Source organism: Anaerobacillus alkalidiazotrophicus (assembly GCF_001866055.1).
Window position 1 is genome coordinate 692057 of record NZ_MLQS01000001.1, and the last position, 227944, is coordinate 920000.

Consider the following 227944-nt stretch of genomic DNA (forward strand, 5'->3'; position numbering starts at 1 on the left):
GCTGTAACGATATGGGCAAATGGATTAATGGTTATAATAAGTTGAACCCACCAATGAGCATCTGCGGCTCCCGATAAACGGCCACCTTCCCAGATAACAGGGGAAGAGTAAAACCAAATCCGTGTCAGATGCGTAAGGAGATTATCTATGTCTCTAATAAATACACATATATAAGCTAAAAATAAACTAATTGACAATAAGAATAATAATTGTACTAGGATAATAAATGGTAAATAAACGACTTGCCAACCAGGAGCGACCCCAAAGAATAGTAAAAATATTGCTACGACAACAAGCCCAAACGTAAAATTAATGAATTGGGTAAATGAGATCGTCAGCGGAAAAATCGCTTTTGGCATATACACCTGATTAATGATCGATGAGTATTTCAAAATTGCTTTTGCACCGGTACTTACAGTCGTACTTGTCCATCGCCAAGCAACTAACCCGATGACAAGAAATACTGCAAAGTTCTCGCCACCACGCCCTAAAATAACGCCTACTAAAAAATAGTAAACTAAAACACCTAGTAGAGGATCTAACAACCACCAAAAATAGCCTAAATAACTATTACGATGCTCTGCTTTTAATCCTGATTTTACTAAATAAATTAAAAGGTCTTTCCTTTTTAGCATTTCTTCTATATATTTACGCATAAAACTTCGTTACACCGCCATTCGACTTCATCACTAACATGTTGTTAGTAAAAGTATATTTCCTATATTTAATTTTTTTCATCATTCTTTATTCTCACAACGAAGATACAATATCTAGTTATAGATTTATGCATCTCGGTTTTGGAAATTATGAAGCTCATTAATTCCAACATCATTATTATCACACTTTGCTCCCATAAGTCTATAACAAAATTTGCTGATCAAGCGACCCGGGTTACTGAACTTGTTTGTGGGAACGCAAGACTTTTGATTTTTTAGATTTAAGAGAAGCTTTATTCATATTGTCTGCGCTGTTTTTCACTATATTTGTTACTTGGTCTACCTACTTTTTGAGATACGTATTTTTTTAACTTAAAGTACACATAATGGACAAAATACCATAGACTTTTTACTAAGCTAATGTTTTCAATTTGCCTGTAGACTTTCCAATTTTGCTTCGCCATTTTTAATTTGTTATTTGAGACCGAGTTGCCTACATTTCTGTAATTCGCTAATACTTCTTGAAGCCCATAGGCAGTGAAGCCTTGCTTGCAAATTGTTAACCATAATACATAGTCTTGACGAGTGCGAATGTTGATCATTTTTACTTTACCAGTCTTTTCGGTATCTAACATAACCGTTAAACAACCAATTGTATTATGTTTTAAAAGTTGATGGTAATTTGCTTCTTTCGGAGCGTGTGTGACTACCCCTGTTTCTGTACCATCCTCATTCATATTCATATAATCGGTAAAAGAAAACGCGATCTCGTGCTCTTGCATAAATTGTAGTTGTCTCTCTAACTTATGAGGTAGCCACTGATCGTCGCTATCCAAAAATGCTAAATAGCGTCCACAAGCATGTTCGATTGCCGTATTACGGGCAATCGCAGGGCCACTATTCTCTTTTAGTTGGATGAGCTTAATTCTATTATCACCTGCCACATATTCTTTTACGATACGAACAGTTTCATCGGAAGAGCAATCGTCTACAATCACCATTTCCCAGTTTGTATACGTTTGGGCAAGGACCGATTCAATCGTTTCACCAATAAACTTTGCAGAGTTATAAGTAGGAGTGATAACTGAAACAAGTCGATTACCGCTTTCATTTTGATTAGACATCATTTACACCACCGTGAAAAACTTCTTCATTTTATTCTCGCCTCGAAAAGGTACGATACGTTGAACCATCGTAACCAGATATCAGTTTATGCAGCTCTTTTTGGCCTTTATGAAATTGACTCGTTTTTCTAATGTTTTTATTTGCAAGAATACTAACAATCGAGCTACTTAGCATCCATCCGGTTGAAAAACTTATGAGAGTCCGATCTCATTTGCCCAAATTTCACGATACCACTCAACTAATTTCTTCCCTTCTATTTCCCAATTTAGTGCGTCACTAACAGCCTTTCTACCATTGTTACCCATTTCTATAGCATCATTCGGGTTCCGACGTAAAAATTCAAGTGCACTCTTAATTTCGTTGTCATCATTTGGATTAACCGCTATGCCGCACGAGTGTTTTTCAACAAACTCCTTCCAAGCTGGAAAGTCAGAGCATACAATCGGAATGCCAGCACTCATATACTCAAAAAACTTCGTCAGTTCTTTTTTCTTGTAATGATCGGTTAGCGGAAATAACGCAATCCCTGCTAACCAACGACGACTTGTATAACTTTCATCAATGATCTGTTTTGGAACATATTGATCGACACCCTCAATTTTAAGTTGATTTTTTCGATCACCAGCGATTTCATTCATTTGATCTGCTAAATTTTTCGAGCATTTCCCGTAAAAATGCACCGATATTTTTTCATCAATTAAAGGGAGCCGCGCATGAATTTGGGCTCCTCTTTCTAACGAAATATTACCGGTATAAATCAACTTATCCTCAAGGGGCTTGTCCCCTAGTTTATGATTAATTAATTTACTGTTTAGAAGCGGATAATTTAAAATACATTTTCCAGTTGGGTATTTCTCCTGATAATACTTTTCTGCTAAGCATAATTGTAACTTTCTAGATAGCGCTTTTTCAACTAGCTTATACGTCTTTGCCATAAATTTTCTTAACGGCCGTGGGATATACTCTTTTTGCATCATGCTTGTTTCGTAGTCTTCATGAATATCATAAATAACAACATTGCCTTTTTTCTTTAGAAGCCACGCAACGAATAAGAGCTCTGGGTCATGAATATGGTAATAATCTGCCTTTTGTTTACGAGCTGCCTGATACGCTTCAAATGTCGAAAACAACATTCGCTTAAATTTGTTATGATATTTTTTTATCGGAATAATCGTAACAGCACTTTTGTCGCTCATTTCATACTCTAAAGGCACGATTAACGATACATCATATCCTACTTTTTGTAATGTTTGGCATTCCTTATAGTATATCCTTGGATCTAATGGGTGGTGTACAGTGGTGATATGAACAACTTTTTTGGTGTTAGTCACGGGTCGATAACACCTCCTTATATTTTTACATGAGTATTCTTCAGTATTACTCTCGAAGCTATCGATAGCACGCTTCACCGGTACTGCAAGAGTAAATAACAGCAATGCGCAGTACCTTATTTGGTAAGCGTGTTAAGAAAAACCTCTTCATATTGTTGGACGATTTTTTTTGCATCGAAGTGATGCGCTCGTTCATATCCTTTTTGAATGATTTCAATCGTTTGTTGATCATTTAAACTTAAGACATGTAACATGTTTTCAGCTAGATCATCTACGTTGCCAACTTTGCTAAGAAAGCCGTATTCGCCTTTATTCAATACTTCCGCTGGACCTGATTTACAATCGGTTGAAACTACAGGTGTTCCTGTAGCTAGTGCTTCAGCAATCACATGGCTGAAACCTTCATGTTTCGATGAAAGCACGAATAAATCAGCCTTTTCAAAATAAATGTACGGATTACTTTGAAAGCCAATGAAATGAACACGATCAGTAATGTTTAATTCTGCAGCTTGTCGCTCTAACTCTTCTTTTAACGGCCCTTCCCCAAGAATGACTAGCCTGCTACTAATTTGTGGATTAACTTTGGCGAAAGCACTTACTAATGTTCGTTGATCTTTTTGATCGACTAACCTACCAGCTGTAACAACAATTTTGTCAGATGAGTCAAAAATTGATTGATGTTCAGCAGGTATTTGACCTCTTTCCACTTTATTTCGAATACTTTTAAGATCAACTGGATTGTAGATCACTTTTATATCCGTCGCTTTTACCTTATATTTATTAATTAAGTTTTCTTTTACACCTTCAGAAAGTGAAATCACTTGATTTGAAAGTTTATACATCATACCAAAACCTAATAGTTGTAGATTTGTCTTGAAATCTCCACCTAAATTATCCGCTTCTCTCACAACACTTTTTGCCTTTGAAAATGAGAGCATTGTTGCAAGGATAGCGATCGTATTTACGCGTGGGATCGTACTAAAAACGAGATCAACTTGTTCTTCTTTAATGATTTTTGCTAATTGAAAAATTGACTTACTAAGTCTTCGCGTTGGTAATTTTAGAAATTTAACATCTTCTTTTATCTCACTTTCATAAGACCCGTCGAAGTTTAACGTTACTAGCATAGGTGAGAATTTATCACGGTCTAAGTTATTGATAATATTTAATAGTGTACGTGCAGCGCCACCGCCACCCATTTGATAAATAAAAAATAGTACTTTTGCTTTTTTCATTTATAGACAGCCTTTCTTTGAAATTTTGTAAAAAGGCAAACCTGACTCCAATGTGCCATTTCTACAACTAGCCCCTTACCATATATTACTATATAGTGTGTCGTAATGTCGTCTATCTAAACAAACTTAATTTTAATCAGAATTGATTTTCCTTCATTCTCTGTTAAAAGAAAGTATCACCTACTGCAATATAATGAAGACAGATGATCACATACAGTAATTTTTAGATGTACCACTTACAAGCTGCATTCTATTTTTTAGCAGAAAACAAAGAAAAAAGCTGGAATTACCAGCTTTCTACGTTTTCTTCTTCTTGATTGATTATCGGATCATCTTCAATAATATTTAAATGCCTCTGGAACGTTTCAGAAATTTCGATCACTGACTGTGGATTTAACTGGTAATAATAAATTCGATTGATCATTGCATTTTCACCTTGAAGTTGAAGTGATTCAACTTCATTAAGTTTGCTTGCGTAAGAATGCATTGACATTAAATTGTTAAAACTTAAGTTCGTTTTTAAGTTCTTACCTACAGCATCCATGACAGGGCCAAAGCGAGTTATTGAACTAAAGCTAGCAGCTTCACGAATAATCGATTCGATCACTTCTTTTTGACGTTCACCTCGTCCAAGATCACCACGCGGATCACTCTTACGCATTCTTACGTACGCTAACGCTTCTTGTCCATTTAAACGCTGCTCACCCTCTTGAATCGTAATCGTTCCATAGGTTCCGTTATCTTTTTCAGTAAATGTCATCGGTGAATCAACGGTTACTCCACCTAATTCGTCAATGATGTCCATAAATGCATCAAAGTTTAAAGAAACAAAATAATCTACAGGGATATCAAATAAATTTTCGACTGTTGCGATTGTCATATCAAGCCCACCAAATGCGTGAGCATGATTAATTTTATCCATTGTACCTCGACCAGCAAGTTCAACTCTTGAATCCCTAGGTATATTTAGCATTTTAATAGTGTTTTCATCTGGGTTAAATGTCGCCAAAACCATCGCATCTGTTCGTCCACTTAAGTCACCGTCACGGCTATCTAGTCCAAGGAACAAGACAGAAACTGGATCCTTAATCGGATTTACTACGTTATCTCTTAGTTCAGATCGGTCTCCTCTTCCTAACTCTTGTTGCGCTCCTGAAGCAATATTAGAAACTTTATACATAACATATGCGAATGCTCCACCAGTAACTACAAATAATGCTAGAAAAGTTAGAAGTGTTATTTTAGCAAAACGATTCATCGGTTTTTTCTTGTGAGCTTTCCTTTTCGCCACTCGTGATTGTGCCACTATAAGCACTCCTTTGTATATATAAAATTAGTATTTTAAGATCTACGAGAATATTTACTACGTTTTTCACAATAAAAAATTCCTACCATTGCAAGGAATCACATTACCTTTTCTTGTGGAAGTTCAAAGTAAGTTTTTTAAATTTACTATACTAGTATAAAAATCTACCATTATACTATACACTAAGATATTTTACCTTAAAATTGTCCCCTCGTAAATAAATATATTTTCCAATTGAGTATTCTCGCGACTAAGATACTCTCTCTATTTCCCTTGTAACCTGCGAAACGATAGCTTATCGAGCAGGACTCACGCTAAATAGCGCATAAATTTAATTTATCGTTCACAACGGTGCGGATCGTGCATATTAGACACCTTTTCGTGCAGAACTCATACGGAATCGTGCACAAACTAGCTTCCCCACAGATTTATGTCGCTCGTTTTTGTTATTTATGCATTTCACTCTATTAAGTGGTATCCATGTTAAAAATTCCCGGCTCCACAGTTATGAGTTGGGGTATGTAGTAAAACAATTCAGGGAAGGATTTAGTCAATAGCTTGATTAGATTGGGATTGCACATTGGCTTGACGGTGGATCACTTTCTAATTTTAAAAAAGCTCGCCACTTATAAGTTAAGTAGCGAGCTTTCCTTTTATTTACCAATAGAAGCATTGGGATTTCCGCTTACAGACACAGTCTGTAGCTGTAACTCGACTGTTGTTTCCTAAAATAACAGTTCTACTTCACCTGTTTTCCGATCTACTGAATACCAACCTCTCGTTTCAGTACGACCAACGCCATTTTCACCTGGAACGACCTCAAATACTTGTACTACATATTTTCCGTCTTCCTCACGGTCTACAACAACACTAACTTCATCATCCAAGATTAGATTTAGATGTTCTACAACCTTAATAACTGCTTCATCCTCAGTAAGCAAACGGTCGTTGTCTTCTATATTTGACTCGTTTTTACTTGAATCAGAACCTTTTTCTCCGTTAACCTCATCGTCTTTTTCATTATCGTTAGGATCGCCGTTTTCTGAAGGGTCATTCGCATCAGCGTTATCGTCTTCACCATTGTCTTGTTCATCGATAATTTCAGTATCATTCGTTGTGTCTTCTTCATTATTCGTAGGCTCATTTGACGTACAACCTGCAACGATCATTGTGAGCATGAATAATAGAACGATTAAATATTTCATAGTTATTACCTCCATTGTTATGGATTAAATTGCTTGTCTTTATTTTAACACATATTGGTTAAAGATGACAGGGAAGCGAGCGAAGGTTAGGCGCGATTTAGAAGAGGTGGTGAACCTCTTCTTGTTTGGTATAAGGCGTGCAAACACTATGGCTCTAGAAATCGTAAGTTCTTCAAATTTGACTTACGTAGACGGTGCGTTGACAGCTTTCTAAAACTAGACACTTTTATCCTGATAGATTATCAGCCGCCTTGCAGCCACACTACTTCCTAACTGCATCGATAATGTATCGCTCAGGGGCGTCACCAACGTATCGGAACGGGTAGCAAGTCGTGAGGGTTAATACTTCCTCATCTATCGTAGGATCGATCACGGTCAAATCATCGGCATCAACGATATACGTCCTTTGCAGATAATAGGTATACGTACCGTACTCCATTTTTAAAATAATTTCGTCACCTTCGATTAAATCACCAAGTCCAGTGAATACGGTATCGCGGTGCCCTGATAAGACAATTTGCCCATCTTGCCCAGGAAATTTTGACCCAATAAAGTGGCCGACACCTCTTTTAAGTTGTTCATCATCTGTCCCTGCAATGATCGGCAACTCTTTATTCAGTCTTGGAATAGAAATAATTCCAATCACATCACTTGGATAAGGGTTGAAGACGATTTCTTCTTGTGTTTCAATTTCATCTTGGTTTTTAGATTGCGGGACAATGGTTTCCGCCTCTTTCATCGCAACCGAAACATCTTTTTTCCCTTCGAAAATTTCGTATAGACTAATCGAAATGAGAATAACTCCAGCTGAAATTAGGATAATCATTAACCATCTTGCCAATTAAAACTCCCCTTTCTATATGTCTTGTCCAATCTATTAGGTAGTGAGAACCTTTCGTGATATCAGTAAGCTTCGTGATCGCTGCATAATCGCTTGATAGGTGCAGCCGTTTAAGTGTCGATAGGTTTATGTGCTTTTTTTAAGCGATAATATTTTTATTATACGAGACCGCGGGAAAATTGGGAATAGTTGTATTGGTGGGCGTGCAGAATTTTTTGGGTGGTACGGGGGGTGGGTAGAAATTCTGGTAAACGCGCACAATCATGGGGGATGCGCGCACATTCGACAGGAACTCGCGCATATTTTTGAATTTTCGCGCACAAACTGCTCTCGAGGGTGCAGAAATTCTTATAGTTGGGACTTCATTCATAATTTACTTTCTTCAATTTTAAACATCGGTCTTGAAGTGTTCTTTATAAATTTAGGTATCGCTTAAGATCTTCATAGAAGTTCTCACGTGGCCCTATCATAATAATTAAAACCACGTTGCCGCTCTCATCCACTTCCAATGTATAACACAACTCGTAATTAGTCCTTAAGTGATTAATATCAAGTGAGCTATAACCCTTTAAGTCCCCTTTTTTAGGTTCGCCAACACGTGGGTCAAGACGAATACTTGTGATAGCTGCTTCTATTTTTTTAAATAATACTCGATCAGTTTTTCTGATTTTTTTCAATTGTTTCGCTGCTCTCTCCCCTATCTTATACGGTAATAACTTACTCATCTCCTTCTTCGTCCTCCACCGTATCTAAGTAATCCTCTAAACTTCCTGTAACAACCGGGTTAGCCATTGCTTCTTTTTTCATTCGTTCTAGAGCACTTGGTATTTCTACTTTAATCCGTGTAAATTGTTGTATTAATTCGTTCCCACTGTAACCTTGGCGAACAAGGTCTTTTAAAATGTCTGCGGAAAAATCAACTGTTTCATACTCTGCAGGTCGAATGATGATTTCCTTCCCTGTGAATTCAATAATTGCTTCATCAGTAATATTTAGTGCATCATAAAAATCTTTTGGAATGTTAATTTGCCTTTGTTTGGATACTTTCACACGTCTAATTGGTTTACGGTTTATCTGCCCCATGGTACCACTCCCCTTTTTTAAAGTTGCTGTTACCATAATTTATTCCCCCTTTTATAGAAAAAACACAATTATTTTAAAAATTTGTATCTTTATTTCTTTATTATAAAGTCGTGTATAGATATTATCAATGTATACTGCGTAAGCACCTATATTAGGTTTGTTTAGAATTTTTTTCGAGCATAAACCATCGGGGCGAGCAGTAATTCTGAGAAACGCGCACATTTTTGTATTTTCGCGCACAAACTACTCGCGTTCGTGCACAAACCAGCGGGACGCGCACAAATTCTGAGAAGCGCGCACATTCGACAGGCAATCGCGCATAAATTTATTTTTTCGCACACAACTGAGCGGAAAAAGTTACAGAAAAAAAGTGCCCGCGGTTTGCGGACACTTTTTTTTGTATTCTTATCCAAAACTTAGGAAATATTTCCAAATTGTATCGAGTAGTAATGATAGACCGATCAGGAATACTCCGATACAAGCTAAGCTAAGCGGTGAGCCCCACTTAATTTCTTTTAATTCTTTCATTTTATGCACCTCTTTTTAGTTACCTTTATTTATAGAAATCTAGTAATCCCTCAAGTACTGCTTGAGCTGCTTGCTCCTGAAATTGCGAGCTTGCTAGTTTCTGTGCCTCGGCTTTGTTCGTTAAAAATCCAAGTTCAATTAATACACTCGGCATTTGTGTGTATTTAATGACTTCAAATCCTGCTTCTTTTACACCACGATCTCTCAGTCCTAAGTTTTGAACTAACTTAGATTGTAGGCTCGAGGCTAACTTTTCACTGTTGTGTCGTTCGTAATTACGATTCCAAAACGTTTCCGTACCGTGAGCCGATTCAAACGTTGAGGAGTTCGTATGAATACTTAAAAAGATATCTGCATTCGCATTCTTTGCTACTGCCGTTCTATTACTAAGTGAGACAAATACATCGCTAGAACGTGTCATCACGACTTTTGCCCCTGCTTGTTCTAACTTTTGCTTTAAGTGTAATGACATGTTTAATACGATATCTTTTTCCCTATACCCATGAGCAACTGCCCCTGGGTCATTTCCACCATGACCAGGATCAATGACGATGACTTTATTTCTCAACTTAGATGTATCAAGTTGCGAAGCGTTTCCAATACTTACAAAATTACGATGAACATAGCCCCATTGGTTTCCTAGTTTAATTTTTAACCAATCGTTATTTACACCAATCTCATAAATATCGATTTGAGTTCCCGAAGTCAGTGTACCAATTCGAGTAGAATTTGTCGTTGGTTCACTTCTTACATTTAGTGTTGCCGTTGTCACTTGACCTGTTTCAATCACTTGGCTAGGTGTTGGACTGTTGCCTTGAAGCATGGAGACAAAATCACTATGTACATAACCCCAATTGTTACTAACTTTAATTTTTAGCCAATCTCTGTTCACACCTATTTCATAAACATCTATTTGTGTGCCTTGAGATAAAGTTGTCATTCTTGTTGCACTTGAATTCGGCTGACTTCTTACGTTTAGGTTCGTTGCCGTTACTTGGCCTTTAGCCATAACTTGGTCACTTACTGGTGCTTGGCTATTATTACCTTGAGTAATTGTAACGAAATCACTATGAACGTAACCCCATTGGTTATTTACTCGAATTTTGAGCCAATTTTTGTTAACCCCTGTTTCATAGATGTCAATTTGCGTTCCTTGAGGTAAAGTCGTCAACCTTGTTGCACTTGCGCTTGCCTGGCTTCTTACGTTTAGGTTCGTTGCCGTTACTCTTCCTTTACTCACAACTTGGTTCGAGGATTGGTTCGTATTGCTTTGGGTAATTCTCACAAAATCACTATGTATATAACCCCACTGATTATTTATTCGAATTTTTAACCAATCTTTGTTCACGCCTGTTTCAAAAATTTCCACTTTCGTTCCATTTGCAAGTACGCCGATTCTTTGAGAAGATGCACTTGCTTGGCTTCTTACATTTAAATTAGAAGCGGTCACTTGACCATCAGCGACTTTTACTTGATTGCTTTGAGTAAAAGTTTCGGTGATCGTTACGAAATCTTTATGAACAAACCCCCATTGGTTGTTTACATTAATTTTTAACCAATCTCTGTTCACGTTTATTTCAAAAATTGATACCTTTGTTCCTCTTGGAAGTTGAGCAATCCTTCTCGCATTCGCGTTTGCCTCACTTCTGACGTTTAATAAAGAAGCGGTCACTTCCCCAACTGCAACTCTACTATTGTCACCGTAAACTTTAGCCGGTTGACTATTAAACTGAATACTACTAAACATTGCAATTAAAATCACAGAAAAAATAAGTACAAACTTTCTCAAACTACCACCTCTCTAATTTCACATATATACTAAATAAACTACATTTTTCCACTAAAGTCTAGTAGATTAGACAAAAATATTTCTAAATTTCTTCATTCCTTGACTAATAAGGATAGCGCCAGATGAAACATAGTATAAATTCCCATAAGATTAGAAAAGATAAAGATAATAGTTTTAAGGACATGTTCGTTTGTAAAACCTTATGGTAAAGGGGTTTAAAATGAGTTTATATATAGTAGGTTTTTTAATTTCTTTAGTAGCATCTTTATGTTCGGTACCATTCGTGAAAGAAATTGCGGTGAAATTTGGAATAGTCGATCAGCCAAGTAATAGAAAAATACATATGAAACAAATGCCGAGGTTAGGTGGTTTAGCAATTATACTTGGCTTTTTTGCAGGCTTTCTTTATATAAGCCCTACAAATCCTTATTTAATGCCAATTATTCTGGGTGCTTGTATCATCATCGTTATCGGGATACTTGATGACAAGTTTACCTTATCTTACAAAATAAAGTTAGCAGGGCAAGTTGCTGCCGCCGCAATTGTAGTCTTTTCGGGATTGACTGTCGAGTTTATTTATTTACCGATGCTACATCGAGTTGAACTTGGAATGTTGGAATATATTTTTACAATGCTTTGGATCATCGGGATTACAAATGCGGTAAATTTAATTGATGGGTTAGATGGGTTGGCAAGTGGTGTTTCCACAATCGCTCTAGCAGCGATTTTGTTTATGGCGATCATTAATGGACAAATGTTTGTCGCGACGGTTACCTTATTATTAATGGCAAGTACGCTAGGATTTTTAGTTTTTAACTTTTATCCAGCAAAAATCTTTATGGGCGATACCGGTTCATTATTTTTAGGTTATTTCATTTCAATCATCTCTATTCTCGGTTTTTTCAAAAGTTTTACGTTGGTGAGTTTTATCATTCCGATATTAATATTATCGATCCCGATTTTCGATACATATTTTGCTATCATACGAAGGCTCTTAAACAAGCAAAAAATTACGGCCCCTGACCGGTCACATCTTCATCATTGCCTTTTACAATTAGGATTTAGTCATCGGACTACCGTATTAATCATTTATGGTATGGGAGCATTCTTTGGAATAAGTGCGATCATTTTTTCAAACACGACATTATGGGTTTCGTTTTTAATTATTGGCTTGATACTTTTGTTGGTTCATATTACCGCAGAGTTTATCGGATTAATCGGGCAGAAAAGACCTTTGATAACCATGATAAAAAGATTAACGTCTCGTAGTTAGACGTTAATCTTTTTAGGTTTAGACCTTACATAAGAGCAGTTGTTCAACAGCTTCAGCTGGCACTGGTTTTGAGAAGAGATAGCCTTGAGCATGGTTACAGCCTTCTTCTCTAATCACAGCTAACTGTGCTTCTGTCTCAATTCCTTCGCACGTAACAGTAAGATTGAGAGTTTTGCCCATAGCAATGATAAGTTTCACGATCACAGCATCTTCATCGTGGCCATTGCTATTTTTTACAAAAGACTGATCAATTTTCAACGTATCTATTGGAAAATTTTTCAACTGGCTTAACGATGAATAACCTGTACCAAAGTCGTCTAGTGCAAATTGTACCCCTAGTTGTTTAAGTGCTTGAAGTTTTTTCACAGCGGCAGCAATGTTGATAATCGCTATATTTTCAGTGATTTCTAATTTCAAGTGTTCTGGTTTAATTGCGGTATCGCGGATCACTTGCTTGACGATGTCTACAAATTCTTTTCGCTCGAATTGCTTTCTTGAAATGTTTACGGAAACTTGTAGGGCATTCCCAGCATCGTTCCATTTTTTTATTTGCTCACAAGCGGTTCTTAACACCCAATCATCGATATCGACAATTAATCCCATTTCCTCGGCAATAGGTAAAAATTCGTTAGGTGGAACTAATCCACGCTCAGGATGCTGCCAACGAACTAACGCCTCAACGCCAGATGGAATACGTGTATCGACATCGACTTGGAGCTGATAAAAAACTTTAAATTCTTGGTTTTCCATCGCATTTCGCAAGTCCGTTTCTATAACTAACTGTTGATACGTTCCTTGACTCATGGTATCGTCATAAATCTGATAATTATTTCTTCCCTCTTCTTTTGAGCAATACATAGCAATATCTGCATTTCTAATTAACGTCCCTGCATCAATTCCGTGATCTGGATATATGCTCACGCCTATACTTGCCGTTATGAAAAGTTCCCTTTCAACGCGCATAATTGGTAATTCAGAGAAGTTTTTAAAAATTTCACTAATAAAACTCGCAACCTCATTTTTAGATTCAATGTTTGGTATAAACATCGTAAATTCGTCCCCACCAAAACGACCGACCGTACCTCTTTTTTCAAAAATTGATTTTAAACGGTTAGCAACACCCTTTAGCATCTCATCTCCAAATTGATGTCCAAACGTATCATTAATCATTTTGAATCGATCTAAGTCAAAAAACATAACTGCTAATTTTTTTCCGTTCGTTTTATGTTCGTTAATTTGCTCCATTAGAAGTTGGTTGAAATGAATCCTGTTTGGTAAATCTGTTAAATTATCATGGAAAGCATGGTATGAAATGCTTTGCTCTGCTAACTTTCTAGAAGTAATATCACGGATGACCCCTATATAATAGGTATCTTCTAAATTTTCTTTTTTGATTTGGGTGATTGTGATATACGACCAATAATGATCACCATTTTTCTTTTTATTTACAAGCTCACCAGTCCATGTCCCATTTTCCATAATTTCTTCCCACATCTCGTCAAAGACAGATTGTGGCGTTTGACCGGATTGGAAAATACGAGGGTTTTGCATAAAAAGCTCTTCATAAGTATAGCCTGTAATTTTTTGAAAAGTGGGATTGGCAGCTAAAATTTGTTGGTTAGAATTTGTAATAATCAAACCGTCGTTCATGTGACAAAAAAGTTTCCAGACATTATTGTCATCTACCGCAAATTTTTTCACATATTCTCTCATCTTACTTAGGCTAGCGAGAAGCGCTGCCTTTCACCTCCTTTTTGACGCACACGAGGGAAGTTTTTTCCTTTAGAGATAATTTCTCTTTCAGATGTTAAAACAACCCTTTTATTTTAGTATATCAGCATACGAAAGGAGCGACTATATATTGTGAATAAATTTCACCCGATAATTTTGAACTTTTGTTGTCGATTATATAGAGGAATTATGTGTGCGGCACACCGGTTCTGCTCGATCCTTCCTTCGTTGTGCGCGATTTCTTGTCGATTATGCACGGGTTCCGGTTTTTGTGCGCGCACCCCCGATTGTGCGCGGTTCTTCCTTCGTTATGCGCGGTTCAACCTCGGTTATGCGCGATTCCTTGTCGAATATGCGCGGTCTCCGGTTTTTGTGCGCGCACCCCCGATTGTGCGCGGTTCTACCTTCGTTATGCACGGTTTCCCCTCAGTTATGCGCGCTTCCTTGTCGATTGTGCGCGGGCTCGGATTTTTGTGTGCGGCACCCCCGGTTGTGCGCGGTTCCCACTTCGTTATGCGCGTTTCTACCTCAGTTGTGCTCGTTTCCCACTTCGTTATGCGCGATTTCTTGTCAATTATGCGCGGTTTACCATTTTTGTGCGCGCCACCCCGGTTTTATGCACGATTCCCCCTCAGTTGTGCGCGGTTCCTTGTCGATTATGTGCGGTTTACCATTTTTGTGTGCGATTCCCCCTCAGTTATGCGCGCACCCCTAAAGTAAAAAGGCTGCCAAGCGGCAGCCTTTTTACTTTATTTATTTTCACCTAGTGCAAACATTAATTCTGCTTCGGCAACTAATTTGCCGTCTACGTATGCTGTTCCTTTTCCTTTGCCGATCGAACCTCTTAGGCGAGTGATTTCTACTTCAAGACGAAGTTGGTCTCCTGGTTTCACTTGTCCTTTGAAGCGGCAGCCATCAATTCCTGCAAAGAATGCTAGACGTCCACGGTTTTCTTCTTTAATTAACATAGCTACTGCACCAACTTGTGCAAGTGCTTCGATGATGAGTACTCCTGGCATAACAGGATAATCCGGGAAGTGTCCGTTGAAAAATTCTTCGTTAGCCGTTACATTTTTAATTCCAACTGCACGTGTCCCTTCTTCTAGTTCTACAATGCGATCTACTAGTAAAAATGGATAGCGGTGCGGGATAATTTCTTTAATTTGTTGAACATCTAGCATAGTCATGAATTAGTACCTCCTAATAGTAACTGATATTATTATAATTGTACCACAAATGTAAGTTTACTACACTCCCCTCTCAAAATACAAAAAGCCCATGACAGGTGTTAAAAACACCCATCATGGACTACTCGATATCTTTATAGATGATGTCGTGAATTTGCAGCCATGGTCCTTTTCCTAATACGTCTATAGGGTTACCATCTCCGACAATTCCATAGCCAAACATCGCTCCACCAACAAGGCTAGCTGCAAAGATTAATGTTACTAGTAATACACGAACCCATATAGGAATAAGACGAATGGGCTTGCGGCGATTACGCTTATTTTTCTCTTCTTTTTCTTTACGTATAGCTTGTCTATTTTTATTTTCTTTTTCATTAGTTGTCATAGCATACACCTTCTTCATTTAGAACGTATTATTAGTTGTTGATAGGTTCCGCTCTAAATATCAAACTTTACTAGCCTCTAATGTTATTTACTAATCCCATCATTTGATCAGCCATTGAAATGGAGCGTGTGTTGAATTGGTACGCTCTTTGGGCAAGGATAAGTTCGCTTAGTTCTTTACCTAAGTCAACGTTCGACCCTTCCAATGCTCCTTGAATTAGTTTCCCCTCGTTTTCAGGAACTAATTCTAAAACGTCATCGAAGCCTAGACCAAGCTGATCGAGATTCGGAAAGGAAAAATAATTATCACCGATACTTTCTAGTAATTGAGGTTTTGTCACACGAAATAGTTGCAACTGACCTAAATTTATCTCAGTATCTAGATCCCCTTTTAACGTAACAAGTATGGTACCTGTCTCAGTCACATTAATTGAGTCATAATTAGCTGGTATTGCAATAGCATTACCAGTTGCTGACATAACGTAGTCACCATCACCTGTCACTAAAAACAACTCATCTGCATTATCTGGATTCGGCGTGAGATAAAAAGCTCCGTCCCTCGTAAAGCGTCGAGATTCATTTTCATCAGTTGGTAAAACTTCAAAAAAGATTCCTTTTTCACCAATTGCTATGTCAAGCGGGCGCTCTGTTTGAATAATGGCGCCTTGTTCCATACGTAGAATCGTTTGAGAAACTCGGGCACCTGAACCAATACGAAGCCCGTTCGATGTGTTTCGTCCGGTTTCTTGCTGATGTACGGTTTGGTTATTCAACTGTTGAAATAGCAAATCTTGAAACTGAACATCGCGACGTTTATAGCCATTTGTGTTCACGTTAGCTACATTATGTGAAATTGTATCTAACTTTTTTTGCAATTGGCCCATTGTCACAGATGCCGTGATCATCGATTGATTCATTTTGCACCTCGTTTTTTCAAATAAAGTTCATTATCCGATTCTTCCAATCTCATTAGCTGCTTTTTCCATGCTACGATCGTACGCTTGAAGTACTCGTTGGTTTGCTTCAAAGGCGCGGAAAGCCGTCATCATATCGGTCATCGTTTGCGTAGCATCAACATTCGACCGCTCAATAAAACCTTGTTGAAGTTGATACGTAATCGCACCATTTCCGATTGCTGTACCAACAGGCTCTTCACCTTCATAACGGAGTAACCCATTCCCTTCTTTTACAAGTAGATTTGGGTTTCCCACAAACGCAACGTTTAATTGCGTGATTTCGCCAACATCATTAAAGATGATACCTTCTCGTGAAACACGAAAATCTTCATTTGCAACCTGAATTCGATCTCCGTTGTTATCAAGGACATAAAATCCTTCACCAGTCGTTAAGAAGCCTTGTCCATCGACTGTAAAACTTCCGTTACGAGTATAGCGAATATCACCATTGTTATTTTCAACTGTGAAAAACAATGCTCCTGGACGTCCTGTCTCTTCGTTTACCGGAACGACACCTTGGAAAAGTGCAATGTCAGTACTGTTATTCGTCTCATGAATGTCACCTTGACGGAAATTCAATGTTTTTTCTTGTAAATAAACTCCCGTACTTAACTCACCCACATGATGCGATTTTCCTAAAGGACGATTATCGACTCCCATTGCTTTTACGAGCATGTTTGGAAAAGAGCGAAGGGAAGCATCATCTGCTTTAAAACCTGGCGTATTTGCGTTAGCTAAATTATTCGTTAACATTTCTTGACGGCGCTGTTGAGCAATCATTCCAGCGGCAGACGTATAAAATCCACGGATCATGTTTTCACCTCGTTATTATAAGAAAAGCGCAAGCACCTGGAGCTAGACACCTTTCCAATTTCAAAAATTAATACTTTATTATCTTGTAAGAAAACATTCATGCTTTTAACTAGCATTGAAAGTATATTACTTTCATGAAAAAGCAATAAACATCTTTCTAATTCCCATGATAAAATCACTTTCAATCATCTAATCTATCATATATATCGGTAGGTTCACATGAAAATTAATATGTAAATTATGGAGCATCTAACAGAATGCCGCCAGACACTCCGAAACTTAAACTAAATCTTAAATTTACGTTTCTCGATTTTATCTAAGTTTTCTAATAATAGGCCCGTCCCTTTGACTACGCAATGCATAGGATCCTCTGCAATAAGGACTGGTACTTTTAACTCATCAGCAAGTAGTGAATCAATGCCATGTAGTAATGCTCCACCACCTGTGATAATGACACCTCTGTCGATAATATCTGCTGAAAGCTCTGGTGGTGTCTGTTCTAAAACACTTCTTGAAGCTTGTACAATATGAGAAACCGGCTCTTCAAGCGCTTTTTGTATCTCCTCTGAGTATACGGTAATCGTTCTTGGAAGTCCACTGACCAAGTCACGTCCACGAATGTCAATTTCTTCTTTCCGTCCACCTGGAAACACCGTTGCTACCTCGAATTTAATTTGCTCTGCTGTACGTTCACCGATCAGTAGTTTGTATGTTTTCTTTATGTAGTGTAAAATTTCCTGATCAAACTTGTCCCCTGCGACTTTAATTGAAGAGGCGGTGACAATATCGCCCATTGATAATACAGCAACATCCGTTGTCCCACCGCCAATGTCTACGACCATGTTACCGCTTGGTTGGTAAATATCCATTCCTGCTCCAATTGCTGCTACTTTCGGTTCTTCTTCCAAATAAACATTTTTTCCACCGCTTTTTTCTGCTGCTTCACGAATTGCTTTTTGCTCAACAGATGTAATGTTTGTTGGACAACAAATTAAAATTCTCGGTTTAGTTAAAAAACCTCTAACATTAATTTTGTCTAAAAAATGCTTTAACATTGATTCTGTCAGGTCAAAGTTCGCAATTACACCATCCTTCATAGGACGAAGGGCAACAATGTTTCCAGGAGTACGGCCTACCATGCGAAATGCTTCATCTCCAACAGCTAGAACTCTACTTGTTTTTGTATCTATTGCGACTACTGAGGGCTCGTTTAATACAATTCCTCTTCCTTTTACGTGTACGAGAACATTTGCTGTCCCTAAATCAATTCCAATGTCCCTGCCAAACATGTTTTTTCCTCCCTGCTTTTAGTAACCGTTTCATTGTTCACTCTTAGTTTGTATCCAATGTATTATTTTATCATATATTGTCATTGCAGGGATATGATTTTCTTCTTCTTCTTACTTTTGAGTTTCTACAAATTTCTTTGATGCTGGTTCTGTAGTTTTCTGATATTTTACTTTTGTCGCTTCCCCACCTCTTAAATGGCGAATTGATTTGTGATATTCTAAAATTTCTTTTACTTCATTTGCCAGCTCTGGATTAATTTCAGGCAATCGTTCTGTTAAGTCTTTATGAACTGTGCTCTTGGAAACTCCGAATTCTTTTGCGATCGTTCTTACGGTTTTCCTTGTTTCGACGATGTACCTGCCAATCTTGATTGTTCGTTCTTTGATGTAATCGTGCACACCTCTCGCCTCCCTAATTCGTGAGGGTCCAAAAGGTTGTGTGACAGATTGCTAGGAAAATTCACTCTTCATATATAGGGCACGTTCAAAAAGTCAGTAAAATCAGAAAAAAGAGTGAGGAGAACTTCCTGTAGAAAATCTATTTTATAACAGTCTCACTCGTCTTTTATCATTTAGGACTTTTTAAACATCCTTCTTTATGTAGAGAGGAACTTATATATATTTTCCATCACCTGACTTCTTTGGACCCTTCGTTTAATCTAATGATTTGTAACATTTTATTAAGGGAGACGGGTATATATGCATAAAACGTGATAAAATAAGGGTTTTTATTTGTAAAATGTCATTTTTTTTGATAATTTTAAGTTTTCTTGATAAAAGAAGAATACATTTGGTTTTATAAAGTTAGAGCTGCCTAGCTTTGAGAAAGGTAATTGCAAAATTCCCACGGATGATTTATGTTTTTTTATTAGTAGCAATGGGGCTCGTATACCACAAAAACAGTCCTCCTAAAAATTGAGGACTGTTTTTTTCATTAAGTTACATTAGCTTTGTTCTAGTTCTAATTGGAAAGTTTGGTCTTCCATTTCATCTTGTTCATCTGCTTCTTCAGTTTCTTCTTCATCTTCATCTTCATTTGGATCATTTGCATTGTCACTAACATCTACAGCTGAAACTGTTTGATTGAAAAAATCCATTGGGTTTACTGGTGTACCGTCTTGACGAATTTCAAAATGTACATGTACACCTGCGTCTTTGTTATAAAGACTTCTTCCAGCTTGAGCGATAATATCACCTTGTTTTACAGATTGACCTTCTTCAACTTTTAGGTCATCTAAGCTTTGGTAAACAGTGACTACACCGTTGTCGTGTTCAATATGAACAACTTTACCAAACAATGCATCTTCTTCTGCTTTAACAACCGTACCACTCAATGCTGCAGTTACGTCAAATGTTTCACCGCTCTCCATTGCTAAATCAATGCCTTTATTTTGGCGGTAAGTATTATCATAAAGTACGAGAGCTTTTTTCTGTTCTTCTTCTGTAGCATCATAATCAAAGAAATAACCGATTACTTTCACTTCATCTTCATCGACCACTGGCATTTTGATCACTTCATCGACTTTTGAAACTGGGAATGCATCTTCATAATTCACATCATTATCTGCACCAGTTTCATAGCCTTCACCGTCAACAACTGGTTGTTCTTGAGTTACATTATCTGTTCCTTGAAGATAAAGAACACCACTCAAAACAACTGCTCCTAAACCAAGATAAACTGCAGGTAAAGCCCAACGTTTTTTCATCATTTTCTGAAGGTTTGCCTTCATTTTTGTTAATTTAGAAGATTTATTTTCTTCTCTCATTTAATCATCACCTCAGCAATCAGTCTGATCAAATTAACGGAATTATATACACAATTATAAAAAATATTAAATTTTTATTTTTCGACAAGGTTAGCAAAATTATTCATAGTTTTTTGTGAAAGTTTTGAAGGCAGTTTGTACTAAATTTTGCACTGTGAGGGTGTGCTTTCACGTGATTAGCTTTTGGATGTTTGTTAAGGAAGGGATGCGGACACTGAGTACGTTATTTTAAGAATTCCATCAATTTTTTGCCCTTTTCGGACCGTGGTTCCGCTATTTGCTTAAATCCTTTAAAAAATGGCGCTTATCATACAAAATAAAGGATCTACTGTCCGATAACTTCTAGAATCGCACGTTTTATTGAAATTAACGGAACTGGTGTCCACTTAATCAATCTCTTGAAGTGATATAGGGAGCATTACAGGCCTTTTGATGCCCTTTTCTTATAAAACTAACTAAATACCGGAACAAACTTAACACATAAGAAAAGCGCAAGGCGCCCGCCTATCGGCGACAAACACTGGAAGGTCGGCAAGTAGCGGTCTGCTCTTTGACCGCAATTGACGAACTGAAGTGATCGAGCCGATGGCGCCTGGAGCTAGACAGTTTTCAAGTTAGAAATTTATAAATTCTGATTACATAAAAAAAACGCATGCGATTTTCGTAATGAAAATCTATGCGTTCTCGGAATAACCTAATTATTCTGCCAAAGCGGTAATAAAAGGGGCGATTGAGGATATTTGGACATCTTGGTAATAGTGTTGGATAATCTCTTGATAGCTTTTACCTTCTTTGGCCATTCCATCGGCACCGTACTGGCTCATGCCCACGCCGTGCCCCCAGCCTCTAGTTTCGATCACAACATTGTTTCCATTTCTCTCCCACCGGAAATCACTAGAGTCTAAATCTAACGCTTCTCTTACCTCTCGACCTGTAAATGTTTTCCCGTTTATTTTAACTTTTGCAACTCTTCCACTATCTGTACGCGCTGTAATTTCGCCAACAGTTCCATCATTAGGAAGTTGTACTCCTAATGCATTTGAGAATTGCTGGGCTGAGATGATTTTTTCAGCTACATACCGAGGGGATGCAGTATCCCAAGGACTTTCAACACCTCTTAAGTATGGAATTTCATTTTGCCAGTAATCTTCTGAATTTTCTGTATAGCCGTTACTCGTCGAAAAAAAGGTTGCTGTAATTGGCTCACCATCATAAGTAATAACTTGACCACGTGTGCTTTGGACTGCTTCTAGAATTCTCGAATACTTCCTGTCATATTCATTTCCCCATTTGCTTTGAAGTTCCTCTTTATTTTGGTAGACTTGGTGAATGACCGTATCTGTAACTAATGCCCCTTCTGGCAACTTAGTATCAATTGGGTTTAACATGTGTTTAACGATGTAGGTACGCGCTGTTAACGCTTGCGCCTTTAATGCTTCAATGGAAAAATCTGCCGGCATTTCTGAAGCAACTACACCAACAATGTAATCTTCAAAGTCGACTTCTTCGATAACATTTGATTTCGTACGAAAAACTGGCACCGATAAATCCTCTGGTGATTCTAGTGATCGTTCTTGTGTATTCGTTGCGTTTGATGTTTGAACGACTGTGGAGTTCACCGTTTGCTCTTGTGCATCTCCTTTAAATGCTAGAACAAGCATCGTAGGGATAATTAAAATGATACTACATAGAATTGCACCGATTATGATTAGTTGTCGCATTGCCTATACGCCTCCAGTTTTTGAAATTGGGCTAAGATTTGTAGACGATACTTGCAGCTAATATTCTATTGTCTATACGGAGTCTATGACTATTTCAGAGAAAATAGACCTTTAAATTCAGAGTCTAAATAAGTGAGTGAATATCATAATTAACTAAATTTGTTGGAGACGATCTTCATCCAACAACATTTAGTATCCGATCAGTGAAAAATAAACAAGTATGAAATTATAAAAATTCTATCTTTATGTTTATGTATTTGAGTGAATTTCATAATTACAATAACCGAGCTACATAAAGCTGAACTTCAATCAGCGGGGGTTTTCCTTCATCCCCCACTGATTGTTAGTTCAACTTATCGGACCTTTAGGGGCAGTTTATCCCCCACCTAAACGTCTCGATTTTCTTAAGTTTTGAGGTGGGGGTCTTACTTGCCCCTTAAGAGTGGGATAAAGCTATATCTAATTGTGAAAATACTGGACTATGATTCATTAATTTAATAGACAGAATAAATTTTCATGACATTATCCTCAATCTCCAAAAGTTTGTCCATATTTAAAAATCAAAAAGGAGAGTTTTTCATTTGTGTGAAATACTCTCCTGTGTTGTTTTAGAATAGAATAGCTTTGCTTTTTGTCCAAAATGATGTCACACAACATAACAGACAAAAACGGGCATACCTATGCTAAGTTTGGATTCATTTTTAATGGAGACGGTGCCTCAAGGTTTTCAAGTTGAGTGTGATTAACTTCATATACTCTTTCGACCTGTGCCCCTAGGCTTCTTAGTTTTCCAGCAAAGTCAACGTAGCCACGGTCAATGTGCTTTAATTCCACAACTCTTGTATAGCCATCTGCTACGAGTCCTGCAATGACTAAAGCAGCTCCAGCTCGTAAATCAGTAGCTGCAACTTCTGCTCCTTGTAGGGAAGTTGGGCCTGAAATAATTGCTGTTCTACCTTCAATTTTAATATCTCCATTCATACGACGGAATTCTTCCACGTGCATGAAGCGATTTTCAAAAACTGTTTCTGTAATCATACTTGCGCCTTCTGCTTTTAAAAGTAGAGACATCATTTGTGATTGCATATCTGTCGGGAAACCTGGATGAGGCATCGTCTTAATATCAATTGACTTTAATTTTTCCGGACCAATGACGCGAATACCTGTTTCTTCATCAATAATAGTAACACCCATTTCTTCCATTTTGGCGATTAATGGACGTAAATGTTCAGAAAGGGCACCTTCAACAAATACGTCACCACCAGTAATGGCAGCGGCAACCATAAATGTTCCTGCTTCAATACGATCTGGGATTATCGTATGCTTTGCACCAACAAGTTTTTCGACTCCTTCAATACGAATCGTACCTGTACCAGCACCACGAACTTTCGCTCCCATTGCATTTAAATACGTAGCTAAACATACAATCTCAGGTTCTTCTGCTACGTTCTCAATGATTGTTGTTCCTTTTGCAAGTGTAGCAGCCATCATAATATTTTCAGTTGCGCCTACACTAGGAAAATCCAAATAAATTTTTGCTCCTTTAAGGCGTCCGTCCACTTTAGCCTCAATAAAACCATTACCAATTTCTACTTTGGCTCCCATTGCTTCAAACCCTTTTAAGTGCTGGTCAATTGGACGTGAACCAATTGCACATCCGCCTGGAAGGGCAATTCGTGCATGACCAACTCGAGCCAATAGCGGACCCATAACAAGAAACGAGGCTCTCATTTTTCGAACGTACTCAAAAGGAGCTTCCGTTTTTAATGTTTTTTGGGCGTCCACTTCGATGCTTCCATTTTCATAAGAAACATCAATATTTAAATTTCGTAAAACTTCATTTATTGTGTATACATCAGCAAGTGCTGGTGCATCATAAATGTGGCTCTTTCCTTCACTACCTAAAATAGATGCAGCGATTACTGGTAAAACAGCATTTTTAGCGCCTTCGACTTTCACTTTACCAGATAACCGTTTACCTCCTTGGACTATTATTTTTTCCAACGTATTCCCCTCCGACGTCCAGTTTCTATACTATTAATATTCAGTCGTAATTATCGGCGTGCCAATTGTCACGGTAGTTTCACCGCCCAATCGTTCATTTGCTCGAATAGCTAGTTGTAAATTCATACTTTCTTCAGTGGTTGTTAAGGAACTGTTCCATATATTAGTGTATGCAGAGATGGAAATGAACGTTTCCTCTTTTAATGCCTCAATTTTTTGAGCAGAGAATTCTTTCAATAAAAGTTCTGCTTGCTCACCTAAACCAAGATTTAGTTTATCACTGCCATTTCCTGTTGCACAAGTGAAAATTTTGGTATTCTTATTAAATAAGTCTTGATGCCTAAAAAGTACTACTGACGTAAGGGAGTCTAATTGCTTTTCGGATAATGTTTGAACACCTTGAACTTCGTAAATTAGATATGAATGTAACTGCTTGTTGTGAGGGTAGACAATGTAGGTAAGTGTTTGGGTAACACCTATATCGTGGTGAATAAATGTGCCGATCGCCTTTTTTTGGTCTTTTGGGTAATCTTTTAGTGGTTCCCAATCAAAATGGCTTAACATCTGTTGAATTGTCTTTAATTCTTTTTCATATTCACCTGGTTCTGTCCAGTGATTTAATTGCCCCCGTGTATATAGCGTCCATTCAGTAAGCTCAATATCATGTTTATCCATGACATCTACAATTTGGTTTAACTCAGAGAACAGATTTTCTACCGTTGCTTCTCCTTTCTCGCTTAGTCCTAAATAATAAAGACTAAAGAAAACAATACCAAAAAATATGATGTGCAGCTTATTTTTATTCCCCATGTTTCTCTCTCTCCTTATACGTTCGATTTCGTCGAACTAATCTCTTACTAGCATTTTTACCAGTTCGAGAGTATAAATACATGGAAGTTGTAGTTAAAAGTCGACAAAATCAGTATTTAATTAAGGAGAGCAAAAGCACCTTGGTCACGAGCAGCTGTTCTTGTTTCACTCCATTTACTCGTCGTAAAACAGCTACGAAGTGACCAAGCTGAAGCTAGATCGCTAAAAGAGAAAGCGAAGCATTTTTGACCAGTTTAAGTAATCTAAAAAGAAGCCACTTACTAACTGTGTTAATGCAATAGTTGTAATAATCATTAGTACTTTCCCTTGAGGTCCTTTAGGATTTTTCACAAGGAATTCAAAACGAAACGCTTGCAAAGCCCACCAAATGACAACTAAAAATGCAAGATTTACAAGAAGGTGGACAAGAGCTTGTTGTCCAAACTGTTCTAACATTTGTAAAAACTCCTAACCTTACGTATTTCTGTTATATATCATAATTTTTTTCATGACTACGTATGAAGAAAAATGATAATGCTATAAAAAAACCACTTATATAACAGACACATTTTCTATAATAACGAAATTTATAAAAAAAAGCTATTTTAAATATGAAGAAAGCTGACTATTTTCTTCGACAAAGAGTATTATGACATTTTTTATCCGATCGGACAGAGAATCCGTTATTTTAAGAAAAATTTGATTTTAAAGCTTTTTGCGGACCGTGGTTCCGTTATTTGCTCGAAATTACCTAGAATTATCACGAAAAATAGCAAATAACGGAACCTAAGTCCGTTAGCTTCATAAAACATCCAATTTTTCAGAAATAACGGAACTGTAGTCCGCTTCCTCGGCAGCTCATCTCCTAAACTTCAAAAATGGCACCACCTTTGATCCACCTTGCACCGACCTCTGTTCCCTACCTGCCCAAAACAAAACCTACCAAAATTTATCATTTTGGTAGGTTTGAATTTTTTATAATTTGTGAATACTAAAGGATGATCCACATTAAGCCGTTCATATAGTTGGTCAGCATGTTGGCAAAAAGAGCTAGGCCGAAAGTACCGATAAGTGAAATTGTCACGATAAGCGAAATGCTTGTCGGTGCTTTTAGCATGCTATTATTTTCCTTAGGATCCATCATGTACATTTGTCTAATAATTCCAAAGTAATAGAAGAACGAGATTGTACTTGTTACAATTAGAACCACTGCGAGCCATACCATTTCACTCGACATGACGCCTAAGAAAATGTACACCTTCCCAACAAAACCGGCTGTGATCGGTAAACCTGTCATCGAAAGAAGGAAAACAGTCATCGAATGCGCTAGGAATGGAGATCGTTTTCGAAGCCCGGCAAAGCTAGAAATATCTTCACTCTCTGCATTTTCCGTTACGTGTGTAATAATCGCAAACGCCCCTAATGTCATAAATATATAAGCAAATGCGTAGTAAACGATCATACTCATCGTAATGTTAAACGAAAGTGACGCAGCAAGTGGAACGAGTAAGTAACCCGCTTGCGCAATTCCTGAGTAAGCCATTAGACGCTTCACATTCTTCTGTACTAATGCAACTGTATTACCAATAATCATCGTTAACGCTGCAATCACAGCAATCACGAAATACCACTCATGATAAATTCCACCAAAACCTACAGCCAAAATTCGAAGCATAATCGCAAATCCAGCAACTTTTGAAACGGTAGCTAAAAACCCTGTAATTGGTGTTGGTGCGCCTTCATAAACGTCTGGAGCCCACATATGGAACGGTACAATTGAAATTTTAAAACCGAAACCTGCAATCATAAATAGTAATGACATAATCACTAAGTACGGATATTGTCCGTATAACTGTTGAATGCCTGATCCAATTTCTCCTAAATTCGTCGTTCCTGTTAAACCATACATAAATGACATTCCGTATAAAATGAACGCCGATGCTGTCCCACCTAGCACAACATATTTTAGTGCCGCTTCAGACGATTTTGCTTGGTTTTTACGGAAACCAGCTAAACAGTAAGAAGAAATACTTAGGATCTCAAGTCCAATAAATAACGTAATTAAATCGGCAGACGATACCATTAACATCGCACCAAGTGATGCAAAAAGTAAAAGCGAGTACAGTTCACCTTGATACATTTCTTCGTGCTTTTCCATATAAGACATGGAATTAATAATCACAAGCGCAACCCCAATTAAGATGACAATCTTAAATAGCATTGCATAAGGATCGACAACGAACGTTGCACCTATTGATCCTGGTGTTTGGTTAAAAATAACGACAAGAATGATCGTAATTAGAAGTGAAAATACGCTTAAAATACCGATGAACGGCTTTTTGCCACGTATGCCTGTTGTAAAATCAATCGTAAACACTGTTAAAGCAAGTATTGCCAACACAATCTCCGGAGTCATTAAAGACCAGTCTGCGTTAAATGCTGTCATTGTCTTTAACCCCCTATCTTCGACACAATGTCGATCACTGTAATATTAATAACGTCACTTAAAATCGCTGGGTACACCCCAATTAAAATCGTTAAACCGAGTAAGCAAATCATTGGGATATATTCAATTGGACGTGCATCTTCTAAATGTGCATTTGATTGATGTAATTGTCCAAATGTCGTTCTTTGCATCGCCCACAATAAGTATGCAGCTGTGAGAATGATACCAAGTGCCGCAACAACAGCGATTGTTTTTGCAGCAGGAATGATTTCCGGAGATGCCCCGAAAATACCCATAAATGCTAACAACTCACTAACGAACCCTGACATGCCCGGTAGTCCAACTGAAGCCATAGCGGCGGCCAGTAAGAACCCAGCCAAAATTGGGATCGTTTTTGATAAACCACCTAAGTCTTCGATCATACGTGTATGAGTTCTCTCGTAAATCGCCCCAACCATAAAGAATAGAAGTGCCGCGATAAAGCCGTGAGAAACTAATTGGAAAATTGCGCCTTGCATCCCTTGCGTCGTGAATGACGCTGCACCTAATAAGACAATCCCCATATGTGAAATACTTGAGTAAGCCACAAGTTTTTTCAAATCTTTTTGCACAAGAGCGAGTAACGCACCATAAATGATGTTTACAACCCCAAGGATTGCAATTAAAAAGGCAAATTTCGCTGCTTGATCTGGTAAAATTCCAAATCCGACACGAAGTAATCCGTATGCACCCATTTTTAACAATACACCCGCTAAAATCATACTAGCTGGAGTTGGCGCTTGAACGTGGGCATCTGGTAACCACGTATGGAAAGGGAAAATTGGTAATTTTACAGCAAAAGCAACAAATAAAGTTATGAACAAACCAGCTTTAAATGCGTCTGAAATAATGTGAGCATTCGCAGGATTTGCATAAATTTCAGCTAATCGTAGGAAGTTTAACGTTGCTTCCTCAGCGACTGCGCCTTGGTAGAACATCGCAAAGAAGGCAATTAACATGACTGCACTTCCTAGTCCTGTATACAGTAGAAACTTAAACGCTGCATATTCTTTTTGACTTCCACCCCAAATTCCGATGATAAAAAACATTGGAATTAACGTTAATTCAAAGAATAAGAAGAACAAGAACATGTCGAGAGCCACAAATACTCCTAGCATCCCTGTTAGTAAAATAAGCATCCAAACGAAGTATTCTTTCACACGTTCTTTAATCGATACTGATGCAATGATTCCAAGGAATGTAACGATCGTTGTTAATACTAAAAGCGGCATCGATAGTCCATCAACACCTAATTGATAGTTAAACGAAACAAACCCTAAATCGATCCACGTATAGTTTTCAGCAAACTGCATTCCTGAGGTGCTTCGATTAAAGCCATTCCAGACAATAACTGAAATAATCAAGGTCACAAAAGCGGTGATGCCTGCAACTGAACGAATGACATTTTTATGTTCATTAGGAATGGTTAAAATGATTAACGCTCCTAATAAAGGTAAAAAGACGAGTACACTTAATATATTTGGGATCATCCGAAATACCCCCTTAATACAAAGGCGAGAATCATCACTGCCATCCCGCCAACAACGGTTACTAAACCGTATGTTTGCAGTTGTCCTGTATGCCTTCTAGAAATGACATAGCCTGCTCCCTTTGTTAAGTAGCCAAGCATATTCACGATTCCATCAATGATAAAGCGATCAATTCCCCAAAGAACTTTTCCAAGAATGACAACCGGACGAACAAAAACGACTGCGTAGAGCTCATCCATGTAATACTTGTTTAATAATAGTTTGTGCACTCCTGGTACAAGATTAGGAAAATAGCTTTCTGAAATTGTGCCTTTATAGTAGATTAAGTACGCTAAGAAAATACCAGCTGCAGCAATTACAATTGAATAAAGGATCAACCAGACTTCTCCGTGAGCTTGGTAGCCAACATTCACACCCTCTGTTAAGAACGCTTCAAGTCCAAAACCGAAGATTGGCGTGTTTACAAACCCTGCAAAAATGGCAAGTACGGCCAATGCAACTAGAGGGATTGTCATCACACTTGGGCTTTCGTGTGGCTCATGGTGATGCTCACCTGCTTCTAAATTATCACTACCACGGTATTTCCCAGTGAATACTTTAAAGAATAAACGGAACATGTAAAATGCTGTCATCGCTGCTGTAATTGAAACAATCGCAAAAAGGAACGGATCGCCATTGTATAAAACAGCGGCTAAAATAACCTCTTTACTCCAGAACCCTGCAAAAGGTGGTACCCCCGCAATCGCTAGCGTTCCAATTAAAAATGTAATGGCTGTGATCTTCATTTTGCTCCAAAGACCACCCATGTCTTTAATATCTTGTCTGTGGTGCATGCCGTAAATGACACTACCAGCTCCTAAAAATAGAAGTGCCTTGAAAAACGCGTGAGTCATTAAGTGGAACAATCCTGCTACATACCCCATTGTTCCAAGAGCTAAAATCATAAAGCCGAGCTGACTGACAGTTGAGTATGCAAGTACACGTTTAATATCCGTATTCACAAGCGCAATTGATGCTGCAAAAATCGCTGTAATTGCTCCTGTATACGCAACAACAGTTAAAGCTGTTTCTGATGCTAAAAATACAGGATACATAACCCCCACTAAGTATACCCCTGCAGCTACCATCGTAGCGGCGTGGATTAACGCTGATACTGGTGTCGGACCTTCCATCGCATCTGGTAACCATACATGAAGCGGGAATTGTGCCGATTTCCCGACCGCACCTAGGAAAATACAGATAGCAATGATCGTCACCATTGTTTGTTCAACTAAACCATTTTCAATAGCAGCAAAAATAGTTGCATATTCAAATGACCCAGTATAAATAAATGTAAGTATTAAACCTATAAATAGTCCCACGTCTCCGATTCTTGTCGTTAAAAACGCCTTTTTTGCCGCAGCAGCAGCTTCAGGTTTAAAGAACCAAAAACCTACTAATAGGAATGAACATAACCCTACTAACTCCCAGAAAATAAAGAGTTGAAGAATGTTAGGTGACAACACAAGGCCTAACATCGAAAATGAGAATAACCCTAAATAAGAGTAGAACACTGGGAAACGATCATCCCCGTGCATATATGCTTTTGAAAATAAGTGAACAAGTAAACTTACTGTTGTAACAACAATTAACATCATCGCGTTTAATGCTGTTACCTCGTACCCCATTGTAATAGTGTGTTCACCAAACGTGATCCACCTTACAACATACTGATAACCTTCCCCACCGATTCTTTCGAATAAGACGATTAACGACGCCCCGAATGAAGCAGCCATTGCAATAATTCCAACGTATGCCGCTTTCTCTTTCAGTAATCTTCCAAAAAGTAAAAGCACTACGAAGGCTAATAGTGGGAAGACGGGTATTATCCAGGCATATTGTATCATACCATCACCTTTTCCTCATTTAGTCTACTAGAGGTCGTTCAAAAAGTTCTTGAACAATTTCTACTAGCTATAGCCTTACCAACGCATAAGATCTTGTTTTATGACATCAATTGATTTTCGATTACGATATAATGCAATTAATATCGCTAAACCAACCGCCGCCTCTGCAGCAGCAACTGTCACAACAAACAGGGTAAATACTTGCCCTGTAATGTTGGCAAACGGTCCAATACTAGAGAACGCTACTAGATTAATATTAACAGCATTGAGCATTAACTCTACTGAAACAAGAACGATCACAAGATGTCTTCTCGTCAGTACTCCATATAAGCCGATACAAAATAGAATAGCCGCTAGTGCTAGATATAATTGAACTGGTACCATTCTAATCGGCCTCCTTTCGTGCCAAAACAATGGCTCCTACTAAAGCAGCAAGTAACAGAATTCCTGCACCTTGGAACGCGATGACGTAGTTTCCATAAAGCTCAATTCCAATTGCTTCTGCACTTCCGATATAATATTCTTGCCCAGGTACATCTAAAGTGAAAATCCCCTTTAACATGAGAAATAACAATACTGCTACCCCTAAAAAACTTACCATTTTAAAACTAAATGTACGTTTTGGTCCAATGGACACTGATTTATGATCTGTCATCATCATACCGAAAACAAATAGGATTGAAAGTGCTCCTACATAAACCATGATTTGAACAATTCCGATGAACTCTGCTCTAAGTAAAAAGTAAAGTCCTGCAACGGCGAAGAACGTAAACGCCATGCATAACACTCGATGTGCAATTCTCTTTAAAATAATAACAAGAACAGAACACGAGATTGAAAGAATGGCTAGGATTAGAAAAATAATTAACTCTCCATTCACTTTTCTTCACCCCGCTTAACTTCTTCTTTCTCTTCTTCAACCGTGTAATTTCCGTACACGTGATTTGCCGACAACCAGTCAATGTCTTTGTACATAGGATCACGCGTATAATCTGATAGATTATCATACTTTGTCGTCATCACAATCGCATCAGTTGGGCAAACCTCTGTACAAAAATCACATAAAATACAGCCTTGAAAATCGATGTTATACGTATCAATCACTTTTTTCTTCGGATTGTCAGGATGTGGCTTTCCTGTTAACGTAATCACATCCGTTGGACATGCATTGACACACATGTTACACACGATACATTTATCTGGGAAAAATCGTTGAATTCCGCGGAAACGTTCTGGAATTTCTGGTTTTTGTTCTGGGTATTGGATGGTAACCTTCTCTTTTGCGAAGTATTTCAGCGTAACACCGAAACCCTTTAAAAAATTAAACATTTACATCACCCCATCCATACTTTTATCACTGCCGTTATGACAATGTTAAGTAGTGCTAGTGGTATTAAAACCTTCCATCCAAAGGACATTAATTGGTCCACTCTGACACGTGGCATTGTTGCACGTAACCAAAACCAAATGAACATAAAGATACACATTTTGAGGAAAAACCATACAACACCTGGTAAAATTGGCCCTAGCCATCCTCCAAGAAACAACGTTGTCGCAAGCGCTGAAATGGCAATTGCATACACATATTCAGCAAGGAAGAAAAATGCCATTCTAAAACCACTGTATTCTGTATGATAACCTGATACAAGCTCACTTTCTGCTTCAGGTAAATCAAATGGAGACCTATTTAATTCAGCAATCGCTGAAATTAAATAAATAACAAACCCTAATAGTTGCGGTACAATAAACCAAACTCCCATGTCACGCTGCGCGTAAACAATGTCATTTAAGTTTAATGAACCGGCTAAAATAACAACCCCAATAATGGCAAGGACGAGTGGAATTTCATAACTGATCATTTGAGCGACTCCACGCATCGCTCCCATTAATGAATACTTATTGTTCGAACTCCATCCACCCATCAGTACACCAATCGTTGAGATTGAAGAAATACCGATAAAGTAAAGAACACCAATGTTTAAGTTGGCACCGACTAAATTTTCACTCCAAGGAATCGTCGCTAACACCATAAACGACGGTGCAAACGCAAGAGCTGGAGCAATAATAAATACTTTTCTATCAACTTGTGATGGGATAATATCTTCTTTCATTAAAAGTTTCATAACGTCTGCAGCGGTTTGCAGCATTCCCCATGGACCGTGACGGTTTGGCCCAATACGGACTTGCATATATCCGATAACTTTTCTTTCAAAGAGAATCGCATACATAACGCCAATTAGTAATAACCCTAAAACGGCTACACCATAAAAAACCATAAAAAGGAGTTCCACTACGCATCGACCTCCCCTAAAACGACGTCAAGACTTCCGAAAATTGCTACTAAGTCAGCGATATTTCTACCTTTTAGCATACTCGCAAGAATTTCTACGTTTACAAACGATGGACGGCGAAGCTTGACACGGTAAGGCTTATTTTTCCCATTACTGACGACATAAACGCCAATTTCACCTTTTGACGCTTCACAACGGAAATATGTTTCGCCAGCTGGTGGCTTAATCATCATAATGCGTTGGCCTTTTTTATGAATAATGTCGCCTTCAACAATTTGCTCGCACGCTTGCTCAACAATGCGCAAAGATTGGCGCATTTCTTCCAACCTTACTTCGTATCTCGCAAAGCAATCGCCTTCTTCCCTAGTTGGCACGTCAAAATCAAAACGATCATAAATTGAATAAGGCTGATCTTTTCTCAGATCAAACTTAACACCGCTACCACGCAAAGCTGGACCTGAAAGCCCCCAATTGATGGCATCTTCTTTTGTAATAATACCGACACCTTTGGTTCGCCCTAGAAAGACTTCATTTCCTGTGACAAGCGTGTCGTACTCTTCCATATTTTTACGAAGTACTTTCACAGTTTCCTTCACTTTTTCAATCCATCCGTCTGGCGCATCCCACTTTACACCACCAATGCGCATATAGTTAAACGTCATTCGAGCTCCACTAATTTCGTTTAGTCGGTCAAGGATCGTATCTCTGTCTCTGAACGCATAAATGAACGGACTTAAAGCACCGATATCTAGTAAGTAGGTTCCCCACCAAACAAGGTGACTGGCGATCCGATTTAGCTCCATCGTAATGACACGTAAATATTCAGCTCTTTCAGGAACTTCAAGTCCCATCATCTTCTCTATAGCAGCACAGTAGACATAGTTGTTTGTCATAGCGTTCATGTAGTCAAGGCGGTCTGTGTATGGAATAAACTGAGAATACGTTAAATCTTCAGCAAGCTTTTCTGTACCTCGATGCAAATAACCGATCACAGGTCTTGCTTGTTTAATGATTTCACCTTCCATAACTACCTCGATACGAAATACACCGTGTGTACTAGGGTGTTGCGGGCCTATGTTTAATACCATTTGCTCAGTTTTTATACTCATCAATAGTCACCCCCTACGATAAACCCATTTCTTCTTTATTAAACTTGTAATCTTTGCGAAGTGGATGTCCTTCCCAGTCATCATCTAGTAAAATCCTCTTTAAATTTGGATGACCAGAAAACTCAATCCCTAATAAATCATATGCTTCACGCTCATGCCAATCAGCCGTTCTCCAAATAGGTTGTACAGAGATCACCTTTGGATTCGATCTTGGCGTTTTTACTTTTATACAAAGATAATGATCTAGTTCCATTGAATAAAAGTTATAAATGACTTCCATATGCTCCTCATAATCAACACCTGTTAAACAGCATAGGAAATCGAACCTTAATTCTTCATCATCTCGTAGCATTTGAGGAATGTCTGCCTTCCAATTTTCACTATCAATGATTAAAAAAGGTTCTTCGAAATTTAATTTACTTTCTATAACGACCTCCAGGCCGGATAATTCTTCAATTTTATTTAGTACTTTATCTAATAATGGTTGACTCATATCCTTTGGCCCACCTTCTTCCTTCTCTTACCTTTCGCTTCTTCACGAATTTGAACACGAAGTTTCTCAATGCCGTCTAACAACGCAGGTGGAGTTGGTGGACAACCTGGGATGTAAACATCGACAGGAATGATTTTGTCAACGCCGTTAACAACACTATAAGCTTTGTGATAAGGTCCTCCGCAAGTTGCACAGGATCCCATTGCAATAACCCATTTTGGTTCTGGCATTTGGTCGTACAAACGTTTCACGACTGGTGCCATCTTTGCAGTTACTGTTCCTGCAACAATCATCAAGTCAGCATGACGTGGAGATGCACGGAAAATAACACCGAAACGGTCTAAGTCATAACGCGCTGCACCTGTGGCCATCATTTCAATCGCACAACAGGCTAACCCAAAACTTAATGGCCAAAATGACCTCGTACGCGCCCATGCTTTTACTTCCTCTACCTTCGTAACAAGAACATTACGTTTTACTTCTTCGACTACTGCTGGATCAAACTCTTCAAACCCCTGTTTTTTTAGTTCCATTCTAGCACCTTCTTTTTCCAAGAGTACGCAAGGCCTAACGCAAGAACAACAATAAATATAAGCATTGCATTAATCCCGAACCATCCAAGATGATCAAGGGCTACTGCCCAAGGATATATGAATACGGTTTCAACGTCGAAGATTACGAACTCTAGCGCTACTATATAGTAGGCCACGCTGAAGCGTATTTGAGCATCCCCAGTTGGCAAAATACCACTTTCATAAGGGACTAATTTTTCAGGATATGGGTTGTGAGGCCTTACTAACCTACCAAACGTTAATCCCCCTACTGGAAGTGCAATACCTAAAAGCAAGAATATGATGACATACACGTAACTGTTTAGATATAAATCCAAATCCATGCGCTCTCTCCCTCCATTCCTATTGCTATTTAGTCTTTTATTTTTTTCAACTCCCCTACTAAATTATAACAAAGCCGTTCAAAATATGTCCACATTTTTCTCAAGTGCCTGGATATTATACAAATTACTATCGTTATATTACTAACCGACCGAACCCTTGATACTAAAGGGTTTATCATTTTTCACTACTTACATTGCGCTGCGCTGAACTTGTTTAACGGTGTCGAATCCTGTCGACAAAATCCTCATTTTTGACATTGATTTTTTTTAAGACTTCTAAATAAAAATTTTATGAATATAATAGTTTGCTAAAGTGATTTGTATACGTGCAAGTGTTGACATGGAGGGATGCTGCATGGGGAAGGCGGGTGGATTGTAGGTTGTACGCGGTGCTGCTGCATGTATGCGCGGTTGCTCAGATTTATGCGCAGGCACCGGGGGTGTACGCGATCACCTTTACTTTCTGCGCGGTTGCTCAGATTTATGCGCAGGCATCGGGGGTGTGCGCGATCACCTTTACTTTCTGTTCGTTTCCCTCTATTTTCTGCGCGTTTCTCTCGATTGTGCGCGGTTTTCCACATTTGTGCGCGATCGTCGGTTTTGTGCGCGATTCCCTGTCGATTGTGCGCCGTGCTATCTATTTTCTGCGCGCTTCTTTGTCGATTGTGCGCGGTTGCTCAGATTTATGCGCGGGCATCGGGGGTGTGCGCGATCACCTTCAGTTTCTGCGCGGTTCCCTCTATTTTCTGCTCGTTTCTCTGTCGATTGTGCGCGCTTTTCCTGATTTGTGCGCAGGCGTGGTGCACAATTGATTATGGAGGCAGCTCAAACTAGACTACAGAAATTTCCTAGGCTGCCACCCTTACTATTATTAATTGAAATACTCACTCCTAAGCAAAATCTAATGTTTATAACTATCTTTTCAAATTATTGGAGGTAGCATATATTTACGATTTTTTTGTTGACCTGAGTGATTTAAATTCAAAGACTTTAGCAAGCGAGTCGCAACGGACCTAGAGTCAATTTTTAAGAATGAACGAAATTGACTATTGTTAATTGTGGGGCCGAAAAGTAGTTGGAAGTCTCTTAGTGAAGCTACGTAAGCTTCTTTTGATTTTGTGGTACAACGGGGACAATACCATGTTCCATTTAGTCTTTTCATGGGGATTTGTGAACAGTTAGGGCAAGATACTCCTTTAATAACCTCATCTGCACGTACCTCATATGTTTGAAGTAAGTTTGCATATAATGGCTCGTTTTTTTTGATCAATAAATGAATAAGCTTTTTTATATCTATCTGTTGTACATTTTGAATAGTATATGTGGCTTCAATTTCCTCAATTTTGAAAGGGAGAGCTTCTGCACGAATAACAGTCTCTTTGGCCTCAACGTAATCAGAGGCAATCTCAATAACTGCATTAGAATTTGCGAAGACAATTAAATAGATAATGGGGCGAGGAGGATAATTATATTTTTTCATCCATGATTGGAGCTGAACAATTTGGCGACGTACTTGGAGAATTGGATCTTGAAAGTATTCTTTACTATTATCATTTGATGTTCTAACTAGTTGATTAGGATCTTGCATTAAATACAAATTACCAGAAAGATTTTTTACTTCTACTATCATATGAAAAAAATTCGATAGTAACAAGAAATCAATTTGGAAATAACGATTTAATGCATCTCTTAAGCGTAACCCATGTAATATAGAGTACTTATCTGGATTGAGGAATGATAAATAGTAACTTATTGATTTTTCACCACGGTAACCAGATAGCGCTAAAGACAGATCGTTCTCTATTTTCGTTTTATTGAAATGTGTTGGTGGTACACGTCTGTTTAAAGCTTCTAATCCATATATTTTGGGAGATTTACTTTGATGTTTTTCTATCATATTTTCACCTCTCTTTTATTTAATCATAATAATTCTACCTTCTTTTTATAAATCCTTCCTTTTGTTATTAATTACTTGTCATATTTTATTACAATTTTAATATTTGGTATAAGTAGGAAACAGGATTGAGCTTAACGTGGTTGCCTCTCCAATGCGCGGGGGTCGGTTTTGTGCGCGTTCCCCCGGATTTTATGCGCGACTCCCTCTTCTTTCTGCGCGATTCCCTGTCGAATGTGCGCGGTTTTCCACATTTATGCGCGATCATCGTTTTATGCGCGTTCCCCCGAATTTTGTGCACGATTCCCTCTACTTTCTGCGCGCTCCTTTGTCGAATGTGCGCGGTTTCTCAGATTTATGTGCGGGCATCGGGGTTGTGCGCGATCCGTAATTTTGTGCGCACTCCCTCCTTTCTGGACGTACTCCACCCCATTTACTGCACAGCCTCTCCGCGCCTACCAAACGAAAAAAAGACGCACGTGGCGTCTTTTTATTTTCTATCTGCAACTTCAAGGCGGTTGATGGCACGCTTGAGGGCCATTTCAGCACGTTTGAAGTCGATATCGTCTAGTTTTGCTTCTTGCAGGCGACGTTCGGCTCGTTCTTTGGCTGCACGGGCACGTGATACGTCAATATCTGATGGTAATTCAGCTGATTCTGCAAGGATACTTACTTGATCGCCGCGAACTTCCATCAGTCCACCAGTGATTGCTACAAGTATGATTTCAGAATTACGCTTAATTCGAACCGCTCCAATGGTTAATGGCGTAACTAAAGGAATGTGATTAGGTAAAATTCCAAGTCCACCATTCATTGTTTTCACACTTACCATTTCAACGTCTCCATCGAATACTTTACCATCAGGGGTTACAACACTGACATTCATTGTCTTCATGAAAACCCTCCTTAAGGACTCAGAGCGCTACATAAAGTTGCTACTCTTTGAGTGGAGACTACTTTCAGTGAAGAAACGCTTCACTAAAAGAGCTTGGATTTATATTTTTTGAAAGCTACCCGAGGCGCTTTCGCCTTTCGAGCTGTCTTGCTACAGCACCTAGCTTCTCCTGCGTTTCAGTCCATCTCTTGCGGTAAAAATCAACCGCTTCTTGACGGCCTTCCAACGCTTTTCGAAGCTGGACAAGGTGCTTTCGCTTTTCTAGGCCATTTGTTTTGCTTTTTCAACAACTTCTTCGATACGACCGACAAGACGGAATGCATCTTCTGGAAGGTCGTCGTACTTACCATCAAGGATTTCTTTAAATCCATTGATGGTTTCTTTAACTGGTACGTACGATCCTGGTTGACCAGTGAACTGTTCCGCAACATGGAAGTTTTGTGATAAGAAGAACTGAATACGGCGAGCACGGTGTACGACTAGTTTGTCGTCTTCTGATAACTCGTCCATACCTAAGATGGCGATGATATCTTGTAACTCCTTATACTTTTGAAGTGTTTGCTGCACACGGCGCGCTACTTCATAATGCTCCTTACCAACGATTTCAGGAGCTAGTGCTCTTGAAGTAGATGCTAATGGATCTACCGCTGGATAAATACCCATTTCAGAAAGCTTACGCTCAAGGTTCGTTGTTGCATCTAAGTGAGCGAACGCTGTAGCAGGGGCTGGATCCGTATAGTCATCGGCAGGTACGTAAATCGCTTGAATCGATGTTACTGAACCTGTTTTTGTCGATGTGATACGCTCTTGAAGCTGACCCATCTCTGTTGCTAATGTTGGCTGATAACCTACCGCTGAAGGCATACGTCCAAGTAGGGCTGATACTTCTGAACCTGCTTGTGTAAAGCGGAAAATATTATCGATGAATAAAAGTACGTCTGCCCCTTGGTCATCACGGAAATATTCTGCCATTGTTAAACCAGTTAAGGCAACACGCATACGTGCTCCAGGTGGCTCATTCATCTGACCGAATACCATCGCTGTTTTCTTAATAACTCCAGAATCACTCATCTCGTGGAAAAGGTCATTTCCTTCACGAGTACGCTCACCTACACCAGCGAATACCGAAATACCACCGTGCTCTTGAGCGATGTTGTTGATTAATTCCTGGATTAATACTGTTTTACCTACACCGGCACCACCGAATAGACCGATCTTACCACCCTTAATGTAAGGAGCAAGTAAGTCTACTACTTTAATTCCTGTTTCAAGAATTTCTGTTTCAGTAGAAAGTTCTTCGTATTTTGGTGCTTGTCTATGAATAGGGTCTCTTCTTACCCCAGCTGGTACTGGAGCGTCTAAGTCGATGTTATCCCCTAATACGTTAAATACACGTCCTAATGTTACTTCACCTACAGGTACGCTAATTGGAGCGCCAGTATCTAATACATCTAACCCACGGACAACACCGTCAGTAGAAGCCATCGCAACTGTACGAACCGAGTCGTCACCTAAGTGAAGGGCAACTTCTAATGTCAAGTCAATATCAACTTCACCAGCATTTTGTGCTTTATGCTGGATCTTCAAAGCGTTATAAATCTCAGGCAGTTCCCCGCGGTTGAACTTTACGTCAACAACTGGTCCCATAACTTGAGTTACGCGTCCTTTGTTCATCATTTTTCCTCCTAACTTCCTAATCAAGCCAAAATAAGATTATTCAAGGGCTGCTGCTCCACCGACAATTTCCGTAATCTCTTGAGTGATTGCAGCTTGTCTAGCACGGTTATACTTAAGTGTAAGATCATCAATAAGCGAGCTTGCATTGTCTGTCGCAGAGCTCATTGCTGTCATTCTCGCCCCGAATTCACTAGCTTTTGCATCAAGAAGGGCACCATAGATTAAGCTTTCAGCATAATGCGGTAAAAGCTGCTCTAAGATTACTTCTTCATTTGGCTCGTAAATATATTCTGGAGTTGCTGCGTCAGCTGTTAGTTCAGTTAACGGTAACAGCTTTGTTTCTGTTACGTCTTGTTTAATCGGACTGACAAAATGGTTATAGAAAACATTCAATTCATCAAAAATCTCATCTGTAAACATCTGTACAGTTGTCATCGCGATATTTTTAATGTCTGCAAAAGTTGGGTTATCAGATAGGCCTACAATTTCTTGAATAATTGGCATTTTACGCTTTTTGAAAAAGTCGCGACCGATACGCCCCATAACGATTAGTCCGTACTCTTGATCTGACTTATGACGCTGTTTGATCGTGTTCATCACGGTACGTAAAATTGAGCTGTTGTATGCTCCTGCTAACCCACGGTCAGAAGTAATAACGATGTAACCTGTTTTCTTAACAGGACGTGATTGTAGCATCGGATGAACATTTTCTTTCTCGCTGCTACCCGCAGCAATAGAAACCACTACATCACGAATTTTATCCGTATAAGGCTGAAAATTTTGGGCTTTAGCCTGAGCCTTGTTAAGCTTGGCTGCAGATACCATTTGCATCGCCTTTGTAATTTGTTTCGTCTTTTTTGTTGAATTGATTCTATTTTTTATATCTCTTAAAGAAGCCATGTTCCGTTCACCACCTTTTTTCTAAACTGGTATCCCATCTTTATAGAGAGTGGTTCACAAGAACGATAGATCACAAGTCTAGTGAGTAAGCTTTTTCAATATCGTTACCTAGTGAACATACTCTCTTACTTTGAACTTACGAAGTTTTTCTTAAATGCTTCAATTGCAGCCTTCAGTTCATTTTCTTCAGGCAGTTTACCAGTTGAACGGATTTGCTCTAATAGATTTTTATTGTTGTGATCAAAATGAGTGAATAACTCTTGTTCAAAACGGCTTACATCTTCTACTGCGATGTCATCTAAGAAGCCTCTAGTTAAAGCAAAAAGAATAAGTACTTGCTTTTCAACAGCTAACGGCTCATGTAAACCTTGTTTTAGTACTTCTACTGTACGTGCACCACGGTTTAACTTCGCTTGTGTTGCTTTATCTAAATCAGATCCAAACTGCGCGAACGCCTCTAACTCACGGTAAGATGCGAGGTCAAGGCGCAGTGTACCAGCAACTTTTTTCATCGCATTAATTTGTGCTGATCCTCCTACACGAGATACAGAAAGACCTGCGTTAACCGCTGGACGTACCCCTGAGAAGAATAGATCAGATTGTAAGAAGATTTGTCCATCAGTGATGGAAATAACGTTCGTTGGAATGTAAGCAGATACGTCACCTGCTTGCGTTTCAATGAATGGTAGGGCAGTAAGTGATCCTGCACCTTTTGCATCACTTAACTTTGCTGCACGCTCAAGTAGGCGTGAGTGTAAGTAGAATACATCCCCTGGATATGCTTCACGACCTGGAGGACGACGAAGTAATAGTGAAAGTTCACGGTAAGCAGATGCTTGTTTTGTTAAGTCATCATAAATAACTAATACATGCTTTCCTTCGTACATGAAGTGCTCACCCATAGATACCCCAGCATAAGGAGCTAAGTATAATAGCGGAGCTGGTTGAGACGCACTTGCTGTAACTACGATTGTATAATCTAGTGCACCGTGTTGGCGAAGTGTTTCAACAACACCTGCAACTGTCGATTCTTTTTGACCAATCGCAACGTAAATACAAATCATATTCTCGTTCTTTTGGTTTAAAATTGTATCAATAGCAATCGCTGTTTTACCTGTTTGACGGTCACCGATAATTAACTCACGTTGACCACGTCCGATCGGAATTAAAGAGTCAATGGCTTTAATTCCTGTTTGTAATGGTTCATGAACACTTTTACGATCCATAACACCAGGTGCTTCATTTTCAATTGGACGAGATTGTGTTGTTTCAATTGGACCTAATCCATCTACAGGCTGTCCAAGTGGGTTAACAACACGTCCAAGTAGTGCATCCCCTACAGGTACTTCCATAATGCGGCCTGTTCTCTTTACCTCATCACCTTCACGAATTTCCGTGTAAGGTCCAAGAATAATAATACCTACAGCATTTTCCTCTAGGTTTTGAGCCATACCCATGACACCGTTAGAAAATTCAAGAAGCTCTCCAGCCATGACATTTTCTAAACCATGCGCTACTGCGATACCATCCCCAACTTGGATAACGGTACCGACATCGTTAACTTCAACTTGAGACTGATAGTCTTCAATTTGCTTTTTTATAATTAAGCTAATTTCATCAGCTTTGATGCTCATATCCTTCACCCCTATCTACTAACGTTCCCAGAAATCATACGACGTTCAATACGTCTGAGTTGACTTAAAACGCTTCCATCATATATACGATCACCAATACGGACTTTAAAGCCGCCGATTAACTCAGGTTCTACGATATTTTCAATGGTCAGTGTTCCTTTACCAGATACTTTTGAAAAAGTTGCTGAGAAAGCTACCTTTTCTGCATCTGTTAGTGGTTTTGCAGTAAAGACTTTCGCCTCTGCAATCCCTTGTTCTTCGTTTGTTAGCTTTAAGAATTCTTCTACCATTTTAAAAAGAATCCCCTCACGCTTTTTATCTATGAGTAGGAATAATGTACTTAACAGCGTATCACTGATTTTCCCTTGAAAGCTAGCTTTAACAAGCTCTTTTTTTCGTTCACTTGTTATTTTTGGGTGTTTAAAAAATGTATCAAATAGGTTCGTATTTTCTACAACTTCTACTATCACCTGTAGCTCTTCTTTCATTTGCTCTACTGCATTTTGTTCTTTTGCAAGTTCAAATACAGCTGTGCCGTAACGCTTTGCAACGTGATCTTGTTTCATAGCTCTTCGCCTACTTCTTTAAGGTAATCGGCAATCAGCTTTTCTTGTGATTTCTCATCAAGCTCACGCTCAATAACCTTAGTTGCTACTAATACTGAAAGAGACGCCACTTGCTCACGTAATGTAGATACAGCTTGCTCTTTCTCTCTTTTGATTTCTGCTAAAGCATTTTCTTTCATACGATCTGATTCTTCTTTTGCCGCTTGAATCATTTCTTGTGTTTGTTGCTCAGAGATTTTCTTTGCATTAGCAATAATATTTTGAGCTTCTTCACGAGCTCTCTTTATTTCTTCGCGTTGTTCAGCTAAGTACGTTTCCGCTTGTTCGCGATTTTTTTCGGCAGAACTAATTTGATTTGCAATATGCTCCTCACGCTTTTGCATCATAGCAATAACTGGGCCAAAAGCGTATTTTTTAAGTAACATAAGGAGAATAAAGAATACTATTAGTTGATAAAACGCATTAATCCAAGGTATATTTTCAAACAAAACATTCTCCTCCTTTTCGAGAATTAATAAGGAATGGCGAAGATTGTGTATATACGTTCTCCGCCATTATTTAAAGGAAGTTTAAAAAATAAGGTCTAATTAAACAACCTCTTTTGTTAATTTCCCAACAAAATTATGCGTTACCTAAAATTAAGAACGAAATAACGATTGCAAGGATTGGAAGGGCTTCAGCAAGTGGTACCCCAATGAACATGATTGTTTGTAAAGAACCTTTGATTTCAGGTTGACGAGTTGCACCTTCTAAAGTCGCACGTACGATGATTGCTACTGCGAATGCTCCTGCGATTGCTGCTAAACTTGCTACGATTGCTGCTGCTAAAAATACCATAATAAAAATCCTCCTTTAGATTATGAAAACTAGTGTTTTTTTTTATAATTACGCCCTAAAGATAAGAGCAAATTGATAAACGAATTCGTTATTAATGATCTTCACTAACTTTGTGAGACATGTATACCATTGTTAGCATACAGAAGATAAACGCTTGTATAGAACCGATAAAGATACTAAAGGCTTGCCAGACCATGAGCGGTAAGGCTGTACCAAACGCAACAAGGAGACCACTGGTTCCTAAACTAACAAGCATTACCATTAACACTTCTTTGGCATAGATGTTACCAAAAAGACGCATTCCAAGTGTTAAAGTGTTAGAAAAATCTTCAACCACTTTAAACGGGAATAAGAAAAATACTGGACGGAAATAATCTTTTCCGTACTCTTTAACTCCTTTAAGCTTAATTCCATAATAGTGGGTTAAAACAATAACCATTGCTGCAAGAGAGAGTGTTAAAACTGGATCAGCTGTAGGCGATTTCCACCAAACCTCATAAACGCCATCAGCAATTTTTGATTTGATTTCAAATGGAACTCCCAGCATATTGGCAACAAATACGTATAATAAGACGGTCAAGCCTAAAATGACGAAGTTCTTACCAACTTTCCAATCCATATTATTATTAATAATGTTCTTAACAAAATCAACTAGCCATTCTAATGCATTTTGTGCTCCTGTCGGTTTCATTTGGATTCTTCGTGACATAAAAAAACAGACAAGGAAAACAATGATAGCTGTCACCGTCGTCATTAAAATGCTTGACAAGTTCACAAAAACACCAGGATATATTTCTCTTATGGGAGCAATTGTTTCCATTTCATTTCACCTCTTTTCTAAACTTATAGATATTTTAATTGAAATAAAGAATGAACCATTATGATAATATAGGTTAGCATTAAACCTATGATCACACTGATAAAATGAAATTGATCAGGGTATTGTGACGCAAAATAAACCGTTGCTAAAACAAGCAACATTCGAAACATTGTTCCTAGCGACCACTTAGCTCGTCCTTTATCTAACGATTCCCCAATCCTCTTAACTTGAAAATATGTACTCCATAGCTTGCCAAGACTCATAACCGATCCTAAAAATAAACCTAAAAAAATCGATTTATAAGGAGTTATAAAAGCTAAAATAAGAAATATTGAAACAATTATAGTTATATAAAATGTATAACGTTTTGTTAAAGCGATATAATCTTCCATTATTGATTATCTCCTAAGAAGTGCCGTACGACTTGAAAAACTCCATATGTACCAGTTCCAATCCCTACTAATAATCCAATAATGAGAAATGTTGATTGGGTTCCAAAATAACCATCTAACCATCTCCCGCCAAAGATCCCTAATAAAGTAGAACCAACTAAATACGAACTGATTGTAGACATCAAGGCCAAGGCTCTCATCGTTTGTCTGAAACGTTTAGGGTTTTGCATAAACACCTCGAAAAAAATTTTTGAACGTCCAAAATCATCTTCAGTTATGAAGTAGTTATGTAAAAATCACTTTTTGAAACCCTTACCGCCAGTATATCCTATGTAATCGTACAATAGGCCACTTTAGTCTGTCAATGCATAACCGGATGCACTAAAGCTTATTTTACAACACGCAAGTAGTGTTTACTAGTGTTTTTTTTTCAGTTTCTTCCTATTAAATTCAGATTATTTAATCTTGTACTCACCACAAAAAGTCACAAAAAGTTCACTATTTATGAAAGGTAATCTACATAATTGATTTCAAGGTTAATTGTGTGAGTGAAAACCTATATTTTACCCACACAATTAACCGTTCACCTTGTAAAGATTTCTTCTCCCTCCTTTAGTGGAATGTTCTCTCCGATATAGATCATCGTTTCAATAAGGTCTTCTCTCCCTTCTTTTTGAGCATAGACGAGCGTTTTATAGATCCCTTCTTCTAACTCTATATTTTCTATCTCTACTTCTAACATCCCTCTATCGACATTCTCTTTTACATCTAAATAATCTATAAATTGAAACGTATCAGGATCATATAGAACGATTCCTACTTCTTCTGCTCCACCTGGTAAGTATAATTCATAGCGATATTTTCCTTGTTCATCTCCAAATTCAAATGAGAATGCCATCAACCTTGGGTAGTTTGGTTCTTCTATAAAAAACATATATGGCACTCGTACAGGATCTTTCCCACCTTCAACGATCAACTCTCCGTAATGAATCCCTGATTGAAAGACTCCAGGGAGTATATCAATTGTAACCGGAACTTTCTTTGATTCATTAGGTTTTATTGTAACTGAAAATGGTACTTTCCATTGAACACCATCCGGAACAATGAACGGTGGTTTCACATGGTAGGTTCTTGTTATATCTGACGTGTTCTTTATCGTCAATTCTACTTCTCTCGTTTGTCGCGCTTCTTCTCTTGTCCACGTTCCAAATCCGATACTTGCAGGATACACGAGCGTTTCTGCATAAATAGCTTTCTCAATTTGAATTCTTCCTGTCCCTTGTTCATGCGGTGAATACGGTTTCCCTTCCATATCTTGAAGCGGTTTTGCAGTGTTCATAATTGCAGCTTTTATCTCTTCTACCGTCCACTCTGGGTTTGCTTGCTTTACTAATGCAGCGGTCCCCGCCACATGAGGCGCTGACATACTCGTTCCATTTAACCCTAAATACCCCTTTGGTATCGTACTATCGATCGCAACTCCAGGAGCGACAACATCTGGTTTTACTCCCCAAGTATGAGTCACCGGACCTCGAGAACTGAACGAGGCTATTTGATCTTCTTCTTTACGGTAAATCGTACGCAAGAAATTTTTCTCTTTTTTTCCTAATTGCTCAAGAAGCCATTCGCCATCCTCTTTTGAAATAGAAACAACGGGTATTTCTATTTGTTGGTCTAATCCCCCCATAAAACTACCTGGTGTGTTGTTGTAGATTATCACGGCTTTTGCACCTGCGAGCATCGCTTTTTGGGCTTTTTCGCCAAAGGGAATAACACCTCTTTTTATTAAAACAATTTTATTTTCTATGTCTGTCAAATCTTCCTCTCGACCTAGTCCTGCTTCAACGATTTTGTAATCTCGTTTAAATGTCCATGGTTTTGAACCTACCATGATATTTAGAGGGATTTCTCTTTTTTTGCTTCCGACCGTTAAGTACGGAACATTTAACGGGGGCGTTGATGCACCAACTGAGATGGCATTCTCGGATGTTCCTGGTGAGCCAACCGTCCACATATTAGGTCCACTATTCCCATTTGAGGTTACAGCAATGACTCCTTTTTCCACTGCTTTATCTAATGCAATACTCGTTGGCCAATCTGGTCCATTAACAGTATTTCCTAGGGAAAGATTAATAATATCTACGCCATCTTCAACTGCTTTTTCTATTGCTTCAATAACTTGCTCTGTCGTCCCTTTTCCACCAGGACCTAGCGCTCTGTATGCATATATTTCCGCATCAGGGGCTACACCTTTGATTTTACCGTTGGCAGCTATAATTCCGGCGACGTGTGTTCCATGAATGGTACTAAGACCTTGTTCTTTTGTTGTCTCCATTGGATCATTATCTTGATCTACGACATCGTAACCACCTTTGAAATTTTTCTTTAAATCAGGGTGCTCGTAATCGACCCCTGTATCTATAACAGCAATTTTTATCCCTTTACCTGTTAATCGTTCACCTTTTTCATCGAGCTTCCCTCTAACATTTCCACCACCAATAAATGGAACACTCTCATCTACCGTGACCTCATAAGTGCGAATTGGATCAACTCGCTTTACTCCATCTAACTTTTCAAGAAGGGCAATATCTTTTTTCTCTATCTGCATGGAAAACCCAGTAAATAACGTATTAAATATTTTTCTAACTTGGCCTTTTGGTAGTTGAGCTTTAATTCGGGAGAGCACTTCTTGTGAATTTCCCTCCACCTCGACTAGCACCACTGTATCCTCCTCTATATTTTTTTTCTCTATTGGAGGGCGCTCAGGGAATGTTGCAGCCACACTTATCGTATAAAAACTGATATAAAACAGAAACGTTAAGATACTAACTTTTTTCATTCTAATTGAAAATACCCTCCTAACATTAAGTGTATTTAGCATTTTTTAGCTTTCCACAATAAAATAAAAAAATGCGAACGAATATCGTCCGCATTTATTACTCGAATTTATTTCGTTCCAAATAGACGATCTCCTGCATCACCTAGTCCTGGTACGATATATCCTTTTTCATTTAATTTTTCATCTAACGCTGCTAAATAGATGTCTACGTCCGGATGTGCTTCTTGAAAGATTTCTACACCTTCTGGGGCAGCAATTAAACACATAAGTTTAATATTTTTTGCACCACGTTTTTTCAAACTATTGATGGCTTCTACCGCTGAACCACCTGTCGCTAGCATTGGATCAATAACAATAAATTCACGCTCTTCTACATCAGTAGGAAGCTTTACGTAGTATTCTACTGGCTGTAGTGTTTCAGGATCACGATACAAACCAACGTGACCAACTTTTGCTGCTGGGATTAGTTTTAAGATCCCATCAACCATTCCTAATCCAGCTCGTAAAATAGGAACTAAACCTAATTTTTTACCAGCAATTGTTTTTGATTTAGCTGGACCTACAGGTGTTTCAATCGTTACTTCTTGAAGCGGTAAGTCGCGAGTAATTTCAAAGGCCATAAGTGCAGCAACCTCATCTACTAGTTCACGAAACTCCTTTGTACCTGTACTTTTATCTCTTATGTACGTTAACTTATGTTGAATTAATGGGTGATCAAAAACAAATACTTTACTCATGTTTAAACGCTCCTATTCTTTTGAGTTGTACTATCAATTAATATGCCACGTAAACTCTTTTTTGCTCCTTGAAGATTTTACATAAAAAGTCGATTTACTTCAAGGTAAATTTATAAATATTGTTTGTATAGGTCGAATCTTGACGACTATTTTGGGTATTTTTCCATAATATTAGAAATTAATGGATGGGAGCACAATTAAAGGAGCGATCACATTTTTTTGGAAGCGCGCACATTTTCAGCGGTTTCGCTCACAAACTCGCGTGTACCGCGCACAATCCAAATGGTTTCGCGCATATTTCCGTGACCGTGCAGAAATTCCGTAAAATCGCGCACATTTTCATTCGTTCCGCTCACAAACTCGCGTGTACCGCGCACAAATCAAGTGGTTTCGCGCACATTCCAAGTGGTTTCGCGCATATTTCTGTGACCGCACAGAAATTCCGTAAAGTCGCGCACATTTTCATTCGTTCCGCTCACAAACTCGCGTGTACCGCGCACAATCCAAATGGTTTCGCGCATATTTCTGTGACCGCGCAGAAATTCCGTAAAATCGCGCACATTTTCATTCGTTCCGCTCACAAACTCGCGTGTACCGCGCACATTCCAAGTGGTTTCGCGCATATTTCCGTGACCGCGCAGAAATTCCGTAAAATCGCGCACATTTTCATTCGTTTCGCTCACAAACTCGCATGTACCGCGCACATTCCAAATGGTTTCGCGCATATTTCTGCGATCGCGCAGAAATTCCGTAAAATCGCGCACATTTTCATTCGTTCCGCTCACAAACTCGCGTGTACCGCGCACATTCCAAGTGGTTTCGCGCATATTTCCGTAACCGCGCAGAAACTCCGCAAAATCGCGCACATTTTCATTCGTTCCGCTCACAAACTCGCGTGTACCGCGCACAAACTTCGCTGCCCCCCCTACCTGTTCAATAAAAAAGCACAAAGAAAGTTCGAATGAACATTCTTTGTGCTTTGATCTACTTTATAAGTTTGGATAAAGTGGGTGTTTTTTCATTAGAGCTGAAACGCGCTCTCTTGCTTCTGCAAGCTTCTCTTCATTGTCTACATTTTTTAATGTTAGAGCAATGATTTCTCCGATTTCATCCATATCTTCTAGACCTAGACCACGAGATGTAACTGCTGCAGTTCCGATACGAATACCACTTGTTACAAATGGGCTTTGTGGGTCAAAAGGAATTGTATTTTTGTTTGTAGTAATACCAATTTCATCTAAAGCATGTTCTGCTACTTTTCCTGTTAAGTCAAGGCTACGTAGGTCAAGTAAGACAAGGTGATTATCCGTACCACCAGAGATTAAGTTGATGCCCTCTGATAATAACTTGTTTGCTAAGCGATCAGCATTTTCAACGATGCGCTTACCATAATCTTTAAAATCATCTTGAAGAACTTCACCAAATGCTACTGCCTTAGCAGCGATAACATGCATTAATGGACCACCTTGGATACCAGGGAAAATTGCTTTATCAATTTTCTTTGCCCATTCTTCTTTACATAAAATCATCCCACCACGAGGTCCACGAAGTGTTTTGTGAGTTGTTGTCGTTACAAAGTCACAGTAAGGGACTGGGTTGTCATGGAAACCAGCCGCTACAAGTCCTGCAATGTGAGCCATATCTACCATGAAATACGCGCCAACTTCATCTGCAATTTCACGGAACTTTTGGAAATCAATTGCTCTTGGATAAGCACTAGCACCAGCAACGATTAACTTTGGCTTATGTACTCTTGCTTTTTCTAATACATCATCATAATCAATACGGTGATTTACTTCATCAACACCATACTCAACAAAGTTATACTGAACTCCACTAAAGTTTACAGGGCTTCCGTGTGTTAGGTGACCACCATGTGATAAGTTCATCCCTAATACTGTGTCGCCATGTTCTAAAATTGTGAAGTAAACTGCCATGTTTGCTTGTGCACCTGAATGTGGTTGCACATTAACGTGCTCTGCTCCAAAAATTTGTTTTGCACGGTCTCTAGCAATATCTTCTGCTACATCAACGTGCTCACAACCCCCATAATAACGTTTACCAGGGTATCCTTCTGCATATTTATTAGTCAGTACTGATCCTTGTGCTTCCATTACAGCTTGACTTACAAAGTTTTCAGAAGCAATCAATTCAATTTTATCCCTTTGTCTTGCTAATTCGTCTTGCATCGCTGCATAAAGTTTCGGATCTTGTTGCTTAAGATTTTCCATTTTCAAACTCCCTTCGATACACTAAACCATTAAAGTGATATTCATTTTAGTATTGTAACACAAAAAAATTTTGAATTAACTGTTTTTTAGGAAAATTTCAGATAAAAATTTTTTTCAAATTCGCAGCAGCTTCTACCACCTATTATTTTGAAAGGGCCCACTAAAATTTAGGTAAATGGGTTATTCCAAAATAGTCTAGATTAAGGTGATGGATGCAAGCATGGTTAATTATCTACTTTATCTATGTTTTCCTTCAATACTTGATTTACTCGTGAAACAAATAAAATTCAAATAAGAATCTGTCATACAACAGAGAACGACACTAGTCACATTTACCAGTATCATCTTGAATTTCATAAACGGCCCTAGCACCACCAATAAGTTTGGGGCGAGTTTTCGCTAAAGTTAGGTGAGCTTGTCCAATCATTTTAATCTTACTTCTGACAGGAACTGCTACATGCTTTAAATGCATACCAATCAATGTATCACCAATATCGACACCAGCATCTGCTTTTATAAATTCAACCACTACCGGCTTTTGGAGGTGTTGATACGCATAAGAAGCCATAGAGCCACCAGCCTTCGGAACAGGGATTACTGATACTTGTTCTAAATTATAGTCGCTTTGCGTTTTTTCTTCAACAACTAAGGCTCGGTTTAAATGTTCACAGCATTGAAAAGCAAGTTGGACCCCTGTTTTTTCTTGAAAAGAACGAAGCGCACGAAAAATTTCCCCGGCAACTTCTTTTGTTCCAGATGTGCCTATATGCTTACCAATCACTTCACTCGTGCTTGTTCCAACTACAAGTATGTCACCTTTATGTAAAGTTGATTGAGCATCTAGGTCTGTTAATGCTTGTAACAATTGTTCATATATTTCTTCTGTAATTGAATTTTCAACCATGTTAACCACCACTTTTTAAAAGTAAATTTTTTAAGCCTTACATGATAAGAAAAGCGCAAGCGCCCTTGCTCATCGACGTAATAAGCTGGACTGAGTCGAGTGAGATATAGGAGGGTCGAAAGTCGTTAGACTTTCGTTCTCGACTTATCGTAGACGAGACGAAGGAAGCTTTCTAGTCGATAGGGCGCTGGAGCTAGACAGTTTCTAAGTTAGAAATTTTATACTTTCTTACCTTGTAAGAAAAGCGCAAGCGCCTTGGTCACGAGCAGCTGCTCCTGTGCCACTCCGTTTGCTCAAGAGCAAAGCCGCTTCGAAGCAATCCAAGTAGTAGCTTCACTGGGCGGCCTTTGACAGAAGCCGCTCTTTGGCTTCCTACGTGCTTCTGCGTCTTCTAGTATTGCTTCGTAGTAAGCTTCCTCGAAGCAAAGCTGCATGAAGCTATTCTGAGACGTTATACAAGTAGTTATTGAAGTCAGTTGCTTGACTGAAGTGACCGAGCTCGTAGGCTGCTTTCGCTAGACAGTTTCTAAGTTAGAAATTAATAAATTCTAATTATATAAAATATCCACCAAGTTGAGTATTCCCCTACCTGATGGATGTTAATGTTAATTTTCTAATTTTGTAATTTTATCCACACGGATGGCATGTCTACCACCTTCGAATTCTGTTTCTAACCAAATTTTCGCTATTTCTCTAGCAAGTCCTGGTCCAACTACTCTTTCCCCCATAGCAAGGATATTGCTATCGTTATGTTCTCTAGTTGCTTTTGCACTAAATGTATCGTGAGCAAGTGCGCAACGAATTCCTTTTACTTTGTTTGCTGCGATACTCATTCCAATACCTGTCCCACAAATTAAAATACCACGATCTACTTCTTTGCTCGCGACTTTTTGCGCTACTGGTAGGGCATAATCTGGATAGTCAACAGATTCACTGCACGTACAGCCAACATCCTCATATTGGATATTCATTTCGTCCATTAATGCCTTTAGTTCTTCTTTAATGTTAATTCCACCGTGATCTGATCCAATTGCTACTTTCATAATAAAAAGCCTCCAAATTCCTTAAAAAATTTATAATGCGAATTTACGAATTGTTCGCTTTAATTCTATCGCTTGGTTAGCTAAAACTTGTGCCGATGCTGCAATCTCTTGCATTACCGCCGTTTGTTGTTGTGCAGCTGTTGATACTTCGATTGTACCGGCTGATGTTTCTTCAGCAATAGCCGCTACTTCTTGTGATTCTTTTGTCGTTATTTTAATCGCATCGAGCTGTCGATCAATCAATTGTGATATATCCTGAACCGCAGTTGCTACATCATTCACTGACTTTGCCACATCAGCAATTGCTTCATTGGTACTTGTACCTTTAATCGCTTCTTCGTTTGCAGTTTCCACTTGCTTAGATATTTGATTAACAACATTAGCAACTTCTACTTGAATATTGTTAATCAAATGAGAAATACCTTGAACCGCTTTTGAGCTTTCATCAGCTAGTTTCCGAACTTCATCTGCAACGATTGCAAAACCTTTGCCATGCTCTCCAGCTCGTGCAGCTTCAATCGACGCATTTAAAGCGAGTAAATTCGTTTGGTTAGCAATATCTCCTACTAATGAGATGATTTCTCCCACTTTTTTAGCGTGAGCTTCTAATCGATGAACAGCGGATAATGAGTTTTGATTATCATTAGCTAACTGACTTATTCCAGACACGAGCGATTGTATAATTTGTTTACTCTCATTTAACGTAGTCACCATTTCATTTGACAATTGTTTTGAAGCGTTTGCTCGTTCTTGAACTTGATCAGCCAAGCAAGAAACCTCTTCCATAGAAGCAGCTGTTTTTTGAATCGCATCAGCAGAGTTTTCTGCTCCGACTGAAATTTCTTCAACAGTGCGACCAATATCTTCGGATTGTCTAGCAGCGGATGTAGAGGCTTCTTGAATTCCATTAACTTTTTCATTCGTTAGCTCGAAATTCTCACCAATTTCCGTAACCATCTTCCGTAAATTTTGGACCATACCTTGATAAGCAAGACCTAACGCACGAATTTCATCGTCAGATTTGGTTACTTCTACATCAACTCGAATATCACCATCTGCAACTTTTCTTGAAGCTTCTTCTAATTTCCTTAGCGGCTTTGTAATAAATCCTGCTACTACAAAACCAAGGATGGCACACCAAACGACTCCTAATACTAGGGTAATAGCTGTAAAAATACTTTCATTAACACCTAACTTTGACCCTAAAACTTCACTTAAGTAAAAAAGAAAGAATGCACTTGTGGCATATGTAACTGCCGCAACAGTCGAGATCCCTACTACCATCTTTTTTCTCAAACTAAATTTATATTTTTTGATTTCACTCACTATTATTCCCCTCCCCCTAGTCTATTTACTTCATAAAAACATCTATATTTTTTTTAACATATGATCAATTGCTTCCTCTATTTCCTTTGCCGTATTTCGATAGATTTCAAACGAACCACCGAAAGGGTCAGAAATATCAAGGTTGAGTATTTGTTTTTCTGCTTCTTCAATCGCTTTTCGATCTTCGTTTAGCAATTGCTGAAGATTTTGAGTGAGCGCATTTAATTGGCTTTTCGATTCGTCGTCGTTAGCCTTATTTAACTCTTCAATTTTTTCTTTGTTTTCCCCTAAAAATTTAGCTTGCTTTATTTCTAGCTCCGCGTAATGATGTTGAAGTAACGATTGAATTTTATCAACGTCTTCTTTAAACGCATATTCTTTTAGTGTAAAAATCTTGTCCACGAAAAATGGAAATTGTTTTACTAATAAACGTTTGTGACTTACAGTTAGAGTTAGAACAATATCTGCCCATTTCATTAATTGTTCATTTACTTGATTAGAAAGATGCTCAAAAGGAATACCTTTTTCACCTAACACATTAAGTGACCCTTCAGAAACATTCATTCCAGGGAGAGCACTTACACCTGCGGACTTCACTTGTAAATCTGGGCGTTTATGTTTTAAAAGAGCTTCTGCTAGAGGACTTCTGCAAGTATTCCCTGTACATACAAAGAGGAATCGTTCCATGTTACCACATCCCTTCGATATATAAATAAAAATCTATCAACCCTTGTTTTTTCATATAAAATATACCGTCTGCACTCTGAAAACACTTTCTTAGTTTAACATATATTTTATCTTTTTAAAGGTAAAATATATCCTATATGGCTAAATTGGGAATATCAATTTCAACCCAAACGCCAGTAATATACCCCCTCCTAATAATTCTCCGTAAACCCCTATGTACCCTTCTACTTTTTTCCCAATTATTAAGCCTAACCACGATAAAATCATACTTACCATCCCAAAGCAAGCTAGCGTTATAATCGTTTTTGCTCCAATCATTCCTAAACTTAATCCAGCTGAAAAGCTATCAATACTTACACTTACCGCAAATAACAGTAAACCGAAACCCACAGGTTTAATAACACCACTATCTCTATCATGAGAAAAAAGTGCTGAGTAAATCATTTGGCAGCCTAGAAATAACAATAAACCACCACCGATCATGATTGCTAACATTCCAAAATATTGAGTTAAAAATTTCCCGACAATTAGTCCAATAAACGGCATAACAATGTGAAATGCACCAACCGTAACGCCAATATTAAAAATATGCCTATACCTTAGGCCGATCATTCCCATTCCAATAGCTAACGAAAAGGCGTCCATCCCTAATGCAAAGGCCATAATCGTTATCGTAATCATTTCACCTATCAAAAGGATCTCCTCCTTGTACATGCTACTCTAAACTATGCACGTCCAAGGGGATTTATGTAATTTTACACATACGAAATACTTACATAGTGATATATAACAGAAAGTTACTAATTACTCTTTAAAATATCTCCACCAGCAGCTTTTGTCAGTCGATTCATAATTGCTTTTCCAACGCCTTTCTCAGGGAAAATTTCGCTGTATATGATATCAAGATCATACTGATCAAATTTTCTTAGCACCTCATAAAGATGCTGCGCTACTGTATGGAGGTCGTCTTTCGTGCCACATGGCAAAACAACGTCAGCATGAAATTTTTCGGCGTTCTCATTAGTAGTAAGTACACCAACTTTTTTCTGCTCTTCCTTCGCTTTCGTGACTAAAGTTTGAATAAACTCATCATTCCCGTCTACTAAAACCAACTTAGCTTGAGGAGCGTAATGCTTATATTTTAACCCAGGAGATTTAGGTGCTTGTCCATTTTCTTCTAAAGCAGGGTCAACAGCGACTGAACCAATAACTTCTTCTATTTGCTCGCGCGTAACACCACCAGGTCGCAATATCATCGGAATGTCTGTCGTCAAATCTAAAACTGTCGATTCGACTCCTACCCCTGTTGCACCACCGTCAACGATCCCAGCAATCTTACCAGCAAGATCTTCAAACACATGGGCAGCCGTTGTCGGACTAGGCTTACCAGAAACGTTTGCACTCGGCGCTGCTACAGGTGTGTTAGCTTCGGTTAGTAACGAAAGGGCAACTGGATGATCTGGCATTCGAACAGCAACTGTGGATAAGCCTGCCGTTACACGTTCGGCAATCCCTTCTCCTTTTTCTAAAACAAGTGTTAAAGGCCCTGGCCAAAATACTTCCATTAATTCCTCTGCTATTGGAGGAACTCTTTTTACTAGCTTTTGAAGCTGCTCTTTATTTGATATGTGGATAATTAACGGGTTGTCACTCGGCCTTCCTTTTGCTTTAAAAATCTTCTCTACAGCCGCGTCAGAATAGGCATTGGCGCCTAAACCATAAACTGTTTCTGTTGGAAATGCAACCACTTCATTATCAGTTATCCACATCGCAGCCTCTTTTATCTGTGGACAAGTGTTGTGGATATCCATTTTTTCATCCACAATCCACAGCTTCGTCTTTACGACATCCATTTACAGTTTTCCCCCTTTATTTTAGGACTCTTTAACAATTATAGTTTAAAAAAGTTAAAAAACAAAAACAGTTATCCACGGATTGTGGATAACCTGTTGATAATTTTAAAATTTCTAACAATTACCTTACTGTATCATATACTAGTTTGTCCACATTTTGAAGATTTTTTTCAAAGGCTATAACCTCTCTGTGGATATTGACATAACTTTCGTAACTCCTTCAACATATTGTGCAAAATGTTCCGATTGCTTTAAGTGATCAGGGATTTTATCCTCAGCAAGAATTTTAAATCCGATATACTCAAAGAACGGTAAAGACGAATTTGTGAGTAAGTACAAGTTTTCATACCCTTTTTGTTTTCCATACGAAACAGCAAGCTCAATAAAATTTAACCCTATTTTTGCATTCCAATTCTCTGATGTGAGTACGAGCGAACGTAACAACCCATCTTTTCCAATCGGCTCAATTCCAACGGTTCCAATAATTTTTTTGTTCGGGTCTTCGACTACAAGAAAGTTATCAATATTTTGCTCAAGTCCTCGCTTCGATAAACTAGCCTTCGCTAATAAGTGTTGGATCGGTAATAAATCTTTTTCAGTAGCAATTCTTATAACTATCCCCATTTTTTCTCCTCCTACAACTTTTGAGCTTGTACTATCATCCTATGTACAAGAAGAAGGGGATATCACTATTTTTTCATTTTAACATTTAACTACTTCGTCGATGNTCAAGTGCGTTNNGCTTTTCTCTGGCTAGCTACACGCACTATCGACTTAGAAGCTTCACTCGTCTCGTCTTCGATAAGTCGAGGGCAAAAGTCTATTGTCTTTTGACTCTCCTTTATCTCACTCGACTCGATCCAGCTTTTTCGTCGATGTTCAAGTGCGTTTCGCTTTTCTCTGGCTAGCTCCAGGCGCCTTGCGCTTTTCTTTATACAAATATGTTTTTTACTTTTGTGAATAGGTCGAAGACGAAAAAGCGAACTTCTACTTCATCTTCATTTTCACTTGATTGTTCTTTGGCGCCATCACCCTCTACTGCATCGCCATTAGCAAAGTCAATAAAGCATAGTGGTGGAAATAACACACACCACCAATTTTCACCTTTACCTTCACCAATCGTAATTAAAATTGCTTCATATAGTCCAGCGGGATATAACGTATTGCCATACAATTTTGTTGGAAATTGAACTTCATCAAACTCGACTGTAAAACTATCTGTAATACCAATTCTAGTAAGCTCTAATTGTACAATTTCTTCTATTCTATCTAATTGAGTACGAATAACACCTCTGGCATCATCAATTGATTCTAACTCCGTTACCCACTCAGTTATCTCCATGTTTACTTGGTCTCGAATTTCTCTTTTTAGCCACTGATCCTTCGGCGAGTCACTGTTTGCTAATATTCTTAGGCGAATAGCTTCATCTGGAATTGCAACTAAATTTGCGGCTGCAACCGACATACTTCTTTGGGCTTCCCAACTCATCATTAAAACTAATAAACTAGTAAATATATATATAAGTGCTTTTTGATTCATTTTCGCCACCATCCCTTCGATAGTCACAGTTTGGACAGGATGACGAAAACTTAAACGTACTTTTTAAAAAATATAAAAAAAGACATAAACGAAAAAGTTAACGAAGCAAACGTTCAATTGTCACGTATAAGAATATGAAACTCTAAACTTTTTATTAATAAAAATATAATAGCAGTTTTTTGATTTATGATGAAAGGCCTCACCTTAATCACAATACGCCTCGAACAACTAGGAGTAACCTAAAATCTTATATGTAAATATGAACAAACAATGGGGATAAAGCGTTAATCCCCATTGTTTGGTTTTGTTCTATAATCAGAATTTATAAATTTCTAACATGGAAACTGTCTAGCGCAAGCAGCCTACGAGCTCGTGACCAAGACGATTGCGCTTTTCTTAAGTTTTATTCGAATGAATAATTCTATATCATAGAAGCAAACACCATTCGATCTTTCCCATTAATATCGTAGACAATCTCAGTGTTAGCATGAGGAAATTCCCCTTTGATAAGAGCTTCTACTCGCTCACTTTGTCCAACTCCTACTTCAAAAGCAATAATCCCCTTTTTCTTCAACACATTCGGGATTTGCGCAACTAACCTCTCATATAGCTCATACCCTGATATACCACCAACTAACGCTAACGTCGGTTCGTGGACCCTTACGTTGTCGTCTAATAGCTCAAAATCAGCCTCTGAGATGTAGGGTGGATTAGAAACGACAACGTCTACCGTTTTCTTTTCAGCGATAACCGGACTAAGCAAATCCCCTTCAAGGAAGCGAACCGCAGCACTTAACTTTTCAGCATTTTGTTTCGCTACATTAATAGCAGCTAAAGAAATATCAACTGTCGTTACGTCTAACTTACGATTTTCTAAAGCAAGAGTAATTGCGATCGCACCACTGCCAGTTCCTACATCAACAACTGAAACTCGTTGTTGATCAGCGAAATGCTTATCAATTCTTTGTATAAGTCCAAGGACTAACTCTTCCGTTTCCGGCCTTGGGATTAACACATGTTCATTGACGGTAAATTTGCGTCCATAAAAATCCTCGAAACCTGTAATATGTTGAACTGGTACACCTTCAGAAACTTGTTTTATCGCTTCCTTGAAGGTCTGTTCAACATCTTGTGGAAGCTCATCTTGCATCATTTGAAAAAGCTTTGAGCGATCAATTTTTAAATAGTGTTTTAATAAAATTTCAGCGATTGGTTGGTGTTGGAACCCGTATTCCGTTAAAAAAGAAGAAGCCCAGCGGAGGGCTTCAAAAATTTTCATTCGTTGCATTATTGTTCCGCCTGCTGCATTAAGCTTGCTTGCTCTTCTACAATCAAAGCATCAATAATTTCGTCGATTTTTCCTTGTAGCACTTGGTCAAGCTTTTGAATTGTTAGACCAATACGATGGTCTGTCACTCGACTTTGCGGGAAGTTGTACGTACGAATACGTTCCGAACGGTCCCCTGTACCAACCGCTGACTTTCTATTTTCAGCATACTCCGCTTGTTGCTCTTGCTGCATTTTATCATAAATACGAGCTCTTAAAACCTTCATCGCTTTGTCTTTATTTTTGTGTTGGGACTTTTCATCCTGACACGTTACAACCGTATTGGTTGGAATATGAACGACACGTACTGCTGATGCTGTTGTATTTACACTTTGTCCACCAGCTCCACTTGAACAGAACGTATCCACACGGATATCTTTTTCATGAAGCTCTAATTCAACTTCTTCAGCTTCTGGTAAAACCGCAACCGTCGCTGTTGATGTATGAATACGACCACCAGATTCCGTTGTCGGAACACGTTGAACACGGTGAGCTCCATTTTCATACTTCAGCTTAGAATATGCACCTGTACCGTTGATGGTAAAGATAATTTCTTTATACCCACCAATTTCTGTAGGACTCGCCTCAATAACATCAGTTTTCCAGCCTTGCGCTTCAGCAAAACGAGAATACATTTTATAAAGGTCTCCAGCAAATAAAGCCGCTTCGTCTCCACCAGCCGCTCCACGGATTTCCATGATCACGTTTTTATCATCGTTCGGATCTTTTGGAAGTAACAAGATTTTCAATCTGTTTTCGAGCTCTTCTTTTTGATCCTCAAGCTCACTAATTTCCATTTTCACCATTTCGTACATTTCATCATCTAGCTTTTCTTCAAGCATAGACTTTGCATCTTTATATTGAGTAACAACATCTTTATATTCTTTGTAAGCCTGAACTGTATCTGTTAAATCTGATTGCTCTTTTGAGAATTCACGAAGCTTTTTTGAATCATTAATAACGTCTGGATCACTAAGTAACTCATTTAATCTTTCATAGCGATCTTCTAATGACTGTAATCGATCAAACACGTTCTTTCACCTCTTTTTATGGCATAACATTATAATTATAGTATACGTCCGTTCGATAGTCAAAGTGTTTTCTATCCTTATAAAATAAGCCTATCTTCAGAACGCTGAAGTAGGCTTCAATCTATCTAATTATACAGTTTGTTTTCGCTCTTCAGTCTTCAGAGCTCCTGGCTTCCCTGGCACTTCATGACAATGTCTACACCTTGGTTCGTACGACTCTGACGCACCAACTAATATGATTGGATCGTTATAGTTAGCTGGATATCCGTCAATTAAGCGTTGCGTTCGACTTGCTGGTGAGCCACATGATAGGCATATGGCTTGTAGCTTTGTTACTGATTCTGCTAACGCCATTAGGGTAGGTACTGGTCCAAACGGTTCGCCACGGAAATCTTGATCTAGCCCTGCGACAATAACACGAACACCTTGATCAGCTAGTTTTTGCACAACTGTTATTATTTCTTCGTCAAAAAATTGTACTTCATCGATTGCTACAATCTGAGTATCAGACTCAACATGTTGTAAAATCTCTAAAGATTTTTGTAAAGGTTTCGCCATTACTTTTGTACCATTATGAGAAACAACCTCTTCATTACTGTAGCGATTATCAAGAGCAGGCTTGAAAACTTGTACTTTCAACTTACCGTAACTAGCACGTCTTACACGACGAATAAGTTCTTCGGATTTACCTGAAAACATACTTCCACAAACAACTTCAAGCCAACCTTCTTTTCTTGTTAAGTGCATTTATATGTCTCTCCCATCTAATGATGCTCAAGTGTTTCACTTCGCACAAAAATTCACTTTGAAACACTACTATATTCAACAACATGCGCTATATCGAACTGTTGTTGAATTAGAGGAATATTAAAATTTTATATGTTCGTTAGAAAGAAGTTAGTTTCGCCGCAAAGCACCCCATCAGCTCTTTCTATTATTACCTCGGAGACGTACCGTTCATTTTTTAAGGTGTCTTTATTTTACCCGAAAACACTCTTCTTACTTTCTGTACGTATTAAAGGAAACATGTCTTAAAGAAGAAAAAACAGGCAAGTGCAAAATACCTTACCTGTTTCCCTATTTAAGTTATTACTTAAGGTTATATTTCTTCTTAAAGCGATCAACACGACCACCAGCGTCAGCAAACTTCTGACGACCAGTGTAGAATGGGTGAGAGTCAGAACTGATCTCCACGTTGATTAGTGGATAAGTTTTGCCATCTTCCCACTCAACAGTATCATTAGAGTACTTAGTTGAGCCACTTAAGAACATAAAACCTGTACTTGTATCCTTAAATACAACTTTTTGATATTTAGGATGGATATCTGGTTTCATACTTTTCATCTCCTTTTTGCCCTGAATCTCTTCGAAACAGAATATAGTGAAAGGATGTCAAAAAATTGGGTAACAATTGACTGCGAATCTCTTCGTCAGCTCACTACTCCGTTACTCACGTATAATTGATACGCTCCGTTACTCGTAGCTTCGCTTCCTCGATCTCCTTGTCCCTTGTTTTCCTTTTTCGAACACACTCAGATGTTATCTTTTCGGTAACATCTTTTTCACACATGACGAAATTATATCAACTTGAAAGTGATTTTGCAACTGTAATTATTGGAAAGCTACTAACTTCAATCACTTCTTGAATTATTTCTTACTAATCGCTTCATACTGCTTTACTCCTCACACGAAACAATGCTTCGAGGAAGCGCCAACTTCAAAGCTTTTCTACTAAACGCAGAAGCATGGCTGTTTTTCTCCGATATCCAAAGATCTTTATTTTCTCAACTATGACCGAACCTTTTTCCCCGCTTTGTCTTTTTCAAGCGAAGCAAAGAATTCCTCATTAGACTTTGTCAATTTTATTTTACGAATAAAATGATCAACAAATTCAGATGAATCCTTCATTGTTTTACGGATCGCCCATAGGTTTTCAAGCTGATCTTTAGGAAGAAGCAATTCTTCTCTTCTTGTACCTGAACGTAGAATGTCAATCGCAGGGAAAATACGTCTTTCAGCAAGTTTGCGATCAAGGTGAAGTTCCATATTTCCTGTACCTTTAAATTCTTCATAAATGACTTCATCCATACGTGACCCTGTGTCCACTAATGCAGTAGCCAAAATCGTTAAACTACCACCTTCTTCAATATTTCTCGCAGCCCCAAAGAAACGTTTTGGACGATGGAATGCTGCCGGGTCTATCCCCCCAGACAACGTACGTCCACTTGGCGGTACAACTAGATTATAAGCACGAGCTAGACGAGTAATACTGTCCATAAGAATAATAACATCTTTTTTACTTTCAACAAGGCGCATCGCTCTTTCAAGAACCAATTCCGCTACTTTAATATGATTTTCTGGAACTTCATCAAACGTAGAGCTTACAACTTCCGCATCAACTGAACGCTCAATATCAGTAACTTCCTCTGGGCGTTCATCGATAAGAAGAACAATTAGTTCAGCGTCAGGATGGTTTATTCTAATGCTATTAGCTATTTCTTTTAACAACAGAGTCTTCCCTGCTTTTGGTGGGGCAACAATCAGACCACGTTGACCAAATCCTACAGGAGATATGAGATCTATAATTCTAGAAGAAATTTTATTTGGAGCGGCTTCTAATTGAATGCGCTGTTCAGGATATAAAGGAGTTAGTGCTGGAAAGTGCGGACGATTTTTCGCTGTTTCTGGATCATCTCCATTTACAGCTTCGACGTGAAGTAGTCCATAAAAACGTTCATTTTCCTTTGGCTTTCTAACTTTACCAGAAACCTTGTCACCGTTTCTTAGTTCAAACTTCCTAATTTGCGAAGCCGAAATATAGATATCTTCAGAACTCGGCAAATAATTGATCGGTCGTAAAAAACCAAACCCTTCTGATGAAACAATATCTAATGTACCTTCCATAAACATCAGTCCATCTATTTCCGCTCTACCCTTTAAAATAGCAAAAATTAATTCTTTTTTGTTCAATTTACTGTAATATGACACTTTGTATTGCTTGGCTAATTCATATAATTCGCGTAGCTTCATATTTTCTAAATCAGCTAAGTTCATTCCCATATCAACACCACTTTTTAATAGATTTTTAAGAAACTTGTTTTTCGATCATGCTCAACCGCATATTCTTGAAAGCAAAAAAACGCGCTAAGTAATCATTAGTAGACATAAACGGCATAAGCCTTCGTTTCACTTACTTTTAAAAGTCACAAAAAAAACAAACTATTTATAAGATACTCTAAAATAGAGAGAGACAAAAGAGAATTGTAAAAAATAATTATCTAGGACTATAAATCGTTTCTACGAAGGATAGATGCTATTGAAGCGAAAATAGAGGTTAAGATTTACTTTAGAAGATTCAAATATATAAAAAGTAGAAATTATGCACTTATTATTCCTACTATAAAATAGACACATCAGGTTCATACATTTAAGAATGATTAAAAATTTTTCGAAGTCTTCTAAAACATTTTAAACTACTAATTAACAATATTTATTTTAACCATAAATACTATTTGTATTCAAGAAGAACCTTATGTTTCTACTAGCAAAATTTTCATTTATATTTTACCACTAATCCTTACCTTTGTAAAGAACAAGCGTTCCGTGCGTGGTGTAGAGAACTCGGTCTAGTTTGGCTTGAACATCGGAAATTCAGATGGAGTCCCAACTCCTCCTGAATGGAAGTTCCCACTACGCTACGCTTAGAGGTGGGGGGCTATGACCCTTAAGTACAAATCAGTTTGATTAACTCTTATTAATTAGGTAGAGTGTAGCAATTTATACGCCACACTCTACCACTTCTATTAAGGTTGGATCTTCAAATTTATTTCATTACTAGAGCTGGTTTCTTAATTAAACTATGTTTTCCATCAACAAAGCGAACAGTCCCTGATTTGGCACGCATTACTACTGATTGAGTGAAACCTACATCACCTTGATAACGAACACCTTTTAACAACTCTCCATCCGTTACACCAGTTGCTGCAAAGATACAATCATCTCCACTTACTAGGTCTTCCATTAATAACACTCGGTTGATATCACCAATCCCCATCTTATGGCAACGTTCTACCTCTTCTTCACTTTGTGGTAATAGGCGTCCTTGAAGTTCACCACCGATACACTTTAGAGCTACAGCAGCCAAAACACCCTCAGGGGCTCCACCAGAACCCATTAAGATATCAACACCTGTATCATCAAAAGCCGTGTTAATCGCAGCTGCTACATCACCATCTTGCATTAACTTAATTCTCGCTCCAGCATCACGAATTTCCTCAATTAACTGTTGGTGGCGCTCACGATTTAAAATTGCAACAACTAAGTCTTCGACATTTTTTCTCTTCGCTTTTGCAACCGCTTGAAGATTTTCTAAAACGGTAGCATCAAGACTTATTTTCCCTACTGATTCTGGCCCTACAGCAATTTTATCCATGTACATATCTGGCGCATGGAGCAAATTACCATTATCAGCTACTGCAAGCACTGCGAGCCCATTCCACTCTCCGTTAGCAACAATATTTGTACCTTCTAGTGGGTCAACAGCCACATCTAAACGCGGTCCATAACCATTTCCTAATTTTTCACCTATGTATAACATTGGGGCTTCATCCATTTCGCCTTCACCAATGACAACAGTCCCTTTCATCGGGATGGTATCAAACACATCTCTCATCGCTTGTGTCGCTGCATCATCCGCAGATTCTTTATTGCCTCTACCCATCCAACGTGCACTTGCTAAAGCTGCAGCTTCTGTAACGCGAACTAATTCCATTGATAAACTTCTTTCCATTTCTTCATCTCCCCCAACTGTTATAATGTAAAATTTAAAATGAAGAATGTAGAATGATTGACAAATGAGCTTCAAAGCCTATGTTACACCCTACATTCTAGATTTACTTATGCGTTTTCTACTTCTTCAACCTCTTCACTAGTCATTTTTTCTCGCCATACTTTTGCTCCTAGCCCTAATAACTTTTGTTCTAGTAGCTCATATCCGCGGTCAATATGTTCCAGACCAGAAATTTCAGTAATTCCATCAGCCATAAGTCCAGCTACAACTAAGGAAGCTCCTGCTCTAAGGTCACTAGCTCGCACCTTAGAACCTTGAAGTCGATTTCCACCACCATTAATAATGGCAGAACTACCTTCGACCTTCACATTGGCACCCATGCGCCTTAATTCATCTATATGTTTAAATCTTGCACTATAAATCGTATCTGTCACAAGACTTGTACCACTAGCTTTTGTGAGCAACGCAGTAAAAGGCTGTTGCAGATCCGTTGGAAAACCAGGATATACTAACGTTTTAATATCAACACTTGTTAAATTACTAGTGTTATAAATGTAGATTTGTTCATCGCTTGTTTCTACATGAACTCCCATTTCTCGAAGTTTTGCCGTTAGTGATTCTAAATGAGCAGGAATAACATTATCAACCAACACTTGTGTCCCCATCGCAGCAGCTAAGATCATATATGTACCGGCTTCAATGCGATCTGGAATGATCGAGTGACGACAGCCATGTAAATGCTCAACGCCATCTATACGAATTTCATTAGTACCGGCACCTTTGATTTGAGCACCCATACTTGTCAATAACGTCGCTACGTCAATAATTTCTGGTTCTTTTGCAGCATTTTCAATAATCGTTCGTCCTTTAGCTTTTACAGCAGCTAGCATAATATTTATGGTTGCCCCAACACTAACAACATCTAAGTAAATCTTCGCTCCCCGAAGCTCATCTGCTCGTAAATAGATGGCACCTTGTTCATTCGTTACCCTTGCACCTAGCGCTTCAAAACCTTTTATATGTTGGTCAATCGGCCTTGGTCCAAGATTACAACCACCAGGTAATCCGATGACTGCTTTCTTAAATTTCCCTAGCATTGCACCCATTAAATAATAAGATGCACGTAGTTTTTTCACTCGACCATTTGGCAATGGCATTGCAAACATATTTTCCGGATAAACAGTTAGAGAATCTCCATTTAAATCTGTTTTCCCACCAATTTCTTCAAGAAGTTCACTAAGTAACTGTACGTCAGAGATTTTAGGCAAATTGTCTATTGTCACCTCAGAATCAGCTAAGATTGTAGCTGGAATGAGTGCAACCGCGCTGTTTTTTGCTCCACTTATGTTTACTTTACCCTCAAGAGGATAACCGCCCTCAATTAATAACTTTTCCATAACAGCTTCCCTTCTTTATTCATGATTACCTTTGTCATACCTTGTTGTTTTTACCATTATAACCATCTCGAATAAAATAAATCTCAAAATAATTTGTTTATTACAAAATTGTTTATATTTTGACTTACCCCAAATAATTTTTGGTTTCAAAAAGAGAACTCGTTCTAGCTTCGCTAGAACATCGGAAATTCAGATGGAGTCTCAACTCCACCTGAATGGAAGTTCCCACCTACGCTACGCTTAGAGGTGGGGTCTATGACCCTTAAGTTCAAATCCTTTTGATTAATGAATGACAAATACAGATTTTACGCACCAAGATACTATATCTAGTTGTATAAACCTCTTCCAACTAAATATAGCTTAACGTAGTTAGGTTGGTATTTTGAAATTCACTCAAAACTATATCATTTTTATTATATCGTAAATTCAGTACACTTCATTTTTTTAACTTATAACCATAAAGGATAGTTGGCTATTTCTTTCCCGATTTTTCACAGCCTTGCTACTATATTCGATGAGTTAATTAATAATTCCTCTTTATCGACACAAAAATTTACATTTCCAATTTAGACCAACCGAATTTATGACCACAAACCCTATAATACGCTTAAAATCATTCAACGAATTTACGGTTTTTGACGTTTCCATTCCATAACAAAAAGCGGCCAATAATTGACCGCTTTTCCGATATATGAGGCAGTTTTGAAAAGAAAACTGTCACCATACATTTTTTATTAAGCTTTATTTGAAGAACCGAACTCACGGATTTTTCCGATAACCGTTGTTTTAATCGCTTCGCGAGCAGGACCTAAATATTTACGAGGATCATAAACGTTATCGTCTGCAGCAAGTACTTCACGAACAGTTTTTGCAGATGCGATTTGGTTTTCAGTGTTTACATTGATTTTCGCTGTACCATAAGTGATAGCTTTTTTGATATCAGCAGTTGGAATTCCTGTACCACCGTGTAATACAAGTGGAACACCAGTGATGTTAAGGATTTCTTCCATTTCTTTAAAGCCTAAGTTAGGCTCACCGCTATAAGGGCCATGAACAGAACCTAGAGCTGGAGCAAGACAATCAATACCAGTACGTTTCACTAATTCTTCACACTCTTTTGGATCAGCATAAATAACGCCATCAGCAATAACATCGTCTTCTTGTCCACCAACAGTTCCTAATTCTGCTTCTACAGATACTCCGTGGACATGAGCTAACTCAACCACTTTTGAAGTGATTTCGATATTTTCTTCAAATGAATGGTGAGATGCATCGATCATTACTGAAGTGAATCCAGCATGAATTGCTTCTGCACATTTTTGGAAGCTTGAACCATGGTCTAAGTGAATTGCTACAGGTACTGTAACTTTATACTCTTCCATAAGAGCCTCAACCATTTTTACGATTAATTTAAAACCACCCATGTAACGTGCTGCCCCTTCAGAAACCCCAAGGATTACAGGTGAATTTTCTTCTTGTGCTGCTTGTAAAATTGCTTGAGTGAATTCAAGATTGTTAAGGTTAAACTGTCCTACAGCATATCCTTCGCTTTTTGCTTTTTCTAACATCTCTTTCATTGAAACTAAAGGCATTGAATAGTCCTCCTTTTAATTTAAAAACGCTATGTTTGTAACTTTCCCTGAATAAGATCAAATTAATTCTAAAAATAACTCTCACTTAAATTTTAACCAGATGTACATAGAAAATATGTATGTAAATTTACTATGTGAAAAGATGAGCAATCGCTACCTCTTAATTAAATTAATGCTTATTCAAGTTTTACAGACATATTATAGCATAGTTACAGAAAAAATCACGGAAAATTTTAATAAAACTTCTTGACAAATTACATTTTTCAGCTGTAAGCGCTTCCTGTCCCTGTCCATTAAACATTTAGCTGCTTTTTAATTACCTCTCTTACTTCATCGATATCAAATGGCTTAGCAAAATGAGTGATAGCACCTAATTTCATTGCTTCATTAATCATATCTAACTCACCATATGCTGTCATCATGATCACTTCTATACTTGAGTTGTATTCTTTTAACCTTTTTAAAATTTCTAAACCATCCATCCCCGGAATTTTCATATCTAATATGACTAGATCTGGGAGATTTTCTTCTACGATGCTTAACGCTTGAACACCGCTAGCAGCTTGATATGTATCATAACCATCTTTTTGAAAAATCTCATTTAGCAAAACACGAATTCCATACTGATCATCAACAATTAATATTTTCTTTTTCATCTTTTTCACCACCATTATTGTTTTTACCGTCATCTAACATTACTAAATTCTTTAATAGATATAGATTTTCCTTCTACTTGTTAAAAAATGTTTCATTTTTTTACAAAAACAGCTATTTTGTGAAAAGATTTGTATTTCCCTGATTCAATTTCATAATTACCAAAGACGTGCCACTTAGATACTATATCTAGTCACGAACACTTCAATGTAACTAGATATAGTATCTAAGTGGCGAAAATAATGAATGATGAAATTCAATAACCTATATATAATCAAATTCTAATACGAGAAGGAAAAAGCATAGCCGTTGGGCTATGCTTTATTTAAGGACGCTCTAATAAACTCTCTAAATAAAGGTTGTGGTCTAGTTGGGCGTGAAACAAATTCTGGATGGAACTGTGATGCTAAGAAGTACGGGTGGTCTTCTAACTCAACAATTTCCACAAGTCTTCCATCTGGGCTTGTACCAGAGAATTTGAACCCAGCTTTCTCCATTTGTTCACGGTATTCATTATTAAACTCATAACGATGACGGTGACGTTCGTAAACAACTTGATCTTCATAAGCTTCATAAGCTTTTGATCCTTCTTTTAACTTACAAGGATATAAACCAAGACGAAGAGTCCCCCCTAAGTCTTCTACATCTTTTTGTTCAGGTAAAAGGTCAATGACTGGATATTTTGTTTCTGGGTTTAGCTCTGCAGAGTTTGCCCCTTCTAGACCTAAAACATTTCGCGCGAATTCAACAGAAGCTAATTGCATGCCTAAACAAATACCTAAGAAAGGTACATTATTCTCTCTTGCAAATTTAATCGCTTCAATTTTCCCTTCAATTCCACGATCACCAAAACCACCAGGTACTAAAATACCATCAACACCTTGCAATAGCTCCCCTACGTTTTGTGCTGTTACTTCTTCTGAATTGATCCATTTAATATCAACGTCCGCATCAAATGCATACCCTGCATGTCTTAACGATTCCGCTACAGAAAGGTACGCATCTTGTAGCGCAACATATTTTCCTACTAACGCAATTGTTGTTTTTTCAGAAAGGTTTTTCACTCGGTCTACAAGCGCATTCCATTCTGTCATATCTGCTTCATTACATTCTAATTTTAAAAACTCACAAACGTATTGATCAAGCTTTTGTCTTTGCAGATCAAGCGGTACTTCATATAATGTTTCAGCATCTCTAGCTTCAATCACCGCATTTTTGTCAATATCACAGAATAACGCAATTTTATCTTTCATATCGTCTGGAACTGGACGTTCAGTACGGACAACAATAACATTTGGTTGAATACCTAAACTACGTAATTCTTTTACACTGTGTTGTGTTGGTTTAGATTTCATTTCTCCGGCTGCTGCTAAGTAAGGAATTAATGTACAGTGAATATACATAACATTACTTACACCAACATCACTTTTAATTTGACGAATAGCTTCTAAAAACGGTAATGACTCAATGTCACCTACTGTACCACCAATCTCAGTAATAACAACATCTGCATTTGTTTCTTTCCCTGCACGGAATACACGCTCTTTAATTTCATTTGTAATATGAGGTATTACTTGAACCGTTCCACCTAAATAATCTCCTCTACGCTCTTTTCTAAGAACTGTTGAATAGATTTTTCCTGTAGTCACATTACTATTTTTGCTTAAGTTAATATCAATAAAACGCTCATAATGTCCTAAGTCAAGGTCTGTCTCAGCTCCGTCATCAGTTACGAAAACTTCTCCATGCTGATATGGGCTCATTGTACCAGGGTCTACGTTAATATACGGGTCGAATTTTTGGATGAAAACTTTTAGACCTCGATTTTTTAATAAACGCCCTAAAGAAGCAGCTGTAATTCCTTTTCCTAGTGATGATACAACCCCACCAGTTACAAAAATATACTTCGTCATGATATTACCTCTCTTTTGTTATAGTTTAGAGTGTAGAGTTTAAATTCGGTAAAGCGTTTCTCAAATATCAAATTATGAAGATAATTAGTGCTTTGAAGCTTTCTTAAATTCTACCTCGCAAAAATCGTTCTACTTTTATATTTTCCCAAATAAAAACAAAAAAACAAAAGCCACTGCCCCAATTTTTCGGGGGCGAACTTTTGTTTTTATTCTCTAATGAATTTCCTAAAACAAAATTTATGTCACATAAGTGTGACAAAACCCTTAGGATTAATGAAATTCACTAACGTAAAGTTCTATTCATTTCCGCTAGAAAAAATTGACTTTTCAATGAAAGCCTTTATTTTCTTGCACGCTATTTCTTTAGCATAGTTAAACTATTTGAAAAGCCCAAAAAGTATTTTATCGTAATATGACGATAATTGTCAAGAAAGTTTTTTGAGCTTCTCAACCAACTAAAGGGTGTCATCCTCATCTTCTTCAAAATCTTCCTCTTCAATATCCGCGTCTTCTTCGTCTTCATCTGAATCTTCATCAAGATCCAAATCAAAATCTTCATCAGATTCGTCTTCTTCGCTAACAAGCTCATCTAATTCATCTTCTAAATCTTCAAACTCGTCATCAACTTCTTCATCGAAATCATCAAAATCTTCATCTAATTCTACGTCAAGGTCATCCTCATCAACCTTTTTCGCTTTTTTACGACGAACTGTTTGTGTCACTTCTTCTTCAGCTTGTTCATATGGATACCACGTTCTTAATCCCCAACGATTGTCGCCAAGTGAAATAAAGCGGCCATCAATATTAAGGTCTGTATAAAGGTAAGAAACTCGTTCCATTACTTCTTCCTCAGACATCTCTCTTATTTCTGCGACTTTCTTTACTAACTCACTAAATTCAAACGGTTGTTTTTGCGCTTTCATTAGTTCATAAGTGATTTCAATCATCGACATTTCTTTAATTTCTTCAGGTTTATAGTTATCTAATGTCAAAGTTTGCACAACCTTTCAATTTATATTTTCATCATAAGAAAAGCGTAGACGCTGAACCTAGACAGCTTTCTACCTTCCTTTGAAACAAAATATGTAAAATATCTTATTACTAAATTTTTCAATCAGAAAAAATGGCTAGTCTGAAAAAGTAGCCTTAATTTTTTCTTATACATGAATCCAAGGACAAAGTCAAATCTTTCAGGAAAATCATACCTTTCATTATAAACATAAATGAAAACATTATGCTAGTCTAGTGAAAATTTTAATATGAGCTACTAGAAAATGTCTATTGCGACACTCCTTGAAGTAACTATCTAGTCATCTTTTGGCTTGCTAGTGGTACTGCTACAGCCGTTTCATTTATTTCGAATTTATAGTGTGAGCGTGCATCGATTTTAAAGTAACTTTTTTCAACTTTCCCTCTTTTTTATTATAATTTTTCCATTTGGTTAGACTAACTTTAGGCTGAAATTTCTTTCCAAGGAGGCGCTTACATTGCTGCTTATTTCAATCTTTACAATTATATTACTTCTAATCATATGGATGACCATCGACTTTAAGCTAGGGATTAAAAAGCAACGAGAAGAAGCGAAACGCCACGTGCAAAAAATTAGAAACGGTCAGTGTGAAGTGCTCATTACTGGACATGAATTATTCAAAAAGTTAATTGATGATATTCATAATGCACAGCACCATATCCATATCCTTTTTTATATTTTTCGTGATGACCATATCGGGACTCAAGTCATAAAAGCATTGAAAGAGAAAGCAAAAGAAGGGATTACTGTAAGGCTATTAGTTGATCGTGTTGGCTGTCATATTTCTAGAAAAACAAAGAAAGAGTTACGTAAAGTTGGGATTCGTTTTGCTCATTCACACCCACCAAAATTCCCTTATCTCTTTTTCACGTTAAACCGTAGGAACCATCGTAAAATCACTGTCATCGATGGGAATATCGGCTATATTGGCGGTTATAATGTCGGCGATGAATACTTAGGGAGAGATCCAAAATTCGGAGATTGGCGGGATATTCACCTCCGTTTACAAGGGGACGGGGTTCAAGATTTACAAGGTCAATTTCTACAAGATTGGGTTGTTGCTACGAAAGAAAAAGTGAAGAAAGAAAAATATTACCCACCTTTAATAAAAGGGTTTCATCCATTGAAGATTGTCCCTTCTGACGGAGTTTTTTTAGAAGAAGCATTTATTAATTTTATCAATGAAGCTAATGACTCCATTTATATCGGAACTCCTTACTTTATTCCAGGAAAAGATATAAAAATGGCTCTAATTGAAGCTGCCAAACGCGGAGTCAATGTAAAGTTGATTGTCCCAAAGCAGGGCGATCATCCACTGGTGAAGGAAGCTGCATTTCCTTACTTCAAACCACTTATTGAATCTGGCTGTGAGGTTTATCGGTACTACCACGGCTTTTACCACGCAAAAACAATTATCATCGATAAAAAAGTTTGCGATATCGGTACAGCTAATATCGACCGACGAAGCTTTCATATTAATCATGAAGTTAATTGCTTAGTATTCAATCAAAAATTTATTGAAAATGTCATAGCAATCATGGAGCATGATATTTCTATATCTGAACGGCTAACACTCGAACAACTCCAAAAGCGCTCTTTTTTCCACAAGAGCAAAGAGAAGTTGGCTACAGTGCTTGCTCCACTTCTTTAAAGTAGTGCAGAAGAGGTCCGCTCAAGGGTACAGAGATTAAGGTTTGCATATATTTTCTTTCATTCGTACACACCTTCTAGTTTTCACGCAAAAAGAAATCACTCTGCAGCCTCTAACGGTAACTGTGCAGTAGGAGACGTAATTTATACGCCTCCTTTTCTTTTATTTCCCGCCCATTTTTAGCAAATACAAGCCCAAATTAACCTTTTCAATACCCAAATATTGCGTTTTATGATAAAATGATAGTAACTAAAAAGAAACAAGCGTTTTGCTGTCGTCCTGTAAGGGATGGCAGCATTTCGTCGTTTTTAGGGGTAATGACTTTGATTTTTTTTATCAATTAGCATAGAAAAAAGTTAGGGGATGATAAACGTGGATGTAAACTGTTGCGTAAAAGTTGATCATACAACAGATAAGAAAAAGTCAATCTTTCGAGAGCATCAAGAATTAATTTTTTCATTAGTCGGTGGTTTGTTTTTAATCATAGCGATCATTTTGCAAAAAGCAGATTTACAAGCAATGGCAGTTGGGGCATTTTTATCCTCATATTTAATTGGTGGGTTTTTCAAAACGAAAGAGGGAATCACTGACTTAATTGAAGATAAATCTTTAAATGTAGAGTTGCTTATGATTTTAGCTGCGATTGGAGCTGCGATTATCGGCTATTGGATAGAAGGGGCCATTCTCATTTTCATCTTTTCATTAAGCGGGGCACTAGAAACGTATACATTAAATAAAAGTCATCGGGAAATTTCTGCTTTAATGGAACTTCAGCCTGAGGAAGCGACCGTTCTTGTGAATGGGGTAGAGAAGATTGTTGCTGTTACTGCTCTACAAATTGATGACAATGTGTTAATCAAACCTGGAGAGCGTATCCCAACTGACGGCGTAATTATCAAAGGGCAAACAACAATTGATGAAGCTGCGATAACCGGGGAATCGATGCCGATTGTAAAAAAAATAGGTGACAACGTTTTTTCAGGTACCGTGAACAGAAATGGTGCAATTACAGTAATAGTGACGAAAACAAACGATGAGACTTTGTTTCATAAAATCATTGAACTTGTTCAATCAGCAAAAGAAGAAAAATCACCGTCACAGCTGTTTATTGAAAAATTTGAAGGTGCTTATGTAAAAGGCGTTTTAATCGTCGTAGCCTTCATGATGTTCTTGCCTCACTATTTACTAGGTTGGAGCTGGACAGAAACTTTTTACAGAGCAATGGTACTACTTGTTGTTGCTTCACCTTGTGCTCTCGTAGCATCAATTATGCCGGCAAGTTTATCAGCCATCTCTAACGGAGCACGAAATGGAATTTTATTTAAAGGCAGTGTACATTTAGAGGCGTTAAGCTCAGTTAAAGCCATCGCTTTAGACAAAACTGGTACATTAACAAAAGGGAAGCCTGAGGTTACGGATGTACTAGTGAGAGATGGTGCCCAAGAGGATGACTTCCTTTATAAAGTAGCGTCAATTGAAAACCATTCAACACACCCGTTGGCAGAAGCGATCGTCAATTATGTAAAGAAGCAAGAGGACACTACCTTTTTATCTCCAGAAAATGTTGAAGATGTAACTGGTTGGGGAATTACTGCAACTCTCGAAGGAAAAGAGTACAAAATCGGGAAACGAAGCTTTATTGGCGATAAGGTCGCTGACCATTTTTACCCAAACGAAACTGAGAAACTTTCAGAATCCGGCAAAACTCTCGTATACGTAGCAGATAGAGAAGGAATTTACGGCGTGATTGCTTTAAAAGATACAGTTCGTGATGTTGCAATAGAAGCAATCCGTCGTTTTCATGAAGCTGGGGTTTACTCGATCATGATTACAGGAGACCATGATCAAACCGCGGCAGCGATTGCCGATGAAACAAACATTGATGAATATATCGCCAATTGTTTACCAGAAAAGAAAGTTGAAGAGGTAAAAGGGTTAAAAACGAAATACGGATCAGTAGCGATGGTCGGCGATGGCATTAATGACGCTCCTGCATTAGCCACGTCTAATGTTGGGATTGCGATGGGAACCGGTACAGATGTTGCAATTGAAACTGCCGATGTCGTCCTTGTAAAAAATGATTTATCAAAAATTGCCAAAGCTATTGAACTATCAAAACGAATGAATCGTATTATTAAGCAAAATATCATTTTTTCGATCACAGTCATTGCTCTTTTGATTATCGGAAACTTTCTTCAACAAGTGTCCTTACCACTAGGAGTTATTGGGCACGAAGGTAGCACGATTTTAGTTATTTTAAATGGATTAAGGTTGTTAAGAGGGTAGATTGATTTAGACTACGAATTTACAATTCGTAGTCTATTGTTACATAAACAGAATTAATAAATTTCTAACTTGGGAACTGTCTAGCGCAAGCAGCCTACGAGCTCGGTCACTTCAGGCAAGCAACTGACTTCAATTACCTCTTGAAATCCTTCGTTGATTAGCTTCATGCAGCTTTGCTCCTGCGATTACTCGTCGCACGGAAAACATTTGCTCCTGCGATTACTCGTCGCACGGAAAACATTTGCTCCTGCGGTTACTCGTTGCACAAAACACTGCTTCGAGGTAGCTTACTACGAAGCAGTACTTGAAGACGCAGAAGCACGTAAGAAGCCAAAGAGCGGCTTCTGTCAAAGGCCGCCCCAGTGAAGCTACTACTTGGATTACTACGAAGCGGCTTTGCTCTTGAGCAAACGGAGTGGCACAGGAGCAGCTGCTCGTGACCAAGGCGCTTGTACTTTACTTTTCGGACTCTCATTCCGTTATTTCTAAAAAAAGCATGATAATTTGAGGCAACCGGACTCTAGTTCCGTTATTCCAACATTTAAGCGCTTTCGACCGCTAGTTTTATTGAAATAGCGGAACCAGGGTCCGAAAACGATCAGAAAGTACGAATTACATTAAAATAACGGAACCTGTGTCCGTTCCGTTATTCCACCTTCACAAGCGAGCCATGAAAACAGAAGTAACACTAAGTGCTACTCAGCATCACTCTCACCCACCCACCTTACTTTCAATCTTCCGCTTTATAAAATTAGAAATAATTTTATTGAGTTCAAGGCTGTACTTCGTTGGAATTTGATGTTTCGCTCCGGATATGTAGACAATATCGACATCGGTTTTTACTTTTTCACGGAAAATATTTTGGTAATGGTGTACGTAATGATCATTAGCACCATAAACAAGTAACAGCGGAACCGTCAACTCGTGAAGTCGATCCGTTGATTTATAATGCAATCCTTCATTGTACATATGCCGTAATACTTCTGGATCTGTTTTTTTTACGTAATCACTTAGTTCCATTTGAAATAGCTTTGATCTTGCATGTGCAGATGATAACGCAAATGCCATTAGTTTCATTAGTTTGAATTGAGCCGCATAAATGCCTAAGCGAAATTCATTTTCTAATAAAAAGCTATTTACTTCAGAAAAACCACCGCAAAGGATGACTCCGAGAACTCGGTCGGGATAGGATAGAGCAAATTCTTGCGCAATTGAACCACCATTAGAATACCCGCACACGACGACTTTATCGACACCAATTTCTTTAACAACCGCTACTATATCCTCCACAATAAGTGACATCGTTATTTTACTCGCTTTATTATCACTTCGACCATTTCCCCGCAAATCTAGCGTAATAATCTGAAATTGCTCTGCTAACGGACGTTGCCTTTTAAACGTAACGTGACCCATTGCCGGAGGATGGATAAACAGGATTGGTGTTCCTTCACCGCACGTTTCATAATAAATTGAGCTAGAGTCTGGATGTGCTGCATAGGGCATGTCTTTACACCACCAAAAGAGTTTTCTATAGTGGTATGATTTACTTTCATGGGATTTTTTATTCTATTCTTAAAGGATAGGGAAACTCCTATATAAACTTTTATTTAAGAATTAAGGGAACTAGCACCTGAAACGCTTTATATCCTAAAAATATGCCGATAATCCCCATGACCCCTGAGATAACTGGTGGGGCTGGAATGGGTAATTTGAGGAAAGCGAAAATAAAACCAACGATTAAGCCAGCAAGTAGCGCCATGAATATTTCTTGCATGAAAGCACTTCCTTTTTATTTTATTCTTCTTTATTTTTCACAGTTGTTTCTATTTCTACTCAAGCTGTATTTATAGGTTGATATAGGTCTGACGTCTGACCATATTCAATAAGTGTTTAGTCAAAGTACTTACTACTTTGACTAAACAACGGTCAAGCTGAGTTCTACAGCTTGACCTATACTAATTTACATTTTTTCTGGAGCAGAAACACCGATTAATGTTAAGGCATTTTTAATTGTTTGCTGTACGGCCTTCATTAATGCAAGACGAGCAGCGCTCTTTTCTTTATCTTCTGCATCTAGCACCTTCTCAGCATTATAAAAGCTGTGCAGTGCTGCAGCTAATTCGTATACATAGTTTGAAATACGGTGTGGTGTTAATTTTTGTGCAGCTTCTGATACTGCTTCAGGGAATTCCCCTAACTTTTTCAATAAGTCAAACTCTTTTTCTGATTGAATTAATGTGAAGTCAGCATCGTGACGAATGCTCATTCCTAGTTCTTCACCTTGCCTTAAAATGCTACATACACGTGCATGAGCATATTGAACGTAGAAAACTGGGTTTTCATTTGATTTAGAAACAGCTAAATCCATATCAAAATCGAGTTGTGTATCCGCGCTACGCATTGCAAAGAAGTAACGTGTCGCATCAATTCCTACTTCTTCCATTAACTCTCTTAAGGTAACTGCATTACCTGTACGCTTACTCATCTTTACTTTTTCACCGTTTTGGTAAAGAGAAACCATTTGAATGATTTCTACATCTAATTGATCTTTGTTATAGCCTAACGCTTGGATCGCAGCTTTCATTCTCGGAATATAGCCGTGATGATCAGCACCCCAAATGTTAATTAGCTTCTCAAAGCCACGTTCAAACTTATCACGATGATACGCGATATCTGGTGTTAAGTACGTATAAGAGCCATCATTTTTAATTAATACACGGTCTTTATCGTCACCATACACACTCGATTGGAACCATGTTGCTCCATCTTTTTCATATGTTTCGCCTTTATCTTTTAATAGTTTCAGTGTATCTTCAACTTTCCCATTTGTGTAAAGGGACGTTTCTGAATACCAGTGATCGAATTCTACACGGAACTCTTTTAAGTCGTTGCGAAGCTTTTCAAGTTCTTTTTTCAAACCGTATTCACGGAAAAAGTCTAGGCGACCTTCTTCTTTATCATCGACAAAACGCTCGCCAAACTCACTTACTAATTCCTTACCAAAACCGATAATATCTTCACCGTAATAGCCATCCTCTGGCATTTTTGCATCTAAACCTAGAGCTTGCTTGTATCTCGCTTCTAATGAAAGCGCTAGGTTGTTAATTTGGTTTCCAGCATCATTAATGTAATACTCTCTAGCAACATCAAAGCCTGCTTTATTTAATATATTACATAACGAGTCACCGACTGCTGCACCACGAGCATGTCCAAGGTGAAGACTACCTGTTGGATTCGCAGAGACAAATTCTACTTGCATTTTTTGTCTGTTACCTACATTCGTTTGACCATATGCTTCTTTTGCTTCGAGAATTGTTGGGATTAAATCTGTTAAATAACTATTATCCATGTAAAAATTAATAAACCCTGGTCCAGCAATTTCAATTTTTGAAATCGATGCTTTTCCTTTATCAAAGCTGTTTACTAACTCTTCTGCAATTTGACGAGGTGCTTTTTTGGCCACACGTGCTAGCTGCATGGCAGCATTTGTTGCATAGTCTCCATGTGCCTTGTCTTTTGGAATTTCTAGCACAATATCAGGGATTTGTTCCTTTGTTGCAAGTCCAGCTTTTTCTATTGAAGCTATGATTTCTTGCTTTAAATTTTCTTTTACCTGTTCAACAGTATTCATCGATTACTCCTCCTAAAATTAATTGTTACTTCATAATCTCCAGCGAATTCATGCTGCATATGTAATTGATAAGAAAGTTGAACCGTTCCTATCGCTTGTTGTTCATCAATTTCTAGCTTTATATGTTTTGTATATGTATCCATCAGCATTGGCCCAAATTGACTACGATAAACACCCTCTGTTTTCTCTCTGATAAGAAATTGCTGTTTCATTGAGACTGCACCTTGACGGAGAACAGTGACCGAATGTTGATTGTCTATTTTCACGACTTGGTTCACAGCGCCGATTTCTTTATTATCCTCTTTAAATTGAAGATATAGACTATCATTTTTCCGAAAAAGCTTGCCTTCTGCTTGGAAATTTGACGAATGCTTTTGATCACCATCTGTAATATCGGTTTTCATCTCTATTGTTACAGAATTACCCTCTTGGTTCATCAGTTCTTTTCATCCTTTAACTCATTAATCAATATCCACGAAATTTATCAGACACCATTATAACACAAAAAGAGTTTAGAGTTTATTTGCTTGCTTTAAACTCTAAACTCTTTTTGTGGGGTCAGACCCCCGCCGCTTTAAAGCGGTAATGCGGTGGGGGTCTGACCCCACATTTCACTTTACCCATCCTAATAAAATTTCACGTACAAACTTACTTGCGGCAATTTGCGTTTGTTCGGTTGGATCATAAGCGGGTGCAACCTCTACGATATCTGCACCGACGATATTCAATTTCGCATCTGAAATGAGATGGATGGCTTCTAATAGTTCTTTTGAGGTAATTCCGCCGGCTTCAGCTGTCCCGGTTCCTGGTGCTGCCGAAGGGTCTAAAACATCAATATCAATAGTCACATATACATTTTTATCGGTGATACTTGGTAACACTTTCTTTAACGGCTCGGCGACATCGAATTTTGCCATGTACATGCCCGAATCTCTTGCATATTGGAACTCTTCACGCATGCCTGAACGAATCCCAAACGAATAGATATTATTGGGACCTAATAATTCACATGCTTTTCGAATTGGTGTTGAATGACTTAACGGTTCGCCTTCATAATGCTCACGTAAATCTGCGTGCGCATCAATATGAATAATAACGAGATTCTGATATTTCTTATGCAGCGCCCGAAAAATAGGCCAAGAAACTAAATGTTCTCCACCAAGCCCTAAAGGAAATTTTCCATCCGCTAACAGTTTACCGATAAATTCCTCTATCATATCAATACTCCGCTGAGCATTTCCAAATGGAAGTGGAATATCACCAGCATCAAAATACTTTACTTCTTCTAAATGACGATCTAAATAAGGACTGTATTCCTCTAATCCTAGTGACACTTCACGAATTCTTGCTGGTCCAAAACGAGAGCCTGGACGAAAGCTTACAGTAAAATCCATCGGCATTCCATAAATCACTGCTGTTGATTGTTCATAGGTGCTATTTGTTCCGATAAAAACATTCCCTGAATACGCTTCGTCAAATCTCATGAAGATCCTCCTATTTCATGAATTTCATCATACTCATTACTTAATTAAGTCGGATACGAATCTTGGTAAGACAAATGCTGCTTTATGAAGCTCTTTTGTGTAATACTTTGTGGCGATTTCATGGAAACGATCTTCTTCAACTTCTAGTGGGTCATACTGCTTTGATCCAATTGTAAATGTCCAAAGACCACTTGGGTATGTTGGAATATTCGCTGTATATAATCTCGTAATTGGAAATACTTCTTTTACATCTTTAAATACGTTTGTAATTAGGTGACTATGGAACCATGGGTTGTCCGTTTGAGCAACAAATACCCCGTCTTCTTTTAATGCTTTTGCAATTCCTTCATAGAAACCTTTTGTAAATAAGTTAACAGCAGGTCCAACTGGCTCAGTAGAATCAACCATGATAACATCATACACAGCTTCACTTTTTGCAATATGCATAAAACCGTCATCCACTTGTACATCAACACGTGGGTCCTCTAATTTCCCTGCGATTTCAGGTAAGTATTTTTTCGAATACTCGATAACCTTCCCGTCAATTTCTACTAATGTCGCTTTTTCAACTGATGGGTGCTTTAATACTTCGCGAATAACTCCACCGTCACCGCCACCAACGACTAATACGTTTTTCGGATTTGGGTGTGTAAATAATGGAACATGGGCGACCATTTCATGATAAACAAACTCATCCTTTTGAGTTGTCATTACCATTCCATCTAAAATTAACATATTTCCAAACTCCGCTGTTTCTACCATGTCTAACTTTTGAAAGTCAGTTTGCTCTGTATGTAACGTGCGTTTAATTTCCGCTGTAATACCAAAGTGTTTTGTTTGTTTTTCTGTAAACCAAATTGACATTTTATTCACCTCTACAATATATATTCTTCCTTTATCATTCCCTAACAAAGAACAATAAAATCTTTTTTCCCAATAATAAAAACCCGGCTAAGTAAGTCCGAGTCACTTAATTACCACAGATTGTACAAAAAAGTATATATGACTTTTTATAAAAATCAAGGAAAAAATATTATGATTATACTTTTATGGTGGCTAACAGTAAAAAAGCGCAAGGCGCCCGCCTATCGGCGACAAACACTGAAAGGTCGGCAATTAGCGGTCTGCTCTTTGACCGCAATTGACGAACTTAAGTGATCGAGCCGATGGCGCCTGGAGCTAGACAGTTTCCAAGTTAGAAATTTATAAAAAAAGCTAATTTTCCCAACAATGTAGATGGAATACGCTACTTTGGGGGTTTACAAGGACAGAGAATATGCAATTTTAAGAAATCGTTCAAAGTAGGTAAAGCGGAGAATTTGTGTTTCGTACAGAAATGAGTTTGAAACGCGCGTTTTTTTAAAAATGTGCACGCACCAAATTTGTGCGCGAATCCGTATAGCTTATGCGCGCATCTCCTGGTTTTCTGCGTGAACCCGTGTCGAATGTGCGCGTTTTTTTAAAAATTTGCACGCACCGAAATTTGTGCGCGAATCCGTATAGCTTATGCGCGCATCTCCTGAGTTTCTGCGCGAACCCATGTCGAATGTGCGCGTTTTTTTAAAAATGTGCGCGCACCGAAATTTGTGCGCGAATCCGTATAGCTTATGCGCGCATCTCCTGAGTTTCTGCACGAACCCGTGTCGAATGTGCGCGTTTTTTTAAAAGCGCGCAGAATTTGCGTAACGTGCAGAAACAGGGCTGAAGCATACATAAAGTTATGAGCTGCCCAGCATCTTAGTATCGAAAAGAATGAATTCCATCAATTTAGCTAGTATAAAAAAGTCAAATAAATCCAACAATGGATAAGAGTAAATTTATGAATGTTTAGTGTATTACATTCAGTAAAGGGTGGATACGATGGAAGTCCTCACTAGAAAACAATACCATAGAAAAATCGGTCTATTTCGAAAGCTATTACGACTAACCTTAGTAGCTGCAATATTACTAATGGGGGGCGCAGTTGGCTTACTAACATACGCAAAGATGCAAGGCCCACCGCCTTTGCAAGTACAAGAAACGACAGTATTTTATGGTAATGATGATTCCGTTATTGGTCAAAGGCACGTCGGTCAGAACCGTCATTGGCTTTCTATCGATGAGATGAACCCGACCATTATTGAAGCAACATTAGCCATTGAAGATCGTAAATTTTATTCTCATTATGGTTTTGATTTTTTACGAATAGGATCAGCAATCATAAGAAATATTCAACAAGGTACAAAAGCTCAAGGTGCTAGTACGATTACTCAGCAATATGCTAGAAATCTATTTTTAAGCCATGATAAAACGTGGCAAAGGAAATGGAATGAAGCAATTTATGCACTTAGACTTGAAATGAACTATACAAAAGATGAAATTATAGAAGGGTATTTAAATACGATTTACTATGGACATGGCGCTTATGGAATTGAAGCCGCCGCAAATCATTATTTTCAAAAAAGCGCCTCAGAACTAAATACAGCAGAAATTTCAATGCTCGTAGGGATTCCAAAAGGACCGCTTTACTATTCACCAATTAATAATTATGACCGAGCGAAATCAAGACAACAGCAAGTCTTAAATGCAATGGCAAATGAAGGGCATATCACATCAAATGAAGTGAGGGACTATTACAATACACCACTAGACCTCGAGCACGAGACTCCATTCCATTCGATGTCGGTTGGGCCTTACTTCCAAGATGTTGTCTATCATGTTTTGACCGAAGAGTATGGTTTAGATCCACAAATTATTGAAGCGGGTGGGTTACAAGTTTACACAACTCTTGACTCTGACATGCAGAAAAAAGCAGAAAAGTGGGTAGAAGATGAATTAAAAGATAGTGAGTTACAAACAGCTCTTGTCGCCATTGATCCACGAAACGGTGACGTGAAAGCAATGGTCGGCGGCAAAAATTATCAAGAAAGCCCGTTTAATCGAGCTACTCAAGCATTAAGGCCACCTGGATCTACGTTTAAACCATTTTTATATTATGCAGCACTTGAAAATGGATTTACACAAGCGACACCGTTAACAAGCGAAGAAACAACTTTTGTTTATGACGATGGAAGAGAAACGTATTCACCAAGTAATTTCGGTGATAAATACGCTGATGATTTCATTACTTTAGCCAAAGCAATTGCGTTATCCGATAACATCTATGCAATGAAAACTCACTTTTTCTTAGGGTTTGATCAATTAATCGAATCTGCTAGGAGATTAGGAATTACAAGTACACTAGGTGAGTACCCTTCTTTAGCACTTGGAACAAAGCCTGTTGGGGTACTGGAAATTACCAACAGTTACAGTGCTTTTGCTAATGGAGGAAGAAATGTTAAACCACGCTTTATTACAAAAGTTGTAGATAAGGATGGTCACACCTTAATTGAAGAAGAGCCTCAATTAGAGCAAGTGATACAACCAGAGTTAGCTTATATTATGACTGATTTAATGAAAGGTATGTTTGATTTAAACTTAAGTGGCAGTCACAGTGAAGTTACAGGAAGAAGTGTTCTTCACTTAATCAATCGACCTGTTGCAGGGAAGAGCGGCACAACCACAACTGATAGCTGGATGATTGGATATACCCCACAGCTTCTGACAGGCGTTTGGGTTGGCTACGACAAAGGTCAAACATTACAAAGAGGTGAAGGGCAACATGCAAAACGAATTTGGGCCCAATTTACTGAGGACGCTCTAGATGGAAAGTTAAAATTACCTTTTCCAAAACCAGCAAATGTAACTGCTGTAGCCATTAATCCGGACAACGGGCGACTTGCAACAGAATCGTGCCCTGTGCAGCATACAGCTTACTTTGTCAACGGAACTGAACCAACTGAATATTGTCAAGAACACATCGGTAATCCAGGGGAGACTTCACGAGCAAAAGAGGAAATAGGGGAAATTGAAGAAGCAAAAAAAGAAAAGCTTCTTGATCGGTTCATAAAATGGTTTGGTGGAGATGAAGAAGTGGAGTAGCGTATGTATTTAAAGGGCGAACCTTAAAATGAGGTTCGCCCTTTATTTCACGTTAAAAGTATAAAATTTTTGAACTTGGAAACTGTCTAGCTCCAAGCGTCTTGCGCTTTTCTGTGAAAGTAATGTACTTTCATGGTGGTTTGTGCGTGTTATACGCATGGATGTTTTCTTGTATTATGAAACACTCAAGTCATCTCTTAATTTTTGATTTGAAAGGTCCCACATCTCTTTATTAAACTCACTTAAAAATTTTCCTAACACTAGTTTTGATTTTTCGTCCATATGATCAACAATTATATTTCTTTTTAACGATTTATCCATCTTATTTACGTGCTCTGGTAAGCTTTTATAACCCCTTCTAATCGAACGATCAACCGTTAATTCACACGCTGCAACTCCAGCATAGTAAGGTCCTTCTTCCGTATTATCAACTGTAATCCAAACTAACCAATAAGGTTTTCCATTTGGCACTTCTTCTTTATTTGGCAAAAACTTAATTCCTTTTTCGACTTCACTTCTTGCATGCATCGCTCCCATATCTACAAAAGCTTCGCCTGCTTCGATATCAATAAAAACCGCTGACATATTGTCCAAGTTTAACGTACCTGCACCGTAACCACCATGTACAGTTTCTTTACCTAGTATCGTAAAGTCACTACCTTTTTTCTTTATATTATTATTTAAAAGGTCCACTAAAGTTCCCACCTTTTTATCATATTTTTCCTTAGTCTATCACAACCAAACTTAATAATGCACGTTGCAAGCTTTTGGTTAAAGAGAAGGAATTTTATCGGTTATGTCGAATGATACTATTTAGTGTATGTATCATTATGACTGTTAAAGGAGCGAGTAAAAATATGCCACACGTTGTTGTAAGAATGATCGAGGGAAGAACAGAGGAACAAAAAAGAGCACTAGTTCAAAGAGTCACTGACGCCGTTAGTGAAACAGCAAACGCGCCAAAAGAAAATGTAACTGTCTACATTGAAGAAATGCCAAAAACGAACTACGCTGTAGCTGGAAAGCTGGCAAGTGATAAGTAACATTCTTTTTGACTTGTCGGAGTGCGAAAGCCTTTTACAAATACCACTTTAATAAATACCCGGTAATAGCTAAAAGCAGTGCAATTTCAATTATGAAATTGCCTGCTTTTATTTGTTTATTCCTATGCTATTTAAATGATGGCTTACTCGTAGTTTTTATCAGCTTGTCTCACACGATTTGAGACTCTTTAGTTGGTCAATATAACCAAACGCTTCTGAAATTTCGTCTTCGCTATAATTTTGTTTCGCTTTTAATGTATGAACTTTCTCAACAATTTCTTCTTTCGGTAGCTCTTCAAAAAAGAGAAGAGTAGAGACGAGTTCTAAAAAACGAGAACTTTTTTCATTCACATCGACCGTAAATTCTTTAAGCTTTGGTAAGCTCAAATCTGAAATCGATAAAAATTTACTCCCTTGTTCAGATAACATATAACGATATTGATAATAGCCACCTTTTTTCTCCTTTGTCTCATGAACAAAGCCAAGGTTACACATTTCTTCAATACGAAGTGTAAGCTCTTCAGAATACGGTCCATAAAAATGAAAATTATAGCGTTCCATAAAAGGGAAATTAATTTTTTTGGCAATATAGATGATTTTTTGCAGTTTTTTCCGACCAATGACTTCTCCTGCTTCCGAGATCAATGCCATTATTTTTGCGTGATCATGTAACACCGTTTCTCCCCCTGTTTAGTAAATCTCATAATACTCAAATTTATCTGAGTATCATGAGATTCAATATAATGCGTGATCTTTCATAATTTTTGGCCACACCAATCTATATCTAGTTATATAGGTTGCACATAACTAGATATAGTATATGGTTTATTATGAAATACACTAAAATAAAATTTCTTTAATCTTTTTCTTTACTTCTTTATATTCTGTTTCATCGTTAAGAACATCTAATGGAAAATAGAGTTTATGGTCTGTTCTCTTTTTCCCCGAAATTGCCTCTACAACATCAGATTCTCTTGATAATTCACGCAAATCATTTTCTGGCGTTAATAGAAAAATTGGGATTTTTTCTCCTTCTTCTCCAGGTCGATAAAAATCGTAAGGAAGATCTGAAGACGAATCAATTACTAAATAATAATCCGGATCAATATTTGCTTGCTTAAATAAATCAATCAATGTAGGCCAATCGCTCATTTGCTTACTAGGGTCACACTCGACATACTTAAACAATTTTCTATCATTAAATCTAACACATAAATCACTTAAAATTCGATCTCCTTCTTCTTGCCAAATTTGGAAATAATACATAACAATCGCCTCATCAAGCCGCAAATAATCCTCTAAGCTCAGTTTTTCATTAAATAATGAATAAAAGTGTGTTGGCTCTTGTTTAAACTGATAATTTTGTTGGTATAAGTGCTTAGCTCTATGTAAAATTTTACTTAGAATAACTTCAGCACTTCTTGTCACAGGATGGAAATATACTTGCCAATACATTTGATAGCGGCTCATAATGTAATCCTCAACCGCATGCATCCCACTTTGTTTAAATACCGCTTGATCCTCAGTTGGACGCATCACACGGAGAATCCTCTCCATATCAAAATGTCCATAGCTAACTCCTGTATAATACGCATCACGCTGTAAATAATCCATACGATCTGCATCAATTTGGCTAGAAATTAGGCTGACTACGAGCTTGTTAGAGTATGTTTTCTCAATAACATCCGTCACTTTTTGGGGGAAATCTTCTCCAACTCTTTTTAATACTTTATTTATTTGTGTATCTCCTAAAATAATCCTACGCGTCCATTCTTCATGATCTGTATGAAAAACCTTTTCAAAGGAATGTGAAAATGGACCATGACCAATGTCGTGGAGTAAGGCAGCTACAAGACAAACTAACCGTTCACTTTCATCCCAATGGGGCCTACCACTAAAATCGCTGATCATTCTCCGCATAATTTCATAAACACCTAGCGAGTGATTAAAGCGAGTATGTTCAGCACCATGAAACGTAACATATGTCGTTCCTAATTGTCGAATTCTTCTTAAACGTTGAAACTCTCTCGTACCAACTAATTCCCATATCAAACGATCCTTCACATGTATGTACCTATGAACAGGATCTTTAAATACTTTTTCTTCTTCTAGCTGCCCTAATATATTTGACATAGCCCGTACCTCTTTTCAGTTCCAATTTATCCCACACCATCTATAGTTCTATTATAAAGGATAAAACGAAATCAATGCCATTGAATATTGTAGAGTATTTATGGGTTTTGTATAAGTTTTTTACAAAGAAGAAGTCGCTCTCGATTGTTGAGTGCGACTGCTTACTTAAGTTTTTTCTTTATTTTCTCAATCAATTGGTCTTCATTTGCGGCTGTTAATGGACGGTTGTTAACAAAAGCAAAAGCTTTTTTACGACCAGGGCCACAATACGATTGGCAACCAATATGAATTTCTACTTCTGAATCTAACTGTTTGATTCTTGGTACTAACGTTTTAATATTTGTCGCCTGACAAACATCACAAATTTTCACTTCATTAGCCATTTATCATAACCCTTTCACTTTACTATATATAAAACAGAAAAACCGTATATAGTCTAACTACGTTTTAGTAAAATTCTAACTTGTATTTTACACCGGTTTCTACTTGTTATGCAAATGAAAGATTTGTTATTATGAAAAGAAGTTAGAAGTTGTAGATAAAATAAGGAGTCATAAAATTGAGTATATTTGATATAAATCATTGGCGCTACATCGACCAATCAACGTTAGGTCACACATTTAATCCTCTACAATCATTCGCAATTGATGATACACTTTGTGCCTCAGTCGGAGAAGGCGTATCCTCACCAAGTGTTAGAACCTGGGTACACCAGGATACGATTGTTTTAGGTATTCAAGATAGCCGATTGCCTTATATAAAAGCAGGCATCAATTATTTAAACTCACTCGGCTATAAAGTAATCGTTCGTAATTCTGGTGGCTTAGCTGTCGTATTAGATGAAGGTGTTCTTAATATCTCCTTAATTCTAAAAGAAAATCGGCATTTTTCCATTAATAGTGGCTACGATGCCATGTATGAGCTCATCTGTGCCATGTTTAAAGAAGAAACTAATAACATAGAAGCGGGTGAAATTATCGGCTCCTATTGCCCTGGAAGCTATGACTTAAGTATTGATGGGAAAAAATTCGCAGGCATTTCGCAACGACGTGTCCGTGGTGGTGTCGCCGTTCAAATCTATTTATGTGTTAATGGAAGTGGCAGGGACCGTGCAGCAGTAATCAAAGAATTTTATCACCTTTCAATCGCAGGGACCGAAACTAAATTTTCATATCCGGAGATTATCCCAAGTACAATGGCTTCCTTAACCGAGCTATTAAAGATTGAATTAACTGTACAAGATGTTATGTTGCGACTGTTAAAAGTATTACAGCAACAAATTGGAGCAACTATTGAACCCTCACAAATAACTGTAAATGAAATGCCGTTATTTGAAACCAACTTGCAAAGAATGATAAAAAGAAACAACTTGGGTATCTGAAAACGTTCCTATAGACATTTAAATTCCGGTACATTATTTTAAACAACTACTTTAGCTATAAAACATACAAAAGGACAAGCAACAGGCTTTATCACCTGTTTGCTCGTCCTTTTTTTATCTAATCAGAATTTATAAATTTCTAACTTGGAAACTGTCTAGCTCAAGCACCCTATCGACTAGAAAGCTTCCTTCGTCTCGTCTACGATAAGTCGAGAACGAAAGTGAAACGACTTTCGACCCTCCTATATCTCACTCGACTCAGTCCAGCTTATTCCATCGATGAGCAAGGACGCTTCGCTTTTCTTATCTATTATGCATTAACTCCTTGCATCGCTGTAATTAACGCTAGTTTGTATACGTCTTCTACGTTACATCCACGAGATAAGTCGTTTACTGGTTTATTCAATCCTTGAAGGATAGGTCCAATTGCCTCATATCCGCCTAAACGTTGAGCAATCTTATAACCAATATTCCCAGCTTCTAAGCTAGGGAACACAAATACATTTGCTTGACCTTTTAATGGGGAATCTGGGGCTTTTGTTTCAGCTACTGACGGAACAAAGGCCGCATCAAATTGGAACTCACCGTCGATTAGTACGTCAGGAGCCATTTCTTGTGCCATTTTAGTTGCATCAGCTACTTTTTCAGTTTCCGGTGATACTGCTGAACCTTTTGTAGAGAAGCTAAGCATCGCAACTTTCGGGTCTACACCAAAAACGCGTGCTGTTTGTGCAGCTGCAACTGCAGTTTCAGCTAAATCCTTGCTATCAGGAGCAATATTAATTGCACAATCAGCAAAAATTAAGCGTTCTTCTCCTTTTACCATAATGAAAACTCCAGAAGTTTTTTTAATTCCTTCTCTTGTCTTAATAATTTGTAGAGCTGGGCGAACTGTGTCTCCTGTAGAATGAGCTGCACCGCTTACAAGTCCAGCTGCTTTCCCCACGTAAACAAGCATTGTCCCAAAATAATTAACATTTAGTAGTTGTTTACGAGCAGCCTCTTCAGTTACTTTTCCTTTTCTACGTTCTACAAACGCAGTCACTAACTCGTCATAATATGGATATTCTACCGGATCAATAACCTCTACATTTTCAAGAGATAAACCGATTTCCTCTGCCTTTTGTGCTACCTCTTCGTTATTTCCGACAACGATTGGATGTAATACCTTGTTGTCTGCAAGTTTAATAGCAGCCTCTAAAACCCTTTTATCAGTTCCCTCAGGAAAAACAATTGTAGGGAACTCACTCTTTACTTTTGCTTCAATTTGTTCAAAAATTCCGCTCACTTTACTTCCCCCTAAAAACATTTAGAATCGTCCTATATTTTAAGCATACTCCTTCTTTCAAAAAAAATAAATAAAGATTTAACACGATAGCAAAGTTTAAATTTTCTGATATATTTACTTTTACCATTTTATACCATTATAAGTTCATAAAAACACAGTGAAACAAACTATTTGCCGGATAAAAAACACCAAATAGTGTAAGATACTATTAGCCTATCACGAAAATGCAAATTGTCTATTGTCTTCGTATATTTTCTACTAACGTTTTTACACACTCGAAGTCCGACTTTCGCTCATCTCATCTCCCCTCGCTACACACATAAAGTTCACAACATTTGGTTTTTACCAAGGTAAATAGTATAATAAACTTAGAAATAGAATTAACATGAATAATTCATTTAAATTATACAAGATTCGTTTTTTGAGGAGTGATATAAAATGAGTGAAGCAGCAAAAACCTTAGAAGGTTGGTACTGTTTACATGACTTTAGAGCGATTAATTGGGAAAAGTGGAAACTGTTATCTACCGAAGAGCAGGAGCAAATAACAAGTGAATTTGTTTCTATATTAAAAAAGTGGGAGAACGCTGAAAAGAGGAAAGCTGGTAGTCATGCTTTATACAGTATTGTTGGACAAAAAGCTGATATTATGATCATGATTCTTCGTCCAACGATGGAAGAAGTGAATGAAGTTGAAAATGCCTTTAATAAATCTCGTTTTGCCGAATATACCATTCCTACATATTCTTATGTTTCTGTCGTTGAACTGAGTAACTATCTCCCTTCTAACGTTGATCCAAATGAAGATCCTGAAATTCAAGCACGCTTAAAGCCAATTTTACCTAAAGCACAACACATTTGTTTCTATCCAATGAATAAGCGTCGTGAAGGTAACGATAACTGGTATATGCTTTCGATGGATGAGCGCCGTTCCTTAATGCGTAGCCACGGTATGATTGGTAGAGGGTATGCCGGAAAGGTAAAACAAATCATTACAGGTTCTGTCGGATTTGATGACTGGGAGTGGGGGGTAACACTTTTCTCAGACGATGTTTTACAATTTAAAAAACTCATATATGAAATGCGTTTTGACGAAGTTAGTGCTCGATACGGAGATTTCGGTTCATTTTTTGTAGGAAACATCCTATTAAAAGAATCACTCCCTAGCTATTTGCACGTCTAATGAAAAAAAGATAAATCGAGTATAAAACAGAATTAGGTTTTATACTCTTTTTTTCGTATAGATGAAAAACATTACCTACTATCACATCACCGCGCAGAAAGCTTCAAAAACGAGCATATTTACTATCATACATCTTGTAGGATAGAGCATTTCTGAAGTACTATCCGTACAAATACATTGGCCCTACCCACATAAATTCTACTCTCATACGTTTACGAGCGGAGCTTACTATTTTTAGTCCCACGAACTCCCTAATTAAACTTGAAGCCCGATCATCATTTAACTCACCTTTAGATCAACACTCAACCTCTTGTCATCCTCCTTCCACATTTTCCAAATTTCCGATTCATATTTCCAGAGGCTCACTCATAGAAATAAAATAGTGCAAGAAAGCAATTGAAATGATATGTTGATAAATTTTGTAGCCTATTATTACTAAGCAGATTTCTATTTACGTTGTAACCTCAACATACATCTTGTAGCTTTACATAATACGGGAGGTGAGTAAATGGCAGTCATTAAAGCTACGGAAAATGATATTAGAGTGCTGGCTAGATTAATGAGAGCGGAAGCAGAAGGTGAAGGAGAGCTTGGTATGTTAATGGCGGGTAATGTTATGGTTAACCGCACTCGCGTAGATTGCCTTGATTTTGGAGATGTAAATTCCATTGAAAGAATGGCCTTTCAATCTCCAGGGGGATTCGAAGCTGTTCAAAAAGGGTATTTTTATCAACGTGCCAGAGAAAAAGAGATCCGTCTAGCAAAAAGAGTCGTAAATGGCGAGAGACACCACCCAGCTGAATTCGCTTTATGGTTTTTCAGGCCTGATGGTTCATGTCCTGCTCAATGGTGGGGCTATTGGAATTCAGGAAGATACAAACTACACTGTTTCTATACACCTTTAGCTAGCCAATGTCCAGCTGTTTATTCAACATATTAATATTTTTCAAATGAACTAAACATTAGTAAAACCGTTTCTAAAATTTTAATATACGAGGAGTGATTTCATGTATAAACAACAGCCTTGGATGCAATTCCAACCAGCACCAACAACACAAGAATCACCTGCCCTACCATATCAAGTTCCACCACAGCAGCCCGCTTGGCCAGGCGCAGCTATGCAACCAGGATTTCCACCGGGGTTTCCATCAGGGTTTCCACAACCTTTCCCAACGCCACAACAGCCTGGGATGTTACCCCTTGAGCAATCGTATATTGAAAATATCTTACGCTTAAATAGAGGAAAAGTAGGAACGTTTTACATGACATATGAAAATAACCAAGAATGGAATGCAAAGATTTTCAGAGGCGTCGTTGAAGAGGCTGGACGTGATCACATCATTATTAGTGATCCTCAATCCGGAACGTACTACCTCCTTCTCATGCTCAATTTGGATTATGTCACATTTGAGGAACCTCTTGAATATGAGTACCCATTTGGCGTACCTGCACCAATGGCACAATATTCACCACGATAGGCAAGAAAAGCGCAAGAGCCTTGGTCACGAGCAGCTGCTCCTGTGCCACTCCGTTTGCTCAAGAGCAAAGCCGCTTCGAAGTAATCCAAGTAGTAGCTTCACTGGGGCGGCCTTTGACAGAAGCCGTTCTTTGGCTTCTTACGGTGCTTCTGCGTCTTCTAGAATAGCTTCGTAGCAAGCTTCATGAAGCTATTCGACGAAGGATCTCAAGCAGTAATTGAAGTCAGTTGCTTGGCTGAAGTGGTCGAGCCGATGGTGCCTGGAGCTAGACAGCTTTTAGAATTTTATGCATTCTTAATGTCAAAAACAAAAGGTCCCAATAAAACGGGACCTTTTTTGTATGCTACCATAAAACTCAAAAACTTTTAGCTGCACTAAAGGCAAGTAACATCCACCCTACGATGAATAGAATACCACCAATCGGTGTGATGGCTCCTAATATTTTCACTCCCGAAATACTTAACACATATAAACTGCCTGAAAAAAAGATGACACCTAAAACAAACGACCATCCTGCCCAAGATAATATTGTTGGATCACCTAAACGATCACTGATAATTGCAACGAGAATTATCGCAACGGCATGAATCATATGATACTGTACACCAGTTTGGTAAATATTAAACATTTTTTCCGTTAATTTCGGCTGTAAACCATGTGCCCCAAAAGCACCTAAACCTACTGCTATAGCCATGTTAATACTACCAATTAATAAAAATAATTTTAACATGTGTAACTATGCTCCTTTAAATTAATGTTGTTATTGTGGATCAATAATAGCATAGTTACTATAGGCATTCCAAAAAATTGAACTATCGATTCGATAAATATACTTTCAATGCCTTTATCATTTTTGCTGCTTCTTCATGGTTAGAAGCATGAACGACAATATGATCTCCATTCAAATCGACTTGAACGTTTTCAAAACCTTGCTGTTCTAGAAAATCACCAATTACGTGAAAATCTTCATTTTGAGCAAATAAAGACTTTTCACCAATATAATTATCTTCTACATACACGTCATAACGATCTTCTGATAGTTTTAACGAATCTATGTCGCCGCCTATAACGTTAAAAAAAATCGGAAAACCTACACTGCTTCCAGTATTTATTCCATAATACATCATTAAGACCCCCAATTAACATTTTTGTTACTTTTCTTAATTTGTTCCTAATGATGTTAAATTATTTATATGAATATCCTCATACAAATTTTAAGTCACTAAGATACTATATCTAGTTGAGGGGGTGCTTCTCAACTAGATATAGCCGAACTTCAATTTGTATGGGGGTTTCCTCCCCCCCCACCTAAACTTGGTTAAATTTTGAGGTGTGAGTCTTACTGCCCGTTAAAAGTTGGATAAATAAGATAAGAAGTTCACTCAACTAAAAAGAGAACTCGTTCTAGCTTCTCTAGAACATCGAAAATTCAAATGGAGTCTCAACTGCACCCTAATGGGAGTTAATGGAAGTTTCCACCTACGCTACGCTTAGAGGTGGGGGTCTATGACCCTTAAGTTCAAATCAGTTTGATTAAGTTACCAACTAATTGCAAGTCTGCATGACCTAAAAATCAAATAAACTATCACTAGATGGTTTTTCTAATTGAACTTTTTGCTCTTGTTTCGGTTGTTTGGAGTTTTCTATAGAAGGATTTTTGATTACTGGTGTTGAAAATGGAATTTGCTCTTCTGGAGTTGCTTCAAGAAGTAAATCACAGTATGCCTTTATACTAATTAACTCTTCCTTCAACCTCTTTTGTTCTTGATTAGCAAGTGCAAATTTAATTTCCTGTACTTTTTCTTCTAGCTTTTTGACGATAGTTTCCGTTCCTATATTCATTTCTACTTAGTCCTTTCTTTATTTACCGATTGTTTAATGCCCGTTCTCTTTTATATTACTTCCCTTACAAACAGGAATTATTGGCAAGGTAATCGTAAATGTACTCCCTTTTCCTTCTTCACTCAAAACATCAATCGTACCTTGCATTTCTTCAATGACTCGGAAGCTAGTTGACATTCCTAACCCTGTTCCTGTATCTTTCGTTGTAAAAAAAGGAGTTCTTAGTTTCTCAAGCGTTTGAGGATCCATCCCTATCCCAGTATCCTTTATATAAATACATACTTTATTTTCCTCAGTTAAATGCTTTGTTGCTACAAATAATGTATCTCCCACGTCCATAGCTTCAATAGCATTTTGAATAATATTCATACATGCTTGTTTGACTTTAAGAGGGTCAATAAAAATAAGTGGTACAGTTTCAAACTCGGTTACTAAATTCAAACCTTTATTTTTTAGATGTGACGTTTCTAATACAAGCATTTCTTCTAGTAAAAGTTGAATATTTGTTTGCCTATATTCTCCTTTAGATTTTGATTTTGCAACATTTAATAAGTCGGTAACAATATAATTGACTCTGTCTATTTCTTTAATAATAATGTCAAAATAACTTTTCTTTGATCCCATTTCCTCTTGACTAAATAGTTGAATAAATCCACGTATTGTAGCAATAGGGTTACGAATTTCATGCGCTAAACCAGCTGACATTTCTCCAACAACCTTTAGTTTTTCAGAATGAACAAGCTCAAGCTCCATCTGACGTTTGTCAGAAATATCACTAATCATAATTAATAGCTCTTCTTGAAGGTCGTTATTGTCTAAAGATGGGAGCGTAGTTAAACTAACAAGATAGTACCAACATTTTTTACCTATCTGCCACTGAACTTCATATTTTTTGGGTGTCTCTTTTTCGAGGTAATTCATGATCTGACTTGATGACACGAACTCCTGGAAGTGGGTAGACTTCCTCATAACATCATCTACACTAAAATTAATAACCTCTTCTCTAGAAATTGCAAACATTTCTTCACACATTCGATTAAACATTGTTATCTTTGTTGTTCGCTTATTGATGATAAAAATCCCGTTATCGGTTGTTTCTAAGATCAATGTAGATTTTTTATGACCACTTTCACGTTCAGCTAATTTTTTTGTCATCGCTGTAAAGGTGCCATTCAAACGCTCAATCTCTTTATATGATTGGTTAACAAGCGGTGGAATTGACTTGCCAACAGCAAATTCAGACGTTGCTGCTACTAATTTCTCGACTGGACTTACTATGTATTTTGAAAATTGAAACACAGCAATCGTAATGATAATTGAAACACAACCCATAATAATTACATAATTCTTAAAAAGGTTAAGTAACGGAGCAAATAACGCACTTTTTGAAACCGTAATTGCTAAGAACCAATCATTATCAAAACCATTATTTTTTTCAATCTGCGTGTAAGCTGTCACTTCTTTAGCCTCTTTATCATAAAATATGTTTCTTTCACGACTCAAGCTGACTATATCAGCGGCTATCAAATTATTTTTTTGGAAATAGTTTTCGGTTAAAATTTTATTTTGATCAGGATGAGCAATAATATCTCCATTCTTATTTAATAAATAAGCATAGCCCTTTAACGAAGCCATTTGCTCATGATATGTAAATGTATGAAATTTGTCCCAAATATAGTTTACATTAAAAGATGGTGAAATCACCCCAATTACTTCTTTTTGCGCATTGAAAACAGGGGCTGCCATGACTAAGATAGGCTCTTCTAAAACAGGAGAGATGTAAATATCAGAAATATAACTTTCGCCTTCTTTTGCGATTTCAAACCACTTTCGACTGCTAAAATCCCACCCAACGACAATATCAATCATACTAGTAAAAACCCTGCCATCAGGCTTAACGAATATAACATCTGAATATATTTCATATATTTCTAAAAAGGATTCAAATTGCAGTTTTATTTCTTCATTTGTAGCACTTGGATCTTTTAACACAGAATTAGTCGCTAAATAATTCAAATTTGAAATCTGTTCTAAAAGAAGTTGTTGAATTTCTGCTGCTATATAATTAGAGTGACTAAGTAACGAATGTTCAATTTGTTTTGTAAGCTCTTGTTTTTGTGATTGATAAGAAATATAACTTACAAACAAAAGTGGTATGAAAGTCGTTAATAAAAAGAAAACAAATAGTTTCGCTCTCAAAGTTTTAAACATATCGTATTGCCACCCCTAAATCGCCTAATTTACCAATATGTTCTATTATAGTACAAACGCACTAAAAATGTTTTATAATTCGGCATTTTTTTGATTAATACTGCATATTTCAAAATTTATCCCACTCTTAAGGGGCAAGTAAGACCCCCACCTCAAAACCTAAGAAAATCGAGAAGTTTAGGTGGGGGATAAACTGCCCCTAAAGGTCCGATAAGTTGAACTAACAATCAGTGGGGGATGAAGGAAAACCCCCACTGATTGAAGTTCAGCTTTATACATTAGTGTTTATTTTTTCTAACAATTGATCTCTTACCATTCACAAAGTTAATAAAAAGAGGCTACTAAAGCCTCTTTCAAATCTCAATTGTATAATTTGTACAATGCTTGTGTTCCGCTATTTTCTTCTCCTCTTTCTGCTAATTGTTCATATAACTGCTTGGCTAGCTTTAAACCTGGAGTTAATATGCCCATTTCCTCGGCTGATTGTAAAGCAATCGTCATATCTTTAATAAAATGTTTTACATAAAAACCAGGTTCAAAATCACCGTTAATCATTCTCGGCGCTAATTTACTCAATGAAAAGCTTCCTGCAGCACCTGTTTCAATCGTTTGTAATACTTTTTTAGGTGAAAGCCCTGCTTTTTCAGCATATACTATCGCTTCACAAACACCGATCATCGTTGGCGCAATCGCTATTTGGTTACACATTTTTGTATGTTGGCCCGAACCAGCATTACCTTGATGAATGATGTTCTCCCCCATCTTTTCTAAAATTGGTAACACTTCCTGAAAGTCGTTTTCATCTCCACCAACCATAATTGCTAACTTTGCTAGCTTCGCCCCAACATCGCCCCCAGAAACAGGCGCATCTAGTGCGTGCATCTTTCGCCTTTTCGCCTCTTCATAAATTTTCACAGCCAATGAAGGGCTTGACGTCGTCATGTCAAGAAAGTAGGTTCCAGCCCTAGCGTGATTTAACAAACCATTTTCCCCTAAATAAACTTCTTCTACATCTTTTGGGTAACCAACAATCGTAATAATGACGTTAGATACTTGAGCTACTTCTTTAACTGTGTCTTTCCACTTTGCTCCTTCTTCAATGAGTGATAGAGCTTTTTCTTTCGTACGATTATAAACAACGACTTCATATCCTGCTTTCATTAGATGTGATGCCATGCTTCTCCCCATCACTCCTACTCCAATGAACCCGACAGTTGTGTTTTCTGATAATGTCATAACATACAACCCCTTTTATTATATAAAAGCTTTATTTGCCGCAAAATGGCTCAGCTTTTTATCGATTTACGTAATCTAACGCATTGGAATTTCCCAATCAATTTCAAGTTCACCAATTGACTTTAGATAAGCATTTGTTTTTGAAAAAGGTCGACTTCCAAAAAAACCTCTACTAGCAGAAAGAGGGCTTGGATGCGGAGATTCAATGATAAAATGGTGAGTTTCTGTGATGAGCTCCTTTTTCTTAGCAGCAAATTGACCCCAAAGAATAAAGACGACAGGTTTTTCTCGTTTGTTTAAACACATAATCACTGCGTCTGTAAACCTCTCCCAACCTAACCCTTTGTGTGAATTCGGTTTACCTTCTCTTACAGTGAGTACACTATTTAAGAGGAGCACCCCTTCGCTCGCCCACTTTTCCAAGTTTCCATGATTAGAAATTGGGATAGTAAGGTCTGCATGTAATTCTTTATAAATATTTTTCAAACTCGGTGGAGTTTTTACATCTAACTTTACAGAAAAGCTTAGCCCATGCGCTTGCCCTTGACCATGATATGGATCTTGTCCTAAAATGACAACCTTCGTTTTTTCAAATGGGGTATAATGTAATGCATTAAAAACTTCATTTTTGGGTGGAAAAATCGTATATGTTTCGTACTCACTTTTTAAACTTTCCATAAGCTGTATGTAATATGGAAGTTGACATTGGTTGTATAATTTTTCTTGCCAATCATTTTTTAAACTAATCATTATTTGCTTTCCTTTACTTTGTACTCTCTATTGTTTATTCTATGAAATTTTAAAGAAACCTTCAAATATTGCAAGAATACCAAAATTAAGAGGTGATGTTATGATAAGGTCTGTTAACGTTGTAGGTGCTGTGATTGAAAATCATAATGGTCAATTTCTCTGTGCCCTACGCTCTTCAAAAATGTCGATGCCAAATCTTTGGGAGTTTCCAGGAGGTAAAATTAAAGAGGGGGAGAAACCCGAAACTGCTCTTATTCGTGAAATAGTTGAAGAGCTTGGCTGTACAGTCAAAGTAGGCGAACTAGTTGCTTCTGTGGAGCACCAATATCCTGAAATAAAAGTAAACTTAAAAACTTTTAGAGCGATTATTCAAAATGGGCAACCTAAAGCACTAGAACATTCTGAATTGCGTTGGGTACCAAAAGACGAACTTGAAAAGTTAAACTGGGCACCTGCAGACATTCCGACGGTAAACAAACTAAAGGGAAGCTAACATGAGTTGCTTCCCTACCTTACTTATATTATAGACAAACATACTCTATAGCTCAAAAGGTAATTAATTAATTTCACTTACCTCTTGTTCAAACCACTGTTTAATGTCAGGGTGATCGTCAAAAGATACAACAACCGGTCTATAAGAGCGGCCAATTTGAAACAATTCATACTTGTTTCCTATTCTTGCGATACAAAAATTTTTAAATGGTGTTTGTAAAACTTGAGACGCATCTTTTCCAACTACATGATAATAACCGTAGATTAAATCTAGATCCAAATCATCTAGCTTCCAATCATATGACTTTCTCTTCAATTCTTTTTTCGTTTTATTACCTTCTAGATGATTTTGTTTGAACAAGGGAAGATTACCAAATGTTTTCCACATTGAAGCTATAGGATTTTGTCTTTCCATACTTTAAACCACTCCTCAAATTTTTTCATTTGAAAAATTAGGAACTAGAACGTTATCTTTGAATTCCATCCTACTTCATCAAAATATAAGTATTACTTACTTTCTCTAGGTGTTTTTGAAAGCGTTTTAAAATCAAGGCTATTCAGGAAGTCAAAGACTTGGTTACCTTCATTTTTCTCCTTTATCATAATTGTATTTCTTACTTTGAATTTTACTACAACCCCTTATTTTTAAAAGGGGAATCTGCGGTTAAATATTGACATTTGTTTTACGAATTATTGAAGCATTTTTATCCTATATTCCTACCCTAAAATCTTTGCCTCTATACTTAGTTTCTTTCATAAAGTTTGATTAACAATCATTATTTTTCAAAAAAAGATGCCTAACTCACACATACAATTCAAAGAAATGTATGTGTGATGTTAGACACCCAATACCTATTAATAATTTGAGAGAATTTCATCATTCGTTAATTGAGTGACACCAAATTATACTTGATGAAAACGCACCGTTTCAATTTGGTATCAATTTCAGTTGCATCAAGCCTACAATTAATTACAAAGTATTAAACTTTAAACTTAGCAATAATCTCTTGTAAGCTTTGAGCTAAGTTTGATAACTCTTCGCTGGCTCGTGATATATCTTCAATAGATGCTGTTTGTTCTTCCATTGTTGCTGAAACCTCTTCAGTTGAAGCTGAATTTTCCTCAGCAATAGCAGAAAGGCTTTGTAATGTATCTACGATATCATCTTTCATTTTGTCGATTTCTTGACTCGATCTATTTAAATTTTGAACAGCATTTTCTGCTTCTTTCATCGCATCTGAAATCGTTACGTACTTTTGTTTCGTTTCCTTCACGCTTACTTCTTGTTCCTTTAATATTACAGAGACATTCCCCATCACTTTGACTGCATCGTTTGAATTAAGTTGCAATTCCTTTACAACCTCATCAATAATTTTTGTAGAGTTCGATGATTGCTCTGCTAATTTACGAATTTCATCTGCAACTACCGAAAATCCTTTACCAGCTTCCCCAGCACGCGCTGCTTCAATTGCTGCATTTAATGCTAATAAGTTCGTTTGCTCTGCAATGGCTGCAATCACACTACTTGCTTCACCAATTTTTTTTGCACTATCATTTGTTTTAAGAATTCCTGTTTCAACCTCTTTTGTTGCTTTAGAGCTTTCAACGGAAATATTCATTAAGTTGTCAATTTCAACTAAGCCTTCACCGACATGAATAAATACCTTTTCTGATGCTTCGTTTAGCTCTTTTAAGTATATTTGATCTTTGGCTACAGTATCCCCTAACAAGAATGCTTTTTCAGAACCTTCTTCCGTATTCAATGCTTGGCTAGATGCACCACTAGCTATTTCAGCAATTGTTTGTGCTATTTCCTCAACTGAACTTGCTGACTGCTGTGAAGTAGCTGTAAGCTGTTCTGATGAAGCTGAAACATTCTCAGCAGACTTCGTAATATCAACAATAACCGTTCTTAAATTATCTGTAATCGACTGCAAAGCGACTGATAGCTTACCGACTTCATCTCTTTTCTTACTTAAATTATCAGGTACATCTTTCGTTAAATCTAAATCTGCTACATGTTGAGAATGCTTAATGATTTTAATAATTGGAGAAGTAATTGATGAACCTATGAAAAAAGTAATGACAATACTAATAATAAAAATAATAACCGACACAAAAATTATTGCCCACTGTAACCTAGGTATGGCCCCTAAAACTTCGTCTTCTACAGCTGTTATAACTAAAGACCAATTCGTACCTTCAATCGGTGCAAACGCAACATATAAATGCTCACCATTATAACGGTAATCATCTATTCCTCTTTTCTCATCTAGAATTCTAGAAAAAACATGAGCAACCTCTTGAAGAGATTCATCAACTCCTACTTCTTCTAGAGGATTAAATTGACCGGTAACCATTTCTCGATTCGGGTGAGCCAAAATCGTTCCATTTTCGTTTATGATATAAGCATACCCTTGTTCGCCATAGCTCATCTCATCTACGATATTGTTTAAAAAGTTGGCCTCTCCTACCGCTACTAAAACCCCAGTAATTTCGTTGTTAAAATACATGGGGACAGACTTTACGATAATCATGTCACCATTGTCATCACGATTAACACTTATAGCAGGTGGCATAATTTGCCTTTGCCCTTGAAGTGAGTTTTGATAATACTCTCGTTCCTTCACATTTACAATTTCATTATTTATTCCATAACTATCAGACAAATACAAATTTCCATTCAAATCGGCTACCCCAAGCCTTATATAATCACTTTCCTCCGCTTTTTCTAACAAAATAGCCATTTTTGAGGACAATTCTTCTTCGGGATTACTTAATACAGTTAAATTTGTTAACCCTTCTAAATAGCGAAATTCACCTTCAAAACGACTTTCCGTTAAAGAAGCTCCTTCGGAAACTAGTGATTGTAACGCCTCTTCCGCTTCTTCTACAATTAATTTACTAGCATTTCTTAACGTTAAAAATCCTGTAGAAATCGAAATTAATAAAATTAACACTGAAAAATAAACGATTAGCCTTGTTTTAATACTTTTCATCTTCAAAACCTACTTTCGCTAATAAATTCAATCACAGTTCTCTTTTTCATTATATTTTAATAGAAAACAAGTTTCAACAGAGTCATTAGGGAAAAACTGGGTCAAACTCTTGATATTTGGATAATTTGATCTATTAAACAGAAATAAATTCTACATATCATGAAATTTACTACACGTTCAAATGTTATATCAGAATAACAAATGCGCTATAGTAGTTTAGCGTTACAATAGACCAAAGTCTACCTCAACACCGCGTTTTAATATAGAAAATTAGAAGTGTACCACTCTATTAATCACAAAATAATACTTTTGTAATATCGACTTTCTTCTACAATTTTCACCAATCTTCGTAACAAATTCAATGAAAAAAACGAGTTCGGATATTTAATCCAAACTCGTTTTTTTAGCTTGCAGATTTCTTTGTCTAGCTTCAGTGCCTACGAGCTTGGTCTCTTCTCTACTTTTCGGAAGCCAAAAAACGGCTTCTGTCAAAGTAGCTCCAGCGACTCTCGCTCGTGATCAAGGCGCTTGCGCTTTTCTTTGGCTAGCTTCAGCGCCTACGAGCTCAGTCACTTCATTCCTTTTCGGAAGCCAAAAAGCGGCTTCTGTCAAAGGTCTTCCAGTGCCTCTCGCTCGTGATCAAGGCGCTTGCGCTTTTCTTCTTAAAATTGGATTTTTTCTTCTAAGAAGCTTTTTAACTCGACGATTGGTACACGTGTTTGTTCCATTGTATCACGGTCACGTACTGTTACCATTTGATCTGTTTCTGAATCAAAGTCATAGGTGATACAGAAAGGTGTCCCAATTTCATCATGACGGCGGTAGCGTTTCCCGATAGAACCAGCTTCATCGTAATCAACCATGAAATATTTCGCAAGTTCACCAAATACTGAACGCGCGTTTTCAGATAATTTCTTTGATAAAGGAAGAATTGCGGCTTTGTAAGGTGCTAATGCTGGATGTAGTCGCATTACTGTTCGGCTCGTTCCATCTTCAAGAGCTTCTTCATCGTAAGCATCAACTAAGAAAGCTAATGTTACACGGTCTGCCCCTAATGAAGGCTCAATACAATACGGAATGTAACGCTCGTTTGTTTCTTGGTCAATGTATTGAAAGTCCTCACCGGAAAATTCCATGTGCTGTTTTAAGTCATAATCTGTACGGGAAGCTACACCCCAAAGCTCTCCCCAACCAAATGGGAATTTATATTCAAAGTCAGTTGTAGCGTTACTGTAATGAGAAAGCTCATCATCCGAATGGTCACGCATACGTACATTTTCTTTTTTCATTCCAAGTCCATTTAACCATTTATCTGCTTCTTCTTTCCAGAAATCAAACCATTTTAACTCTTCACCAGGTTTACAGAAAAATTCAAGTTCCATTTGTTCAAACTCACGTGTACGGAACGTAAAGTTACCAGGTGTAATTTCATTACGAAAACTCTTACCAATTTGGCAAATTCCAAATGGAAGCTTTTTACGCATCGTCCTTTGCACATTTTTAAAGTTGACAAAAATTCCTTGCGCTGTTTCTGGACGTAAAAAGATTTCGTTTGAACTCGATTCTGTTACACCTTGGAATGTTTTAAACATTAAGTTAAATTGACGAATTGACGTATAGTCTAGCTCTCCACATTCAGGACACGCAATTTCATGCTCTTGAATTAATTGTTCCATTTTTTCAAATGGTAGTCCGTCAACAACGATTTCCATTCCTTTTGCTTCAAGAGCATTTTCAATAATTTTATCAGCACGATGTCTTGCTTTACATTTTTTGCAGTCAATCATCGGGTCATTGAAGTTACCGATATGACCAGAAGCTTCCCAAGTTCTAGGATTCATTAAAATAGCTGCATCAAGACCAACATTGTATGGAGATTCTTGAACAAATTTTTGCCACCAAGCTTTTTTTACATTATTTTTTAATTCTGTTCCAAGCGGGCCGTAATCCCACGTATTAGCAAGACCTCCGTAAATCTCTGACCCAGGAAAAATAAATCCACGATGCTTTGCATGCGCAACAATTTGATCCATTGTTTTCGTCATTTTTACTACACTCCCTAAATTATAAAATTTTTATTTTTTTATAAAGCCTAAATGATAAGACGTCTCTTCATCATATGCTTAAACATACGAAACACAAAAAGCTCTCGTCCCTAGGCTTTATTAGCCTAGGGACGAGAGCTTACTCCCGCGGTTCCACCCTAGTTGGCATGAGAAACTCCATACCCACTTTATCGTAAAAACTCCAGACTGCCGTTTCACTAAATCCCTTCACTAGGCTCACACCACCCCTAGCTCGCTAAAGAAGCTACTATTTAGCTACTATACGTCTATCAACGTTTGATATTCATTTAATTTGTTGATTATCATACCAAATTTTGAAAGCTTACGTCAAACTTATTTTGTCATTTTCTCTAAAAAATATACATTTGTCACAGTTTTTTCGATACATAACCTTTTTCTCTGTAAGAAAAAATAGTTAAGAGAAAGGAGATGAGACAAATGGGTAGAGCAAGAAAACAAAAAGCACGTGACAAAAATAAACAAAGCTTACCACAAACTCCGAAAAAAGATATCGCCACTACTGACGATGATCTAGAGTTTGCTAAAGAGCTCGACGATCGCTACCAGTTCGAATCACAACCTGGTTTTGGGCCCCTTGGAGTAAACAGAAAATAAGCTTTATGATGGGGGTGTCCCAAAACAAAGTTTCAGACACCGTATCACAACTATATTTAGACGGATAATAAAACTGAACCTATGTATAGTAGTATACTCGTGGTGTCTGACACTCTTGGGACACCCTCGTCTCTATTTTAGAAGGTCCCACTTTTTCACTGTACAAATAGTCGTACCGTTTTCTGCTTTAAATAAAAGTTCCTTGTCGTTTTGACTTGGGAAGATACGTGCAGTGAAGACTTCTTCACCCTCGTTTACGAACACCTCAATTGAAGATGTATCTAAAAAGATGCGTAACTCCTTTAATTCAGATAGTTGGCATTGTCTTTTCTCTGTACCTTGTTTCGCATAGGAATTTCGCTCTAATGTTAAAGTTTGTTCATTAAAATCATAAATAAGTCGAGCTTCATTTCTAATGCTGATCTCAAAACTTTCCGCTGCATGATCTTTCATTTCAACGACTAATTCGACTACATCGCCATTCACGTCAGCAAAACTTATACTTTCTTCTGAAATTTCCACTCCCGTATGAATCACACCATTTTTTCTTAGCTGTTTTAACTCTTCAGGTGGCTTTTGATATAGCTTTTCACCCTTTAGTACAAGCTCACGAGGAAGTGTCATCGCATGTACCCATTTATACTCAATCGTAGGCTGTTTATCTTCGTCTTGGTCAGGCACACCCATCCAAGCAAACATCAATCTACGACCTTTTTCATCAACAGTTGTTTGAGGTGCGTAAAATTCAAAACCGCGATCAAGTTCTATAAACTCTCCGTGTTCCATCTTTGCTGTTTCATAATTGAGCTTGCCAACAAAATAGCCAGATTGGTACACATTGTTATAAAGCATCCCTTCAGGCTCTAACCCTTGTGGAGAAACAACGAGCACCTCTTTATCTTCTAAACGAAATAGATCGGGACATTCCCACATGTAACCAAAATCACCTAACTGTTCACTGTGAGAACCTGTGATATCGCCAAGGCATCTCCAATCGTTCAAGTCCTTTGAGCTAAGTAAAGCAGCTTTCCCTTGTAAATCCATACTTTGAGCACCAACAATCATGTACCATAGACCTTCATGCTGCCATACCTTTGGATCACGAAAATGAGGAGTGTAACCTTCAGGAAGATTGACAACAACACCTTTTTTCTCAAAATGGAACCCATCTTCACTCTCAGCTAGACACTGATAGGTTTCACGATTTCCTTCTTCATCCTTTACATTACCTGTATAAAACAGCTTCATCTTCCCGTCAGCTTCTACCGCACTCCCGGAATAACAGCCATTTTTATCGAACCAATCACTCGGTGTAAGGGCAATTTCATCATGTGTCCAATTAACAAGATCACTAGATGCATAATGACCCCAAAATTTAGCACCATGACCCGTATTAAAGGGATTCCATTGATAAAATAAATGATATACGCCTTTAAACTGAATAAAGCCATTAGGATCATTTAATAAACCCACAGGTGCCATTAAGTGATATTGCAGTCGATGGTAATCACTTTCTACTTGATCTTTATACTTTTCTACTTCTTCATAGGCTTGAGATCGTAGTTGTAAATCTTTATTTGTCATATCATTAGCCCCTTAAAATCTTTTCCACTTCACTAAATGTAGGCAGTGCAGTCATTGCACCTTTTGTAGATGCAGCTAGTCCACCTGAAACGCTTGCAAAACGAGCAACTTCCTTCGCCTCTTCTAATGTCATGTTTTTAACACCATCTTCACGTTTCTCTAGGTTATATAAAATTCCAGATACAAATGCATCACCCGCACCTGTAGTATCCACTGCATTGACTTTCATTGCCTCAACGTGCGCTTTTTCTCCATGTAAAAAGATATAGCTACCTTCTGAACCTAAGGTAATTAAAATCAATGGAATTTTATATTGCGAAAGAGCTGCAACACCTTTATCAATGTCTTTTTCACCTGTAATAAATTCAAGCTCTTCTTCAGATATTTTTAAAACATCCGCTTGCCCTAACATTGAAATAATGGTTTCGCGTGCAACTTCTTCATTTTCCCAAAGACCTAAACGTAAGTTAGGGTCGTACGATACAATCATTCCATTTTCCTTTGCTAACTGAACAGCCTTCTTTGTTGCTGATTTGGAAGGTTCGCTAATTAAGCTGATTGAGCCAAAATGAAGAACTTTGTTTGTTTGAAAAAGACGCTCATCTAAGTCAGACTCTGATAAAAAGCGATCTGCACTAGGATCAATATAAAAATCAAAGCTTCGCTCACCATCTTCTGCAAGAGTAACAAATACCGCTCCAGTTCTTACTTCTTTTGTGAAGAACATTTGATCCGTTATCACTCCAAAGCTTTGTAACGTTTCCTCTAAAAAATGCCCTAATACATCATCACCTACTTTTCCTAAAAAAGTAGAATCTGTACCTAAGCGAGCAATTCCAACAGCAACATTGGCTGGTGCGCCACCTGGACTTTTTATGTAAGTTAAATTTGTGTGATCCATTGGAATAAAATCGATTAATGCTTCCCCAAGACTAATAACACCTTTTTTCATTTACTCATAACCTCCCATATAATAATTAAACGTATAATTTTTTGCTAACTTTTAGGCGTGTGCCTTAGCTTTTATTATACTTCTGAAAAATATAATAGAAAAGATCAGGTAAGCCAAATTACCTGACCTTTCCTCAATTATTCCTCTTCTTTAAATCCTAATATCCATGTTGCAACAAACGCACCTACTAAGGCAATCGCTAGACCAACTAAATAATTAATTAAATTAGCTGTGCCTAATGGTGATACAATTGCAACCATTGGAATTCCTGTTAGGCCATATGCATTTGCGACTACGTTTGTAAATACCACATACGCACCACCTAGTGCTCCACCAATTAATGCACCAATAAACGGTCTGCGGTAACGAAGGTTAACCCCGAAAATAATCGGTTCAGTAATACCTAAAAATGCCGATAACGCTGATGGTAGGGCAATTTCTTTTGTTTTCGCACGTTTTGTTTTGAAAAACACGGCAAGACCCGCGCCACCTTGTGCAATGTTTGCCATCGACCAAATCGGAAGTAAATAGTTCACACCAATACTTGCAATTAACCCTGCTTCAATGGCATGGAAAGAGTGATGAACACCAGTTATAACGATTAATGAATAGGTTCCACCGAAAAGAAGACCAGCAAAAAATCCACCGTAGTTATAAACAAAGTTTAAAATGGTTGTTATACCGTCACCAACAAAATTTCCTAACGGACCAAGAATAATTAATGCAAAAAAGCCAGTTACAATAACGGTTACAAACGGCGTTACAATTAAATCAATGGCATTTGGAACCACTTTGCGTAGCCCTTTTTCAACTTTACTCATAAAATAAACGGCAAGTAATACAGGAATTACTGTTCCTTGATAACCAATCATAGCAATATCAAAACCTAAAAAGTTCAGATAATCTGGTTCTACAGTTCCTTGTGCCCATGCATTTAATAATGCTGGATGCGTCATAATTCCACCGATAACTGCTCCTAAATAAGCGTTTGCACCAAATTCTTTAGCAGCACTTACCCCAATTAAAATCGGTAAAATGATAAAAGCAGCACTAGAGAACATATCGAGTAAAACAATTAACGAGCTATCTGGAGCAACCCATTGGAATGTTCTTAACATCCCTAACAACCCCATTAACAAACCACTAGCTACAATAGCAGGAATGATGGGTACAAAAATATTTGATAGCGTTTTAGCAAAACGAGCGATTGGATTCATTTTTTGTTTAATTGCATCTTGATGATCGGTTTTACGATCTTCATTGTCTAAATCAGCTTCCTTAGCAAATGCAGCATATACTTTATTCACTGCACCAGTTCCAAAAATAATTTGGAATTGACCTGAACTTAAAAATGCTCCTTTGACGCCGTCAATATTTTCAATCTCCGACTTATTGGCTTTTTGGTCGTCACTTAAAACGATACGTAGTCGTGTGGCACAATGTGTCGCACTTACTATGTTTTCTTTTCCACCTAATAATGGTAGAAGTTGTTTCGCGATTTCGCGGTCATTCATGTTACATTCTCCTTTTTTTGTTTATTTTGTCAAAAAAACTATGATTACATACAAAATATCATCTGTTTTATTATCACCATTATGAACAAAAAAGACCTAAAATATATAAAAGGGAAAAATAGGTAGACTTTACCCCTTTACATATTTTAGGTCTTGCCTGCATAATCAGTCACAATCCTACAATATTCGACTTGTCTTCCTGAATTTAATCATAGAATCTACTTAGTTGTCAACAGCTTAACGGATGGTTTGTTTTCCCATTCGTGTAATAATCGGTTTAATGTAATTTCATCTGTACTCATAACTCGCCAATCTGCTTTTCTCATTGCTTCGTGTTCTCCTACACCAATCGAGAACATATCTGTTTGAAGAATTCCCGTTAATCCTGCTTCTCCATCTTCTATCGCTACACAATTAATCGGTTTGACATTAAGAAGATTTGCTGCGGTTAAGAAGATCTCGGGATCAGGTTTCCCATTATTAATTTTCTTAATATCGACAATAATATCGAGATATTTTCTTACATCTAATTTATCTACCACTTCAAATGCGTTTGAGCTAGCTGATGCTAAAGCCGTTTTTATTTGTTTCTCTTTTAATTCTATTAAAAAATCAACCATACCAGGTAGTACGTCCTTACTCGAAAAAGTTGTTATTTTTTCGAGATAATAATGACTTCGACGATCACCCAATTCACGGATTTCTTCCTCAGAATAATCTTTGAATTTATCACCTAACATAATCTCAACTTGTTTATAACGATTTAGCCCTTGTACCTTTTGATTTAGTTCACGATCATAAGGTATATTAATTTCGTCGGCTAGGCGCTTTCCTGCGTGATAGTAGTGCTCAACTGTATTAGCAATGACACCATCTAGATCAAAAATAACTGCCTGTAATGCTCGGTCTCTCACTGTATCACCCTTTCTAATTTCTATCATACCAAATATATAGATAATTTTTCCACAAATTTTAAATCTTACTAGCAGAAAACGAACTTTTACTTGCGTTTTTGAAAAACTTCTTCTGCTTATTAGTGTTCATCAATTAATACCTCATTTGTTTAGGAAGACAATTGAGCAGAATTTATCTTACTAATTGTAGGACAGAGATTCCGCGTTAGAAATTTATAAATTCTTACCTTTTAACCTTTTAAAAAAAAAAGCTAACCCACCTAGGTTAGCTTTCGCACTCTTATACCTTATTCTTTTTTTGTTGTCTTTTTTTATAACTGCGTTCTGAATTATTACGTGACGGACGTCCATCTCCATCTTTTCGATTGCGGCTTCGATTTCGATCACGATCGCGATCGCGGCCACGGTCTCTTCTGTCACCTTTTTTTCCATCAAACTTCGCTTTTTTCGCTCTTAACGGAGCTTCTCCTGTTATTTTAACAGGTGTCGTATTCGGTTCCTTCGTTAACATTTTTAAAGCAGCAGAAACTATTGTTACCGAATCATGTTCATCCAATAATTGCTCAGCACTGTTTTTATAGGATTTGAAGTCATTTTGTTCGATTGTTTCTAACAATTTATCAATTGTCAAACGCTGCTGCCCTTCAATCGCTTCTGCAAATGTAGGTACAGCACGGCGAGTAATTTTACGATTTGTCATTTTTTCAATTGACTTTAAGTGATCTATTTCTCTTGGAGTAACAAACATTAATGCCATACCTGTTTTTCCGGCACGACCAGTTCGCCCAATACGGTGAACATAGCTTTCTGGATCTTGTGGGATATCAAAATTATACACGTGAGTTACACCACTAACATCAATTCCACGTGCTGCTACGTCTGTTGCTACAAGTACTTCAATCGTTGATTCCTTGAATTTTCGAATAACACTATCACGCTTTGCTTGGTTTAAATCACCGTGAATACCTTCAGCAATATAACCACGCTTTAGTAATGCCTCTGAAAGTTCATCAACGCGACGCTTCGTACGACCAAAAATAATGGCAAGTTCTGGTGACTGAATATCTAACATACGGCAAAGTACATCAAACTTTTGCTTTTCCGATACTTCCATATATTGTTGGTCAATATTCTCAACTGTCATTTCTTTTGCTTTGACTGTAATAAACTCAGGTTCTTTTAAAAACTTTTGTGATAAAGCTTGGATACGTTTTGGCATCGTTGCAGAGAAAAGCAACGTTTGGCGTGTTTCAGGAACTTCTGCCAAAATTGTTTCAATGTCTTCAACAAACCCCATGTTTAACATTTCATCCGCTTCGTCAAGAACGACTATGTTTATTGATTGTAGACGAATTGTTTTACGGCGCATATGGTCCATAAATCGTCCTGGTGTTGCAACAATAATTTGCGGTCTTTGTTTAAGCGCTCGAATTTGTCGACCGATGTCTTGTCCGCCATAAATCGGTAATGATTTTACCCCTTTATGTTGACCAATTTTATTTAATTCTTCCGCAATTTGTACTGCTAATTCCCTTGTAGGTGTTAATACAACTGATTGAATTCCCTCTTCACTGATATCCGCTTTTTCAATAAGTGGTATACCAAATGCTGCTGTTTTACCTGTACCTGTTTGGGCTTGCCCAACCAAGTCCTTTCCATCAATTGCCGTTGGGATCGTCTGTGCTTGAATTGGTGTTGCTTCCTCAAATCCCATATCTGATATTGCACGAATAATTTGGTGGTCTAACCCAAAATCATAAAAAGTTGCCAAATTTCATTTCTCCTTTTAACTATATTTATCCCTTCTGACGAGCGGTATAAGAGGTTGACTTTAAGATTTCACTAAAATAGTGAAATCCTGACTAAAACTAATTAAATATCATCAAAAATTTTAGTGGCTATAAAATTATAATGCCCAGATTTAGCGCACTTACCAACTGAGAAATTTTTCTCTATCAAAGTCAACCCCATAACCGCTCATTAGAAACGATTGTTTCTAAGTCTGTGTTGCCACGTTTTGGCTCATTGTCCAAAAAATTGTACTTAATTAATCACAATAATGTTTGCAACTTATCTATCTTACTACTTTTTAGCAATTAAATAAAGGTTTAGTTTTATTTATTAAGTAAAACTACATTTTATAGTTCAATTTTAAGGAGTTGGGATTATGAATTACAAAGTGGCAAGCTTGAAGCAAAGAGCTCACTATCTTATAAGAGTGCAAATAATAATCAATCGAAATTGAAATGCACAAAAACACACGTGCACCTAAAAATGCACGTGTGTTTTCTTAACTATAACTTAAACGAACTTTTCAAAGAAACAATACGATTAAAAACAACCTTTTCGGCTGTCGTATGTTTTTTATCTACGTTAAAGTATCCGTGTCTAAAAAACTGGAATTTGTCGTTTGGTTTTGCTTCTCCCATATTTGGTTCTATATAACCTTTCAAAACTTCTAATGAATTCGGATTTATTTTCTCAAGGAAGCTTTTATCTTCCCCTTCATCGCCTGCATCGTCTAAAATTAATGGTTCGTATAAACGAAATTCAGCTTCTTTAGCATTTGTTGCTTCTACCCAGTGAAGTGTTCCTTTTACTTTTCTCCCTGTGAAACCAGTACCACTTTTTGTCTCAGGATCGTACGTGCAACGAAGCTCTATAACATTTCCTTCTTCGTCTTTTATGACTTCCTCACATTTAATAAAGTATGCATGCTTTAGGCGAACTTCATTTCCTGGGAATAGACGAAAGTACTTTTTCGGTGGATCTACCATAAAGTCATCTTGTTCAATGTAAATTTCACGTGAAAATGGAATTTGACGTGTTCCCATTTCTTCATTTTCCGGATTAATCTCTGCGTCAAGCATTTCTACTTGACCTTCTGGATAATTCGTTATAACTACTTTTAATGGTTTTAAAACAGCCATCGTTCTAGGTGCTTTTAATTTTAAATCTTCACGAATAAAATGCTCCAACATTTGCTCATCAACCGTACTAAATGCTCGAGCAACACCTATTTCACGACAGAAATTACGAATAGCATCAGGAGTATACCCTTTTCTTCGTAAACCAGAAATCGTCGGCATTCTCGGATCATCCCAACCATCGACTATGTTTTCATCAACCAATAACTTTAATTTTCGTTTACTCATAACTGTATTCGTTAAGTTTAGGCGAGCAAATTCGTATTGCCTTGGCGTTGCTTCCATCTCACAATGTTCAATGACCCAATCATAAAACGGACGTTGATCCTCAAACTCCAAAGTACAGATTGAATGCGTCACACCTTCGATGGCATCTTCCAATGGATGAGCAAATGTATACATCGGATAAATACACCACTTATCACCCGTATTGTGGTGAGTAGCATGAGATATACGATAAATAACCGGATCTCTTAAATTAATATTTGGCGAAGCCATATCAATTTTGGCACGAAGTACCTTCTCTCCGTTTTTAAATTCACCATTTTTCATACGTTCAAAAAGATCTAGATTTTCTTCAACAGAACGAGTTCTAGAAGGACTTTCTTTTCCTGGCTCTGTTAACGTACCACGATAAGCTCTTATTTCTTCTTGAGATAAATCTTCAACGTAAGCTAGTCCCTTTTTAATAAGTAGAACTGCTCGTTCATACATTTCATCGAAATAATTGGATGCGAAAAATAGTCCGTCCCAATCATACCCTAACCATTTTACATCTTCTTTGATTGACTCAACGTATTCTACATCCTCTTTTAGTGGATTCGTATCATCAAACCGTAAATTTGTACGCCCTTTAAACTCATCAGCGAGTTCAAAGTTTAATACGATCGATTTTGCATGTCCAATATGTAAGTATCCGTTCGGCTCAGGAGGAAAACGGGTAACGATTTCATCATGTTTTCCGCTTTTTATGTCTTCTGCCACAATATGTTTGATAAAGTTAGAACTATTCGATTTATTCTCCACTTTTGACCAACCTTTCTCCAGTCTCTAATATAGTAATTATTAGTAGTTATATCATAAAAATGCAAATATATCTATGCGTCTATTGTGTCTGAGTCATTAGTAGAATAAACGTATTTTGCACAACCAATTTTATTTTATCTGAATGAAACTCAAAATCAAAAAAAATGGTCGACTTAAATCTATATCTAATGTTACGAATGGTCAAACATAATATAGTAATTAATGGTGAAAATAATAATTCCAATATTCATGAATGTTAACTTCATTTGCGACATTGGAACTAATTGAACTATAGAATATCTGTTTTATTAAATTAATATGTTAAAAATCAAAAGCACAACCAAATTACAATAAAAGGATTGTTTATTTACACCAGAAAAGTCCAAGCTAAACTTAGGTTTCGACCAAACCATACTATAATCATGAGGAGTGTATATTATGCCCATACTTGAAATTAGCGTTGTACCTGTAGGTTCAAATTCACCAAGCTTCAGTAGTAATGTTTCAAAAGCTGTCGAAGTTATTCAACAAAAAGGTCTCAACTATCAGGTAACTCCTACCGCTACCGTTATCGAAGGAAGCATTGACGAACTTATGGATGTAGCCAAACAAATTCACAAAAATGAAATTACGAATGGAACTCAACGAGTCGTTACCAATATTTGTATTGACGATCGAATAGATAAACCAATGACATTAGAACATCAAATTGAAGCTGTCGAACATTCCTAAAAGACACCAGAGCGTTTATCCTCAGTCTACTGGCGAGTCCCTTAGCTAGACGTTCGATAAGCATTGTTTGTGCAACAAGTGACCAAGATGATAAGCGATCAAGCTATACAAATTTGTAAGAAAACGATAAATTACCGCAACTTTTTAATTAAAGCTTCAAAAATCCCTAAAAGTCGTGAAAACTTTTAGGGATTTTTGAATATTTTAAGCCAGTAAAAACTGATTTTCGGTTCGTATTCCTTACGAAAACCTATCAATAGCACACTTTTGTTAGTGTCGAAAAATTTCCAGTAAACAAGCCCTATTTTTTTACATTTATTTTCATCGTAATCAATTACACTTTTTTTATAGTACAAATCTACTAAATTTCAGTGTAATGACGGGGTGAATGATGAAAAAATTAAGCTGCTTTATACTACTAATCTTTTTTCTTCTAGTTGGCGGTTCTCATACGTTGGCCAACAGTAACCAAATGATTATTATTAATAAAAACACAAATCAACTTGCTTACTATAATCAAGGAAAGCTAGAAAAGACATTTAAAGTAGCAACTGGTAGACAAAATAGTTATACTCCTGAAGGAAAATTTAAAATAGTAAACAAAATAAAAAATCGCCCTTATTATAAACAGAACATCCCTGGAGGACATCCATCAAACCCATTAGGCGACCGGTGGTTAGGGATAAACGCAAGAGGAACGTACGGTACTACATATGCTATACATGGCAACAATAACCCAAAGTCAATTGGTACATACGCTAGTGCTGGCTGTATTCGAATGTATAATGACGAAATCCGTTGGCTATTTGATCGAGTGGCAGTAAATACACCTGTCATTATTACTACCTCAAAACAAAGTTTACATCAAATCGCTTTAGCAAATGGATATGCTTTTGAAAGTAAAGTCAATAAACTCTCGGTAAGCAAAAGTAGCCCTCAGCCTACTAATGCTTCCGTTTCTGTAAGCGCATCCGTTTCAAGTGGTTCAAATACATTATATAAGTTCATGGTTCATGACGGAAAAAAATGGTCTACTATTCGTGATTTCTCTTCTACAAATAAAGTAAATTGGCAACCTAAAAGTGCTGGTAATTATAAATTAAAAGTGCAAGTAAAAAATAAAAACTCTAAAAGGAAGTTTGAGGATGAAAGGGTTTTAAACTACACTGTTTACCAACCAGCAAAGGCTAACTCATTAGCTGTTAATAAAGTTAGTCCTCAGCCAAGTAATACAACAATAAATTTAACTGCACAATCGAACAACAATACAAATAATCAATTTAAATTTTCTTTTTTTGATGGGAAAAAATGGGTAGATATACAAAAGTATTCTTCAAATAACAAAGCTACATGGAAGCCAACAAAAGCCGGGAACTACCAAGTTCGAGTCCAAGTGAAGAATAAGCACTCAAAGAAAAGTTTTGATAGTGAGCGAATCATTAACTACACTGTTTTCAATGAAGCTAAAATCAATACTCTTTCTTTTAATCATGCAACTCCACAACCGATCAATAAAGATATAACAATTACCGCTCAATCGAATGATAATTCAAATAATCGCTTTAGATTCTTAGTTTTTGACGGTCAAAAGTGGGTGACGATTCAAGACTTCTCGACTAAACGTACAGTCTCTTGGAAACCTGCCAAAGCAGGCGCATACCAAATTAAAGTTCAAGGAAAACATAGAAACTCTAAGAAGGCATTTGATCATGAAAAAGTTATGACCTATAACGTTTTCCATGAAGCTACATTAAGTGATATTTCTTTAAACCCTGTCAGTCCACAACCAACGGATACAAACATAACAATTACTGCACAATCTAATGATAACTCTAACAATCACTTTAAATTTTTAATTTTTGACGGTCAGAAATGGGTAACGATTCAGGATTTCTCTTCTAAACGTTCTACCTCTTGGAAACCGTTGAATGCTGGCGATTATCAAATTAAGGTTCAAGTAAAACATAAGCATTCAAAGAAAAACTTTGATCATGAACAAATCATCAGTTATACCGTTTACGATCCAGCAAAGATCGTAGCTTTCAATATGGATAGAGAAAGTCCGCAATTTATTAATAATGAAATACATTTTACAGTGAATTCCCATGATCCAAGCAACCACCTTTATAGATTTTCAATATTTGACGGCTCAAGTTGGGATGTTGTTCAAGATTACTCACCAAACAATAATTACAGATGGGTACCAATCTCAGAAGGTACTTATACAATTAAGTCTGAAGTAAAACATAAAAATTCTACTCACCCATTTGATGATAGTGAAGAAATAATTTTTACGATTGAATAAAAATGAACGCCGCATTCCCCTTCAAATTTTGCGTCTGCAATTAGTTGGAGAGCTTCACTAAGAGAAGCAAGAGAACTCGTTCTAGCAACGCTCGAACATCGGAAATCCAGATGGAGTCTCAACTCCACCTAAATGGAAGTTCCCACCTACGCTACGCTTAGAGGTGGGGTTCTATGACCCTGAAGTTCAAATCAGTTTGATCAACAAATTGTATAAACAGTAAAAGCTGCATTATCTCATTATTGATAAGCAGCTTTTACTGTTTATTTTCTTTAATTAAATCCTTTGTTATCACAACAGCATTTAAATTCGCTCCTAATGCTTGGATAATAGCCCCAATTGTTATAATCGGTTGACCTTCCTTTTCTTTTTCATTTAAATCATAAATGCCACCAATTGCTTCAAGTCCCGCCCCAAAACCTTGCATGGCATTCCCAAAAGAAAGAATATCTTCTCCGGCAAGCTTATCAGCTACAGCACTCATAGATGCCCCCATAGACTGCAAGGACGCACCAAGGATTTCAAGACGAGCGGTATCCTCATCACTTTCTTTATCTTTATACTGCAAATAGGCTGCATAAGAAGACGTTGCAGCCCCTGCACCGTCAATCCAATCACCGACAAAGTTCAAAGGGGCATCGATTGTTTCCAATCCACCTAACGTTGCACCTACGGCTTGTATCCCCTCTCCTATGGCAACTAGCTTATTATTTACTTCATTTAACCCAACCAATTCTCGTACTTCAGCAATTGCTGCAACAATCGTTCCAATCGCTATCAACCAGGACCCTATTAAAACATGGCTATTTAAATTATTTTCGTTCTCCATCACCTCAAAAAAACCCCTGTCTGTCAAAATACATGATATACCTTATTTTTATTCCTTTACTGTAACCAAAGTTCGCAAAAAGCTAATAAATGGCCGTACATACTTATAGATAATCTCACAAGGATATTGATTGTTTCATGACAATCACAGTATTACTAACTTTTTTTCCGCCCATGTATGTATAATTTTTTCAAGCAAGTCAGTTTCTTCATTAATTCGTTAGGGGTGATCATATGAATATGAGATTAAAACAGTTAAAAAGGCATCTCTTTTTTTGCGGGAGTGAACACTGTAATGGACAGCAAGTTGAGGAGGTGATGGATGCATTTAAAGAGCAACTTGTAGAGCATAGTATATATAAAGAAGTAAAATTAAATAAGACTAGCTGTCTTGGACTATGTGGAAATGGCCCATTTACACTTGTCTATCCTGAGGGGATATGGTATTACAACCTTACCCCTGAAGATGTTCCTCGGATTGTAGAAGAACATTTTATTGACGGTGAGCCAGTTGAAGAACTAATAATGCTAAAGCTAGAAAACGAGTAAATTTTCGTTACACTTTGATATATCTATTTTAGTGAAATAAGGGTGTCCTAAAACAAAGTGTCAGACACCGTATTATAACTATATATAGACGAACGTTAAAATCGAACCTCTGTATATAGTTGAATACGTGTTGTGTCAGACCCTTTTGGGACACCCTCATTATATGTAAGAGTAATTCCCCTTAAATTTTACATATTAGACTATTGTTTTACTTAAGGCCACTTGTTGTCGGTATGGCAACTAGTAGGACATCTTTTGTAATACTTTTAATTAAAATTATGTGCTTAGAGATTACCTTTTTTCTCAACATCATTAACTTTCTTAGTTAGTAATGACAATAAATTCAACTTACTATTTACTATATTGATAAAATTTATCTTGAAATTCCGTAATCGATTTCAATAAATGAAAACAGAAGTAAGACACTTAATCTTACTCCTGTTTTATCACAGATTTTACTTTACTCAACACTTTTTTGAACGATAAGATTTTTAGCAGCTCTAAGCGCAAGAAGGTAGCTATCAAAACCAAAACCACAAATAACACCTTGAGCAATATCTGAGAATACAGAATGGTGTCTAAACTCATCTCTAGCATGAACATTTGACATGTGGATTTCGATAAAAGGTACTTCAAGTATATCTAAAGCATCTCTAATCCCATAGCTATAATGCGTCCAAGCTCCTGCATTGATAATTACTGCATCAACCTTATCAAAATACCCTTGGTGAATACGATCAACCATTTCACCTTCACAGTTTGTTTGGAATGTTTCTAATTCAATGTCTAGTTCCTTTGCGAGGTCTTCCATGTTTTGATTAATTTCATCAAGTGTAATCGTTCCATACATTTTCGGGTTTCTTTTTCCAAACATATTGTGGTTAACACCATGTAACATTAATACTTTTTTCATTTAATAAAGCCCCCAAGAGTTTTAAATATAAGCTATTCTCATTATTTATATTACTCCTATTTTAATACATGAGACAAATAAATCCAATTACGATTTAGAATCCTACCACCCCCACCTCAAAACGTCATAAAAAAAAACAAAAAATATTTCTACCCTACTTCAACCAGTCATATGATAAACCTAAGCGATATATTTTTTGTAAGGGAGAGTGCTTAATTTAATGAAATACTTCATTGGTAAAAACCAAGATAACCATGCTCCAATTTCTAATGGTAATGTTTTAGCTTGGATCCAACAGTATGATATCGGTTGTCTGCCAGTCGATAAAATAAGCCAATTCTTTTTTCCAAATTTCGATCTCTCAAGCGCAATGTTTGATACTCCTGGATCCTACGTACTTGCGAAAGATCATAATGAAAAAATTTGGTATGACCCGTATGGAATGGTAAAAGAAAAGTTAGGTCAAATTGGTGAAATTATCTCATTAAACAATACTCAATACATCAATGGCTATGGAGTGTATGAAGTAGTTTCTCATAAAGGAAATACGGTTGTCAGAACGAAAACATGGGCTCCCCCTTCCCAAAATTCTCTTATACGTTCAATCGAAGTAAAGACACTTCGAAACAACGCTTCAAAAGCGACAATCTTTCCAGTCGTTCATCTTAAAAATGTCGTACAAAGAATCGGTAATATCTTCATTTCGAGAATTTCTGAAAATCAATGGCTCGCCACAACTGTTTCACCAACTGCTGCAGGAATAACTGGTGAGGTTCCAATAGCTGTCACCACAGGGCCGGTTACCATTTTTGAACATAGTTTAATACCCGTACCGTTAGTTTTTACGATTCCTGATCAAACGATTCCACATCAAAATTATAGTCAGCCAGTTTATCAAATATTTGCTGCTGGTACAACGAAAGATGCAGCCATTCAACAATTAAACGAAACGTTACGAACAATAAGACAAAGTGAACGTCAGACATTACAAGCTTGGGAAGCTTGGTATCGTGAAACCATTGATATCGGTGAACTTCCACCACCCCTTGACTACTACTGGAAACTTAGTAACACCGTTGCCAAGATGAGTATGCAAAAAGATGGCACTCCCATTATTATTGGCTTTAGGCCCTATCAAGGAAACGTATGGATCCGTGATAGTTTATGGATCGCTTCTACTTTAGCGCTCTCAGGACATTACGAAGATGCAATTCATGCTTTGTATGCAACATTAAGTTATTTAATCGAGCGTCCTGATGGCAACTATTATTTTGCATACAATGTCGTGACTCGTTTACCGAACGAGCATGCTTTTGAAAATGATACGACAGGATTAATTTTATATGGAATTTGGCAGGTTTGGTCTTTAGTGAAAGATCGTACAATTATACAAGATTTGTGGCCGATTATTCATCAGTCTACGAACTGGATTTTAACTAATCGAGATGCTAGTGGTTTAATATTTCCTGATGCAGGCATTTGGGAAACATTTGGCCCACATTTAGGTGAAGACTTTGAGCATATGACATGGACATCCGCTATTTCATCATATGGTTTATTGAAGGCAGCTGAAATGGCAGAAGCTATTGGCGAAAATGAAAAAGCTATTCAATTTAGACAAGGCGCTTTTGAATTACTGCAGGCAATTGGTAGAAACAATGTCCATAATGGAATCGTATGCCGATCTAAAGAAACAAAATTATTGGATGCTTCCGTCAGTTTATTTTTCTCTGAATTCCCGCTTTTTCCAAAGGAATGGCGTGCTCCTACGTTAAGAGCTATTGAAGAAAGGTTACAAGATCCTTTTATTGGTGGAATTTGGCGACATGAAAGCTTAACAACAGAAGAAGGCGATTTAAAACCGTGGACTGGGCCTACATTTTGGTTTGGTGAAGCTTTGTTAGCCAACCAAGAAGTAGACAAAGCTTGGAGCTATTTTGGTCACAATTATAATAACAGTGCATTTTGTGGATTATTACCGGAGTTACTCTATAGTAAAGGGCGTGCTAGAGGTATTGGAATGCCTAGTTACTCTCAATCAGGCGTTATTCGATCTTTGCTTCTCTATAACAATCTATTTCACAGAAGCGATTTGTCTTAACTTATCTTTAGAAAAATATATGAAAAGGGTGTTCTAAAACAAAGTGTCAGACACTTTGTTTTAGAACGCCTCTTCGCTTTATCACGGCAAAATCAGATATTGACAATTACCCAAATGAGAAAGAAACTAACTAAGATATTCATGACATATCAATGACAATATCATTAAAAGGAAAGCAACAATTAGTGAAGGAAGTGTAATGTTAAAAACCACCCTTCCTAACGTGCCACCGTCACTTTCCTTAAGAACGTTTGACTACTTTAACATATAACCTAACCCAATGAAAAAACCTCTCAAATTTGAAAGGTTTTCAAAAGATATGAGAGAAAAAAAACTTCAAAAATTCTATACTTTCTTACTTTGCTAAAAAAAAGGAGAGGTAAGACTCTCTCCTTAGGTTTAAAGATTACATATTTTCAAGAACACAAAGCAATACCAGGTGTTACTCGGCATCACCCACCACAAACCTTTAGGTATCACTAAGTAACACCAGGTATTACTTAGTGAGGCTTAGTATTATTTAGTGACGCTAGATCACAACCAAGATTCGATATCTTCATCGTCAATATCTTCTTCTGTTTCAGCTTTATTTTTTTCCTCTTCATTTGTTATATCTGTTTGTTCAGCATTTGAAGATGGTGGTATAGGTGTTTGTTCTTCTAATGTTGCAGCTATTTCACTATTTACTACCGGATTGGCTGCTTCATTGTTCACATTCGAAAAATTAATGCCAGAAATGTCACGGTTTGCAGGTATAAAATTTTGTAAGTTTCTTACTCCATTTTCCCTAATTTCATTTTCTATTAAATATCGAATAGAATCCATTAAGTTAGATTGGCTATTAATCCAATTTAATATTTCTTCTGCTTCAGTTTTTTTCGTTTTTAAGCTGATATTGTCACCAGCTTTTTTTTGTTTTTTCATTTCTTCTCACCAAACCCTATTAAAAATTAAACGCTTTGTTTTGCTTTACTTTTTAGGGTACTATAAATTTTCCCACGAACAAAAGCATCAAGTCCTTGGGCATTCATGATTACCGCATACTGAGCTGGAATATATAATAGCTTTATTTCACGCTGGTCACACAATTCTTTTAACATCGGGTAAAGTACCGAACGCATTAAGATGCTTCCACCACCATACACACAAATGACGTCAATTTCATTTCTAGCCTTTGTTAACTGTTTTCGAATGTTTTGTAGAATTTGCTTTGCTTGTCCTTCAAGTGGTCTTTTTAATGTTTTGATTGCTCTAGCGTAAAACTTATGATTAGGATTTTTAATAACATCACTAAAAAATTGTCTTGGGCTATCTGGAAGGTGAATCAGTTTATTAAACTCAGCTAGCGCTTCTTCAATTGCATAACCCGCTCCATGGTTGCTGCCATGGACAAACTGACGCAAAAATTTATTTCCTTCAGTAATTGGATACTCAGTCGAACCATCACCAATATCTGTATGGAGAATTCGCTTATCTTTAAAATAACTGCCGTTAAAGTCTTTTTTGAAATCATAAGTTTCAGAGAACTCTTTGAAAATATCACCTTCTCTCCAATTACCTTCTTTATCCTTTTGGAGAGTAAAGATTACCGGTGTAGCCTCAGGTATTACTTTTGTAAAATCAAAAGTTACTTTGACTGCAACGCGTTGCTTTCCTAGATGTACAGTCACATGATGCGCTGCACCCATAAATCGTTTTTCAAATTTAGACGAAGATTCATCCGTATGCTGTGTGATCGGTAATGCAGCCGCCATGTCGACTTGAACATCCATTACCTCAGGAATTTTTTTCTCATCCTCGTATGCCTTTTGAACTGCAGCTGCTGCAACTTGTGCTAATGTATTAACAACCGGTAAATCCATATCACATTTCTGATCAATTCCTACTTCCATATTATCTAACAATTCCCCACTCTCAAGAGCAAACTTCCCAATATAATACATACCTGGCTTTGCAGAAGGAGAATCGATTGTAACTACCAATTGATCTTGAAGATTTTTGATAAAACTTTCTGGAGCTTGCTCCTCGCTCCATGGTAACTCATCAACTACACAATTTACGTTTGGTTGTTGTATTAACCTCCCATCAATAATAATATCATGCTCACTGTTGCCATTATCGTTCCCAACAAAAAAGTGATACTGCATAAATATTGCCTCCCTACTAAACTATTATTTTATTTTTCTATTTTATTTAAAGGATGTATTACCTAGTAATACATGGTGATGTTTAGTAATACTTCATATTATTTTTTGGGGTATTACGCAAATGAATGAAAATCTACCTACATCCTATCAATATAAATAATTCCATCTTAATCCTAGAATCTCCTTCAAGCATATATACAATAAGTGAATAAAAGTGATATTTGATAATATTTCCTTTCATTCTTTTTACAAAAATAAGCTACTTCTATATAAAGCAAAGCTTTTTTCCTGTTGGAATTACTTTATGTACAAAAAGAGAACATTGATTAGAAACTAAAGCAATGCTCTCTTTTATCTTAAGTATTACCGAAGAAAAATCAACTCTTCTATTTGTGTACTTTTCATGCTTGTGAACTACTCACCACTTATCCAACGTTACTGTCTGATTGAAGTGAGAGAATTCTTTTCGGAAACCTTGTTAAACTTTAAACTTGCTAATTGAATGATTTAAATGGTGTGCTTCTTCTGCTAAATGCTCTGAAGATTCTTTTAGTTGATCTGCTGACTTTGCTTGTTCCTCAATGGAAGCGGTAATTTCTTCGATTGACGCAGCGGCTTGTTGTGTGATAGCAGCAATTGATTCAATCGCTCTAATGGTACTTTCTTTCTGTTGATCCATATCTTTTATACTTACATATAAAGTATTGAATTCATTCATCGTTTGGTCAAGTGATTTTAAAATACTGTGAAATACGTCGTTTACATTCTCTACAGAGGTTTGTTGAAGATCAAATATATTCATTCCTTCATTTACTTCCTTTACCATTTGAGAAGTTTCTTTCTTTATGTCAGCTACAATTTGTGCAATTTTTTCAGTTGCTTCATTTGTATTCTCTGCCAATTTACGAACTTCTGTAGCAACAACAGCAAACCCCTTACCAGCATCTCCAGCTCTTGCGGCTTCAATTGACGCGTTTAATGCTAATAAATTCGTTTGTTCACTTATTTCACGAATAACCTTAATAAAATTCGAAATCTCCGATACTTTTCCTTCTACTAAGATCGTTTCATTTTTTATTTTTTCTGATGATTGTTTGGATAAATTAGCATGTTCCGTTAACTCATTTACGACTTTAATTGCACCTGAACTAACATGATGAACTTGTACAGAGTTTTCTTTGACAATGTTTAACCTTGTTTGAACATCATTAATTTCATTCACGAACTGTTGCATAATTTTTTGAACCTCGCTCACTTCATGAGCCTGTTCCATAGCTCCCGTTGCAATTTCATTAGCAGCTGCCTTAATTTCTTCTGTCATTTCAGCAGAATGCTTAGCTAATTGATTAAGGTTGTTCGTATTATCTGAAACAGATAAACCGACTTGGTTTGAACTTTTGATCAAAGAACGAATCGTTGAAATCATATGATTAAAGCCTTGTGATAATTTTCCGATTTCATTTTCACCTTTTATTTCAGATGTCTTTGTAAAATCTCCATTTTCAATATTTTTCATGATCCCAATAATATGATCTAGAGGTTTTGTAATTCCTCTAGCCACAAATAAACCAATGATAATACTTAAGACACCTAAAGCAATTCCTGCAACTATAAAAATAATAGAAAGATTACGCATTTCACTCATCAGTACCCGAATTGGAACCTCAGTGAAAACCTTCCAACCATTTGTAGTCGTTGCAAATGAAACCATATTGCCTTGACTATTCAATAATCCACTATAGTTGTTTTTACTATGACTAAGAATAAAATCATTTGTATAATTAGTTCCAACTATTTCTGAATTAGAGTGACCAAAAATAATTTGATCACTGTTCAAAAGATAAGCATTACCTTCTTCACCAATCTCTAAATCTGTATAAAGACTAGCAAATGATTGTTGCGGAAGTTTAAATAAGATGACTCCACTAGGTGTTCTAGAATTATAAAAGGACATTTTCCTTGCCATATATACTTCATTAAAATTATTGTCGATTCCCGTAAACCAAAAAGGTTTTCCATCGCTTTCTAAAATGGTTTGAAATAACTCAGAGCTCGGAAAATCCCCTCTTGAAAAGGTTTCATCGACACTATCATTACCATGTCCACCATATAAATAACTGCCATTCACTCCGTAAATTCGAATGGAATCGATTTCTTGTTTTGAAAGAGCCATTTGTTCAATCACAGATCTAGCTCGACTATAGCTTTCTTCATCGTACTTCGTGCCAATTGTTTCCGAAATATCTCTATTTGTGATAATCGAAACACTTACATCTTCTATTTCGAGAATTTTTAAATCAATATTAGCGGCTACTTGTTGAATAAATTGTTTAGAGTAGAAACCAGCTCGATCTAAAACGACACTATAACTTGCAAAATAAGCGATAGTTAACATGATTGTTAAAGGTACGACAACCAAAATTAAAAACCAACCAATTAATTTATGTCTTAAAGAAATGTTGTTTATCTTGTTTATATTTGATCTTTTTCTGTCCAAAACATTCACTCCATTACTGGATACTCTGTATATCCTGTTGTAAATTCGTTAAAAACTGTTCTCTCGTCGTTTGACCTCTTAGGTATCTTTGGATATTTTCAAAGACGAGATTTGCATTTTCGGAAGGAAAGCTACTCCAATACCAGCCCGCTGTTTTTCCCTGATCAATATAGGTTTGAAGAGATGCGGTAATATCACCTAGTTTTTTGGCATCGTAATCAATCGTCGTAAACGAAGGGATGTACTCTAAATCATTTACGATAAAGGATTTACCTTCCTCAGACGTAATCAACCACTCAATAAACTCAATTGCTTCTTCTTTTACAGGGGATTGGTTATTGACGATCCAATAATTTGGGACTCCTACCATAACATAATCGTGACCTTTATCAGAGATCGGAATGGGCATTATTCCAAGATTTATTTCGGGGTTTCGTTCATTTATCATAAACTGTGTCCAATTCCCTTGTTGCATCATTGCTGCTTCTCCATTTGCTAGCTTCTCGACTTGAGTTTGATAGTCGGTGGATAACGGGTTTCTATTTCCATACTGAATCGTTAAATCAAGCCATTCGACCCACGCATTCATCGTTTCATCATTTGATAGATCAATGGTCCCGTCTAAAATACCTTCAATATACTCGTTTGGCGTTTCATGACTTGCCAAAGCAATATTAAAACTATGATTTCCAAGAATCCACCATTCTGCATACCCATTTGAAAAAGGAGTTACACCAATTGCTTGAAGTTTACGAGCCGCTTCTCTTAATTCAGAAATAGTCGTTGGGATCGTTGTGATTCCCGCCTTAGCAAATAAATCTTTATTGTAAATGTAACCGTATGCTTCTAATGTGATCGGTATACCATAAATAGTTCCATTAACCGTTACACCATCTGTACTCCCTTCTACTGTATCTTTGATCCACGTAAAATCATTTAATGGTAAAGCGATGTCTTCCCAAGGTTCAAACGATAAATAGGCTTCTGTTGTAAAAATATCAGGAAAAGTTCCTAAGCCAAATTTGGAATTTAACTCTACATCATAACTAGAACTAATCGCTCCAAGCGATTCAAATTCAATTTTTACATCCGGATGAAGACTTTCATATAATGCTGCTAATTCTTGTAATCTATCAGCAACTTCAATTTTTCGATCAAATATTCGAATCGTTACTTTTTCATCTTGCGGTTTTTCTTCTTGTATTGATAATACTTGATCTCCTCTGTTCGAACAGGCAGAAAAGATAGTTAAAAGCAATACAAGCCACATACATTTTCTAATCACTTGTTGACCCTCCTAAGCTGACATTCTACTGTATTTTTCTTGATATTTGGGAAGATTTTATTACTATACCATACTAAAATAATAGAAAACCCGATTAAATTTCGACAAATTTATCGTAGCAAATACTTATTTACAATTTTTCTTGCACATGGTAAACTTTTCTGCATAAAGTAAAGATATCTTTAAGTATTTGAAATCCTTAGTGGAAAAAACTACTTTTATTTTTTTGTCCAAAAAGTTGCCCTAAGGAAAAAATAATGTCTTAAGGAAAGATATGTTTAGGAGGAAGCTAAAAATGCGAGTATTAAAAAATATAGGGGTATTTTCATTACTAATTGTTTTCATGCGTGTTCTTTTTGGTATAGGTTGGTTATTAGCTGGAGCGACAAAAATAACAGGAGGTCACTGGTTTAAAGAACCTGGTATATTTTTAAGAAATTATTTAATCGATGCACTACAACATCCTAATACACCACCCTTTTATAAAATTTTCATTGAGAACATAGCTTTAGAAACGGTCATGATTTTGAACTATACGATTCCAGTAGTTCAGATTATGCTTGGACTATTTCTTATAGTAGGATTATTTACTATACCTTCTACACTCATTTGCTTATTTATGCACATTAACTTCATTCTTTCTGGAAATATGAATTTGATCAGTCTTATTCTTTATACAACTGCATTTTCATTAATTATTTTCAGGCTAGATGCCTATCATTTAAGCCTAGATAAATATTTTCATATAGACATTCTAAAGACCTTTAAAGAAAGAAAAAAGAAAAAAATGGTCACCATGATCCCTAACAACGAAAAACTATCTACTAATTCATAATTACTTGCTATTTAATGAAACATCATTGAGCCAATCCAATAGAACAATCCAAAAATATTAAATAAAATCAATGCATACAACAATACTTTCGAAGTTTTCAACTTATTCCCCCCAATATTAACCTGTTTTATTAATAAGAAAAACATAATAAATATTTCTATAGACTTGTTATCGTAGGCGAGTGTCTTGATGACTTGCTTATACTATCACACATTATATACTTCTAAAATAAAAAACCGTCTACTTTGACGGTTTTTTATTACAGAGTCATCTTTTCCACTTTAAAAAGCATCACACCTCGTTTTTACCGCTAATCTGTTACAGCCCCTTCTGAAGCAGAAGATACTAAACGAGCATACTTAGCTAACATTCCTCTTAACTTTTGCTCTGGTGGCGACCAATCCTTTAACCTTTCAGCAAACTGCTTTTCAGAAACGTTGACAGAGAGTTCCTGTATTTCACTATCGATCGTAATCATATCACCTTCTCGGATTAACGCAATGGGGCCACCCACTTGTGCTTCAGGGGAAATATGCCCAACAACTAACCCATGTGTTCCTCCAGAAAAACGTCCATCTGTAATTAGGCCTACTTCTTCTCCAAGGCCTTTTCCAACTACAATCGCCGTAATCGACAACATTTCAGCCATACCTGGTCCACCCTTTGGACCAACATAACGGATAACGATGACATCTCCAGGATTAATTTTATTATTTAATACCGCATCTGTAGCCGCCTTCTCCGAATCGAATACACGCGCAGGGCCAGTAATTTTTTTTATTTTTAGACCAGACATTTTCGCTAATGCACCCTCAGGAGCTAAATTCCCTTTTAAGATCACTAACGGTCCTGTTTTTCGTTTCGGATGTTCAAACGAAATGACTTTTTGTCCCTCTTTTAAGTGAGATACTTCGGAAAGATTTTCTTCAAGTGTCTTTCCAGTAACTGTCATACAATCTCCATGTAATAGCCCTTTATCAAGAAGAAGTTTCATGACAGCAGGAACACCACCAACTTTAGATAATTCCTCCATGACATACTTACCACTTGGTTTTAAATCAGCAATGTGGGGCACGTTTTTACGAATACGTTCAAAGTCATCTAAATTAAGATCAACCTCTACAGTATGCGCTAATGCTAATAAATGAAGGACAGCATTTGTAGATCCACCGAGTGCCATGACAACCGTAATCGCATTTTCAAAAGCTTTTTTTGTCATGATATCTTTAGGATAAATTCCTTTTTCCAATAAGTTCATGACTGCTTTTCCAGCTTTTATGCAATCCTCTATTTTTTCATGATCTTCAGCAGGATTTGATGAATTTCCAGGTAAACTCATTCCCATTGCTTCGATTGCAGAAGCCATTGTATTTGCTGTATACATTCCACCACAAGATCCAGCACCTGGACATGCGTTACATTCAATCTTATGAAGTTCTTCTCTATCAATATCGCCATTATTATACTTTCCTACAGCCTCAAAAGCAGAAACAATATCAATATCTTTCCCATCGATTTTTCCAGCTTTGATCGTTCCACCATAAACGAAAACTGCGGGTAAATTTAAACGACCTATTGCAATCATACAACCAGGCATATTCTTATCACAACCACCAATAGCAACAACACCGTCATAATTTTGTGCTCCAACAACGGTTTCAATTGAATCTGCAATTACTTCCCGACTAGGTAATGAAAAACGCATTCCTTCCGTTCCCATCGATATGCCATCTGAAACGGTAATTGTATTAAATATGAACGGCGTTGCACCCGCTTCCAAAGCACCCTCTTTTGCTTTTCTTGCTAACTCATCAATGTGCATATTACAAGGTGTTACCTCACTCCATGTACTAGCAATACCAATAAAAGGGTTAGAAAAATCTTCATCTTTTACTCCCATTGCTCTTATCATCGCTCGATTAGGGGCACGATTAATATCATTAAAAACACTACTACGATTTTTTCCATGATTATTCATAAATACAATCTCCTACCTTAAAATTTAAATATTTTTTAGTATGCCTAAAGTAGTGCACTGTTACTCCTACCTTATTTATCGAAATAAATATTCGGCCTTAAGATGTGTATTAATCTATTAAACCTTGGAAACAATGGTAGGGTAATAATTTAATAGATAAGGAGGTTAAAAGCTTTAAGGCTAAGATAACACTTTAGAGGATGATGCAAAAAATGATTGAATTTGTAAAAGATACATTCTTAGTACTAGGTAGAATTTTTACAATTATACCCTTGTTACTATTTATCACTTTATTTATGGGGAAGCGTGCCATTGGGGAATTACCTATATTTGATTTTTTAATTATCGTCATTTTGGGAGCAGTTGTTGGAGCCGATATTGCCGATCCTGATATTAAGCATTTTCCAACTGCGATAGCTATCATTTCAATAGGGATCTTTCAAAGGATTATCGCAAATTGGAAGATATCGAACCGAAAAGTAGGTAGATTACTTACATTTGAACCTACAGTGGTTATACAAAACGGAAAATTTTTAAACAAAAATCTAAAAAGAATTCGTTACTCTATTGATAATGTACTTCAGATGCTTAGAGAAAAAAATGTATTTGATATTACTGAAGTTGAAACAGCCATTATTGAACCTAATGGGGCTTTAAGTGTGTTGAAAAAAACACAAAAACATCCAGTTACACTAGAAGATATGAACATACTAAAAGCAACATCTACAATTTCCTTTCCCATTATCATAGAAGGAACGATGTATTCAAGTGTCTTAAAAGATCTAAATTTAGATGAGACATGGTTACAACAGCAATTAGTTCATCAAGGAGTTTCTGACATAAAAAAAGTCTTTTTTGCTTCTATAAACCGTAAAAATCAATTACATATTTCCTTAAAAGATGAAAATAATATAACGGTCCCACCTATAAAACACTAATAGATTTACTCGCATATCCATTAACTTTGCTTTATTACAGATACTTAAATTTGTGCAAACGAATATATTTACTCTCTAATTGAGAAAGATAACAATATATTATTCCTTTACTTGACCATTTGATTTAATAAATATTTACATTTTTTCTATGATTTATAAAAACAATAACTGTTTTTAGAACTAATTATTACAAAGCATATAACTTCACTTTTACTTGCAAGTTGGCTTATAATACTTTGTAAATCAACGATTCAAAATAGCAATTGAATAAATCTAAATATTTTTTTGTATTTCCATTGACAAAATAACAAATTTTATATAATAATATATATGACATTAGAATTATTATAAATAAATAGTTTAAACATTGGATGAAACATCCAAACAGACTATTTTAAATTTAAAACCACATTTTAGGAGGAATTTATTATGTCATTAATCGGAACTGAAGTATTACCATTCGCAGCAAAAGCTTTCCAAAAAGGTGAATTTCTAGATGTTACTGAACAAAACTTCAAAGGTAAATGGAGTGTTGTTTGCTTTTACCCAGCAGATTTCACATTCGTATGTCCTACTGAATTAGAAGATCTACAAAACGAATATGCAGCATTAAAAGAACTTGGAGTTGAAGTATACTCTGTATCAACTGATACGCATTTTACACATAAAGCATGGCATGATCATTCAGAAGCTATTGGAAAGATCGAATACATTATGATTGGTGACCCATCACAAAAAATCTCTCGTAACTTCGAAGTACTAAACGAAGAGGAAGGTCTTGCTGATCGTGGTACTTTCATCATTGATCCAGATGGTATCGTTCAAGCCGTCGAAATTAATGCAGGTGGTATTGGACGTGATGCAAGTATTCTTGTTAACAAAATTAAAGCAGCTCAATATGTTCGCAATAATCCAGGTGAAGTTTGTCCAGCTAAATGGGAAGAAGGTTCTGCAACACTTAAACCAAGCCTTGATCTTGTAGGAAAAATTTAAGGAGTTCGATAAATCATGATACTAGATGCTGATATAAAAGCACAATTAGCCCAATATCTTCAATTGATGGAGGGCGATGTGCTACTTAAAGTTAGTACAGGAACGGATGATGTATCTCGCGACATGCTGGCTCTAGTGGATGAATTAGCCAGCATGTCTTCCAGAATTAAAGTAGAAAAAACTACATTAGATAGAACACCGAGTTTCAGTGTCAATCGTATTGGCGAAGACACTGGAATAGTTTTTGCTGGTATCCCTCTGGGGCATGAATTTACTTCATTAGTATTGGCTCTACTGCAAGTAAGCGGAAGAGCCCCAAAGGTAGATCAGAAAGTCATTGATCAAATTAAAAATATTAAGGGCGAATATCGCTTCGAATCATATATTAGCCTTACTTGCCACAACTGCCCTGATGTTGTGCAAGCACTAAATGTGATGAGTCTTATCAACCCTGGAATTTCACATTCCATGATTGACGGGGGTGCTTTCAAAGAAGAAGTAGAAAGCAAAAATATTATGGCAGTACCAACCGTTATCCTAAACGGGGAATCATTTGGTAGCGGTCGTATGTCACTCGAGGAAATTCTTGCTAAAATTGGTAGTGCCCCTGATGCGTCAGAATTTGCTGATAAAGCTCCTTACGATGTACTTGTCGTTGGAGGTGGTCCAGCCGGTGCAAGTGCAGCAATCTACGCAGCGCGTAAAGGTATTCGTACAGGTATTGTTGCTGAACGCTTTGGTGGCCAGGTTATGGACACGATGGGTATAGAGAACTTTATCTCTACGAAATACACGGAAGGTCCTAAACTTGTAGCAAGCCTAGAAGAGCATGTCAAAGAGTATGACATTGATGTCATGAACTTACAGCGTGCCAAAGGTTTAGAAAAAAAGGACTTCATCGAACTTGAACTTGAGAATGGTGCTGTTCTAAAAAGTAAAAGTGTCATTATCTCAACAGGTGCTCGTTGGCGTAATGTCGGAGTTCCTGGTGAGCAAGAGTTCAAAAACAAAGGTGTAGCATACTGCCCTCATTGTGATGGTCCATTATTTGAAGGAAAAGATGTAGCTGTAATTGGCGGTGGTAACTCCGGTGTTGAAGCAGCGATTGATCTTGCAGGAATTGTAAAACATGTGACGGTTCTTGAATTTATGCCAGAATTAAAAGCTGATGAAGTCCTACAAAATCGTCTAAACAGCCTTCCTAACGTAACCGTATTAAAAAACGTTCAAACAAAAGAAATTACTGGAACAGACAGTGTAAACGGTATTTCTTACATTGATCGCGATACAGAAGAAGTGAAACATATTGAATTACAAGGTGTGTTTGTTCAAATCGGGCTTGTACCAAATACCGATTGGTTAGGCGGAATCGTTGAACGGAATCGTATGGGCGAAATTATTGTAAATAAACATGGTGCAACAAACGTTCCAGGAGTGTTTGCTGCAGGTGATTGTACAGATAGTGCATATAACCAAATTATTATTTCCATGGGATCAGGAGCTACTGCATCATTAGGTGCATTTGATTACCTAATCCGAAATTAATGATTGAACATGTTCGTATAATATAGGAAAAATGAAAGAGAGTAGCTATATCATTGATAGCTACTCTCTTTTTATATAGACATGGATTTATACTTCAACTAATATACGATTCTTTTTCGAATTTGCCTGTTCTACTAAACCTAGTGTCTCTGCTGTTGCAGTATGAATTTCCTGCAGAAGATCTGGGTTTTCCATTAGCGATATGCCATAAGAAGGAATCATTTCTTTTATTTTTGGTTCCCACTCTTTCATATGTTCAGGGAAGCATTTTTCTAATACCTCAAGCATGACGTGAACAGCAGTAGATGCACCTGGAGAAGCTCCGAGCAATGCTGCGATTGAGCCGTCAGCAGCATTAATCACTTCCGTACCAAATTGAAGTGTTCCTTTGCCGCCATCTTCAGTATCTTTGATCACTTGCACACGTTGGCCCGCTACTAAAAAATCCCACTCTTCGCTTTTGGCATTCGGGATAAACTCACGTAACTCTTCCATACGCTGTTCTTTCGATAACATCACTTGCTGAATTAAGTATTTTGTTAATGACATCTCTTTTGCGCCTGCCGCCAACATTGTTAAGAGATTATCCGGTTTTACAGAAGTGACTAAATCGAACATTGAACTAGATTTTAAGAATTTTGGTGAGAAGCCAGCAAATGGTCCAAATAGCAACGATTTTTTATTGTCGATAAATCGTGTATCAAGATGAGGAACAGACATCGGTGGAGCCCCAACCTTAGCTCTACCGTATACTTTTGCATGATGCTGCGCAACAACATCCGGATTATTACATACCATAAATATTCCACTTACTGGAAATCCTCCGATGTGTTTTCCTTCAGGAATACCGGATTTTTGCAGTAAATGTAGGCTTCCTCCCCCGCCTCCGATAAAGACGAATTTTGCAGTATGACGTTCAACTATACCACTACCCGAATTCCGCACTTTCACTTCCCACAAGCCATCGCTAGTACGTTTAATATCACTAACACAATGTTGATAGTTTACATCCACATTTTTACTGTCTAAGTAGTCAAACAACATACGCGTTAAAGAACCAAAATTGACATCAGTTCCGCAGTCGATTTTGGTCGCAGCTATAGGTTCATTCAATACACGGTCTTGCATAATAAGAGGAAACCATTCCATCAGTTTTTCCGGATCATCGGAAAATTCCATCCCTTTAAAAAGAGGATTGCTTGTCAGTGCTTCAAAACGCTTCTTTAAAAACGTTACATTTTGTTCCCCTTGCACTAAACTCATATGAGGTAATGGCATAATAAAGTCCTCTGGATTATCTATCAACTTATTGTTTACAAGATAAGACCAAAATTGCATTGAAATCTGAAACTGTTCATTAATTTTTATAGCTTTACTAATATCTACAGATCCATCTGGTTTTTCATCCGTGTAGTTAAGCTCGCACAATGCGGCATGCCCCGTTCCGGCATTATTCCATTCGTTCGAGCTTTCCTCTCCTGCATTTGCGAGCTTCTCAAATACTGTAATTTTCCAATCCGGTACTAATTCTTTCAGAAGTATCCCCAAAGTCGCACTCATAATTCCGGCACCAATTAAGATAACGTCTGTTTTAGTTTCGCTGTTGCTCATTTTTACCTTCCTTATCCCCTGTATTTAGAGTAGGCGCTCCTACTTACTGGTCACACAACTTTTCTCGATTTCAACTATAACCTTATTATATTGTATCAGTATTGTTAGAATATTAAAATATTTATTTGCTATTATATAATACTTATAATCTATTTAATAGCTGGTAATAAGTGAGAAGTGCACCCACAAGTCCCTTGCGAAAAAATAAAGCCTTACGTAGGACGATCGATTCACCAGAAGATATAGGGATTGAAACATAAGACTTAAGCCCACACAATGTATGGTCAGAGGCTATATATAGCTTAATAAAGCTCGATTATGGTAATTATGAAATCCACTCAATTAAAAGGACATTAATCATTAAATAATATTGAACCCCCAATGTGGCATTACTTAACAATACCTAACAATACCTAATAACACCGATAAAGCAACACTAGTTTATAAGTACATATTTTAGGATTAATAATTATTCTTCAACAAATCTTAAAGTTGAAGAATAATTATGATAAACTTTCTAATGGTAGCCATGGCGAATTTCTCGTGTAATGTTTTGATTTTATGGAAAACTATTTATAGTGAGGTCAATATGATTGTTACAGTAGTTACACTTATTCCCTGTTAGTCTTTCGGAGGCAACCATTATAGTTTGCATGAAACAAGAAAAGCGCAAGCGCTGAAGCTAGACAGTTTCCAAGTTAGAAATTTATAAATTCTGATTATGCAAAAAACTGCTTTACGTTTTTCTTTCTTACTTTACATACCTGTAAGTTTAAGCGGAATTCTAATAATACAGAAGAAGAAAATTTATATATTTTTCGGTATATTTTACAACTGCACTGATCATCTTAATTTTTTATAGAACGGAGGGATTGTTATGTCTTTAGCCATGACTGAAAATGAAATTTTACTAGCACTTATTCAATCCTTAAAAGAAGGAAAGAAAACGAAATTCCAAGAAATAATAGATGAATTGCAGCCTTACGATATGGCACAGCAATATCTAAACATTCCAAATAAACACAGAAATAAGTTTTTGCTATATTTATCAATTGAGCAACTTACTGATTTAATGCAACAACTAGTTAAAGACGACCAACTAGAAGTTCTTCAAAAATTAGGAATTGAAAAATCAACAAAAGTTCTAGACCTGATGGAAAACGATGATTTGGCATCCTTACTTTCCGAACTAGAACCAGAGAAGATAGAAGAACTACTCTCAGAAATGAAAAAAGAGGAATCTGAAATTGTTCAAAATCTAATGAATTATCCACCTGAAACAGCGGGTAGAATTATGAACAATCGATATGTCTGGATTCCGCAACATTTTACCATTCGTGAGGCCGTTGACAAATTGAAGCATTTCGCTGAACTTGCAGAATACTTAAACTACCTTTATGTTATAGATGAGCAGAAAAAGTTAGTAGGGGTTGTCTCTTATAGGGACCTTCTACTAGCAGACCTTCAAGATAAAATTGAAGAAATTATGTATAGTAGAGTTGTGATGGCAGATGTTTATACAGATCAGGAAGAAGTTGCGAAATTAATTACTCGTTATGACTTTGTATCCTTACCAGTTGTGGAAGAAGATCATAGGTTAGTTGGGGTTATCACAGTCGATGACATAATCGATGTTGTTATTCAAGAGGCAAATGAGGACATAGAAAAATTATCTGCATCTGGTAAATCGATTGATTTTAACACCAAACCATTAGTCGCTGCATATCGACGTCTCCCTTGGCTCATTTTATTATTATTTATTGGTCTTATATCAGGTGGTATAATAAGTAGTTTTGAAGAAACATTAGAAGCAGTAGTAGCCTTAGCATTCTTTATGCCCCTAATAGCAGGTATGACAGGAAATACTGGTACTCAATCACTCGCTGTCGTGGTGAGAGGATTAGTTTCGGAAGATTTAAATATTAAGCAAGTTGTTAAATTGGTATTTCGTGAATTATGGGTAGGCATCATCATTGGGATCACTTGTGGTATCTTAATTTCCATTATTGCGTTTGTTTGGCGAGGAAATTTCACACTTGGCCTCGTGGTAGGCAGTTCATTACTAATTACATTAATTATTGGTACATTAGCAGGAACGATCATTCCTCTAATCCTATATAAATTAAAGGTTGACCCTGCTGTGGCATCAGGTCCTCTTATCACAACGATAAATGATATTTTATCGTTACTCATATACTTTGGTATTGCTACAGCGTTTATTGTAAGGCTAATGTAAAACTAAGCTATTAAAACCTTTTATTTTTAACAGTCAAAAAGACTTTGAATAAAATTAAGACGACTTTTTCTCCTTTAACTGGGATATAAGTCGTCTTTGCTATGTAATATCGGTGAGATTATCGACGCTTTTGAAAACAACATTTCAAACGAAATAGACGAACTCTTTTCATTTTCCGATGAGATTGAATATGCATCGGATTGGGATACTTATTAGGAGACAGTAACCTTAAGTCAGGTTCGATAGAAAATGTTCGAGCTTGTCCACCCTCAATTTGTTGGACGAGTTCATCATATAAACGAAAGTATGGAAATTGAAGATTGTTTTTGTCATCGATATTCATAAGCACAACTTCACTTTGGTCGGATGAAATCCAGAGGACTCTCTCAAACTTGACTTTTTCTGTTGATGGATGATCAAACGCTATAATCATATTTTCAAAGATTTGCATGATTCAACTCCTTAAGCATGTCGTAATGTATTTTCATTAAGAGCTTCATTTAGAGTCAGCGGCAATGGTTGACTTTCTCTTATTTGTTCATACATTTCTGTTTCCCAACGTTTATTAACCAGCATGTGCTATACGATGAATAAGGAGTTCCCGGATTCTGACACCAACTTCAGCACTTTTCATCTAATGTCACCCCCCCAATCAAATAAATAGGCACATAACGGAATCCATTATGCGCCTCAAAAGTTGATTTTTTTGTTACTATATATCGTATAAGCAAATTATTAAAATAACAATATATAGATTATTATTGTGACAACATATGACTATTCTGGGAATTAGCCTCTACTTTTACAAAATGAGATAATAATGCAATAATGCTATCATTTTGTTTGGGAGTACCTATTGTAATCCTTAGACCAGTAGGTTTCCCAAAGGTACTTCCCGGTCTTATAATAAAACCTTTAGAAAGTAAATGTTGAGCCACCTTATTACTTTCCATGTTCATATCTATAAATATAAAATTTGCTTGAGAAGGGTAATAGCTTAAACCAAAACGCCAACAAAATCTGTAGTATTGCTCAAGTTCCTGACGATTCTTAAGATGACATTCCTTAATGAAAGATTGATCATCTAACGCTGCCATTACACCAATTTGTGATAAATGAGAAGTATTAAATGTTTCTCTTACAATGTTTAAAGTTGATACAACTTCGGGATCACAAACGGCATAGCCTATTCGTAAAGCTGCTAAACCATAGCCTTTTGAAAAAGTTCTTGTAACGATTAAATTTGGATAATCACTCAATAATGAAATCGTATCAGGGAAATCATCAGCATCTACGTATTCAAAGTAGGCTTCATCACATACTACTAGGATGCTTTTATCTATTGATTCTAGCAAATTAATCAGCTCATCTTGACGTACATATTCACCTGTCGGATTATTGGGGTTACAAACCCATACAATATTGGTTTTATCGTCTATCGCATCTATCATTTTTTGGATATCATGTCTACCATTAAGATGAGGGATCTCACGTACATGAGCACCTTCTATAATGGCATTTCGTTTATATTGAAGAAACGTAAAATCAGACATAACGGTATTAACTCCAGGCTCTAGATAAGCCCTGCATAACAAATGAATGATCTCATCTGTCCCTTTACCAAAAATAAGCTGATCTTGAAATACACCAAGGTGTTCAGCAACTCTTTTCCTTAGTTCAGAGGCTGAAGAATCCGGATAATTAGATAAGTTTAATAATTCATGAGAAATAGCTTGAGATACTTTACCTGAACAACCGTACGGATTCTCATTTGAAGCTAATTTAATTACTTGTTGAAGTCCGTAAGCTTGTTTTACGTCGTCAGCACTCTTACCAGGATGATATGGTTGTAAACCTTTTAATTGTTGTCTGTATTTCATTATTAACACACATCCTACATAATAAACTTATAGTTAATGAACGAGATTGGTTTTTTTCCCATTTAATCTTGTTTTTTCTGCATGTTTAATTGACTTGTTTCGGAAAATATAGATTGCAGCTCCTATAGATAACCATATTAATCCCATCAAAAAACCGGATTTACCGACTGGAATTAATAGGCTAATACTAATAACTAAAGCAAGGATAGGTACAAACGGATAAAATGGAGCTGAAAATTGTTTTTTTCTTTCTTCGAGTGGCGTTTTTTTTCTCGAAATAAAAAACGCTATCATTGTAAAGATGAAAGTTAATAAATATAAAAAACCAGTAGCTGTAACTGCTATATTAATAGAACTTACTAGTGTAAAAGCGATTTGAATGCCTACCCCCAACGAAATCGCCCAAATAGGTGTTTGAAAACGAGGGTGGATATAAGCAACTTTTTTCGCTAATAATCCATTACGACCCATAGCAAAAGCTGTTCTTGATATGGAAATAATAAAGGCATTTGCAGTAGCTGGTAATGCAATCACTATAACAATACTAATAAAGATTGGACCGATATCTCCTAAGAATTGTTGACTTGCTAGAGCCACCGGAACATCTGAAGAACCAAGTTCTTGCCAATGAACAACACCTGTTGAGACAAATAATAGACCTAAGTATAAAAAAAGTACGATACTAATTGATAAGAAAATTGATAACGGTATTGTTTTTCGCGGATTCTTTATTTCTTCACCTGAAGCAACAATGGCATCCCAACCTACAATGGATAAAAATCCGACTAAAGCTGCCGATAATATGCCAGAGAATCCATTAGGGACAAAGGGTGTATATAGGGAATAGTTGATATGTTGTATACCTAGCACAAAGAACCCTATTAAGACAACGATGACTATACAAACAATTCCGACCTGAAGTTTTCCGCTAAATCTAATGCCTAAAATGTTTAAGGTGCCTAAAACCAACAGAAGTAAGACAGCACTTAATAAGGGATGAGCTCCAGTTAAGGCATTTAAATAATGCCCAAATCCTTGTGAAACAAAACTGCTAGCTGCAAGCCAAGCCCCCCAATAAGCCCACCCGATGATAGTACCAATTAACGGCCCCATTGTTTCACGAACATATTCATACGAACCTCCCGCTCGTGGATATCTGGAGGCTAATTCGGCATAACACAGTCCCAATAACATGGCAAGAAGAGCAGCTAAAATAAAAGCAAGCATAACAGCAGGACCTGCTTTTCCTGCTGCAACACCGCTAAGAACAAAAATGCCGGCTCCCACCATTGCTCCTATACCAAGAGAAGTTGCTTCTTTCCAACCTAAACCTCTATTTAACTCCATCTAAATCTTCCTCTCATTAAAATTCGGTCACTTCCCCTGCATTTTCTACAAACTGCCATTTCTTCAAATCTACGATCCAATACTTTTTTGGGCGAATGAGTCCACTTTTATCATAACCAGCACGTTGTTCCCATTCTCCTAGTTCGTATTGATCAGTCACTTCAAGAGTCGATAAACCTTTGACATTTTTATATCCATATAGCCCAAAGTCAAATAATCTTAATGGATATCCCTGTTCCATAGGTAATGGTTCTCCATCAACAGTATGAACAAGTATTGAACGTCTTGAAATGGCATCAGATAATGAAATAGTTGTTTGATAGACTCCTTTCTCTTTTGTTCCTATACTGGTTTGTTTTAAATACTGATTATCTAGGATAGCAACACCTGCCATTTCCATAACTGTTGATAGCAAAACACCTTTCCATGTTCGTCTAATGCTCCAATTACATACACAAACCATTCTTCGACTCTCTTCAACTTGAGGAAGTCTTAATAGGTCATTATAGGATAACGTTAGTTCTTTATTTACTAGACCATTAATGGAAAGATACCATTCACTAATATCAATTGAAGTGGGTGGCCCCTCTTGATAGTACCTTAAAGATGAAGGTTTCTTGTCTAAATTAGGAGTTAATAAATTGCTCATATTTAATCTCCCTCTCCCTGATTGATAACACATCTAAAGCCCACGAGATTATCTCTCATTGTGGTTGGATAATAGTCTCTGCTAGCACATCTCATAAATTCTTCATTATGGAGACCACATCCACCTCTTACGATATGGTCTTCTGTTTCGGATGTGATATATATGGGATTTATACCTTCGTCATCCCAGTTATAATTAATAGAGGCATTATCCAAACACCATTCTGCCATATTCCCTGCCATATCTAGACAACCAAAAAATGATTTGTTTTTGAGGTAAGCAAAAACAGAAGTAGAACTCCGATCTAATTCGAAAGGATCACAATCAATAGCATAATTAGCATAATGAAAAGATGGTTCTTCATTCCCCCAAGGGTATTTTCTTTGATCACTCCCCTTACAAGCATATTCCCATTGGGCTTCAGTAGGTAAAGTTTTACCTACCCATTTAGCATAGGCCATGGCTTCCCACCAACTTATTCCTGTTACCGGATGGTCATCCTGATTAAAATTTTTATCCAACCAATAATTTTGGGTTTCAATATTGTATTTCCTGATGTATTCCCATCCCTTTTGAGTTCAAAAATTAGGATTTTTATATCCGTCGTATTCAATAAACGCCTTAAATTCTTTATTGGTTACGGGTGTCCGATCTATGTAAAAAGGTGATAATTTTACATTCTTTACTGGACTTTCATCAGGTGATTCATTGCTTCCTCGAAGATATTCTCCCCCTGAAATATAAATCATGTTTTCTAATCGAGACTTTACTTGTTTCCCCATAAGATTTTCCCCTCCTTACCGCAGAAGTCCTAAACTTCCCGTCAGCTTATTAACTTTCTTTTTCTCTCCATAAACAGCAATTCCTAAATACTTAAGATCATTTGTTGTATATTGTGATATCTTTTCAGTATAGTCATCGTAATTTTTAGTCGTTTGAGCTGCGTTTGAAAAATCAACTAATAGCAAATCTGAAAAATCACTGCTTATTTTGTCTCTTAATTCTTTTATAGCTTGTTCAGTACTTTTTAAAATGGGTAATGGAATAGTTGTAATCCCTTCATGAGTACGCCCATCACCGTCATAGACTTCAGGTCCAATAATGTCGTCAATTTTTTTTCCTAACGTCAGTGCTAGTACAGCTGCCGTGTTAGCAATTAATCCGGTTGGTAATTCTAAATCAATAATCAATACACACTTATTTTCCATTGTAAATCCTCCATCAATTTTTTGTTTTAAATAAACCCAATCGTTGATTATTCCCAGTTTGGTGCAAATATAGACCAAAGCATTAAGATTGTACGGGTTGGTGATATGAATTCTAAACCATATTCTTGTGCTGCATTTGCTGTCGTTAATGAGAGATCGACCTCGCCTGTTTGTACTTTTATAGCAGCTTCACTTGTAGAATTCACCAATACTATTTCATAATTTCTATCTATATTTTTTAAGAACCAAGGAATAAGACTTAAAGGAGCATGGTGTGTAGCAATCTTAAGTGTTCTATTCTTCGCTAAATCCTCTCCCCTTCTTTTTGTGATGCCGTATAAAGGAGTCTCAAAAACAAAAGAAAACAAAAACTTAAGGTCTTGAGACATATAAAGCTCATCTATACGTTCATAAGCATTGGCTACAAGGAGAATATTAGAATTACCATTAACTAAGTCATTACTTGCTTCTTCAAAGGAAGGAAACAAGGTATACCCTCCTTGTGACTTTTTCAGAAACGACAACAAATATCTTGCCGCTGCTTCACTACTGGTCCCAGTAGGTCCTAATGTTGCGATATTGACATGAGAAAATTGCTCTATTATTTTCATAAAGGAAGAGGTTTGTTTTTCCTATTCAGACGAAACATCTTTTGTTTTTACTTTTTCAATATGTNCAGCCATTACTTGGCCCCCTTTTTACTTAATTTATTCAGCTGGAATTTTTAGGGTATTACTTCTTTGCTTTAAAGTAACATGATAAAATGGTAGTTATAAGAGCCAATTTTATACTTTTATTTAGGTACCATTTAAAAGGGGGTTAAGATGTGCTTTGGATTCACATTGACCGAACATTAAAAATTCCACTTAAAAAGCAAGTTTATGAACAACTTCGAATGAAAATTCTACGTGGTGAACTATCAGGAGGAGAACGTCTCCCTTCTTCTAGGGAGTTTGCATCACATTTAGGAATATCGCGTAATGTTGTAATAGAAGCGTATGAACAGTTACTTGCGGAAGGGTATGTAGAGGGACATCAAGGAGCTGGTACTTTTGTTGCTAAGGGTGCATATTTAGATAAGGAATTAAAAAGTGGAACTTTATCTTTTCTGGATACGTTTGATGTCCCAGAAGCCAACAGTGACATTATTGATTTTAGATCAGGAATTCCAGCACTAGATATGTTTCCGAGACAAGAATGGGGAAGGTTGGCTAAACAAGTGTGTTTAGAAGCTCCGGATTCTATTTTTGGTTATGATTACCCTGAAGGACGTTCAGAACTTAGGCACGTCCTATCCCGATACCTCAAAAGAACAAGAGGTGTTCATTGTCACCCTGATCAATTAGTGATTACTTCAGGAGCAACACAAGCACTTTCTCTGGTAGCAAAGTTACTCTTATCAAAAGGTGATCATGTTATCATTGAGGATCCAATCACCCATGAAATTCAAACGATTTTCTCATCTACCGGTGCTTCACTTTATCCATTATCTGTTGATGAACAGGGAATGAACACGGAATATCTACCTAAAAATATCCTACCTAGCTTTATTTTCTTAACACCTTCACATCAATTTCCATTAGGTAGTATTTTACCAATTCAACGTAGAATTCAACTCATTCAATATGCAAGACAAGCTGACTGTTATATTGTTGAAGATGATTATGACAGTGAATTCCGCTATCAAGGCTCTCCCATAAGTTCATTACAAGGGTTGGAACCTGAAAGGGTTATCTATATAGGCACATTTAGTAAAATTCTGTCACCAGCATTAAGGTTAGGTTATTTGATACTCCCCCCTACTTTAACTGAGAGATGCAAAAACTTAAAATGGTTTAACGACTTACATACCCCTTCCCTAGAACAAATGACCCTTGCACGTTTCATCTATCAAGGTCAATTAGAAAATCATATTAGAAAAATGAGAAAAATTTATCAGAAACGAAGAGAGATTGTAAGGAATTCTTTAAAAAAAGAGTTTGGAGAAAACGTTAAAATTTTAGGTGATTCAACAGGACTTCACCTTATTGTTGAATTTATTAATATTGAATTTACTAAACAGACTATCAATATAATTAAAAATAATAAAGTAAAAGTATATCCCGTGGAATTACATACAATACAAAAAGGAAAACACAAAAATAAAATTATATTAGGGTATGGAAATTTAACTAAAGAGGAGATTGAAGAAGGGATATGCAGACTTAAAAATGCTTTAGTTGGAGCAAAGCATGAAGCAAAACAACTTATCTAAAATCTGATAGTAAGATGCATTAATCATATAGGTATTTATACCTTTATTTTTTTGTATTCTTTTGTACTGTTACTCTTAATTTAATTTATTTTTAAAGAAAATACTACTACTAAATAAACAGTTCAAAAGTTATAAAGTGATTTATTAAAAAGCTACTGTTAACACATATTCCATGTTAACAGCAGCTTATAAATTCCCAATCGAAGAAAGAAACTTTCCTCTGTCTCCCGCCGAGTTTGATACGCTTCACTGCAACGAGGTAAAAAGGAGCAGCGATCCATCCATAGATGATCTTCTGCTCCTACATTTATGTCCTACTTTTGCTCTTTCATTATTATCTACGTGCCCAAGCAGTAATAGCTTCAATATCCTCAGGTCTCGTTCTACAACAGCCACCTATTAACTTTGCACCTGCTTCATACCAGCGTTGCGTACTAGAGGTAAATTGTTTTGTAGAAGACGTTTCACTCCAGGACTTACTAGTTGCATCATATTCATCACCTGAATTTGGATAAACAATGATTGGTTTAGAGGTTTGACCTTTTATTTCCTTAATTAATGAAGAAATGACAATTGGAGATGAACAATTTATACCAATTGCAGCTACTTGTTCCTGCCCATCTAGCCATTTGGCACAATCAGCAATTGTATCTCCATTACTAGTGTGGAATTCATCTTTTGCACTAAAACTAATCCAAGCATAAACCCCTGGGAACTCCTTTAACACCTTTGTAATTGCTTTAGCCTCCAAAAGACATGGAATTGTTTCACACGCTAAAATATCAGCACCAGCTTCTACCAATATTCTTATCCGCTCTCTATGAAAAGTCACTAATTCATCTTCGTTTAATAGATAGTCGCCTCGATATTCAGAGCCATCTGCAAGAAATGCACCATACGGACCTACAGAAGCAGCAACTAATGGTTTCGGCCGGTTAGACTGATTGTCGACACCTGTCCAAAATTCATCACGTGCCTTGGTGGCAATTTGAACAGATTTTTTAATTAAACCGATAGCCTCTTCCTTAGTCAATCCTCTTTCCATATACCCTCCAACAGTTGCTTGATAGCTAGCTGTTATAGCGCAATCCGCACCCGCTTTGAAATAATCTAGATGAACCTGCTTTATTAGTTCTGGATTTTCCATTAAAATTTTGGCTGACCATAAACGATCATTTAAATTACACCCATAATTCTCAAGTTCTGTAGCCATTGCCCCGTCGATAATTATAATAGGAAAATCATTTAAGATTTTTTCTATTGGGTTCAATTTGTATCTTCCTTTCTATAGCCAACATAATAGAAGGACTCATTATAATCACTCTACTACTATACTACCTAATTGCCTTACTTATAAATTGCTTAGTTCTTTCAACGCTCGGATTGTTAAAAATTTGTTCCGCAGTCCCTTCTTCAACAATAATCCCATTTTCCATAAAGACAATGCGGTCAGAAATCTCACGTGCAAAATTAAGCTCGTGTGTGACAATCAACATGGTATTCCCTTCATTTGCCACATTTTTAATAACTGTTAAAACTTCATCAACTAACTCTGGATCAAGAGAGGAAGTCGGTTCATCAAATAATAAAACTTCAGGATTGAGAGCAAGTGCTCGAGCAATACCTACCCTTTGTTGTTGTCCCCCAGAAAGCTGTACTGGATAATGACTCAACCTTTCTTTCAAGCCAACCTTCTCAAGAATATCTATACTTACATTTTTAGCATCAACCGGATTCATCTGCTTAACACTCGTCAAACCAATCATTACATTTTGTAACACAGTTAAATTTTTAAATAAATTATACTGTTGAAATACCATTCCTGTTGATGTTCTTAAAGAAAGAATATCTGCCTTACTTGCTGATTCAATATCTATTCTTTTTCCATTTATTTCAACAATTCCACTCGTCGGATGCTCTAAGAAATTTATACAACGTAATAACGTTGATTTCCCTGAACCACTCGGTCCTAAAATAGAGACAACCTCCCCTTTATTAACCGAAAGATTAATCCCTTTTAACACATGCTGTTGATCAAAATATTTATGGATATTCTCCAGTCTAATCATGAGGCAACCCCTCTTTCATATCTTCGGGCACGCTTCTCTATTTTAACAAGTAATCTCTCAACTATAATACAAACTATCCAATAAATAATAGAAACAGCAATATAGACTTCAAAAAAGACTAGTCCTCGTGAACCGAGAATTTTCGCTTGTCCCATAATATCAATAACCCCAATAATAAATACTAGTGACGTGTCTTTTATCGTACTTATAAACATATTTCCTAAATTAGGTATTGCTACTGCTAAAGCCTGTGGGAAGATAATTTTAAGCATCATTTGTGTTGGGCTCATCCCTATAGCTTTAGCTGCTTCAAACTGACCTCGATCAACAGATTCAATGGCTGATCTTATCGTTTCGGATAAATAAGCACCTAAATTAATAGAGAAGGCTAATAACGCATAAATTTCCGGTGCAATTACGTTAACATCTAAACTTAAAAGCCAACCTTTTTCATATTGGAAATAGTAGATCACTTTTGGTATTCCATAAAACACAAGATAGATTTGTACTAACAAAGGTGTTCCTCTAATAAAAGATACATAACAAGAAGAAATCGTTTTTAATACCGGGACTTGATATATTTTTATAAGTGCTGTAGCGAGTCCAATAAGTAAGCCCAAAACCATTGCACCTACGGCAATTCCAACTGTCATAGGTAAGCGCTGAATAATAACAGGAAAGCTTTCTATTAAAAAACCAATATCTAATAATTTCTCCATTTCGTATTCCCTTCTTCAACCTTATTCAGGGATATAGTCTCCGCCAGTCCACTTTATTGAAAGTTCAGATAATGTACCATCTTCTTTAAGTTCTTTTAGAATTGGATCAATGAGTGCCTTTAACTCCTCACCATGCTCGTCATCCCTAAATACGATTCCCATATTATCAAGAACTATAGGCTGTCCTACAACTTGTAAATCTAAATCAAATTTTTCTAAAACCGCATTAATCATAATAGGATCATTTACATAAGCATCGATACGACCCGTTTGTACATCTTGTAAAATTTCAGAAGGGTTACCACTTTCGCTATATCTTAAAATAATTTCATTATCGACTTTTTTATTATGTTCTTCTAGTAATAATGTATAAGAATCCCCAGCTAAAGCCCCAACGGTTTTACCTTCTAAATCTTCTAAAGTAAGAATATCCGTTCGATCTGATTTCACTACAATAACTGTTTCAGCTGCAAAATAAGACTCGTCCGTAAATAAATACTTCTCCTCACGTTCTGGTGTTTTTGCTATTTGGTCTGCAATAGCTTGAATTTTATTTGATTCTAGTGCAAGAAACATACTATCCCAAGGGATTGCAACAAATTTAAATGTATACCCATCTAACCTTTTATCAATTTCATTCACAACATCAATATCATATCCTACGAGTTCATTGTTCTCATCAGCAAAAGCAAAAGGAGGATAATCATTTTGTGTTCCTACTAGAATTACTTGATTGTCAGTTACACTAGTTGCTTCCTTTGACGAACAACCATTTAATATTCCAATTACACCTAATAGTAAAAATATGGATACAAGTGAGTGATATTTTCTTTTCATTTTTTAAAGCTCCTTTTTTTATATAAAGTAATAAATCAATTTAAAGTTAAAAAAAGCAATACTATATTTATATTTTTCCAAATAGATAGAAGCGAAGTCCCATGTTATTTTGAATAATATATAAATTCAGGGATTACTAGATATTAAACCGCTTCTATTATCATCTGGTTCTTAAATACCAATCCTCTCTTTTTTAACGCTGATTACAGTAATCTATAAAGATTCTAGTTTATTTAGATTTCCCACCCCTACCAATCTGTGAAGATATTACCCTATACTTTACCTCCTCTGTCTTAATCTCCCTTTATATACAAAAAAGCCCCCTTCAATCAGAAAGAGGCTTTAATCTAACCCTTATCTCTCAGAATGAAACACTCTGCAGGAATTAGCACCTTTCATAAAATGATGGTTGCTGGACGTCATCGGGCCTATCCCTCAGTCTCTCTTGATAAGCTATTTAATTTTTGACATATAAAGATATTATTTTACATTAAGTCTAATGTCAAATATATTTTTCTAATTTTATACAAAATGTTTTATACACAAGTGGAAATTATATACAAAATACAGCGTTTAAATTCACTTTCATAGGCTTTTTTAAAATAAGAAAACATTTTGCAATGACTACTTTCTATCCCCTTTTGCCAAAGTATTTACTATTAAATTTATATCATTAAATGAATTTCATTAATCTGAGCCCAAGTGTCCCAACGTTTTCAAAGCATAAAAAAAGGAGTACCTCCCCAAATGTCGAATCAAGTAAGTGTCTAGCAAATTAATTCGAATCGGGAGGAAGCTCCTTATGTCTATTGTACGACAAGAGAGCCTTTTTAGCATGCAAATTATATTTGATTTAGAACCTACCCATCGTTACGATGAGATTTTTTCAGCGATTGACATCCATCCTATCCTTACTAATGTGGCGAAAAGATCTAATTTAGGTAGACCTGTAGAGCTAAATTACCCAGCAATGGTTCAAGCACTAGTAGTTAGAATTGTCGAGAGAATTCCTGAAATTCAACTCCTAGTAGAACGATTAAATACAGATCTAAAGTTTAAAATTGATTGTGGCTTTTTGGTCTCTGACCCTGTTCCTTCAGAAGCTTCTTTTTCAAGAATGATTACGAAAATTAAAGAGACAACGATTCTTGAGGACATCAACTCTCAAATCATTCTTCATGCGATCAATGAAGAATTTATTACCGATGTCAATGTCGCTATCGACTCTGGTCACTTTGAATCGAGAGATCAAGCCCCTTCGAAAAAAGAAGAAAAACCAAAGGATCCACCAAAGAAGCGTGGACGTAAATCAAAAGCAGAACGTGAACAATGGTTAAAAGAGAAAGAAGATGAGGAAGCCTCTTTATCTATTTTCGAAAAGAAAATTGAAGATCAGCTAGATCGTCCCTACGATGAACTTCATGATCAAATGCCACTTTACCCTACATGGGGTGTAAAGAAAAATAGTGAAGGGAAAAACGTGTTTTGGTATGGATATAAATGCGATTTCGCTGTTGAAACTAAAACTCAATTCATCCTTCATTCGATGATTTCCACTGGTAGCCTAAACGATGGAAAAGCAGCTATACCTTTATTAAAAGGGATAGAAAATAAATTTCCGACACTTAGCTTGATCTTTGCACTGATGGATGCAGGTTATGATTATGATGCCATTTACGAACAAGTCCATCGTATGAAACAATAATAGTTTAATATCAATTTTATAAGTACGCAGCGTACACTCACTCAAAAGCGATGGGCTGATTAATCGACAAGTGTATTCTGAAATTCCACCAAAGGTAGAGTACTCACTATCAGAGACCGGAAAGAGCCTTCATTCTATACTTCTCCAACTAGAGAATTGGGGCTTGAACTATATCGCAAGTAACCAAAATAATGATAGGTAGTAACAACTACGTGCCGGAATCCTAACTTTACCACCATAATGGGTAATAGTGGACGCCAGGAGCAACTAATTCGCATGAGCTAAAACCTTTAATACGCTTTCCCTAATCCAAAATAAGAAACACACTTAAATTATGAGCCTGTTTCTTATTTGTTTTATGTTTTCAAGATAATGTGAATACGCTTATCCATGTTATCAATCATTTTTTGAATTCCTTTTAATATTCTAGCATCATACCGACCGTTGAAAGACTTTTGCCAGCTCATCATCTTTTGCGATATATAACTACCCTATAACATTAACTCTCTTTATCTAGTTCCATTAACGAAAGCCTTTCGGTAATTCTTGAAGCATATTTTCTTCTCCTACGATATCAAGAAGGGATTCCTTCATAAAAACAGGAACATTTTTTACCTTCGCCTGTCGAGCAATATTTATAATCCATTCTTTCTCAGCAGTAATTTCCCCTTTACGGTTACCAGTTTCTGTACCAATTACCACCCAACCAATTCCATCCAAATCAAGGCTTCCAAGTTCACCAAACAGCGGTTCAAATGTAATAAAATAATTATTTTCCTTGATATTTTCACGCATGGCTGCAATTCTACTCTTTTCACGTTCAGTAGTAACCGTTATTCCTATCCATACTTGATTAAGGTCGGTTTCAAACTGTATGTATTCTGGGCGTTTGGTCAAGAACAGAAAAACATGCTGCGGGTTTTCACTTATTTTATCAAAAACGCTTGTCCGCCACTCCTCTTCCCAATCGGAAAAATCACTCATACTCGTCATTAAATAAGTATTGCTTAGTACCAATTTTTTTCAACCGTTCTTTCATAAACTGCGGAATAGAGAAATCAGGTGTTATCTTAAAACGATTGTTAATTTTTCGTGCATAGCAATAACTACAGCCTATCGTACATCCATTCACGGGATTCAGAGTTTTAATTAGTTTTCCTATATTTAACGTCTCCATAGTTGCAACCTTCTTCTCTTTCATTTAAGTTTTTTAATATCCTCACCAAATAATTTTCAAACTGTGATATTTCATCGTCACCGAGACCTTGATAGTAGATTTCACTCATTTTTAATGAAACTTCATCAAAGTCTGTTTTAAGTGAATAAGCTTTTTCGGTTAATACAATCAAAACTTTTCGTCTGTCTGCTTTGTCAAAAGTTCGATTGACAAGCCCTGCTGCCTCCATTCGGTCAAGCATACTGGTAAGTGTCGTTGTCGCCAACCCAGTTTTTTTAGATAATTCCTTGATAGGAATAGAATCTGCTTGCCATAGTATATATAAAATCCTTCCTTGAGGACCGTTAAATTCATCTATATTTTTTTCAGCAAGTATTTTTTCAAAAATTCTCCCTCCAATCTGCTTAATTTGCGAGATTAAAAATCCACCTTGTGTGTTATCTATCAAAGTCAACATTCCTTCCATATAAGATAATACTATATAGTACTATCTTAGTAAAAATTATGAAGTGCAATATTTTCAATTCGTTGCCTAAACTCTTTAGTTCTCCTATTCTTTTTTTATTTTAACCTCATTTACCTTTATCTCTTTTTGAAACTTCTTTAATACTTTGCATTCCTCATTAGTTATTGCAAGTCCTAATTCAAAATAATCATTAAAATATTGGAATATATATTCCCACAAACAATGTAAACGCAATCATAAATTATCCCTGAAATATTCATAGAAAATTAATGTTGGCCTACTTTAGCCTATTTAATAAGCTTTTTGACGCAATGATTATGCATCAAATAAATGAAAAAAGAACCCATTTCTGATAAGTTAAAAGTGCGAACCAATAACCATAAGAAAGGATTCTTATAATGGCTACTTTACCGCAATTAACACTTGATTTCAATCGTAAAATTAAATTATCCAATCATGGAGGAGAACTTTCTTCAGATACCTATGGAAACCAAGAGGCTGTGGCTTTCTATACTCATTATGGTACCGTCGTTTTTCATCCATTAGTTGCCTTTGACGGAGTAACAGACGATTCTCTTAAAGCAAAGCTACGCCCTGGAAATGTTTATACTTCAAATGGTGTCGTGGATTTTATTCAACCACTCATTGAACATTACAATGAAAAGTTCCCAGAGACAACACCATTTCTTCGTGGTGATAGTGGGTTTGCTGTCCCAGCTTTGTATGATTTGTGCGAGAAAGAAAGCGTCTATTACGTTATTCGGCTGAAGTCAAATGCGAATCTGCAACGGATCGCAGATGAACTACACCCCTCGTCTGTCATTTCCGATGTTTCAAAGGCGGAAATTTATTACGACAAAACCATCTATCAAGCTAATACTTGATCGAAGCCTAGAAAAGTCATTATCAAGTCAGTACGTCCAGCTGGTGAATTACTGGATACTCATTCCTTCTTTGTGACAAATTTAGGTGATGCCTTTTCTCCTAAAGCGATCGTTCTTAGTTATCAAAAAAGAGGAACGATGGAGAACTACATCAAGGAAGCCAAGATTAGATGCGGTTTTGATAAAAAGAATAGCCATTCTTACCAAGTAAACGAAGTGAAAATGATGTTGAGTTTATTGGCGTATAACTTAACGAATTGGCTACGTAAGCTTTGTTTTCCTGAAGAACAAAAGACGATGCAAATTGACACTATACGTACACGAATTATTAAAGTTGCCAGTAAATTAGTAAAGTCAGGACGATCCTTGTACTTTAAGCTCGCTTCAAGTTTCGTGTATCAGGAATTCTTTTGGAGAGTATTTCAGCGAGTTCAGAAGCTACAATTAGAGTGAACGAAAACTACCCAGGATCCCTATTTTAAAAATCTATATTAGAACAAGGGGGTAGTCTGCCCAAAAATCAACATTCCTCATATATTTATTGTCAAACCGTTTTTAGCAGTATCAAAATTACGAAAATATGTCCCGAGCGATGAGGAAGATGTTTGATTATAGTTTGGTTCATGATTCAACTAGGAAATATGAATAATTCAGGTACAAATATACCCACTAGCGTTGCATTAATTAATTTTAATTATTAAAAACATTCATAATATTCAAAAAGTTATTTAAAGCAAAGAAAAAGTCCTTTATAATGGATAGGTCAGGTGGTAATCCCGTCCAAATCCAATAAAAAGGACAAATCCCATGGATAAGATTACACGAAAAACTTCATTTGGACAATGGTTTTCACCAATAAATATGAAATTATTTAACGAACAGGTGAAAACAAAGAAATTAGATTACTATACGAAGAAATTAACGACGGATTCACTTTTGAAATTACTACTTTTTGCGCAATTACAAGAAGTAGAAAGCCTTCACGCATTAGGGGACTCTCTGTTTGATCAAGAACTTCAAAAAGGAATTGACCTAGAAGCGATAAGCGTTTCCCAGCTATCCCGAAGAATAAATAAGCTAAATCCAGATTTATTTCAACGACTTTTTCTTGATTTAGTAGGACAAATCCATGCCAAGACACATTCCGCAAAACTTGTGATGCCACTGAAAATCATTGTTTCTAGTACATTGCCGCTCAATTTAACCAACCATAGATGGGCTAAGTTCCGTAAGACGAAAGCAGGCGTAAAGCTGCATTTACGCCTTGTATTTATGGAAAAAGGAGAATCCTATCCTGAAAAGGCTGTGATCACAACGGCAAAGGAACACGATCGTGGTCAACTTGAAGTCATGGTCGATGACAAAGAATGCATGTATGTGTTTGACCGTGGTTATCTGGATTACGAACGTTTTGATCGAATGACTGATGAAGGATACTTCTTTCTTTCCAGATTACGCAAAAACGCTGTTGTACGAGAAGTTTACAACTTTCAAATACAAGATGACTCGACCGTTTTATCGGACCAAATGGTCTTAATTGGTACAACGCAGAATCGGGCTGAGAATTACTTCCGTCTTATCAAGGTAATGGATTCAAAGGGCAATGAACTTCATCTAATTACCAATCGCTTTGATTTGAGTGCAGAAGAAATATCTGAGATGTATAAATCTCGTTGGGCAATTGAACTGTTTTTCAAATGGGTAAAACAGCATCTCAATATTAAGAAGTTCTATGGTCAAAGCGAATGGGCGATCCAAAACCAAGTATTTATCGCACTGATTGTGTTTTGCCTACATGTTCTCGTACAAATGGAAACAAAGAGCAAGCGAAAAACACTGCAGATTAGCCGTTATTTAAGGGCTGCTTTATGGAAGCCAGCATATATCTGGCTTAGAAAAATTGAAGGAAAAGCCGTCCCATAGTGAGCTAACAGTCGCTGTCACCTTAGTCTAATTGTAAATAAATCCCAAATGGATGGAACCACCTTTAGTTGGGTATTTCCTTTTTTGGCTCTGAGCAGTGATAATTATTAATCTGAATATTCTAACAACATTTATGCAACAGTAGTGAAATATACCATATAACATATTGATAACAAAGGAACCCCATTGGTCTTGAGGAATATTCCCAACCCATTGGTACGCTCCTTTTATTTTACCATAAAATAAGAACGTATGTTTTGAAGTTGATGAACCTGTAAGGAATACTTACAGGTTCATTTTTTCATTTGTTAGTTAACCTCCATACGCATTTAAACGATTTTGGAACCGGTTTTTCGTCAATCAACTATTTGTCCAGTCTTCCAATTAGCAAGGTGGAGTTAGATAGATATGGAAATGCACAAATGAACATAAAGATGATATAATTAAAGCCTTGATTGAACTCTCTAAATATTTTAATTTATCTCTTGTTGCAGAAGGTGTTGAAGATGAAATCATGTTTTCCAAGCTTAAAAATGGGAGGGATAATGATGAAAAAAGAAAGAAAAAAAGGATCAATTAGGACAAAAATTCTATTGTATCCGCTGGTAGCAGTATTTATTGGTATTTTAATAATTGGTATTTTCTCTACTTATTTTACACGAGAAAGCTTATTAAAAGAAATGGAATTGCAAGGCTTACTCACATCGGAAAGAATGATCAATCGTATATCGGATAATGCTTTAGCATTAGATTCGATTAATGATATGCTTGAAGACAAGATTCGATCTGCTGCTCGAACCGTCATCAACAATGAAGCTAATTTAAGCGACAGTTTCTTGAATGAAGTTATGAAAAATGTGGGGGTAAATGAAGTCTATTGGTATTCACCAGAAGGTGTTATTATTTATTCAACTGTACCAAGTTATGTGGGATGGACTGTGCCTGATGGTCATCCTTTAAATGCTCTGATTAAAGGTGCAGATGAATTGATGGAAGAAGTACGAAAAGATTCGGAAGCAGATAGTTATTTAAAATATGGATCTGTAAGAAATAGAAGCGGGAATTTTGTACAAGTTGGTATTTCTGCAGATATTGTAAATGAATTGACAGCAAAGTTTTCATACCAGAGCTTGGTAGAACAATTGGCTACTGATGAAGCTATAGTATATGCAGTAGTAATGAATAAAGAGGCGGCGATTATAGCAAGTGATAGCCTAGAAGATATAGGAGAACAAATGGATGATATCGGAAGTATAACCGCTGCAATACATGGTGAAGCTTATACATCTGAGTATTATGCAGATTGGATTGATGAAGTGGTTTTCGATGTGGTATATCCAATGATATTAGATGGAGAACATATCGGTGCAATCAATATTGGTTATTCTATGGCAAGTGTTCGACAAGCAATTAGGCAAAATATCATTATAGTCACTGGCATTGGATTAATTGTATTTGTTACGTTAGGGGCATTGCTCTATTTCTTTTCCCATCAAATAATTGTGGTTATAAAAAAGTTGAAAGAAAAACTTAATCATATGTCAAAAGGGGATTTTAGCGTTGAAATTGAAGAGAGTTTGATTAGAAAAAATGATGAACTCGGTGAAATCTCTGAAGGTATAAGAATCATGAAAAACTCAGTTTCTGAGATGGTAAACGAAATCATGGAAAAATCAGAACAAGTGGCCGCATCTTCAGAAGAACTTACTGCGACGTCGGATCAAACAGCGACTGCTTCTGAAGAAGTGTCTAAGACCATTGAAGAGATAGCAAGAGGCGCAAGTGACCAAGCGAAAGATACGGAAAATACGGCTCATAACATTGAAGCGCTTGGGAAGTTACTGGAAGACAATGCTCAGTTTATGATAGAACTCAATGGCGCATCTAAAAAAATAGATTCACAAAAGGATGAAGGTTTTAAGATCTTAAAAGAGCTAATTAGTAAAACTGACAGTGTCAATGCATCGGCTAATAATGTTTATGAGATTATTATAAGTAACGATAAAAGTGCAGAGAAAATTGAAAATGCTAGTGCAATGATTCAAAGTATAGCCGATCAAACCAATTTATTAGCTCTAAATGCGGCAATTGAAGCTGCAAGGTCAGGTGAAGCTGGCCGTGGATTTGCTGTTGTTGCCGATGAAATTAGAAAGCTTGCTGAAGATTCTACCCGCTTTACACAAGATATAAAGATTGTGATTGAAGAATTGAAATCAAAATCTCAATTAGCTGTAAGTACCATGAATGATGTGAAAGGGATTGTTAATGATCAAAGTGAAAGTGTAAAACTTACTGAAATGAAGTTTGAAGGTATATCTGAAGCGTCAGAGCTGGTTAGGGATTCTGTAATAAAACTTAATCAATCAGCGGAGTTGATGAATAAAAACAAAAATAGTATTATTGATCTTGTCCAAAATCTAGCAGCAATATCAGAAGAAAACGCAGCTGGAACGGAGGAGCTCTCTGCATCTATGGAAGAACAATCAGCAACGATTATGGAAATTGCAAACTCGGGTGAAGGCTTATCTAATATTGCAGAAGAATTAAGAAGGCTAATTGAAAGGTTTAAAATTTAAAACGAAAATATAAAAAAACAACTTTGCCTATGGTGGTGGAGTTGTTTTTTTATAATCAAAAATTAGAAAGGTAGGTACATTTTACGCTTTATGAAATCCGTAGAATGAAATTTTGGAGATATTTACAAGGGAATTTTCTCTATCGTGAATTAGATCATTCAGAGGGAAATTCCCTTTCAAATTATGATTCAAAAGACAAAATGACTCCTTATCTTCAAATTTTTTTGCCTCTATTTGTGATACGGTTCAGCGAATATCATCTAAGAACATAGCTTACTTTGAACAAAAAGTCTTCGTTTGTATATAATTTTTATTTAATTACTAGAAATATCCCTTCAAAAATTGAAGGGATATTTGCCTTTACTTTATTCTTTTTCACTTGTTAAAAAGTTATTTATTATTTGAATAATACTTTCCTTTTTAATCGATACCCTCTCGAAAATTTCACTTTTTTCTTTTAACTTTATTTCTATTTTTGCAACAATAGCATCTTGAGTTTTTTTGGGTGGCAATGGCATATAGAAGTTATATAACTCATCCGATGATATTTTTACCATAGATTGATTTTTCCCTTTTGAAGCATATTTAAAATAAGTTCTGCCAATAGTAGAGTTAAAAACATATGCAACATATTTGGGATTAATATATTCTTCGTCAAACTTTATTTTAATCATTAAATCGGGATATATTAATTCTTTAGGTGGTTCATCATTCACAATTCCTGCTAACGCTACTAAATCAATTGTATTACCTCTACTAACGTAAAAGTCACCTTTTTGAACAAAATCAATAGTCTTTTTGTTCTTGGGAGTATATTTCAGCTTATTAAAGTGTATTGTATTATCTCTAATTGCATCAATCCCTAATACTGGTTTACCTTCAGGGTTACCGTCACAAGCTGGAGACCATCCATTTCTTGTACTTATGATATATTTTCCCAACTTTTCGATATGTGTTACTCCCTCATAAAGAATTTTTTGTGCTGATTGAAGGTTACTCCACATATAGCTAAATCTAAGATTTTGATTTCGTTTTAATAACTTACTAATACTATTATTTGTATATGATTGTTTCTTTCTTTCGTTTTCATCCTCAATTTTGACTTTTAACTCTTCTGATAAAACTAAGTCTAAAATTTCTTTATTGCCTTTAATATCTGCTTCAGTCTTTTTAACCTCAATATTTGCCTCATTAATTTTTTCTAAAAGTTTCTTTTGTTTCTCTAAGGAGATATCTGGTATTTCCAATTCGAATAAATCATCAATTGCTAAAAATGAGTAACCAGCACTTTTATATACTTTTTCAAACAAATTAATTAATATAAACTTTAATACATATGCAAAAAATTCCTTATAATATAACTCTTCTTTTATACGTAACGCAATATTATTTTGATTAAGGAGCATTTTTACATCTTCCTGAACAACAATAACTTTACCGATACTACCAACAAGAGAAACTACAACATCTCCTTTTTTTACAATAAATTTATTATACTTCTTATTTTCAAAATAACTTGTTGGTAAAAAAGTTATGTCATTAAAATTTATAGACAAGTCATCATTAAAGTCTACTCCCTTAAGGGCGTATACGTCACCAGTGTCCTTAAAATCTTTACCCTTAAATGCAAATCCTTTGTAGTAATCTTTTATTACATCTTTAATTTTTAGACTCTTTTTAAAGCTAAACTTAAAACTTTTTTCATAATTAATATATTTAATATCACTACGTAGGAGCTTATGAATGGAAAAGTCCTTAAAACTATGTTCAAAAACTTTTACTCCCATATTTTTGCTCCTCTCATAAAGTCTAAAATTTTACTTTTCTCACTTTCTCTAATTAAAACATCACCTGATTTATATACGTACAGCATTCCATTTTCCTCAAACTCATTTAACAACTCACTGTCAGTTCTATCAGTATATTGCCTTTTTAGATAACCATCTTTATCGTAGTATTTTGATGTAAACTTGGCTATTTTATTACGTTGTACTTCCTCTTCTTTTAGTTCATCTTCCAGTTTTTGAGTTACACTTTTTATTTTTTCAATTTTTCTTTCCAATCTTTCTTTAGCATTTTTATCACTGGTTTCAAGTTTGTTCTCTTCAAGCTTTAAAAAGTTCATTTTATTATTTACAATTGCCTCTTTTTTCTTTGCTATTGCCTTATCATACTCACTTAATATACCCTCAACATCTAGTTGGTTAGGAGCTTTTTCTACATCGTAAAGGTCATTAGGCATTATTAAATATTGAGCTTTTGTTTTTTTATAGCCTACATTATCTGCCTCTGCCATAAAGATACTATAATCTTGCTTCTCAGAAACCTCACCAAACACCCACCATACATTTACATAACCAAAATAATCAACCATATCGTTATCAATTTTGGAGATTGTATCTATTTCGCTACTGTATTTAATTAGTATGTCTTTAATCCCTGCTTCTTCTTCATTAACATAGTCTTTTAAATATCTCTTTAAGTTGGTTATTATAGTTTCCTCGCTATGGTCTTTAATAGATGGGTATTTATCTTTCTTTTCTCCCTCAATAAAAACTTTCCTATAATTTTCCACCCTAGTTTTCAATAAACTCCACTCATTTGAATATTTATTCCATAATTTATTCCACTCTTCTAATTGACTTTTCGACTTCTTTGAAGCAAAAAGAAGGCTCGTTTTTGTAGAAGTATAATCCTCGAAAGTAAGAGTTGGTAGGCTTACAACTGCTCTAACATTGAAGTATTTAAAAATAAATAATCTTATATATTTATTTTCTGCTGTATCAAAAATACTTTCTGGTAAAACAACTCCAAGTCTTCCTTTTTCTTTTAATAACTGATACCATCTTTCAATAAATAAATTTTCAGAGTTTTTCTTATCTCCAAATAAAAAATCACTTTTCAAATGACGCTTAGTTTCTTTAGCTAAATCTACATTGAATGGAGGATTAGAAATTATGACATCATACTGTTCATTTACATCCCTACCGTGATAATATTTGTCTTCATTTTTGTATTCCTTTAGGATATTTATTCCATTTCTATTTGTATAATATCTAAAAGGTAATAGTCCATCTTTAATAAAGATATTTGTATTTCCATCACCATGAAGTATCATATTAACTTTTATTGCAGTTCCTAAATTAAAATTATGTTCGATACCATAAAGATAATCTTTTGCCCATGTATTCTCCTTATAATCAGGCATTAGTTCTCTTAATTTATCTCTTACATCTTCATTGGTATTGAGTTCTTTTTTTCTCTTATATTTTATTGTTTTAGTAATCATTTTCATAGCTTCGATTAGAAATGTTCCCGAACCTGCTGATGGATCGATAATGTATGGTAATGAACGGTTTTTATTTAACATATCAATCGATAAATTATCTAACTCCAAACCATATAATAAAAATTGGACAATGTTATGTGGTGTAAAAAATTGTCCTTCAGTTTGTTTAAAACCTCTTCTAATAATTCCTTCAAAGAAATTACCCAAAATGTCGGTTCCATCATTCATATTTGATAATGACTCTGTAAATGAATATTTCTCCAATTGTTGTACAGTAAAAGCCAAATTCGAAAATGAGAACTTTTCCTCAGTTATAACATTGGACTTTTTCGCTTTTCTCTCTTCTATATTTAACCTTTGCACCAATGCTCTTCTATATAATTCATTAACCCTTTTAAAGACACTTTCTGGGTTCTCCTGTTCTGTATCATCGGGGTTTTCCTCAGATGAATATTGAAGCACTTGAAAAAGGTATTGTTCACCATCATTTCTTTCTTTCTCATCTTGTATTTTTGCTAATATAATATTAACAAGAGAAGAGAAAATCTCATTATCATCCGTTCCACCACCACCCCATAATACATTATGTAGGGTTTCTCTTATTCCATCTAGTTCAAATAAACTAATATTTTTATATAAATCCTTTTTACCGTTTTTTACATATGGTTCTTTTAAAGCTTTTTCATACCTTGCAGGGAGTTTATCAGATGATGAAGGTTCATTGGCATCCTTCCAATCTTTATATGTTGGATACTTTTCTTTATCTATTATTACTACTTCATCTACAAGCTCACCATTTCTCTCTACAACAGTATAGTAAACAAGATATTTAATAGGTTTTTCCTCATTGTTAGCAACTAAATATAACTGTTTCTCAATTGCTTCTTCTTTTTCAATCTCATATTTAGATGGACTTTTTACTTCTATAAAGAAAAATATATTTTCATCCTTATCTTTAAGGAGAATGTCAATTCTTGGTTTATTATCTTTTTTTCTTCCTGCTGATTTGTACTCTCTTTCAAATTCAATAAGCTCAGGTCTATAATTTAACTCATTTACTAATTTCGAGGTCAAATAAGCTCTAACGAACTCTTCATTCTCACTATTTTCAGGGAGTGTTTCTATTTTTCTAAACCTTTGCATAATCCTCTCGTCATAGTTAATAAGTCTCTCTGATTCAAAAATTTCAACAACATCTTCTTCAACCTTATCTAAATAATCAAGTATTAACTGACTCCAACTCATTTTTTATTAACCCCCTATATATAATGATTATTTTTATGTAATAAGAATTTTAAGCAGATTAGACAAATTTGGACAAATACTTCCCATCTTTAACTTTAGAATAACTCCCTCTTATTTGCAATTAATTTCGAAATAAATGGAATAAAAAAACATCCACTCTTTAGTGAATGCTCCTTGCCTTACTTATTTACTTACTCTCTTTCTAATCTCTCTATATAGAGTTGCTTTTGAAACACTTGTAATTTCTTCTATTTCCTTTACTGTATACTGTTCTGTGTCATATAGCTTTATTGCCTTCTCCACCTGCCTGTTATCCTTCTTAGGTCTACCACCTTTACGCCCTCTTGCTCTAGCACTCTCTAGACCTGCTCTTGTACGTTCCGATATTAAATCCCGTTCCATTTCAGATAAAACAGCTAACATTTTAAACATTGCCTTACCAACTGCTGTTGTTGTGTCTATGCTATCTCTAATGCTTACTAATTCAATTCCTCTTTCTTGGAGTTCTTCTGATAGTTCAATTAACCTCTTTGTAGAACGACCAAGTCTGTCCAATTTATAGACAACTAAAACATCTCCTTCTCTTGCGTACTCGATTAATTGGTTAAGTTGAAGTCTATCATCTTTCATTCCACTCATTTTTTCTTGATATATCTTTTCACATCCAGCTTTCTCTAAAGCGTCCAATTGTAAATCTAATGATTGCTCCTGTGTACTTACCCTTGCATATCCTATCTTCATATGTACCACCTTTAAATATCAATTTGTTACTTGCATTGTATCAAAAATGATAATTAAAGTAAATAAAGATACATTGTTTTTGATACGACTTTTGAAACTTACTTTAGTCCATATTCATATATTTTCTTTATTTGTTTCGTATTGTTTCAAAAACATTCGTTTTTGAAACAATAAAAAACAAAAAATCCCCTTAATTAAGAGGATTTCAATTAATTTTATGTTTGGAATTTAATTTAGATTGTGGGGTTGGTAGTGCTTATAGGTTATTAATGTTGGACTTTGCTTCCGATGGTAGAAATGCACCCCTATAATTATCCTTACGTTGTCATACGTAAAACTATGTTAATTGAGGGGAAGACCTTTGTGTTCATACGTGGAATATATTTAACAAGGTTCTGTGGGTGTAACACTAGTTTGTGTTATATGTTTCATAAAATCTAACTTTTATGTACTTCTATTTCTCCAGCGTTATGTAAAGCTGTTGTTGCTTAGTGCTTTGTTGTTTTATGTTTTTATTATACTCGGCTATTAATTCTTTTCTGTTTCTAATTGTACCATTTTTATAGTAATTTTTTTCCAATATTGTTTTTTCTCCAACTATTTCAACAAGTCTATTAAAACCTAATACTTTTTCTATATCGGCTACTTTCATTTTGTCTAAAGCTTTAAGTAAATCATTATCCTCGTGTTCCTCTTGACATTTAAGTAATTCATTTATTTTAAACTTCACGACTATGTATGTAAAAAATGCGTTAGTTATTAAATCGACTGCTTTTCTATCAATTGAATACTCTCTTAAATGATAAATAGCTGGTCTTATTTCTAGTCTTAATATTCCCTTTGCTTGTTCTATTATATTTAGTGGCTCTTTTTTGTTAATACATTCTTTTTCTTTATCGTAAAAACAGATTGAGCTACTTTTATTTTTAAAAATAACTGTTTCATTTTCGTTATATGTTATTTTTGTCCTTTTAGATAAATTCTTTTTATTAATTTCAGATATGTATGCTCCCACATTATCGACTTTAAAATTATATGATATGTCTAAACGCTTCACTTTCCATTGCTCTATATTAACGTCGATATTGAAGTGTTCCTTTAGTGTCGTATGTAACTTAATCCAAAATTCACTAATATCTATCTCCGTTAGCATTTCAGTATTCGTACCATAAACCATTTTTGGAATAGATAATTGCATTTCAAGTATTTTTTTTTGCAAATTGTATTTATAATTTATCCTCTCTTTTAAAAAAGAATATTTACTTATGAAACTTCCATCATCATTATCTAAATATGTAAATGGAATTATTCCTTCTAATTGGTTTGGGTTTATGTCTATGTCATAAGCTACTAATGTTACCGTATCAAACATTCCTACTTTCCTCCTAACTTTTAATATTTTGAAGTCTTTTTACATGTGTTACTAGAAACAAAGCACATTCATGCTACCTATCCGATTGAAATCATGCTACTTTTCATGCTGTTTTTATACTGATTTCTTCTTCTAATCCTTTATTTTCTTCTATTAATGTATCAAGAAGAATTAAGGAAAGCTTTTCTATAAAAAGATTCAACGAGTTATCGTCATTTACAAATTTTTTAATTTCTTTTTCCATTTTCATTCCCTCCTTTCAAAATTAATTGTAGCATACTCATGCTACCTTTGTCAATATTTTATGCTACTTTATGTTGACTTATATGCTACTAAATGCTATAATTTAATTATCTTACAAAAGGAGTGCTTAAAAATGAGTGGAATTAATTTCGGTAGTGAATTAAAAAAAATAAGAAAATCAGCAGGTATCTCATCTAAGGTGCTATCACAAAAAGTAAATAAGGCTGTTACTTATGTATCTCAATTAGAAAGGGGATTAATTAAGAAACCTGATTTTCATACTTGTTTACAAATATTATTAGAACTTGGCTTTAATGAAAATGAAGCCAAAAAGACACTTAATTATTTTGATATTAAATCATCCGAACAAGAAAAAGCTGAGTTAGAAGGGATTATTAAACAAGCAGAAAGCAGTTATGAAGAAGAAATCCTAAAGTATAAAACAGGCTTTTACAGTAATAAAATAGAGAAAATATCGAATAAAAATGAGGAAGTTATTGCCCAACTTAGGAAGAACTTAGATTTATTTGTATTACATGACCTCTCAAGAGCCGATAAAGTGCTATCTAATCTGATTTCTATCTTCGAAAATGAGGAGAAATTTGATTTCTTTTGTTCTGTATTTGAAAATAACTTCTCTAACTTATCTCAAACGGAAAAAGCAAATTTAGTTTCTATGATTACAAACTATGTTAGAAAGGCAAATACAGAAAGGATTTTAAATTTAGATGAATGAATTAAGGAGGAATATAAATGAAAAAAGTTGTTTTATATGTACGTGTTTCAACAGAAGAGCAAGCAGAAGAAGGTTTTTCAATTAATGGACAAATAAAGGTATTGGAGGATTATTGCCAAAGAAACAAGTTACAAATAGTAAGTACATATAAAGATGAAGGCTTTAGTGGAAAATCCCTTGATAGACCTTCCCTTAAAGAATTACTTAAAGACTGTGAAAGTGAAGAATTTGACATGGTTATGGTGTGGAAAATAAACAGGTTATCACGTAAACAGCTTGATTTTCTAACAATTGTTGACTACTTAGAAAAGCATGACATTAGTCTTTTTAGTTTTAGTGAAAATATTGATGCTTCTACCTCTGTTGGAAAAGCAATGTTTCAAATGATGGGCAGTTTTGCTGAGCTGGAGAGAAATCAAATAGTTGAAAATGTAAAAATGGGAATGACACAAAGAGCAAAAGAAGGAAAATTTAATGGTGGAAGTGTTTTAGGCTTTTCCTCAAAGGATAAACGCTTAATTATAAATAATAATGAAGCAAACCTTGTTAAATATATATTTGATTTATATATTAGTGGCAAAGGATATAAAGCAATAGCAAATAAGTTAAATCATGAAGGTTACAAAACAAAACGTAATTCTAACTTTTCTATTAATTCTATAAAAACAATTATTACAAATCCTATGTATGCTGGCTTCATTCGCTTTAATCAAGTTGAAAATTGGAGTGAAAAAAGAAGAAAAGGTAAGGGTAATAACATGATTTTGGAAAAAGGCGAACATGACCCAATTATTAGTATGGAAATATGGGAAAAAGCTCAGAAAATAAATGAACAAAAATCACATAAACCATCTAAAACATTTACAGGACACTTCCCACTTACAACCCTTTTACGCTGTCCAAAATGTGGACATGGAATGATTGGTCATAAAACTAAAAGGAGTAAAAACAGTAAGGAATACTTACGTTATTATCAATGTGGGAATTACCGTAACAAAGGAAGTGCAGTTTGCAATTCAAATTTAATAAAGGCTGATGAAGTTGAAATGTTTATTTTCAAAAAACTAGAAGAAATAACATCTAAACCAATTGTGCTTAAATCCATTGTTGGGAAGGTAAATGAAAAAATAATAACTCTAAAAGAGCCAATCAAAGAACGACTTAATTACATTTTAGAAAAAATTAAACAAGTAGACAAAAGTATAAATAAGTTTCTTACAATTATTGAGAAAACATCTAATCCCCTTGAGCCAATATTAGATAAGCTTTCAGAGCTTGATAAAGAAAAAAAAGTATTACTAGAGCAAAAAGTACAATTAGAGTATGAGCTTAATAAACCTACTGTAAGGGAGATTTCATTAGAGCAATTACAAAATGTGTTAAGCACTTTTTCAAAAATACTCCCTAATGTTGCACCTGAAAAGCAAAAGGATTTACTCCACTCAATCATTAATAAAATTACCGTCAATGAAGGAGATAAACCAGAAAAAAGAAGTGTCAAAGACATTGAATTGTACTTTGACGCTTCTAAAAATAATAACTATGTGCTTACTTATGGTATGGTTCACCCCGATTAATCCGAAACGCACGATATACCTGTTCCACTAAGATCAACCTCATCAATTGGTGTGGAAAGGTCATTTTTGAAAAGGAAAGCGCAGCATCGGAACGCTGCATAACCGCTGTACTTAATCCAAGAGAGCCACCAATAATAAAGGTAACTTTGCTACGTCCGTAAGTCGCAAGCTTGTCTAGTTCCTTAGCCAGTTTTTCTGAACCCCACATTTCTCCTTCGATTGCTAACGCAATGACGTATGCATCTTGAGACACTTTAGCTAAAATACGCTCTCCTTCTTTTTCTTTTACTTGAAGCATTTCCGCTTCACTTAATTGTTCAGGAGCTTTTTCATCTGGAACTTCAACGATTTCTACCTTCGCATAAGAACCTAAACGCTTTATATATTCATTAATTCCATTTTTTAAGTATTTCTCTTTTAACTTACCTACCGTTATAATTGAGATATTCACAGTTTTTTTCCCCACCTAAAAATGTTATCCACATAGTTTATCCACATATCCACAGAAACCATATGTTTTTATCCACTTATTTTGTAAATAGCCTTGTCTGTACAAAAATGACACGTTGTGGATAACTCATTTTTCGCTTCTATTTTTTCCAAGACCGGTGCAACTTCTTGTTCATCGACAACAATATCCATTGCTAGTTCGACATGGTTTTCACAACAATAATACACGTTTTTCTCTCCTTCGACGATAAATTTTCTAATTCGTAATCATTATCCCATTTTAACGGTTTTCCACAACATTATCCACAGATCATTAAAATTCCACAAAAATTATTGCTATTTCTGCTTATACACAACTATTAGCTCGCATTTTAGTTTTCCACAATTAACAGGGAAATAATAATGAAATAGGTATTCAACACAAAAGAAAGCCTATCAGCAAAATAAACTGGTAGGCTTTCAACTATTAACTATAATGTTTGCTTCGTTAACGTAAATGTTACGGTGTGCTTCTTACCCTCTCGGTAAAATGTAACCTCAAGGTCATCTCCAATGTTCTTTTTCGTATATAAAAATTTACGTAAGTCATGTGTGTCTTGGACTTTTTGTCCATCTAGCTCTACAATTACATCATATTGATCTAGACCTGCACGATCTGCTGGACTCATTGGTTCGACTCTTTCTAATATAACACCCGCTTTCACATCATCAGGTAACTTAAACGTTTCTCTCCAATGGTAACTTGGGACTTCTGAAAGAGAACGAATGACAATACCCATTTGCGGACGTTGAACTTCACCGTACTGCTCAAGATCTTCAATAACAGGAACAGCAATAGCACTAGGAATAGAAAAACCTATTCCTTCAACAGATCCGGCAATCTTCATAGAATTAATACCAATGACCTGTCCTTGAATATTTATCAGAGCTCCACCACTATTACCTGGGTTAATAGCTGCATCTGTTTGTAAAACCTCTGCTTCCCAGTCAACACGCCCATCTTTATTTAAATCAACCGGAACACTTCTTTCAGTCGCACTAATAATTCCTTGTGTAACCGTACGAGAAAACTGTAATCCTAATGGGTTACCAATAGCAATCGCAGGTTCTCCTACTCGCAATAGCTCGGAATTACCGAATTCTGCTACTGTTTCAACATCGTCAGCTGAAATCCTTAGTACGGCTAAATCAGTTATAATATCTGCTCCAAGTAGTTCTGCTGAAACTCTTGAACCATTACTTAAACTCACTTCTATTTGTTGTGCTCCATCTATAACATGCTGATTTGTCACAACATAGGCATGACCATTATTTTTCTTATAAATAACTCCAGACCCAGTTCCTTCTCCTTGTGTTGTTGACCAAAAATTTGATTGTTTTAAATTAATAACACCTACAACTGCATCTGAAACACGTTCTACCGCTTCTGTTATATCTGAATTAACGGTTATATTTAATGTACTATCTACCTGCGAGGAAGCTGGTATCAGTTCTGGTTGAGTAGTTTCAGCGCTTTGGCCTTTTGGAACTACTTCATAAGGTAGCAACCCATAGCTGGAGAGAAATGGAACAGAAAAGATGACAAGCAAAGCTCCAACTACTGAACTAAAGAAAGCTGTAACTCCTATCCCTTTTACATTTTTTCGTTTACTTCTTGTTTCTGTTTGATAATGCTCATCGTAATATCCCACCTGGTACCCTCCTTATTATATTATCCAAAATATAATTTACCAAATTTCATGAAAAAATCCAGTATTTCATTTAAGATTTTTTATTTTTCCTGTATTCCCGAAAATTGAGGTTTTAAACCTCAACTAACTCAGTAGGTTTAGCTGGATCTGTATCAAATAACTTTAGAGATTTTCCTACTTCAAACCCTTGTTCAGCTAAAGTTTGTTTTACAGTCAAGTGAGCCAAATCCTTCATATTATTATCTTGACTCAAATGAGCCAAATACACACGAGTTGACTTCGTACCAATTACCTCTGCCATAGCAAGTGCTGCATCTTCATTGGAAACATGTCCAACATCACTTAAAATACGTCTTTTTACACTCCAAGGATATTTCCCCATTCGTAACATGTTCATATCATGGTTCGATTCGAATATATAGACATCTGAATCTTTAATTGTTCCCTTCATACGTTCACTGACATATCCAGTATCCGTAATAACTGAGAGCTTTTTTCCTTCATGATGAAACACATAAAACATCGGCTCTGCTGCATCATGTGAAACACCAAAAGACTCAATATCTAAGTCTTCAAAACTTTTCGTTTCTTCCATATGAAAAATAAACTTTTGATCAGTTGAAATGTTTCCTAAAGCAGGCTCCATTGCTTTCCAAGTTTTTTCATTGGCGTATATCGGAATTTGATATTTTCTTGCTAGTATACCAACCCCTTTTATATGATCACTATGTTCATGCGTAACTAATATTGCATCCAATTTACTTGGACAACAGTCAATCTTCTTAAATAATTGATCCATCGCCTTTCCACTTAAACCTGCATCAACTAAAACTCGCTTTTTTTCGGTAGCAACATAAATGGCATTACCTGAGCTGCCACTTGCTAATACACTGAATGTTAAACTCATCTATGCTTCTCCTCATTATTGTATATTTTGAATGGCGCCATCGATCGCATTTACATAATAAACCTGTTCATTTACACCAATATTCCACATTGGCGCAAAAACCTGAACCTCCCCTTGAGGTGGCTTAAAAAAACTATAATAACTTAACTCAACCTTTGTGATTACACTATCTGGCGGAATAAGCTGTTGGTTAAATAGTTTTTCAATTGCTCTCATACTTGAAAGCAGCTCTTGTTCCTTCCCTGGAGGGTGGATTGGTTGAATCGTTAAATAATTTTGTTCATACATAACAACTTCAAAGTCATTGTTTAGTTGCAAAAGAAGCGGTAATCGTCCACTTTCATAATTATCAACTTTTTTGCCTTGATACGTTTGATAAAAAAACACTTGCTTTAACTTAGAATCATAATGACTAAAACGATAATGTTGACCAAAATTTATATGTTGTAGAACAAACCCTTTTGCTTGCTCTTGAATGGGCCCATCTTTTTGCCTGAAAGAATGCGGATTATTTAAACTGACTACTATTCCATCATCATTGACTTCCACAACTTTTTGGGAATTTCTTTTCCTCTCGATTTCTTTATCCAAAGGCACTTCAACTGAACCACTTATATAAGTTCCGGTAAGCTGTTCGTCAAACAACTCTGCCTCAATGACAATATTCATTTCCGAAAGCCGTTCTTGTATCGTAGCTTCTAATAGAAAATTAATATTGCTAGCATCTCTTTTTTCATTTAGCTGATAACCTAGGAAAATATTAAGCAATAAAAAAGTAATAATGAAAATTGTTTTTGCCCTACTCCAATCCATCGGTTATCGCCTCACTATCTTCCCTATCATTAACAACATTTACGACTTCCCAACTATTATTGTAATACATAAACCATCTCGGCTCTAAAATAACAAACGACTGCCGTTTAACCATCATATACCCTACATTAATATCTGTTAATAAATAAGGATTAAAATCCTCTATATTATTTATTGCTTTTATAACTTCATTACCCGATGGTAATCTCGTAGACTCGCTGAGATTAATAGGTTCTTCGTCAACGAAAAACAGTGGCCGCTTATATTGTTCTATACGGTTTCCAGTCCCTCGTTGTAGTGTGATTTCGTATAAGTTATTTATCTCAAAAAAGTTGGCACGATATACCGGAATTCCATCAACAAAGAGTCGAAAAGTAATCTCATCCTTGCCACCTACTGGTTTTACAGAATCATAGTAATACGAATTAGTAAAGCCACCGTGACCATTCAAGAAATCCAGTCCAGTAAATAAAATATGTTTATCATTTCGGTCAATCCCATCACCAAAAAACGGATTAATATACTGCAAAACATTACCGTTATTTAATACATTCATCATTCTATTACCATCTGTGAAGGATTCTTCGCCATTTGACTGCAAATAGTTTTTTACAAAGCTGGGATCACTAAATAATGATTGTTTAAAATGTTCAGCAGATATCGTTTTTGCTAAATACGTGCCACTATTTATCGTTAAATCATCTTCAGGTAAAAACACGGTTCCCATGAAGCCATTACCATAGTTAACAATATTATATGGGAATACTTCATAGTAACTTCCGTTTTTACCATCAACCGTTATATCTACTCTAAAGCTTTCTGTAGAAATATTTGTTATTGCATTAGCTACGACTTGCTCATTATTAGAAATGAACCGTGCATGAACTTGTTCTTTTCCATCAGTAGATTCAATAAAAAAAACAATCCTATCTATATTTCTAATAAAACTACTTTTATTATTCTTGAATTGAAAAAACTCATTTAAGGCTTCAAATGGAATACTTGATGGAAAAATAAATTCAATCCCTTTAAAATTCTCATCAATCTCTAAATCTATAAAATTAGTAGTAACAGTTATTTGTTCTACTGATACCCCATGATACTCATCATAATATTTTTGAATATACTCTGAGCTTCCAATGGGGGAAAATGATAAACCATCATTATAAAAAACAATTTGCTTTGGCCGAATTACTTGGTCTAAACCTTTTTCATCGCCAATTTGAGTACGATCAATATATTCTGTACTCTGTAATATTCTATAATTCGGCTGGAAAATCCAAATTTGATAAGTTAAGAACACACTGAGTAAAATTAAGAGCCATAGAATGACGGTTTTTACATGTTCCATCATTATCACTCACCACCTTTATCTGCCGAATAAGGTAAAGTTAATGTAATCCTTGTGCCAATATTCCATTCACTATTAATCGAAATGCTCCCACCATGAGCCGAGACAATTTGTTTTGCTATCGCTAACCCAAGACCAGTTCCACCTAATTTTCGCGAACGAGCCTTATCAACACGATAAAAACGATCAAAAACTTGTGGCAAGTTTTCCGCTGGTATTCCTACTCCTTCATCATTAACACTTATACTTAATTCTTTTTCATTTTCTTTTAAGGAGATCGTAATTTCCCCACCCTCAGGAGAGTACTTGATAGCATTTGACAAGATATTATCGAGAACTTGAATAACTTTATCCCGATCAACAGTGGCAAAAGTCGTATGATTAGGTATATCTCTATGAAAATAAATCTTATCATTATCAGAAACTAACTCATAACGGTCAATGACACTATTTAATAATTTTGTCATATCAATCGTATCTAAATATAGGCGGTAGTCTTTACTATCCATCTTTGAAAGTTGCAGTAAATCGTTTACTAAACGAATCATTCGTTCTGTTTCAGTTTGAGCTACATTTAGAAATTTAGGAGCAATAGTTGGATCATGCAATGCGCCATCCTCAAGAGCCTCAAGATAACTTTTCATTGAAGTTAGAGGGGTTCTTAATTCATGGGATACATTTGCTACAAACTCTCGACGTTCCTGTTCGATTTTTTCCTCCTCAGTAACATCATGTATAACAGTAATAATTCCGTTATAACTACCGTCTTCTTTTTGAATAACAGAGAAATTTGCCTCTAATAAATACTCTTTATCGTTCTCACTAAAATCTAACAACAAAGAACCAGGGTTTCGGTACAAATCATCTATCGTTCTATCATCAAATACACGTAGTAATTCAACGATTGACTTACCTAAGACTTCCTCTTGGGAAACATTCAATAAATTCTCAGCCTGTTTATTCATTAATATAATGCTACCTTCTTTGTCCGAAGCAATAACCCCATCTGTCATATGGGAAAGAACTGAACTTAGCTTCCGCTTTTCCGCTTCTGTAGTAGCGTTTGCTTCTTTTAACTTCGTAGTTAGTTCATTAAACGTAATCGCTAACTGACCTATTTCATCTTTACCATAGACATGAACTTTTCTCGAAAAGTCTCCTATCCCCAATACTTGAGCTTGTTTCCGCATATCTAATATGGGCCTTGTAATAGTTTGAGCTAAAAATATTCCTAAACCACCAGTAATGACTAAAGCAATCAATGTACCCGTCATTAATATTTGATTTATTTGTTGCATTTGTTCATATATTTCTTCTATTGAAGCCTCGATATAAACTGCTCCAATCGTTTCATTATTTGAAATAACAGGTATAGCTAAAACCCGCATTCTATGTCCTGTTGTTTGATCACGGAGAATATCTCTATCTTTTGTTCCAAGTAAAGCTCTTTTCACACGTACTTCTGTCGTTCTCTGCCCAACAACGTGGCGCTTTTGAAAATTAGAAACACTTAAAACTACTTTGTGCTTATCAATAACCTGTACTTCTGCATTCTCAATCGAAAAGAACTCTCGCAATAACACATCGATATCAGCATTTAAACTAGACGTCGTTTCATCTCTATTTTTTTTCATTTCTTGTTCAACGTTATAAGCCAATAAATTTGCCCGTTCTTCTAACATTTCAAAATGATTTTCTACAAGTTGCTCTTCTAACTGTTTTGTAAAATAAACGCCAATCACTTGCATCGCTATTAAAATCAATAATACGTATATAATAACTATTTTTACTTGAATCGATTTAAAAAAACCGACTTTATGCATAATTAATTCCCCTCATGGTTCTTTAAATAGTACCCGACTCCCCTACGTGTAATAATCCAAGTAGGATGACTAGGATTATCCTCTACCTTTTCCCTTAAACGCCTTACAGTTACATCGACAGTGCGAACATCACCAAAGTAATCATATCCCCACACTGCTTGCAATAAATGCTCACGAGTCATAACTTGTCCGATATGTTTTGCTAAATAATAGATTAACTCAAATTCACGGTGTGTTAATTCGATAGCTTCCCCACGTTTGGTAACCTGATACGCATCAGGGTGAATGGTCAGCGAACCTATATTCAACTCTTTTTTTTCAGGTAATACTTCTTCTGGTTGCTGTTGGTGACGTCTTATATTAGCTTTAACCCTCGCTAACAACTCCCTAGTGCTGAATGGCTTTGTTACATAGTCATCTGCTCCGAGTTCAAGACCTAATACTTTATCTATCTCAGAATCTTTAGCTGTGAGCATAATAATTGGCATATCATATTTTTTTCTGACTTCCCGACATACTTCCATACCGTCTTTCAGTGGTAACATAATATCTAGTAAAATTAAATCAGGTACTAAACTCGCAACTTTTTTTACCGCTTCTTCCCCATCATAAGCACACTCAACAAAAAAGCCTTCTTTTTCTAGACTAAACTTCAAAATATCTGCAATCGGCTGCTCATCATCAACTACTAAGATTTTCTTCACCATTTTATTTTCAACTCCCAGTTTTTATAGAAAGTGTCTGATTTGACTGTTTCAAATATATTACTCTAGTGATTTAAGTCTCAACTATATTTTATCATATTATAAAAGCTTTTTTGCCCACTACAATCTGGTTAGCATATAAAAAGTCTGGCAACTACAACTATCGACGTAACACGACAAAACATTTGTTTTCATCACGTCTACACAAGTTGAAGTTACCAGACCTCGAATGTATATTATTTTCATTACTTAAAGGCTACAAACCCCTATACAAATTATCTATTTAAAAAATCCATTGGATTTTTTAGTTCTCCATTTTGATAAACCTCAAAATGTAAATGGATACCAGTTGAATTACCAGTTGTACCCATCACACCAATCTTTTGTCCTCGAGCAACAGTTTGCCCTACTTTGACATCCATTGAAGCCAAATGAGCATATAACGTTCTCATACCATTATTATGATTAATAATAATTTTGTTGCCATAGCCGCCATCCCATCCAGCAAAAGTAACGGTACCATTATCGGCTGCTAAAATATTATAATTGGATGGTCTTGCAATATCGATTCCTCTATGAAATCTACCCCAACGCATTCCTTGATAACTAGAAATATATCCACCTACTGCAGGCCATGCTAATTGTCCAGTACCTCTTGATGGGGTTACTTTTGTTCCACGTAATACTACTCGATTTACTGGTTCTTTTGTTACATTTTCACTAACAATTGTTCTTTCAATCGTTCTACCGTTTTCCCGGGTAATACTATAACTAACTACTCGTTCACCTTTTTGTCCTTCTTGTTGGACTTTCGTTTCACCACGCGACATATTAGCATCGTCTTTTGTTTCTGTCTGAAATGGTATATCTTCTTTAACTTTTGAAGCTTCTTCAATAATTACTTTTACGATCGGTTTATATACAGTAACATTTAATTCATCACCAATTTGTAACAATGTATCTTGTGTAACTTTTGGATTTAAAGCAAGGATTTCATCCATTGAAAGATTGCTTTCTTCAGCAATTGTTCCAAGTACATCACCTGGTTCAACAACATAAACATCATCTTCTAATGTGCCTAAATTAATTTGTTTTACAGCATCCTCTACTGAAAGTATTTCCTCAGGATTTACGACAGCTTCACCAGATTCAATATCCTTTGATAACTTAATATCTAAGATAATCTTCTCTCCAACAGAAGGGTTTCTATCAAGCTCGTCATTTTCTTTTGCTTCCTGGAAATCTTTTAATTCTTCTTTTGAAACATATTGAAGCATTAACTTTTCAATTACCTCTAGGTACTCATCTTCACTACTCACATACGCAATTTCTTCACCCTCGACCTCTAGGGATATAGATTCAGCCTTCACACTTAACCTATTTTCTAATTTTTCTAACGTATCATCAGTATTAGTCCTAGCATTAAAAACAAGTTCAGGAATCATGTCAATCTCTTGCCCGATAACCAATGTCAGGTCTTCATAACTACCACTAAATTCTTGTAAAATATCATTCTTTAATTTTGTAACTAAAGAACTATCATTTACTGAACCGACTCTATTCCCATCAATATAAATGTGATAGATCGATTGTAAACCATTATTTTCGACCTCTTCTTGAGCGTTAACAAAACCAGTATGTAAGTTTGTTGCTAGTAGTGCTGTACATAGTCCTGCTCCAATGACTTTTTTATATTTATTAGTGAATGTTTTCAATAAATTAAGGTTTGTTTTTGTCTTACCTATTAAGCCTTTTGGTAGACGATCTAACCAGTGCTTATAGTGTTTCATGGTTCTCCTCCTACGCTACTTTGTTCAATTTTTTTTATATTAGTAATATTAATGTTTTAATCATAAACTTCATACAACCTATTGTATTGTAACACATCTAGCTTAAAACGGTTTGATAAACTTATAATCGTAATATAACTGTATAATTATTGTTATTATTTAACAGATACCTTATGTTCCCGTACCCAAAAAATAAAAGTCTACCAAATAAATGATAGACTTTTATGTACAATAGAGTGCCGGCCAGAGGACTTGAACCCCCAACCTACTGATTACAAGTCAGTTGCTCTACCAATTGAGCTAGGCCGGCATACTATTAATTTATTTAGTGGTGGCTCGGGACGGAATCGAACCGCCGACACGAGGATTTTCAGTCCTCTGCTCTACCGACTGAGCTACCGAGCCACTATATTAGTCAAAAATACTAAAAACAAAAATGGCGGACCCGACCGGGATCGAACCGGCGATCTCCTGCGTGACAGGCAGGCATGTTAACCGCTACACCACGGGTCCATTTGGTTGCGGGAGAAGGATTTGAACCTACGACCTTCGGGTTATGAGCCCGACGAGCTACCAGACTGCTCCATCCCGCGATAATAATAAATTATTTAATTTGGTACTTGCTTTTGATGTGTTGACTCGCTCTTCCTCTACTAGTAATGCTTTGTAGCTACTGCGTCGAGCTGCGGTGCTTTTCCTTCGAAGCTAACTCATTGTGCTCCATCCCGCGATAATAATAAATTATTTAATTTGGTACTTGCTTTTGATGTGTCGACTCGCTCTTCCTCTACTAGTAATGCTCTGTAGCTGCTGCGTCGAGCTGCGGTGCTTTTCCTTCGAAGCTAACTCATTGTGCTCCATCCCGCGATAATAATATTTTTTGACGTGTCCACTATTTCTTCTTATAGTGACACTTCAAATCGTTACTTTGATCTTAACGTGCCGACAAGAACTATTATAACCACTTCCGTCTTGTTTTACAACAACAACTTAAAATTGGTGACCCGTACGGGATTCGAACCCGTGTTACCGCCGTGAAAGGGCGGTGTCTTAACCGCTTGACCAACGGGCCAAAGATGAAAATGGTGAGCCATGAAGGATTCGAACCTTCGACCCTCTGATTAAAAGTCAGATGCTCTACCAACTGAGCTAATGGCTCATCTCTTAACGACAAGATTTATAATATCATATCTAAAAAACAAATGCAACACTTTTTCCGAAAAAACTTTTTAAAAAATAATGTGACTTGTTTTTGCAACACTTTTACTAGAATATACAATTACTAAATAAAAATCAAGTTTTTTTAAAAAAATTCTCTACCCTCTATATAAGAGTTCAATTGAAATCAGTTGCTTGACTGAAGTGACCGAACTCGTAGACTGCTTGCACTAGACAGTTTCTAAGTTAGAAATTTATAAAGCTGAACTTCAATCAGTGAGGGTTTTACTGCCCCTTAAAAGTGGAATAAATAATTCTTATTTTTTTTTAAAAGAGCACGAGTTATTAATAAACTCGTACTCCAATTTAATCATTATTGAACTTGAGATCTTATGCAAACACGCCTCTTACAAGATTTGTTTGGCTACGATCAGGTCCAACAGAGAAGATTGTTAAAGGAATTCCAGTTAGTTGAGAAATACGCTCAATATAATGTCTTGCATTTTCTGGTAATTCATCAAGAGATTTTACTCCTGTAATATCTTCCGTCCAACCTGGTAACTCTTCAAATACAGGCTCACACTCTGATAATACTTTTAAGCTTGCTGGGAATTCTTTCATAACTTCGCCTTGATATTTGTAAGCCACACAAATTTTCAGTGTTTCAATACCAGTAAGTACATCAATTGAATTTAACGATAGATCTGTAATACCACTTACACGTCTCGCATGACGAACAACGACGCTATCAAACCAACCGACGCGGCGTGGACGACCTGTAGTTGTACCATATTCATTCCCTACTTCACGAATACGGTCACCAACTTCATTTTTTAATTCTGTTGGAAATGGTCCATCACCAACACGTGTTGTATATGCTTTAGATACTCCAACTACATGATTAATTTTAGATGGTCCAACACCTGATCCAATTGTTACTCCACCTGCAATTGGATTTGAAGACGTAACGAAAGGATATGTTCCTTGGTCAATGTCTAACATTACCCCTTGGGCACCTTCAAATAGAACGCGTCTTCCATCATCTAGTGCATCATTTAATACAACAGATGTATCAACTACATATTGTGCAACTTGTTGACCATACTCGAAATATTCGTCTAAAATTTCTTCTTTTGTAAAGCCATCAACTTCGTAATACTTTTCAAACATACGATTTTTTTCCTTTAGGTTACGCTCAAGCTTCATTTCGAATTCTTCACGATCAAGTAAGTCGGCAATTCTAATACCTACACGTGCTGCTTTATCCATGTAAGCTGGACCAATACCTTTTTTCGTCGTTCCAATTTTGTTGTCACCTTTACTCTCTTCTTCCACAATGTCTAACTTAATGTGGTAAGGAAGGATGACATGAGCACGATTACTAATTCGTAAGTTGCTTGTATCTACACCTTTGTCATGTAAATATTTTAATTCTTGCACTAACGCTTTTGGGTCAATAACCATCCCATTACCAATTACGCAGATTTTATCTTTATAAAAAATACCTGAAGGAATTAAGTGTAGCTTGTACTTTTTCCCATCAAAAACAATCGTATGACCAGCATTATTTCCGCCTTGATACCTTGCTACAACTTCAGCTTTTTCAGACAAGTAGTCTGTAATTTTTCCTTTTCCTTCGTCTCCCCACTGTGTTCCAACGACAACAACTGATGCCATTAATGTTACACCTCCGCAAATAGTTAAAAGAATATATCTATTTTTTCCTAGTAATATTTTATCCATTCAAAACCATAGTAAGTGTAACAATTTACTAAAGTAAAGTCAATAAAATCCGAACGATTTATTAGTAATGTAATGATTTGTTCGTAAAAACTTTTTCTATAAGAAAACATAAAAAAAATGTTGATTCGACTAAATGATCATTATAAAAGACTCCATAATTGTTCTTCTCTTGTAGTATTTCGGTTAGATTTCCATATTGATACATAGTCATGCTCTATTTGGTTATCCTAAAGCACTATTTCCTTAATCCCAATTCAAAATTAAGGCTTAGAGATCATCTTTAATCCCTAAGCCTTTTAACTAAATGCTATACTCAGCAGCTTGATTACCTATTATCAACTTTTTCTGGGTACATGTCATGGTTAAACATTCGTTGCTTTGCCATCTCTTCAAACATTGTTCCTTTTTTCCCATAGTTTGCGTAAGGATCAATTGAGATACCACCTCGTGGCGTGAATTTCCCCCATACTTCAATATACTTCGGATCCATCAACTCAATTAGATCTTTCATAATAATGTTGATACAATCTTCATGGAAGTCCCCTTGGTTACGGAAACTAAAAAGATAGAGCTTTAACGATTTACTTTCAACCATTTTTTCACTAGGTATATATGAAATATAGATCGTTGCGAAATCAGGTTGACCTGTTTTTGGGCAAAGGCTTGTAAATTCAGGACAATTAAATTTTACCCAATAATCATTGTCTAGATGCTTATTCTCAAAAGTCTCTAAAATTGATTTATCATATTCGAATTTATATTCGACATTTTGGTTACCTAACAAAGATACACCTTCTAATTCATGATCTTTTCTCAATGTTTACACTCCTTTTTTATTACCCCAAAGTAACGTATGAAGTTGTGGTAATACTCTTACATTATTGAATTCTGGATCAACGACAACTTTACTAACAAGCCATTCTAATTTTTGAATTAACATTAAAGCAAGTCGTTCGTTACTCTCATCAGATAAATCTTCATTCCCTACCTGTAAATAAAAAGGTACTGCAGGAAATTTTTTATGAACATTCTTTGCATATTGTAAATCTTTATCATTAAAAATAACTACTTTTATACTAACGTGCCCATTATCTATTCTTTTAGTTAAGAGTTGTAATATATCCTCTAATCTATCAAAATCTGTCTTCATACCACTGCTAGGGGGCTTAGGTGAAATCGTTAAATCGTCAATCTCAACCATCCAATCTTGCCAAACACTACCTTGTGTTTCTAGACCAACCTTGAAATTTTTCTCCTTTAGTAAACGAATAAGAGTGCTCAATGACTTAATAAGAGCTGGATTCCCCCCTGAAATCGTCACATGTTCAAAATTATCGAGTCCTATTTTCTCTAATTCTCTAAAGATCTCTTCAGCATTCATCATCGTAATGTCTTCTTTGCCACTGCCATCCCAAGTAAAAGCAGAATCACACCAAGAGCATTGGTAATCACAACCTGCCGTTCTAATAAAAATAGTTTTTTTACCAATAACGGCCCCTTCACCTTGAATGGTTGGACCGAAAATTTCAATGACTGGTATTTTCATTCCATCCACTCTCTTCTAGCTTCTGCATAGCTCGTTGGTGTTTCAAATAAACGAACAAACTCAACTCGTGGCTTTAACGTCTTGAATTGACTGTCTTTCAAATAGTCAGCCATTTTTTCATAAATCCATACAACCATATTTTCTGCTGTTGTATTCATAAGCGGTAATGTCTCATTTAAATATCTATGATCTAAATAAATTTCAATTTGTTCTTTCCAGATTTTCTTAATATCACCAAAATCAATGGCAATACCAATTTCATCTGTTAGCGAACTAATTCCAAAAACGACTTTATACGTATGACCGTGTAGGTTCTTACATTTACCTTCATAATGATGAAGATGATGAGCTGCATCAAATGTGAACTCTTTACTTACTAGGACTCGTTTATTATGATATCTTAGCTGTTCTTTTTGAATATCTTCACCAAACTTTTGAAGCTTATCGACAATACGAAAACCAAATAAGTTATGACTGTTACACATTGGCTGCTCCTCCTTTTTGCTCCTCTAAATGCTTACGTAATCCTTCTTTACGGAGCTTACAAGCTGGGCACTCACCGCACCCGTCACCAATAATACCGTTGTAACAAGTTAACGTTTTTTCTCTTACATATTCAAAGGCACCTAGTTTATCAGCAAGGGCCCATGTTTCTTTTTTATCAATCCACATTAATGGTGTATGAATGACAAACTGATAGTCCATCGATAAATTTAACGTGACATTTAAAGATTTTATAAACACGTCACGGCAATCTGGGTACCCTGAAAAATCTGTTTCACATACACCTGTAATTATATTTTTTATTCCTTTGGCTTTTGCCATGATAGCTGCAAACGATAGAAAGAGATGATTCCTACCATCTACAAATGTTGAAGGTAATTCTCCTTCTCCACCTTCTTTTATCTCTATGTCACTTCTAGTTAATGCATTTGAAGTGAGTTGATTTAAAAGACTCATATCTATAACCGTATTTTCTACACCTAGATCACTAGCAATTGCCTTTGCAACATCAATTTCTTTATTATGCCTTTGGTTATAATCAAACGTTACCGTTTCGACTACATCAAAGTTTTTCAGTGCCCAAAATAGACAAGTAGTCGAATCTTGTCCACCACTAAACACCACCAATGCTTTTTTCATATTTAAACACTCCTTAGTTTTTTTTAACGAGAGGAGATCGCGAACTCTCGATTTTATTAAGAAAATTTTATAATCTTCTATAAGACTCTTCTTAGAAAATGCCTCTCACTATTTTACATACTCGCTCCCATAAACACAAGATGTCCCCTCTAGAATATACTGGAGGGGACTGCAAAATATGCTATTTAAACTACTCGTAACGCTCTGAGGCAAACTTCCTCGTCACATAGCTGCACGATGTAATCCATGAAGTAACTCACGATGTGATTGAAGTCAGTGGCTACGCCATCCTAGGCCCCTGCTGGGATGTTATTTTCATCGAAACGTCGTTCTAAGTTAACGAATTTATTATACTCTTTCACAAAAGCTAGTTCGACGGTGCCTACTGGACCATTCCTTTGCTTGGCAATAATAATTTCAATAATATCTTTATTTTCGGATTCCTTATCATAGTAATCATCGCGATAAAGGAATGCTACGATATCGGCATCCTGCTCAATACTTCCCGATTCACGAATATCTGACATCATTGGGCGCTTATCTTGACGCGATTCAACTCCACGGGAAAGCTGTGAAAGGGCAATAACAGGAACTTCTAATTCCCTCGCAATTGCTTTTAATGTTCTGGAAATCTCAGAAACTTCCTGTTGACGATTTTCACCACTTCTACCATCTCCTCGAATAAGTTGTAGGTAGTCGATCAAAATCATCCCTAAACCTTTTTCCTGTTTTAATCGTCGGCACTTTGCACGGATATCGTTTACTTTAACACCAGGAGTGTCATCAATATAAATACCTGCTTTAGAAAGACTCCCCATTGCCATTGTCAACTTCGTCCAATCTTCTTCTATAAGAGATCCTGTACGTAGTCGCTGTGCGTCGATATTTCCCTCTGCACAAATCATCCTCATAACAAGCTGAGATGCCCCCATCTCTAAACTAAAAATAGCTACATTTTCATCCGTTTTAGTTGCTACATTTTGTGCTATGTTTAAAGCAAAAGCAGTCTTACCTACAGAAGGTCTCGCTGCAACAATGATTAAGTCATTTCGTTGAAAACCAGCTGTCATTCTATCAAGTTCAGAAAATCCTGTTGGGATCCCTGTGATATCACCTGTTCGATGCTGAAGCTGCTCAATATTATCATATGCTTCAACGAGCACGTCCTTAATTGAAATAAACGCACTCGTATTCTTTTTATGTGAAACTTCTAAAATCGTTTTCTCTGCTTCATTTAATATTGCATCAACTTCTTCTTCTTCAGCATAACCTTCAGCTGCAATTGTAGTGGCAACACGAATTAAACGTCTTAATATAGACTTCTCTTCAACGATTTTACTATAGTACTCAACATTTGCAGCTGTAGGTACACTACCTGCTAGATCACTTAAATAAGATACTCCCCCGATTTCTTCTAGCCACTTTCTATCTTGAAGTTCTGCTGTAACAGTGACAAGATCAACAGGCTCTCCTCTTTCAGCTAAGTTTATCATCACACTGTAAATTCGCTGATGTGCTGCACGGTAAAAGTCCTCTGATGTCAATCGCTCTGATGCTGTGACAAGTGCCTCCGGTTCTAAAAATATTGCCCCTAGAACAGCTTGTTCTGCTTCAACGTTTTGCGGCGGAGTGCGGTCAGCAAATAATTCACTCATGATGGTTCCACCTACCCTTTTTAATGTAAGATCTAGAATGATTGAAAAGTGATACCGTTACTTTATTGCATTATCCTTCAATTACATGCACTTTAATTGTTGCTGTTACTTCTGGGTGTAATTTAACCGGAACATTGGTATAACCTAGTGCACGAATTGGTTCATCTAATTCGATTTTACGTTTATCTACTTTCTTTTTCATTTTACCAAGTGTATCAGCAATTTGTTTACTTGTGACAGCTCCGAAAAGACGGCCACCTTCACCAGATTTTGCTTTAATTTCTACAGTAAGTTTCTCTAATTCATCTTTATAGGCTTTTGCTTCATTTAACTTTTCTTCGGCACGCTTTTCTTCGCCTTGCTTTTTCACTTCTAATGTTTTTAAGTTTCCTGAAGTTGCTTCAGAAGCTAGTTTATTTGGAAGTAAATAGTTTCTTGCATATCCTTCCGAAACATTTTTGACTTCACCTTTTTTCCCTTTACCTTTTACATCTTGAAGAAAAATTACTTTCATGATTCTTTTCCCCCTTCAAAGTATTGATCTATTTTTTCTTTTAATAATTCTTCCGCTTCATCTACTGAAATGCCTTCAAGTTGTGTTGCAGCGTTTGATAAATGACCGCCACCATCAAGCATTTCCATAATTAATTGCACATTGACGTTTCCTAATGATCTAGCACTAATACCGATCGTATCATCTTTTCGTTTTGAAATAACAAACGAAGCCACGATACCATTCATTGAGAGTAGCGTATCTGCAGCTTGTGCAATCAGCACTTGACTGCAAACTTTATCCGAACTTCCTTTAGCAATCGCAACACCATTACGGTAAATATGCGCATTCTCAATAAGACGAGATCGTTTAATATACTGATCTAAGTCTTGTTTAAGAAGTTTTTGAACCAAAGCAGTGTCTGCTCCTTGTGATCTTAAATAGGACGCTGCATCAAATGTTCTAGAGCCTGTTCTAACTGCAAAACTTTTCGTATCAACAATAATTCCCGCTAATAACGAAGTTGCTTCTAACAAATCGAGTTTTGTTTGTTTAGGCTGGTATTCAAGAAGTTCTGTCACTAGCTCAGCTGTTGATGATGCATAAGGCTCCATATAGACTAAAACTGACTCTTCAATAAATTCTTCACCACGGCGGTGATGATCTATCACAATTACACGATCAATTGTTTCCAAGACTTTCGGCTCAATCACTAGCGAAGGCTTATGTGTATCAACTACAACTAAAAGAGTATCATTCGTTACCTCTTCTAAAGCTTCTGTAGGAGTAATAAAATGCGCCCATAAGCGATCATGTCTCTCTACTTCCTCCATTAACTTCCTTACGTCCCTACTAATATTTTCAGGGTCTAAAATAATATATCCTTCTTTACCATTTAGTTGCGCTAATTTTAGTACACCAATAGCTGAACCTACCGCATCCATATCAGGATTTTTATGACCCATAATCATGACACGGTCACTTTCTAAAATGAAGTCACGAATTGCGTGGGAAATAACACGTGCTCTAACCCTAGTTCGTTTCTCTACAGCATTTGACTTTCCGCCATAAAAACGAACCTTACCGTTTTTTTGTTTAATAGCTACTTGGTCACCACCACGTCCTAGTGCCAAATCTAAACTTGATTGAGCAAGTAATCCAAGCTCTTGGAACGTTCCTTGCCCACTACCTACTCCAATACTTAGTGTAATAGGTATTTTTTCGCTAGAAGTAGCTTCTCTTACCTCATCGAGTAAATCAAATCTTGTTTCTTCAAGTTTTTCGAGAACTTCTTGGCGGAATATAGCTAGAAAACGATCTGATGACGTCCTTCTTAGAAAGACACCGTGTTCCTTTGACCAATTATTTAAAGTAGATGTAACTTGGCTCATTAACTTACTTCGAATTTGGTCTTCCATACCTTGTGTTACTTCATCATAATTGTCTAAGTAAATAATAGCAATAACAGTTTGTTCCTTTTCGTACAGCTTTTTCACATAAACTTCTTCTGTTATATCAAAAAAGTAGATCAGCCGTTCATCTCTCTTTATAAGAGCTCTAAAAACATTTTCGCCAATTTGAATGGAAGTCTCTTTTTCGTCACTGTCAATAACACTAAATAAATCTTCATCAATTTTAGTGATTGGTTGACCGATGCACTCTTCTTCTATAAATGAAGTAACCATAGGATTTACCCATTGGATTATTTTGTCTTCATTGTAGAGAAGCATACCGATCGGCATTTTCGTAACCGCTTCCTCCCCAGCCTTATTAACTCGATACGACAGTGTAGAAATATATTTTTCTAAATCTTTAACAAAATAATTTTTCGCTTGAATAGTATAGATAAGTCCGACCCCTAAACATAGAAAGCCGACTAGGCCAAAAATCCATTGATATAACGTTAATATTCCAATAAAAATGGCTGCCACAGCAAACAAGGCGATGACATGATATCCGTGCCACCGTTTAAATAAGAACTCTGGCATAATTTCAACTCCTACTCATTTCGAGTTTTCATTCTTTTTCGAAGTTCGAATCCTAAATCAATTATACCTAAAATTCTATATATATAAAGAAGAAATGGGGCTATAATCGTAACAATTATAATTATGATAGGAATTGATTTATTTAACTTCTTGGCATAACAGTAGTAAAATACGACTGCTAACCCTTGAATTGTCATGACAATTTCTAGTAAGGGAAACAAATTCCACATGACAATATGAAGTGCGGTCCCTTCTTGTAGGCCAATAATCATTAAAATAGAAGCAACTAGATAATACCATAAAAATGACTTCGGAAATGACCATTCTCTAAATGGTTTAAACTTAGGTACTTTCATACCAATTCTTTTTAATACTGCATATGCAATAAGTTGGATAAATAAGGCATAAAAAGCTCCAGTTGAAATAATAATAGATGGCGCTAGAACGATAAGCTGATTAGTAAAGTCGACAAGCTGAGCAAGCTGAGCACTTGGATCTTGTCCCAATGCAAGTAACATTGCTTCAGCAGCATTGATTGATTCAATCATTAACTCCTGAGTTGCTTTCACTGGATGAATATCAAATATAAGAATACTTAAAATGAAATAAAAAAGCAGATTAACAATATACGCTAAACTACCTCCTAATAAGACAGTAAAGGCAGACTTTTTTCTTCTAAATAATTCCCCAACTACTAGCCCACCACTTCCAAAAAAGATAGCACTAATAATTAATAATGGTCCCCCAATAATAAATGAAACAAATGAAGCTACAAAAAATAACAGTAAGCCAGGTTTCCACCCATTTCGTAAGGTATAAATAATAAATGGTAGTGGTAGTATCCAAATTAAAACAGAACCCAGTACTGGCAAAATGACTGTCGTAAAAGCTATTAATGCAAATATTGCTGCAAATATCGCTCCTTCAGTCATTACCTTTGTGTTTTTCAATCTTATTTCCCTCTTTTCTCTAAATGACTAAATGATTTATCTAAACATAGGATCGTTTCTTTTAACCCCAAATATTTTTCTTACCCTTAACGTCTTTCTATTTGTTAAAGGTAAGAAAAATATTATATAGTAACGAACACCATTACCGTATGACTCGTTAATGAAATTTTTCTCATAAATAAGGTATGTTACTAGCATCTTCCCCTATCACCTTATAATATAAACAACCCTCAATAATTTTCACTATTTTAGCCTGTAAAAAGTAAAATTCTACAATTGATTGTAACACACGATTATAAACTCTCATCTTCAAATCGTTTTAAGTCATTGTTATGGCCTATTAGTATTAAAATATCTTTATCTAAAATGATCTCGTCAGGAAGAGGCGTGATAATAACTTCTTCCCCTCGCTTAATCCCTAATATTGTACACCCATATTTAGCACGAATATCTAACTCAAATATCGTTCGATTTGCTACTTTATTTGAAGCTATTAGCTCCATTATACTGTAGTCAGGTGAGAGCTCAATATAGTCTATAATTTTCTCTGATACTAAATAATGAGCTATTCTTACACCCATATCATGTTCAGGATGGATAATTCGGTCTGCACCAATTTTTTCAAGAACTTTATGGTGGTAGTTGTTTTGAGCTTTTACCCATACTTGGCTTACATTTAATTCTTTAAGTAAAAGTGTACAAAGAATACTAGCCTGAATATTATCACCAATTGCAACAATAACATGTTCGAAATTCCTAATTCCTAACGATATCAGCGTATTTTCATCCGTCACGTTAGCAATAACAGCATGTGTTGAATAATTAGCAAATTCGTTAACTTTATCTTCATTTGTATCAATAGCTAGTACTTCATGGCCCATTGAATAAAGTTCCTTACATACACTTCCACCAAATCTCCCTAATCCTATCACTGCAAACTGTTTTTTCACTTAGATCAACCCAATCCATACTTTTTATTGTCTCTCTTATTTTAAACATAATTTCGTTTTGAAAGAATATAAAAATCTAAATGTTTTTACCCGATAATTACTTTTTCCTTAGGATAATGATAACGCTCAGTAGTTTCTGTTCCTCTCATTATAAATAGAAATGAGAAAATACCAATTCTACCAATAAACATCAGTATAATAATGACTTGTTTTCCAAGAACGCTTAGCTCAGGAGTAATTCCCATTGATAATCCTGTTGTTCCAAAAGCTGAAGTAACTTCAAAAATAATATGCATTAACGGAAACGGTTCATATGCAGCTAAAATAATAATTGATAGCCCGCAAATAAAAGTAGCAACACAAATCACTACAAACGATTTTAAAATGTCTTCTTGGTCTAGTTCTCTATGAAATATTTTTACGGATTGTTTTCCACGAGCAAAAGAAAATATAGCTAACAATATAATAGCAAATGTCGTTGTACGAATTCCACCACCTACACTACTTGGAGAAGCTCCTACAAACATGAGGAAACTTAACATCAGCTGTGTTGCAACGGAAAATTCACTAACATCCATAGTCGCTAATCCACCATTTCTAGTCGTAACAGATTGAAAGAGAGAATAAAAAAACTTCTCATGCCATGATTTATCTAATAAAAAATTTGACCAATCAAAAAGTAAAATAAAAAACATACCGAAAAATATTAAACTAAAAAAAGTAATCGTCGTTATTTTCGTAAATAATGAAAAACCGAACTTTTTCTTATTTCTTTTTGCCTTGATAAAATCCTTTACTTCAACTAATACTGGAAAACCAATAGCACCAAGAGTGAGAAGAACAATATTAACGCTTTGAACAAAATAATCGTTAGCAAATGGAACTAATGACTCCCCAGTAATGTCAAACCCAGCATTTGTTGTAGCACTAACTGCTGCAAAAAAACCTTGGAGAAAAGCTTCTTGCCATGTTGAAAAATAAGTGAGGTAATATACCCCTAATATAATTGTACCAATTAATTCAATGAATAAAATGAGTTTTAAAATTTCTTTCATTAATATTACTAAGCCTGAAAATGTTGCCCTATTTTGATCGGTCATAATTAAATGACGTTCTCTTAATCCAATCCTTTTCCCTAAAATAAGCCAAATAAATGTTCCAAGAGTCATAATACCGATACCACCAAATTGAAGCACAAACGCTAAAATGAATGTACCAGGAACACTAAACGTATCCGCTGTTGAAACAACGGTTAAACCAGTCACACTAACTGCACTAACTGCAGTAAATATTGTATCAATAAGACTTAACTCTACCCCTGGTTTTTGAACAATAGGTAAACGAAATAAGATCGTAGCGGTAAAAACGGCCCCGAGGTAAAACAAAACAATCATCTGTACAGAGGTTAGCCGAATGTTTAATCCTTTTTTATGAGTAAACATTTTATAAGCCCTCTTCTTCAAATCGTTTTAAATCATTATTTTCCCCTACTATAATAATAATATCTTTTTCAATAACCATTTGATCCGGAGTTGGAGAAACAATGACCTCGTCCCCTCTTTTTAAACCTAAGATTGTACAGCCAAATTTTGCTCGAATATTAAGTTGGGCAATTGTTCGTTGTGAAACCTTTTCAGTTGCCATCAGTTCAACGATGCTGTACTCAGGTGACAGTTCAATATAGTCAATGATCTTTTCTGAAACTAAATAATGAGCTACTCTAATACCCATGTCATGTTCTGGGTGAATAATACGATCAGCACCAATTTTCTCAACGACTTTATGGTGGTATTGATTTTGAGCCTTTACCCAAACTTGCTTAATATTTAGTTCTTTTAAAAGTAACGTACATAAAATACTCGCTTGAATATTATCGCCGATTGCTACAATAACATGTTCAAAATTTCTAATTCCTAATGAAGTTAAGGTATTTTCATCGGTACCATTTGCAACAACTGCATGTGTTGACGTTTGAGCATAATTATTAACTCTTTCTTCATTTATATCTATTGCAAGAACTTCATGACCCATTTTATATAATTCTTTACATACACTCCCACCAAAACGCCCTAGACCAATCACCGCAAATTGCTTTTTCATAGTAAAACTCCCTTTATTCAATTATCATAAAACAAAAAAAGACCATTACAAAGAATGATCAATAGTGAATCTATTTGACCTTCCTTCTTCAAACGCTTACGAGGTTAGCTGTCGGGTTAGGGACTAAGAAGTATCCCTTCTTACAAGGTAAGATTCACCCCAAAAAGTCATGAACTGACTGGTAATGGTTCCCCCGCTCAATAGTTGATTTAGCGATTTATAGGTTTATGATATGTAAATTTACTCCTTACCTTACTTTTTGTCAATACATTTTTTCTAGTAATCAAACTGATTTGAACTTAAGTGTCATAGCCCCCACCTCTAAGCGTAGCGTAGGTGGGAACTTCCATTCAGGTGGAGTTGAGACTCCATCTGAATTTCCGATGTTTTAGCGAAGCTAGAACGAGTTCCCTTATTGAGTAACCTTTTGATATGTATCCTTACTACAAATAATAAAAAACTCAGCATCAGTCGGTATCATTTCATCTAGCTTTGTTAGTATACTAAAATCGTTACGGTCTGCAAGTAAGTTTGCCCCTTCTTTTTTTAAATCCTCAAAAGCATCATTATAAGTTTTCCACTGTGCTCGTTTTTTTATCTTCCATAGGTCTACATCGTTTTTACTACTTAATAATTTCATGATAAGCTTCCCAGACCCTTTATGAACAGCTGACTTAGCCATAAGATCCGAAAGGGCTTCATCAGCTAAAATAAATTCGTCCACATTGGCATGTTCAAAATTTGGAATATGCTTCTCTTTTAATATCTCTACAATTGTATAGATTTCTTTGTTTATTTCAGTTGCATAACTCTCAATTGAAGAAACAATAATTAACGACTTACCATCTGCTGCAATTGGATCTAGTTCATTTGCACGTGTAAAAATTAATACAGATTTTGCATCGCGAATGTTAGCTTTTTCTAAAATATACTTTTCGGTTGCATCTCCATGAACAAAAAATACACTCTCATCTTCAAGGGGGGATTTTTTTGCATAATCTATTAAAACAAAGGTTGCCTTTTCATCAATCTGTTTTATTTCTTTTATAGCATGGTTAGCTTTATTTGACCAACCGATAATTACATAATGCCCTTTCCCCTTAAAGGTCAATTTACCTTCCTCCTTCAACTTCCGATATACACTAAATCCTTCAACAATCTTTCCAATTACAATTCCAATTAATCCAATGCCAAAAAAGTATAAGAATAATCCAAAAAGTCTTCCTTGTGTAGTTTGAGGTACAAAATCTCCATAACCTGTCGTAGTTACTGTTGTCATTACATACCAAAAAGCAATAAAAGGGGTTTGGAATGTTTCGGGTTCTAGCCACCAAGTAAAAAAAGAACTAAATACTAAAAAAATAATCGTCACTAATATTAATGTTACCTTTCTTATTTTCACAACAATCTTCATTAGTTCAAAAATCATTAACATGGACTTTCTCCCCCTCTCTTTGATTATTCCCTTTCCATCCTTTAAATATAAAAAAGGCACAGTAGATTGATCTCTACTGTGCCTTTTTATTATATGTTATTCACCACTAACGTACGGTAATAAAGCGATTTGACGTGCACGCTTAATTGCAGTCGTTAATTGACGTTGGTACTTAGCAGAAGTTCCAGTTACACGACGAGGTAAAATTTTACCACGCTCAGAAATGAAACGCTTAAGTAGGTCAACGTTTTTGTAGTCGATTTTCGTGATTTTGTTTACTGTAAAGTAACATACTTTACGGCGTTTCGCACCACGGCCACCACGACGTCCTCCCATTGCCATTCAAAAAACCTCCTTTACTTAGAAATTTTATATTCGCACAAAGGGTTAATCCCTAAATAGTTTATTTAGAAAGCCAATGATCTAAAATGGTAAATCATCATCTGAGATGTCAATTGGCTTGCCATCACTAGCAAATGGATCATCAGAAAATGACTGACTACGCCCTTGATTTTGATTCTGGTTATTATTCGGATATCCACCTTGATTCGGAGTACCATAATAGTCTCCACCACCTTGGTTTCCACCAAATCCAGAAGAACCACTCGCACCACCAGAACCCTTTGATTCTAAAAATTGAACAGTGTCTGCGACAACTTCCGTAATGAAAACTTTCTTACCTTCGTTGTTTTCATAATTACGAGTTTGCAGTCGACCGTCAATTCCAGCTAAACTTCCCTTACGTAAATAGTTAGCAACATTTTCTGCTTGTTTGCGCCAAATTACTACGTTAATAAAGTCAGCCTCTCTATTGCCTTGTTGGTTTGAAAACGGTCGATTAACAGCAAGTGTAATACTTGCCACCGCGATTCCGTTTGGCGTATATCTGAGTTCCGGATCTCTTGTTAGACGGCCTACTAGAACGACACGATTAAGCATCAGAACCCCTCCCCATTTCCACTAGTTCTATTATTCTTCGTTCTTTGTAATAAGTACGCGAATTACATCTTCGTTAATTTTTGTTAAACGATCGAATTCTGCGATTGCTGTTGGCTCAGCAGTTACGTTTAGTAATACATAGAATCCTTCACGGAAGTCTTCAATCTCATATGCTAAACGACGCTTACCCATTTCTTCCACCTTATCAAGAGTAGCACCGTTATCAGTTAATACGTTGTTAAAACGCTCGATAACTTCTTTCATTGCAGCCTCTTCCAAGTTTGGACGAATAATGTACATGATTTCATATTTACGCATTTGTACGTCACCTCCTTTTGGTCTAACGGCCCCTCATATTTCCGAGGAGCAAGGGGCAAGTAATAACATTTCCTAAAGTCATTTACTCGCATTTATCGATTATAGCAGAAACATCGCTACAAAACAAGCCTCTTCTTCATTAAACAAAATACCAAATTTTTATAGTCGTTTTCTCCTCCGTTTATTAAGGAGAAAAATTTTAATAACTTTATTCAACATCTAAACTCTCTTCGAACTTAAACGTTAAATCTAAAGTGAATGACATCACCATCAGCTACGACATATTCTTTACCTTCAAGTCTAACTTTTCCTTTTTCTTTAGCAACTGCATGCGACCCAGCTTCAACTAAATCATCATAGGCTACCACTTCAGCTCGAATAAATCCACGTTCAAAGTCAGAATGTATAACTCCAGCAGCTTGTGGTGCTTTCGTTCCTTGACGGATTGTCCATGCACGAACTTCTTGAACACCAGCTGTAAAATATGTTGATAAGCCTAATAAATGATACGCAGCTTTTATTAACTGATCTAAACCAGATTCCTTAATCCCTAACTCTTCAAGGAACATGGCTTTTTCATCAGCATCTAGTTCAGAAATTTCTTCTTCAATTTTTGCACAAACTACGATTACCTCAGCATTTTCACCAGCTGCAAAATCTCTAACTTTTTGAACTAATGGGTTATCGTCTGCATCTAACAATCCGTCCTCGTTTACATTAGCTACATACAATACAGGCTTCATTGTTAACAAGTGCATGCCTTGTACAATTTTTTTCTGCTCATCAGTTAAATCAACACTTCGAGCTGGCTTTTCATTTTCAAATGCTTCTTTCAATAAGATTAAAATATCGTACTCTGCTATTGCATCTTTATCTTTTTGCTTCATTAATTTTTCAACGCGACTAATACGCTTGTCCACTGATTCTAAATCAGCAAGAATTAATTCAAGATTAATAACTTCAATGTCACGAATTGGATCAACGCTTCCTGACACATGAGTAATATTTTCATCTTCAAAACAACGAACAACATGAGAGATTGCATCTACTTGACGAATGTGTGATAAAAATTTATTTCCAAGTCCTTCCCCCTTACTTGCTCCTTCAACAATTCCAGCTATATCCGTAAATTCAAATGCTGTCGGCACCACTTTCTTTGGTTGAACAAGTTCTGTTAACTTTGTTAAACGATGATCTGGTACCTCAACAATTCCAACGTTTGGATCAATTGTACAAAATGGATAGTTTGCCGATTCAATACCTGCTTGAGTTATTGCATTAAATAATGTAGATTTACCTACATTAGGTAAACCAACAATTCCAGTTGTTAAAGCCATCTTCTAGTACACTTCCTTTATAAAATTAATAAAAACTGTGCTGCAAAATTGACAATTTATTATTACCTTATCGAATACTTTTTGATTTTCACTTTTTCCTAAAATAAAAGAATTTTCTCAACCTCACAATTATATTGATTACAAAGGGAAAAAACAAGCTTTGTTAAGCTTGTTTTCCCATAGTCGTCATTGTTTTCTAGATTATGAGAAAATCAAGAAAAATTTTATCCCACTCTTAAGGGACAGTAAGCCCCCCACTGATTGAAGTTCAGCTTTATGAGTTAAGTTATCGAATCAACTTTTCTCAAACTTACTAAGCAATCATATTGAATACCACCTAGTCCAATTTGTGATTGACCTGAATTTGTCAGAATATTAACCGTACCACCAAATGACTTCCATCTTCCTTCATCAATATTAATTGTATCTGCATGAGATTTTGGTGTTATTTTTACAAACCCTTCAATTTGTCCCCTGTCATTAAATACGATAACCTTATCTCGATCTTTTAACACGTGTTCATTAGCGATTACTTCAGATATTTCAACGACTACTTTGTCGTCATTAAGAAGATGAAAATGTTGAGAATGATTCGATCTCGAGGGATGTTTTGATACTAAATGGTAAGGGTGCTTTTCTTTTTCAACTTCTAATGGATATTGAAAAGTTAACCTACCATCATAACCTTCCCTAGTAGCCATATTAGAGGTAAATTCATATTTTCCACTTGGTGTTTTAAAGCGAAAATCCTTCCATGGCACGTCCGGAATTGGTAGCTTTATAAACCCTTCTTTTTTTATTCGCTCTAAAGTAATCCCTTCTTTAACGAGAGATTTTAAACCGATAGATAAAAACTCATCACCACTATAAGCAAAATCTTTACCGAAACCTAACCGTTTAGCTAACTCTGTCCAAATCCAACGATCAGACTTTGATTCTCCTTTTGGTGAAACGAGCTTCGGTCCATAATTGACATAGCTATGATACATCGATGCATAATATATATCCTCTTCTTCAAAGACAGTTGTACACGGTAAAACATAATCAGCGAACTCAGCTGTATCTGTCATATACTGATCAATGACCACAATTGTATCAATCGATAAAAAAGCTTTCTCTACTTGATTGGTGTCCGGTAATTGAGTGACCGGATTTCCTCTAGTAACAATAGCCATACGAATTGGTACACCTTCATTAGACAAGATTTTCTCTGCTTGATTCATTCTTGTAAACGTTCGTTTTTCTACTTTTTTGTCAGCTAAAGTTAAAGCATCCAATGAAAATGATTGTCCGACACTAAGGTTTCCGTAATTAGCACCACCACCAGAAATCCCTATGTTTCCACTTACTGCAACTAATGCATCTATTAATCTAATTGTATGTCCACCATTTGCATATCTTTGTAAACCTAAACCTAAATATGTTGATGTAGGACCCTGAGAGTATTGTTTAGCTAGTAACGTAATCATATCCTTCTTCACTGATGTTTCTTCAACAATTTCATCTAAAGAATATTCGTCTAGTGTTCTCATAAAGTCGTTAAACCCATATGAATAATTTTCTATAAAGCTCCTATTTAGTACATTTAACCTTTGTAGCTCTTTTATAATTCCAATTGCTAATAATCCATCCATGCCTGGACGTATCGATACATATGTATCAGCAATTTGGGCTGTTTTATGAAATAACGGGTCAATAACCGTTATATGAATTCCTCTTTTTTTTGCTTCTAACAAATGAGCAAACAAGTGAATATTTGTACTCGCTGCATTTCTTCCCCAAATAATCACATGTTTACTATTAAATAAATCTTCTGGAGCATGACTTTCGCTATTGCCAAAATCCCAAGTTTGCGCCTCAATCCCAGCTCCCCAACATAAACTACCGACTACTTCTGTTAAACCACCATAACAAGTAAAAAATCGTTGATCTAAATTTTTTAGTAGCCCATTGTTTGAATAATCGTGACTATGAAGGACAGCTGTCGGCCCATAAGTTTCTTTTATGGAATGTAATTTTTCTGCTATTTCATCCAAGGCTTGTTGCCAAGAAATTTCTTTAAACTTACCCAATTCTTTTTTCAACGGTTTTGTTAGTCTCAAAGGAGAGTTCGTTCGTGCTTCTAACATCCTTCCTCTACTACAAATTTTCCCTTTTGTAATTGGGTGGTCTTTATTTCCATCGACTTTAACAACAAGATCATTTTCAACCGTAACACGAAAACTACATGCATCCCAACAATTAAGGGGACAGGCTGATTTGTGTGTCTCCTTCAACGTAACCTCTCCCAACTAAATTATTTCTTAAAATACTATTATTCAGAATGCTTTTCTAAAATCTTTTTTAACTTCCTTGTAAACTCTTTTCTTGGTATTAATACACTGTGATCACAGCCTAAACACTTTATTCGAATATCCATCCCTAATCGAATAATTTTCCATCGATTTTCTCCACAAGGATGAGGCTTCTTCATCTCAACAACATCATTAAGCCCAAATTGTTTTTGATTCTCCATTTAACACCCTCACTCCATTCTTAACAAAATCTATCTCTAAGCATTATAATCTATTCGTCATTATACAATACTATTTATTTTTCTACATTACTATTTATATAAAGGCAAATAGGAGAACACACTACGTGTTCCCCTAGAATTAGGTAACATTTGAATATTTTTTTACGATTGGGTAAAGAAGAATTGATGCTAATATATATAAATTTAATATTCCATAAAGTGGATATAATACTGCTATTAACGTAGAAAAACCAATCGTTGTTAAAGGAATCATGGTTAATAGGATCATTAATGCAAGCGTCCAAAGTGGAACTGAAACGTATTTTCTAAACCTTGTTGTTAACCCGAAAACCCCAGATGCCGCTGTTGTATAGATAGCTACCCATAACAGAAAAGACATAACTAATACCATATAATATGGGTAGTGTTTCAAAATTGCAAATAAAGGAATTTCATAAAACATAATATCGTGCGCTACTTTTATTAGTGATTCATTATATAAAAAAGAAATCCCCCCTAGTACCACCCCACTACCTATACTCGCAATCCAAACTTCACCCTTTGTTTTTATTTCCTTTCCTATCCCTGCCAAAACTGCAACTAAAGGTAATATATTCAATGCAGTAAATGTAAAGGCGGCTGGCCAATTTCTTTGTTCATAAATAGTAAAATTAATTGAAAAACCATCTAGCATTTGAAACGAAAATAGAATAACAATTAAAAATGTAATTAAGACTGGTATGATAAATGAGTTCATCGATGTGATTCCCTTTGTATCCCAAACAAATAAAAGGACTAACAAACCAGCAATAATAATAATTCCAACCCAATATGGAAAGTTTAATACTTCTAGTGTTGCCCCTCCTCCAGCAAGCATGATCACCGTGGTAGAAAATAAATATAAAATAATCATGTAATCATACAAACTAGTTAACTTCTTTCCCATAAGTAATTGCAATACAGGTATATAATGTATCGTCTTTTGGCTATAGCATATACTCATTATTACAGCACAGCATATACTAAATAAAAATGTAAATAGAATGATAGCCACTCCACTCTCGTTGCCAAAAAACTCCCACAATTCTCTTCCAGAAGCATATCCTGCGCCAATCATTGTTCCTATTATTAAAAACATCCATTTTAGTCCAGCCTTAATCATTAAAACGCATCCTTTCAGCGGTTTATTTTATAAGTAATGTATAGAAAGGAGAAAAAATTCGTATACTGTATACTACTATATAAGATGGGAGAGCATAGGATGATTACACGTAACTTCTTTAAAAAGAAGCAATTACCTTTTCGAGTTCATATCGATGAAAAAAATGCAGCCCATGACTTTGCTAATCAAATTCTACACTTGCTACCAAAACTATCAAACAGAGATCTTGTTATCGTATGTATTGGGACTGATAGATCAACTGGCGATTCACTAGGACCTTTAATAGGTTCAAAGCTTATAGAAAATAAAACAACCTCCTTTTATATTTACGGTACATTAGAAGACCCTGTTCACGCAGTTAATCTAGAAGAAAAAGTTGCTCAAATTTTCGAAAAGCACGATAACCCATTTGTGATCGGTATCGATGCTTGCCTAGGACGTTCAAGCAGTGTTGGAATTATGTCAATTGATGAAGGTCCAGTAAAGCCTGGAGCTGCAGTTAATAAAAAACTACCACCAATTGGAGACATTCACATAACCGGCATTGTTAATGTTGCGGGATTTATGGAATATATGGTTCTTCAAAACACACGTCTACATTTTGTTATTAAGTTAGCTAGCAAAATTGCTGAGAGTATTGTCATTGCCGACCAACGATTAAATAAAGAAAGACAGCGTTCATTCTTAGATAAAGGAAAATCATCTTTGTTTACTAACAATTAGTAAACAAAGATTTGCCTCTACAGTTATTCTTTCATTAGATCAAACAAGAAAAGTGCCAACGCCTTGGTCACGAGTTGGAACTAGGCATCCTTCAACTTCACAATTTTTATATTTTCTTACCTTCCAATCAAGAAAAGCGCAAGCGCCTTGGTCACGAGCAGCTACTCCTGTGCCACTCCGTTTGCTCGTCGCAAAGCCGCTCTTTGGCTTCCGAAAAGACCTAAAGTGACCGAGTTCGTAGGCGCTGAAGCTGGACAGTTTCCAAGTTAGAAATTTATAAATTCTGATTATGAAAAAGGACAACTCACTACATGTATATGTAGTGGTTGTCTTTTTTTATTCTTACTATCTTTTATTCGTTTTAAAAACTAAAATATTTACTTACCAAAAGTTATAGTATCTAGTAACCTATTAGTTTGGTTATTATATATTAATTGAATTCATAGTTATCAAACAACCTACTATCGAAGTAACAATATCTATATTTTAAAAAAGTTTAAGATTGTTACAATAATTGCTACAACAATAATTGCTGGCAATAAATTTGCAACTCGTATTTTAGTTATCCCTAGAATATTTAACCCTATCGCTAAGATCATTATCCCACCAGTCGCAGTCATTTCTACAATAAACATGTCCATTAAATCTTGTGAAACCATGTGCACAATTTGAGTTGCTAAAACGGCAATTGTCCCTTGATAAACCATAACTGGAATTGCTGAAAATAACACTCCAATACCGAGTGTACTCGTAAATAATATGGCAGAAAAACCATCGAGCATCGATTTCGTATATAAAACAGCATGATCATTTCTTAACCCACCGTCTAGTGCACCTACAATCGCCATAGCTCCAACCACATAAATTAAAGTTGCTGTAACAAAACCCTTCGCAAATGAGCCCTCTTCTTTTGCACCAGTTTTCATTTCCAACCATTTCCCTAAGCGATTTAATTTATCCTCAAGGTCCCACCGTTCTCCTAGAATCGCACCTATCGATAAACTCCCTATCACAATTAAAAAGTTTTCACTCTTCAAACCCATTCCAACCCCAATTATGATGACAGCTAAAGCTATTGCTTGCATTACCGTTACTTTTACACGCTCAGGAATATTTCTAAGTTGTGTTCCAATTAAAGAGCCAACAATAATAACCAAACCATTAACAACTGTTCCTAATAAAGCCATTTTCTTTCTCCTATCCGACTAAACCCTCTTTTATCTCTTTAATCATTTCTATCCAACTATCGATTTCTTCAACAGTATTGTAAAGACCAAAACTTGCTCGTAATGTTCCCCCAGCTAACGTACCTAACGTCTGATGTGCTAGAGGTGTACAATGCAGCCCTGCTCTTAACGCTACTTGATAGTGTTGATCAAAAATCATCGCTATCTCTTGAGCATCCGTCCCATCTATGACAAATGGTATAACAGCTAGCCTCTCTTTATGACTATCTGGACCAAACACCGTTACTCCATCTAACGTTACCAATTTATCTAATGCATATTTCGTTAAACGCCATTCATGTTTATAGATATTTTCAATTCCTACTTTATTCACTTCATCGATTCCGGCTGATAAACCTGCGATTGCCGGGGTATTCAGTGTACCACTTTCATACCGATATGGAGTTTCGTTAGGTTGGTCATCATTTTCAGATTGACTACCAGTACCACCATGAATAAGTGGAACTAATTCTGTACCTTTTTTTACAATTAATCCCCCCGTCCCTTGTGGGCCTAATAAACCTTTATGGCCTGGAAAGGCTAACATATCAATATGCATTTCTTCCATATTTATCGGAATAACCCCGGCAGTTTGAGCTGCATCAACCAAAAATGTTATTCCCTTTTCAAAACAAACTGAGCCAAGCATTTCAACTGGGAAAATAGCTCCAGTTAAATTAGAGCCGTGACTTGAAACGACTAACCTTGTTTCAGGAGTAATCTCTTTTAATAATTGCTCTTTAGCGATACCTCCGTTGTGGTCACTTTCTAAATAGGTGATCGTAATACCAACTTCCCTTTTTAAAAACTCTAAAGGACGTCTTACTGAATTATGCTCATACGTTGTCGAAATAACATGATCACCCTTTTTTAAACCTAAACCTTTAATAGCTTGATTTAATGCATGAGTAGTATTTTGACAAAAAATTACGTTATTGGGATCCCTTTCACCAAATAGTTTTGCAACTTTCACTCTTGTTTCATAAATGATTGAAGCTGCTTTATTTGCCAACTGGTGCCCCCCTCTTCCTGGATTAGCACCATATTCATTTATTGCTTTTGCAACAGCAAGAGCTACTGAAGCAGGTTTTGGAAATGAAGAAGCTGCCTGGTCAAAGTAAATGATTGTCACCTTTACCCCTCCTTTTTATTAAGTTTCCTTTCAAATAAAGAGGTAGACCTAATCGGTCATACCTCTAAAATAGTTTTGGTGAAATAAAACTTTTAGACACAAATAACAACTCTATTTCTGCGTCTATTAAAAATGCGTTTTATTCATGACCTTCAATTAATGATAAAATCCTTTCCAAATCATCTTCGGAAAAAAATTGAATTTCAATCTTCCCTTTTTTCTTGTTTTTCTTAATAGTTACAGATGTACCGAAACGTTCTCTTAAAAATTCTTCTTTTTCTTTTATGAAAACTGAAGGCTCATCTTTTTTTCGCTTTGTTTCACGTGAAACATTTTCATTTAAGTTTTGAATCAATTGTTCAAGTTGTCGAACATTTAGGCCTTCATCTATTACTTTCTTTAATAACAAGGGTAATTTTTCCTTATTTTTTAAACCTAATAGAGCTCGTCCATGCCCCATCGAAAGTTGCCCTTCTTCTACTAAATTTTGAATCTCTACAGGTAACTGCAATAAGCGAAGATGATTAGCAACATGGGGACGGCTTTTACCAACTCTAGTTGCTAGTTGTTCTTGAGTTACATTTAAATGTTTCATTAATTTATCGTAAGCAACAGCTTCTTCTATTGGGTTCAAATCTTCCCTTTGAAGGTTTTCGATTAATGCAAATTCCATCATTTTATCTTCAGTTAATTCTTTGATAATTACTGGGATTTTCTCTAATCCAGCTTCTACAGCTGCACGATAACGACGTTCACCAACGACTATTTCATACCCTTTAATACTTTTTCTCACTAATAAAGGTTGCAGTATGCCGTGGTTTATAATAGATTCTTTCAACTCCGTAATTGACTCTTCAGAAAAAAACTTACGAGGTTGATATGGATTCGCTCTCAAATCTTTTAAGGGGATTTCTTTTACTTCTTCTTTTTTTTCATCGCCTGCTTCTGGAAAAAAGGCTTGGATGCCTTTTCCTAAACCACCTTTAGCCATTTACCATCACTTCCTTTGCCAAATCTATATATACTTCTGCACCTCTAGATTTCGGATCATAAGTGATAATTGGTTGTCCATGACTTGGCGCTTCACTTAAACGTACATTTCTTGGAATAATTGTTTGAAACACCTTTTCCCTGAAGTACTTCTTTACTTCATCAATAACTTGAATACCTAAATTCGTTCTAGCATCAAGCATTGTTAATAATACACCTTCAATTTCTAAGTCCGTATTTAAATGTTTTTGAACTAACCTAACTGTGTTTAATAATTGACTTAACCCTTCAAGTGCATAGTACTCACATTGAACTGGAATCAAAACAGAACTTGCAGCTGTTAAAGAATTTATCGTAAGTAATCCTAAAGATGGTGGACAATCAATGATAATAAAATCATAATCTTGTTCAACAGACTCTAGCGCTCTTCTCAAACGTACTTCCCTTGATATAGTTGGAACTAGTTCGATTTCAGCGCCAGCTAACTGAATAGTTGATGGAATAATATGTAGTCCTTCTACTATTGTTTTAACGATCGCATCCTTTGGATTTATATCTTCGACTAAGATGTTATAAATACAATGTTCAACATCACCCTTATCAATGCCAATACCACTTGTTGTATTTCCTTGGGGATCAACGTCAATTAAAAGTACTCTTTTTCCTAAAGAAGCAAGGCAAGCACTTAAATTAACAGCAGTGGTTGTTTTACCAACTCCACCTTTTTGATTTGCAATAGCTATTACTTTCCCCATTTTTACACCTACCTCACATATCTTAATACCTACAAACATTCAACTATTGATGTTAATCAGAAAAGTTCAACTTTTCATCAATACCTAAACTCGAAAAACGTCCTTTTATGAAGAAACATCTTAAGGGAAAACTTAAATTGAGATTTTTTTAGCAGAAGAATAGAGAACCCTTTTCTCCATTATCTCTTGGCTTAGCACTAGGGGTAAGCCTATACTTTTTATACCGAAAAAACGAAGCTTAACTTTAATCTGTAGGATATTTTTCTTCCTGATTGAAAGTTAAACTTATCCGACCATAAGGATTCCACCCTAAATAACAAATTACTTTCTCTTAATTTTCACAGTAGTTTGCTAGACCTTAAGAGTAGGATAAACCTAAAAAATTACAATTGAAGTTGCACTTTTTTATTTTATCATGAAAATCTAAAAGTAAGTTGTTTTTTTAGACAAAAAAAAATAAATATGAACAAAATACTATTTTTTTCTATACTAATTTTTCTAAATATCTTCATGCTTCCGAAAGTACAATAAAAAACAAGAAAAGCGCAAGCGCCTTGGTCACGAGCAGCTGCTCCTGTGCCACTCCGTTTGCTCGTCGCAAAGCCGCTTCGTAGTAATCCAAGTAGTAGCTTCACTGGGGCGGCCTTTGACAGAAGCTGCTCTTTGGCTTCTTACGTGCTTCTGCGTCTTCAAGTACTGCTTCGTAGTAAGCTTCCTCGAAGCAAAGCAGCATGAAGCTAATCAACGAAGGATTTCAAGAGGTAATTGAAGTCAGTTGCTTGCCTGAAGTGACCGAGCTCGTAGGCCCTGAAGCTAGACAGTTTCCAAATTAATTTATAAATTCCGATTATGTTAAATAAACACGCGCCCACAAAAAATGACCCAAACGAAAACAAACCTTCTTTCTCAGCTATTTAATGATAAAAAAACATATAGTTAACAGTTTTTAGGATCAAGTAAATAACTTTAAAATGAAGCTCTACTTCAGTTGAGTCACCTTTTATTACTTTTTAGGTATTCTAATTGTAAATTGATAAAACTCTTCATGTTCTTCTTCATCTGTATCAATAGATAAACCACTTTTCACTACCATATCAACAGATTGACGAATCGTATTCATTGCCAATCGCATATCTCGTGAAAATGCTTTTCGTGTAGGTTTCTTCTTTTTCACAGAACCTTCTAATACTTTTTTGACAAGTTCTTCTGTTTGCTTAACATTTAAATTTTTATCAATTACTTCCTGTAATACCTTTTCTTGAACTTCTACAATCTTTAATGAGATAAGTGCTCTAGCATGTCGTTCTGTAATTGAACGAGTTAAAATTGCTTCTTGAACTTTTTCAGGCAGTTGTAATAATCGAAGTTTATTAGCAATCGTTGACTGACCTTTTCCAAGTCGTTGCGCCAAGCTTTCTTGTGTCAAACCATGTAATTCTAGTAATTTAGCGTACGCAACTGCTTCTTCAATAGCAGTTAAACCTTCACGCTGTAAGTTTTCTATTAAGGCAACAGATGCAGTTTGTGAATCGTTAAATTCTTTCACAATAGCGGGAATACGTTCCCAACCTAATTTGGTAACTGCTCTCCAACGACGCTCGCCAGCTATAATCTCGAATTTACCATCTCTCTGACGAACAACAATCGGCTGAATAACACCATGAGTTCTTATTGTTTGCGCCAATTCATCAATACGTTCATCAATAAAAACAGTACGTGGTTGGAAACGATTCGGTATAATATCCTTAACTAGAATTTGTTTAACCTCTTCATTCTCACTAATCTCTTCAATTTCCTCTATTTTCTCTACTTGTTCAATCATTTCTTCGCTCTTTTCATTAAAACCGAACAGGCGCGAAAACGGCTTCATCTCGACACCACCTCTTGAAAACTACCTATCTATGCATATTCTAGATTAGAGATAGGAATTCCTTCTTTTCCTTTTATATTACCATGATAAATAACAATTGAGTAGCGTAGTTAGACAATAATCATCATAGTTCTATTAAAATATGAAATTAAAAGTTGTGTTATTTCTTACCTCGGAATAAGAATGTTTCACGTGAAACATTCTTATTATAATTCATCCTACTCCCCAATAGGTTATCTCCTCTCAAAAACGTATTAAGAGGAATTATAGAAAAACTAATTGAACTCCTACTTATTGTAAAGGTTGCTTACTTGGCGTTCCTGGTTTTCTTGGATATTGCTTTGGTGTTGCCTTCCTTTTTTCTATAAAAACAAAGTGTCTAGTACTTTCTTCAAAAGGTAATAATAAACTTTCATTTGCGATAACTTCACCACCAAGTGTCGCAAATGCTTTCTTTGCATCTGTAATTTCATTAACTACTTCGGGTCCTTTCATAGCCAAAAAGGAACCACCAACTTTAGCTAACGGTAGACAAAGTTCTGCTAATACTGGCATTCTTGCCACTGCTCTAGCGATAACTAAATCATACTTTTCACGATGCTCTTTCTTTTTAGCAAATGTTTCAGCACGATCATGGAAAAGCGAAACATCTGATAGACCTAAAGAATTAACTAAATGCTGTAAAAATGAAATCCGTTTATTTAAAGAGTCAACAATTGTTACCTTCAAATGCGGAAAACAAATCTTTATCGGAATACTAGGGAATCCTGCTCCTGCACCTACATCAACTACATGAAGAGGTTTTGAAAAATCTTGATAAAACGCTGCACTAATCGAATCATAAAAATGTTTTAAATAAACCCCATCTTCGTCAGTGATTGCTGTTAAATTCATTTTATTATTCCATTCAACCAACTCTTGAAAATAAGTATTAAATTGCTCCATTTGCGTATCATTAAGAGAAATTCCCTTTTCCTCAAGCATGGAATGAAATTGTTTTTTATTCATGGGCACCACTTTCTTTCGTTCTTTGTAATTTCCCTTGCTCTAAATAAATTAATAAAATAGAAATATCGGCCGGATTAACACCCGATACCCTTGAAGCTTGTCCTACTGATAAAGGTCTTACTTCACTTAGTTTTTGGCGAGCTTCTGTTGCAAGACCTGAAATAGCATTATAATCGAGGTTTTCCGGTATTTTCTTATCATCCATTTTTCTCATTCGTTCAATTTGCTGTACTTGTTTCTCAATGTATCCAGCATATTTTATTTGAATTTCAACTTGTTCCGCCACTTCAGTGGAAACCTCTTGTTCACTTGGGAAGAGGTTTTCAATAAATGCATAAGTGATTTCAGGTCGCTTCAATAAAACTGACGCTTTAAAGCCATCTTGCAGCGGCGAAGAACCTATTTCAATTAATGCATCTTGCACTTCCTTCGTTGGTCTAACGGTAATTTGCTCAAGTCTTTCAATTTCCGATTTAATTGCAGCTTTTTTCTTAATAAAACGTTGGTATCTTTCTTCAGGTATAAGCCCTACTTTATATCCAATTTCAGTAAGTCTTAAGTCTGCATTATCGTGCCGTAAAACTAAACGATGTTCTGCTCTTGAAGTAAGCAGTCGATAAGGTTCATTTGTTCCTTTTGTAACTAGGTCATCTACTAAAACACCAATATAAGCTTCCGATCGATCTAAAATAATCGGTTCTCTTCCAGAGGATTTTAGTGCAGCATTAATTCCTGCAAATAAGCCTTGACCTGCAGCTTCCTCGTAGCCCGATGTCCCATTTATTTGTCCTGCAGTAAATAGGTTTTCTACTAACTTTGTTTCTAGCGTTGGCCAAAGTTGAGTAGGTACAACGGCATCATATTCAATTGCATAGCCAGGACGCATCATTTTTACATTTTCTAAACCTTTTAATGTTTTCAACATATCTAATTGTACTTCTTCTGGTAAACTCGTTGAAAAACCTTGAACGTATACTTCCGAAGTATTTCTTCCTTCAGGCTCAAGAAAAATCTGATGTCTCGGTTTATCACTGAAACGCACAATTTTATCTTCAATAGATGGACAGTATCTCGGACCCGTTCCTTCGATAACCCCTGAGTACATCGGTGAACGATGTAAATTTTGGTTAATGATTTCATGTGTTTTGTCAGTCGTATAAGTTAGCCAACATGGCAGTTGGTCTAAATGAAATTCCTTTGTTTCATATGAAAAAGCACGCGGAACGTCATCTCCAGGTTGAATCTCAGTTACACTATAGTCGATCGTGTCTCCTTGCACTCGAGGTGGTGTTCCTGTTTTGAATCTCACTAAATTAAACCCATGCTCTTTCAAATCATAGGCTAAGTTTACAGATGGTTGTTGGTTATTCGGTCCACTTTCATAAGCTAAATCACCAAGAATGATTTTCCCACGTAAATACGTTCCTGTTGTAATGATGACTGCTTTCGCTTTATAAGTTGCGCCTGTATTTGTAACTACTCCCCTACATACTCCATCCTCAACAATTAGTTTTTCAACCATACCTTGGCGAAGTAATAAGTTTTCTTGTTCTTCGATCGTTTTTTTCATTTCATGTTGATACAAAAACTTATCCGCTTGAGCGCGCAGCGCACGTACAGCTGGACCTTTCCCTGTATTTAACATCCTCATTTGAATATGGGTTTTATCAATATTTCTTCCCATTTCACCACCAAGGGCGTCTATTTCTCTTACTACTATCCCCTTTGCCGGACCACCAACTGACGGATTACATGGCATATAGGCAACTGCATCTAAATTTAACGTTAATATCAACGTATTAGCGCCCATTCTAGCTGCTGCAAGTCCTGCTTCAACACCAGCATGGCCTGCACCAACGACAATGACATCAAACTCTCCCGCTTGATATTGCATGTTTTTTCCTCCTATTTCAAATAAAAATGTAGTACTTCCGTGCAGCTTTCATTCAAAGAAAGCTGCTGTATATCAACACTTATTTCCCTAAGCAAAACTGTGAAAATAGCTGATCAATTAGACTTTCAGAAACTGTATCTCCAATAATCTCCCCTAATATTTCCCACGTTCTTGTAATATCAATTTGAACCATATCAATCGGTACATCGGATTCAAGTGCAAAAATTGCATCTTCAATCGTTTGCTTCGCTTGATGTAAAAGCGCAATATGTCTCGAATTAGATACGTACGTTAAATCTCCACCTTCAAGATTACCTTGAAAGAATAACTTAGAAATTGCCTCTTCTAAATCATCAATTCCTTGGTCTTCTACTAACGAGGTAGTAACAATAGGTCTTCCACTCGCTAACTCTTCAACTTTAGTCATATCAATTTTCTGTGGAATATCTGTCTTGTTAACAATAATAATTGCATCCATTCCTTCAACTATTTGAAACAAACTTTCATCTTCGTTCGATAACGGTTCCCCAAAATTTAAAACGAGTAATACTAATTCTGCTTCCTTTACTACTTGCCTTGAACGTTCAACACCAATTTTCTCAACGATGTCTTCAGTTTCTCTAATACCAGCTGTATCTAGCAAACGTAATGGCACACCTCTTATGTTGACATATTCCTCTATAACGTCTCTTGTTGTTCCTGGAATATCTGTTACAATTGCCTTTGTTTCATGGACAAGACTGTTAAGTAATGAAGACTTACCTACATTAGGTCGACCAATAATCACTGTGGACAACCCTTCTCTTAATATCTTCCCTTGCTCAGCAGTACCTAATATTTTATCTATTTCACTACTTACGTATCGAGCTTTTTCTTTGAGAAGTTGATTTGTCATTTCTTCAGCATCATACTCAGGATAATCAATATTTACCTCGACGTGTGCAACTGTTTCTAATAATGCTTGTCTTAACTTTTGGATTTTTGTCGAAAGGCGCCCTTCCACTTGTCCAATTGCGACGTTCATTGCTTTATCTGTTTTTGCTCGAATTAAGTCGATGACACCTTCTGCTTGTGAAAGGTCAATTCTCCCATTTAAAAAGGCTCGCTTCGTAAACTCACCTGGTTCAGCTAGACGAGCTCCACTCCGTAAAACTTGTTGAAGTACCCGGTTAACTGAAACTAAACCACCATGACAATTAATTTCGACAATATTTTCTCTCGTAAACGTTCGAGGTGCTTTTAATACGGTTACCATCACTTCGTCAATTACTTGATTAGTGTTTTGATCAATAATGTGACCATAATGAATCGTATGACTTTCTACCTCAACTAGAGATTTTCTACCTTTATATATTTTATCAACGACTTTTATCGCATCTTCACCACTTATTCGAACAATAGCTATTGCTCCTTCACCCATTGCTGTTGATATTGCAGTAATTGTATCAAACTCCATCTTTGTCACCTCTTACTTATCCATTGATCCTTTTATATGTACTTACATCTCTAACTAAAAAGAATACCACAGTATTTCTTTAATAAAAAGATTTTCCAATTTCTCTATCTTCATCTATTGTCCCCGTTTTTAGTAATAGTCAACCACAAAACATATCCACAACTATAATCCTTAAAAATTATTTTACCAGATATCCAACTTTTCCACATGTGAATAACTATTTTATTTTTTTCGCACAGCAACTTTTAAAGCGCTGTGGATATTTTTTACTACAATTAAACCAACGCCTGTATGGTTCTGCGTAAACTTTAAAAACCTCTGAGGTTATCGAATCAAAACAAAACAAAACTTTAATAAATTTCGTCTATCCTTACTCATGATGACTACGTATTTTCTTTTACTTCTCCCTCTTAAGACGTTAAATAAAACGCAGTTTAACGTTTGGTAATATAGAATCTAATAAAAACTTTTCAATATCACGCTTACCATACAAAAAAGCCCATACTAGTGGTCATCCACTAGTATGGGCTTTTTACACTCTTTTCTACTACATTTTAGCTGGAGCGACAACAATTCTGCGGTTCGGTTCTACTCCCTCAGAATAAGTCTTCACACCTTTTATATCTTGAAGAGCTGTATGAATAATTTTTCTTTCCAATGCATTCATCGGTTCTAAAATAACTTCTTTTCTTGTTCTAACCGCTTTATTTCCTAAGCGTTTTGCTAACTGCTCAAGTGATTCTTTTCTACGGTCACGATAATTTTCAGCATCTAAAACAATTCGGAGATATTGTTCTGAGTATCGATTAGCTACGAGATTCACTAAGTATTGTAATGAATCAAGAGTTTGACCTCTCTTTCCAATTAACACACCTAGTCCTGCACCTTTTAAGTCAAACAAGATTCCATCTTTTGTTTCACGTTGTTCTACTTCAATTGTCACACCCATATTAGCTGTTACATCTTGTAGAAATTTAATCGCTTCCTCTGCTGCATCAGGTTTAATTTCCACTTCAACGACTGCTGGCTTTGTACCAATTAAACCTAGAAAACCTTTTTGAGGTTCTTCTAGAACTTGTATAGAGACTCTTTCTCTCGTTGTTTTTAATTGTGCAATTGCAGATTGGACAGCTTCATCAACAGTTTTACCCGAAACAGTTATTTTCTTCACTTTTTCTTCGCTCCCCCTGTTTTAGCCCCAGCAACTTTCCCAACATTAGGACCAGTAATAAAGTACGTTTGAACAATCATAAAGATGTTACCAACTACCCAGTAAAGCGCAAGCGCTGATGGGAAAAATGCGGCAAATGCAATAATCATAATCGGCATTATATATAGTAACGCTTTCATCTGTGGGTTATTTTCGATCATCATCATCTTTTGTTGAATAAACGTTGTCGCACCGGCAACTAACGGTAAAATATAAAATGGATCTGGTGCACCTAAGCTAAACCAAAGAAAACTATGCTCTGCAATCTCACCTGTACGAATAATTGCATGATAAAAAGCAAATAAAATTGGCATTTGAACAAATATAGGTAAACATCCAGCTAGTGGATTTACGTTGTGTTCTTGGAATAATTTCATTGTTTCTTGTTGTAACTTTTGTTGTGTTTTTTGATCTTTCGCACTATATTTTTCTCTTAATTCTTTCATATGCGGTTGCAATGCTTGCATTGCTTTTGAACTCTTCGTTTGTTTAATCATTAATGGTAAAATTAATATACGAATCAAAATCGTTACAATAATAATCGATAATCCATAGTTGTTATTAAAGAATACTGCTACTTCTTTAACTAACCATGATAATGGATAAACAAAATAACTTTCCCAGATACCAGTTTTATTCTCTGCTGTAATCGGCACCTCTAAATTTCCACATCCAACAGCTAATAGAACAAAACCTAGTAGTAATGCGGCTAAACCGAATTTTTTCTTCACTACAATTTCCTCCCTGGACTCCAACAAATTAAGTATATTTATATAAAACAGCCAAAGTAAATATAGCGTGTTTCACCAAAAAGTTTCATAAATTAAAGATACCTAAAATCTACCAATGAAACAAGCCTATTTATTGTTTCTTTGACCCTTTTCAATTATTTATCTTTTTTATCAGGTACTGGATCAATTCCACCTGGATGAAAAGGATGGCATTTACTAATACGCTTAATAGTTAACCAACAGCCTTTGAATGGCCCAAAACGTTTGATAGCTTCTAATCCATAGTGAGAGCATGTTGGATAAAACCGACACGTCGGCAAAGTGAATCTTGATATGTATCTTTGGTAAAATAATATCATCCCTATCAACATACCTTTGATCAACCTCAAAACTTTACTCACCCTTCTTTTTAAATGCATAGCCCCGGAAAAAGACATGCGATATACTCTTCTTCATTTCATGAAAATCCATTTCAACACAAGGCTTTCTAGCAATTAGCAAGTAATCACATGACTGTTTGAGGTCATTTGAAAGTTGGAAAACACTTTCCCTCATTAATCGTTTAATTCGATTTCTTGTTACTGCATTACCTAACTTTTTGCTAACAGACACTCCTAACCTTAAATGAGCTTGGTCCTTTTTTTCAAGTATATATAAAACAAATTGTCTATTGGCAACAGATTTTCCTTCTTTAAAAATTAGAGAAATTTCTTCATTTTTTTTAACACGATACTCTTTTTTCATCCATTATACCCCATCAAAATTTTCAATTCCCTTCTTTAATTAAGTAAAGAGTTATTAGAACATCTATAGTTTCATCATATCTAATATAGGGAATTCTAAACAATTTAATTAAGAAATTAAAGTATTATTGAGAAAAACTCGGCCTTTAGTCAAGCATTAACTAAACACCAAGTCTTTCTCAATCTATGTCGCATTATTTTCCACATTTATTTTAATTTTAATGTAAAAAGTGAAAAAAGACCACTGACAACCAGTGGCCTATGCAGACAATACTTTTCTTCCTTTACGACGACGACGAGCTAAAACTTTACGGCCATTCGCAGTACTCATTCGCGCACGGAAACCGTGTACTTTTTTACGCTTACGATTATTTGGTTGGAAAGTTGGTTTTCCCATTTATTACACCTCCCTCGAGGAATTACTCAGTATAAGACAGTCTTGTAAATTATAAGGACTATACCCCCTAATTGTCAAGTCCCCTTAAGATATAACACTACAATGTAAATTTTTCTATTTCCTAGATTGATTCTAATACTTCCAACCGATCTAACAAAAAATATCACTTAGATAATATTCGACATAAACTATCACTCATTCAAAAACCATGAATTTATATTTACATTTCTACTTTTCAGTCTGTGGATATCTTTTATGACATTTTCTCCCCCTCTTCCCCACTTATCGACATAATTCACACAGCATCTTGTGTTGTGGAAAACTTTTAAACACAAGGGGTTGAGTATTGTGGATAAGTGTTTAAAAACCATTGCTTACTAAGGTTTTTTTTGATATTATAGTTATGTTTTCACTCGTGGATAAAAAAACAAACCCTAAAGTTTTCCACAGCCTGTGCATAAAGTTGTGGACACTTTTCCGAAGGTGTTAATTGCTTGTCCACAGCATTGTTTATATACTTGAATTCTACACTTTTCTACTATAATATATAAATTTCCACAATGGATGTTAATTAAATAATTATTCATTCGCATTCACTCGGGTTGTACGTTTGTTATACAAGCCGAGTTTACTTGATTTGAAATTTGTTTTAATAATTTTTTAGGTAAGGAGGGAGCCTGTTGCAAAATATTAACGACTTATGGAAGAAAGCTTTAGAAGCTATGGAAGAAAAAGTGAGTAAACCTAGCTTCGATACTTGGTTAAAAGCAACCAAAGCCGAAATGATTCATAACGATACAATAACAATCACCGCTCCTAATGAATTTGCCAGAGACTGGTTAGAAAACCGTTATATTAATTTTATATCTGAAACGTTACATGATATTACTGGAGCTGAATTAAAAGTTAAAATTGTTATACCTCAAAATATTGAAAATGATGATGATGAAATAGTTGAAAGTATAGCAAAAGTTCCAGATAGTATCATGTCCAATAATGAAGAAATACCAAAAAATATGTTAAATCCGAAGTATACTTTTAATACTTTCGTTATTGGTGCGGGAAATCGTTTTGCCCACGCAGCATCTTTAGCTGTTGCTGAAGCCCCGGCTAAAGCTTACAATCCTCTTTTTATTTACGGTGGAGTTGGTTTAGGAAAAACACATCTTATGCATGCAATTGGGCATTATGTAATTGAGCACAACCCAAATGCTAAGGTTGTCTATTTATCTTCAGAAAAATTTACAAATGAGTTTATTAATTCAATACGTGATAACCGTGCAGTCAATTTTCGAAATAAATACCGAAATGTCGACGTTCTTTTGATAGATGATATTCAATTCCTTGCCGGAAAAGAACAAACACAAGAAGAATTTTTCCATACTTTTAATGCTTTACATGATGACAGTAAGCAAATTGTTATCTCTAGTGACCGACCACCAAAAGAAATTCCAACATTAGAAGATCGCTTACGGTCTCGGTTTGAATGGGGCTTAATTACAGATATTACACCACCAGATTTAGAAACTAGAATTGCTATTTTACGAAAAAAAGCAAAAGCAGAAAACCTAGATATTCCTAATGAAGTGATGCTATATATTGCAAATCAAATCGACACAAATATTAGAGAGTTAGAAGGAGCACTTATACGAGTCGTTGCTTATTCCTCCTTAATTAATCAAGATATGAATGCCGATTTAGCTGCTGTAGCACTAAAAGACATCGTCCCTAATTCAAAACCAAAAGTAATAACAATTAGTGATATCCAGCGTGTAGTTGGTGAGCATTATAATATTAAGTTAGATGATTTCAAAGCGAAAAAAAGAACGAAAAATGTTGCATTCCCAAGGCAGATCGCTATGTATTTATCTCGAGAGATGACAGAATTCTCACTACCTAAGATCGGAAGTGAATTTGGTGGACGAGATCATACAACCGTAATCCATGCACATGAGAAAATCTCAAAGATGTTGGGCACTGATCATGAATTACAAAAACAACTTGAAGAAATTAAGGAACAATTAAAAATTTAGAACAAAAAGCTTCAGGGGATATTGTTGATAACTAGCTTACGGTTTTGCACAAGTTATCAACATGTGTAAAACATCTAAATTTCGACAAAAATCAAGGTTATCCACAAATTCACAGGCCCTATTACTATTACTACTATTTTTTATTAATAAAAATAATATATATGTCTATAAAAAAATGACTTCGTTTTAATCTAAGAAAAGAAAACTGCACACATTAAAAGGGTGACATTCAGGAGGGTATATAATGCATTTCGTCATTAACCGAGATTATTTTGTTCATAGTGTTCAGCATGTTTCAAAAGCAATCTCGTCAAGAACAACAATTCCGATCTTAACAGGGATAAAAATTGTTGCAGATCATGAAGGGGTAACATTAACAGGAAGTGATTCGGATATATCAATTGAATGTTTTATACCCATTGAAGAGGAAGAAAAACAATTAGTTGAAATTATTCAAGAGGGAAGCATTGTTCTTCAAGCAAAAGTATTCACTGAAATTGTAAAAAAACTGCCAAATGATAAAATTGAATTAGTCGTACAGGATCAATTTTCCACTACTTTACGATCTGGCTCATCGGTTTTTAATTTAAATGGACTTGATCCAGAAGAGTACCCTCGCTTACCACAGATTGAAGAGGAAAATACTTTTCAAATACAAAATGACTTATTAAAAAATCTAATTAGACAAACTGTCTTTGCGGTGTCGACTGCAGAAACTCGACCGATCTTGACAGGTGTAAACTGGCAAGTTGAAGATGATCAATTAATCTGTACTGCAACAGATAGCCATCGCTTAGCTATGAGAAAGACGATAATTGAACCCGCTTCAAATGAATTAAACTTTCAAAATGTAGTTATACCGGGTAAAAGTTTGAACGAGCTAAGTAAGATCATTGAAGATAATAACGACCTCTTAACGATTATTGTTACGGAAAACCAAATTTTGTTTAAATTTAAAAATTTGTTGTTTTTCTCAAGATTGTTAGATGGAAATTACCCAGCTACCAAGAATATGATTCCTCAACAGTCTAAAACTGAGATCATTTTAGAGACGAAAGGTTTTCAACAAGCGATCGAAAGAGCCCTTCTATTATCAAGAGATGGGAAGAATAATGTTGTGAATTTTAAAACGTTAGAAGATGAGCAGATTGAAATTACTTCCGTAACCCCTGAAATTGGAAGGGTTACTGAAAAGGTAAATACTAAACAATTAAGCGGCGAGGAACTAAGAATATCATTTAATGGAAAAAATATTATTGATGCGTTAAAGATTGTGGATAGTAGTGAAATTAAAATATCTTTTACCGGAGCAATGAGTCCGTTTTTAGTAAAACCAGTTGATAATGAAAATTCCTTACATCTATTTTCACCAGTACGAACTTATTAGAAAAAGTGCTACCCATTGTTCATCATCAACAGGGTAGCATTTTTTACGATGGTCTTTTTTACACTAGTTTGAATTGTGTTCACGCGGTGAGTTTAGTACAATATAAGTTAGGGGATAAATTTTTAAATTGATAAGAGTTAAGTTTTTCGACTATAAACTCATTACTTTTCCAATTTGATTTTTATTATAATTTTCGTTATTTCCAAAGATACTAAATTTAAGAAAAAGTATTAGTGTTTTTCCTATAAAATGGAAAGAGGGTGGTTTATTTGGAAACAAACGTTTATATATCGTCAGAATTTATCACATTAGGACAAATGTTAAAAGAAACAGGTATTATTGATACTGGTGGCATGGCTAAGTGGTTTTTAAGTGAGCATGAAGTATTTTTAAATAACGAGCTTGAAAACAGAAGAGGGAAAAAACTTTACAATGATGACATCATTACGATTCCAACTCACGGTACTTTTCGAATTGTTTCATCCTAAAGCGAGGGAAATTCTTTGCATATAAATGAATTAACGTTAACTAATTACCGGAATTATCAAAAAGAGCAAATTAATTTTGAAAATAATGTAAATGTCATACTAGGTGAAAATGCTCAAGGTAAAACAAATATTATGGAATCGATTTATGTTCTTGGTTTAGCGAAATCGCACCGCACTTCACGAGATAAAGAACTTATCTATTGGGACTCAGAATATGCTAAAATAGAAGGTAGAATAGTCAAACGTACTGGCCCTTTATCGTTAGAAGTTATTATTTCCAATAAAGGGAAAAAAGTAAAATTAAATAGTTTAGAACAACGAAAGTTAAGTGAATATATTGGTTCACTTAATATTGTTATGTTTGCACCTGAGGATTTAAATCTCGTAAAAGGAAGTCCTCAGGTGCGGCGTCGTTTTATAGATATGGAAATAGGACAAATAAACCCTGTATATTTATATAATTTAGGATTATATCTGAAAATACTTCAACAAAGAAATCATTTGTTAAAAGAATTGCAAAGAAAAAAATCAGATAATGGATTACTAGATATTTTAACTGAGCAACTAATTCAAAGTGCGTCTAAAGTTGTTAAAAAGCGCTTTGAATTTCTTGGCATGCTAGAAAAGTGGGCAAAACCTATTCACCAAGATATAAGCAGAAATTTAGAAAACCTAGTTATTCAATATAAACCGTCAATAAAGGTATCAGAAACGGCAGAATTGTCGAAAATAGAAGAGGTATTAGAAGAACAATTTGCCAAGGTGAAAGATAAAGAAATTGAACGAGGGATTTCGTTAATCGGACCACATCGAGACGATATTGCCTTTTTTGTTAATGATAGAGATGTTCAAACGTACGGATCGCAAGGACAACAGCGTACAACGGCTCTTTCTGTAAAAATGGCAGAATTAGAATTAATCTATGAAAAAATTGATGAATATCCAATTTTGTTACTAGACGATGTACTTTCAGAATTAGACGATTATCGTCAATCGCACTTATTGAACACTATTCAAGGTAAGGTACAAACCTTTGTTACAACAACTAGTGTGGATGGGATTGACCATCAAACATTAAAAGAAGCTTCGACATATATAGTACAAAAAGGAAACATCGAAAAGATGAAATGAGGTGGTTAGGTGTTTATTCATTTAGGTGGAGAAACTGTTATTCGCTCTAAGGATGTTATTGCAATTTTAGATCGTCAAGTTAAAGAAACATCGGAAACTACTGAAGAATTTTTAAGTAATTGTATTGAGGCTGAGCAAGTGGAAGAAATACTAAAGGATATGACTAAGTCTATTGTAATTACAACCGATAAAATCTATCTTTCCCCTATTTCGTCTACGACCTTAAAACGAAGAGCGCTTTTTGTTTCAGATATTGAAGAAGTTTAAAAATGTAGAATGTAAAAGAATTAGAGTTCTAGGGAGGTTTTTCTCTCAATTAATTTATTTGTTTTAGTCTACATTCAAATTTAGAAGTGGGTGAAGAAATTGACAATTGAACAACAATCGCAAAGCTATGATGAAAGTCAAATTCAAGTATTAGAAGGATTAGAAGCGGTACGAAAGCGTCCGGGAATGTACATTGGATCTACGAGTAGTCGTGGCCTTCATCATTTAGTCTGGGAAATTGTAGACAATAGTATAGACGAAGCTTTGGCTGGTCATTGTGATACAATCTCAGTCACGATTGAAGAAGATAACAGTATTTCTGTTGTCGATAATGGGCGAGGAATTCCGGTTGGTATTCATGAAAAAATGGGCCGTCCTGCAGTTGAAGTTATTATGACCGTTCTACACGCAGGTGGGAAATTCGGCGGTGGTGGTTATAAAGTATCTGGTGGACTTCATGGTGTAGGTGCATCGGTTGTAAATGCATTGTCTAGTATTTTAGAAGTAGAAGTTCACAGGGAAGGGAACGTATATTACCAGAAGTACCACCGAGGTGTTCCGAATGCTGACCTTGCTCAAGTCGGGAATACAGAAAAGCGTGGAACGAAAATACATTTTCTCCCGGATCCTGAAATTTTTACAGAAACAACTGTATATGAATTTGATATATTAGCCACTCGTTTAAGAGAATTAGCCTTTTTAAATCGTGGCTTGAAAATCATTATTGAAGATAAAAGGGAAGGTGGTAAACAAAAACAATACCACTATGAAGGTGGGATTGCTTCGTTTGTTGAGCATTTGAATAGAACTCGTGAAGTTTTACACGAACCACCGATTTTTATCGAAGCTGAAAAAGATGGGATCGCTGTTGAAATCGCTATTCAATATAACGATAGCTATACAAGTAATATATACTCTTTTGCTAACAACATTAATACACATGAGGGTGGAACTCATGAATCAGGGTTTAAAACAGGGTTAACCCGTGTCATTAATGATTACGCAAGAAAACATAATTTATTTAAGGATAATGATGCGAATTTAACTGGAGATGATGTCCGTGAAGGTTTAACGGCAATTATTTCTGTGAAAATATCAGAACCGCAATTCGAAGGTCAAACAAAAACAAAGTTAGGAAATAGTGAAGCTAGAACTATTACAGACTCTGTTTTTAGTGAATGTTTTGCTAAGTTTTTAGCTGAAAATCCTTCAGTAGCTAAGAAAATAGTTGAAAAAGGTACGATGGCAGCTAGAGCTAGAGAAGCAGCGAAGAAAGCTAGAGAGTTAACGAGAAGAAAAAGTGCTTTAGAAGTAAGTTCCCTACCAGGTAAGCTAGCAGATTGTTCATCAAAGGATGCGACAATTAGTGAAATTTATATCGTTGAGGGTGACTCAGCCGGTGGTTCTGCCAAGCAGGGGCGTGATCGTCATTTCCAAGCGATATTACCATTACGTGGGAAAATTATAAATGTTGAAAAAGCGCGTTTGGATAAAATCTTATCAAATAATGAAATTCGAGCGATTATTACAGCACTAGGTACCGGTATTGGTGAAGATTTTGATATAACAAAAGCTCGCTATCATAAAGTTATAATTATGACAGATGCCGATGTTGACGGAGCACATATTCGAACGCTTCTTCTCACATTCTTTTATCGCTATATGAAACCGTTAATTGAATCTGGCTATATATATATAGCCCAACCACCATTATATAAGATCCAACAAGGAAAACGTATTGAGTATGCCTATAATGAAAAAGAATTAAATATTATTATGGGTGAACTATCAGAAACACCAAAACCTGGTGTGCAACGGTACAAAGGTTTGGGAGAAATGAATCCAACTCAGTTATGGGAAACGACAATGGATCCTAGTGTAAGAACAGTCCTTCAAGTTACGCTTGAAGATGCAATAAAAGCAGATGAAACGTTTGAAACGCTTATGGGGGATAAGGTTGAACCTCGTCGTGATTTCATTCAAGAAAATGCTATTTATGTAAAGAATTTGGATATCTAATACTAATTTAGAATGTAAGAGTTTTTGTTTGATTTTTTTCAAGGTAAGAAAGTATACAATTTCTAACTTAGAAACTGTCTAGCGCAAGCAGCCTACGAGCTCGGTCACTTCAGTCCTTTTCGGAAGCCGAAGAGCGACTTCTGCCAAAGGCCGCCCTAGTTGAAGCTACTACTTGGATTACTTCGAAGCGGCTTTGCTCCTGCGGTTACTCGTCGCACGGAAAACAATTGCTCCTGCGGTTACTCGTCGCACGGAAAACAATTGCTCTTGAGCAAACGGAGTGGCATAGGAGCAGCTGCTCGTGACCAAGGCGCTTGGGCTTTTCTAATGTATAAAATGGACAACTACTTTTATGTTTTCAAAGATTGTTTTATTCCATCCAATGAGACACTATCTTTGTTATTTATGATTATATTTTAACAACCACATAAATGTAATGTGGTACTTCGTTGGATAAAGGGAATTGGAGGTAAGACTCGATGTCAGATCAACCTAGAGTAAAAGAAATAAATATTAGTCAGGAAATGAAAACGTCGTTCATGGATTATGCAATGAGTGTAATCGTAAGTCGTGCTTTACCTGATGTAAGAGATGGTTTAAAACCAGTACACAGAAGGATTTTATATGCGATGAACGATTTAGGTATGACATCCGATAAAGCGTATAAAAAATCAGCTCGTATCGTTGGTGAAGTTATTGGTAAGTATCATCCGCACGGTGACTCTGCAGTTTATGAAACGATGGTTAGGATGGCACAAGACTTTAGTTACCGCTATATGTTGATTGATGGTCATGGTAACTTTGGATCGATTGATGGTGATGCAGCCGCTGCAATGCGTTACACAGAAGCGAGAATGTCAAAGATTTCAATGGAAATGATACGTGACATTAATAAAGACACGATTGATTATCAAGATAATTACGACGGCTCAGAACGTGAACCAATCGTACTACCCGCACGCTTCCCTAACCTTTTAGTTAATGGTGCATCAGGGATCGCAGTCGGAATGGCAACAAATATTCCGCCGCATCAGTTAGGTGAAGTCATTGATGGGGTGCTTGCAGTTAGTTATAATCCAGAAATAACATTACCAGAATTAATGGAAGTTATTCCTGGTCCGGATTTCCCAACTGGTGCCGAAATTGTTGGTATTTCTGGTATTCGACGTGCTTATCAAACTGGTAGGGGTTCAATCGTATTGAGAGCAAAGGCGTCTATTGAAGAGATGAGTGGCGGCAAGCAAAGAATTATTGTCTCTGAGATACCTTACCAAGTAAACAAAGCAAAACTTATTGAAAAAATTGCGGAGTTAGTTCGTGAAAAGAAAATTGACGGTATTACTGATTTACGTGACGAAAGTGACCGTAATGGTATGCGAATTGTTATTGAGTTACGTCGAGATGCCAATGCTAATGTTCTACTAAATAACTTGTATAAGCAAACTGCCATGCAGACAAGCTTCGGTATTAATTTACTAGCACTTGTAGACGGACAACCGAAAGTTTTAAACTTAAAAGAATGTTTAGAGCATTATTTAGAACATCAAAAGGTTGTTATTCGACGTCGTACAGCCTTTGAATTAAGGAAAGCGGAAGCAAGAGCTCATATTCTCGAAGGCTTACGGATTGCCCTTGATCATCTTGATGAAGTGATTGCGTTAATCCGTAGCTCTCAAACAACTGATATTGCAAGAGCTGGCTTAATGGAACAGTTTTCTTTAAGTTATGAGCAAGCGCAAGCGATTTTAGACATGCGTCTGCAACGTCTTACTGGTTTAGAGAGAGATAAAATTGAAAATGAATATGCAGAACTAGTTAAGAGGATTGCTGAATTAAAAGCAATTTTAGCGGATGAAGAAAAAGTACTAGAAATCATTCGTGAAGAACTGAATGAAATCAAAGATAGGTTTAATGACGAGAGAAAAACGATCATTTCTATTGATGAAGATAGTTTTGAAGATGAGGATTTAATTCCAAGATCAAATATCGTTATTACTCTTACTCACAATGGGTACATTAAGAGATTACCGATTACGACATACCGTAGTCAAAAGCGTGGTGGGCGTGGTATTCAGGGGATGGGAACAAATGATGATGATTTTGTAGAACACTTATTTACAACTAATACACACCACACGATATTATTTTTCACGAATAAAGGTAAAGTGTACCGACTAAAAGGTTATGAAATACCAGAGTTAGGTAGGACTGCTAAGGGTATTCCGATTATTAACTTATTACAAATTGAACAAGGTGAATACATTAGTACGGTTATACCAATTGAAGAATTTAACGAGAATTACTTATTCTTCATGACTAAACATGGTATAACAAAACGTACAGAGCTAGCTTCATTTGCTAACATACGTAAAGGTGGACTTTTTGCGATTAATCTGCGTGATGAAGATGAATTACATGGTGTTCGCTTAACTGATGGTAATAAGGAGATTATTATTGGTACTAAAAAAGGAATGTCAATACGTTTCCACGAAGAAGATGTTCGCTTAATGGGTAGAACTGCTGGTGGTGTTAAAGGGATTTCTTTACCGGAAGATGACCAAGTAGTAGGAATGGATATAATTGAAAAAGGGTATGACGTATTGACAGTTACCGAAAAAGGGTATGGAAAGAAAACACCAGAAGAAGATTACCGTATCCAGAACCGTGGTGGTAAAGGAATTAGAACTTGTAATATTACCGAAAAAAATGGTAATGTAGTTTCATTGCGTGTCGTATCTGATGATAATGATTTAATGATCATTACTGTAAGTGGGGTTATCATTCGTCTACATGTTGAAGATATTTCAAGAACAGGTAGAAATACGCAAGGTGTTCGGTTGATTCGAGTTGGCGAAGGTGAAGGTGTAGCAACCGTTGCTAAAGTTGACATCGATGAAGAATCTATGGAAACCGAAATGCTAGAAGAGGAAAATACAGAAGTAGAAAATACTGAGGTAGAAAATAGTGAAGATTAAGCTATAACCATAGACTTTAAAGACTTACCTACGCAAGTTGTGAGGTAAGTCTTTTTTTTACAAGGTAAAGTATAATAATTTCGGAGTTGGAGGATGTCTAGCACAAGTAGCCTACGAGCTCAGTCACTTCAGTCAAGAAACTAACTTCAATTACCTCTTGAAATTCTTCGTTGATTAGCTTCATGCAGCTTTGCTCCTACGGTTACTCGTCGCACAAAACACTGCTTCGAGGAAGCTTACTACGAAGCAGCTTTGCTCTTGAGCAAACGGAGTGGCACATGAGCAGCTGATCGTGAGGCGCTTTATTACAAGGTAAGAGAGTATAAAGTTTCCAACTTAGCAACTGTCTAGCTTCAGCGCCTACGAGCTCGGTCACTTCAGTCCTTTTCGGAAGCCAAAGAGCGGCTTCCGAAAAGGACTGAAGTGCCTATCGCTCGTGACCAAGGCGCTTGCGCTTTTCTTAATAACACTAACAGGTGGTATAAAAATTTTTTCTTAATAGAGTAGTAGTGAAACTATTTATTATTCGCTATAATATAAAAATATAGGAAAAATTTATCAGTTTCTGGAGGAAGTGTAAATGAAGGTCAAACCAAATCAGTTGGAGTTAGGTTGCATACTATCCAAAGATGTACTTACAATATCGGATGGAGTACTAATGCGTAAAAAAACAGTATTAACAGAGGAGTATATTCATGTTTTAAAGGCATTTTTAGTCGATGCGGTAGAAGTTGAAGCTACACTTGTTAACGGTCAACCTTTTACACCTAAAGAAGTTATCGAGCCTGAAATTGAAGAAACTAAGAAAAGTAGTAATAAATCATTTATCGATCTCTATTTAGAAGCTGTTCAAACCTATACTGATATGTTTAAGAGTTGGCAAGCTGGAAGTAAAGTCGATATTTTAGGTATTCGTCAGATTCTTCTACCTCTACTAGATAAATTAGGAGAACAACCGAACGAGTTAATATCATTACACCACTACGCAGCGAAAGAAGCCTATATTTTTCATCATGCAGTTACTCTAGGGTTACTTTCCGCGTATCTAGGGAAAAAATTAAATTATTCAAAGGCAGAGCAAATACAACTAGGTATTGCTGGTATGATGTCTGATAGTGGTATGGCTAAAATACCGTACCGTATATTAGAGAAGAAAGGTCCCTTGACTGCATTAGAATATGATGAAATAAAAAAACATCCATTGTATAGTTACCAGATGATTAAAGATGTACCTGGAATAACTGAAGCTGTCTTAGTTGGTATTCTTCAACATCATGAACGCGAAGATAGTACAGGTTATCCTATGAAACTCCCATCTACCAAACTTCATAAATTTAGTAGAATAATAGCTGTTATAGATATTTTCCATGCAATGACTTCAGAGAGGCCTTATAAAGCAAAACAATCACCATACCGAGTTATCGAATTAATTATTAAAGATAACTTCGGAAAGTATGACCTTAATGTTGTAAGGGTGTTATGTAATTTAATAGCAAATTTTATCATTGGAGATAAGGTAAGGTTAAATAACAATGATATAGCTGAAGTTATTTTTATTGAACCACATGCTCCAACTCGCCCTATGGTTAAAGTTGAAGACACAGGTGAAATTATTAAACTAGCGAACAGAAGTGATTTGTACCTCGAAGAAGTAATTGTATGATAAATAATTTCAATCCTAGATTATTATAAGTTTAAGTTCGAGCAAAAAAGTTATTGCATTACAACTTCTATTGTGATAAAGTATTCTTTATGTCCAACCGACAAATAAATAATTAAGTTTAAATTGAAAATTTAAATTTAATTATTGTTGACTAAGTTGATTGTAAGTGATATATTATTAAAGTCGCTTCTTGATAAGTTAACAAAAAACAAAAAAGTTGTTGACAAAATGTTTTGTTAGTGGTAAGATTAAGATCTTGTCTCAAGGCAAGGTTAAACAAGACGTTAGAAATTGTTCTTTGAAAACTGAACACACAGCCAAGCGAATTATAGAGATAGTAAATATCTCGTCAATGAATTTAAATTTTGAGCTTTATCAAACACTTTTATGGAGAGTTTGATCCTGGCTCAGGACGAACGCTGGCGGCGTGCCTAATACATGCAAGTCGAGCGAATGGATGGGAGCTTGCTCCCTGAAATTAGCGGCGGACGGGTGAGTAACACGTGGGCAACCTGCCCTGTAGACTGGGATAACTTCGGGAAACCGAAGCTAATACCGGATAATCTTTGGAACCTCATGGTTCTAAAGTAAAAGTTGGGTTTTACCTAACACTACAGGATGGGCCCGCGTCGCATTAGCTAGTTGGTAAGGTAACGGCTTACCAAGGCGACGATGCGTAGCCGACCTGAGAGGGTGATCGGCCACACTGGGACTGAGACACGGCCCAGACTCCTACGGGAGGCAGCAGTAGGGAATCTTCCGCAATAATTCGGTAATCCTGTGGGGACCCCTAGTCCAATCAGTGCTCTACCTCCAATACTCTTCCCTCGAGGCTAGCCCTAAAGCTATTTCGGGGAGAACCAGCTATCTCCGAGTTCGATTGGCATTTCACCCCTACCCACACCTCATCCCCGCACTTTTCAACGTGCGTGGGTTCGGGCCTCCATTCAGTGTTACCTGAACTTCACCCTGGACATGGGTAGATCACACGGTTTCGGGTCTACGACCACGTACTNNNNCGCCCTATTCAGACTCGCTTTCGCTGCGGCTCCGCCTCATCAGCTTAACCTTGCACGTAATCGTAACTCGCCGGTTCATTCTACAAAAGGCACGCCATCACCCGTTAATGGGCTCTGACTACTTGTAGGCACACGGTTTCAGGATCTCTTTCACTCCCCTCCCGGGGTGCTTTTCACCTTTCCCTCACGGTACTGGTTCACTATCGGTCACTAGGAAGTATTTAGCCTTGGGAGATGGTCCTCCCGGATTCCGACGGGGTTTCACGTGTCCCGCCGTACTCAGGATNCACTCTGGAGGAAACGAAGTTTCGATTACAGGGCTGTTACCTTGTTTCGCGGACCTTTCCAGATCGCTTCGTCTACTTCAAATTCGGTAATCCTGTGGGGACCCCTAGTCCAATCAGTGCTCTACCTCCAATACTCTTNCCTCGAGGCTAGCCCTAAAGCTATTTCGGGGAGAACCAGCTATCTCCGAGTTCGATTGGCATTTCACCCCTACCCACACCTCATCCCCGCACTTTTCAACGTGCGTGGGTTCGGGCCTCCATTCAGTGTTACCTGAACTTCACCCTGGACATGGGTAGATCACACGGTTTCGGGTCTACGACCACGTACTTACAAGCAATACGAAGTATTGCTACTTCGAAAGCATGTGCTTCGCCCTATTCAGACTCGCTTTCGCTGCGGCTCCGCCTCATCAGCTTAACCTTGCACGTAATCGTAACTCGCCGGTTCATTCTACAAAAGGCACGCCATCACCCGTNAATGGGCTCTGACTACTTGTAGGCACACGGTTTCAGGATCTCTTTCACTCCCCTCCCGGGGTGCTTTTCACCTTTCCCTCACGGTACTGGTTCACTATCGGTCACTAGGAAGTATTTAGCCTTGGGAGATGGTCCTCCCGGATTCCGACGGGGTTTCACGTGTCCCGCCGTACTCAGGATNCACTCTGGAGGAAACGAAGTTTCGATTACAGGGCTGTTACCTTGTTTCGCGGACCTTTCCAGATCGCTTCGTCTACTTCGTTTCTTTGTAACTCCGTATAGAGTGTCCTACAACCCCAAGGGGCAAGCCCCTTGGTTTGGGCTGTTACCGTTTCGCTCGCCGCTACTCAGGTAATCGAATATTTCTTTCTCTTCCTCTGGGTACTTAGATGTTTCAGTTCCCCAGGTCTGCCTTCTCATACCCTATGTATTCAGATATGGATACCACAGTTTCGATTACAGGGCTGTTACCTTGTTTCGCGGACCTTTCCAGATCGCTTCGTCTACTTCGTTTCTTTGTAACTCCGTATAGAGTGTCCTACAACCCCAAGGGGCAAGCCCCTTGGTTTGGGCTGTTACCGTTTCGCTCGCCGCTACTCAGGTAATCGAATATTTCTTTCTCTTCCTCTGGGTACTTAGATGTTTCAGTTCCCCAGGTCTGCCTTCTCATACCCTATGTATTCAGATATGGATACCANCCCATTACGGATGGTGGGTTCCCCCATTCGGAAATCCCCGGATCAAAGNTTACTTACANCTCCCCGAGGCATATCGCTGTTCGTCGCGTCCTTCGTCGGCTCCTAGTGCCAAGGCATTCACCGTGCGCCCTTTCTAACTTAACCTAATTTTTTTGTGATAAGCTTCGCATTTCTTCGTCAACTGCGCTCCCCAATCGTCCTCATGTACCCTTAAATGTACACTCCGGCGATTGTTTCGCTTGTTTCCTCGAACTACTCGCTTCTCTCAAAAAAATACCTGTTTTTTCAAAAGGATTTTTCGTCGAATTGAATTCTTGACTACTCAAGATTTACTCAAAGTCATGATGACTTCCGGTAAAACTTAAATGTATTGTTGTTATCTAGTTTTCAAAGAACAATTCCGCACTAAAAAATGCGACTCGATAAATATAACACCATTTAATCAATGATGTCAATAACTTTTTTGGTGGAGCCTAGCGGGATCGAACCGCTGACCTCCTGCGTGCAAGGCAGGCGCTCTCCCAGCTGAGCTAAGGCCCCTAAATTTAAAATTGTATGGTGGGCCTAAGTGGACTCGAACCACCGACCTCACGCTTATCAGGCGTGCGCTCTAACCAGCTGAGCTATAGGCCCACAAAAAAATCATATAAAAATAAGGATCACTGTCTCATCCTTAATAACATTTATATATCGTTTTTTCGAAGGATTATTCCTTCAAAACTGAAACACAGCTTCAAGCGGTACTTTTCACTAAAGAAAAGCATCGACTAGAGTATTACTCCATAGAAAGGAGGTGATCCAGCCGCACCTTCCGATACGGCTACCTTGTTACGACTTCACCCCAATCATCTGTCCCACCTTAGGCGGCTGGCTCCAAAAGGTTACCCCACCGACTTCGGGTGTTACAAACTCTCGTGGTGTGACGGGCGGTGTGTACAAGGCCCGGGAACGTATTCACCGCGGCATGCTGATCCGCGATTACTCTATCCTGTACAAACTGTACCAAAATCCAATATCAAGCTACAGTAAAGCTCCATGGGGTCTTTCCGTCCTGTCGCGGGTAACCTGCATCTTCACAGGTAATATAATTTCACCGGGTCTCTCGTTGAGACAGTATCCAAATCGTTACACCATTCGTGCGGGTCGGAACTTACCCGACAAGGAATTTCGCTACCTTAG

196 protein-coding genes, 8 tRNA genes, 1 rRNA gene, 4 pseudogenes, 2 riboswitches and 5 other annotated features (2 of these 216 cut by a window edge) are annotated in these 227944 nt (G+C 36.3%); of the genes and pseudogenes, 39 read left to right on the forward strand and 170 right to left on the reverse strand.

Annotated features, from left to right (window positions below; translation table 11 throughout):
• The 10 genes from BKP45_RS03375 to BKP45_RS03420 all read right to left on the reverse strand — a co-directional run.
• Window positions 1-656, reverse strand: the 5' portion of a protein-coding gene (locus BKP45_RS03375; protein WP_071388339.1) for an ABC transporter permease. The gene continues 139 nt to the left of window position 1, outside the view; only the first 656 of its 795 coding nucleotides appear in the window; its start codon is at window positions 654-656; the stop codon falls past the left edge of the window.
• Between the two features lie 293 nt (window positions 657-949).
• Window positions 950-1783, reverse strand: a complete 834-nt coding sequence (locus BKP45_RS03380; RefSeq protein WP_071388340.1) for a glycosyltransferase family 2 protein — start codon at window positions 1781-1783, stop codon at window positions 950-952.
• A 189-nt stretch (window positions 1784-1972) separates the two neighbouring features.
• Window positions 1973-3112, reverse strand: coding sequence for a glycosyltransferase (locus tag BKP45_RS03385; protein WP_071388341.1), 1140 nt, complete (start codon window positions 3110-3112; stop codon window positions 1973-1975).
• A gap of 116 nt (window positions 3113-3228) precedes the next feature.
• Complete coding sequence (locus BKP45_RS03390) at window positions 3229-4347, reverse strand: glycosyltransferase (protein ID WP_071388342.1); 1119 nt, start codon at window positions 4345-4347, stop codon at window positions 3229-3231.
• 286 nt (window positions 4348-4633) lie between these two features.
• A complete protein-coding gene (locus BKP45_RS03395; RefSeq protein WP_071388343.1) occupies window positions 4634-5653 on the reverse strand; it encodes an LCP family glycopolymer transferase in 1020 nt (339 codons plus the stop codon).
• Between the two features lie 725 nt (window positions 5654-6378).
• Window positions 6379-6858, reverse strand: coding sequence for a hypothetical protein (locus BKP45_RS03400; RefSeq protein ID WP_071388344.1), 480 nt, complete (start codon window positions 6856-6858; stop codon window positions 6379-6381).
• Between the two features lie 262 nt (window positions 6859-7120).
• Window positions 7121-7699, reverse strand: a complete 579-nt coding sequence (locus BKP45_RS03405; RefSeq protein WP_071388345.1) for a class D sortase — start codon at window positions 7697-7699, stop codon at window positions 7121-7123.
• Between the two features lie 413 nt (window positions 7700-8112).
• Window positions 8113-8424, reverse strand: coding sequence for a type II toxin-antitoxin system RelE/ParE family toxin (locus BKP45_RS03410; RefSeq protein WP_071388346.1), 312 nt, complete (start codon window positions 8422-8424; stop codon window positions 8113-8115).
• On the reverse strand, window positions 8417-8818 hold the full coding sequence (locus BKP45_RS03415; protein WP_084787574.1) for an AbrB/MazE/SpoVT family DNA-binding domain-containing protein: 402 nt from the start codon (window positions 8816-8818) through the stop codon (window positions 8417-8419). The genes BKP45_RS03410 and BKP45_RS03415 overlap by 8 nt, the downstream gene beginning before the upstream one ends.
• A gap of 517 nt (window positions 8819-9335) precedes the next feature.
• Entirely contained in the window at window positions 9336-11099 is a 1764-nt protein-coding gene (locus BKP45_RS03420) for an N-acetylmuramoyl-L-alanine amidase (protein ID WP_071388347.1), read from the reverse strand.
• 220 nt (window positions 11100-11319) lie between these two features.
• Here BKP45_RS03420 and BKP45_RS03425 point away from each other — a divergent pair, with 220 nt between their 5' ends.
• Window positions 11320-12372: a glycosyltransferase family 4 protein gene (locus tag BKP45_RS03425; protein WP_071388348.1), complete on the forward strand. Its 1053-nt coding sequence runs from the start codon at window positions 11320-11322 to the stop codon at window positions 12370-12372.
• A gap of 18 nt (window positions 12373-12390) precedes the next feature.
• Here the strand turns inward: BKP45_RS03425 and BKP45_RS03430 are convergent, their stop codons facing one another.
• The 23 genes from BKP45_RS03430 to BKP45_RS03540 form a co-directional block, all read right to left on the reverse strand.
• A complete protein-coding gene (locus BKP45_RS03430) occupies window positions 12391-14073 on the reverse strand; it encodes a sensor domain-containing protein (protein ID WP_169824051.1) in 1683 nt (560 codons plus the stop codon).
• Between the two features lie 779 nt (window positions 14074-14852).
• Entirely contained in the window at window positions 14853-15284 is a 432-nt protein-coding gene (fabZ, locus tag BKP45_RS03435) for a 3-hydroxyacyl-ACP dehydratase FabZ (RefSeq protein WP_071389034.1), read from the reverse strand.
• Window positions 15285-15411: 127 nt separating this feature from the next.
• The gene (locus BKP45_RS03440) at window positions 15412-15675 is read right to left on the reverse strand and encodes a DNA-directed RNA polymerase subunit beta (RefSeq protein ID WP_071388350.1); all 264 of its coding nucleotides are present in this window, start codon (window positions 15673-15675) and stop codon (window positions 15412-15414) included.
• A gap of 70 nt (window positions 15676-15745) precedes the next feature.
• Window positions 15746-16591: a flagellar hook-basal body protein gene (locus tag BKP45_RS03445; protein ID WP_071388351.1), complete on the reverse strand. Its 846-nt coding sequence runs from the start codon at window positions 16589-16591 to the stop codon at window positions 15746-15748.
• A 30-nt stretch (window positions 16592-16621) separates the two neighbouring features.
• Entirely contained in the window at window positions 16622-17443 is an 822-nt protein-coding gene (locus BKP45_RS03450; RefSeq protein ID WP_071388352.1) for a flagellar hook-basal body protein, read from the reverse strand.
• 284 nt (window positions 17444-17727) lie between these two features.
• Window positions 17728-18732 (reverse strand): rod shape-determining protein, encoded by a 1005-nt coding sequence (gene mreB / locus BKP45_RS03455; RefSeq protein WP_071388353.1) that lies wholly within the window; start codon window positions 18730-18732, stop codon window positions 17728-17730.
• A 111-nt stretch (window positions 18733-18843) separates the two neighbouring features.
• Entirely contained in the window at window positions 18844-19131 is a 288-nt protein-coding gene (spoIIID, locus tag BKP45_RS03460; RefSeq protein WP_071388354.1) for a sporulation transcriptional regulator SpoIIID, read from the reverse strand.
• A gap of 545 nt (window positions 19132-19676) precedes the next feature.
• The gene (locus tag BKP45_RS03465; RefSeq protein WP_071388355.1) at window positions 19677-20498 is read right to left on the reverse strand and encodes a M23 family metallopeptidase; all 822 of its coding nucleotides are present in this window, start codon (window positions 20496-20498) and stop codon (window positions 19677-19679) included.
• Between the two features lie 698 nt (window positions 20499-21196).
• Window positions 21197-22219 (reverse strand): stage II sporulation protein D, encoded by a 1023-nt coding sequence (gene spoIID, locus BKP45_RS03470; protein WP_071388356.1) that lies wholly within the window; start codon window positions 22217-22219, stop codon window positions 21197-21199.
• A 678-nt stretch (window positions 22220-22897) separates the two neighbouring features.
• Complete coding sequence (gene murA / locus BKP45_RS03475; protein ID WP_071388357.1) at window positions 22898-24223, reverse strand: UDP-N-acetylglucosamine 1-carboxyvinyltransferase; 1326 nt, start codon at window positions 24221-24223, stop codon at window positions 22898-22900.
• A gap of 33 nt (window positions 24224-24256) precedes the next feature.
• Window positions 24257-25033, reverse strand: coding sequence for a YwmB family TATA-box binding protein (locus tag BKP45_RS03480; RefSeq protein WP_071388358.1), 777 nt, complete (start codon window positions 25031-25033; stop codon window positions 24257-24259).
• A gap of 222 nt (window positions 25034-25255) precedes the next feature.
• Entirely contained in the window at window positions 25256-25489 is a 234-nt protein-coding gene (locus BKP45_RS03485; protein WP_071310406.1) for a DUF1146 family protein, read from the reverse strand.
• Window positions 25490-26024: 535 nt separating this feature from the next.
• Window positions 26025-27479 (reverse strand): NADH-quinone oxidoreductase subunit N, encoded by a 1455-nt coding sequence (locus BKP45_RS03490; RefSeq protein ID WP_071388359.1) that lies wholly within the window; start codon window positions 27477-27479, stop codon window positions 26025-26027.
• Between the two features lie 5 nt (window positions 27480-27484).
• Window positions 27485-29008, reverse strand: coding sequence for a complex I subunit 4 family protein (locus BKP45_RS03495; protein WP_071388360.1), 1524 nt, complete (start codon window positions 29006-29008; stop codon window positions 27485-27487).
• Window positions 29005-30894 carry an NADH-quinone oxidoreductase subunit L gene (gene nuoL, locus BKP45_RS03500; protein WP_071388361.1) on the reverse strand — a complete coding sequence of 630 codons (1890 nt, stop codon included), beginning with the start codon at window positions 30892-30894 and terminating at the stop codon, window positions 29005-29007. The genes BKP45_RS03495 and nuoL overlap by 4 nt, the downstream gene beginning before the upstream one ends.
• A gap of 75 nt (window positions 30895-30969) precedes the next feature.
• Entirely contained in the window at window positions 30970-31278 is a 309-nt protein-coding gene (gene nuoK, locus BKP45_RS03505) for an NADH-quinone oxidoreductase subunit NuoK (protein WP_071310410.1), read from the reverse strand.
• A gap of 1 nt (window position 31279) precedes the next feature.
• A complete protein-coding gene (locus BKP45_RS03510; protein ID WP_071388362.1) occupies window positions 31280-31774 on the reverse strand; it encodes an NADH-quinone oxidoreductase subunit J in 495 nt (164 codons plus the stop codon).
• The gene (locus tag BKP45_RS03515) at window positions 31771-32223 is read right to left on the reverse strand and encodes a NuoI/complex I 23 kDa subunit family protein (protein WP_071388363.1); all 453 of its coding nucleotides are present in this window, start codon (window positions 32221-32223) and stop codon (window positions 31771-31773) included. Before BKP45_RS03515 ends, BKP45_RS03510 begins: the two co-directional genes overlap by 4 nt.
• A gap of 5 nt (window positions 32224-32228) precedes the next feature.
• A complete protein-coding gene (gene nuoH, locus BKP45_RS03520) occupies window positions 32229-33170 on the reverse strand; it encodes an NADH-quinone oxidoreductase subunit NuoH (RefSeq protein ID WP_071389035.1) in 942 nt (313 codons plus the stop codon).
• A gap of 14 nt (window positions 33171-33184) precedes the next feature.
• Window positions 33185-34294, reverse strand: coding sequence for an NADH-quinone oxidoreductase subunit D (locus BKP45_RS03525; RefSeq protein ID WP_071388364.1), 1110 nt, complete (start codon window positions 34292-34294; stop codon window positions 33185-33187).
• A 13-nt stretch (window positions 34295-34307) separates the two neighbouring features.
• Complete coding sequence (locus BKP45_RS03530; protein ID WP_071388365.1) at window positions 34308-34787, reverse strand: NADH-quinone oxidoreductase subunit C; 480 nt, start codon at window positions 34785-34787, stop codon at window positions 34308-34310.
• Window positions 34784-35320 carry a NuoB/complex I 20 kDa subunit family protein gene (locus tag BKP45_RS03535; protein ID WP_071310416.1) on the reverse strand — a complete coding sequence of 179 codons (537 nt, stop codon included), beginning with the start codon at window positions 35318-35320 and terminating at the stop codon, window positions 34784-34786. Before BKP45_RS03535 ends, BKP45_RS03530 begins: the two co-directional genes overlap by 4 nt.
• On the reverse strand, window positions 35311-35682 hold the full coding sequence (locus BKP45_RS03540; RefSeq protein WP_071310417.1) for an NADH-quinone oxidoreductase subunit A: 372 nt from the start codon (window positions 35680-35682) through the stop codon (window positions 35311-35313). The genes BKP45_RS03535 and BKP45_RS03540 overlap by 10 nt, the downstream gene beginning before the upstream one ends.
• Window positions 35683-36062: 380 nt before the next feature.
• On the opposite strand from BKP45_RS03540, the gene BKP45_RS21980 reads away from it, so the two are divergent.
• Window positions 36063-36494, forward strand: coding sequence for a hypothetical protein (locus tag BKP45_RS21980; RefSeq protein ID WP_139193728.1), 432 nt, complete (start codon window positions 36063-36065; stop codon window positions 36492-36494).
• A gap of 110 nt (window positions 36495-36604) precedes the next feature.
• Here the strand turns inward: BKP45_RS21980 and BKP45_RS03545 are convergent, their stop codons facing one another.
• The 34 genes from BKP45_RS03545 to rpoE form a co-directional block, all read right to left on the reverse strand.
• On the reverse strand, window positions 36605-37579 hold the full coding sequence (locus BKP45_RS03545; RefSeq protein WP_071388366.1) for a nuclease-related domain-containing protein: 975 nt from the start codon (window positions 37577-37579) through the stop codon (window positions 36605-36607).
• A gap of 487 nt (window positions 37580-38066) precedes the next feature.
• Window positions 38067-38471 carry a F0F1 ATP synthase subunit epsilon gene (locus BKP45_RS03550; protein WP_071388367.1) on the reverse strand — a complete coding sequence of 135 codons (405 nt, stop codon included), beginning with the start codon at window positions 38469-38471 and terminating at the stop codon, window positions 38067-38069.
• Between the two features lie 261 nt (window positions 38472-38732).
• Window positions 38733-40145 carry a F0F1 ATP synthase subunit beta gene (gene atpD / locus BKP45_RS03555; RefSeq protein WP_071388368.1) on the reverse strand — a complete coding sequence of 471 codons (1413 nt, stop codon included), beginning with the start codon at window positions 40143-40145 and terminating at the stop codon, window positions 38733-38735.
• A 39-nt stretch (window positions 40146-40184) separates the two neighbouring features.
• On the reverse strand, window positions 40185-41048 hold the full coding sequence (locus tag BKP45_RS03560) for a F0F1 ATP synthase subunit gamma (protein ID WP_071388369.1): 864 nt from the start codon (window positions 41046-41048) through the stop codon (window positions 40185-40187).
• A gap of 125 nt (window positions 41049-41173) precedes the next feature.
• The gene (atpA, locus tag BKP45_RS03565; RefSeq protein WP_071388370.1) at window positions 41174-42682 is read right to left on the reverse strand and encodes a F0F1 ATP synthase subunit alpha; all 1509 of its coding nucleotides are present in this window, start codon (window positions 42680-42682) and stop codon (window positions 41174-41176) included.
• Between the two features lie 11 nt (window positions 42683-42693).
• The gene (locus tag BKP45_RS03570; RefSeq protein WP_071388371.1) at window positions 42694-43248 is read right to left on the reverse strand and encodes a F0F1 ATP synthase subunit delta; all 555 of its coding nucleotides are present in this window, start codon (window positions 43246-43248) and stop codon (window positions 42694-42696) included.
• Window positions 43245-43736: a F0F1 ATP synthase subunit B gene (gene atpF, locus BKP45_RS03575; RefSeq protein WP_071388372.1), complete on the reverse strand. Its 492-nt coding sequence runs from the start codon at window positions 43734-43736 to the stop codon at window positions 43245-43247. Before atpF ends, BKP45_RS03570 begins: the two co-directional genes overlap by 4 nt.
• A 133-nt stretch (window positions 43737-43869) precedes the next feature.
• The gene (gene atpE / locus BKP45_RS03580; protein WP_071388373.1) at window positions 43870-44085 is read right to left on the reverse strand and encodes a F0F1 ATP synthase subunit C; all 216 of its coding nucleotides are present in this window, start codon (window positions 44083-44085) and stop codon (window positions 43870-43872) included.
• Between the two features lie 91 nt (window positions 44086-44176).
• Window positions 44177-44905, reverse strand: a complete 729-nt coding sequence (gene atpB / locus BKP45_RS03585; RefSeq protein ID WP_071388374.1) for a F0F1 ATP synthase subunit A — start codon at window positions 44903-44905, stop codon at window positions 44177-44179.
• Window positions 44906-44928: 23 nt separating this feature from the next.
• Window positions 44929-45297 carry an ATP synthase subunit I gene (locus BKP45_RS03590; RefSeq protein ID WP_071388375.1) on the reverse strand — a complete coding sequence of 123 codons (369 nt, stop codon included), beginning with the start codon at window positions 45295-45297 and terminating at the stop codon, window positions 44929-44931.
• Entirely contained in the window at window positions 45297-45527 is a 231-nt protein-coding gene (locus BKP45_RS03595) for an AtpZ/AtpI family protein (RefSeq protein ID WP_071388376.1), read from the reverse strand. Before BKP45_RS03595 ends, BKP45_RS03590 begins: the two co-directional genes overlap by 1 nt.
• Window positions 45528-45880: 353 nt before the next feature.
• Entirely contained in the window at window positions 45881-48136 is a 2256-nt protein-coding gene (locus tag BKP45_RS03600) for a S8 family serine peptidase (RefSeq protein WP_071388377.1), read from the reverse strand.
• A 107-nt stretch (window positions 48137-48243) separates the two neighbouring features.
• Complete coding sequence (upp, locus tag BKP45_RS03605; RefSeq protein ID WP_071388378.1) at window positions 48244-48873, reverse strand: uracil phosphoribosyltransferase; 630 nt, start codon at window positions 48871-48873, stop codon at window positions 48244-48246.
• 380 nt (window positions 48874-49253) lie between these two features.
• Entirely contained in the window at window positions 49254-49781 is a 528-nt protein-coding gene (locus BKP45_RS03610) for a hypothetical protein (RefSeq protein WP_071388379.1), read from the reverse strand.
• 81 nt (window positions 49782-49862) lie between these two features.
• Window positions 49863-51104 (reverse strand): serine hydroxymethyltransferase, encoded by a 1242-nt coding sequence (glyA, locus tag BKP45_RS03615; RefSeq protein WP_071388380.1) that lies wholly within the window; start codon window positions 51102-51104, stop codon window positions 49863-49865.
• 322 nt (window positions 51105-51426) lie between these two features.
• On the reverse strand, window positions 51427-52008 hold the full coding sequence (locus tag BKP45_RS03620; protein WP_084787578.1) for a TIGR01440 family protein: 582 nt from the start codon (window positions 52006-52008) through the stop codon (window positions 51427-51429).
• A gap of 605 nt (window positions 52009-52613) precedes the next feature.
• Window positions 52614-53051, reverse strand: coding sequence for a ribose 5-phosphate isomerase B (gene rpiB / locus BKP45_RS03625; RefSeq protein ID WP_071388381.1), 438 nt, complete (start codon window positions 53049-53051; stop codon window positions 52614-52616).
• A 30-nt stretch (window positions 53052-53081) separates the two neighbouring features.
• On the reverse strand, window positions 53082-54377 hold the full coding sequence (locus tag BKP45_RS03630) for a methyl-accepting chemotaxis protein (protein WP_071388382.1): 1296 nt from the start codon (window positions 54375-54377) through the stop codon (window positions 53082-53084).
• 42 nt (window positions 54378-54419) lie between these two features.
• Window positions 54420-55064 (reverse strand): low molecular weight protein arginine phosphatase, encoded by a 645-nt coding sequence (locus BKP45_RS03635; protein ID WP_071388383.1) that lies wholly within the window; start codon window positions 55062-55064, stop codon window positions 54420-54422.
• A 141-nt stretch (window positions 55065-55205) separates the two neighbouring features.
• Complete coding sequence (locus BKP45_RS03640) at window positions 55206-55727, reverse strand: manganese efflux pump MntP (protein WP_084787687.1); 522 nt, start codon at window positions 55725-55727, stop codon at window positions 55206-55208.
• A gap of 137 nt (window positions 55728-55864) precedes the next feature.
• Window positions 55865-56917, reverse strand: a complete 1053-nt coding sequence (locus tag BKP45_RS03645; RefSeq protein ID WP_071388385.1) for an L-threonylcarbamoyladenylate synthase — start codon at window positions 56915-56917, stop codon at window positions 55865-55867.
• A 177-nt stretch (window positions 56918-57094) separates the two neighbouring features.
• Window positions 57095-57541: a GNAT family N-acetyltransferase gene (locus tag BKP45_RS03650; protein ID WP_071388386.1), complete on the reverse strand. Its 447-nt coding sequence runs from the start codon at window positions 57539-57541 to the stop codon at window positions 57095-57097.
• A 307-nt stretch (window positions 57542-57848) separates the two neighbouring features.
• Entirely contained in the window at window positions 57849-58457 is a 609-nt protein-coding gene (gene spoIIR / locus BKP45_RS03655; protein WP_071388387.1) for a stage II sporulation protein R, read from the reverse strand.
• Window positions 58458-58878: 421 nt separating this feature from the next.
• Window positions 58879-59736, reverse strand: coding sequence for a peptide chain release factor N(5)-glutamine methyltransferase (prmC, locus tag BKP45_RS03660; RefSeq protein ID WP_071389037.1), 858 nt, complete (start codon window positions 59734-59736; stop codon window positions 58879-58881).
• A gap of 8 nt (window positions 59737-59744) precedes the next feature.
• On the reverse strand, window positions 59745-60815 hold the full coding sequence (prfA, locus tag BKP45_RS03665) for a peptide chain release factor 1 (RefSeq protein ID WP_071388388.1): 1071 nt from the start codon (window positions 60813-60815) through the stop codon (window positions 59745-59747).
• Window positions 60816-60944: 129 nt separating this feature from the next.
• A complete protein-coding gene (locus BKP45_RS03670; protein ID WP_071388389.1) occupies window positions 60945-61562 on the reverse strand; it encodes a thymidine kinase in 618 nt (205 codons plus the stop codon).
• 342 nt (window positions 61563-61904) lie between these two features.
• Window positions 61905-62150 (reverse strand): type B 50S ribosomal protein L31, encoded by a 246-nt coding sequence (locus BKP45_RS03675; protein WP_071388390.1) that lies wholly within the window; start codon window positions 62148-62150, stop codon window positions 61905-61907.
• A 453-nt stretch (window positions 62151-62603) separates the two neighbouring features.
• Complete coding sequence (rho, locus tag BKP45_RS03680) at window positions 62604-63875, reverse strand: transcription termination factor Rho (protein ID WP_071388391.1); 1272 nt, start codon at window positions 63873-63875, stop codon at window positions 62604-62606.
• 763 nt (window positions 63876-64638) lie between these two features.
• Window positions 64639-65604 (reverse strand): class II fructose-bisphosphatase, encoded by a 966-nt coding sequence (gene glpX / locus BKP45_RS03685; RefSeq protein WP_071388392.1) that lies wholly within the window; start codon window positions 65602-65604, stop codon window positions 64639-64641.
• A gap of 107 nt (window positions 65605-65711) precedes the next feature.
• The gene (locus BKP45_RS03690) at window positions 65712-67001 is read right to left on the reverse strand and encodes a UDP-N-acetylglucosamine 1-carboxyvinyltransferase (RefSeq protein WP_071388393.1); all 1290 of its coding nucleotides are present in this window, start codon (window positions 66999-67001) and stop codon (window positions 65712-65714) included.
• Between the two features lie 734 nt (window positions 67002-67735).
• Window positions 67736-68593, reverse strand: coding sequence for a class II fructose-bisphosphate aldolase (locus BKP45_RS03695; RefSeq protein ID WP_071388394.1), 858 nt, complete (start codon window positions 68591-68593; stop codon window positions 67736-67738).
• Between the two features lie 293 nt (window positions 68594-68886).
• A complete protein-coding gene (locus tag BKP45_RS03700) occupies window positions 68887-69249 on the reverse strand; it encodes a response regulator (protein WP_071310447.1) in 363 nt (120 codons plus the stop codon).
• Window positions 69250-69561: 312 nt separating this feature from the next.
• Window positions 69562-71160 (reverse strand): CTP synthase, encoded by a 1599-nt coding sequence (locus BKP45_RS03705; RefSeq protein ID WP_071388395.1) that lies wholly within the window; start codon window positions 71158-71160, stop codon window positions 69562-69564.
• Between the two features lie 455 nt (window positions 71161-71615).
• Complete coding sequence (rpoE, locus tag BKP45_RS03710) at window positions 71616-72152, reverse strand: DNA-directed RNA polymerase subunit delta (RefSeq protein ID WP_084787580.1); 537 nt, start codon at window positions 72150-72152, stop codon at window positions 71616-71618.
• 495 nt (window positions 72153-72647) lie between these two features.
• Here rpoE and cls point away from each other — a divergent pair, with 495 nt between their 5' ends.
• Both cls and BKP45_RS03720 read left to right on the forward strand, forming a co-directional pair.
• Window positions 72648-73841 carry a cardiolipin synthase gene (gene cls, locus BKP45_RS03715; RefSeq protein ID WP_245747375.1) on the forward strand — a complete coding sequence of 398 codons (1194 nt, stop codon included), beginning with the start codon at window positions 72648-72650 and terminating at the stop codon, window positions 73839-73841.
• 363 nt (window positions 73842-74204) lie between these two features.
• A complete protein-coding gene (locus tag BKP45_RS03720) occupies window positions 74205-76127 on the forward strand; it encodes a heavy metal translocating P-type ATPase (protein WP_071388396.1) in 1923 nt (640 codons plus the stop codon).
• Between the two features lie 711 nt (window positions 76128-76838).
• Here BKP45_RS03720 and BKP45_RS03725 read toward each other — a convergent pair.
• From BKP45_RS03725 to speE, 6 genes are all read right to left on the reverse strand, one after another.
• Window positions 76839-77630: an alpha/beta fold hydrolase gene (locus tag BKP45_RS03725; RefSeq protein ID WP_071388397.1), complete on the reverse strand. Its 792-nt coding sequence runs from the start codon at window positions 77628-77630 to the stop codon at window positions 76839-76841.
• 100 nt (window positions 77631-77730) lie between these two features.
• Window positions 77731-77901: a XapX domain-containing protein gene (locus BKP45_RS03730; protein ID WP_071388398.1), complete on the reverse strand. Its 171-nt coding sequence runs from the start codon at window positions 77899-77901 to the stop codon at window positions 77731-77733.
• Between the two features lie 186 nt (window positions 77902-78087).
• A complete protein-coding gene (argS, locus tag BKP45_RS03735) occupies window positions 78088-79758 on the reverse strand; it encodes an arginine--tRNA ligase (protein ID WP_071388399.1) in 1671 nt (556 codons plus the stop codon).
• The gene (locus BKP45_RS03740; protein ID WP_071388400.1) at window positions 79755-80195 is read right to left on the reverse strand and encodes a DUF1934 domain-containing protein; all 441 of its coding nucleotides are present in this window, start codon (window positions 80193-80195) and stop codon (window positions 79755-79757) included. Before BKP45_RS03740 ends, argS begins: the two co-directional genes overlap by 4 nt.
• A 174-nt stretch (window positions 80196-80369) precedes the next feature.
• On the reverse strand, window positions 80370-81242 hold the full coding sequence (gene speB / locus BKP45_RS03745; RefSeq protein ID WP_071388401.1) for an agmatinase: 873 nt from the start codon (window positions 81240-81242) through the stop codon (window positions 80370-80372).
• Between the two features lie 36 nt (window positions 81243-81278).
• On the reverse strand, window positions 81279-82106 hold the full coding sequence (gene speE, locus BKP45_RS03750) for a spermidine synthase (protein ID WP_071388402.1): 828 nt from the start codon (window positions 82104-82106) through the stop codon (window positions 81279-81281).
• 996 nt (window positions 82107-83102) lie between these two features.
• On the opposite strand from speE, the gene BKP45_RS03755 reads away from it, so the two are divergent.
• The gene (locus BKP45_RS03755) at window positions 83103-85202 is read left to right on the forward strand and encodes a transglycosylase domain-containing protein (protein WP_071388403.1); all 2100 of its coding nucleotides are present in this window, start codon (window positions 83103-83105) and stop codon (window positions 85200-85202) included.
• A gap of 174 nt (window positions 85203-85376) precedes the next feature.
• Here BKP45_RS03755 and BKP45_RS03760 read toward each other — a convergent pair whose 3' ends face one another.
• A complete protein-coding gene (locus BKP45_RS03760; protein WP_407639571.1) occupies window positions 85377-85895 on the reverse strand; it encodes a YwhD family protein in 519 nt (172 codons plus the stop codon).
• Window positions 85896-86059: 164 nt separating this feature from the next.
• On the opposite strand from BKP45_RS03760, the gene BKP45_RS03765 reads away from it, so the two are divergent.
• Window positions 86060-86245 carry a 2-hydroxymuconate tautomerase gene (locus BKP45_RS03765; protein ID WP_071388404.1) on the forward strand — a complete coding sequence of 62 codons (186 nt, stop codon included), beginning with the start codon at window positions 86060-86062 and terminating at the stop codon, window positions 86243-86245.
• A gap of 159 nt (window positions 86246-86404) precedes the next feature.
• Here the strand turns inward: BKP45_RS03765 and BKP45_RS03770 are convergent, their stop codons facing one another.
• From BKP45_RS03770 to BKP45_RS03780, 3 genes are all read right to left on the reverse strand, one after another.
• Complete coding sequence (locus BKP45_RS03770) at window positions 86405-86920, reverse strand: YwgA family protein (RefSeq protein ID WP_071388405.1); 516 nt, start codon at window positions 86918-86920, stop codon at window positions 86405-86407.
• A 165-nt stretch (window positions 86921-87085) separates the two neighbouring features.
• Entirely contained in the window at window positions 87086-88378 is a 1293-nt protein-coding gene (locus BKP45_RS03775) for an HD domain-containing protein (RefSeq protein WP_071388406.1), read from the reverse strand.
• A gap of 161 nt (window positions 88379-88539) precedes the next feature.
• Window positions 88540-88761: a DUF1450 domain-containing protein gene (locus tag BKP45_RS03780; RefSeq protein WP_071388407.1), complete on the reverse strand. Its 222-nt coding sequence runs from the start codon at window positions 88759-88761 to the stop codon at window positions 88540-88542.
• 176 nt (window positions 88762-88937) lie between these two features.
• Here BKP45_RS03780 and BKP45_RS03785 point away from each other — a divergent pair, with 176 nt between their 5' ends.
• A complete protein-coding gene (locus BKP45_RS03785) occupies window positions 88938-89759 on the forward strand; it encodes a lipoate--protein ligase family protein (protein WP_245747377.1) in 822 nt (273 codons plus the stop codon).
• 310 nt (window positions 89760-90069) lie between these two features.
• On the opposite strand, the gene pta is transcribed toward BKP45_RS03785, so the two are convergent.
• On the reverse strand, window positions 90070-91047 hold the full coding sequence (gene pta, locus BKP45_RS03790) for a phosphate acetyltransferase (protein ID WP_071388409.1): 978 nt from the start codon (window positions 91045-91047) through the stop codon (window positions 90070-90072).
• Between the two features lie 438 nt (window positions 91048-91485).
• Between pta and hemQ the strand changes: the two genes are divergently transcribed.
• The 4 genes from hemQ (at window position 91486) to BKP45_RS21985 (ending at window position 94076) form a co-directional block, all read left to right on the forward strand.
• Window positions 91486-92229 (forward strand): hydrogen peroxide-dependent heme synthase, encoded by a 744-nt coding sequence (hemQ, locus tag BKP45_RS03795; RefSeq protein ID WP_071388410.1) that lies wholly within the window; start codon window positions 91486-91488, stop codon window positions 92227-92229.
• A 508-nt stretch (window positions 92230-92737) separates the two neighbouring features.
• Window positions 92738-93169, forward strand: coding sequence for a cell wall hydrolase (locus tag BKP45_RS03800; protein ID WP_071388411.1), 432 nt, complete (start codon window positions 92738-92740; stop codon window positions 93167-93169).
• A gap of 67 nt (window positions 93170-93236) precedes the next feature.
• Window positions 93237-93707 carry a spore coat protein GerQ gene (gerQ, locus tag BKP45_RS03805; RefSeq protein WP_071388412.1) on the forward strand — a complete coding sequence of 157 codons (471 nt, stop codon included), beginning with the start codon at window positions 93237-93239 and terminating at the stop codon, window positions 93705-93707.
• A 183-nt stretch (window positions 93708-93890) separates the two neighbouring features.
• On the forward strand, window positions 93891-94076 hold the full coding sequence (locus BKP45_RS21985; protein ID WP_139193731.1) for a hypothetical protein: 186 nt from the start codon (window positions 93891-93893) through the stop codon (window positions 94074-94076).
• Here BKP45_RS21985 and BKP45_RS03810 read toward each other — a convergent pair.
• The 6 genes from BKP45_RS03810 to BKP45_RS03835 all read right to left on the reverse strand — a co-directional run bounded on the left by BKP45_RS03810 (window position 94063) and on the right by BKP45_RS03835 (window position 99746).
• Entirely contained in the window at window positions 94063-94437 is a 375-nt protein-coding gene (locus tag BKP45_RS03810) for a DUF423 domain-containing protein (protein ID WP_071388413.1), read from the reverse strand. The genes BKP45_RS21985 and BKP45_RS03810 overlap by 14 nt on opposite strands.
• 82 nt (window positions 94438-94519) lie before the next feature.
• The gene (locus BKP45_RS03815) at window positions 94520-94831 is read right to left on the reverse strand and encodes a hypothetical protein (RefSeq protein ID WP_071388414.1); all 312 of its coding nucleotides are present in this window, start codon (window positions 94829-94831) and stop codon (window positions 94520-94522) included.
• Between the two features lie 442 nt (window positions 94832-95273).
• Window positions 95274-95549 carry a DUF5327 family protein gene (locus tag BKP45_RS03820; RefSeq protein WP_071388415.1) on the reverse strand — a complete coding sequence of 92 codons (276 nt, stop codon included), beginning with the start codon at window positions 95547-95549 and terminating at the stop codon, window positions 95274-95276.
• Between the two features lie 33 nt (window positions 95550-95582).
• Window positions 95583-97760 (reverse strand): sensor histidine kinase, encoded by a 2178-nt coding sequence (locus BKP45_RS03825; protein WP_071388416.1) that lies wholly within the window; start codon window positions 97758-97760, stop codon window positions 95583-95585.
• Window positions 97761-98120: 360 nt separating this feature from the next.
• Window positions 98121-98996, reverse strand: coding sequence for an NAD(P)-dependent oxidoreductase (locus BKP45_RS03830; RefSeq protein WP_071388417.1), 876 nt, complete (start codon window positions 98994-98996; stop codon window positions 98121-98123).
• Window positions 98997-99071: 75 nt separating this feature from the next.
• Window positions 99072-99746 (reverse strand): uracil-DNA glycosylase, encoded by a 675-nt coding sequence (locus tag BKP45_RS03835; RefSeq protein WP_071388418.1) that lies wholly within the window; start codon window positions 99744-99746, stop codon window positions 99072-99074.
• A gap of 100 nt (window positions 99747-99846) precedes the next feature.
• Between BKP45_RS03835 and BKP45_RS03840 the strand changes: the two genes are divergently transcribed.
• A complete protein-coding gene (locus BKP45_RS03840) occupies window positions 99847-100239 on the forward strand; it encodes a (deoxy)nucleoside triphosphate pyrophosphohydrolase (RefSeq protein WP_071389041.1) in 393 nt (130 codons plus the stop codon).
• A 63-nt stretch (window positions 100240-100302) separates the two neighbouring features.
• Here BKP45_RS03840 and BKP45_RS03845 read toward each other — a convergent pair whose 3' ends face one another.
• The 3 genes from BKP45_RS03845 to BKP45_RS03855 form a co-directional block, all read right to left on the reverse strand.
• Window positions 100303-100653 carry a hypothetical protein gene (locus BKP45_RS03845; RefSeq protein WP_071388419.1) on the reverse strand — a complete coding sequence of 117 codons (351 nt, stop codon included), beginning with the start codon at window positions 100651-100653 and terminating at the stop codon, window positions 100303-100305.
• A 565-nt stretch (window positions 100654-101218) separates the two neighbouring features.
• Window positions 101219-103237, reverse strand: a complete 2019-nt coding sequence (locus BKP45_RS03850) for a methyl-accepting chemotaxis protein (protein WP_071388420.1) — start codon at window positions 103235-103237, stop codon at window positions 101219-101221.
• A 662-nt stretch (window positions 103238-103899) separates the two neighbouring features.
• The gene (locus BKP45_RS03855) at window positions 103900-105282 is read right to left on the reverse strand and encodes a glycine--tRNA ligase (RefSeq protein WP_071388421.1); all 1383 of its coding nucleotides are present in this window, start codon (window positions 105280-105282) and stop codon (window positions 103900-103902) included.
• Window positions 105283-105406: 124 nt separating this feature from the next.
• Window positions 105407-105585: a binding site (T-box leader), on the reverse strand.
• A 156-nt stretch (window positions 105586-105741) separates the two neighbouring features.
• Here BKP45_RS03855 and BKP45_RS21405 point away from each other — a divergent pair.
• Window positions 105742-105918, forward strand: coding sequence for a YfhD family protein (locus BKP45_RS21405; protein WP_139193733.1), 177 nt, complete (start codon window positions 105742-105744; stop codon window positions 105916-105918).
• A gap of 132 nt (window positions 105919-106050) precedes the next feature.
• Here BKP45_RS21405 and BKP45_RS03860 read toward each other — a convergent pair whose 3' ends face one another.
• The 6 genes from BKP45_RS03860 to BKP45_RS03885 all read right to left on the reverse strand — a co-directional run bounded on the left by BKP45_RS03860 (window position 106051) and on the right by BKP45_RS03885 (window position 114835).
• Window positions 106051-107502: a glycoside hydrolase family 32 protein gene (locus BKP45_RS03860; RefSeq protein WP_071388422.1), complete on the reverse strand. Its 1452-nt coding sequence runs from the start codon at window positions 107500-107502 to the stop codon at window positions 106051-106053.
• A 4-nt stretch (window positions 107503-107506) separates the two neighbouring features.
• A complete protein-coding gene (locus tag BKP45_RS03865; RefSeq protein ID WP_071388423.1) occupies window positions 107507-108454 on the reverse strand; it encodes an aminoimidazole riboside kinase in 948 nt (315 codons plus the stop codon).
• A gap of 137 nt (window positions 108455-108591) precedes the next feature.
• Entirely contained in the window at window positions 108592-109968 is a 1377-nt protein-coding gene (locus BKP45_RS03870; RefSeq protein ID WP_071388424.1) for a sucrose-specific PTS transporter subunit IIBC, read from the reverse strand.
• A gap of 218 nt (window positions 109969-110186) precedes the next feature.
• Window positions 110187-110882, reverse strand: coding sequence for a beta-phosphoglucomutase (gene pgmB / locus BKP45_RS03875; RefSeq protein ID WP_245747378.1), 696 nt, complete (start codon window positions 110880-110882; stop codon window positions 110187-110189).
• Between the two features lie 280 nt (window positions 110883-111162).
• A complete protein-coding gene (locus BKP45_RS03880; protein ID WP_071388426.1) occupies window positions 111163-112653 on the reverse strand; it encodes a DEAD/DEAH box helicase in 1491 nt (496 codons plus the stop codon).
• Between the two features lie 523 nt (window positions 112654-113176).
• The gene (locus BKP45_RS03885; protein WP_071388427.1) at window positions 113177-114835 is read right to left on the reverse strand and encodes a glutamine--tRNA ligase/YqeY domain fusion protein; all 1659 of its coding nucleotides are present in this window, start codon (window positions 114833-114835) and stop codon (window positions 113177-113179) included.
• A gap of 438 nt (window positions 114836-115273) precedes the next feature.
• Here BKP45_RS03885 and BKP45_RS03890 point away from each other — a divergent pair, with 438 nt between their 5' ends.
• Window positions 115274-115567, forward strand: coding sequence for an MTH1187 family thiamine-binding protein (locus BKP45_RS03890; RefSeq protein ID WP_071388428.1), 294 nt, complete (start codon window positions 115274-115276; stop codon window positions 115565-115567).
• Between the two features lie 391 nt (window positions 115568-115958).
• Window positions 115959-117872, forward strand: coding sequence for a triple tyrosine motif-containing protein (locus tag BKP45_RS03895; RefSeq protein ID WP_071388429.1), 1914 nt, complete (start codon window positions 115959-115961; stop codon window positions 117870-117872).
• A 256-nt stretch (window positions 117873-118128) separates the two neighbouring features.
• On the opposite strand, the gene BKP45_RS03900 is transcribed toward BKP45_RS03895, so the two are convergent.
• Window positions 118129-118701 carry a DUF6944 family repetitive protein gene (locus tag BKP45_RS03900; RefSeq protein WP_407639582.1) on the reverse strand — a complete coding sequence of 191 codons (573 nt, stop codon included), beginning with the start codon at window positions 118699-118701 and terminating at the stop codon, window positions 118129-118131.
• A 233-nt stretch (window positions 118702-118934) separates the two neighbouring features.
• Between BKP45_RS03900 and BKP45_RS03905 the strand changes: the two genes are divergently transcribed.
• Complete coding sequence (locus BKP45_RS03905) at window positions 118935-119249, forward strand: (2Fe-2S) ferredoxin domain-containing protein (RefSeq protein WP_084787584.1); 315 nt, start codon at window positions 118935-118937, stop codon at window positions 119247-119249.
• A gap of 460 nt (window positions 119250-119709) precedes the next feature.
• On the opposite strand, the gene aroQ is transcribed toward BKP45_RS03905, so the two are convergent.
• Window positions 119710-120162, reverse strand: a complete 453-nt coding sequence (aroQ, locus tag BKP45_RS03910; RefSeq protein WP_071388431.1) for a type II 3-dehydroquinate dehydratase — start codon at window positions 120160-120162, stop codon at window positions 119710-119712.
• A gap of 220 nt (window positions 120163-120382) precedes the next feature.
• On the opposite strand from aroQ, the gene BKP45_RS03915 reads away from it, so the two are divergent.
• Window positions 120383-122263 carry a glycoside hydrolase family 15 protein gene (locus BKP45_RS03915; RefSeq protein ID WP_071388432.1) on the forward strand — a complete coding sequence of 627 codons (1881 nt, stop codon included), beginning with the start codon at window positions 120383-120385 and terminating at the stop codon, window positions 122261-122263.
• A gap of 534 nt (window positions 122264-122797) precedes the next feature.
• Here BKP45_RS03915 and BKP45_RS22905 read toward each other — a convergent pair.
• The 4 genes from BKP45_RS22905 to BKP45_RS03935 all read right to left on the reverse strand — a co-directional run bounded on the left by BKP45_RS22905 (window position 122798) and on the right by BKP45_RS03935 (window position 128192).
• Window positions 122798-123187 (reverse strand): hypothetical protein, encoded by a 390-nt coding sequence (locus BKP45_RS22905; protein ID WP_071388433.1) that lies wholly within the window; start codon window positions 123185-123187, stop codon window positions 122798-122800.
• A gap of 26 nt (window positions 123188-123213) precedes the next feature.
• Window positions 123214-124410 (reverse strand): ParM/StbA family protein, encoded by a 1197-nt coding sequence (locus BKP45_RS03925; RefSeq protein ID WP_071388434.1) that lies wholly within the window; start codon window positions 124408-124410, stop codon window positions 123214-123216.
• Window positions 124411-124888: 478 nt separating this feature from the next.
• The gene (locus BKP45_RS03930) at window positions 124889-126907 is read right to left on the reverse strand and encodes a methyl-accepting chemotaxis protein (protein ID WP_071388435.1); all 2019 of its coding nucleotides are present in this window, start codon (window positions 126905-126907) and stop codon (window positions 124889-124891) included.
• Window positions 126908-126920: 13 nt separating this feature from the next.
• Window positions 126921-128192, reverse strand: a complete 1272-nt coding sequence (locus BKP45_RS03935; protein WP_084787586.1) for an ABC transporter substrate-binding protein — start codon at window positions 128190-128192, stop codon at window positions 126921-126923.
• A gap of 295 nt (window positions 128193-128487) precedes the next feature.
• Between BKP45_RS03935 and BKP45_RS03940 the strand changes: the two genes are divergently transcribed.
• On the forward strand, window positions 128488-129027 hold the full coding sequence (locus BKP45_RS03940) for a DoxX family membrane protein (protein ID WP_071388436.1): 540 nt from the start codon (window positions 128488-128490) through the stop codon (window positions 129025-129027).
• Window positions 129028-129337: 310 nt separating this feature from the next.
• On the opposite strand, the gene ilvD is transcribed toward BKP45_RS03940, so the two are convergent.
• The gene (gene ilvD / locus BKP45_RS03945; protein WP_071388437.1) at window positions 129338-131005 is read right to left on the reverse strand and encodes a dihydroxy-acid dehydratase; all 1668 of its coding nucleotides are present in this window, start codon (window positions 131003-131005) and stop codon (window positions 129338-129340) included.
• Window positions 131006-131217: 212 nt separating this feature from the next.
• Here ilvD and BKP45_RS03950 point away from each other — a divergent pair, with 212 nt between their 5' ends.
• The 3 genes from BKP45_RS03950 to ahpF all read left to right on the forward strand — a co-directional run bounded on the left by BKP45_RS03950 (window position 131218) and on the right by ahpF (window position 134481).
• The gene (locus BKP45_RS03950; RefSeq protein ID WP_071388438.1) at window positions 131218-131943 is read left to right on the forward strand and encodes a DUF421 domain-containing protein; all 726 of its coding nucleotides are present in this window, start codon (window positions 131218-131220) and stop codon (window positions 131941-131943) included.
• 429 nt (window positions 131944-132372) lie between these two features.
• On the forward strand, window positions 132373-132936 hold the full coding sequence (gene ahpC / locus BKP45_RS03955) for an alkyl hydroperoxide reductase subunit C (RefSeq protein WP_071310519.1): 564 nt from the start codon (window positions 132373-132375) through the stop codon (window positions 132934-132936).
• A gap of 15 nt (window positions 132937-132951) precedes the next feature.
• Window positions 132952-134481 carry an alkyl hydroperoxide reductase subunit F gene (gene ahpF, locus BKP45_RS03960; RefSeq protein WP_071388439.1) on the forward strand — a complete coding sequence of 510 codons (1530 nt, stop codon included), beginning with the start codon at window positions 132952-132954 and terminating at the stop codon, window positions 134479-134481.
• Between the two features lie 87 nt (window positions 134482-134568).
• On the opposite strand, the gene BKP45_RS03965 is transcribed toward ahpF, so the two are convergent.
• Window positions 134569-136092: a malate:quinone oxidoreductase gene (locus tag BKP45_RS03965; protein ID WP_071388440.1), complete on the reverse strand. Its 1524-nt coding sequence runs from the start codon at window positions 136090-136092 to the stop codon at window positions 134569-134571.
• A gap of 877 nt (window positions 136093-136969) precedes the next feature.
• On the opposite strand from BKP45_RS03965, the gene mgtE reads away from it, so the two are divergent.
• Window positions 136970-138328: a magnesium transporter gene (mgtE, locus tag BKP45_RS03970; RefSeq protein WP_071388441.1), complete on the forward strand. Its 1359-nt coding sequence runs from the start codon at window positions 136970-136972 to the stop codon at window positions 138326-138328.
• Window positions 138329-138446: 118 nt separating this feature from the next.
• Here the strand turns inward: mgtE and BKP45_RS03975 are convergent, their stop codons facing one another.
• The 7 genes and pseudogenes from BKP45_RS03975 to BKP45_RS04005 all read right to left on the reverse strand — a co-directional run bounded on the left by BKP45_RS03975 (window position 138447) and on the right by BKP45_RS04005 (window position 144023).
• A complete protein-coding gene (locus BKP45_RS03975; RefSeq protein ID WP_071388442.1) occupies window positions 138447-138779 on the reverse strand; it encodes a hypothetical protein in 333 nt (110 codons plus the stop codon).
• 307 nt (window positions 138780-139086) lie between these two features.
• Window positions 139087-140208, reverse strand: coding sequence for a histidinol-phosphate transaminase (hisC, locus tag BKP45_RS03980; RefSeq protein ID WP_071388443.1), 1122 nt, complete (start codon window positions 140206-140208; stop codon window positions 139087-139089).
• 33 nt (window positions 140209-140241) lie between these two features.
• Entirely contained in the window at window positions 140242-141555 is a 1314-nt protein-coding gene (locus tag BKP45_RS03985; RefSeq protein WP_071388444.1) for an APC family permease, read from the reverse strand.
• Between the two features lie 16 nt (window positions 141556-141571).
• Complete coding sequence (locus BKP45_RS03990) at window positions 141572-142204, reverse strand: molybdopterin-dependent oxidoreductase (RefSeq protein ID WP_071388445.1); 633 nt, start codon at window positions 142202-142204, stop codon at window positions 141572-141574.
• 2 nt (window positions 142205-142206) lie between these two features.
• Window positions 142207-142986 (reverse strand): annotated as a pseudogene (locus BKP45_RS03995) (formylglycine-generating enzyme family protein).
• A 15-nt stretch (window positions 142987-143001) separates the two neighbouring features.
• Entirely contained in the window at window positions 143002-143412 is a 411-nt protein-coding gene (locus tag BKP45_RS04000) for a DUF2000 domain-containing protein (protein WP_071388446.1), read from the reverse strand.
• A 47-nt stretch (window positions 143413-143459) separates the two neighbouring features.
• The gene (locus BKP45_RS04005; protein ID WP_071388447.1) at window positions 143460-144023 is read right to left on the reverse strand and encodes a prephenate dehydratase domain-containing protein; all 564 of its coding nucleotides are present in this window, start codon (window positions 144021-144023) and stop codon (window positions 143460-143462) included.
• Between the two features lie 215 nt (window positions 144024-144238).
• Here BKP45_RS04005 and pdxR point away from each other — a divergent pair, with 215 nt between their 5' ends.
• Window positions 144239-145666, forward strand: coding sequence for a MocR-like pyridoxine biosynthesis transcription factor PdxR (gene pdxR, locus BKP45_RS04010; RefSeq protein ID WP_071388448.1), 1428 nt, complete (start codon window positions 144239-144241; stop codon window positions 145664-145666).
• A 334-nt stretch (window positions 145667-146000) separates the two neighbouring features.
• Here pdxR and mmuM read toward each other — a convergent pair whose 3' ends face one another.
• The 4 genes from mmuM to BKP45_RS04030 all read right to left on the reverse strand — a co-directional run bounded on the left by mmuM (window position 146001) and on the right by BKP45_RS04030 (window position 149291).
• Window positions 146001-146936: a homocysteine S-methyltransferase gene (gene mmuM, locus BKP45_RS04015; RefSeq protein ID WP_071388449.1), complete on the reverse strand. Its 936-nt coding sequence runs from the start codon at window positions 146934-146936 to the stop codon at window positions 146001-146003.
• Window positions 146937-147000: 64 nt separating this feature from the next.
• Window positions 147001-147735, reverse strand: a complete 735-nt coding sequence (locus BKP45_RS04020; protein ID WP_071388450.1) for an amino acid ABC transporter ATP-binding protein — start codon at window positions 147733-147735, stop codon at window positions 147001-147003.
• Entirely contained in the window at window positions 147732-148454 is a 723-nt protein-coding gene (locus BKP45_RS04025) for an amino acid ABC transporter permease (protein ID WP_071388451.1), read from the reverse strand. The genes BKP45_RS04020 and BKP45_RS04025 overlap by 4 nt, the downstream gene beginning before the upstream one ends.
• 21 nt (window positions 148455-148475) lie before the next feature.
• The gene (locus BKP45_RS04030; RefSeq protein ID WP_071388452.1) at window positions 148476-149291 is read right to left on the reverse strand and encodes a transporter substrate-binding domain-containing protein; all 816 of its coding nucleotides are present in this window, start codon (window positions 149289-149291) and stop codon (window positions 148476-148478) included.
• 351 nt (window positions 149292-149642) lie between these two features.
• A riboswitch (SAM riboswitch) is annotated at window positions 149643-149746 on the reverse strand.
• A 347-nt stretch (window positions 149747-150093) separates the two neighbouring features.
• Between BKP45_RS04030 and BKP45_RS04035 the strand changes: the two are divergent.
• Window positions 150094-150993 (forward strand): annotated as a pseudogene (locus BKP45_RS04035) (transposase); the annotation flags it as partial.
• A 46-nt stretch (window positions 150994-151039) separates the two neighbouring features.
• A pseudogene (locus tag BKP45_RS21410) lies at window positions 151040-151198 on the forward strand (winged helix-turn-helix transcriptional regulator); the annotation flags it as partial.
• Window positions 151199-151518: 320 nt separating this feature from the next.
• Here the strand turns inward: BKP45_RS21410 and BKP45_RS04040 are convergent.
• Window positions 151519-152013: a DUF5131 family protein gene (locus BKP45_RS04040; RefSeq protein ID WP_245747380.1), complete on the reverse strand. Its 495-nt coding sequence runs from the start codon at window positions 152011-152013 to the stop codon at window positions 151519-151521.
• Between the two features lie 128 nt (window positions 152014-152141).
• Entirely contained in the window at window positions 152142-152639 is a 498-nt protein-coding gene (locus BKP45_RS04050; protein WP_245747381.1) for a MarR family transcriptional regulator, read from the reverse strand.
• Window positions 152640-153112: 473 nt separating this feature from the next.
• Between BKP45_RS04050 and BKP45_RS04055 the strand changes: the two are divergent.
• From BKP45_RS04055 to BKP45_RS04065, 3 genes and pseudogenes are all read left to right on the forward strand, one after another.
• Window positions 153113-153976: pseudogene (locus tag BKP45_RS04055) on the forward strand (IS1380 family transposase); the annotation flags it as partial.
• 354 nt (window positions 153977-154330) lie between these two features.
• A complete protein-coding gene (locus BKP45_RS04060; RefSeq protein WP_071388455.1) occupies window positions 154331-155446 on the forward strand; it encodes an IS4 family transposase in 1116 nt (371 codons plus the stop codon).
• 548 nt (window positions 155447-155994) lie between these two features.
• Window positions 155995-158022 (forward strand): methyl-accepting chemotaxis protein, encoded by a 2028-nt coding sequence (locus BKP45_RS04065; RefSeq protein ID WP_071388456.1) that lies wholly within the window; start codon window positions 155995-155997, stop codon window positions 158020-158022.
• 365 nt (window positions 158023-158387) lie between these two features.
• Here BKP45_RS04065 and BKP45_RS04070 read toward each other — a convergent pair whose 3' ends face one another.
• The 5 genes from BKP45_RS04070 to BKP45_RS22365 all read right to left on the reverse strand — a co-directional run bounded on the left by BKP45_RS04070 (window position 158388) and on the right by BKP45_RS22365 (window position 164913).
• A complete protein-coding gene (locus tag BKP45_RS04070) occupies window positions 158388-159809 on the reverse strand; it encodes a restriction endonuclease subunit S (protein ID WP_071388457.1) in 1422 nt (473 codons plus the stop codon).
• Window positions 159800-162556 carry a restriction endonuclease subunit M gene (locus tag BKP45_RS21415; RefSeq protein WP_084787591.1) on the reverse strand — a complete coding sequence of 919 codons (2757 nt, stop codon included), beginning with the start codon at window positions 162554-162556 and terminating at the stop codon, window positions 159800-159802. Before BKP45_RS21415 ends, BKP45_RS04070 begins: the two co-directional genes overlap by 10 nt.
• A 183-nt stretch (window positions 162557-162739) precedes the next feature.
• Window positions 162740-163297, reverse strand: a complete 558-nt coding sequence (locus tag BKP45_RS04080) for a recombinase family protein (RefSeq protein WP_071388458.1) — start codon at window positions 163295-163297, stop codon at window positions 162740-162742.
• Between the two features lie 454 nt (window positions 163298-163751).
• Window positions 163752-164669, reverse strand: a complete 918-nt coding sequence (locus BKP45_RS04085; protein ID WP_071388459.1) for a phage/plasmid replication domain-containing protein — start codon at window positions 164667-164669, stop codon at window positions 163752-163754.
• 103 nt (window positions 164670-164772) lie between these two features.
• Window positions 164773-164913 carry a hypothetical protein gene (locus tag BKP45_RS22365; protein ID WP_169824052.1) on the reverse strand — a complete coding sequence of 47 codons (141 nt, stop codon included), beginning with the start codon at window positions 164911-164913 and terminating at the stop codon, window positions 164773-164775.
• Window positions 164914-165045: 132 nt separating this feature from the next.
• On the opposite strand from BKP45_RS22365, the gene BKP45_RS04090 reads away from it, so the two are divergent.
• Both BKP45_RS04090 and BKP45_RS04095 read left to right on the forward strand, forming a co-directional pair.
• A complete protein-coding gene (locus BKP45_RS04090) occupies window positions 165046-165648 on the forward strand; it encodes a helix-turn-helix domain-containing protein (protein ID WP_071388460.1) in 603 nt (200 codons plus the stop codon).
• A gap of 17 nt (window positions 165649-165665) precedes the next feature.
• A complete protein-coding gene (locus BKP45_RS04095; protein WP_071388461.1) occupies window positions 165666-167225 on the forward strand; it encodes a recombinase family protein in 1560 nt (519 codons plus the stop codon).
• On the opposite strand, the gene rlmH is transcribed toward BKP45_RS04095, so the two are convergent.
• From rlmH to BKP45_RS04270, 35 genes are all read right to left on the reverse strand, one after another.
• Window positions 167197-167676 (reverse strand): 23S rRNA (pseudouridine(1915)-N(3))-methyltransferase RlmH, encoded by a 480-nt coding sequence (gene rlmH, locus BKP45_RS04100; protein ID WP_071388462.1) that lies wholly within the window; start codon window positions 167674-167676, stop codon window positions 167197-167199. The two genes, BKP45_RS04095 and rlmH, sit on opposite strands and share 29 nt — an antisense overlap.
• A 68-nt stretch (window positions 167677-167744) precedes the next feature.
• Window positions 167745-167903, reverse strand: a complete 159-nt coding sequence (locus tag BKP45_RS04105; RefSeq protein WP_071307761.1) for a CxxH/CxxC protein — start codon at window positions 167901-167903, stop codon at window positions 167745-167747.
• Window positions 167904-168145: 242 nt separating this feature from the next.
• Window positions 168146-169366, reverse strand: coding sequence for a S1C family serine protease (locus BKP45_RS04110; RefSeq protein WP_071388463.1), 1221 nt, complete (start codon window positions 169364-169366; stop codon window positions 168146-168148).
• A 112-nt stretch (window positions 169367-169478) separates the two neighbouring features.
• Window positions 169479-170273 carry an MBL fold metallo-hydrolase gene (locus tag BKP45_RS04115; RefSeq protein ID WP_071388464.1) on the reverse strand — a complete coding sequence of 265 codons (795 nt, stop codon included), beginning with the start codon at window positions 170271-170273 and terminating at the stop codon, window positions 169479-169481.
• Window positions 170274-170288: 15 nt separating this feature from the next.
• A complete protein-coding gene (locus tag BKP45_RS04120; protein WP_071388465.1) occupies window positions 170289-171086 on the reverse strand; it encodes a two-component system regulatory protein YycI in 798 nt (265 codons plus the stop codon).
• The gene (locus tag BKP45_RS04125) at window positions 171073-172440 is read right to left on the reverse strand and encodes a YycH family regulatory protein (RefSeq protein WP_071388466.1); all 1368 of its coding nucleotides are present in this window, start codon (window positions 172438-172440) and stop codon (window positions 171073-171075) included. Before BKP45_RS04125 ends, BKP45_RS04120 begins: the two co-directional genes overlap by 14 nt.
• A 2-nt stretch (window positions 172441-172442) precedes the next feature.
• Window positions 172443-174260: a cell wall metabolism sensor histidine kinase WalK gene (gene walK / locus BKP45_RS04130; RefSeq protein WP_071388467.1), complete on the reverse strand. Its 1818-nt coding sequence runs from the start codon at window positions 174258-174260 to the stop codon at window positions 172443-172445.
• 2 nt (window positions 174261-174262) lie between these two features.
• Window positions 174263-174967 (reverse strand): response regulator YycF, encoded by a 705-nt coding sequence (gene yycF / locus BKP45_RS04135; protein ID WP_071388468.1) that lies wholly within the window; start codon window positions 174965-174967, stop codon window positions 174263-174265.
• Window positions 174968-175239: 272 nt separating this feature from the next.
• The gene (locus BKP45_RS04140) at window positions 175240-176754 is read right to left on the reverse strand and encodes a peptidoglycan DD-metalloendopeptidase family protein (RefSeq protein WP_071388469.1); all 1515 of its coding nucleotides are present in this window, start codon (window positions 176752-176754) and stop codon (window positions 175240-175242) included.
• 237 nt (window positions 176755-176991) lie between these two features.
• Window positions 176992-177064 (reverse strand) — tRNA-Thr (locus BKP45_RS04145).
• 19 nt (window positions 177065-177083) lie between these two features.
• A tRNA-Phe gene (locus tag BKP45_RS04150) sits at window positions 177084-177159 on the reverse strand.
• A gap of 32 nt (window positions 177160-177191) precedes the next feature.
• Window positions 177192-177267: transfer RNA gene (locus BKP45_RS04155), tRNA-Asp, on the reverse strand.
• Between the two features lie 3 nt (window positions 177268-177270).
• Window positions 177271-177347, reverse strand: a tRNA-Met gene (locus BKP45_RS04160).
• Between the two features lie 404 nt (window positions 177348-177751).
• Window positions 177752-177826: transfer RNA gene (locus BKP45_RS04165), tRNA-Glu, on the reverse strand.
• An 11-nt stretch (window positions 177827-177837) separates the two neighbouring features.
• Window positions 177838-177913 (reverse strand) — tRNA-Lys (locus tag BKP45_RS04170).
• A gap of 389 nt (window positions 177914-178302) precedes the next feature.
• On the reverse strand, window positions 178303-179589 hold the full coding sequence (locus tag BKP45_RS04175) for an adenylosuccinate synthase (protein WP_071388470.1): 1287 nt from the start codon (window positions 179587-179589) through the stop codon (window positions 178303-178305).
• Window positions 179590-179980: 391 nt separating this feature from the next.
• Window positions 179981-180472, reverse strand: a complete 492-nt coding sequence (gene queF, locus BKP45_RS22790) for a preQ(1) synthase (protein ID WP_071388471.1) — start codon at window positions 180470-180472, stop codon at window positions 179981-179983.
• Window positions 180473-180475: 3 nt separating this feature from the next.
• A complete protein-coding gene (queE, locus tag BKP45_RS22795) occupies window positions 180476-181201 on the reverse strand; it encodes a 7-carboxy-7-deazaguanine synthase QueE (protein WP_071388472.1) in 726 nt (241 codons plus the stop codon).
• A complete protein-coding gene (gene queD / locus BKP45_RS04190; protein WP_071388473.1) occupies window positions 181198-181686 on the reverse strand; it encodes a 6-carboxytetrahydropterin synthase QueD in 489 nt (162 codons plus the stop codon). Before queD ends, queE begins: the two co-directional genes overlap by 4 nt.
• A complete protein-coding gene (gene queC / locus BKP45_RS04195; RefSeq protein WP_071388474.1) occupies window positions 181679-182344 on the reverse strand; it encodes a 7-cyano-7-deazaguanine synthase QueC in 666 nt (221 codons plus the stop codon). Before queC ends, queD begins: the two co-directional genes overlap by 8 nt.
• 290 nt (window positions 182345-182634) lie before the next feature.
• A complete protein-coding gene (gene dnaB / locus BKP45_RS04200; RefSeq protein ID WP_071388475.1) occupies window positions 182635-183999 on the reverse strand; it encodes a replicative DNA helicase in 1365 nt (454 codons plus the stop codon).
• Between the two features lie 70 nt (window positions 184000-184069).
• Window positions 184070-184513 carry a 50S ribosomal protein L9 gene (rplI, locus tag BKP45_RS04205; RefSeq protein WP_071388476.1) on the reverse strand — a complete coding sequence of 148 codons (444 nt, stop codon included), beginning with the start codon at window positions 184511-184513 and terminating at the stop codon, window positions 184070-184072.
• The gene (locus tag BKP45_RS04210; protein WP_071388477.1) at window positions 184510-186480 is read right to left on the reverse strand and encodes a DHH family phosphoesterase; all 1971 of its coding nucleotides are present in this window, start codon (window positions 186478-186480) and stop codon (window positions 184510-184512) included. Before BKP45_RS04210 ends, rplI begins: the two co-directional genes overlap by 4 nt.
• A gap of 11 nt (window positions 186481-186491) precedes the next feature.
• Complete coding sequence (locus BKP45_RS04215; protein WP_071388478.1) at window positions 186492-187430, reverse strand: YybS family protein; 939 nt, start codon at window positions 187428-187430, stop codon at window positions 186492-186494.
• Between the two features lie 293 nt (window positions 187431-187723).
• Window positions 187724-188380, reverse strand: a complete 657-nt coding sequence (locus BKP45_RS04220; RefSeq protein WP_071388479.1) for a potassium channel family protein — start codon at window positions 188378-188380, stop codon at window positions 187724-187726.
• 86 nt (window positions 188381-188466) lie between these two features.
• Complete coding sequence (locus BKP45_RS04225) at window positions 188467-189822, reverse strand: TrkH family potassium uptake protein (RefSeq protein WP_071388480.1); 1356 nt, start codon at window positions 189820-189822, stop codon at window positions 188467-188469.
• 1 nt (window position 189823) lies between these two features.
• On the reverse strand, window positions 189824-190480 hold the full coding sequence (locus BKP45_RS04230) for a potassium channel family protein (RefSeq protein WP_071388481.1): 657 nt from the start codon (window positions 190478-190480) through the stop codon (window positions 189824-189826).
• A 78-nt stretch (window positions 190481-190558) separates the two neighbouring features.
• Window positions 190559-190705, reverse strand: a riboswitch (cyclic di-AMP (ydaO/yuaA leader).
• A 187-nt stretch (window positions 190706-190892) separates the two neighbouring features.
• Entirely contained in the window at window positions 190893-191915 is a 1023-nt protein-coding gene (locus BKP45_RS04235) for a potassium channel protein (protein ID WP_071388482.1), read from the reverse strand.
• A 96-nt stretch (window positions 191916-192011) separates the two neighbouring features.
• A complete protein-coding gene (gene rpsR, locus BKP45_RS04240) occupies window positions 192012-192251 on the reverse strand; it encodes a 30S ribosomal protein S18 (protein ID WP_245747403.1) in 240 nt (79 codons plus the stop codon).
• A gap of 87 nt (window positions 192252-192338) precedes the next feature.
• Complete coding sequence (gene ssb, locus BKP45_RS04245; RefSeq protein WP_071388484.1) at window positions 192339-192854, reverse strand: single-stranded DNA-binding protein; 516 nt, start codon at window positions 192852-192854, stop codon at window positions 192339-192341.
• A gap of 30 nt (window positions 192855-192884) precedes the next feature.
• Window positions 192885-193172, reverse strand: a complete 288-nt coding sequence (rpsF, locus tag BKP45_RS04250; protein ID WP_071388485.1) for a 30S ribosomal protein S6 — start codon at window positions 193170-193172, stop codon at window positions 192885-192887.
• Between the two features lie 236 nt (window positions 193173-193408).
• Entirely contained in the window at window positions 193409-194509 is a 1101-nt protein-coding gene (gene ychF, locus BKP45_RS04255) for a redox-regulated ATPase YchF (RefSeq protein ID WP_071388486.1), read from the reverse strand.
• Between the two features lie 281 nt (window positions 194510-194790).
• Entirely contained in the window at window positions 194791-196785 is a 1995-nt protein-coding gene (locus tag BKP45_RS04260) for a molybdopterin-dependent oxidoreductase (protein WP_071388487.1), read from the reverse strand.
• A gap of 38 nt (window positions 196786-196823) precedes the next feature.
• The gene (locus BKP45_RS04265) at window positions 196824-197024 is read right to left on the reverse strand and encodes a DUF951 domain-containing protein (protein WP_071307737.1); all 201 of its coding nucleotides are present in this window, start codon (window positions 197022-197024) and stop codon (window positions 196824-196826) included.
• 139 nt (window positions 197025-197163) lie between these two features.
• Window positions 197164-198186, reverse strand: coding sequence for a YkvI family membrane protein (locus tag BKP45_RS04270; protein ID WP_071388488.1), 1023 nt, complete (start codon window positions 198184-198186; stop codon window positions 197164-197166).
• Window positions 198187-198285: 99 nt separating this feature from the next.
• On the opposite strand from BKP45_RS04270, the gene yyaC reads away from it, so the two are divergent.
• Entirely contained in the window at window positions 198286-198909 is a 624-nt protein-coding gene (gene yyaC, locus BKP45_RS04275; RefSeq protein ID WP_071388489.1) for a spore protease YyaC, read from the forward strand.
• Window positions 198910-199388: 479 nt separating this feature from the next.
• Here yyaC and BKP45_RS04280 read toward each other — a convergent pair whose 3' ends face one another.
• The 13 genes from BKP45_RS04280 to rpmH all read right to left on the reverse strand — a co-directional run bounded on the left by BKP45_RS04280 (window position 199389) and on the right by rpmH (window position 212321).
• Window positions 199389-200096, reverse strand: a complete 708-nt coding sequence (locus tag BKP45_RS04280) for a DUF554 domain-containing protein (protein ID WP_071388490.1) — start codon at window positions 200094-200096, stop codon at window positions 199389-199391.
• Between the two features lie 10 nt (window positions 200097-200106).
• A complete protein-coding gene (locus tag BKP45_RS04285) occupies window positions 200107-201267 on the reverse strand; it encodes an aminotransferase class V-fold PLP-dependent enzyme (RefSeq protein ID WP_071388491.1) in 1161 nt (386 codons plus the stop codon).
• A gap of 139 nt (window positions 201268-201406) precedes the next feature.
• Window positions 201407-202258 carry a ParB/RepB/Spo0J family partition protein gene (locus BKP45_RS04290; protein WP_071388492.1) on the reverse strand — a complete coding sequence of 284 codons (852 nt, stop codon included), beginning with the start codon at window positions 202256-202258 and terminating at the stop codon, window positions 201407-201409.
• Window positions 202251-203012: a ParA family protein gene (locus BKP45_RS04295; RefSeq protein WP_071388493.1), complete on the reverse strand. Its 762-nt coding sequence runs from the start codon at window positions 203010-203012 to the stop codon at window positions 202251-202253. The genes BKP45_RS04290 and BKP45_RS04295 overlap by 8 nt, the downstream gene beginning before the upstream one ends.
• A 1003-nt stretch (window positions 203013-204015) precedes the next feature.
• The gene (gene noc / locus BKP45_RS04300) at window positions 204016-204882 is read right to left on the reverse strand and encodes a nucleoid occlusion protein (protein WP_071388494.1); all 867 of its coding nucleotides are present in this window, start codon (window positions 204880-204882) and stop codon (window positions 204016-204018) included.
• Window positions 204883-205173: 291 nt separating this feature from the next.
• A complete protein-coding gene (rsmG, locus tag BKP45_RS04305; protein ID WP_071388495.1) occupies window positions 205174-205890 on the reverse strand; it encodes a 16S rRNA (guanine(527)-N(7))-methyltransferase RsmG in 717 nt (238 codons plus the stop codon).
• Entirely contained in the window at window positions 205883-207784 is a 1902-nt protein-coding gene (gene mnmG, locus BKP45_RS04310) for a tRNA uridine-5-carboxymethylaminomethyl(34) synthesis enzyme MnmG (protein WP_071388496.1), read from the reverse strand. The genes rsmG and mnmG overlap by 8 nt, the downstream gene beginning before the upstream one ends.
• Window positions 207785-207863: 79 nt before the next feature.
• On the reverse strand, window positions 207864-209240 hold the full coding sequence (gene mnmE, locus BKP45_RS04315) for a tRNA uridine-5-carboxymethylaminomethyl(34) synthesis GTPase MnmE (RefSeq protein WP_071388497.1): 1377 nt from the start codon (window positions 209238-209240) through the stop codon (window positions 207864-207866).
• A 547-nt stretch (window positions 209241-209787) separates the two neighbouring features.
• The gene (gene jag, locus BKP45_RS04320) at window positions 209788-210411 is read right to left on the reverse strand and encodes an RNA-binding cell elongation regulator Jag/EloR (protein WP_071388498.1); all 624 of its coding nucleotides are present in this window, start codon (window positions 210409-210411) and stop codon (window positions 209788-209790) included.
• Window positions 210408-211181 (reverse strand): YidC family membrane integrase SpoIIIJ, encoded by a 774-nt coding sequence (gene spoIIIJ / locus BKP45_RS04325; RefSeq protein WP_071388499.1) that lies wholly within the window; start codon window positions 211179-211181, stop codon window positions 210408-210410. The genes jag and spoIIIJ overlap by 4 nt, the downstream gene beginning before the upstream one ends.
• Window positions 211182-211336: 155 nt before the next feature.
• A complete protein-coding gene (gene yidD, locus BKP45_RS21425; protein WP_211272950.1) occupies window positions 211337-211561 on the reverse strand; it encodes a membrane protein insertion efficiency factor YidD in 225 nt (74 codons plus the stop codon).
• A gap of 13 nt (window positions 211562-211574) precedes the next feature.
• Complete coding sequence (gene rnpA, locus BKP45_RS04330; RefSeq protein WP_071307724.1) at window positions 211575-211925, reverse strand: ribonuclease P protein component; 351 nt, start codon at window positions 211923-211925, stop codon at window positions 211575-211577.
• 258 nt (window positions 211926-212183) lie between these two features.
• The gene (gene rpmH / locus BKP45_RS04335) at window positions 212184-212321 is read right to left on the reverse strand and encodes a 50S ribosomal protein L34 (RefSeq protein WP_071307723.1); all 138 of its coding nucleotides are present in this window, start codon (window positions 212319-212321) and stop codon (window positions 212184-212186) included.
• Between the two features lie 680 nt (window positions 212322-213001).
• On the opposite strand from rpmH, the gene dnaA reads away from it, so the two are divergent.
• From dnaA to BKP45_RS04375, 8 genes are all read left to right on the forward strand, one after another.
• Window positions 213002-214354 (forward strand): chromosomal replication initiator protein DnaA, encoded by a 1353-nt coding sequence (gene dnaA / locus BKP45_RS04340; protein ID WP_071388500.1) that lies wholly within the window; start codon window positions 213002-213004, stop codon window positions 214352-214354.
• A gap of 244 nt (window positions 214355-214598) precedes the next feature.
• The gene (gene dnaN / locus BKP45_RS04345) at window positions 214599-215741 is read left to right on the forward strand and encodes a DNA polymerase III subunit beta (RefSeq protein ID WP_071388501.1); all 1143 of its coding nucleotides are present in this window, start codon (window positions 214599-214601) and stop codon (window positions 215739-215741) included.
• A gap of 269 nt (window positions 215742-216010) precedes the next feature.
• A complete protein-coding gene (gene yaaA / locus BKP45_RS04350; RefSeq protein ID WP_071388502.1) occupies window positions 216011-216229 on the forward strand; it encodes a S4 domain-containing protein YaaA in 219 nt (72 codons plus the stop codon).
• 15 nt (window positions 216230-216244) lie between these two features.
• Window positions 216245-217360 carry a DNA replication/repair protein RecF gene (recF, locus tag BKP45_RS04355; protein WP_071388503.1) on the forward strand — a complete coding sequence of 372 codons (1116 nt, stop codon included), beginning with the start codon at window positions 216245-216247 and terminating at the stop codon, window positions 217358-217360.
• Window positions 217361-217369: 9 nt separating this feature from the next.
• Entirely contained in the window at window positions 217370-217627 is a 258-nt protein-coding gene (gene remB / locus BKP45_RS04360) for an extracellular matrix regulator RemB (protein WP_071388504.1), read from the forward strand.
• 105 nt (window positions 217628-217732) lie between these two features.
• Complete coding sequence (gyrB, locus tag BKP45_RS04365; RefSeq protein ID WP_071389046.1) at window positions 217733-219646, forward strand: DNA topoisomerase (ATP-hydrolyzing) subunit B; 1914 nt, start codon at window positions 217733-217735, stop codon at window positions 219644-219646.
• Window positions 219647-220125: 479 nt separating this feature from the next.
• Window positions 220126-222621 (forward strand): DNA gyrase subunit A, encoded by a 2496-nt coding sequence (gene gyrA, locus BKP45_RS04370; RefSeq protein ID WP_071388505.1) that lies wholly within the window; start codon window positions 220126-220128, stop codon window positions 222619-222621.
• Window positions 222622-223201: 580 nt separating this feature from the next.
• Entirely contained in the window at window positions 223202-224284 is a 1083-nt protein-coding gene (locus tag BKP45_RS04375; protein ID WP_071388506.1) for an HD-GYP domain-containing protein, read from the forward strand.
• 392 nt (window positions 224285-224676) lie between these two features.
• Window positions 224677-225095 (forward strand) — a sequence feature (16S ribosomal RNA rRNA prediction is too short).
• Window positions 225096-225494: 399 nt separating this feature from the next.
• Window positions 225495-226080, reverse strand: a sequence feature (23S ribosomal RNA rRNA prediction is too short).
• A 7-nt stretch (window positions 226081-226087) separates the two neighbouring features.
• Window positions 226088-226895, reverse strand: a sequence feature (23S ribosomal RNA rRNA prediction is too short).
• A gap of 334 nt (window positions 226896-227229) precedes the next feature.
• On the opposite strand, the gene BKP45_RS04380 is transcribed toward BKP45_RS04375, so the two are convergent.
• The 3 genes from BKP45_RS04380 to BKP45_RS04390 all read right to left on the reverse strand — a co-directional run.
• Window positions 227230-227305: transfer RNA gene (locus BKP45_RS04380), tRNA-Ala, on the reverse strand.
• A gap of 16 nt (window positions 227306-227321) precedes the next feature.
• Window positions 227322-227398 (reverse strand) — tRNA-Ile (locus BKP45_RS04385).
• A 166-nt stretch (window positions 227399-227564) separates the two neighbouring features.
• Window positions 227565-227822: a sequence feature (16S ribosomal RNA rRNA prediction is too short), on the reverse strand.
• Window positions 227823-227850: 28 nt separating this feature from the next.
• Window positions 227851-227944, reverse strand: a 23S ribosomal RNA gene (locus BKP45_RS04390) (it continues 2438 nt past the right edge of the window).

What these genes read in the sequence shown, in the direction of transcription:
- BKP45_RS03380 (WP_071388340.1), bottom strand. Translation starts at nt 1,783, where the DNA reads ATGATGTCTAATCAAAATGAAAGCGGTAATCGACTTGTTTCAGTTATC.
- BKP45_RS03670 (WP_071388389.1), bottom strand. Translation starts at nt 61,562, where the DNA reads ATGCACTTAACAAGAAAAGAAGGTTGGCTTGAAGTTGTTTGTGGAAGT.
- queD (WP_071388473.1), bottom strand. Translation starts at nt 181,686, where the DNA reads ATGTGTAACAGTCATAACTTATTTGGTTTTCGTATTGTCGATAAGCTT.
- BKP45_RS03810 (WP_071388413.1), bottom strand. Translation starts at nt 94,437, where the DNA reads ATGTTAAAATTATTTTTATTAATTGGTAGTATTAACATGGCTATAGCA.
- BKP45_RS22905 (WP_071388433.1), bottom strand. Translation starts at nt 123,187, where the DNA reads ATGAAAAAACAAAAAAAAGCTGGTGACAATATCAGCTTAAAAACGAAA.
- BKP45_RS03940 (WP_071388436.1), top strand. Translation starts at nt 128,488, where the DNA reads ATGCGAGTATTAAAAAATATAGGGGTATTTTCATTACTAATTGTTTTC.
- BKP45_RS03485 (WP_071310406.1), bottom strand. Translation starts at nt 25,489, where the DNA reads ATGTTAGAACAGTTTGGACAACAAGCTCTTGTCCACCTTCTTGTAAAT.
- BKP45_RS03545 (WP_071388366.1), bottom strand. Translation starts at nt 37,579, where the DNA reads ATGATAGAAAAACATCAAAGTAAATCTCCCAAAATATATGGATTAGAA.
- BKP45_RS03780 (WP_071388407.1), bottom strand. Translation starts at nt 88,761, where the DNA reads ATGGCTAATGAAGTGAAAATTTGTGATGTTTGTCAGGCGACAAATATT.
- BKP45_RS03895 (WP_071388429.1), top strand. Translation starts at nt 115,959, where the DNA reads ATGAAAAAATTAAGCTGCTTTATACTACTAATCTTTTTTCTTCTAGTT.
- spoIIR (WP_071388387.1), bottom strand. Translation starts at nt 58,457, where the DNA reads ATGAATCAAAAAGCACTTATATATATATTTACTAGTTTATTAGTTTTA.
- hisC (WP_071388443.1), bottom strand. Translation starts at nt 140,208, where the DNA reads ATGAAATACAGACAACAATTAAAAGGTTTACAACCATATCATCCTGGT.
- BKP45_RS03400 (WP_071388344.1), bottom strand. Translation starts at nt 6,858, where the DNA reads ATGAAATATTTAATCGTTCTATTATTCATGCTCACAATGATCGTTGCA.
- speE (WP_071388402.1), bottom strand. Translation starts at nt 82,106, where the DNA reads ATGTCAATTTGGTTTACAGAAAAACAAACAAAACACTTTGGTATTACA.
- BKP45_RS04375 (WP_071388506.1), top strand. Translation starts at nt 223,202, where the DNA reads ATGAAGGTCAAACCAAATCAGTTGGAGTTAGGTTGCATACTATCCAAA.
- prmC (WP_071389037.1), bottom strand. Translation starts at nt 59,736, where the DNA reads ATGAAAATTTTTGAAGCCCTCCGCTGGGCTTCTTCTTTTTTAACGGAA.
- ahpF (WP_071388439.1), top strand. Translation starts at nt 132,952, where the DNA reads ATGATACTAGATGCTGATATAAAAGCACAATTAGCCCAATATCTTCAA.
- BKP45_RS03645 (WP_071388385.1), bottom strand. Translation starts at nt 56,917, where the DNA reads ATGGATGTCGTAAAGACGAAGCTGTGGATTGTGGATGAAAAAATGGAT.
- rpiB (WP_071388381.1), bottom strand. Translation starts at nt 53,051, where the DNA reads ATGAAAGTAGCAATTGGATCAGATCACGGTGGAATTAACATTAAAGAA.
- BKP45_RS03740 (WP_071388400.1), bottom strand. Translation starts at nt 80,195, where the DNA reads ATGAACCAAGAGGGTAATTCTGTAACAATAGAGATGAAAACCGATATT.
- BKP45_RS03825 (WP_071388416.1), bottom strand. Translation starts at nt 97,760, where the DNA reads ATGTTTAAAACTTTGAGAGCGAAACTATTTGTTTTCTTTTTATTAACG.
- BKP45_RS03650 (WP_071388386.1), bottom strand. Translation starts at nt 57,541, where the DNA reads ATGGGGATAGTTATAAGAATTGCTACTGAAAAAGATTTATTACCGATC.
- BKP45_RS04095 (WP_071388461.1), top strand. Translation starts at nt 165,666, where the DNA reads ATGAAAAAAGTTGTTTTATATGTACGTGTTTCAACAGAAGAGCAAGCA.
- BKP45_RS04225 (WP_071388480.1), bottom strand. Translation starts at nt 189,822, where the DNA reads ATGTTTACTCATAAAAAAGGATTAAACATTCGGCTAACCTCTGTACAG.
- BKP45_RS04080 (WP_071388458.1), bottom strand. Translation starts at nt 163,297, where the DNA reads ATGAAGATAGGATATGCAAGGGTAAGTACACAGGAGCAATCATTAGAT.
- BKP45_RS03835 (WP_071388418.1), bottom strand. Translation starts at nt 99,746, where the DNA reads ATGATTAGTTTAAAAAATGATTGGCAAGAAAAATTATACAACCAATGT.
- BKP45_RS04085 (WP_071388459.1), bottom strand. Translation starts at nt 164,669, where the DNA reads ATGTTTGATACGGTAACATTAGTAGCTTATGACATAGACATAAACCCA.
- BKP45_RS03820 (WP_071388415.1), bottom strand. Translation starts at nt 95,549, where the DNA reads ATGAATATAGGAACGGAAACTATCGTCAAAAAGCTAGAAGAAAAAGTA.
- BKP45_RS04125 (WP_071388466.1), bottom strand. Translation starts at nt 172,440, where the DNA reads ATGATGGAACATGTAAAAACCGTCATTCTATGGCTCTTAATTTTACTC.
- gerQ (WP_071388412.1), top strand. Translation starts at nt 93,237, where the DNA reads ATGTATAAACAACAGCCTTGGATGCAATTCCAACCAGCACCAACAACA.
- BKP45_RS03560 (WP_071388369.1), bottom strand. Translation starts at nt 41,048, where the DNA reads ATGGCTTCTTTAAGAGATATAAAAAATAGAATCAATTCAACAAAAAAG.
- ahpC (WP_071310519.1), top strand. Translation starts at nt 132,373, where the DNA reads ATGTCATTAATCGGAACTGAAGTATTACCATTCGCAGCAAAAGCTTTC.
- BKP45_RS04050 (WP_245747381.1), bottom strand. Translation starts at nt 152,639, where the DNA reads ATGGAAGGAATGTTGACTTTGATAGATAACACACAAGGTGGATTTTTA.
- BKP45_RS03975 (WP_071388442.1), bottom strand. Translation starts at nt 138,779, where the DNA reads ATGCAAATCTTTGAAAATATGATTATAGCGTTTGATCATCCATCAACA.
- gyrA (WP_071388505.1), top strand. Translation starts at nt 220,126, where the DNA reads ATGTCAGATCAACCTAGAGTAAAAGAAATAAATATTAGTCAGGAAATG.
- yycF (WP_071388468.1), bottom strand. Translation starts at nt 174,967, where the DNA reads ATGGTGAAGAAAATCTTAGTAGTTGATGATGAGCAGCCGATTGCAGAT.
- hemQ (WP_071388410.1), top strand. Translation starts at nt 91,486, where the DNA reads ATGAGTGAAGCAGCAAAAACCTTAGAAGGTTGGTACTGTTTACATGAC.
- BKP45_RS03480 (WP_071388358.1), bottom strand. Translation starts at nt 25,033, where the DNA reads ATGGGGAATAAAAATAAGCTGCACATCATATTTTTTGGTATTGTTTTC.
- BKP45_RS04235 (WP_071388482.1), bottom strand. Translation starts at nt 191,915, where the DNA reads ATGTTAATGATTTTTGAACTAATGAAGATTGTTGTGAAAATAAGAAAG.
- BKP45_RS03850 (WP_071388420.1), bottom strand. Translation starts at nt 103,237, where the DNA reads ATGAAAAGTATTAAAACAAGGCTAATCGTTTATTTTTCAGTGTTAATT.
- BKP45_RS21415 (WP_084787591.1), bottom strand. Translation starts at nt 162,556, where the DNA reads ATGAGTTGGAGTCAGTTAATACTTGATTATTTAGATAAGGTTGAAGAA.
- BKP45_RS03705 (WP_071388395.1), bottom strand. Translation starts at nt 71,160, where the DNA reads ATGACGAAGTATATTTTTGTAACTGGTGGGGTTGTATCATCACTAGGA.
- BKP45_RS04290 (WP_071388492.1), bottom strand. Translation starts at nt 202,258, where the DNA reads ATGGCTAAAGGTGGTTTAGGAAAAGGCATCCAAGCCTTTTTTCCAGAA.
- BKP45_RS03525 (WP_071388364.1), bottom strand. Translation starts at nt 34,294, where the DNA reads ATGAGTATAAAAACTGAGCAAATGGTATTAAACATAGGCCCGCAACAC.
- BKP45_RS03855 (WP_071388421.1), bottom strand. Translation starts at nt 105,282, where the DNA reads ATGACGAAAACAATGGATCAAATTGTTGCGCATGCAAAGCATCGTGGA.
- BKP45_RS03775 (WP_071388406.1), bottom strand. Translation starts at nt 88,378, where the DNA reads ATGTCAAATATATTAGGGCAGCTAGAAGAAGAAAAAGTATTTAAAGAT.
- dnaB (WP_071388475.1), bottom strand. Translation starts at nt 183,999, where the DNA reads ATGAGTGAATTATTTGCTGACCGCACTCCGCCGCAAAACGTTGAAGCA.
- BKP45_RS04115 (WP_071388464.1), bottom strand. Translation starts at nt 170,273, where the DNA reads ATGAGTTTAACATTCAGTGTATTAGCAAGTGGCAGCTCAGGTAATGCC.
- BKP45_RS03410 (WP_071388346.1), bottom strand. Translation starts at nt 8,424, where the DNA reads ATGAGTAAGTTATTACCGTATAAGATAGGGGAGAGAGCAGCGAAACAA.
- BKP45_RS03865 (WP_071388423.1), bottom strand. Translation starts at nt 108,454, where the DNA reads ATGAAAAAAGGTGTTATTAGTCTTGGGGAAGCATTAATCGATTTTATT.
- nuoL (WP_071388361.1), bottom strand. Translation starts at nt 30,894, where the DNA reads ATGATACAATATGCCTGGATAATACCCGTCTTCCCACTATTAGCCTTC.
- BKP45_RS04020 (WP_071388450.1), bottom strand. Translation starts at nt 147,735, where the DNA reads ATGATTAGACTGGAGAATATCCATAAATATTTTGATCAACAGCATGTG.
- BKP45_RS04265 (WP_071307737.1), bottom strand. Translation starts at nt 197,024, where the DNA reads ATGGAGAATCAAAAACAATTTGGGCTTAATGATGTTGTTGAGATGAAG.
- BKP45_RS03900 (WP_407639582.1), bottom strand. Translation starts at nt 118,701, where the DNA reads ATGGAGAACGAAAATAATTTAAATAGCCATGTTTTAATAGGGTCCTGG.
- BKP45_RS03755 (WP_071388403.1), top strand. Translation starts at nt 83,103, where the DNA reads ATGGAAGTCCTCACTAGAAAACAATACCATAGAAAAATCGGTCTATTT.
- ilvD (WP_071388437.1), bottom strand. Translation starts at nt 131,005, where the DNA reads ATGAATAATCATGGAAAAAATCGTAGTAGTGTTTTTAATGATATTAAT.
- spoIID (WP_071388356.1), bottom strand. Translation starts at nt 22,219, where the DNA reads ATGCGACAACTAATCATAATCGGTGCAATTCTATGTAGTATCATTTTA.
- BKP45_RS04120 (WP_071388465.1), bottom strand. Translation starts at nt 171,086, where the DNA reads ATGGATTGGAGTAGGGCAAAAACAATTTTCATTATTACTTTTTTATTG.
- BKP45_RS03915 (WP_071388432.1), top strand. Translation starts at nt 120,383, where the DNA reads ATGAAATACTTCATTGGTAAAAACCAAGATAACCATGCTCCAATTTCT.
- BKP45_RS03595 (WP_071388376.1), bottom strand. Translation starts at nt 45,527, where the DNA reads ATGCAAAACCCTAAACGTTTCAGACAAACGATGAGAGCCTTGGCCTTG.
- BKP45_RS22365 (WP_169824052.1), bottom strand. Translation starts at nt 164,913, where the DNA reads ATGGAAAAAGAAATTAAAAAATTTGTAAATGACGATAACTCGTTGAAT.
- BKP45_RS03635 (WP_071388383.1), bottom strand. Translation starts at nt 55,064, where the DNA reads ATGGAACGATTCCTCTTTGTATGTACAGGGAATACTTGCAGAAGTCCT.
- BKP45_RS04025 (WP_071388451.1), bottom strand. Translation starts at nt 148,454, where the DNA reads ATGGAGAAATTATTAGATATTGGTTTTTTAATAGAAAGCTTTCCTGTT.
- mreB (WP_071388353.1), bottom strand. Translation starts at nt 18,732, where the DNA reads ATGTTTGGCAGGGACATTGGAATTGATTTAGGGACAGCAAATGTTCTC.
- BKP45_RS04060 (WP_071388455.1), top strand. Translation starts at nt 154,331, where the DNA reads ATGGATAAGATTACACGAAAAACTTCATTTGGACAATGGTTTTCACCA.
- BKP45_RS03690 (WP_071388393.1), bottom strand. Translation starts at nt 67,001, where the DNA reads ATGGAAAAGTTATTAATTGAGGGCGGTTATCCTCTTGAGGGTAAAGTA.
- BKP45_RS03450 (WP_071388352.1), bottom strand. Translation starts at nt 17,443, where the DNA reads ATGATCCGTGGATTTTATACGTCTGCCGCTGGAATGATTGCTCAACAG.
- BKP45_RS03495 (WP_071388360.1), bottom strand. Translation starts at nt 29,008, where the DNA reads ATGATCCCAAATATATTAAGTGTACTCGTCTTTTTACCTTTATTAGGA.
- nuoK (WP_071310410.1), bottom strand. Translation starts at nt 31,278, where the DNA reads ATGGTACCAGTTCAATTATATCTAGCACTAGCGGCTATTCTATTTTGT.
- glpX (WP_071388392.1), bottom strand. Translation starts at nt 65,604, where the DNA reads ATGGAAAGAAGTTTATCAATGGAATTAGTTCGCGTTACAGAAGCTGCA.
- BKP45_RS03590 (WP_071388375.1), bottom strand. Translation starts at nt 45,297, where the DNA reads ATGGAAGATTATATCGCTTTAACAAAACGTTATACATTTTATATAACT.
- BKP45_RS04065 (WP_071388456.1), top strand. Translation starts at nt 155,995, where the DNA reads ATGAAAAAAGAAAGAAAAAAAGGATCAATTAGGACAAAAATTCTATTG.
- BKP45_RS03925 (WP_071388434.1), bottom strand. Translation starts at nt 124,410, where the DNA reads ATGCAGTATCACTTTTTTGTTGGGAACGATAATGGCAACAGTGAGCAT.
- noc (WP_071388494.1), bottom strand. Translation starts at nt 204,882, where the DNA reads ATGAAGCCGTTTTCGCGCCTGTTCGGTTTTAATGAAAAGAGCGAAGAA.
- rho (WP_071388391.1), bottom strand. Translation starts at nt 63,875, where the DNA reads ATGGGAATGAACTTAGCTGATTTAGAAAATATGAAGCTACGCGAATTA.
- BKP45_RS03535 (WP_071310416.1), bottom strand. Translation starts at nt 35,320, where the DNA reads ATGGAACTAAAAAAACAGGGGTTTGAAGAGTTTGATCCAGCAGTAGTC.
- BKP45_RS03840 (WP_071389041.1), top strand. Translation starts at nt 99,847, where the DNA reads ATGATAAGGTCTGTTAACGTTGTAGGTGCTGTGATTGAAAATCATAAT.
- BKP45_RS03860 (WP_071388422.1), bottom strand. Translation starts at nt 107,502, where the DNA reads ATGACAAATAAAGATTTACAACTACGATCTCAAGCCTATGAAGAAGTA.
- BKP45_RS03675 (WP_071388390.1), bottom strand. Translation starts at nt 62,150, where the DNA reads ATGAAACCAGATATCCATCCTAAATATCAAAAAGTTGTATTTAAGGAT.
- BKP45_RS03870 (WP_071388424.1), bottom strand. Translation starts at nt 109,968, where the DNA reads ATGAATGACCGCGAAATCGCGAAACAACTTCTACCATTATTAGGTGGA.
- queE (WP_071388472.1), bottom strand. Translation starts at nt 181,201, where the DNA reads ATGAAAATACCAGTCATTGAAATTTTCGGTCCAACCATTCAAGGTGAA.
- BKP45_RS03990 (WP_071388445.1), bottom strand. Translation starts at nt 142,204, where the DNA reads ATGAGCAATTTATTAACTCCTAATTTAGACAAGAAACCTTCATCTTTA.
- upp (WP_071388378.1), bottom strand. Translation starts at nt 48,873, where the DNA reads ATGAGTAAAGTATTTGTTTTTGATCACCCATTAATTCAACATAAGTTA.
- yyaC (WP_071388489.1), top strand. Translation starts at nt 198,286, where the DNA reads ATGATTACACGTAACTTCTTTAAAAAGAAGCAATTACCTTTTCGAGTT.
- BKP45_RS03725 (WP_071388397.1), bottom strand. Translation starts at nt 77,630, where the DNA reads ATGCCCTATGCAGCACATCCAGACTCTAGCTCAATTTATTATGAAACG.
- BKP45_RS03965 (WP_071388440.1), bottom strand. Translation starts at nt 136,092, where the DNA reads ATGAGCAACAGCGAAACTAAAACAGACGTTATCTTAATTGGTGCCGGA.
- BKP45_RS03465 (WP_071388355.1), bottom strand. Translation starts at nt 20,498, where the DNA reads ATGAGAGAAGAAAATAAATCTTCTAAATTAACAAAAATGAAGGCAAAC.
- BKP45_RS03550 (WP_071388367.1), bottom strand. Translation starts at nt 38,471, where the DNA reads ATGAAGACAATGAATGTCAGTGTTGTAACCCCTGATGGTAAAGTATTC.
- walK (WP_071388467.1), bottom strand. Translation starts at nt 174,260, where the DNA reads ATGCATAAAGTCGGTTTTTTTAAATCGATTCAAGTAAAAATAGTTATT.
- BKP45_RS03415 (WP_084787574.1), bottom strand. Translation starts at nt 8,818, where the DNA reads ATGGTAACAGCAACTTTAAAAAAGGGGAGTGGTACCATGGGGCAGATA.
- dnaN (WP_071388501.1), top strand. Translation starts at nt 214,599, where the DNA reads ATGCATTTCGTCATTAACCGAGATTATTTTGTTCATAGTGTTCAGCAT.
- mnmE (WP_071388497.1), bottom strand. Translation starts at nt 209,240, where the DNA reads ATGGAGTTTGATACAATTACTGCAATATCAACAGCAATGGGTGAAGGA.
- queC (WP_071388474.1), bottom strand. Translation starts at nt 182,344, where the DNA reads ATGAAAAAAGCATTGGTGGTGTTTAGTGGTGGACAAGATTCGACTACT.
- rsmG (WP_071388495.1), bottom strand. Translation starts at nt 205,890, where the DNA reads ATGAATAAAAAACAATTTCATTCCATGCTTGAGGAAAAGGGAATTTCT.
- fabZ (WP_071389034.1), bottom strand. Translation starts at nt 15,284, where the DNA reads ATGCTAGATGTTCAACAAATTAAAGAAATTATCCCGCACCGCTATCCA.
- BKP45_RS04000 (WP_071388446.1), bottom strand. Translation starts at nt 143,412, where the DNA reads ATGGAAAATAAGTGTGTATTGATTATTGATTTAGAATTACCAACCGGA.
- BKP45_RS03890 (WP_071388428.1), top strand. Translation starts at nt 115,274, where the DNA reads ATGCCCATACTTGAAATTAGCGTTGTACCTGTAGGTTCAAATTCACCA.
- ssb (WP_071388484.1), bottom strand. Translation starts at nt 192,854, where the DNA reads ATGCTTAATCGTGTCGTTCTAGTAGGCCGTCTAACAAGAGATCCGGAA.
- BKP45_RS03700 (WP_071310447.1), bottom strand. Translation starts at nt 69,249, where the DNA reads ATGAAAAAGAAAATATTAATTGTTGATGATCAGTATGGAATTCGTGTT.
- BKP45_RS03720 (WP_071388396.1), top strand. Translation starts at nt 74,205, where the DNA reads ATGATAAACGTGGATGTAAACTGTTGCGTAAAAGTTGATCATACAACA.
- BKP45_RS03540 (WP_071310417.1), bottom strand. Translation starts at nt 35,682, where the DNA reads ATGGATTTGGATTTATATCTAAACAGTTACGTGTATGTCATCATATTC.
- BKP45_RS04210 (WP_071388477.1), bottom strand. Translation starts at nt 186,480, where the DNA reads ATGCCAGAGTTCTTATTTAAACGGTGGCACGGATATCATGTCATCGCC.
- nuoH (WP_071389035.1), bottom strand. Translation starts at nt 33,170, where the DNA reads ATGGTTTTTTATGGTGTAGCCGTTTTAGGGTTATTACTAATTGGCGTT.
- BKP45_RS04005 (WP_071388447.1), bottom strand. Translation starts at nt 144,023, where the DNA reads ATGAAAATAATAGAGCAATTTTCTCATGTCAATATCGCAACATTAGGA.
- BKP45_RS03570 (WP_071388371.1), bottom strand. Translation starts at nt 43,248, where the DNA reads ATGAAACAAGATCACGTTGCAAAGCGTTACGGCACAGCTGTATTTGAA.
- argS (WP_071388399.1), bottom strand. Translation starts at nt 79,758, where the DNA reads ATGAATACTGTTGAACAGGTAAAAGAAAATTTAAAGCAAGAAATCATA.
- BKP45_RS04175 (WP_071388470.1), bottom strand. Translation starts at nt 179,589, where the DNA reads ATGGCATCAGTTGTTGTCGTTGGAACACAGTGGGGAGACGAAGGAAAA.
- BKP45_RS03440 (WP_071388350.1), bottom strand. Translation starts at nt 15,675, where the DNA reads ATGACAACTAATGAAAAAGAAAATAAAAATAGACAAGCTATACGTAAA.
- rnpA (WP_071307724.1), bottom strand. Translation starts at nt 211,925, where the DNA reads ATGAAAAAAGAGTATCGTGTTAAAAAAAATGAAGAAATTTCTCTAATT.
- BKP45_RS21985 (WP_139193731.1), top strand. Translation starts at nt 93,891, where the DNA reads ATGAAGCTATTCGACGAAGGATCTCAAGCAGTAATTGAAGTCAGTTGC.
- BKP45_RS03845 (WP_071388419.1), bottom strand. Translation starts at nt 100,653, where the DNA reads ATGGAAAGACAAAATCCTATAGCTTCAATGTGGAAAACATTTGGTAAT.
- ychF (WP_071388486.1), bottom strand. Translation starts at nt 194,509, where the DNA reads ATGGCTTTAACAACTGGAATTGTTGGTTTACCTAATGTAGGTAAATCT.
- BKP45_RS04090 (WP_071388460.1), top strand. Translation starts at nt 165,046, where the DNA reads ATGAGTGGAATTAATTTCGGTAGTGAATTAAAAAAAATAAGAAAATCA.
- rpmH (WP_071307723.1), bottom strand. Translation starts at nt 212,321, where the DNA reads ATGGGAAAACCAACTTTCCAACCAAATAATCGTAAGCGTAAAAAAGTA.
- atpD (WP_071388368.1), bottom strand. Translation starts at nt 40,145, where the DNA reads ATGAACAAAGGACGCGTAACTCAAGTTATGGGACCAGTTGTTGACGTA.
- BKP45_RS04070 (WP_071388457.1), bottom strand. Translation starts at nt 159,809, where the DNA reads ATGGGAGTAAAAGTTTTTGAACATAGTTTTAAGGACTTTTCCATTCAT.
- BKP45_RS03620 (WP_084787578.1), bottom strand. Translation starts at nt 52,008, where the DNA reads ATGGTTGAAAATTCAATTACAGAAGAAATATATGAACAATTGTTACAA.
- BKP45_RS03905 (WP_084787584.1), top strand. Translation starts at nt 118,935, where the DNA reads ATGAATATGAGATTAAAACAGTTAAAAAGGCATCTCTTTTTTTGCGGG.
- BKP45_RS04270 (WP_071388488.1), bottom strand. Translation starts at nt 198,186, where the DNA reads ATGATTAAGGCTGGACTAAAATGGATGTTTTTAATAATAGGAACAATG.
- BKP45_RS03390 (WP_071388342.1), bottom strand. Translation starts at nt 4,347, where the DNA reads ATGAAAAAAGCAAAAGTACTATTTTTTATTTATCAAATGGGTGGCGGT.
- mnmG (WP_071388496.1), bottom strand. Translation starts at nt 207,784, where the DNA reads ATGCAATATCAAGCGGGAGAGTTTGATGTCATTGTCGTTGGTGCAGGC.
- atpB (WP_071388374.1), bottom strand. Translation starts at nt 44,905, where the DNA reads ATGGAAACAATTGCTCCCATAAGAGAAATATATCCTGGTGTTTTTGTG.
- BKP45_RS04140 (WP_071388469.1), bottom strand. Translation starts at nt 176,754, where the DNA reads ATGAAACACTATAAGCACTGGTTAGATCGTCTACCAAAAGGCTTAATA.
- BKP45_RS03425 (WP_071388348.1), top strand. Translation starts at nt 11,320, where the DNA reads ATGAGTTTATATATAGTAGGTTTTTTAATTTCTTTAGTAGCATCTTTA.
- rpsF (WP_071388485.1), bottom strand. Translation starts at nt 193,172, where the DNA reads ATGCGTAAATATGAAATCATGTACATTATTCGTCCAAACTTGGAAGAG.
- mgtE (WP_071388441.1), top strand. Translation starts at nt 136,970, where the DNA reads ATGTCTTTAGCCATGACTGAAAATGAAATTTTACTAGCACTTATTCAA.
- BKP45_RS03640 (WP_084787687.1), bottom strand. Translation starts at nt 55,727, where the DNA reads ATGGCCTTTGCATTAGGGATGGACGCCTTTTCGTTAGCTATTGGAATG.
- BKP45_RS04280 (WP_071388490.1), bottom strand. Translation starts at nt 200,096, where the DNA reads ATGGCTTTATTAGGAACAGTTGTTAATGGTTTGGTTATTATTGTTGGC.
- BKP45_RS04295 (WP_071388493.1), bottom strand. Translation starts at nt 203,012, where the DNA reads ATGGGGAAAGTAATAGCTATTGCAAATCAAAAAGGTGGAGTTGGTAAA.
- atpA (WP_071388370.1), bottom strand. Translation starts at nt 42,682, where the DNA reads ATGAGCATCAAAGCTGATGAAATTAGCTTAATTATAAAAAAGCAAATT.
- BKP45_RS03830 (WP_071388417.1), bottom strand. Translation starts at nt 98,996, where the DNA reads ATGACATTATCAGAAAACACAACTGTCGGGTTCATTGGAGTAGGAGTG.
- BKP45_RS03815 (WP_071388414.1), bottom strand. Translation starts at nt 94,831, where the DNA reads ATGTATTATGGAATAAATACTGGAAGCAGTGTAGGTTTTCCGATTTTT.
- aroQ (WP_071388431.1), bottom strand. Translation starts at nt 120,162, where the DNA reads ATGAAAAAAGTATTAATGTTACATGGTGTTAACCACAATATGTTTGGA.
- BKP45_RS03765 (WP_071388404.1), top strand. Translation starts at nt 86,060, where the DNA reads ATGCCACACGTTGTTGTAAGAATGATCGAGGGAAGAACAGAGGAACAA.
- BKP45_RS04030 (WP_071388452.1), bottom strand. Translation starts at nt 149,291, where the DNA reads ATGAAAAGAAAATATCACTCACTTGTATCCATATTTTTACTATTAGGT.
- BKP45_RS21405 (WP_139193733.1), top strand. Translation starts at nt 105,742, where the DNA reads ATGGGTAGAGCAAGAAAACAAAAAGCACGTGACAAAAATAAACAAAGC.
- BKP45_RS03515 (WP_071388363.1), bottom strand. Translation starts at nt 32,223, where the DNA reads ATGTTTAATTTTTTAAAGGGTTTCGGTGTTACGCTGAAATACTTCGCA.
- BKP45_RS03950 (WP_071388438.1), top strand. Translation starts at nt 131,218, where the DNA reads ATGATTGAATTTGTAAAAGATACATTCTTAGTACTAGGTAGAATTTTT.
- BKP45_RS03600 (WP_071388377.1), bottom strand. Translation starts at nt 48,136, where the DNA reads ATGAAAAAAGTTAGTATCTTAACGTTTCTGTTTTATATCAGTTTTTAT.
- rplI (WP_071388476.1), bottom strand. Translation starts at nt 184,513, where the DNA reads ATGAAAGTAATTTTTCTTCAAGATGTAAAAGGTAAAGGGAAAAAAGGT.
- BKP45_RS03730 (WP_071388398.1), bottom strand. Translation starts at nt 77,901, where the DNA reads ATGCAAGAAATATTCATGGCGCTACTTGCTGGCTTAATCGTTGGTTTT.
- atpE (WP_071388373.1), bottom strand. Translation starts at nt 44,085, where the DNA reads ATGGTATTTTTAGCAGCAGCAATCGTAGCAAGTTTAGCAGCAATCGCA.
- BKP45_RS03695 (WP_071388394.1), bottom strand. Translation starts at nt 68,593, where the DNA reads ATGCCTTTAGTTTCAATGAAAGAGATGTTAGAAAAAGCAAAAAGCGAA.
- BKP45_RS04230 (WP_071388481.1), bottom strand. Translation starts at nt 190,480, where the DNA reads ATGAAAAAGCAATTTGCGGTGATTGGTCTAGGGCGTTTTGGTGGGAGT.
- BKP45_RS03445 (WP_071388351.1), bottom strand. Translation starts at nt 16,591, where the DNA reads ATGAATCAATCGATGATCACGGCATCTGTGACAATGGGCCAATTGCAA.
- speB (WP_071388401.1), bottom strand. Translation starts at nt 81,242, where the DNA reads ATGAGATTTGACGAAGCGTATTCAGGGAATGTTTTTATCGGAACAAAT.
- BKP45_RS03800 (WP_071388411.1), top strand. Translation starts at nt 92,738, where the DNA reads ATGGCAGTCATTAAAGCTACGGAAAATGATATTAGAGTGCTGGCTAGA.
- BKP45_RS03490 (WP_071388359.1), bottom strand. Translation starts at nt 27,479, where the DNA reads ATGACAGCATTTAACGCAGACTGGTCTTTAATGACTCCGGAGATTGTG.
- BKP45_RS03985 (WP_071388444.1), bottom strand. Translation starts at nt 141,555, where the DNA reads ATGGAGTTAAATAGAGGTTTAGGTTGGAAAGAAGCAACTTCTCTTGGT.
- glyA (WP_071388380.1), bottom strand. Translation starts at nt 51,104, where the DNA reads ATGGAAAATCTTAAGCAACAAGATCCGAAACTTTATGCAGCGATGCAA.
- rpsR (WP_245747403.1), bottom strand. Translation starts at nt 192,251, where the DNA reads ATGGGAGGACGTCGTGGTGGCCGTGGTGCGAAACGCCGTAAAGTATGT.
- BKP45_RS03530 (WP_071388365.1), bottom strand. Translation starts at nt 34,787, where the DNA reads ATGAGTCAACCATTATTAGATAAAGTACTAAATAAAATTGAAGAATTA.